Genomic DNA, 230686 nt, shown 5'->3' with positions numbered 1-230686 from the left:
CGCCCCCGGGATTATCCGAACACCTGACGACATGACCCGAACGGGGAAATCCGTGAAAAGGTTCACCGCATGGCGACGGCGCCCCTGGGCGGGCTACGCCGTCGTGCTGGCGGCCCTGGCGGCGATCGGCGTCATCTACGCCGGCTTCTCGCCGCAGACTGAACGCGCCGAGGCGCAGAACACGGCCCAAGCCGCGGAGGATCTGAAGAACGGCCAGCAGCTGTTCAACAAGAACTGCGCGAGTTGCCACGGGCTGAACGCCGAGGGCTCCAAGGACGCCAAGGGCAAGCCGCTCGCACCGAGTCTTCTCGGAGTGGGCGCCGCATCCGTCGACTTCCAGGTCAGCACGGGCCGCATGCCCGCGATGAACCCTGGCGCGCAGATGCCGCGCAAGAAGCCGGTCCCCGACTTCGACACCACGATCCGGACCGACTACAAGGAGCCGGAGAAGCGCGAGGCGGCCGAGAAGCAGAAGGCCCGGGCCGAGAAGAACCTCGCCGACCTGCGCGCCTACATCGCCTCGCTGGGCGGCGGACCGGAGGTCCCGCCCGCCACGGCGACGGACCCGAAGAAGGGCGACGCCGCGCTCGGCGGCAAGCTGTTCCGCACCAACTGCGCCCAGTGCCACAGCTTCGTGGGCTCGGGCGGTGCGCTGACCGGCGGCAAGTACGCGCCGCCGCTGGACAAGAGCGACGTCACGCCCACCCAGATCTACGAGGCCATGCTCACCGGCCCGCAGGCCATGCCGGTGTTCAACGACACCACGCTCACGCCGGAGAACAAGCAGGCGATCATCGCCTACCTGGTCAAGACGCGTGAGGAGCCGAACCCGGGCGGGAACGGACTCGGCCGCATCGGCCCGGTGTCCGAGGGCCTGGTCGGCTGGCTGGTCGGCATCGGGCTGCTGGTGCTGGCGGCGATGTGGATCACCGCGAAGAAGCCGAAGAAGCTGAAGAAGTCATGAGCGACGACAACAAGGACACGGGCTCCGAGGAGCCCCGCGAGGGCGGCGGCACGCCGGAACGGGTGGTCGGCACGCCCTCGCCGGCGAAGGGCAAGGCCCTGCTGCCTGGAGAGGACGAGCACTCCGCCCCGGCCGGGGCGGGCGAGGAGCTCGACGAGGCGTCCGCCAAGCGCGCGGAGCGGATCGTCGCGACGTTCTTCCTGCTCGCCTTCGCCGGCAGCGTGGCGTTCATCGCCTACTACATCGGCTGGAGCGGCCGGAACGGCGGGATGCACGGCATCCACCGGGCCAGGGAGTCCAACCTCTGGCTCGGCGGCATGATGGCGCTGTCGTTCCTGGCGCTGGCGGTCGGCGTGACCATCTGGGTGCGCCGCCTGATGACCAGCCGGCCGATCGTCCAGGACCGGCACGAGATGCGGGTCGACGACGCCACGCGCGAGAGCTTCGCGCAGGACTTCATGGAGGGCGCGACCGACAGCGGCATCACCAAGCGGCCGCTGCTGCGCCGCACGCTGCTGCTGGCCGCCGCGCCGCTCGGCCTCGCGCCGCTCGTCCTGCTGCGCGACCTCGGGCCGCTGCCCGAGAAGCGGCTGCGGCACACGTTCTGGGGCGAGGCCGTCAAGAAGGCGCAGTCCCAGGGCAAGAAGGGCGTGCGCCTGGTGGTGGACGGCACCAACCGTCCCCTGCGGGTCAGCGACTTCTCCTCCCCGGGCGCGATGATCACCGTGCTGCCCGAGGGCATCGAGCACGACGTGCCCGAGGAGAAGGTGCTGACGCAGACCGCGAAGGCCGTCACCATCCTCATCAACGTCCCGGCGGAGCAGTTCAAGCCCGCCAAGGGGCGCGAGAACTGGCACATCAACGGGATCGTGGCCTACTCGAAGATCTGCACGCACGTCGGCTGCCCGGCGGCGCTGTACGAGCAGACCACGCACCACATCCTGTGCCCGTGCCACCAGTCGACGTTCGACGCCACCGACGCGGCCAAGGTCGTGTTCGGCCCGGCGGCGCGTCCGCTGCCGCAGTTGCCGCTGGCCGTGGAGGACGGTTACATCGTCGCGACGAGTGACTACCACGAGCCCATCGGCCCGAGCTTCTGGGAGCGCGGATGAGCGAGGCGACGACGGCCCCCAAGGCGGTCGAGGGGCCGCTGACGTTCCTGGACGACCGGCTGGGCTCCACGGGCTTCCTGAAGCGCAACGTCAAGAAGGTCTTCCCTGACCACTGGTCGTTCATGCTGGGCGAGATCGCCCTGTACTCCTTCATCATCCTGCTGCTGACCGGGACGTTCCTGACGCTCTGGTTCAAGCCCAGCATGATCGAGGTGGTGTACGACGGGTCGTACACCAAGCTGAACGGCGTGAAGATGTCCGAGGCGTACGCCTCGACGCTGCACATCAGCTTCGACGTCCGCGGCGGGCTGCTCATGCGGCAGATCCACCACTGGGCGGCGCTGCTGTTCATGGCGTCGATCCTGGCGCACATGCTGCGGATCTTCTTCACCGGCGCGTACCGCAAGCCGCGCGAGCTGAACTGGCTCATCGGCATCACGATGTTCATCCTCGGGATGCTGGAGGGCCTGTTCGGCTACTCCCTGCCGGACGACCTGCTGTCGGGCACCGGCCTGCGCATCACGCAGGGCGTGGCCGAGGCGCTGCCGCTGGTCGGCACGTACGTCTACATGTTCCTGTTCGGCGGCGAGTTCCCCGGCCAGGACATCGTGCCGCGGCTGTTCACCCTGCACGTGCTGCTGATCCCGGGCGTGATCCTGGGGCTGGTCACCGCGCACATGATGATCATGTGGCATCAGAAGCACACCTCGATGCCGGTCAAGAACCAGACCGAGGAGCAGGTGTACGGTTACCCGTTCTACCCGGTCTTCATGGCCAAGACGGGCGCCTACTTCCTGTTCACGTTCGGCGTGCTGGCGCTGCTGGCCACGTTCGCGCAGATCAACCCGATCTGGCTGTTCGGGCCGTACGATCCGGGCGCGATCTCCTCGGCGTCCCAGCCGGACTGGTACATGGGCGTCCTGGAGGGCTCCCTGCGCATCATGCCCAACTGGGAGATCACGGCCTGGGGGCACACGCTCAGCCTGAACGTGCTGATCCCCGCGGCGGTGCCGCTCGGCATCATCTTCACCGGCGCGATGCTGTGGCCGTTCATCGAGCAGTGGGTGACCGGCGACAAGCGGCTCCACCACGTCAACGACCGCCCGCGCAACGCCCCGGTCCGCACGGCCGTCGGCATCGCGGCCGTGACGTTCTACGGGCTGCTGTGGCTCGCGGGCGCCAACGACGTGCTCGCCGAGCGGTTCCACGTCTCGCTGTTCGCGACGACCTGGTTCTTCCGGGTGGCGTTCTTCGTGGCGCCGGTGCTGGCCTACATCATCACCAAGCGGATCTGCCTCGGCCTCCAGCGCAAGGACGCCGACACGATCGGGCACGGCGTGGAGAGCGGCGTGATCGTCATGTCGCCGGACGGGAAGTTCAGCGAGCGGCACGAGCCCGCGCGCGACGAGGAGCGGGTCACGATCCTCTCCAAGGAGAACGCCCGTCCCGAGGCGCCCGCCGTCGACGCCAACGGCGTCCCGGCGCCGGGACCAAGGGCCCGCTCGGGCACCTGCGGTCGCGGCTCAACCGGGCCTGGACGTTCGACGACGTCCCCGTCGAGGAGCACGGCCACGGCGAGGAGCACGGCGAGGTCGAGAGCGGCGGCGAGCGCAAGCAGATCACCAGGCACTGACACCGCGGGACGGCCGCGCGCCGTCCGACGGTCCCGTTCGCCACGGGACCGGGGCCCGCCACCGGGAGACCGGGGGCGGGCCCCGGCCTTTCTCCAGGCCCCGGCCTTTTTCCGGGGCCCGGTCGGGGGCTCCCCGGGGCCGCGGCGGGGCGCGCGGGGGTGCGTGGCATCCTGGTCGGGCCATGACCAGGACCCTCATCGTGACCAACGACTTCCCGCCGCGCCCCGGCGGCATCCAGGCGTTCGTGCACGGCCTGGCGGCGCGGAGGCCGCCGGGCTCGGTGGCGGTGTACGCGCCCGCGTGGCAGGGCGCGGCGGCGTTCGACGCGGAGCAGCCGTTCCCGGTCGTGCGGCACCCGACCTCGCTGATGCTGCCGGAGCCGTCCGTGCTGCGCCGCGCCGCCGAGATCGTCCGCGCCGAGGGGTGCGACTCGGTCGTGTTCGGCGCGGCGGCTCCGCTCGGGCTGCTCGCCCCGGCGCTGCGGCGGCGGGGCGTCCGGCGGTTCGTCGGCATCACGCACGGGCACGAGGCCGGCTGGGCGGCGCTGCCCGTCGCGCGCCGGGCGCTGCGGCGCATCGGCGACGGGGTGGACGTGCTGACCTACCTCGGGGAGTACACGCGGTCGCGGATGGCGCGGGCGCTGTCGCCCGCGGCGGCCTCCAGGATGGCGAGGCTGGCCCCGGGAGTGGACGAGAAGGTCTTCCGTCCGGGAGCCGGGGGAGAGGCCGTACGGGAGCGGCACGGGCTGTCCGGGAGGCCCGTGGCGGTGTGCGTGTCGCGGCTCGTCCCGCGCAAGGGGCAGGACGCGCTGATCCACGCGTGGCCGCGCGTGCTGCGCGCCGTTCCGGACGCGGCGCTGCTGCTGGTCGGCGGCGGGCCGTACCGCGCGGATCTGGAACGGCTCGCGGCGTCGCTCGGCGTGGCCCGCTCGGTCGTGTTCACCGGCGGCGTGCCGTGGGAGGAGCTGCCCGCGCACTACGACGCGGGCGACGTGTTCGCCATGCCGTGCCGGACGCGCAACCGCGGGCTGGACGTCGAGGGGCTCGGCATCGTCTACCTGGAGGCGTCCGCGACCGGCCTGCCCGTCGTGGCGGGCGACTCGGGCGGCGCGCCCGACGCGGTGCTGGACGGCGAGACCGGCGTGGTCGTGCCGGGCCGTTCGGTCGCGTCCGTCGCCGCCGCCGTGTCGGGGCTGCTCGCCGATCCCGCCCGCGCGCGGCGGCTGGGGGAGCGGGGCCGCGCGTGGATCGAGCGCGAGTGGCGCTGGGAGATCCAGGCCGGACGGCTCGACGCGCTGCTGCGCGCCTGACCCCGGAAGCGCGGTGGCCCGCGCGCGGGACGCGGGCGGCGCGTCCGGAGGGTGACACGCCGCGCGGTCGGGTGATGCTGCGTATCGCGGTCGCTGCGAAGGGTGGCAGGATGCGGGCATGGCCGATTCCGAACACGCCGGCGTCGAGGACGCCTGGACCCCGGTGCCCGGCGCCGCCGTCGGCTGGCTCAGCGAGCTCGACCCGGACCACTGCTACTCGGGGTTCGAGCCGCCGCGCCGTCCCGACGCGGCCTGGATCCTGCACGCCATGTACGCGTGGAAGGAGGGCCTGGTCACCACCACGCACGACGACGTCCACCAGTCGGTGCGCGCGGCCGGGCTCACCGAGCCGGACGTGACCGCCGACGCCGACCTCGGCGACCTGCTGGAGGGCGCGGTCGTGACCGGAACCGGCCTCGGCCGCAGCGGCCATCCGGGCGCCGGGTGGCGGCGGCTGCGCTGGGCCGAGCTGGCGAGGGGGTTCGGCGAGCCGCCGGTGCCGGAGGGCGAGCTGCCCGGCAACCGCTGCCTGCGGCAGGCGCACCCGACGGGGAGCTGGTCGGCGGCCATCGCGCCGCCCGCCGAGGGCTGCCTCGACCGGGAGAGCTGGCAGCGGCTGATCGGCGTGCTGATCCGGCACGACCTCGGCGGCGAGGACGCGGAGTGCCTCGCCTACTACTGCCCGCTCGTCACGGCCGAGTGGGACGACGAGACCGTTCTCGCGGGACGGCTCGGGGACGCGGCGGCGCTGTACGACCATCCGGCCATGCAGAGCTGCCCGTCCAACCTGTGGGCCGACGACCGCTCGTGGGTCGTCTACTGCGACTGGGACCTGTGGGGCACCAAGGTGGTCGGGCCCGTGTCGCTCATCGAGGCGCTGCTCGCCGACCCGGAGCTGGAGGCGCTCCGCCTGCCCTGGACGGGCTGACCGCCCGCGGGGGAGGGGCCGCGCCCCGTTCCGGAGACCGGATCCGCGCGCGCCCCTGCCGAGGAGGGACCGCGATCCGCGGCGGGCCGGCCCCGGCGCCCTGGTGAGGGAGAACCTGGAGGCGGACGCCGTGCGGGCCGGTGGGCGGAGCCGCCGGATCGGGATGGCGCGGACGGGAGCGCGGGGCGCGGCCCCGGCGTTCGGCGGCCGTGGCGCGGGCGGGGGCGCGGGCCGTCCCGCCGTCGCGGTCGGGCGTGGCCATCGGGCCCTCCTTCCGTGCCGTACGGCCGCTGACGAGCCCGACGGTAGGCGCGTTACCACGCCGCCGGGCGGCTGTTAAGTCCCGTTTAAGGGGGCGATCAGCCGCCGTTGAGGCGGCTCTGGTGACCGCCACCGCCCGCTGGCATGATCGGATCGCTCCGGACGGCGGGCGAGGAGGGCGGGATGCGGTCGAGGGGTGTGGTGCTGCTGGGCCTCGCCGTGGCCTTCGCGCTCGCGGCGGGCGTGCTCGCGGCGATGGTGACCCCCGGACGGGACGAGCGCGGGCCCGACCAGCTCGCCCGCGCCTACTTCGCCGCCTGGCGCAAGGGCTCCCTCGACCGGATGCGCGACCTCGTCGCCGACCCGCCGGCCGACTTCCACGCCCAGCACCGGGCGCTGTCGCGGGGCCTCTCGGTCATGTGGATCGACCTGCGGCCGGGCCGCGTCGTCCGGGACGGGGACGGACGCGCGCAGGCCCCGTTCACCGTCGCGCGCGGCATCGCTGGGCACGGCGAGTGGTCGTTCAGGTCGCTGCTGAAGATGGGCCGGGTGGACGGCCGGTGGCGGGTGCTGTGGAGCCCGTCCACCCTCTACCCGGGGATGCGCGCGGGCGGGACGTGGCGGTTGCGGGCGGTGGAGGTCCCCGCGGTCACGTTGAGCGACCGGCGCGGCGGGAAGCTGCCGGAGGGCGGGCCGCTGGAGCCGTACCTGTCGGGCCTCGCCGACTCCCTCGCGCCCGAGGACGGTGACGAGGACGACGACGGCGCGCCGGGGTGGGCCATCGCGATGAGCGACGGCGGCGGGCCCGAGCGCGACTTGAAGCTGTTCAACGTCCGCAAGGGGAGGAAGGTCCGCACGACGCTGGACCGGCGCGTCCAGGCCGCGGCGGAGGCCGCGGTCGCCGCCGCGCCGGACCCGGCCGCGGTCGTGGCGCTGCGGCCGTCGACGGGTGAGGTCCTCGCGGTGGCGGACGGGCTCGGCGGGCTCGGCGCGTTCGCGAACCTGTATCCGCCGGGCTCGACGTTCAAGACGGTGGTCGCGTCGGCGCTGCTCGCGGACGGCATGGACGCGGGCGACGGCGCCGACTGCCCCGCCAGGGTCGTCGCGGCGCAGCGCACGATCGTCAACCATGACGGAACGTCGGCGGGCCGCACGACGCTGCGCGACGCGTTCGCCCAGTCGTGCAACACCACGTTCGCGGGCCTCGCGGTGGACCGGCTCGGTCCGGGGAAGCTGGGGGACGCGGCGCGGGGACTGGGGTTCGGCGTGAAGTTCGAGCCGGGCGTGGAGGCGGCGACGGGGAGCTTCCCGGATCCGGGCAAGGGCAACGAGCTGGCCGAGGCGGCGATCGGGCAGGGCCGGGTCCAGGCGAGCCCGCTGCTGATGGCGTCCGTCGCCGCGGCCGTCCAGGACGGAACGTGGCGCTCGCCCAGGCTGCTCGCACCGAAGCCCTTGGAGGAGGCGGGCGGTTCGGTCGCATCCCCGCGCGACGTGCCGGGGGCCGCCGCGCTGCGGACGATGATGCGCGCGGTCGTGACGTCCGGGACCGCCTCGGGCGCGGGCCTACCGGACGGGACGGCGGGCAAGACGGGCACGGCGGAGCTGGGGCAGGGCGGCGGGTCCCACGCCTGGTTCGTCGGGTACGAGGGCGACATGGCGTTCTCCGTGTTCGTGTCCGAGGGCGGCTCGGGGCCGAAGGTCGCGGTCCCGCTCGCGGCCCGCTTCCTGCGCGCCGCCCGCTGAGGCGTACGCGGGCCGCCGGGTGTGAACATGTCGCGGCGTTCGCGCGTACAGCACTGGAGAGCGGGACGGCCGGCACCGGGCCGGCCTGACCGCTCTCGGCGACAAGCCACATCGGCGTGGCCCCTGGGGCGTATGCTCCGGGGGCGACGGGACGGGCCGCACGGCGGTCCGTCCGGGACGGCGGCGGGAGCGAGCGGGCTCCGGAGCCGCCGGCCCCCGTCTCTCAGGAGCACGGCGCCGGGTGACGTCCACCCGGCGGTACGGCCTCGCCGTCGCGCGCCGAGCTGTCCGCCTCCTCCACAGGAGCAGGCATGGTGCGACGCGACACCCGGCGTGCGTCCCGGAACGGAACGCACGCCCAGGGATGGGACGACTTCTGGTCCCACCCGTCCGCGCGCTCCCGGCGCGGACCGTCCAGACGCGGACGCGAACGCGGCGGACGCGGACGCGAACGAAGGCCCCGGAACGAGCCCCGAACCGGTCGGCCCGAGCGCGGACCTGAGTGGGGGCCTGAGTGGTGGCCTGAGCGGGGGCTGGAGCAGGTACCGGAATGGCGGCGTGAGCGTGGGTCCGAGCGGCGGCGTGTGGCCGGGCGACGGTTCGGACGCGGGCCGAAGCGGCGAACCGGGCGGACCCGGCGGGCTGAGGCGGCGCGGGTGCGCGCGCGGGCCGGGTCCGGCGGGGCGGTCCGGCGTCCGAAGTCCAAAGGGAGGCCGCGTGGCAGGCGCGGGCCCGCCGATCGGCTGAGTGTCGGCGCGTTCGCGCTGTCGTTCGCGATCGGCCTGTCGCTGCTCGCGATCGTCGAGCGGGCACTGCTGGAGGGCGGCGGCTTCGGGACGTCCGGCGTGGCCGGGGCCGAGGGAACGCTCCGGCCGCGCGGAGGGAAGGCCGCGCCGACGCCCCGCGCGCTGCCCCGGCAGGGACGGCGGCCTGGAGCGGTCCGTCCCGGCGCGCCCGCGCCCGACCAGCGCGCGCTCGTCGCGCAGGTACGGCGGCTCGTCCTCGCGCGGCGCGGCGCCGCCGCCCGGCAGTCGTACGGGGCCGCGCCGGCACGCGCGCCGCTCGTCGGCACCGTCCGTGCCGCGCGCGACCGGACCTGGGTGCTCGGAACCGCGGCGATCCCCGTCCCCGCCGCGAGCTCCGCCATGCCCGAGGTCGCCTTCTACACCGCCCGCTGGACGCGCGGACGCTGGCAGGCCGCGCTGTCCGGGGACGGCGCGTTCGGCGCGCTGCTCGCGCGGGCGCCCGCGACCGTTCTGTCGCGCGACGAGGCCGGCGCGCTCGCCCGCTACGGCGCGGTCACCGCCCAGCAGGCCGCAGCCGCCGTCAACGGCACTCGCGTGGGCGACGGCCTGATGCTGCCCTGGCGCGTCGGCGCGTCCTGGACGCTCGGCGCGTCCGCCACGGGCGCTCCCGCCCGTCCGCTCGGCACGCTCGCGTTCTGGGGCGGCGACGGGCGCGTCCTCGCCGCGGGCGACGGGCGCCTCTACCGCTTCTGCCGAACCTCGGCCGGCGGCGCGCTGGCCATGGTGATCCACCGCAGCGGCCTCGCCACCACGTACTACGGACTGCGCGGCGTGCCCGAACTGCGCGACGGCAGCGTGGTGCGGCGCGGCGACCCGCTCGGACGCACCGGCACCGGCCGGCCGTGCGGCGGCGCGCCCGCGCCCCGCGCGCAGGTGGGGTTCGCGCTGCGCCGGGGTGACGGGCAGGTTCCGCTGGACGGGGCCAGGATCGGCGGCTGGACGTTCCGCGAACGCGCCCGGCCCCTGCTCGGCTACGCCGAACGCGGCGCGCTGCAAGTGCTTCCCGGGGGACTGCTGGCCAACCTCGGACCCGTCCCCCGACGGACGCCCCGCCGTCCTCGCCGTCCCCGCCCGCTCCCGGCGCCGAGCCGGGCGGCGGCGCGCGGCCGGGCGATTCTCCCGCGCCTTCCGAACGACCGAAGAGGAGACCCAGTGCGCAACCCCAGCAGTGACGATCCAGCCGTGCCCGCGTGGGTGCTGCGCGCCGTGCTCGCGGGCGCTGTCCTGGTCCTGGTCGGCGCGGCCACCCCTCCGGGCGCGGCGGTCGCGGGCGACGTGCAGCGCTTCCTTTCGTTCTACGCGGGCGTGTTCGCACTGCTCGCCATGACCGCCGCCGTGGTGAGCGGACTGCTCGCCACCGAACGGCTGATCCTCGCGATCCGGCACCGCGTCCTCGCGCAGGGCGTGCACCGGGCCGCGTCCGTGCTCGCCGTGACGTTCGTCGTCGCGCACTTCCTGGTCAAGGTGCTCGGCGGGATCGCCGCGCCGTCCCAGATCGTCGTGCCCGGCCTCGGACCGGTCGGGCTCGGCGCGCTGGCGTTCGACCTGCTGCTGGTCATCGTGGCGACGGGGCTGCTGCGGGCCCGGTTCGCGTTCGGCGCGCGGCCCTGGGTGTGGCGGGCGGTGCACGCCGTGGCGTACGTGTCATGGCCCGTGTCCATCGTGCACGGGCTCACCGCCGGACGCCCCGCGGCGGCATGGGTGACGCTCAGTTACGTACTGTGCGCGGCGGGCGTCGCGCTAGCCCTCATGACCCGGCTCGTCGTGGTGGCACGCCCCCGCACCCCCCGCCGCGCCGAGGAGACCCCGCCCGTACGGACCGGCGCGGCCGCGCCCAACACAGCGCCCGCCCCCGCCCCGACGCCACCCCCACGAGACCGCCCCCTCCGTACCCCGGACACGTCCCACACCTCGGACGCGTCCCGTGCGCCGGACGCGTCCCGTGCGCTGGACGCGCGCCGTGCGCCGAACGCGGCCCGTACCTCCGGCGCGGCCCGTACCTCCGGCGCGGCCCGTACCTCGGAGGGGCCCCGGATCTCGGAGGGGCCCCGGATCTCGGAGGGGCCCGGATCTCGGACGCGCGCCGTCCGCCGGACGCGTCCCGTGCGCTGGACGCGCGCCGTGCGCCGAACGCGGCCCGTACCTCCGGCGCGGCCCGTACCTCCGGCGCGGCCCGTACCTCGGAGGGGCCCCGGATCTCGGACGCGCGCCGTCCGCCGGATGCGCCGCGTGCGCCGGGCGTGCCCCGTGCCTCGGACGCGTCCCGTGCGCACGATGCGCTCCGTGCGCCGGACGCGTCCCGGATCCCGGACGCGTCCCGTGCGCCGGATGCGCTCCGTGCGCCGGACGCGGCCCGTACCTCGGGCGCGTCCCGTACCTCGGACGGGCCCCCGATCTCGGATGCGCGCCGTGCGCCTGATGCGCCCCATGCGCCGGGCGTGCCCCGTACCTCGGACGCGGCCCGTCCGCTGGACGCGTCCCGTACCTCGGCGGGACCCCGGATCTCGGACGCGCGTCGTGCGCCGGGTGCGGCCCGTGTCTCGGGGGCGTCTCGGTCCGCGGGGTGGGGTGGTGAGTGGGGTGGGGGTCGTGGCCGTCACCGGGGGTATCGCCGGAACGGGTGGGCCGCGGCTCACCCTTGGGTTCGAGCGGTTCGACCGGCTCGACCTCGACCGGCACCTCGCCGTGCACGGCAGGCTCCGCACCCCCGTGCTGGACGACCTGGTCTCCATGGCCGAGAAGGTGGACCTGCGCGGGCGCGGCGGGGCGGGGTTCCCGTTCGCCCGCAAGCTGATGGCCGTCGCCGCCCGCGTCACCCACCCGTCCGCCGACCGGGCGGTCCTGCTGCCCGGCGAGGAGAACGACCGCCGCCGTTCCGGCGAGGACGCCGTCGTGGTCGTGAACGCCGCGGAGGGCGAGCCGGGCAGCGCCAAGGACAAGGTGCTGCTCGGCCGCGCCCCCCACCTCGTCCTGGACGGCGCGCAGATCGCCGCGTCCGCCCTCGGCACCCGCCGCGTCGTCGTCGCGGTCGAGGACGAGGAGGCGGCCCGCTCCGTCCGCGCGGCGATCGGCGAGCGGCGGATGCCCGCCCGCGTCGTCCGGCTGGCCGAACGGTTCATCTCCGGGGAGAGCGGCGCGGTCGTCCGCGCGATCAACGGGGAGGTGCCGGTCCCGCCGGGCCGCAAGGTCCGCGCCGCCGAGTCCGGCGTGGACGGCCGCCCGACGCTGCTGTCCAACGCCGAGACGTTCGCGCAGCTCGCCGTGCTGACCTCGCTCGGCCCCGACCTGTACGCGTCGGCCGGGACCGCGGAGGAACCCGGCACCACCCTGCTCACCGTCGGCGGCACCAAGGTCGTCGAGGCGCCGTTCGGCACGCCCCTCGCGGCCGTGCTGCGGCACTGCGACGCGCCCGCCGGGCAGGGCGTGCTGGTCGGCGGCTACCACGGCCTGTGGCTGGACCCGCTCGCCGCGTCCCGCGCGGTCCTGTCCCGGGCCGGGATGCGGGCGGCGGGCGGAACGGTCGGCGCGGGGATCGTCCTGCCGCTCGCCCGCGGCACCTGCCCGCTCGGGGAGGTCACCCGCATCGCCTCGTACCTCGCCGCGCAGTCCGCCGGGCAGTGCGGGCCGTGCCGGCTCGGGCTGCCCGACGTCGTCCGCGCCCTGAACGCGCTGGCCGACGGCGCGGGGACCGTCGAGGACGTCCGCCGCGCCGCCGGGATCGGCCGGGGCCGGGGCGCCTGCACGCACCCCGACGGAACCGCGCGGTTCGTGCTGTCGGCGGTCGACGCGTTCGCCGCCGACATCGAGGTGCACCGCTACGGCGGGACGTGCGGGCAGCCGGTGTTCGGCGTGCTGCCCCTGCCGGTGCCCACCGGCGACGAGGGCCGCGTCGCGATCGACTGGAGCCGCTGCGACGGGCACGGCCTGTGCGCCTACCTCGTCCCCGAGCTGATCCAGCTCGACCGGTACGGCTACCCGGTCATCCTCGGCACCGACATTCCCACCTGGATGGAACGCGACGTCCAGCGCGCGGTGGCGATGTGCCCCGCACTGGCGCTGCGCATAACCAACGAAATGCCGAACGCGAATCCCCGGAGATAATCGCTGCGGATTGAACCCGCCGCCGCGCGGACCCGTATTGCACAGCGACCCGCACAGGGTCTTCCGGCGGAGCCAAGGAAAGGAGGGGAATTCCCTTGAGAAAGTCGTACGGCGTCGCCGTTCCGCGCCTGCCGTTCCGCGTGGGCCTCGGCCGCCTCCTGCTGGCCGTGACGGCCGCCGCCGCCGTCGCCGCGGCGCTCGTCGCGGTCCTCGGCCAGACGGGCGTGCCGGCGGACGGCGAGACCCGGTCCGGCTCGACCCGTACCCGCTGGGGGCCGCTCGACCCCGCCGACCGGACGCTGCTGACCAAGGTCAGGCAGGCGGGACTGTGGGAGATGCCCGCAGGTCAGCAGGCCCAGCAGCGCGCCTCCCGGCCCCGCGTCAGGGAGGTCGCCGACATGATCATGGAGCAGCACATGCGGCTGGACGAGGACGTCCGCGCCACCGCCCAGCGCCTCGGCGTCATCCTGCCGACCGAGCCGAACGCCGACCAGCGCGGCTGGCTGAAGGAGCTGTCCGGCAAGGTCGGCGACGACTACGACCGGACGTTCGTGCTGCGGCTGCGGGCCGCGCACGGAAAGGTCTTCGGCGTCATCGCCCAGGTCCGCGCGTCCACCCGGAACACCGAGATCCGCGCTTTCTCCGAACGCGCGATGAGATTCGTCAACACCCACATGACCCTTCTGGAGAGCACGGGACTCGTCACCCGATCCGCCCTTTCCTGACGGGCCCGCGACCCGCTGACAGGAGTTCCCCATGGCACGGAAGAAAGGCATCGCCGTCATCGTTCCGGCGCTCGCCCTCGTCGCCTCGGCGGCCGGGACCGCCCCCGCCGGAGCGTCCCCGCGGGCCTGCCCCGCCCGGCGGCGGCGGCCGACCCCACCGACCCCCGGACGATCCCGGCGACACCCGCAACGGCAACGACGCCGACAACGGCAACCGCCAGAACGACGGCGGCAATGGCCAGAACGGCAACAACGACGACAACGGCGACGGCGCCGACCAACAGCAGCAACAGCAACAGCAGCAACAGCAGGTGAAGCAGGGGCCCGACAGGGGCGACTTCGTGGACATTCGGCGGGCGCCGCGCACGGCGCAGCCGAGGCGGAGCGGCAACGCGTCGCGCGGGTCGTTCACCTCGCGGTGCGGAACGAACCAGAACGGCCACCACAATCCCGACAACTTCATCGTGGCGCCCGGCGTGTCGAACGGTGCGCACCACATCCACGACTACGTCGGAAACCTCTCCACCGACGGGTTCTCCACGGACGAGAGCCTCGCCGCCGCCGGGACGACCTGCGCGGGCGGCGACAAGTCCGCCTACTTCTGGCCGGTGATGCGCGTCCGGGCGCAGCGGGACGACTCCGGCCAGGCCCGGCAGAGCGAGGCGGACGGCAATGTCGGACGGGTCGTGGCGCCCGCGTCCGCGCGCATGCAGTTCCTGGGGAACGCGCGGGGGAAGGTGACGCCGATGCCGCCGTTCCTGCGGGTCATCACCGGCGACGCGAAGGCGGGCACGAACGGGACCGCGAACGCGCGCGCCCAGTGGACGTGCACCGGGTTCGCCGACCGGGCGCTGACCGACAAGTACCCGCTGTGCCCGCGCGGGAGCAGGGTGACGCGCGTGCTGGACTTCCCGAGCTGCTGGGACGGGCGCAACACCGACAGCGCGAACCACCGCGACCACATCGTGTTCCCGGGCCGTTCGGGGCGTGCCCGGCAGGCACGCGGGCGGTGCCGCGACTGCGGATGACGCTCACCTACGACCTGCCCAACCGCGCCGGGGCGTTCGCCGTGGACACCTTCCCGAGCAGGGCCACGACCCGGTGACCGACCACGCGGACTTCGAGAACGTGATGCCCGGCGGCCTGATGCGCCGCGCCGCGGCCTGCGTCAACTCCGGCCGCGCCTGCTGAGCCCCGCGTCCCCGCCGGTTCGCGGCGTGCCGCCGCCGGCCGCGGTCGGGACGGGCGGTGCGCCGCGGCCCGGCGACCGCGCGCGACGTACGATCGGGATCATGAACGTTGTGATCGCGGGAGGGCACGGGCAGATCGCGCTGCGGCTGGCCCGGCTGCTCAGCGCGCGGGGGACGCCGCCACCGGACTGATCCGCAACCCGGACCACGCCGCCGACCTGCGCGAGGCGGGCGCCGAGCCCGCCGTGTGCGACCTGGAGAGGGCGACGCTCGACGAGGTCACGGGCCTGCTGCGGGGCGCGGACGCCGTCGTCTTCGCGGCCGGCGCCGGGCCGGGCAGCGGGGCGGCGCGCAAGGACACCGTGGACCGCGCCGCGTCCGTGCTCCTCGCCGACGCCGCCGAACGGGCCGGAGTCCGCCCGTTCGCGCAGGTCTCCGCCATGGGCGCCGGGCAGCCGCCGCGCGCGGGCACCGACGAGGTGTGGGCGGCCTACATCCGCGCCAAGGGCGAGGCGGAGGACGACCTGCGGGCCCGCGACGGGCTGGACTGGGTGATCCTGCGGCCGGGGCGGCTCACCGACGACCCCGGCACCGGCCGGGTCACGCTGGCCGAGCCGCCGATCGGGCGCGGCGAGATCACCCGCGACGACGTCGCGGCCGTGCTCGCCGCCCTGCTGGACGCGCGGGTGAGCGGCCGGACCCTGGACCTGCTGAACGGCGACACGCCCGTCCCCGAGGCCGTCGCGTCCCTCTGACCCGGCGGCCCGCCGCCGCGCCCGTCCGCCCGCCGCGCCTCCGGCGCCTCCGGCGACCGGGGCGCGCGGGGATCACGCGTAGAGGCGGTCGATCTCTTCGGCGAAGTCCTTCATGACCTGGTGGCGGCGGACCTTGAGGCTCGGGGTCAGGTGGCCCGCCTCCTCGGTGAAGTCGACGCCGAGGATCTCGTACTTCTTGATCGCCTCGGCGTGCGACACCGAGCGGTTGGCGTTCGCGACCGCGGCGTCGATCTCGGCGACCAGGTCGGGGTCGCGGCGCAGCTCCTCGACCGTCATCTCGGCGGGCCGCCCCTTGCGCTCCTTCCAGGGGGCGAGCGCCTCCTCGTCCAGCGTGATCAGCGCGCCGATGAACTTGCGGCCGTCGCCGACCACCAGGCACTGGCTGACGAGGGGGTTGGCGCGGATCCGGTCCTCCAGCGGCGCGGGCGCGACGTTCTTCCCGGCCGCGGTGACGAGGATCTCCTTCTTGCGCCCGGTGATGCTCAGGAACCCGTCGGCGTCGAGGGACCCGAGGTCGCCGGTGTGGAACCAGCCGTCCTCCAGGGACTCCTTGGTGGCGGACTCGTTGTTCCAGTAACCGCGCAGGACGTTGACGCCCTTGACCAGCACCTCGCCGTCCTCGGCGATGCGGACGGTCACGCCGGGGATGGGCTTGCCGACCGTCCCGACGCGGATCGCCGTCGGCCGGTTGACGCTGGCGGGCGCCGTCGTCTCGGTGAGGCCGTACCCCTCAAGGATCGTGATGCCGACGCCGCGGAAGAAGTGGCCGAGGCGCTCGCCCAGCGCGGCGCCGCCCGACACGGCGTACTGCACCCGTCCGCCGACGGCCGCGCGCAGCTTGCCGTACACCAGCACGTCGAAGACCTTGTGCTTGGCCTTCAGGCCGAGCGAGGGCCCGCCGGAGTCCAGCGCGCGGCTGTACGCGATCGCGGTGTCGGCGGCGGCCTTGAAGACCTTCCCCTTGCCCTCGGCGGCGGCCTTCTGCTCCGCGCCGTTGTAGACCTTCTCGAACACGCGCGGCACGGCCAGCAGGAACGTCGGCCGGAACGTGGCGAGGTCGGGCAGCAGGTTCGGGATGTCGCTGTGCCCGAGGACGAGGCCGCCCTCGACGCACGCGACCTGGATGAGCCGCGCGAACACGTGCGCGAGCGGCAGGAACAGCAGCGTGGAGCTGCCGTCCACCACGATCTCGGAGATGGCGCCCTGCACGGCGTTGCGCGCGGTGTAGACGAGGTTGCCGTGGGTGAGCTCGCAGCCCTTCGGGCGCCCGGTCGTGCCGGAGGTGTAGACGAGCGTGGCGACGTCGGAGGCGGTACGGGACCGGCGGCGCTCCTCGACGGCCGCGTCGGTGACGTCCGCGCCGTCCGCCGCGACCGCGTCGAGGTCGGCGGCCTCGACGCCCCAGACGTGCGCGAGGCCCGGGAGGCGGTCCCGGACCTCGGCGATCAGCTCCCGGTGGGCGGGCGTCTCGGCGAACGCGGCCTTGGCGCCCGAGTCCCCGACGATCCACTCGACCTGCTCGGCGGAGGACGTCTCGTAGATCGGCACGGTGACCGCGCCGGCCGTCCAGATCGCGTAGTCGAGAACGGTCCACTCGTAGCGGGTCCGCGACATCAGGGCGACCCGGTCGCCGGGCTCGATCCCGGCCGCGACCAGGCCCTTGGCGACGCGGGCCGCGTCGGCGGCGAACTCCGCGGCGGTGACGGCGCGCCAGGCGTTCCCCGCCTCGTTCCTGCGGCGCAGCACGATCGCGCCGGGCCGTTCCGCCGCCCTGGCGAACGGCGCGTCGGTCAGGTTGGTGGCGGCGGCGGCCTCCACCATCGCCGGGACGCTGAACTCGCGCACGGCCCACTCCTCGTTGATCGCTGCAAGACGGCGGGGAAGACGGTACAGCCTCTCCGGAGGCAAATGATACCCACGAGTAGGTAAAACGGCCGTCGCCCGGACGCCACGGGCGGTTCGCCCACCGAGGCCCGCACTCCCGGTTAAGGGGCGGGCAAAGACCGTCCGGGAGCGGTGGGGCGGGCCGGCCCGTGCGCCTACCCTTGGTCGGGCCGGTCAGGCCACCACGGATGGACGCGGGGGAACCGCCTTGTCGCTACTCGAAGTGATCGCGCTGACGCCCGACGACGCGCGCGCCGCGCAGGAGGGCGGCGCCGACCGCCTGGAGGTCGTCGCCGACATGGACGCCGACGGGCTCACGCCCGATCCCGACCTCGTCGCCCGTATGAGGGACGTCACATCCCTGCCGATGCGCGTGATGCTGCGCGCGAACGCCGGGTTCCGCACCACCGCCGCCGAGTTGGACCGGCTGCGCCGCGCGGCCGAGGACCTCAGGGAGGCGGGCGCCGACGGCTTCGTGCTCGGCTTCCTCGACCCGTCCGGCGCGATCGACGCCGTCGCCACCGGCAAGCTCGCCGCCGACGCCGCGCCGCTGCCGTGGACGTTCCACCGGGCCCTGGACCACTGCGCCGACCCCGCCGCGGGCTGGCGGGCCGTCCGCGACCTCGGCGGCGGGCTCGACACCGTGCTGACCGCAGGGTCGCCGCGCGGCGTCCAGGCGGGCCTGGACGTGCTGGTCAGGCGCGCCGCCGAGGGCCCCGGCCCGGCCGGGACGATCATGGCGGGCGGCGGGCTGCGCCGCAGCCACGTGGCCGTCCTCGCCGCCGCCGGGATCACCTCGTTCCACGTCGGCACCGCGGTCCGCCCCGACGGCGCGTGGGACGCGGCCGTCGACGCCGCCCTCGTCCGCGAGTGGCGCGCCCTGGTCTCCGCCGCCGCCGGCAACTGACCCGCCACCCGCCGCCTCCGCCCGGGGGCGGGGCGTCGGGGCGGCGGCGGGCGCGCATTAGAGTCTGGTCATGCGGATCCATGTGGTGAGCGACGTCCATGGCCGCGCGGAGGCACTGAAGCGCGCGGGCGACGGGGCGGACGCGCTGATCTGCCTCGGTGACCTGATCCTGTTCATCGACTACTCCGACCACGCGCAGGGCATCTTCGCCGACCTGTTCGGGCAGGGGAACGCCGACCGGTTCATCGAGCTGCGCACGCGCAAGCGGTTCGACGAGGCGCGCGAGTTCTCCCGCGGGCTCTGGGCGTCCCTGGAGGGCGACGCGTGGCCGCACATCGAGCGCGCGGTCGACCGCCAGTACGCCGAGCTGTTCGCGGCCATGCCGACGCCCGCGTACCTGACGTACGGCAACGTCGACGTGCCGCGCATGTGGGGCCCGCACCTGCGCGAGGGGCACCGCGTGCTGGACGGCGAGACGGTCGAGCTCGGCGGGCTGCGGTTCGGGTTCGTCGGCGGCGGGCTGCGCACCGAGTACCGCACCCCCTACGAGCTGGACGACGAGACGTTCGCCGCGAAGGTCGCCGCCGTCGGCGAGGTGGACGTGCTGTGCTGCCACATCCCGCCCGCCGTGCCCGAGCTGCTGTACGACACGGTCGCGCGCCGGTTCGAGCGCGGCAGCGAGGCGGTGCTGGAGGCCGTCCACCGGACGCGGCCGAAGTACGTGTTGTTCGGCCACGTCCACCAGCCGCTCGCCCGCCGGATGCGCATCGGCCGCACCGAATGCATCAACGTCGGGCATTTCCGGGCATCCGGGGTGCCTTACGTCCTCACGGTGTGAAAGATACTGCTCCTAGAACACGAGCCGGAGGGAACGCGACGATGGCGGACCGCACGAGTTCCACGATCACCGTCGAGGCGGGGAAGGCCGAGATCATGGCGGTGATCGCCGACCTGGAGCGCTACCCGTCGTGGGCGAGCGGGATCCGGGAGTTCACCGTCCAGGAGACCGGCCCGGACGGGCGCGCGGCGCGCGGGCGGCTGACGTTCGACGGCGGACCGTTCAGCGACACCGTCGGCCTGGCCTACGAGTGGGACGGCGACGACGCGGTGCGCTGGGAGCTGGTCGAGAAGGGCGCGGTCGTCACCGGGCTGCGCGGCTCGTACAGCCTGGCCGAGTCCGGCGGGCGCACCGAGGTGACCTACGAGCTGGCCGTGGACGTGCGCGTCCCCATGATCGGGATGGTCAAGCGCAAGGGCGAGAAGCGGATCATCGACTCGGCGCTCAAGGGACTGAAACGTCACGTCGAGGGCTGAGCAATGGCGGCCCGCGGAGGGCGGGGCGATACCGTTTCACGCCGGCGACGGATGGAAGATGTTCTCATGACCGAGCAGCGACCGGGTGACGTCCTCGACGAGGCGGCCAGGCTCTTCGACGCGCTGCGTGCGCGGATGGGCGGCGGGCGCGGCGGCGCGGGCGCCGGAGGCGACCGAGGCGGCCGGGACGCCGACGACGTGTGGGGCCGCGCCACGGCCGAGCCGCCGCGCATCGCGACCGGCGCGCCGGAATGCCGCGACTGCCCGGTGTGCCGGGCGATCGCGCTCGCCCGCGAGTCCGGGCCCGACGTGGGCAGGCACGTCCGCGACGCCGGGCGGTCGCTGGCCGCGGCGGCGTTCGACGTCGCCGCGGCGTTCGAGCGCGCCCGCGCCTCCCGCACGCCCCCGCACGAGCGGAACCACGCGGACGAGCCGAGCCGTGCGGAGAAGCCGGGCCGCGCGGACGAGCCGGGCCGCGCGGACGAACCGGGCCGCGCGGACGAGCCGGGCCGTGCGGACGGACCGGGTCGCGCGGACGAGCCGGGCCGTGCGGACGGACCGGGCCGCGCGGAGAAGCCGGGGCGTGCGGACGGACCGGGGCGTGCGGACGGGCCGTCCGGGGAACGGCGCGGGACGGCCGGGGGCGACCCGTGGGCCTCGGCCACCGGCGGGGAACCCATGGACATCGGCTAGAGCGAGGGCGTGCTCCGCGAGGGCGCCGCGAGAAGAGAGGAACCGTACATGGCCCTGACCATCGGCGTGGATGTGGGCGGTACGAAGGTCGCGGCGGGCGTCGTCGACGACCGGGGGAGGATCCTGGAGAAGGTGCGCCGGCCCACGCCCTCCACCAACCCCAAGGAGACCGCCGAGGTCATCGCCGAGGTCGTGGACCTGCTCAAGGGCAAGTTCGAGGAGGCGTCCGCGGTCGGCCTCGGCGCGGCGGGCTTCGTGGACGAGACCCGCTCGACCGTGCTGTTCGCGCCCAACCTCGCGTGGCGCGAGGAGCCGCTCAAGGAGAAGGTCGAGAGCCTGACCGGGCTGCCCGTCGTGGTCGAGAACGACGCCAACGCGACCGCGTGGGGCGAGGCGCGGTTCGGGGCCGGGCGCGGCCACGACTTCGTCGTCCTCGTCGCGCTCGGCACGGGCATCGGCGGCGGCATCATCGTCAACGGCGACCTGTACCGGGGACGGTTCGGGATGGGCGCCGAGGTCGGCCACTTCCGGGTGGTGCCCGACGGGCGGCGCTGCGGCTGCGGCAACCGCGGCTGCTGGGAGCAGTACGCGAGCGGCAACGCCCTCGTCCACGAGGCGCGCGAGCTGGCCCGCGTCGCGCCCGCGATGGCCGGCCGGCTGCTGGAGCTCGGCGACGGCAGGCCCGAGGGGATCAGCGGCCCGGAGATCACGCAGGCGGCCCGCGAGGGCGACAACGCGGCGCTGGAGTGCTTCCGCACGGTCGCCCAGTGGACCGGGCAGGGGTTCGCCGACCTCACCGCGATCCTCGACCCGGGCGCGTTCATCATCGGCGGCGGCCTCGCCGACGCGGGCGACCTGCTGCTCGACCCGGTGCGCGAGGCGTTCGAGAACGCGCTGACCGGACGCGGCCACCGCCCGCTGCCCGAGATCCGCGTCGCCGAGCTCGGCTCCGACGCCGGGATCGTCGGCGCCGCCGACCTCGCCCGGATCTGAGGCCCCGCGTGCGGCGCGGCGGGGGAGGCGGTCGGGCGTGACGGGCGTACGGGTCGTCAGCTACAACATCCGTTCGCTGCGGGACGACCCGGCGGCGGTGGTGCGGGTCGTGCGCGCCCTCGACCCGGACGTGCTGTGCCTCCAGGAGGTGCCGCGGTTCTGGGGGTGGCGCGGCAAGCGCCGCGAACTGGCGCGCGCGGCGGGCCTGCGGGTCGCGGCCGGACGCCGCGCCGCCGGGCTCGCGGTCCTCGCCGCGCCGCGCGTGCGGCGCGTCGCCCGTGAGTTCCACCTGCTGACCCGCGTGCCGGACCTGCACCGGCGCGCCCTCGCCATCGCCGTCCTCGAACTCGGCGAGGGCGAGGGGGCGCGGCGGCTGATCGCGGCGAGCACCCACCTCGACCTCGCGGACGATCCGCGGCTGGCCCACACCGGCCAGGTGATCGCGCTGCTGGACCGGGCGAGCCGCCGGCACGGCGCGCCGGTCGTGCTGACCGGGGACATCAACGAGGAGCCCGGCGGCCCGTCCTGGACGAGGCTCGCCGAACGGTTCCAGGACGCCTACGCGGTGGCGCCGCAGGGCCAGGAGTGGACGTTCTCGGCCAACAACCCGCGCAAGCGCATCGACGGGGTGTTCCCCGACGCGGGGATCGAGGTGGTCGGCTGCGGCGTCCCGGGCGACGCGGCGCTGACCGCCGACTACGTCCTCGCCACCGACCACCGTCCGGTGGTCGCCGACCTGCGCCTTCCCTGACCCGCGCGCCGCCCCCTACGGGACGACGGGATGGCGGGCTGGAGGGGCGCCGCGGCGCGGGGGTCAGACGACCGCGCCGTCGTCGGGATCGCGGGGCTCGTCGCCCATCCGCAGCACGAGCGTCACGAACCCGCCGATGAACGCGGCGACCGCGAGGAACGCGGCCCAGCCGGGCACGTCCCAGTCGAGGATCACCGTGATCAGCAGGTAGACCGGGCCGCCGATCAGCGCGATCCACGCGCCCTTGGTGAGCGGGTCGGCGCTCGGCAGCGGCGGGGGCGGCGGCGGGACGTAGTGGCCCTCGTCGCCCGCGTCGTCCGGGAAGTCCGGGACGGTCTCGGCGGGCTTGATCACCCGGGCGCGGGGGAGCCGCCCGGTGCGGTCGTCGCCCTCGCGGGGCGGCTCGGCGGGCTCGTCGATGTTCTCCTGGTCGGGCCAGGGGACGCGGTCGCCCTCGGGCACCGTGCTGTCGTACCCGGCGACGATCTCGGCCCAGATCGCGTCCTCGTCGCGTTCGGCCGTGCCGGTCGGGGAGTCGCCCTGCGCGGACGGCGTGCCGGGCGGGACGGGGGCGGACGGCACGGTGTCGTCGCCGTCGCGCTTGGCGTCGGACGCCGCGTCGCGCTGCTCCTCGCGCGGGTCGCGCGGGTCGCGCGCGTCGTCGCGGTCGCGGTCCCGGTCGCCGTCGCGCGGCGAGGCGCCCGGGCGGCCGGGGAGGTCGGACAGGCCGGCCAGGTCGTTCGGGGGAGTGGAGAGCAGGTCGCGGGGGCGGAGCCGGGGAGCGTGGCGTCCGGCAGGTCGGGCAGGGCCGGGTCGGTGTCGCGGCCGTCGGGGTCGGCGCCGCGGGTGCCGCCCGCGTCGCGCGCGCCCGCGTCGCGGAGCCGCGCGAGGTGCGCCCGCAGGATGCCCTCGGCGGCCGTCTTCATCTCGACGTCCACGTACAGCCGGTCCAGCGCGTCGTCGTCGGACGACTCGCCGGCGCCGTCGGGGTCGCCGGGCGCGGCGGCGTAGGCGGCGACCCCGGAGTCCCGCAGCGCGGCCAGCATGGCGTCGGCCAGGTGCGGGGCCAGGTCGACCAGCGGGGCGTAGGTGTCCGCTGACAGTCCATTGCCACGGCGATTCAAGGGCCGGCTCCTTCGACGACTCCGGCGTGACCGACAGCACCGGCATGACGGCCTCCGCTCCCCCATTGACGTGTGTCCCGGCAAGCCTGCCCGCGCGAGCGCGGCGACACTCCCGGGACACCCCGAAACGTGTGTCCCACGGTATTCGCTGCACCGCCCGGGACAAGCCCCCGGGCGCATCCGAATGTGATTTCCCGCTCAGAGCCTACGTTCATCCGGGGGCGTCCGTGGCCGTAGCCTGCGGCCGGACGCGGGCAGGGGTGTGGGCAGCCTCACGCGGGGATGGGAAGATGTCCCATCATCTCCCGTCTGTCAGGGACTTGAACGCGCGCCCCACGCGCGGTCGGAGGAAGGTGTCGGCATGCTCTGGTTCTGGATCCTGCTCAGGATCGTTCTCTCGCCCATCATGTACATCGGGTGGCGCCCCCAGAACTCCGGCATGCGCAACGTCCCGAAGAAGGGGCCCGCGCTGCTGGTGAGCAACCACCTGTCGTTCGCCGACCACTTCTTCGGGCCGCTGCCGCTGATGCGGCCGATCTTCTTCATCGGCAAGGGCGAGTACTTCACCGGCAAGGGGATCAAGGGCCTGATCAGCAAGGGCTTCTTCACCGGCGTCGGGGTCGTGCCGGTGGACCGGACCGGGGGGTCGGCGGCGGAGGCCGCGCTGGAGACGGGCCTGCGGATCCTGCGCGAGGGCAAGCTGCTCGGGATCTACCCCGAGGGCACCCGCGCCCCGGACAACCGGCTGTACCGCGGCAAGACCGGCGTCGCGCGGCTGGCGCTGAAGTCCCGCGTCCCGGTGATCCCGATGGCGATGATCAACACGTTCGAGCTGATGCCGCCGGGCAAGCCGGTCCCGCGGCTCGGCGTCCGGCCCGGCGTGCGCTTCGGCGCGCCGCTGGACTTCTCCCGCTACTACGGCCGGGAGGAGGACCGCGAGGTGCTCCGCAAGATCACGGACGAGATCATGGAGGCGATCCGGGAGCTGTCCGGGCAGGAGTACGTCGACCGCTACGCCGCCGAGGTCAAGGCGGAGATGTCGGGCCGGACGGCCCGTCCGGTCGACGAGGACGAGTAGGAACGGCGCGAGGGGGGCGGATGGGGCTGGAGGCGGCGCTGTGGCGCGCGGTCGCGGTGTACCGCTGGGCCGCGCTCGCCTACGCCGCCGCCCTGATCGCGATGAACTCCGGCGGGTACGAGCACCGCGCGGGCGGCTGGGCCGTGCTCGCCGTGATGACCGCCTGGACCGCGTACGCCACGTTCGCCTTCTCCGACCCCGGCCGGCGGCGGCGCCGCGGCTGGCCGCTCCTCGGCGCGGACCTGGGCGTCGCGGTCGCGTGCCTCCTCGCGACCGCGTGGGTGGAGACGACCGCGCACCTGGCCGACGGCCGCCCGACGCTGCCGGTCTCCTGGGTGGCCGCGGCCGTCCTGTCGTGGGCGGTGTACGGCGGCAAGCGGCTCGGCCTCGCCGCCGCCGCGGTGCTCACGGCGGCCAACTTCCTCGTCCACGTGTTCGCCGAGACGCACCGGCTGATGCCCTCGACCGTCAACGGGGTCGTCCTGCTGTTCCTGGCCGGACTCGTCGTCGGCCACGTCGTCAAGCTCGCCCTCGACGCCGAGGCGCGGCTGGCCCGCGCCGTCGAGATGGAGGCCGCGACCCGCGAGCGCGAACGGCTCGCCCGCCGCATCCACGACTCGGTGCTCCAGGTCCTCGCGATGGTGCAGCGGCGGGGCGGGGAGCTCGGCGGCGAGGCGGCCGAGCTCGGCCGCCTCGCGGGCGAGCAGGAGGCCGCGCTCCGCACGCTGATCGCCGCGGCGCCGCCCGCCCCGCCGCTGCCGGTCCCGCGTTCGGTGAAGGCCGCCCGGTCCGCCGCGCCGTCGAACGGCGCGCGGCCCGGCGGCGCGGCGGGCGCGGCCGGTCCGGACGTAGGCGAGCGCGCCGACCTGCGTCCGCTGCTCAACGCGTACGCGTCCACCACCGTGACGGTCTCGGCGCCCGCCACGCCGGTGCTGCTGCCCGAGCACGCCGCGCGGGAGGTGGACGCGGCGGTCGCCGCCGCGCTGGACAACGTCCGCGAGCACGGCGGCGAGGGCACGCGGGCGTGGGTGCTGATCGAGGACGACGGCGCGGGCGAGGTCGTCGTCAGCGTCCGCGACGACGGCCCCGGCATGCCGCCGGGACGGCTGGAGGAGGCCGCCGCCGACGGCCGCCTCGGCGTCGCGCAGAGCATCCGCGGCCGGATCCGCGACCTCGGCGGCGAGGCGACGATCTTCTCCGCCGAGGGCGAGGGGACCGAGATCGAGCTGACGGTCCCCTCCGCCCCGCCGCGCTGACCGGCCGCCATTGCCGGACAATGGGGATGTTCCGCCCGGTCCCGGCCGTAAGGTGGCGTGCGTGAGCGACGAACCCCTGAGGGTGATGGTGGTCGACGACCACCCCATGTGGCGCGAGGCGGTCGCCCGCGACCTGGAGGAGGCCGGCCACGAGGTGGTCGCCACGGCGGGCGACGGGCGCACGGCGGTGCGCGTCGCGGCGGCGGCCCGCCCGCAGGTCGCGGTCGTCGACCTGCAACTGCCCGACATCAGCGGCGTGGAGGTCACGCGCCACCTCGCCGCGGCCGACCCGCCCGTGCGGGTGCTGGTCCTGTCGGCCAGCGGCGAGCAGCAGGATGTCCTGGAGGCGGTGAAGGCGGGGGCGACCGGCTACCTGCTGAAGTCGGCGGCGCGCGAGGAGTTCCTCGGCGCGGTGCGGCGCACCGGCGACGGCGACGCCGTGTTCACCCCCGGCCTCGCCGGGCTCGTCCTCGGCGAGTACCGGCGGCTCGCCGCCGCCCCGAGCCGCGAGGACGACGACGCGCCGCGCCTCACCGAGCGCGAGACCGAGGTGCTCAGGCTCGTCGCCAAGGGACTGACCTACAAGCAGATCGCCCAGCGGCTGGTGCTCTCCCACCGGACCGTTCAGAATCACGTACAGAACACCCTCGGCAAGCTCCAGCTCCACAACCGGGTCGAGCTCGTCCGGTACGCGATCGAGAAGGGCCTCGATCAGGAGGAGTGACCGCGTCCCCGAGGGTGCCGGGGGCCGGGATGACCGGCGGACGAGGGGAGAGGACCGATGCCGCTGGCCGCAGCGGGCGACACGTGGGGTGTGCCCGGACCGCTGTTCCTCTGGGGGCTGTACGTCCCCGCCGCGATCGTGGTGTACGTGCTGGTGGTGCTCACCCGCCGCCTGTGCGCGCCCGGCCGCGACCCGGCGCGCGACCTGCACCCGTACGAGGTGGCCTACCTCCTCGGGGAGGGCCGCCGCGCCGTCGCCGCCGCGCTGACCCTGCTGCGCGCCGAGGGCGCCATCGAGGCGTACGACAAGGGCAAGATCCGCGTGACCGGCTCCCGCCGGGACCCGGGAACGCCGCTGGACGACGCCGTCCACCGCGCGCTCGCCTCCGGCGGCGCGTCCTCCCCGGGTGACGTGGCCGACTCGCCGCAGGTCAAGACGGCGCTGGACGAGCTGCGCCAGGGGCTCTCCCGCGAGGGGCTGCTCCTGTCGCCGGCCGACCACGCGCGGCGCCGCCTCGCCTCGCTCCCGTTCGCCGCGGTGTGGCTCGTCGCGGTCGCGCGGCTCGTGGCGGCGGTACGGGGCGACAAGCCCATGGGCTTCCTCATCGCGGCGCTCATCGTGACGAGCCTCTTCCTGCTCTACCTCATGGTCGACCCGGAGGGGCGGACGCGCGCGGGCGACCGCGTCGCCGCGGGCTTCCGCGAGCGGTACGCCCACCTCGACCCCGCGCGGCAGCCCGCGTGGACGACGTACGGCGGCGCCGCGACGGCCCTCGGCGTCGCGGTGTTCGGCGCGACGGCGCTGGCGAGCTTCGACCCGGCGTTCGCCGAGACCTCCGACATCCACGGCCAGCTCTCGCCCTCGGGCGGCGGCGACATCGGCGGCGGCTGCGGAAGCGGGTGCAGCGGAGGCGGAGGCGGGGCTGCGGCGGTTGCGGGGGTTGCGGCGGATGACCCGGCCACCCGGCACCCCGGGCGGCGGTCCCGGCGGTCCCGGCGGTCCCGGAGGTCTCGGCATCGGGATCGGCTGGCGGCCGGAGATCTCCGGTTTCGTCGGCGGCCTGCCCGGGCTCGGCTTCACCGAGGTGATCGCCGAGTCCGTCCACCTCGGCCACCCGCCCCGCGACCTGCTCGCCCTGCGCGACCGGGGCGTGCGGATCGTCCCGCACGGCGTGCGGCTGTCGCTCGGCGGGGCCGAGCCCGTCGCTCCCGAACGGGTCGCGCACCTCGCCGCGTGCGCGGAGGCCCTCGGCGCCCCGCTGGTCAGCGAGCACGTCGCGTTCGTCCGGGCGGGCGGGATCGAGGCCGGGCACCTGCTGCCCGTCCCGCGCACGCGCGCGTCGCTCGACGTCCTCACCGCCAACATCCGCCGCACCCAGGACGGGCTGCCGGTGCCGCTCGCCGTCGAGCCCATCGCCGCGCTGTTCGAGTGGCCGGACGCCGAGTACGACGAGGGCGCGTTCCTCACCGAGCTGCTCGAACGCACCGGGGCGCTGCTCCTGCTCGACGTCGCCAACGTCTACGCCAACGCCCGCAACCGGGGCGAGGACCCGGCCGCCCTCCTCGACCGGCTGCCCCTCGAACGCGTCGCGTACTGCCACGTCGCCGGGGGCGCCGAGCGCGGGGGCCGCTACCACGACACGCACACCGCGCCCGTGCCGCGGGCCGTCCTCGACCTGGTCGGGGAGCTGTGCGCCCGGCGCCGCCCGCCCGGCCTCCTCCTCGAACGCGACGGCCGCTACCCGCCGGCCGCCGAGCTGCGCGCCGAGCTCGACGCCATCGCGGCGGCGGCCGGGATGGACCCGGTGACCGCGCCGGGCCCGGCGGCCGGGGCCGCATGACCGCGCGCCCGCCCGAACGGCCCGAGCCCCTCGACGCCGGCCTGGCCGCGGCGCAGGAGGCCCTGGTCCGCGCGATGACCGCGGGCGGGCCGCTGCCGGACGGCTTCGACGCCGGAGACGTGGCCGCCGCCGCCCGCGCCATCCTCGGCAAGCGGGCCGGCGACACCGCCCGCGCCTGGCCCGCGCTCGCCGCCTCGTACGGCGGCGGCTGGACGGACGCGTTCGCCGCCTGGGCCGCCGAGCGCCCCACCCGCGGCTCCCTGCGCGACGGGTGGGACTTCGCCCGCGCGCACCACGCGGACCTGCCCGCCGCCGCGCGCACCGAACTGGCCGTCGCCGAGGCCCGCTGGTCGTACGGCGGGGACCGCGAGCCGCGCCGCCGCCTCCTGGCCGTCCGGCGGGTGCCCGGCGGTCTCGCGGTCCAGGTGCGCGGACGGCTGCGCGTGGTCCGCCGACGCACTATGGTCTAGACCAATGGCGGCACGCCGGGACGAGCGCGCAATGCCCGGTGGGGCCGTGTCCCGGCCGCTAGGCTGGCCGCCAGGAGTCGAGGGAGGAGCCCGGTGTCAGGAGAGGGAGAGGGCATGCGCGTCGGAGTGCTGACCGGAGGCGGGGACTGCCCCGGTCTGAACGCCGTCATCCGCGCCGTGGTGCGCAAGGGCGTGCAGGTCTTCGGGTACGAGTTCGTGGGCTTCAGGGCCGGGTGGCGGGGCCCCCTGGAGGGCGACACCGTGGCCCTCGACGTCCAGGCCGTCCGCGGCATCCTGCCGCGGGGCGGCACGATCCTCGGGTCGTCCCGGACCAATCCGATCAAGGTCGAGGGCGGCATCGAGCGGATCAAGGACAACCTCGCCGGGCTCGGCGTCGACGCGCTCATCGCGATCGGCGGCGAGGACACCCTCGGCGTGGCGCGCGAGCTGCACGCCAACGGCGTCAACGTCGTCGGGGTCCCCAAGACCATCGACAACGACCTCAACGCCACCGACTACACCTTCGGGTTCGACACCGCGGTCAACATCGCGACCGAGGCGATCGACCGGCTGCACACCACCGCCGAGAGCCACCACCGCGCGCTGATCTGCGAGGTCATGGGCCGGCACGCGGGCTGGATCGCGCTGCACGCGGGGATGGCCGCCGGCGCCAACGTGATCCTCATCCCCGAGCGGCCGTTCGACATCGAGAAGGTCGTCCAGTACGTCGAGAGCCGCTTCAAGACCCGCTACGCGCCGATCATCGTCGTGTCCGAGGGCGCCCACCCGCTCGACGGCCAGATGGAGCTCCAGACCGGCGAGCGCGACGCGTTCGGCCACGTCCGGCTCGGCGGCATCGGCCCGCGCCTCGCCGACGAGATCGAGCGGCGCACCGGCAAGGAGGCCCGCGCCACCGTGCTCGGCCACATCCAGCGCGGCGGCACGCCCTCCGCGTTCGACCGGGTCCTCGCCACCCGCTTCGGCCTCCAGGCCATCGACGCGGTGTCCGACGGCGACTACGGCAAGATGGTCTCGCTGCGCGGCACCGACATCGTCCGGGTCGGCCTCGACGAGGCCACCAAGGAGATCAAGACCGTCCCGCTGGAGCGCTACGCCGAGGCCGAGGTCTTCTTCGGCTGACCGGCCCGCCCGAACGCCCCGAACGCCCGAACGCCCCGGAGCCGTCCACCGGCCTCCGGGGCGTCGTGCGTCCAGGCCCCGGTGGCGTCTCGCCCCAGAGGCGCGGCGCGGGGAACAGGTTTCCGGGTCGCGGCGTTGCGAACTCTGGGCCACACTAGAGCGTTGCCCCTTTTTCCTTGCTTTCCTTGCTTTCCTTGGAGGACCCCCGCCATGACCACGCTCGATGCCGCGCCCGCTGTGGTCCGCGAGCACTCGCCGGTGGACGGCGAGCCCTGCGTGCTGCTGAAGCTGGGCGAGGTCGTCCTCAAAGGGAAGAACCGCGAGCTGTTCGAGAGGCGGCTCGCCGACAACGTCCGCCAGGCCGTCCGGCCGATCGCTCGGGTGGACGTGATCAGGCGGCACGGCGTGTTCATCGTCCGCACCAAGGACGCCACCGCCGAACTCGTCGACCGGCTCGCCGCCCGCATCAGCGACGTCATGGGCATCGTCTGGTGCCACCGCGCCTGGCGCGTCGGCAAGGACGTCGAGAGCGTCGAGAAGGCCGCCCTGGAGCTGATGGACGGGCGCACCGGCAGCTTCGCGGTCCGGTCGCGGCGGCGCGACAAGCGGTTCCCGCTGACCTCCACCGAGCTGGACCGCCTGGTCGGCGGCAGGATCGCCGACCGCTACGGGCTGCCGGTCAGGCTCAAGGACCCCGACCACACCGTGTCGATCGAGGTCGACCGCGACGAGGTGTTCGTGTTCTCCGGCGGGCTGCCCGGCCAGGGCGGCCTCCCGGTCGGGATGAGCGGCCGGGCCCTGGTCCTGATGTCGGGCGGCATCGACTCGCCCGTTGCCGCCTACCGGATGATGCGGCGCGGCCTGCGGGTCGACTACCTGCACTTCTCCGGGATGCCTTTCACCGGCCGGAGTCGATCTACAAGGCGTACGCGCTGGTGCGCGAGCTGGACAAGTTCCAGGGCGGGTCGCGGCTGTTCGTCGTGCCGTTCGGCAAGGCCCAGCAGCAGATCAAGTCGTCCGGCGCCGACCGCCTCGCGGTGATCGCGCAGCGCCGGCTGATGCTGCGCACCGGCGAGGTCCTCGCCCGCCGGCTGCGCGGCTCCGCGCTGATCACCGGCGACGCGCTCGGCCAGGTCAGCAGCCAGACCCTCACCAACATCACCGCGCTGGACGACGCGGTCGAGCTGCCGATCCTGCGGCCCCTCGTCGGCATGGACAAGATCGAGATCATGGACCAGGCGCGCCGGGTGCGCACCCTGTCGATCTCCGAGCTGCCCGACGAGGACTGCTGCACGATGCTCGCCCCGCGCCGCGCCGAGACCAAGGCCAAGATCGACGACCTGCGGCAGATCGAGAAGCGCCTCGACGCCGCCGACCTCGCCGACCAGCTCGCCGACTCCGTCCAGGAGCACCGCCCCGTCTACGGCAGCGCCTGATTCGGTAGCCCGAGGGCCACGGTTCCAGCCAACAAGGTCAGTCGGTGGGGCGTGGGGGCTCTGGGCCGTCGGGGCCCATGAGGGTGATGCGTTCGATCCTCACGACGCGGAAGCGGCGGCCCGCGACCTCGATGCCGTTGCGGCGGGAGCCGTCGGCCATCAGGTCGCCGGCCTCGGCGTAGCCGGCCAGGTCCTCCTCGCCCGGCTGCTCCACGGCCGGGACGACGTGCCGGAAGTACGTGGCGAGCGACGCGCGGGCCTGCGCGGGGTCTCGTGCAGCCGCCCGACCGGACGCCACCGGCCCTCGTGCCGTTCGGCGATCGTGAACGCGGGCGCCAGCGACAGCGGCGTCAGGAACGCGTCGGACGGCTCGGTGCCCTCGCGCGCCGCCGCGTCCAGCACCTGGCACAGCAGCTCGGCCGTCGCCATGTCGGGAGTCTCCTGCCCGTCGCGCAGCAGGTCGTAGGCGCGCGCGGCGGGCCGGGCGCCGCGCCGGGCGCGGGCCCCGGGAGCCGGGTCGAGGTCGGTGGGGCGGGGCGGCTCGGGCCCGTCCGGGCCGCTGCGGACGAGCTGCTCGATCCGTACGACCCGGAACCGCCGCCCCGCCGCCCGCACCTCGTCGCGCGGCTCGGACTGGACGGTCCGCGCCGCCGCCCGCAGCTCCCGGCCCGGCGCGTCGCCCGCGAGCGCGGCCCGGTCCTCCAGGTGGACGCCGAGCAGCTCGCGGGCGCCCTGGGGGAACGGGTCGCAGGGGCAGACGACCTGCCAGCCGCCCGCGACCCGTTCCGCCGCGGTGAACAGCGGGCCGACCACCACCAGGTCCGGGTACGCGGAGATGGAGCGGCACGCGTCGGCCAGCATCACCGCGGCCACCGGATCGACGCCGTCGAGGTCCTCGGGGAACAGCCGTCCGGCGGCGTCGCCTTCGCCCGTCGTCATGCCGGACATCATCCTCGCCGCGTCCCGTCCTGGCGAGTGGTTCAGACCAATTTGTTACCGGCCCGGTCAGGGACTCACAGCACCAGCACGACGAGGCTCGCCGCCAGCAGGCCGAGCCCGCCGAGCGCGACCGGGCCGAGGTGCTCGCCGAGCAGCGTCAGCCCGATCAGCGCCGCGACGGCGGGCTCGGCCAGCGTCAGCGTCGTCGCGGTCGCGGCCGGGGTGGTGCGCAGGCCCTTGGCGAACAGCGCGTACGCCACCGTGATCGTGATGATCCCCAGGTAGCCGGTGACCAGCATGCCCGTCCCCGTCAGGAACCAGCCGGACGGCAGGAGGAACGGCACCGGCAGCAGCACCAGGGCGGCGCCGCCGAACAGCACGCCCACGATGGCCCGGTCCTGCTCGCCGCGCGCGAGCAGCCGGGACGTGATCGTCGTGTAGACGGCGTACACGAACCCGCACAGCAGCGCGAGCAGGACGCCGGCCGGGTCGGCGCCCGCGCCCTCGCCTCCGCCGACGAGCAGCGCGCACCCGGCCACGGCGCCGACCGTGGAGACCGCCCACCGGCGCGACAGGCCCCGCCGGTCGATGAGCCCGGCGAACGCGGGGGCGCATCCGACGGACACGATCGTGGCGACGGCCACGCCCGTACGGTCCACGGACGCGTAGTAGGAGGTCTGGTACAGGCCGGTGCAGACGACCCCGACGGCCAGCAGCGCGCGCGTCCGGCCGCCGCGCCGCAGCAGCGCGAGCAGCCCGGCGCCGCGCGCGGTGAGGGCCGCCCAGGCGAGCAGCAGCAGCCCGCCGAGGACGATGCGGACGGACGAGACGCCGACGGAGGAGATCGGGGCGAGGGTGGACGCGGGACCCGCCGTCCCCCACAGGCAGGCGGCGGCGAGGATCTCGGCGCGACCGCCGAGGCGGGCGCCCTGGCCGGGCCGCCCGCCGTCGCCGTCGCCGGAGGCGCCGGAACGGGCGGCGCGGGACGCGAGGGTGCGTTGGGTGAAGGTGCGCACGGACACGGAGAACTGCTCCTGAGCTCGAATCGGAAGAAGAACATCCGGATTCGGGGCGCAGGAAAAAGGCCCGTGGCGCGCGGGCCGCCGTCAGACGGGCGGCCGGCGTTTCAGCGCCGGGCCTGGGTTCTCAGGGGAGAGTGTCGCCGCGCCCCGTCAGGAGACGGGCGGGCCGCAGTTGGCGGTCCAGTAGTCCATGTTCCCGACATTACCCCACGCATCGCCGACCGCCGTCACGGCGGGCCCGGGGGCGCGCTCGTGACGGCGGTACGCGGAAGGGCGGCGTCAGGGGCGAACGGGCCGTCCGGGCGTCAGGCGGGGACGCCGTCGGGCGTCTCGGTCAGGGCGCGGCCGACCAGGGGCGGCAGGTCGCGGACGAGCTTGGCCAGCTCGCGCAGGTCGCCGTCCACCAGCGCCTGCGGGCCGTCGCACAGCGCGGTCTCGGGGTGCGGGTGGACGTCGATGATCACGCCGTCCGCGCCGACCGCGATGCCCGCCCGGGTGAGCGGCAGCACCAGGTCGCGGCTGCCGCCCGAGTGCGACGGGTCGATGATCACCGGCAGGTGGGAGAGGCGCTGGGCCACCGGCACGGCGGAGATGTCCAGGGTGTTGCGGGTGGCCTTCTCGAACGTCCGGATGCCCCGCTCGCACAGCACGATGTCCAGGTTCCCGCGCTGCGCGACGTACTCGGCGGACATCAGCCACTCCTCGATGGTGCCGCTCATGCCGCGCTTCAGCATCACCGGCTTGCCCGCCTCGCCCGCGGCCTGGAGCAGCGCGAAGTTCTGCGCGTTGCGGGTGCCGATCTGGAGCATGTCGGCGTACGAGGCGACCAGCTCGACGTCGGCCGCGTTCACCACCTCGGTCACGATCGGCATGCCGGTCTCGGCGCGCACGTCCGCGAGGATCCGCAGCCCGGCCTCGCCGAGCCCCTGGAACGCGTACGGCGAGGTGCGCGGCTTGAACGCCCCGCCCCGCAGCAGGGTGGCGCCCGCGGCCTTGGCCATCTGCGCCGCCTGGAGGGTCTGCTCGGGGGTCTCCACCGCGCACGGCCCGGCGATCAGGGTCATCGTGCCGGGGCCGATCGGGACGCCGCCGACGCGCACGATGGAGCGCTCGCGGTGGTTCTCGCGGCTGACCAGCTTGTACGGCGCGGAGATGCGGATCACGTCGCTCACCCCGCGCATCCCGCGCAGGTTCAGCGTGCCGAACTGCTGGACGTCCCCGACCAGGCCGACGATGGTCCGCTCCACGCCGCGGCTGACGAAGGCGTCGCCTCCTGCGGTCTCGACCAGTGAGACGACGCCCTTGATATCTGCCTCGGTGGCCTCCGGGGCCATGACGACGACCATGTTGCTGCCTCTCTCATCCTGCGGGCGCCCGCGCGGGCCCCGCCAGAAAAACCCCTGGAAACGGACCGACCCCTGGAACGACGAAAGCCCCGGGCCGTCCGGCCCGGGGCTTCTCGCCTTGTGGTCTGTCAGCGCAGCGTCTGGCAGACCAGCCTCCCGGGCTGGTCGTACCAAAAGAAATACACGACGTTGCGCATGGGCCTCAGAGTAGCCCATGGGGCGGAGTCCTCGGGGTGAGCCCCCGAATATGGCTCAGCTCACGCCGGATGGCAGGATGGCCGCGTCATGTCCCCACCCGAAGAGCCCTCGCCGGAGCCGCCGCCGGAACGGCCGCGTGACACCGGACGGCCGTCCGAGCCGGAGCGGTCGCCGGAGCCGCGGGCCCTGCCGCCCGGCCAGTACGTCCCGCGCGGATGGCCGGTCCTGCACTACGGCCCGGTGCCGAAGTTCCGCCCGAAGGACTGGGACTTCCGCGTGTTCGGCGCCACCGAGTCGGGCGGGCAGCACCGCTGGACGTGGGACGAGTTCGAGGCCCTGCCGAGGATCACAACGGTGGCCGACTTCCACTGCGTCACCAAGTTCACGATCCCCGACAACGAGTGGGCCGGCGTCCCCGGCGCCGCGATCGTGGAGCTGGCGCCGCCCGCGCCCGAGGTCACGCACGTGATGGTGTGGGCCGAGTACGGCTACAGCGCCAACATCCGCATGACCGACTTTCTCTCCGAGGGCACCATGTTCGCCACCCACCGCGACGGCGAACGGCTCAGCCCCGACCACGGCTTCCCGATCCGCCTCGTCGTCCCGCACCTGTACGCGTGGAAGAGCGTCAAGTGGGTCCGCGCCGTCGAGTACCTGGTCAAGGACCGGCGCGGCTTCTGGGAGGAGCGCGGCTACCACAACGTGGCCGACCCCTGGCGGGAGCAGCGCTACTCGTACCAGGAGGACGAGGGCGAGTCCCCGCCGCTCTGACCGCGGTTGTCGGAGCCGGGCCGCCCCCAGGGCCGGACGCGCCCGGATCGTTCGGCGGGGACGGGCTTCCGGGGTCTTCGCCCGCGCGGATACCGGTGGGGATTCCGCTGCGCGGGCCCCGGTACGCCATTACCGTGAGTTGTCATGGTCGTACCGTCCGTTCCTGACACGCTGGCGATCGTCCTCGTCTTGGGAGCGGGCGCGGGCGGTTGCGCGCTGCGCCGCTGGCGCCTCACCCGCAAGGGCGGCTTCGCGACCCCGGCCGACGACGCGACGTTCGCCGCCCTGCACACCATCTCCCGCGCATCGCCGTCCCTGCGCGGCGGCCTGACCCGCGACTCGGCGCGCAAGGCCGCCCGGCACCTGCGCACCCTGCTCGGCGCCGAGGCGATCGTGCTGATCGGCGTCGGCCCGCCCGGCGACGGGACCGACGGCGACGCCGACGCGGGCGGGGACGGCGAGTCCGGCCCGGACGACCACGAGCACGGGCGCCTGCTCGTCTGGGACGGCACCGGCGAGGACGCGCACGCCGCCGAGGCCCTCGCGCACGCGCGCCCCGTGCTGGCGTCCGGCCGCCCCCGCGTCGTGAACCCCGACCTCGTCGCCTGCGACGACCCGTTCTGCCGGGTCAAGGTCGCCATGGTCGCCCCGCTCACCGTCGAGGGCCGCGTCGAGGGCGTGCTCGCCGCGTACGGGCCCTCGGCGTCCACCGCGCGCGTGCGGGCCGTCGGGGAGGTGGCCCGCTGGATCTCCAGCCAGCTCGAACTCGCCGAGCTCGACTCCTCCCGCGCCCGCCTCGCCGAGGCCGAGATGCGGGCGCTGCGCGCGCAGATCTCGCCGCACTTCGTCTACAACTCGCTGACGACGATCGCCTCGTTCGTCCGCACCGACCCCGAGCGCGCCCGCGAGCTGCTGCTCGACTTCGCCGACTTCGCCCGCTACTCGTTCCGCAACCCGCGCGACTTCACCACCCTCGCCGACGAGCTGCGCTCCATCGACCGCTACCTGCTGCTGGAACGTGCCCGTTTCGGCGAGCGGCTCCAGTTCAGCGTGGAGATCGCCCCGGAGGTGCTGCCGGTCGCCGTGCCGTTCCTGTCTCTCCAGCCGCTCGTGGAGAACGCGATCAGGCACGGCATGGAGGGCGCCCGCACGGCGTTCCACATCAAGATCGTCGCGCGGGACGCCGGGCCCGAGGCGGCGATCAGCGTCGAGGACGACGGCGTCGGCATGGACCCCGACCGGCTCCAGGAGGTGCTGACCGCGGGCGCCGGGCCCGCCGGGCGGGAGCGGCGCAGCGGCGCGGGCGCCGGCATCGGCCTCGCCAACGTCGACGAGCGGATGCGGCAGGTCTACGGCGACGAGTACGGCCTGACCGTCGAGACGGCCCTCGGCGCGGGCACGAAGGTCAACCTGCGCGTACCGAAGTACCGTCCGGGGGTCTTTCCGGACTGACGAATCGACCATCACCTTATGAAACCGATTGCGGACAGACGGTAATCGCGGCAAAGTCCTCGTATGCTCCGCGTGCTCGCCGTCGACGACGAACTTCCCGCCCTGGAGGAACTGACCTTCCTGCTGCGCAAGGATCCGCGCATCGAGAGGGTGACCGGAGCCGGCGAGGCGGCCGAGGCCCTGCGCGACCTCAGCCGCATGCTGGTCGCGGGCGAACGGCTCGACGCGGTGTTCCTCGACATCCGCATGCCGGGGCTCGACGGCCTCGACTTCACCCGGCTGCTGTCGGGCTTCGCCGCGCCCCCGCAGGTGGTGTTCGTGACCGCGCACGACGACTGCGCCGTCGCCGCGTACGAGCTGGGCGCCCTCGACTACCTGCTGAAACCGGTCCGACCGGAAAGGCTGGCCGAAGCCGTCCGCCGCGTCGACGACGCCGTGCACCGGGCGAGCGCCGCCGAGGACGGCGGCGTCCCGAGCGCCCGCCCGAGGACGAGATGATCCCGGTCGAGCTCGGCGGGCGCACCCGCCTGGTCTCCCGCCGCGCCGTCACGCACGTCGAGGCGCAGGGCGACTACGTCCGGCTGCACACCGCCGAGGGCAGCTACCTCGTCCGGATGCCGCTCGCCGCGCTCGCGCGGCGCTGGGAGGAGGCCGGGTTCATCCGCATCCACCGCAGCACGCTCGTCGCGTCCGCCCACATCACCGAGCTGCGCTTCGACGGGGGCCGCGCCGCCGTCCAGATCGGCGACGAGCTGCTGCCGGTCAGCCGCCGCCACACCCGCGAGGTCCGCGACCTGCTCGTCCGCCGCTTCCACCACAACGACCCCCAGTCCGGCGGCCCTCCCGGGACGAACCCGGGCACCGGCCCAGGCCCAGGCCAGGGCTCCGGCACCCAGCCCGGAGCGCGTCCGGGCCCGTCCTCCGGCTCCCACACCGGTCCGGCCGCGGGCCCGCAGGCGGGGCCGGCCGCCCCGCGCTCCGGCCCGCCGCCCGGCCCGTTCACCGGTCCGCCCGCGGGTGCCCGCGGCGGCCCGCCGGCGGGGCACCACGCGGGCCCGCCCGCCCCGCGCCCCGGCCCGGCCGCCGCTCCGCGCACCCCGCCCCGGGCCGGCCCCTACGCCGACTTCCGCTCCGGGCCGTACCCCGGTCCGCGCACCGCTCCCGAGACCGGTCCGGACGCCCGCCGGGACGGGACGGGGCGCCGCGATGACTGAGCCGCGCCGGGTCGTGGTGTCCAGCGCCCGCACCGACCGGGCGAGGTCGGCCCCGCGCACCGCGGGCGGCGCCCCCGTCCTGGACGCCGGGTGGACCCTCGCCAACGACCTCGACGAGCAGACCGAACTCGGCGCCCTCTACGCCCGCACGCTGATCCGCGCCCAGTTCCGCATCGCGGCCGTCACCACGGCCGCCGTCGCCGTCGTCGTCACGTGCCTGCCGCTGCTGCTGTACCTCGCGCCCGAGCTCGGCCGCGCGCGCGTGCACGGCGTCCCGCTGCCGTGGCTGGTCCTCGCCCTCGGCACGCAGCCCCTCTGGATCGCCGCCGCCGCCCACCACGTCCGGCAGGCCGAACGGGTCGAGCGCGACTTCGTCGAACTGGTGGACCGGCCGTGATCGTGATGGCCGTGGCCGCCGCCCTCACCGCGCTGGTCGCGGTGCTCGGCATGACGGCGGTCCTCGGCTCGTACGGGAGCCGCGCCACCCGGACGACCTCCGACTTCCTCGTCGCCTCGCGCGGCGTCACCCCGCTGTGGAACGCCTCGGCGATCACCAGCGAGTACATCTCCGCCGCGGCGTTCCTCGGCACCGCCGGGCTCGTGCTGGCCTACGGCGCGGACATGCTGTGGATGCCGATCGGCGCGACCGCCGGGTACGTGCTGCTGCTCGCCCTGGTGACCGCGCCGCTGCGCCGCTCCGGCGCGTACACCATCTCCGACTTCGCCGACTGGCGGCTCGGGTCGCCCGCCGTGCGGCGCGTGGTCACCGCCTGCGTCTGCTTCATCGGCTGGTTCTACCTGCTGCCGCAGTTCCAGGGCGCGGGCGTCACGCTGCGGGTGCTCACCGGCGCGCCGGTGTGGGCGGGCTGGGTGCTGGTCGTCGGCGTCGCGCTCGGCCTGGTCGTCTCGGGCGGGATGCGCAGCGTCACCGCCGTCCAGGCCGTCCAGTTCTGGGTCAAGCTCGTCACCGTCGCGGTCCCGGCCGTCGCGCTGCTGTCGCTGTGGCACCTGGACGGCGGCGACGACCCGACGGGCCACCGGCTGCCCGCGTTCGACCACCGCACCACCGTCCGGATCGAGACCGCCGTCCGCGTCCGCGTGCCCGGCGACACGCCCGTCACCGTGCGCGGCAGGCTCGACGGGACTTCCTACGACGGCCGCGCGGTCACGCTGACCGCCGGGCGGCACCGGGTCGGCGAGGGCACCGAGCTGGTCTTCCCGCCGGGCGCGGCCGTCCCGCACGCCGAGCGCCTCCCCGTCCAGGACGGCGCGACGTGGTCGATCCCGTTCGGCCGCGGCCAGGAGCACGCGCTGTACGCCGCGTACTCCGGGCTCCTCGGCATCCTGCTCGGCACCATGGGGCTGCCGCACATCCTCATGCGCTTCTACACCAACACCTGCGGGCGCGCCGCCCGCCGGACCACCGCGATGGTGCCGGTGCTGCTGTCGATGTTCTACGTCTTCCCGGCCCTGTACGGCGCGCTCGGACGGCTCTACACGCCCGAGCTGCTCATGACCGGCGACACCGACGCGACCGTGCTGATGCTGCCGCAACGGCTCGCGCCCGGCCCCGCCGGAGCCCTGCTGACCGGCCTCGTCGCGGCGGGCGCGTTCGCCGCGTTCATCTCCACCTCCTGCGGGATCGTCGTCGCGATCGCGGGGACGGCCACGCAGACCTTCCAGCGGCTGGGCGGCGGGATCACCGCGTTCCGCATCGGCGTGGTGTTCGCCCTGTCGGTCCCGCTGACGCTGGTGTCGAAGATCGGGCCGCAGGGCGCGGCGGGCCTGATCCCGCTGGCGTTCACCGTGTCGGCGTGCTCGCTGTGCCCGCTGCTGGTGCTCGGCATCTGGTGGCGCGGGCTCACCGCCGCGGGCGCGGGCGCCGGCCTCGTCGTCGGCGGCGGGCTCGCGGTCGCCGCGGGCGTCGTCCGGCTGTTCGGCGGCCCGTGGCACGGCTGGACGCAGGCGGTCCTCGCGCAGCCCGCCATGGTCCTCGCCCCCGTCGCGTTCGCCGTGATGGTCGGGGTGTCGCTGCTGACCCGCGCCCGGATCCCGCGCCGCGCCGACCGCGCGATGGCCCGCCTCCACCTCCCCGAAGAGACCATCGTCCGCTGACCGCCGTCCCGGCCTCCGTCCCGGCACCCGGCATCGGTCCCAGGCGACCTCTACCCCCGTTCCCGCCGCGCCACCCCATGCCCGCCCCCACCGCTCGCCATGCCGCCGCGCAGGGGCGTACGAGGCGTCTGAGCAGGCAAGGGGGCGTCTCTAGGCGTACGGAGGCACCCGGCGAGCGGACGCGCGGCCATGCGGACACGTGCGGGCGGCCCGTCCCGTGGCGGCAACCGCGAAGGCGCCCAACGGCCTCAGGCGCGGGGCGCGGCTTTCCGGGCGACGGAAAGCCGAGTGCGCCAAGGGAACGGCGGCCCACGCGGACTCTACGGAGGACGGACGGAGGGTGGGGGAGGGGCGCGCATGGGGCGGAGAGGGGTGCGGAGGGAGGCGGGGTGGGTACGGAGCGGGCGACGGAGGTCTGTGAGTGGGTATTCGCGGGGTGTGGGTATGCGGAGGCGCGCGCCGCGGGGTGGCCACGATGGGCGGGCTTTGGGACGGTATGTGCCGCCGATGCGGTGGCGGAGGGCCGGATCCGGAGGGTGTCAATCGTTGACGACCGCTCGCCAGGTGGTGTGGACCGTTCCCAACGGTCGGGGGCGACCGCTCGTCGCGCCGGACGGACCGCTCGTCGTACGGCTACCGAACGTATATCGCTGACTACGCACCGTTCATCGCTGGTGGTGTTTCCACCCCGCTACTGGTGTGGGAAGCCCTCTAGTGTTCTCAGTGGCACCACACGCACCACCCGTCGGGGAGCGGCAGAACGCCGCGGGGCCCCGTCCAAGAACACAACTGGAGATCCGGCGCTCGCCAGTCGACCGCCGGATCATGAGTCACCGGATCCCGTACCGGGGGGTGGGATCCGGTGGCCTGCGGCTCGGGCGCCGCTGGACAGTCGGGGGGTTGTTCAGCGGCGTCCGAGCCCTTTTTCGTACGGCGGGCCGACCGCGGCGGGGAGCGCGCCGCCCCCGCGCGGGCCGCGCGGGCCGGGGGCGGTTAGCCGTCGCGCAGGCGCTTGAGGGTCGCGACGTCCTTGGCGTGCGGCTCGGCGCCGCGGCCGGGGTCTCGATGACGAACGGGACGCCCGCCACCGCCGGGTGGCGGAACAGCTCGGCGAACGGCTCCTCCCCGATCCGGCCCGCGCCGATGTTCTCGTGGCGGTCCTTGGCCGAGCCGCAGGCGTCCTTGGAGTCGTTGGCGTGGACGAGCTTCAGCCGGTTCTCGCCGACGGCGGCGACCAGCTCGTCCATCGTCCGGGCGGCGCCGCCCGGCGCTGCGAGGTCGTGGCCGGCGGCGAACGCGTGGCAGGTGTCGAAGCAGACGCCGAGCCTCGGGTGGTGGTCGAGCCGTTCGAAGAACTCGCCGAGGTCCTGGACCTTGGCGCACAGCATGTTGCCCTGCCCGGCCATCGGCTCCAGCAGCAGGTCGGGGCCGCCCTCGGGGATCTCCTCCAGCAGCGGCAGCACGTGCTCGCGGACCTGCTTCATCGCCTCGTCGTACGACTGGGTGACCGCCGAACCGGTGTGCACGACCACGCCGCGCGCGCCGATCGCGTGGCCGCGCAGCAGCGAGTGCCGGACGGTCGCGACCGACTTGGCGAGGGTCTCCTCGCTGGGCGAGCCGAAGTTGACCAGGTACGGCGTGTGCACGTACACCGTGACGTCGTCGCGCTCGCGCAGCTTGGCGTCCTCCGCGGGTTTGCCCTCCGGCAGCGCCCATCCGCGCGGGTTGGACACGAACACCTGGACGGTCTCCGCGCCGATCTCCGCGGCGTACTTCAGGCCGCCGGTGGCGAGGCCGCCGGCCACCGGGACGTGGCCGCCGACGGGGTTGTTCGATGAGGTCATAGGCCGTTCAGCCTAGCCGCTCGCGGCGGCGGCCCCGCCCGCTCAGGGACCGCGGACGATGGTGACGGTGGAGCCGCGCGGGGCCTCGCCGCCGCCCGGGTTCTGGAAGCGGACGGTGTCGCCGCCCCACCCGGTCTCCTTGACCTTGAAGCCGGAGCTCCTGAGGGCCTGGCGGGCGTCCTTGACGTTCTGGCCGACCGTGTTGGGGACGGGCACGCTCGCGTTCTGGCCGCGGTCGCCGTCGTCGCAGCCGATGTGGACCGGGCCCGCGTTGAAGGCGCACTTGCGGTCGGTGACCACGAGGTGGACGCTGTCGCCGCGCGAGACGCCGGTGCCCTGCGCCGGGTCCTGGCGCAGCACCGTGTTGGGCTGCCGGTCGCCCGGGTCCTCCTTGTCGACCTTGACGTCCAGGCCCATGGCGCGGAGCTTGTTGGCGGCCTCGTCGCCGTTGGTGCCGACGAGGCCGGGCATCGACATGCCGGTGCTGACGACCAGGTCCACCGGGACGTCGGGGGACTGCTCGGCGCCGCCCTTCGGGTCGGTGCGGATCACGTCGCCCTTGCCGACGGTCTGGGACGGCTCCCGGCTCGTACGGCCGACGGTGAACCCCTTGCCGCGCAGGTCGCCGGTCGCGTCCTCGACGGACTTGCCGGTGACGTCGGGCACCTCGCGCGGCATCCGCCCCTTGGACGGCGTGAGCGTCACGGTGTCGCCCTTGGCGATCCGCGCGCCCGCCGGGGGATCGGACTTGACCACCTGGTCCTTGCGGACGCGGTCGCTGAACTGCTTCGGCCCCACCCGGACGGTCATCCCGGCGCCTTCGAGCTTCGCCTTGGCGTCGGCCACCTTCATCCCGACGATCCGCTCGGGGACGTGCTCGTACTGGCCGCTCGTCTGGTACCAGACGGCCCAGCCGAGGATCACGGCGGCGATCGCGCCGATGGCGATCAGCACGTACTTGCCGGTGATCGCGCCGATCGCGCGGTCGGCGCGGCCGCGGGCGGCGGCTCGACCGGGGCGGTGCCCGACGGGTCGAGCACCGCGGTGCGGCCCCCGCCGGGCGGCCCGTACTGCGGGGCGTACGGGCCGGGCGGCGGGGCCGGCGTCTCCAGGACCGCGGTCTGGTTGCGGGACGCCTCCTCGACGCGCTCGTCGAAGTCGCGCGGGAGCCCGCCGAACACCTCGGCGACCTCGCCGAGCAGCCGGTTGGCGTCCTGCGGGCGCGCGGCGGGGTCGTGCGCGGTGGCGCGGGTGACCAGCGCGTCGATCGCGGGGGTCAGGCCGGGCACGGCGGCCGACGGCGGCGGTACGGCCTCGTTGACGTGCTTGTAGGCCACGGCGAGGGCGGTGTCGGCGCGGTGCGGCAGCTCGCCGGTGAGCAGCTCGTAGAGCATCACGCCGGAGGCGTAGACGTCCGAGCGGACGTCGGCGCTGCCCGCCAGCACCTGCTCGGGCGCCAGGTAGCCGACGGTGCCGATGATCAGCCCGGTCTTGGTCATCTTGCTGGCGGACTCGGCGCGGGCCAGCCCGAAGTCGGCCACCTTCGCCTGGCCGTCCTCGGTGAGCAGCACGTTCTCGGGCTTGACGTCGCGGTGCACGAGGCCGCCGCGGTGCGCGGCGCCGAGCGCGGCCAGCACCGGCTGCATGATCTCCAGCGCGGCGCGCGGGCCGAGCCGCCCGCGCTCGGTGAGCAGGTCGCGCAGGGTGCGGCCCGGCACGTACTCCATCACCAGGAAGACGTGCTCGCCGTCGGTGCGCTGGTCGTAGACCGCGACCACGTTGGGGTGGGAGAGCGCCGCGGCGGCCTTCGCCTCGCCGATGAAGCGGGCCACGAAGTCGTCGTCGGACGCCAGCCCGGCGTGCATGACCTTGATCGCGACGATCCGGTCGAGCCGGACGTCGCGCGCCACGTACACCGTGGCCATGCCGCCGCGGGCGACCCGCGACTCGATGCGGTAGCGCCCGTCGAGCACCTGTCCGACGAGTGGATCGGCAACCGACGTGTCCATCAGAGCGAGTGTAAGGGCGAAATCCACCGGATCTCATCAGCCGCGAGTATGAGCGTCGATGGGCCCGCGGAGCTATCCGACCCGCTCGGGGACCCTGTCCACGCCCGCTGCGGCGTCCGGGCGCGGGCGGCGGCGGGAGCCGCGCGACACCGCCACCCCGGCCAGGCACAGCAGCCCGCCGCCGAGCGTGATCAGGGCGGGCACCTCGCCGAGCGCCGCCCACGACATGAGCACCACCAGCGCGGGCGCGGCGTAGGTGGTGGCGCCCATCCGGCCCGCCGACGTCCGCGCCAGGGCGTACGCCCAGGTCGTGAACGCGATCGCGGTCGGGAACACGCCGAGGTACACCATGTTGAGCGTCGCGCCCGCCGAGGCGTCCCCGAGCTGGGAGACGAGCTGCCCCGAGAACGGCAGGCAGGCGACCGCGCCGACCCCGCAGCCGAACGTCGTGACCTGGAGCGCCGACCCGTGCCGCAGCGCAGGCTTCTGCGCGACGACGCCCCGCCGTACGACAGGGCGGCCACGACGCACAGCAGGACGCCGAGCACCGACGAGCCGCCGTCCCCGGACGTCGACAGGCCGACCACGGCGGCGCCGCCGAACGACACGGCCATCCCGGCCAGCAGGCGCGGCGGGAAGCCCTCCTTCAGCAGCCAGCCGCCGAGCAGCGCGACCACGATCGGGCCGATGTTGACCACGAGCGCGGCGGTGCCCGCGTCGACCTTTTGCTCGCCCCAGTTGAGCACGACCATGTAGAGCCCGAACCACAGCAGGCCCGACGCCAGGATCCCGGGCCACGCCGCGCGGGGCGGGAGGCCCTCCTTGCGCACCAGGCAGATCAGGGCCAGCACGACCGTCCCCGACAGCAGCCGCCCGAGCGCGAGCGCGCCGGGCCCGAACTCGGACCCGGCGCTGCGGATCGCCACAAATGCCGACGCCCACAGCACCACCGTGACGGTGGCCGCCGCGACGGCCCGCCGGTCCACCCTCGGTCCGCCCGCGCTCCGCTGTTCCATGTTCACGCACCCTAGGACGACGTCGTTTCGACGAACACCGAAGTGAGCCGTGCGGTTGCGGGCCGCGGCGGCCTGGAGGATCCGGTGGACGCGGCACAGTCTCCGGCCCGTCCACCCTTCAGGTCCAGCGAAAACGACTACGCAGATCGTTGTAGGGATGCTTAACCATGGGCGGGTGCGCGCCGTACGCCGTAGGGCGTGCGGCGTGCGTCAGCCGCTCGTGGCGAGGCCCTCGAAGGGGGAGCTCGCCTGGGCGTAGTGGCGCTTCGGGATGCGGCCCGCCAGGCGGGCCAGCCGTCCGGCCTCGACGGCGTGGCGCATCGCGGCGGCCATCCGCGCGGGGGACTGGGCGCGGGTGACCGCGGTGGCGAGCAGGACGGCGTCGCAGCCGAGCTCCATCGCCAGCGCCGCGTCGCTCGCGGTGCCGAGGCCCGCGTCCAGGATGACCGGGACGCCCGCCCGTTCGACGATCAGCTCGATGTTGTGCGGGTTGCGGATGCCGAGCCCCGAGCCGATGGGGGAGCCGAGCGGCATCACCGCCGCGCACCCGATCTGCTCCAGGCGGCGGGCGAGGACGGGATCGTCGTTGGTGTACGGCAGCACGACGAAGCCGTCGTCCACGAGCTGCTCGGCCGCCTCCACCAGCTCGATCGGGTCGGGCAGCAGGGTGTGCTCGTCGGCGATGACCTCCAGCTTCACCCAGTTCGTGCCGAGCGCCTCGCGGGCCAGCTTGGCGGTCAGGACGGCCTCGCCCGCCGTGAAGCACCCGGCGGTGTTGGGCAGCACGCGGATGCCGCACCCGGTCAGCACGTCCAGCACCGAGCCGCGCGCGGACGGGTCCACGCGCCGCATCGCGACGGTCGTCAGCTCCGTCCCGGACGCGGTCAGCGCCTCGCGCAGGACCTGCATGCTGGGCGCGCCCCCGGTGCCCATGATCAGCCGGGAGCCCAGCTCCTCGCCCGCGATGACCAGCCGGTCGGTGTCGGCCACCCGCTCCACGTCCTCCCCGCGCTCCACGTCCTCCACGTTCACCCTCCCTGCACGGCGGTCAGCACTTCGAGCCGGTCCGCCTCGTTCAGCGTCGTCGCGTCCCACGCGGACCGCCGCACCACCTCGTCGTTGACCGCCACCGCGACGCCCGCCGAGGCCGTGACGCCCGCGACCGCCTCGGCCACGCTGGCGCCGTCCGGCAGCTCGCGCGGCTCGCCGTTGACGATGACCCTCATGCCCCGCTCCTTGTCTGGAATCGTTCCGGCGTGAACGGCCGCCCGACCTCGGGAACGGTCCCGTCCACCAGCACCTCGGCGAGGATGTCGGCGCTCACCGGGGTCAGCAGGATGCCGTTGCGGAAATGCCCCGTGCCGACGTACAGGCCCGGCAGCGCGGTCGGGCCCATCACCGGGGCGTTGTCGGGCGACCCGGGGCGCAGCCCCGCCGACACCTCGGCGAAGTCGAGCTCGGTGACGCCGGGCAGCAGCTCGCGCGCGTCGCGCAGCAGCTCCCACAGCCCGCCCGCCGTCACGCGGGTGTCGAACCCCATCTCCTCCTGCGTCGCCCCGACCACGATCTCGCCGTCGGCGCGCGGGACCAGGTAGATCGAGGAGCCCTTGACGATCCCGCGCGTCGACCGCTGGATGAACGGCGCGCGGGTGCGCAGCCGGAGCACCTGCCCCTTGACGGGACGCACCTCCGGAACGACCCCGTCGGGCAGCCCGCCGATGTCGCCGCACCAGGGCCCGGCCGCGAGGAGCGTCCGGTCGGCCCTGATCTCGGCGCCGTCGTCGAGGCGCACGCCGGTCGCGACGTCGTTCTCGACCAGCACGGCGGAGACCCGGGAGCGCACCAGCCGCACGCCGAGCCGCTCGCCCGCCGCGAGCAGCGCCGGGGTGAGCCGGCGCGGGTCGACCGAGCCGTCCTCGGGGGCGAGCAGCCCGCCCCGGACGCCGGGCGCGAGCATCGGCTCCAGCCTGCGGCACTCGCGGCCGTTCAGCGCCTCGGTCGGGATGCCCAGCGACTCCTGGAACCTGCGCAGGTCGTCCAGGTGCCTCAGGTCGTCGGAGTCGAACGCGACCTCGATGATCCCGTTGGTGCGGTAGCCGGTCTCCAGGCCGGTCAGCTCCGCCAGTTCCGCCGCGAACGCGCCGTAGCGCTCGCGGGAGGCGAGGCCGAGCCGCAGCAGCGGCTCCTCGCCGTAGGTCAGCTCGCTCACCGGGGTGAGCATCCCCGCCGCGACGGACGAGGCGCCGCTCGCGGGGCGGGGTCCACGAGGGTCACCGCCGCCCCGCGCGCGGCGGCCCGCCACGCGGTGGCGAGGCCGATGACCCCGGCCCCGATGATCACGATCTCCATGGGCGCTCCCTTCGCCGGCATGATCCGGATCAGGTCCTGGCGGTCGGCGGCCCGTGTGGCGCGTCCCGCCCTCAGGCGGGACGGCCGGTAGCCGCCCTCTCAGCCCGGTCGGACCGGACTCCCGCGCTACGTGCTGTTCTGCTGTGATTCCCACCCTACGACCGTTTTGAGGTGAGCGTCTGTCTGGACACCCGTCCAAAAGCCGTCCGGCGCCGCCGGTTAGGGTGACCCCATGGACAGGGTGATCGTCGTCGGCGGCGGGCTGGCGGGCGTGCGCGCCGCGGAGGCGCTGCGGAGCAAGGGGTACGAGGGCGCGCTGGCGCTCGTCTCGGCGGAACGGCACGCGCCGTACGACCGGCCGCCGCTGTCGAAGGCCGTGCTCGCGGGCGCCGAGGACGACACCCGCATCGACACCGACTGGGCCGCGCTCCGCTGCGACCTGCTGCTCGGCGAGACCGCGACCGGGCTGCGCCTGGACGACCCGCGCGGCGGGACGCTCGCCACGACGGCCGGCGACCTGCCGTTCGACGGCCTGGTCATCGCGACCGGCGCCGCCCCGTCACGCTGCCCGGCGACGGGCCCCAGCACGTGCTGCGCACCGTCGACGACGCGCTGGCGCTGCGGTCCCGCCTCACCGAGGGGACCCGCCTGGTCATCGTCGGAGCGGGCTGGATCGGCGCCGAGGTCGCCACCGCGGCCGCGAAGAAGGGCTGCCGGGTCACCGTCGCCGAGGCCGCCGACACGCCCCTCGCGAACGCGATCGGACCCGAGATCGGCGCCCTCACCGTCCCCTGGTACGCCGAGGCCGGCGTCGAGCTGCGCACCGGCGTCAAGGTCGCGGCCGTCGACCGCGACGGGCTCGCCCTCGCGGGCGGCGGCCGGATCGACGCCGACGAGGTCCTCGTCGGCGTCGGCGTCCGGCCCAACGTCGGCTGGCTGGACGGCTCGGGCCTGCTGGTCGAGCGCGGTGTCGTCACCGACGCGTCGTTCCGCGCCTGTCTGGACGGCGCCGCGCCCGGCGCCGCCGGCCCCGGCGCCGTCCGCCACGACGTGGTCGCGGTCGGCGACGTCGCCGCCTGGTGGTCGGGCCGGTACGGGCGGCGGCTCCTGGTCGAGCACTGGGACACCGCCCTGAACGCCCCCGAGGTGGCCGCCGCGACGCTCCTCGGCGAGGACGCGGCGTACGACGCGGCGCCCTACTTCTGGTCCGAGCAGTTCGGCCGGATGGTCCAGTACGCCGGGCACCACGCGGCGTCCGAACGGCTCGTCCGCCGCGGGGACCCGGCCGGGCGCAAGTGGGCCGTCGCGTGGCTCACCGGGGACCGCCTCGACGCGATCCTCACCGTCGACCGCCCCCGCGACCTCGTGCAGGCCAGGCGCGTGATCGCGGCAGGGACGCGGGTGGACGCCGAGGCGCTCGCCGACCCGGAGACGCCCGTTCGCCATGCGGTGAAGCCGTGATGGTTTGAGCGGTCCGGCGGCGTGGTAGCAAGGGGGCGTGACGCAGATGCACGCAACCGTCGACAGCGCTCTCGACCCCCGGACCGACGCCCTCGCGGGCGAGTGGATCACCCTGCGGGAGGCGGCCGAGCGCCTCGGTATCAAGATCAACCGCACCAAGCAGCTCCTCAGCGAGCGCCGGCTCCTCGCCGTCCGCCGCGAGGGGGGACTGATGGTCCCGGCCGCGTTCATCAAGGACGGCCAGGTCATCAAGGGCCTGTCCGGCACCCTGACGCTCCTGTCCGACGCCGGGTTCGACGACGTGGAGACGCTGCGCTGGCTCTTCACCCCGACGACACCCTGCCCGGCACGCCCGTCGACGCCCTCAGCGAGAACCGCGGCACCGAGGTCCGCCGCCGCGCCCAGGCCATGGCCTTCTAGCGCCTCCGATCCGGCCCGCGTCCCGTCCGCCGCCTCGGGCGGGTGGGGCGCGGCCGGCCATGACAGGATTGCGGGTCGGGTCCTCCGCCTCCGGGCGCGGGGCCCGGCCCGCGGTCGTTCGCCCGCCCGCCCCGCTGAACGCGCAAGACCGGAAGGAACCCGCCCCCTCGTGTCCAGGCACCTGCTCTCCGAACGCGCCGTCGCGCTGCGCGCCCGGCTCGGCCGCGCCCGCCTCTACCTCTGCACGGACGCCCGGGAGCGGCAGGGCGACCTGCCCGCGTTCCTCGACGCCGCCCTCGCCAACGGCGTCGACATCGTCCAGCTCCGCCAGAAGGGCCTGGAGGCGCGGCAGGAGATCGCCCACCTGGAGGTCTTCCGGGAGGCCTGCGAACGGCACGGCACGCTGCTCGCCGTCAACGACCGGGCCGACATCGCGCACGCCGTCCAGGCCGACATCCTGCACCTCGGCCAGGACGACCTGCCGGTGCCCGCCGCCCGCGCGATCGTCGGCGAGGACATCCTGATCGGCCGCTCGACGCACTCCGGCGAGCAGGCGTCCGCCGCCGCCGCAGAGCCGGGCGTCGACTACTTCTGCGCGGGCCCGGTCTGGCCGACGCCCACCAAGCCCGGCCGCGAGGCCCCCGGCCCGAAGCTGCTGGAGTACGTGGCGGCGCGGCCGGAGGGACGGCCCTGGTTCGCGATCGGCGGCATCGGCCTCGGCAACCTCGGCGAGGTGCTGGCGGCCGGCGCGCGCCGCGCCGTGGTCGTCCGGGCGATCACCGAGGCCGACGACCCGGGCGCCGCGGCGGCCGAGCTGGCTCGCCGGTTGCGCGCCGCCTGAGGACATGACCCACAATGGGAGCATGACCGAAGGACCCGATGACGAGCGCCCCGTGGACCTGGGCGACGACGATCTGGAGATCCTGCCCGACCAGACCGCGGACGACACCGACGCGGGCTGGGGCGAGTGGCGGGGCGGCGACGACGACGCGCGCCTGCTGGAGGACCGCCCGCCGCACTGGTGACGGCCCCGGCCCCGGCCGTCCGCCCGGCCCGGGCGTTCTCCTAGATCAGGACGCCCAGGGCGAAGCCGAGGCAGACGACGCCGGCGAGCGCCAGCATCATCCGCCAGCGGTAGCGGGGGATGCGCTTCGGCCGCGGCTTCGGCGCGGGCCCGTGGCCGTCCCGCAGCGCCCTGACGAGCTGCGGCGCCGTCGGGCGGGCCGCCGGGTTCTTGTCCAGGCAGCGGGCGGCGAGGTCGCGCAGCGGCCCCTGGAGGTCGCCGAGGTCGGGGCGGTGGGACGTGACGCGCCGCATGACCGCCGCGCTCGACCCCGTCCCGAACGGCGGCCGGCCCGTCGCCGCGTACACCATCGTCGCGCCCCAGGCGAACACGTCGGCGGGCGGCCCGACCGGCTCGTCCTCGATCTGCTCGGGCGCCATGTACGAGGGCGTGCCGAGCGGCCCGGTCGTGACCGGGGTCGCGTCGGCGATCCGCGCCACCCCGAAGTCGATCACCTTCGCGCCGTCCGGTCCGAGGACGACGTTGCCCGGCTTGAAGTCGCGGTGCACGATCCCGGCGCGGTGGATCGCGGCGAGCGCGCCGGCGGTGCGCACCGCGACCTTGCGGAGCGGCCCGCCCGCGAGCGGGCCCTCGTCCTCCACGATGTGCTGGAGGGACGGCCCCTCGACGAACTCGCTGACGATGTACGGGCGGTCGCCGGCGACGTCGGCGGCCAGCACCCGCGCGGTGTGCCGCCCCGCGACCCTGAGCGCCGCGTCGGCCTCCTTGACGAACCGGGCGCGGGCGCGCGGCCCGGCCGCCGCCCCGCCGCGCAGCAGCTTGACGGTGACGAGCCCGCCGTCGTCGCCCCGGCCGAGGTAGACCACGCCCTGGCCGCCCTCGCCGAGCCGTCCGAGCAGCCGGTAGCCGGCCAGCCTGCGCGGGTCCTCGGGCCCGAGCGGGCGGTCGCGGCGGCCCGGTCTCGGGCGCGCCGGCGGCGGGGGCGTCCTCACGGTGGAGGAATCATGCGGCACTGGGGGCTCCGACTCGGCGGGGACGGACGAAGATTGCCTCATTTGTACCGCGTGCGCGCACGCGGCGGCAGCGGAACGGTGATCTTCTACCTGGAACGACTCAGCAGCCGGAGCCTCCCTGCGAGAACGCCCCCGCTGCGCGATGTCGCGCGAGGACCCGCCGACCATCACCTTGTAGCAGCCCGGCGCGACCCGCCAGCCGTTCGACGCCGTGTCCCAGTACGACAGCGAACGGGCCGTCAGGGGAACGCGACCCTGCTGCTCTGGCCCGGCCCGAGCGTCAGCTTGGCGTACCCCTTGAGCTGGCGCGGCGGCTGCGGCACGCCCGCGCGCGGCGCAGGCATCCCCAGGTAGAGCTGCGGGACGGCGGTCCCTGGACGCGCGCCCGTGTTGGTGACCGTGACCTCCACCCGGTCCCGGCGCACGGCGAGGCCGTCGTAGCGGAACGAGGTGTACGACAGGCCGTGCCCGAACGGGAAGCGCGGAGCGATGCCCTTCGCGTCGTAGTGCCGGTATCCGACCATCACGCCTTCGGAGAACGTGACGGTCTTGTTCACTCCCGGGTACTGCGCCGGGTTCCCCGCGGCCGGGGCGTCCTGCTCGCGTACGGGGAACGTCACCGGCAGCCGCCCGCCGGGGTCCACGTCGCCGTACAGCACGCGGGCGAGGGCGTTCCCGGCCTCCTGGCCCGGGTACCACGCCTCGACGATGCCCTTCACGCGCGAGGCCCACGGCGTCAGCACGGGCCCGCCGGTCTCCAGCACGACGATCGTGTCGGGGTTCGCCGCGGCGACCTCGGAGATCAGCGCGTCCTGGTCGCCCTTGAGCGGGTCGCCGCAGTTCAGCGTCAGGCACGACTTGTCGAAGAACTCGCCCTGCGCGTCGGTCGCGAACACGATCGCGACGTCCGCCTCCTTCGCGGCCCGCACCGCCGCGCCGCGGTTCCCGCCGCCGTCGTAGGTGACCTTCGTCCCGGACCCGGCGCGCCGGGCGATCCCGTCCCGGGGGGAGACGGCGGAGAACGGCTGGACCTGCGCCGACCCGAACCCGCTCGGCACGGCCTGCGCGCCCTTGCCGATCAGCGCGATCGACTTCGGGGCGTTCAGCGGGAGCGCGCCGCCCTCGTTCTTCAGCAGCGTGATGCCGTTCTCGGCGAGGCGCCGCGCGGACGCCTCGCTCGCGCCGCGGTCGATCCTCGTCAGGTCGTTCGGGTACGCGGCGCGGTCGAACACCCCGAACGCGAACATCGTCCGCAGGATGTTGCGGGCGTGGCCGTCGATCGTGGCCTGCGCGACCTTCTTCTGCCCGACGGCGAGCTTGAGCATGAACGCGTTGTAGCGCAGGCCGATCGGCAGCTCCAGGTCGAGCCCGCCGTTGGCGGCGCCGGCGGAGTCCTGCGCGGCGACGTGGTCGGACGTCACGAACCCCTTGAAGCCCCACTCCGAGCGCAGGATCTTCTTCAGCGTCGTCCCGTCCTGGCAGGCCCAGCGCCCGTTCAGCTTCCCGAACCCGCACATCACGGCCGCCGCGCCGCCGGTCTTGACCGACGCCTCGAACGGCGGCAGGTAGATCTCGCGGAGCGTGCGCGGGTCCACGTTCATGCCGAGCGACATCCGGTCGGTCTCCTGCGTGTAGACCGCCAGGTGCTTGACCGAGGCCATCACGCCCTGCGCCTGCGCCCCCTGCACCCACGACGCGCCCAGCCCGGCCGACAGGTACGGGTCCTCGCCGAGGCCCTCGAACGTCCGGCCGTTGCGGGGGGTGCGCAGCACGTCCACGGTCGGCCCGAAGATCACGTCGTTGCCGCGGTGCCTGGCCTCCCAGCCGACCGTCCCGCCGTACCCGCGCGCCGCCGCCGGGTCGAACCCGGCCGCCAGGGAGATCGGCGCGGGCAGCGCGGTCGCCTTGCCCTGCCGGACCCCGGCCGGGCCGTCCGCCATGTAGAGCGGCGGGATGCCGAGGCGCGGGATCCCCTGGTTGGTATCGGCGTGGGCGGTCTCGAAGAACCCGCCGAGCGGCCCGCCGAGGGGGTCGTCGGACGCCAGCAGCGCGATCTTCTCGTCGTCGGTCAGCTTCGGCAGCAGCAGCGACGTCCGCTGGTCGGGCGACAGGGACGTGCGGCACCACGGCCGCGTCGCGGGGTCGCCGCACCGGGTGGCCGCGGCCTGCGCGGCCGGGCCCGGCGCCGACAGGGCCGACAGCACGAGGACGGATGCCAGCGCCCCTGAGGCCGGCATCCACCATCTCCTCGCGCGTGCGCGCGGGCGCGCCGCGGGGGGACGCGCGGCGCGCATCAGTCGTCCTCGGGCTGGACGCGGAGGGCGTTCAGCGCGAACGCCACCATGTGGTAGTGCCCGACGAGGAAGACCAGCTCGATCAGCTCGCGCTCCCCGAACCGCGCGGCGAGCGCCTCCCACACGGCGTCGCTCAGCGTGCCGCGCGCGTGCAGCTCGTCCGCGGCGGCGAGCACGGCGCGGTCCCGCTCGTCCCACGAGTGGTCGGCGAGGTCGAGGCGCAGCGCGGCGATCTCGACCTCGGTGAGGCCGGCGTCCAGACCGAGCCGGTGGTGGTGCTTCCACTCGTACGCGCAGGAGCGGTGGTGGGCGGTGCGCAGGATGGCCAGCTCGCGGACGCGGCCGTCCAGCGTGCCCTTCATCAGCAGCATCGACCCGAACCCGATCCAGGACTGGAACAGGTCGGGGTGGCGCCCGAAGGTGGTGAAGATGTTGAGCGGTCCGGTGGTCGCGGCCACGGCCTTCAGCGTCTCGTCCCACTCGGCCTCGGGCAGGGGGGCGACGCGCGGCGTGCGGGCGTCCGGGGTGTCGGCGGGCATGCCGACCTTTCTGCCACCAACTGGTGGGACAGTTCTACCCCGGACGGGTCATTTGGCCACATTGTGCCATTTTCGTCACATCCGTAAACCGGGCACCGGACGTCCGCATGGACCGCCCGGAACCCGGGGACGGCCGGGGGGCGGGGGCGGCTCAGGAGAGGCGCGAGGTGGCGGCGACGGCGAGGTCCGACAGCGCGATCCGGGCCTCGCCGGTGATCGGCGCCGCCTCCAGCGCCTCCGCGGCCCGCCGGGTGTAGCGCTCGATCATCTCCTCGCAGGCCGCGAGGCCGCCGCTCTCCTCGATGATCCCGCGCAGCTCGTCCACTCCGGCGTCGTCCAGGTCGGGGTCGCCGAGCCGCCGCCGCAGCACGCCGGCCCCGGCCTCGGCGACCCGCTCCAGCGTCAGCGCCACCAGGACGGTCCGCTTGCCCTCGCGCAGGTCGTCCCCGGCGGGCTTGCCCGTCTCGGCCGGGTCGCCGAACACCCCGAGCACGTCGTCGCGGAGCTGGAACGCGATCCCGAGCGGCAGCCCGTACGCGGTGAGCGCCTCCGAGACCTCCGGCGCGGCGCCCGCGAGCGCGGCGCCGAGGTGCAGGGGCCGCTCGATCGTGTACTTGGCGCTCTTGTACTCGACGACGCGCAGCGCCGACCCGACCGTCCCGGAGCCCCGGGCGCCCTCCAGCATGTCGAGGTACTGGCCGCACATCACCTCGGTGCGCATCAGGTCGTACACGGCACGGCCGCGCCGCAGCGCGCCGTCCCCGAGCCCGCTCGACTCGTACATCTCCCCGGACCAGGCGAGGCACAGGTCGCCGAGCAGGATCGCCGTGCCCTCGCCGAACGGCGCGGCGGCGCCAGGCCAGCCGTGCTCGCGGTGCATCGCCTCGAACCTGCGGTGCACCGACGGCTGCCCGCGCCGGGTGTCGCTGGAGTCCATCACGTCGTCGTGGATCAGCGCGCTCGCCTGGAGCAGCTCCAGGGACGCGGCGGCGTTCACGATCTCCGGGGCGTCCTCGCCGCCCGCGCCGCGCCAGCCCCAGTAGCAGAACAGGGGGCGCAGCCGCTTGCCGCCGCCGAGCAGCGCGTCCAGGGCCGACAGCAGGGGGACCAGGTCGGGGCTGATGCCCAGCAGACCGGGGCGCTGCCGGTCGACGTAGGCCAGGAGCGCCTCGTCGACCTCCTTGCGGATGCGGCTCGTCGACATGCCGAGATCGTATCCATCCGGACACTCCACCCGGACCTCCCCCGTCCTGATTTAACAGGAGATTTCCAGACAAATGGGCTGGACGGGCGAGCGACCCGGCCGTCCCGCCCCGCCCTCCGCCCCGCCCCGCCCTCCGCCGTCGCCTCCGTGCCCGCCCCCGGCCCCGGACCGGGCCCCGCCTCCGCCTCCGGCCCTGCCTCCGGCTCCGGTCCTGCCTTCGGCTCCGGCCCCGCCTCCGGCTCCGGCCCCGCCTCCGGCTCCGGCCCCGGCCCCGGCCCCGCCTCCGGCTCCGGCCCCGGCCCCGGCCCTGGCTTCGGTCCTGCCTCCGGTTCCGCCTCCGTGCCCGGCCCCGCCGCCGCATCCGGCCCCGGCCCCGCCTCCGGCCCTGCCTCCGGCTCCGGCCCTGCCTCCGGACCGGGCCCCGGTCTGGGTGCCGGGCCGGTCCTCAGAGCCGCTTTATCGCGGGTCTGTAGGCTTGGCCCATGCGACGCCAGCGCCCGGACCGGGCCCCCACCATCCGCGATCTCCTCGCGTCCGGGGCAGGTCCTTCTCGTTCGAGTTCTTCCCGCCCAAGACCGACAAGGGCGCCCGCAACCTCTGGCGCACCATCCGCGAGCTGGAGTCCCTCCAGCCGACGTTCGTGTCGGTGACGTACGGAGCGGGCGGCGGCACCCGCGACAAGACGGTCGACATCGTCGAACGGATCGCGAGCGACACCACGCTCACGCCCGTCGCCCACTTCACCGCCGTCGAGCACTCCCAGGCGGAGCTGCGGCACCTCATCGGCCGGTTCGCGTCCGTCGGCGTGCGCAACATCCTCGCCGTGCGCGGCGACCCGCCCGGCGACCCCATGGGCGAGTGGGTCAAGCATCCGGAGGGCGTCGAGTACGCCGCCGACCTGGTCCGGATGATCCGCTCGTACGGCGACTTCTGCGTCGGCGTGGCCGCGTTCCCCTACAAGCACCCGCGCTCGCCCGACATCGAGAGCGACACCCGCCACTTCGTGGCCAAGTGCCGCGCCGGGGCCGACTACGCGATCACCCAGATGTTCTTCCGCGCCGAGGACTACTTCCGGCTCCGCGACCGGGTCGCCGCCGCGGGCTGCGACGTGCCGATCATCCCCGGGATCATGCCGGTGACGCAGATGAGCACGATCGAACGGTCCGAGCAGCTCTCCGGCGCCCCGTTCCCCGCCGAGGTCAGGGCCCGGTTCGAGGCCGTCGCGGACGACCCCGAGGCGGTGCGGCGGCTCGGCGTCGAGCACGCCGCCGAGGTGTGCCGCGAGCTCCTCGCCCAGGACGCGCCCGGCATCCACTTCATCACGTTCAACAAGTCCACCGCGACGCGCGAGGTCTACGACCTGCTGGACGCCCACGCGTACTCCTACTCCGGCGGGTACGGCGCCAAAGGGAGCGTTCCGCCCATGACCGCGTAGCGCGGCCCGCCCCCGGGGAACTCGAAGTCGGTGAGCAGGTCCTCCATGCCGACCGAGCGGTAGAGGCGGCGCGCGGGGGTGTCGGGGCGGCGCTCCAGCGTCGAGAGCACCACGGTGCGCTCCGGCCGCCCCTCGCACAGCGCGCCGAGCAGGCCGCGGCCGAGCCCGTGGCCCTGCGCGTCCGGGTGCACGTGCAGCTCGGCGACCTCCATCGGATCGTCCAGCCACCGCGCCGCGTGCTCCTCGCCGCCGCGCTCGGCCAGCGCGTGGTGCACCACGTCGTGCCACCACTGGCCGCGCGCCCCGTGGAACCCGTAGGCGAACCCCACCACCGTGCCGTTCAGGCCGGGCAGGGAGCGGGGCCGCTCGGCGACGAACGCCCGGAAGCCGGGGTAGGTGGTGTGCCGCTCCATGATCGTGTGCCGACCGGGCAGCTGCTCGGCCGGCGGCTCCATCGCCGCGGCGTACACCCCGAGGATCGGGGTCAGGCGGCGCAGGAAGGCGCGCTCGTCGATCTCCCGCAGCTTCGGCTCCTTCACCCGCTAGAGACTAGACCGTTTCCTGATCATCCGAGCCCGCCTGGGCGTCACCGCGCGCCCGCCGGTCCGGGACCGCCGCGCGGACGGGCGCGGACGCCGCGGGGACGGGCGCGGGCGGCGTTCAGACGCGGGCGATGGTGCGCTGCGTCGCGCTGAGCCGGTCGTAGATGTCCCAGAGGATCCGGTCGGCCGCCTTGCGCAGCGTGCCGCGGTTGGCGTCGAGCTGCCCGCTCCACTGCCGTGCTTCGGGCCCGAGCCACGCGTCGGTGCCGCCGAGCGTCTTGACGGGCGCGTCGAGCGCGCGGCGCAGCTTGTCGATGCTGCCGTACGCGTCCGCGTACGCCTGGTAGAGCAGCCGGTACTCGGGGTTGGGCTGCTCGGTCGGCGCCAGCTTCGCGGCGGCGGCCGGGTCGAGCGGCGGCGGGAGCGTTCCCGGGGGCGGCGGGGGAGTCATCGCGCGTCGTTCCCCTCACCGGCCATCGCCGCCTTGGGCGCCGAGCCGAGGTGGAGCCCGGCGATCGCGTCGCGCGTGCGGTCGCTCATGGCGGCACCGTTGAGGACCTGCACGGCCACCGGGCGGACGCCCGCCCGGTCGGCCTCGGCGAGGAACGCCCGCAGCCACTTGGCGTCCATGGTCAGGTGGTGGCTGGCCGTGCCGAGCGACTCCTCGACGGACTTGAGGCGCGCCTCGTCGCCCCGGGCGGCCTTCAGCAGGTCGGCGGAGGCCGCGGGGCCGAGCCGCTCGTACAGCTTCTCGGTGTAGTCGGGGTCGTCGGCGTTGGCCTTGAGGTGCTTCCAGACCGACTCGGGGATCGCCTTGCGGTCCTGGACCGCGGCGACGACGGCGAGCGCGTCGGTGCGGGCCGCCTTCAACGCCGCCGGCCGGTCGGGGAAGTTGCCGAGGTCGCCGGCGCCCTTCGGCGTCGGCTCCCTGCGCGGGGTCTGCTTGCGCGGGCGCGGGGCCGTCGGCGCGGGACGCCTCGCGGGGCCGGAGCCGCCGCCGTTGCCGGACGCGCCCGAGCCGGGCGCCGGGGCCGGGGGAGGCGCGTCGACGCCGCCGCCCTCGTCGGGGTGGGTGACCGCGTAGTTGTAGCGCCGCGTCAGCATCCCGAGCTGGTCGGCGGCCCACTGCGCGACCTGGTCGGCCTGCCGGTACCCGGCGGACGAGACGCCGGGCGGCGGCCGGTGCCCGTTCAGCCAGCCCTTGATCGCGGTGTTGGCGTCCTGGAGCTGCCTGATCACCTGGTTGAGCGCCGGCGGGTCGATGCCCCGGAAGTTCGGGTCGCGCGCGGCCGGGCCGGTGCGCATCTGAGCGGTCATCGCCCCTCCGTTCCCGGACGTCCCGTAGGACCGCGCGGACGCGCGCGCGGGCCTTCGCGATCGGCGCGGCCCCGGTCCCGCACCCAGCGTCGTGGCTCGGCTCCAGAAAATCCCCGGTTCCCCAGAATCACACTCGCATCAGGCGCTGTCGAGAGCCTGGCGTACCGATTCGGCATCGCGCGCGACGACCGCCCGGCCGTCCTCGCGGACCACGATCGGCCGCTGGATCAGGACCGGGTTGGCGGCCATCAGCTCGATCCACCGGGCCCGGTCGGCCTCCGGGTCGCGGCCGAGGTCCTTCAGCCCCAGTTCCTTGGCGACGGGCTCGTTCAGCCGCGCCACCTCCCAGGGCTGCGCGCCGATCCTCGTGAGCACCGCGTCGAGCTCCTCGGCGCTCGGCGGGTCGTCGAGGTAGCGGCGCTCGGTGTACGCGACGCCCGCCTCGTCCAGCGCGGCCTTCGCCGAACGGCTCTTCGAGCAGCGCGGGTTGTGCCAGATCTCCATTCAGTCTCCAACCTCCGCTGCGGTCCCACCCGTGATCCGCAGCAGTTCCGTGTACGAGGTGGGGAACACGGTGTGCGAGATGCCGCCCGCCGCCCACACCTCCTCGTGCCTGTCGAGCCAGACGTCCACGAGCGTACGGATCGGCGCGGGATGGCCGACGGGGGCCACGCCGCCGATCGTCTGGCCGGTCGCCTCCCGGACGAAGTCGGGGGTGGCCCGCTTCACCTTCTCCGCGCCGACGAGCGCCGCGACCTGCTCGGTGTCGACCCGGTGCGCGCCGCTGGTCAGGACCAGCAGCGGCGCCCCGTCGGCCTCGAAGACCAGGCTGTTCGCGATCGCGCCGACCTCGCAGCCGAGCTGTTCCGCCGCCGCCCGCGCCGACGGAGCGGACGCGGGAAGCGTCACGATCTCCCCGGCCACGCCCGACTCCTTCAGGATTTTCGCCACGCGTTCGACATTGGGATGCATGGGAAGCACTTTATGGTGTCCAAATCCTCCGCGTGTGCGTGGAGAGCGGTCGCGGCGACGAGGGAGAGCCATGGGCGTACGGAAATGGGCGGGCGCCATCCTGATTCCGGGAGTCCTGGTGGCGGGATGCACCCAGGAGTCGACGGCGGGGAGCGCCGGAACGGACGTCTCGCCCGGGACGTCCGCCGCGCCGTCCGGCGGAGCGTCGGGCGGCGCGCCGGGCGGGCCGTCGGGCGGCGCGTCCTCCAAGCCGCGCGGCCCCGGCGTCGCGGCGCCCGGCACGTCCGGAACGCCGACGTCGCCCCAGGTCAGGCGCAAGCTCAAGCCGGGCGCGAAGGGCGCGGACGTCAAGGAACTCCAGCGTCGCCTGAAGGCGCTGCACTACGACCCGGGGCCCGCCGACGGCAGGTACGGGACGTCCACCCAGATCGCCGTGTGGGCGTTCCAGGCCGTCAACCGCCTCAAGATGAGCGGGACGGTCGGCAAGCGCGTGTGGGCCGCGCTCGACGCGCCGAGACGTCCGGCGCCGGTGGCGAAGCGGCGCGAGGCCGACAGGGTGGACGTCGACCTGCGCCGCCAGTACCTCGTCGTCTACCGGCGCGGCGAGCCGGCGCTCATCACGCACGTGTCGTCCGGCTCGGGGGAGTACTACTGCGCGAAGGACCGCGGCGCGACCGTCGCCCGCTGCCGGTACGCGACGACCGGCACGGGCGACTTCCGCACGGGCCGGCGCGCGTCCGGCTGGGAGGTCTCGCCGCTCGGGCGCCTCTACAACCCGATCTACTTCAACGGCGGGATCGCGTTCCACGGGGCGCTCGACGTCCCCCGCTACCCGGCGTCGCACGGCTGCGTGCGGCTGCCCATGCACATCGCCGAGTACTTCCCGAAGCTCGTCAAGACGAACGTCGCGGTCCACGTGCGGCGCCCCAAGTAGCGCCGGGGCGGGGGCCGGGGCGGGCCGTCAGGTGGCGGCGACGTTCGGCGCGTGGCGGACGACCTCGTCGACGAACCCGTACTCCATGGCCTCCTGCGCCGTGAACCAGCGGTCGCGGTCGGAGTCGGCCTCGATCCGTTCGACCGGCTGGCCCGTGTGCTCGGCGATCAGCTCCTGCATGGTGCGCTTGGTCTCGCGCAGGTTGTCGGCCTGGATCTTGATGTCGGACGCCGTGCCGCCGATGCCGCCGAGCACCTGGTGCATGACGATGCGGGTGTGCGGGAGGGCGTAGCGCTTGCCGGGCGTCCCGGCCGACAGCAGGAACTGGCCCATCGACGCGGAGAAGCCGAGCGACAGCGTCGAGACGTCGTTCGGGACGTACTGCATCACGTCGAAGATGGCCATTCCCGCCATGACGGAGCCGCCGGGCGAGTTGATGTAGAGGTTGATGTCGCGGTGGCGGTCCTCCGCGGACAGCAGCAGGATCTCCCCGCAGATCCGGTTGGCGATGGCGTCGTCGATCTCCTGGCCGAGGAAGATGATGCGCTGGCGGAGGAGCCGGTCGAAGACGGCGTCGGCGGTGGGGCGCTCGGCCTCGGCGGTCCGGCCCATGGGCGCGCCGGCGAGGTCGGTGAAAGGCGTCTGGGTGAATGGCGCGTCAGTGAAAGGCATGGACCCAGGTAATCCGCGCGCCTGCGACCGTGTCCAACAGCCGTTCGGCGCTGATTGACAACCCCGCGTTGTGAATATCCTGAAAGCATGGACGTCGACCTCCCCGGTCTGCGCGCCTTCGTGGCCGCCGCCGAGCTGATGCACTTCGGGCGTGCGGCCCAGCGGATGTTCCTCACCCAGCAGGCCCTGTCCAAGCGCGTGCGCAGGCTGGAGGACGCGCTCGGAACCCCGCTGTTCGAACGCACCACGCGCAGGGTGTCGCTGACCGACGCCGGGCGGCGCTTCCTGCCGCTCGCCAGGGAGGCGCTCTCCGCGTTCGACACCGCCGTGGAGTCGGTGCGCGAGAGCCGCGAGCGGCTCCGGGTGGACGTCTACGACGAGCGGTTCAGCCCCATGCGGATCGTCCGGGACCTGATCGAGCGCGACCCCGGCCTGCGGATCGAGCCGGGCATGCGGCAGGGCTTCGCGCTCGCGCTGCCCGCGCTGCTGAACGGGGAGATCGACGCGGCGTTCGGCCAGGTCCGCGACCTGCCGGGGCCCTGGCCGCCCGAGCTGGCGCAGCGCCTGGTGCACGTCGAGCCGATGCACGCGTTCGTCGGCGCCGACCACCCCCTCGCGTCCCGCGGGACGATGCGTCCGGACGAGCTGCGCGAGGCGGGCGTCTCCATGCCCGACCCGGGCGGCGCCACCGAGGCCCGCGCCTACCTGAGCGGGCTCGCCGGGCACTTCGGCATCCCGATCCGCTTCACCGACCCCGCGCTCGGGCACCGGCACTACGGCGAGATCGTTCGCCGCGAGCGGAAGGCCGTCGCCCTGGGCGAGGCGTGCATCAGGGTCGAACCCGACTTCGGCCTGGTGAGGATCCGGCTCGTCGATCCCGTTCCGCTGGCCCCGTGGTGCGTGGCCTGGCACAAGGGCAACCGCAGGCCCGCGCTGCGCCGCATGCTCGCCCTCCTCAGCGTTCCGTCCCTCCCCGACACCCCGCACTGGCTGCCCGACGCGTACCGCTGACCCGGAGGGCGTCCGCTCCGCGTTCGACGGCTTCCGAGACCGAATGTCGGACTCCCGTGCTGCCCTGGGGAAACGGCCCTGACCTGCGCGATCATGGTCGTGATCGCCGAGGGTGGTGGCACGTGTTCGAACACGTTGACGAATCGCCGTCAGGACGGTTTACTGTGAATGCGTCGAACTTATGTTCGACGTGGTGCGGGACTCGCGGCCCGTGCCAGGGCGACGTCCCCGCCGCGGCCGTTACGCGCGAAGGCCCGGCGGGACGGACGGCCGGGCGGAGTGAGGGGAAGCTCTCCGCCCGGCCGGCCCGAGCCCCGGAAGGAGGCAGTCATGTCCGCAACGATGGCCCCGCGCGGAGCACACTCCGCCGTTCACCCGTCCGCCGTCTCGTCGGCGGTCCACTCGTCGGCGCTGCCGAGCCCGCGGCCGAGGCCGCACCCGGCGCCCCGCCCGGCCCACACGGCCGTCGGGCAGTTGCACGCGGCGCGGATGGGGCTGGCCGAGGCCGCCGAGGCGACCTCGCCCGCCGTCCGCTACGTGTGCGCGCACCTAGCCGCCCTGCGCGCGGCCGCGGCCGTCCTCGCGTCCAAGGAGCCCGTGGAGACGCACCGCCGCGGCCGTCCCCGCAGCGTCTGGGTGCTGCTGCCCGAGGCCGACCCCGCGCTGCGGGAGTGGGCCGCGTTCTTCGCCGCCGGCGCCGACAAGCGCGCCGCCGCCGAGGCGGGCCTGCCCCGCGCCGTCACCGCGCGCGAGGCCGAGGAACTCGTGCACGACGCCGAGGTCTTCGTCTCCCTCGTCGAGGACACCCTCGGCGTCACCAGCCAGCCGACCCTGCCCATCCCCGACACCCGCGCAAGCTGACCCGCCCCCGGGCGGGCCCGAAGAAGGACCGCCCGCCCGACCCCGCCGCCCACCTCCCAAGGCGGCGCGGCACCCCGGCACCATGCGCACCCCGAGACGATCGCGCCGATGGGACGCACTCCCCCCGAGCCGCCCCCATCGGCGCGATCCACCACGTCCCCCACCCCACCGCCCCGCGCACCGGTCGTGCGCACCGGTCGTGCGCACCGGCCTCACACCCCGGCGCGCCGTTCCCGCACCGCTCCTTCGCGCCGCCCCTTCGCGCGGTCCCGCACGCCGCCACATGCCGTTCCCGCGCGTCGTTTCCCCGCACCGGTCGTGTCCGCCGCGTCCGCGCGCCGCCGCGCCGTTCCCGCGCATCGCCGTATGCCGTTCTCGCCTGTCGTTTCCTCGCATCGGTCGTGTGTGCCGCGTCCGGACGCTGCCGCGCCGTTCCCGCGCGCCGTTTCCGTGCGCCGCGTCTTCGCGCCGTTCGCGCACGCTGCGGCATGCCGTTCCCGCGCCTTGTTTCCTCGCACTGGTCGTGTGCGCCGCGTTCGTGCGCTGTCGCGCCGTTTCCGTGTGTCGGCCTGGCGTGTCGCTGTGTACCGGCGCTTGCGGCGCGCCTTCGTGCTGTTTCGGGGGTGGGTTTGTGGGGGTGTGGGATGGTTGGGGCGCGGAGTGTGGAGGGCGGGGACGGTGGCGGGGCGCGGTGGTGGGCGGGGGCTCGTGCCGCTGCTGGCGTTCCTCGGCGTGATGGCGTACTCGCTGTCCATGGCCGTCGTCACCCCGGCGCTGCCGCTGTTGCAGCGCGGGCTGCACACGACGCCGAGCGGGGCGGCCTGGGCGCTGACCTCGATGACGCTGTCCGCGGCCGTCGCGACGCCCGTGGTGGGACGGCTCGGCGACCTGTACGGGCCCCGCCGCGTGATGCTGGCCGTGCTGCTGGTCGCGACGGCCGGGACGGTCCTCGCGGCGGCGGCCTCCACGCTGCCCCTGATGCTCGCGGGACGGGCCGTCGGCGGGGTCGGCGGCGGCGTGTTCCCGCTGGCGTACACGGTCATCCGGGAGGTGTTCCCGCCCGAACGGACCGCGTCCGCGGTGGGACTCATGTCGTCCATGCTCGGGCTCGGCGGGGCGCTGTCGTGGTGCATGGCCGGTCCGATCATCGACCAGCTCGGGTGGCGGTGGCTGCTGTGGGTGCCGGTGGCCGGGCTCGTTCCCGGGACCGTCGCGGCGTGGTGGATCGTTCCGCGATCGCCGCCTCGCGCGGGCGCGCGCGTCGACTGGTGGGGCGCGGTGCTGTTCGCGGGGTGGCTCGTCGCGGCGCTGACCGCGCTCACGCAGGGGATGGACTGGGGCTGGAGTTCCGGCGGCGTGCTCGCGCTGCTCGGCCTGGCGCTCGTCCTGCTGCTCGCCTGGGTACGGGTCGAGTCGCGCGTCGCGGAGCCGCTCGTCGATCTGCGGCTGATGCGGCGGCGGGGCGTCTGGACGGCCAACGCGGCGTCGCTGCTCGCCGGGTACGCGCTGATGGCGGGCGGCGTGCTGTTCCCGCTGCTCGTCCAGCTCCCCGTGCGGGACGGGTTCGGGTTCGGCGGGACGGCGACGCAGGCGGCGCTGCTCCAGCTCCCCGCGAGCGTCGGGATGACCGCGGCCGGGATGTCGGCCGGGCTCCTCGACCGCCGGATCGGGTCGCGCGCCGTCCTGCTCGCGGGCGCGGTGCTGACCGCCGCCGGGTACGCGTTCGTCGCCGTCCGGCACGGCCAGATGTGGCAGCTTTACGCGGGCGGGCTCGCGCGCGGGGTCGGCCTCGGGTTCGCCTACGCGGCGGTGGCGAACCTCGTCGTCGCCGCCGTCCCCGCGAACGGGACGGGCGTCGCCACGGGCGTCAACACGCTGGTCCGCACGGTCGGCGCGTCCCTCGGCACGCAGACCAGCGCCGTGATCGTCGCGGCGTCGGTGACCGCCGGGCAGCCCACCGAGCCCGGTTTCGCGCTCGGTTTCGCGGCCGGCGCGGCGGTCATGGCGGCCGTCGTGCCGCTGGCTCTTCTCGCGCCGCGCCGCGTCCCGCGCGCCGGGTTCTTATGCTGGACGGGTGGCCGCGACGCACCGACGACTCCGATGGCCGGACGGGCCCGCCCGGGACGCTGCCGTCGTCCGGGGCGTCGCCGTGCTCGTCGCGGTCGCCACCCTGCTGGAGGCCCTCCATGATCCGCCGCAGTCCGCCGCCCGCACCGCGGTGGACTGGACGCTGATCCTCAGCGTGTGCGGGGCGCTGGTCCAGGGGCGTCGCCGCCCCGTCCCCGCCTGCGCCTACATCCTGGCCGCCTCGGCGGTGTACTACATGCTCAGCCCGGTCGACGGCCCCCTGATGGTGGTGCTGATGCTCGCGCTGTACGGGGTCGCGGCGGCCGGGCGGCTCCGCGCCGCGGTGGTCCTCTCGGCGCTGACGGTGACCGGCACGACGCTCGGCAGCCTGTCCGGCAACGACCAGGTCAACGGCGTCGCGCTGACGATGCTGGTGGGCTGGGTGGTGGCCATGGTCGCGCTCGGCACCGTCCGGCACGGCCGCCAGGAGTACCTGCGGGCGGCCGAGCAGCGCGGCGAGGAGGAGGCGCGCCGCCGCGAGACCGAGGAACGGCTGCGGATCGCGCGGGAGCTGCACGACGTGATCGGCCACAACATCTCGATGATCAACGTCCAGGCGGGCACCGCGCTGCACCGGCTGGGCCGCCATCCTGAGGACGCGGGCCCGGCGCTCGGCGTGATCAAGGAGGCGAGCCGGGAGACGCTGCGGGAGCTGCGCGCCACGCTCGGCGTCCTGCGCCAGGTGGACGAGGCGGCGCCCACGCGTCCGGCGGGCGGGCTCCGGCGGATCGGCGACCTGGTCCGGTACGGGCGCCTCGCGGGCCTGGACGTCTCCGTGGACGTCCTGGGCGACCCGCGCCCCCTGCGCGCGGAGGTGGACCTCGCCGCGTTCCGCATCCTCCAGGAGTCGATCACGAACGTGACCCGGCACGCCGCCGCGGCGCGCGTCCGCGTCACGCTCGACTACCGCGCCGCCGAGGTCGTACTGGAGATCGCCGACGACGGAGCCGCCCGCGGCCCCGCCGAGCCCGCCCCGGTCCGCGCCGCCGCGGCCGCCGCGGCGCGCCCCGGCGACGAGGCGCCCGCCGTGGCCGCATCTGGCCGTTATGCCTCGGACATCCAGAGCGTTCCGAATGCACCCAACGTGACGAACGCACCCAACGTGACCGATACACCCACCGTGACGAACGGGACCGGCGGGACGAACGGCGCCGCCGCGAGCACCGGCAGCGGCATCCGCGGGATGGGCGAGCGCGCCCGCGCGCTGGGCGGCGACCTCAGCGCGGGCCCCGCGGCGGGCGGCGGCTTCCGCGTCCGAGCCCGCCTCCCGTACGGCACGTGAGCCCCCGCCGCACGGAGCCTTCCTCCGGGCTCCCTGAGGGTGCGCGAAGGGCCCGGCGGTCGTGGTGACCGCCGGGCCCTGCGCGGTGCCGAGGCGTCCGGGGGGACGTCCCGGCGGTGATCAGAACGCCTCGACGGCGCGGCGCGCCTCGGGGTCGAGCACCCCCCACGTGATGAGCTCCTCGGTGAGCTCGGTGGGGGACTTGTCGTAGATGACCGCGAGAGAACGCAGGTCTTCCTGGCGGATGGACAGGACCTTTCCGTTGTAGTCGCCCCGCTGGCTCTGGATCGTCGCGGCGTAGCGGGCGAGAGGACCGGCCTTGTCCTTCGGAAGCTGCTGCAACCGCTCGAGGTCGATCACGAGCTTGGGTGTAGGCCCGAGCGGGCTCGGCGCGGCTCCGCCGGGCAGCAACTCGGAAACCGGCACGCCATAGAAATCGGCGAGCTCGGCCAGCTTCTGAACGGTGACGGCGCGGTCGCCCCGCTCGTACGAACCCACGACGACGGCCTTCCAGCGGCCGCGTGACTTCTCCTCCACACCGTGCAGGGAAAGGCCCTGCTGGGTACGGATGGCGCGCAGGCGCGCGCCGAGAGCCTTAGCGTATTCAGACGGCATTGTGCGGCCCCCCAGGCTCACTTTCAGTCGTCGCTGTCGGGTCCCCGGCCGGTCGGCCGGGGGGAGACAGCCCCAGGGGGCTTTGTGGCCTCATGAGTCTGTCTCCAGGGATGGTTACGGACAGTGACGGTAAAACGGGGACGCCCCCAGGTCAAGCTGATTGGAAAAAAGCGGTCGAATCCGCAGGTCTCGATCCGGGCCGTCCGGATCGCCAGGAAGCCCCGCAGGAGCGGCGCGGCGGACGCTCGCGGGCCCCTCGGCGCCGGCCCGGCCGCCCCGAGTGTGACCGCTCTCACCAGGCAGAACGCGGCGGACGTCCGGTACGGGGCAGCCTGGTGGGACTGCTAACGTGTGGGGGACAAGGCGTCCTTTAAGACCCGTCCCGTGAGGCGGGAAAGGAGGTTTCGGTGGTGAATGCTGTCTCCAGGCCGGACGGGCCTGCGGAGGCGCGCGTGGCGGACGGTGACCCCCGGCAGAAGGCCGTTCTGGAGGGTCCCGACATCCGGCGCGCGCTGACCCGGATCGCGCACGAGATCCTCGAACGGACCAAGGGCGGCCACGACGTCGTCCTGCTCGGCATCCAGACCCGCGGCGTGACCCTCGCCGAACGGCTCGCCGACCTGCTGCGCGAGGTCGAGGGGCTGCCGGTGCCGTGGGGCTCGCTCGACGTGACGATGTACCGCGACGACCTGCGGATGAAGCCCGCCCGCGCGCTCGGCCGCACCGAGCTGCCCGCCGAGGGCGTGGACGACCGGATCGTGGTCCTGGTCGACGACGTGCTGTTCTCGGGCCGCACCGTGCGGGCCGCGCTCGACGCGCTGAACGACCTCGGCCGGCCGCGCGCCGTCCAGCTCGCGGTGCTGGTCGACCGCGGGCACCGCGAGCTGCCGATCCGCGCCGACTACGTCGGCAAGAACCTGCCCACCTCGATGCGCGAGACCGTGAAGGTCCTGCTGGCCGAGAACGACGCGCGCGACGCCGTGCTGCTCGGCCCGGCGGTCGCGCCCGAGGCCGGGGCCCCCGCCGGAACGGGCACGGCCGGAGCGGGCGCGGCCGGAGCGGACGCGGACGGAGCGGGCCGGTGAAGCGCCATCTGATCTCGGCGGCCGACCTGACCAAGGACGACGCGCTGCTCGTGCTCGACACGGCCGAGGAGCTCGCGCAGGTCGCGGGCCGTTCCATCAAGAAGCTGCCGACGCTGCGCGGCCGCACGGTGGTCAACCTGTTCTTCGAGGACTCCACCCGCACCCGGATCTCGTTCGAGGCGGCGGCCAAGCGGCTGTCCGCCGACGTGATCAACTTCTCCGCCAAGGGGTCCAGCGTGTCCAAGGGCGAGAGCCTCAAGGACACCGCGCTCACGCTGGAGGCGATGGGCGCCGACGGCGTGGTGATCCGGCACGGCGCCTCGGGCGCGCCGCACCGGCTCGCGGGCTGGGTGCAGGGCAGCGTGGTGAACGCGGGCGACGGCACGCACGAGCACCCGACGCAGGCGCTGCTGGACGCGTTCACGATGCGGCGGCGGCTCGGCGAGCTGGAGGGCCGCAGGGTCACGATCGTCGGCGACGTCCTGCACAGCCGCGTGGCACGCTCCAACGTGCTGCTGCTCGACACCCTCGGCGCTGACGTGACCGTGGTCGCGCCGCCGACGCTGCTGCCGGTCGCGATCGACACCTGGCCGTGCTCGGTCTCCTACGACCTGGACTCGGTGCTGCCCAAGAGCGACGTGATCATGATGCTGCGGGTGCAGCAGGAGCGGATGAACGCCGCGTACTTCCCGACCGTGCGCGAGTACAGCCGCCGCTACGGCCTGGACGGCGAGCGCATGGCGCAGCTCCCCGAGCACGCCATCGTCATGCACCCCGGCCCGATGAACCGCGGCGTGGAGATCGCCGCCGACGTCGCCGACTCGGCCCGCTCCACGATCGTCGAGCAGGTCGCCAACGGCGTCAGCGCCCGCATGGCCGTGCTCTACCTGCTGCTCAGCGGCTCGGAGCCCGCGATCGGCAAGGCGGCGTCCGAGTGAGCCGCGCCGCAGCGCGCGCCACGCGCGCCGCAGCGCCCGTCGAAGCGTCCGTCGCGGCGCCCGCGCACCGCACGCTCCCGCGTTCCGCGTCCGGCAAGGAGAACTCCCAGTGAGCACCACCCACATCATCAAGGGCGCGCGGATCCTCGGCGGCGAGCCCGCCGACGTCCTCGTGCGCGACGGCGCGATCGCCGAGGTCGGCTCCGGCCTCGACGCGGCCGGGGCGCAGGTCGTGGAGGCGGACGGCCTCGTCGCGCTGCCCGGCCTGGTCGACCTGCACACGCACCTGCGCGAGCCGGGCCGCGAGGACGCCGAGACCGTCGAGTCCGGCACGAAGGCCGCGGCGATGGGCGGCTACACGGCCGTGCACGCGATGGCCAACACCTTCCCCGTCGCCGACACCGCGGGCGTCGTCGAGCAGGTCTGGCGGCTCGGCCGCGAGGCCGGCTACTGCGACGTGCAGCCGGTCGGCGCCGTCACCCGCGGCATCGCGGGCGAGCAGCTCGCCGAGCTCGGCGCGATGGCCGACTCGGCGGCGCGGGTCCGGGTGTTCTCCGACGACGGGCACTGCGTGTCCGACGCGGTGATCATGCGGCGGGCGCTGGAGTACGTCAAGGCGTTCGACGGCGTGGTCGCCCAGCACGCGCAGGAGCCGCGCCTCACCGAGGGCGCGCAGATGAACGAGGGCGAGATGTCGGCCGCGCTCGGGCTGCGCGGCTGGCCCGCGGTCGCCGAGGAGGCGATCATCTCCCGGGACGTCCTGCTCGCCCAGCACGTCGGGTCCCGGCTGCACGTCTGCCACGTCTCGACGGCGGGCTCGGTCGAGATCATCCGCTGGGCGAAGAGCAAGGGCTGCCGGGTCACCGCCGAGGTCACCCCGCACCACCTGCTGCTGGACGACGGCCGCGCCGAGTCGTACGACCCGATCTTCAAGGTCAACCCGCCGCTGCGCACCGCCGACGACGTGACCGCGCTCCGGCACGCCCTCGCCGACGGCACGATCGACTGCGTCGCCACCGACCACGCCCCGCACCCGGTCGAGGCCAAGGAGACCGAGTGGGCCGTCGCGGCGATGGGCATGATCGGCCTGGAGACGGCGCTGCCGGTCGTCCAGGAGGCCATGGTCGACACCGGGCTGCTCGACTGGGCGGGCGTCGCCGACCGGATGGCGTTCCGCCCGGCGCGCATCGGCCGCCTGTCCGGGCACGGCCGCCCGCTGGAGCCCGGTTCGCCGGCCAACATCACGCTCTACGACCCGTCGCCGCGCCGCGCGGTCGACCCGACGGCGATGACCTCCAAGAGCCGCAACACCCCGTTCGCGGGATGCGGCTGCCCGGACGCGTCGTCGCCACGTTCCTGCGCGGCACGCCGACCGTTCTCGAAGGGAAGCTCCAGTGAGCCCGCGGCCGCGCGGCGGCCGGACAGGGGAGCGCGGGGAGCCCGCGACCGGAGCGACGAAGGAAGCCGCCGCGCCCAGCGGGCCGGTGGCCGCGAACGGAGTGAACCAATGAGCGATGCCTTGCTCGTGCTCGAGGACGGGCGGACGTTCCGCGGGGCCGGGTACGGGGCCGAGGGCGAGACGTTCGGCGAGATGGTCTTCAACACCGGCATGACCGGCTACCAGGAGACGCTCACCGACCCGTCGTACGCCCGGCAGATCGTCGCGATGACGGCCCCGCACATCGGCAACACCGGCGTCAACGGCGACGACCCCGAGTCGCGCCGCATCCAGGTCGCCGGGTACGTGGTCCGCGAGCCCGCCCGCGCGGCGTCCAACTGGCGCGCGACGGGCTCGCTCGGGTCGGCGCTGCGCGAGCAGGGCGTGGTCGGCATCGCGATCACCGGCACCCGCGCGCTCACCCGCCACCTGCGCGAGCGCGGCGCGATGCGTGCCGCGATCTTCAGCGGCGAGGCCGCGCTCGCCCCGGGCGAGCGGGCCCTGCTCGAACGGGTCCGCGCGAGCGCGTCGATGGAGGGCGCCGACCTCGCGGGCGAGGTGTCCACGACCGAGACCTACGTCGTCCCGGCGGTGGGGGAGCGGCGCTTCACCGTCGCCGCGGTCGACCTCGGCATCAAGGCGATGACGCCGCGGCGGATGGCCGAGCGCGGCTGCGAGGTGCACGTCATGCCCGCCAGCAGCACCGCCGCCGACATCCTCGCGATCGGCCCCGACGGGGTCTTCTTCTCGAACGGTCCGGGCGACCCGGCCGCGTCCGGCTACGCGGTCGAGGCGCTGCGCGGCGTCCTGGACGCCGGCAAGCCGTTCTTCGGCATCTGCTTCGGCAACCAGATCTTCGGCCGCGCCCTCGGGCTCGGCACGTACAAGATGCGGTTCGGGCACCGGGGCGTCAACCAGCCGGTCCAGGACCGGCGCACCGGCAAGGTCGACATCTCCGCGCACAACCACGGCTTCGCGGTGGAGGCGCCGGTGGACGGGCCGTTCGACACCCCGTACGGGCCCGCCGAGGTCAGCCACGTCAACCTCAACGACGGCTGCGTCGAGGGGCTGCGGCTCCTGGAGCGCCCGGCGTTCAGCGTCCAGTACCACCCCGAGGCGGCGGCGGGGCCGCACGACGCCGCGGGGCTCTTCGACCGGTTCTGCGAGATCATGGAGGGGTCGGAGTAATGCCGCGCCGTCAAGACCTGAAGTCCGTCCTGGTGATCGGCTCGGGGCCGATCGTGATCGGCCAGGCGTGCGAGTTCGACTACTCCGGCACGCAGGCGTGCCGGGTGCTGAAGGCCGAGGGCCTGCGGGTCACGCTGGTCAACAGCAACCCGGCGACGATCATGACCGACCCGGAGTTCGCCGACGCCACCTACGTCGAGCCGATCACCCCCGAGGCCGTCGAGAAGATCATCGCGAAGGAGCGGCCGGACGCGCTGCTGCCGACGCTCGGCGGCCAGACGGCCCTCAACACCGCCATCGCGCTCTACGAGGCCGGCGTCCTCGCCCGGTACGGGGTCGAGCTCATCGGCGCCGACGTGGACGCGATCCAGGCCGGGGAGAACCGCGAGCGGTTCAAGGAGGTCGTCGCCAAGGTCGCCCGCGAGCAGGGCCTGAACGCCGAGTCGGCCCGCTCCCTCATCTGCCACACGATGGACGAGTGCCTCGCCGCCGCGCGCGAGCTCGGCTACCCCGTCGTCGTGCGGCCCTCGTTCACGATGGGCGGCGCCGGGTCCGGCTTCGCGCACGACGAGGACGACCTGCGCCGCATCGCGGGCGCGGGCCTCGACGCGTCCCCGACCAGCGAGGTGCTCCTGGAGGAGTCGATCCTCGGCTGGAAGGAGTACGAGCTGGAGGTCATGCGCGACCGCAGCGACAACGTCGTGATCGTGTGCTCGATCGAGAACCTCGACCCGATGGGCGTGCACACCGGCGACTCGATCACCGTCGCGCCCGCGATGACGCTGACCGACCGCGAGTACCAGAACATGCGCGACGTCGCGATCGCGGTCATCCGCGAGGTCGGCGTCGACACCGGCGGCTGCAACATCCAGTTCGCCGTGCACCCCGGCACCGGCCGCATGATCGTCATCGAGATGAACCCGCGGGTCTCGCGCTCCTCGGCGCTCGCCTCCAAGGCCACCGGCTTCCCGATCGCCAAGATCGCCGCGCGGCTGGCCGTCGGCTACACCCTCGACGAGATCCCGAACGACATCACCAAGGAGACCCCGGCGTCGTTCGAGCCGACGCTCGACTACGTCGTGGTGAAGGTCCCGCGGTTCGCGTTCGAGAAGTTCCCCGGCGCGGACGGCACGCTGACCACCCACATGAAGTCGGTCGGCGAGGCCATGGCCATCGGCCGCTGCTTCACCGAGGCGCTCCAGAAGGCGCTGCGGTCGCTGGAGCAGAAGGGCTCGTCGTTCTCCTGGGCGGGCGAGCCGGACCGCTCGCAGGAGGCCGCGGCCGAGTGGGTCGAGCGGGCGAGCCGCCCCCACGACGGCCGGATCCGCGACGTCCAGCGGGCGCTGTGGGCCGGGGCGGGCGTCCAGCGGGTGTACGAGGCGACGGGCATCGACCCGTGGTTCCTCGACCAGATCGCGGCGATCAACGAGACCGCCGAGGAGATCCGCACCGCCGACGACGCGCTCACCCGCGACAAGCTGCTGCGCGCCAAGCGGCACGGCTTCTCCGACGCGCAGATCGGCGAGCTGCGCGGCCTGTCCGAGGAGGTCGTCCGCGAGCTGCGGCACGCCCTCGGCGTGCGCCCCGTCTACCTGACCGTGGACACCTGCGCGGCGGAGTTCGAGGCGCGGACGCCCTACCTGTACTCGGCGTACGACGAGGAGACCGAGGTCCCGCCCGGCCGGCGGCCGAAGGTGCTGATCCTCGGCAGCGGCCCCAACCGCATCGGGCAGGGCGTCGAGTTCGACTACTCGTGCGTGCACGCCTCGTTCACCCTGGCCGAGGCGGGCTACGAGACCGTCATGGTCAACTGCAACCCCGAGACCGTCTCCACCGACTACGACACCTCCGACCGGCTGTACTTCGAGCCGCTCACCCTGGAGGACGTCCTGGAGGTCGTGTACGCCGAGCAGTGCAGCGGCGAGGTCGCCGGCGTGATCGTCCAGCTCGGCGGGCAGACGCCGCTCGGCCTCGCGCAGAAGCTCAAGGACGCCGGCGTGCCCATCGTCGGCACCTCGCCCGAGAGCATCCACCTCGCCGAGGAGCGCGGCGCGTTCGGCCGCGTCCTGCACCGCGCCGGGCTGCTCGCGCCGAAGCACGGCACGGCCACCTCGTACGAGGAGGCGCTGGAGATCGCGGCGGAGATCGGCTACCCGGTGCTCGTCCGGCCGTCGTACGTGCTCGGCGGGCGCGGCATGGAGATCGTCTACGACGACGCCACGCTGGAGTCGTACATGGCGCGGGCGACCGAGGCGAGCCCGGAGCACCCGGTGCTGGTCGACCGGTTCCTCGACGAGGCCATCGAGATCGACGTGGACGCCCTGTTCGACGGCGAGGAGCTCTACCTCGGCGGCGTCATGGAGCACATCGAGGAGGCCGGCATCCACTCCGGCGACTCGGCGTGCGCGCTGCCGCCGATCACCCTCGGGCACGAGGACGTGCGCCGCATCCGCGAGTCGACCGAGGCGCTCGCCCGCGGCATCGGCGTGCGCGGCCTCATGAACGTCCAGTACGCGCTGTCGGCGGGCGTGCTGTACGTCCTGGAGGCCAACCCGCGCGCGTCCCGCACGGTGCCGTTCGTGTCCAAGGCGACCGCCGTGCCGCTCGCCAAGGCCGCCGCCCGCGTGATGATGGGCGAGACGATCGCCGGGCTGCGCGCCGAGGGGCTGCTGCCCGAGGCGGGCGACGGCGGGTCGCTGCCGCTGGACGCGCCGATCGCCGTCAAGGAGGCCGTCCTGCCGTTCGACCGGTTCCGCAACGCGCAGGGGCAGGGCGTCGACACGATCCTCGGCCCCGAGATGCGCTCGACCGGCGAGGTCATGGGCATCGACGAGGTGTTCGGCACCGCGTACGCCAAGTCGCAGCAGGCCGCGTACGGCGGCTCGCTGCCCACCAAGGGCCGGGTGTTCGTCTCGGTCGCCAACCGGGACAAGCGGCACATGATCTTCCCCGTCAAGCGCCTCGCTGACCTGGGCTTTGAGATTCTTGCCACGGAAGGGACCGCGGAGGTCCTGCGCCGCAACGGCGTGCGTGCCAAGATCGTGCGCAAGCACAGCGAGGGCCCCGGCTCCGCGGGCGAGCCCACCATCGTGCGGCGCGTCCTCGACGGCGAGGTGGACCTCATCGTCAATACTCCCTTCGGTAGCCCCGGCCAGTCGGGGCCACGGCTCGACGGTTACGAGATCCGCACCGCGGCCGTCCTGCGCGGCGTCCCTGCGTGACGACCGTGCAGGGCCTCGCCGCCGCCGTGCAGGGCATCGAGGCCGTCGCCGGCGGCCTGGTCGGCGTCCGCTCCCTTCAGGAGCACGCCGAGCGGCTGTCGGGCGCCCACGCGGAAGGGGCCGCGGCGGAGCACCCGCCCGCGGGCGCGGCGGCCACCGCGGCCGGCGCGGGGAGCGCCGAGGTGACGCCCGGCTGACAGGGCCGGGCGCGGGCCGCCGGGCGGGCCACCGCCCCGGCCGGCCCGCGCCCGGCACACGACGAGGAAGAGGGAAACGGGTGTCCGACACACCGGTGCAGACGTCGGCGACGGTCCTGACGGTCCGCCAGGTGCAGGACTACCACGCGATAACGCTGGTGGCCGCCGCGATCGCCGAGCGGTTCCGGCCCGGCCAGTTCGTGGCGCTCGCCGTCGGCGGCGCGCACTCGGGACGGCTGGTCCGCCGCTGCTTCGGGGTGTACGAGGTCAAGTCCGACTACGGCGGCACCGTCGAGCTGGTGTTCGCCGACACCGAGCCCGGCACCGCCTGGCTCGCCGGGCTCCGCTCCCGCGACCAGGTCGACCTCGTCGGCCCGCTCGGCCGCCCGTTCCGCCTCCCGCGCGACCCCGTCACCTGCCTGCTCGTCGGCGGCGGCCCCGGCGGCGCGGCGCTGTTCGCGCTCGCCGACACGCTGCTGCGCCGCGGCTGCCAGGTGCACTTCGTCCTCGGCGGCCCGAACGCCCGGCAGGTGTTCGGGTCGCGGATGGCGCAGCGGATCGGCGACAGCGCCACCATCACCACCGAGGACGGCTCGGCGGGGGAGAAGGGCGCCGTCCGCGACGTCCTGCCCCGCGTGATCCGCGAGACCGGCGCCGACGTCGTCTACGGCTGCGGGCCGACCGCGCTGCTGCGCTCGGTCACGCAGGTCGCGGGCGAGTTCGGGCTCCCGTCGCAGGTGTCGGTCGAGGAGTTCCTCCAGCGGACCGGCGCCTGCGGCATCGGCGTCTGCATGACCTGCATGCTGCCCCTGCACGGCGAGGACGGCGTGACCCGCATGGTCCGGGCCTGCGCCGACGGACCGGTGCTGCGCGGCGACCGCGTCCGCTGGGGCGACCTCGGAACGATCCCGTTCGACGCCCTCGGCGCCCCGCGCGTCCTCAACGTCCAGGAAGGGGCCGGCAAGTGAGCACGAGCGGACGGGTCGCGACCCGCATCGGCACGCTGGAGCTGGCCAACCCCGTCATGACCGCCTCCGGCTGCGGCGGAACGGGACGCGAGCTCGCCCCGTTCTTCGACCTGTCGCGGCTGGGCGCGTTCGTCACCACCTCGGTGATGGCGCAGGCCCGCGCGGGCCGCCCGACGCCCCGCGTCGCCGAGACCCCGAGCGGGCTGCTCACGGCCATGGGCCTGCCCGGGCCGGGCATCGAGACGTTCCTCGAACACGAGCTGCCCTGGCTGCTGGAGCAGGACGTCCCGATCATCGTGTCGGTCGCGGGCAACAGCGTCGAGGAGTACGCCGACATCGCCCGCCGCCTGCGCGGCGTCCCCGGCGTCGCCGCGATCGAGGTGAACGTGGCGTGCCCCAACGTCGCGGACCGGGGCCTGATGTTCGGCCGGCACCCCGGGGCCGCCGCGTCCGTCGTCCGGGCCGTGCGGACGCACTCCAGGCCGGGCCTGCCCGTCCTCGCCAAGCTCGCCCCCGACGTCACCGACATCGTCACCATCGCCCTCGCCTGCGTGGACGCGGGCGCGGACGGCCTCACGCTGATCAACACGCTGGAGGGCATGGCGATCGACCCCGAGACCCTCAGGCCCGCCCTCACCGGCGTGTCGGGGGCCTGTCGGGGCCCGCCGTCCGCCCGGTCGCGGTCCGCTGCGTCTACCAGGTGCACGCGGCCCTGCCCGGCACGCCGATCATCGGCGTCGGCGGGGTCGCCTCCGGCCTGGACGCGCTGGAGTTCGTCCTCGCGGGGGCGTCCGCCGTCGCGGTCGGCACCGCCCTGTTCCACGACCCGTCCGCCCCGGCCCGCGTGCTGCGCGAGCTGGAGGAGGCCCTCGCCGCCCGCCGCGTCGCCGACCTCGCCGACGCGGTCGGGCTCGCCCACAAACCCGCCGGGTACGTCCCGCCCCAGGTGCGCCCGGAGCCGCCGGCCCCCGAACCGAGCGAGGCCGGAGAAGTGAAGGAGAGGCTGCCGTGACCGCACCCCCGCCCCCATCGCCGTCGCCCTCGACGCGCCCGATCTGGAGACCGCCGCGCGCTGGGCCAGCCTGGTCACGCCGCACGTCAGCACCGTGAAGGTGGGCCTGGAGCTCTACCTGCGGTACGGCCCGGACGTCGTCGCGAGCGTGCGCGGGGCGAGCCGCGTCCAGGTGTTCCTGGACCTGAAGCTGCACGACATCCCCGCCACCGTCGCGGGGGCGGCGCGCGCCGTCGCCCGGCTGAAGCCCGCCTACCTGACCGTCCACGCGGCGGGCGGCCCGCGATGATCCGCGCCGCCGTCGAGGCCGCGCCGGCCGCCCGGATCGCGGCGGTGACCGTGCTGACCTCGCTCGGCGAGGGCGATCTCGCCGGCGTCGGCCTCGCCGGACCCGCCTCAGACGCCGTACGGCGGCTCGCGGCGCTCGCGGTCGGGGCGGGTGCGCAGGCGCTCGTCTGCTCCCCGCAGGAGGCCGCTGCGGTCCGCGCGGAGGTGGGCGAGGACATCACGCTCATCACCCGGGCGTCCGGCCCGCCGGGGCCGACACCCAGGACCAGGCGCGCGTGGCCACCCCGGAGGACGCCCTCGCCGCCGGAGCCGACCTCCTGGTGATCGGACGGCCGATCACGGGCGCGCCGGACCCCGGCGCCGCCGCGGCGGGCATCGCCGCCGCGCTGCGCCGCACCGCCGCCGAGACCCCTTGAGCGTTCTGACCGTTTTCGTTGAATTGCGGCGTTTGGCTGTTATGGGAGCGGTCCAAACAACGCCGCCGGAACCCGGCGCGAAGTGTGTCGAGGATCGCAGCGCCGGCACTCGCGCGCGTGCCGATCGGCGCCCACGTGATCAGCGTCACGTCCTCTCCCGGTGATGTGATCGGGATCACTCCCGCGCCGCCCACCGCCCGGCCGGGGGCCGGTGCGGGCCCTGGAGAGGGTTGCGGGATCATGGCCGGACGGCTCGGGATGGCACCGGAGCGCCATGCCAAACAGGTGGCGAGTGACACAAACGGGGCTTCCGAGGGGGATTTTCACGATCATGCGAAAGTCCCAGCAAGGCGGGGGATCGGCCGGACAGCCCTCCGAGTTGGGTACACTCTGTATTCAGGACACTTCAAGGAGTGATTTTCGTGATTTTGTGGCGGGCTAAACGGCACTTCACGTTGCCTTATGGGGCGTGAACTCGCTAGTTTCCCAACCCGTCCGACTCCGTCGAGTGGAAACCTGAGGTGACCCGGCGTGGCTCTTCCGCCCCTAACCCCGAACAGCGCGCCGCAGCCCTGGAGAAGGCTGCCAAGGCCCGCAAGGAGCGGGCCGAGGTTAAGAACCGGCTCAAGCACGGGGGAACCTCGCTGGCCGAGGTCCTCAAGGAGGGCCAGTCCGACGACGTCATCGGCAAGATGAAGGTGTCGGCCCTCCTTGAATCCCTGCCCGGTGTGGGCAAGGTTCGTGCGAAGCAGATCATGGAGCGCCTCGGTATCGCCGAGTCCCGCCGCGTGCGGGGCCTCGGCGCCAACCAGCGCGCCTCCCTGGAGCGTGAGTTCGGCGGAAGTGCGAACCGCTGACGCGCGACTCACGGGCGGGCGCGACGGCGACGTCGCGGCCGGACCGGGGCTCCCCGAGGCCGGCTCCATCCCGTCCAACCCCGGCGCACCCATGACTGCGCCGGGGACTCCACCACGCATGGCCCGCTCGTCCGGCGGCTGACGGTCCTCTCCGGGCCGTCCGGCGTCGGCAAGAGCACGGTCGTCGCCGAGATCCGGCGTGCGCACCCCGAGGTGTGGCTGTCGGTCTCGGTGACCACCCGGTCCCCCCGACCGGGTGAGAACCATGGTGTGCAGTACTTCTTCGTCGACGACGCCGGTTTCGACCGGCTCGTCGCCGAAGGGGAGCTCCTCGAATGGGCCGAGTTCGCGGGCAACCGCTACGGAACCCCGCGCCGGCCCGTCGAGGAACGCCTCGCCCGCGGCGAGCCCGTCCTGCTGGAGATCGACCTCCAGGGGGCGCGGCAGGTCCGGCGCTCGATGCCGGACGCCCGGCTGGTGTTCCTCGCCCCGCCCTCCTGGGAGGAGCTGGTCCGCCGGCTGACCGGCCGCGGCACCGAGCCCCCGAGGTGATCGAGCGCCGCCTCGACGCGGCCCGCGTCGAGCTCGCCGCCGAGAAGGAGTTCGACATCACGCTGGTCAACACGTCCGTCCGGGACGTGTGCCGCGAGCTGCTAGCCTTGATGGCTGTCCGTTAGCCCAGAACGCCGAGTGGAAGGCCACCGAGTGGCAGCCAGCAGTGAAGGCATCACCAACCCGTCGATCGACGAGCTGCTCGAGGTCGTCGACACCAAGTACGGCCTCGTGAGCATCGCGGCCAAGCGCGCCCGCCAGATCAACGCCTACTACGCCCAGCTCGGCGAGGGCCTGCTGGAGTACGTCGGCCCGCTCGTCGAGACGCAGGTCCAGGAGAAGCCGCTGTCGATCGCGCTCCGCGAGACGCGCGAGGGCCTCCTCAACGCCGAGCCCATCGAGGGCTGAGACCACCGGCCGGACGGCCCCGCCGCCGCGCGCGGCCGCCCCCCGTGGGAAAGTGACCCGCATGACCTCCCGCAAGCCGCGCGTCGTCCTCGGCGTCGGCGCAGGCATCGCCGCGTACAAGGTGTGCGAGCTGCTGCGCCGGCTCACCGAGTCGGGCCACGACGTGCGCGTCGTCCCGACCGCCGACGCGCTGCGCTTCGTCGGCGAGCCCACCTGGGCGGCCCTGTCCGGCAACCCCGTCTCCGCCGAGGTGTGGGAGGGCGTCGCCGAGGTCCCGCACGTACGGCTCGGCCAGGGCGCCGACCTGGTCATGGTCGCCCCCGCCACGGCCGACCTGCTGGCCCGCGCGGCGCAGGGCCTCGCCGACGACCTGCTGACCAACACGCTGCTGACCGCGCGCTGCCCGGTCGTGTTCGCCCCGGCGATGCACACCGAGATGTGGGAGCACGCGGCGACCCGGGCCAACGTGGCGACGCTGCGGTCCCGGGGCGCCCTCGTGGTCGAGCCCGCCTCCGGGCGGCTCACCGGCAAGGACACCGGCCCCGGCCGGCTCCCCGACCCCGCCGAGCTCTTCGAGGTGGCCCGCCGCGTCCTCGCCCGCACCGCGGCGCCGGACGGCGCGGACGGCGCCGACGGCGCGGAGGGCACGGCCGCCGAGCGCGGGCTCCGGTGGGACGACTTGGCGGGGCGGCACGTCGTCGTCTCGGCGGGCGGCACGCGCGAGCCGATCGACCCGGTCCGCTTCATCGGCAACCGGTCGTCCGGAATGCAGGGTTACGCCCTGGCCCGTACGGCGGTCGCACGGGGCGCGCGTGTGACGTTGGTCTCCGCCAACGTGGCGCTGCCCGACCCGGCGGGCGCCGAGGTCGTGGCCGTGGGGTCCGCCGAGGAGATGCGCAAGGCCGTCCTGGAGGTCGCGGGCGCGGCGGACGCCGTGGTGATGGCCGCGGCCGTCGCCGACTTCCGGCCCGCCGGCTACCAGGGCTCCAAGATCAAGAAGACGCCGGGCGCGGAGCCCGAGCCGATCCGCCTGGCCAAGAACCCCGACATCCTCGCCGAGCTCGGCGAGCGCCGCCAGGCCGGGCAGGTCGTCGTGGGCTTCGCGGCCGAGACCGACGACGTCCTGGAGAACGGGCGCGCCAAGCTCGCCCGCAAGGGCTGCGACCTGCTCGTGGTCAACCAGGTGGGCGAGGACCTCACGTTCGGGCGGCCCGACAACGCGGCCGTCGTGCTCGGGGCGGACGGTTCGAGCACCGACGTGCCGCGCGGGGCGAAGGAGGCGCTGGCCGAGGTCGTCTGGGACCTCGTGGTGGCGCGGCTGGACCCCCGGCCCCCCGATTGACGAGCCTCTATACCCGTTCTCGCTCGCGGCTATAGCTGGAGTTAAGGCCGATCCCGTTAGACTTCGGCGGATAACCGTGAGGACACACCGTCCGGGGGCGGCGGCCCCCGCCGACAGCCGATAAAGCCGACAAACCAGTCCGTTCTGCGACGTCAGTCAGCAGCCGCTGCAAGGAGTTCACGTACGTGTCTCGCCGCCTGTTCACCTCCGAGTCCGTGACCGAGGGACACCCCGACAAGATCGCGGACCAGATCAGCGATGCGATCCTCGACTCGATGCTCAAGGACGACCCGAAGAGCCGGGTCGCCGTCGAGACGATGATCACCACCGGTCAGGTGCATGTGGCCGGTGAGGTCACCACCGAGACCTACGTGGACATCCCGGGCGTGATCCGGGAGAAGATCCTCGAGATCGGCTACGACTCGTCCAAGAAGGGCTTCGACGGCCACTCCTGCGGGGTGTCGGTCTCGATCGGCGCCCAGTCGCCCGACATCGCCCAGGGCGTGGACGACGCCTACGAGACCCGCGAGGGCGACGGCTCCGGCGTGTCCGGGGACGACCTCGACCGCCAGGGCGCGGGCGACCAGGGCCTGATGTTCGGGTACGCCACCAACGAGACCCCCGAGCTGATGCCGCTGCCGATCACGCTCGCGCACCGGCTCGCGCACCGGCTGTCGGCGGTCCGCAAGGGCGGCGTGGTGCCCTACCTGCGGCCCGACGGCAAGACCCAGGTCACCATCGAGTACGACGGCGACCGCGGCGTCCGCCTCGACACCGTCGTGGTGTCCAGCCAGCACGCGCCGGACATCGACCTGAAGGAGCTGCTGACGCCGGACGTCAAGGAGCACGTGGTCGACCCGGTGCTGGCCGACTTCGACCTCGACACCACCGGCTACCGGCTGCTGGTCAACCCGACCGGCCGCTTCGAGATCGGCGGCCCGATGGGCGACGCCGGCCTCACCGGCCGCAAGATCATCGTCGACACCTACGGCGGGATGGCCCGGCACGGCGGCGGCGCGTTCTCCGGCAAGGACCCGTCCAAGGTCGACCGGTCCGCCGCCTACGCGATGCGCTGGGTCGCCAAGAACATCGTCGCCGCCGGGCTCGCCGACCGCGCCGAGGTGCAGGTCGCGTACGCGATCGGCAAGGCGCACCCGGTCGGGGTGTTCGTCGAGACGTTCGGCACCGAGAAGGCCGACCCGGTCAAGATCGAGAAGGCCGTGTCCGAGGTGTTCGACCTGCGGCCCGCCGCGATCGTCCGCGACCTCGACCTGCTGCGCCCGATCTACTCCCAGACCGCCGCGTACGGCCACTTCGGCCGTCCGGAGCCCGACTTCTCCTGGGAGTCGACCGACCGCGCCTCCGCGCTGGCGTCCGCCGCCGGCCTGTGACCGGGCGCCCGGCCGCCGCGGGCGGCCTGTAGGGCGCGTGTACGCGAAGAAGGGCCCCGGGACGATGTCCCGGGGCCCTTCGGTGTTCCTCGGCTCTCTGAGTCCCTCTCAGCCGCGCCTACGCCGTCGCACGGGCGGTTCGGAGGCGCGGGGGCGGCTCAGCCTTCGCAGGGGGTGCCGCGCGGCAGGCCGTAGCGCGCGCCGATGTGGTAGCGGCCCGGCCCGGGGACGTTCATGCGGACGAAGTCGCCCTCGGCGGCCAGGCAGCCCTGCCGCTCGCCCCGCGCGTCGCGGACGCTCAGCCAGGGCGAGTAGGCGATGCGGAGCAGGACCGACCCACGCGCGCGCGTGTCGACGACCAGCTCGTCGGAGTCGATGCGCGCGACGGTGGCGGAGCTGTCCACGAGGGGGGTCGGGTCGGCGACGCGGTAGAGGCGCCAGTACCTGTCCTGCCAGATCTGCTTCAGCCACGGCTGGCCGCCCTGGACGATGTCGGCCTCGCCGCCGGCGGACCAGTCGGTCTCCTGCTCGGGCAGCACCACGTACTGGACGGCCCACTTGTGCAGCCAGTCGCGGTAGGAGGCGGGCGTGAGCGCGCCCTCCTTGTAGAAGATCTCGTGCCGTTCGGCGTCGACCTGCCGGTTCCAGCCGCGCGCCAGGATGAAGTCGCGGGTGAGGCCGGACGACTCCCAGTGCGACCGCAGCGGGACGACCTCGACGCGGCCCTTGTCGGCGCCCTGCGCCTTCATCTCGGCGATGAGGCCGCGGGCGTGCCCGGCGGCCTCGGCGGCGGGCTCGGTGTGGATGAGGTCGTCGACCGGCTTCACCACCTGCCAGACGGCGGTGACGATGAACGCCAGCGACAGCACGCCGATCCGGAGGCGGCCGGGCGCGCGGGCGACGGCGACGAGCAGCATCATGCCGCCGAACAGCAGCGCGAGCCGTTCGACGTTGCTGCCGACGGGGGACGGGATCAGCCAGGTCAGCAGGATCCCGGCCAGGTACACGCCCGCGGCGACGCGGATCAGCACCCACTGCTTCGGCGCGCACAGCAGCACCGCGATGACGCTGGTGATCGCGGGCAGCACGATCGCGGTGAGCGAGATCGGCTGCACGCCGGTGAACGGGAACAGCAGCGTCGTCGTCCCCACGACGATGGGCGGGCCGACGGCGAGCGCCACGCCGGCGCGGCGGCGGCCGGTCAGGAACAGCGCGGCGGCGAGCACCATGATGAACAGGCCCGCGACCGGGCTGGCGAGCGTGGCGAGCAGCCCGAGCCCGACCATCGCCGCGGCGCGCAGCGCGGGCGTGCCCCGGGCGGTGAACGCCACCACGGTCGCCAGGAGCGCGAACAGCAGCCCGAGGCTGAACGTGACGCGGCCGGACGCGGAGTTGCACGACAGGGCGAACGCGGCCCACAGCGCGGCGGGCAGCGCGGCGGGGACCCGGAAGCGGGTCAGCAGGTATCCGGCGACGGCCGCCGACAGGGTGCCCGTCACGACGGCGGTGGTGCGGATGCCCGCCCACGCCATCAGGTAGGGCGACAGGACGCTGTAGGACGCGGGGTGCATCCCGCCGTACCACGCCATGCTGTAGGCGGATCCGGGGTGCTCGCCGGCGAAGTTGGTCCAGGCCGTCTGCGCGGCGAGGTCGCCGCCCTCGTTGGACAGGAAGAAGCCCCAGATCAGGTGGAGCGCCGCCGCGAGGAGCGTGGCCGCCATGATGGGGTGCAGCGGATGCGCCCAGTGCCGGTAGCGGGTCCAGCGGGCGCGTCGGAGTGACGCCCGGGTCCGGTCCGGGTCGGGCCGGATCGGTGCGTCCGTGCGTGCCGGAGTCTGTGCAGTGGTCACGGTGACTGCGCGAGCTGTAGGGATGGCGGGGGCGCTGGATGCATCGCGCTATGGCCCAGGAACGGCCCCCGTGTTTCAAACCGGATCACACCCTAGCGTGCGGGTCTGGCGTACCGCGCTGATCTGGTAGGACGGGGAACGTGGCGAACGAGGGCGGGGGAGCGGAGCTGATCCCGGGGCTGGACGATCTCCCCCGGGGCCCCGCAGGCGGGACGGGCGGGGAGGCGCCGGGGGGCGCCGGCGAGGTTTCGGACAAACCGCAGGGTAAAAATCAGGCCAAGAAGCCGAGCGCCAGGAAATCGGGCCGGAGGAAAGGCACGAGGGAGCCCGCCGCGGAGCTTCCCGTCGCACGCGTCGCCGTCGACATGTCCCTGCCGCACCTCGACCGCCCGTTCGACTACCTGGTGCCGACGGAGCTGGACGCCAAGGCGGTGCCCGGCTGCCGGGTCCGCGTCCGCTTCGCAGGTCAGCTCGTGGACGGCCTGCTGCTCGAACGGGTCCCGGAGAGCGACCACGAGGGCCGCCTGTCGTACATCGAACGGGTGACGTCGCCCGAACCCGTTCTCGCGCCCGACGTCGCGGCCCTCGCCCGCGAGGTCGCCGACCGCTACGCGGGGACGTTCGCCGACGTGCTCCGCCTGGCCATCCCGCCGCGCCACGCGCGCGTCGAGGCCGAGCCGCCACCGGAGCCGCCCGAGGAGAGCCCGGCGGGGGAGAGTCCGGGGCCGTGGGCGCACTACCCGGCGGGACCCTCGTTCCTCGGCGCGCTCCGTGAGGGACGCGCCCCGCGCGCGGTGTGGACGGCGCTTCCCGGCCCCGACTGGACGACCGCCATCGCGCGCGCGGTGGCGGCCACGCTGGACGGCGGGCGCGGCGCGCTCGTCGTCATGGCGGACGGCCGCGACGTGGCCCGCGTGGACGCGGCGCTGAAGGACGAGCTGGGCGACGGGCGGCACGTCACCCTCACCGCGGCGCAGGGACCGACCGTCCGCTACCGGCGCTGGCTCGCGATCCGGCGCGGCACGGCGCGGGCCGTCGTCGGGACGCGCGCGGCGATGTTCGCGCCGGTCGCGGACCTCGGCCTGGTGGTGCTGTGGGACGACGGCGACGACGTGCACGCCGAGCCGCACGCCCCGTACCCCCACCCGCGCGAGGTGCTGGCCCTGCGCGCGCACCGCGCGGGCGCGGGGGCGCTGATCGGCGGGTTCACGCGGACGACCGACGCGACGCAGCTCGTCGAGACCGGCTGGGCGCACGCGCTCGTCGCCGACCGGACCCGGATCCGCGCGGCCATGCCGCGCGTGCGGCCGGTCGGCGACGACGCCGAGGTGTCGCGCGACTCCGCCGCCCGCACGGCCCGGCTGACGCACCTGGCGTTCGAGACGGCGCGGCAGGCGCTGAAGGACGGGCCCGTCCTCGTGCAGGTGCCGCGCCGCGGGTACGTCCCGGGCCTCGCGTGCGGGCGGTGCCGGAGCCCGGCGCGGTGCGGCGCGTGCCAGGGGCCGCTGGCGCTGACCTCGTCGCACGCCGCGCCGTTCTGCCGGTGGTGCGGCCGGATCGCGGGCGACTGGCACTGCCCCGAGTGCGGCCACTTCCAGGTGCGCGCGGTCGTGGTCGGCGCGAAGCGGACGGCCGAGGAGCTGGGCCGCGCGTTCCCCGGCGTCCCGGTGCGGACGTCCGGGCGCGACGCCGTGCTCGAACGGCTCGGCGCCGAGCGCGCCCTCGTCGTCGCGACGCCCGGCGCGGAGCCCCCGGCCGAGGGCGGCTACGCGGCGGCGCTGCTGCTGGACGGCTGGGTGCTGCTCGGCCGCGCCGACCTGCGGGCGGGCGAGGAGACGCTGCGGCGCTGGATGAACGCCGCGGCGCTCGTCCGGCCGTCGGGCCCGGTCGTGGTCGCCGCGGACGGGTCGCTGCCGCCCGTCCAGGCGCTGATCCGCTGGGACCCGATCACGTACGCCGAACGGGAGCTGGCCGAGCGCAGGGAGGTCGGCTTCCCGCCCGCCGCCCGCATGGCCTCCCTCACCGGTACGCCCGCCGCGATCCGCGACCTGCTCGCCGACGCCCGGCTCCCGGAGGAGGCCGAGATCCTCGGGCCCGTTCCGATCGCCGCGCCCGCCGCCCCGTCCGGGGCCGCCGGGCCCGGGGGAACGGGCGGGACGGACGCGGAGGCCCCGGAGCGGGAGCGGGCGCTGGTGCGCGTACCGCGCGCGCAGGGGGCCCAGCTCGCGCGCGCCCTGAAGGAGGCGCAGGGTGTCCGCAGCGCCCGCAAGGCCGCCGACGTCGTACGCGTCCAGATCGACCCCCTGGAACTGATCTGAGCACTAGTGTTCTCGCGTGGCCGACAACTGGGCAGAGACCATCGCGGACGACCTGCGGCGCTGGGCGGACGGACGTGCCGGGGCCGGGGACGGCGCCGCGGGCGCGCCCGGCGGCGGCCCCGTGGACGAGGCGGGCGTGCTGCTCCTGCTGGAGCTCGTCCGCGAGGACATGGCCCTCGCCGGCCCGGACGAGCTGACTCCCGACTCCCTCAAGACGCTGCTGCTGGACGTGTTCCCGGAGACGGTCGTCGCCGGGGAGGACGAGGTCCCCGACATCCTCGGGACGGTCGGCGACCTGATCGCGTTCCTCGGCGACGCCGGAGCGGTCACCGGCGAGCGGGCCGCCGAGCTCGCCGCCGCGCTGGACGGGCTCGCGCCCGCGTTCGCCGAGGTGGTCGGCGCGGCCGACAGCAGCGAGCGGCGGATCGCCGCCGACGTCGTCGGCGGCCTGATGCTCGCCGACGGCGTCGCCGCCGACGATCTGGAGGCGGCCGAGCAGTGGGTGCGCGATTTCGAGGCGCTGCCCGAGGACGAGCGCTACGCCCGCACCGAGGAGTACCTGCGGCGCGCCGAGGAACTGGTCGTCCCGCCCGTGGTCCTCGCCTCGGAGGCGGAGCTGGCCGCTGCGGCGCGGGCGTCCGGGCTGTCCCGCGACGTTCTCGCCCTCGCCGCCTGGACGGGCGAGCGTGCGCTGAACGAGCACGACGAGCTGACCGGCGCCGACGCCGAGGCCGCCGTCGCGGCGCTCGACCTGCCCGTCCCGCGCCGTTCGGCGAAGGTCGAGGACCAGACCGACCTGCCCGAGCTCGACCGGCTCTGGTGGGCCGCCGTCGAGGCCGGCGTGATCGCCGCCGAGGGCGGCTCCGCCGCGCCCGGCCCCGCCCTGCCCGTCCTGGAGTCCGCGGACCCCGAGCACGACGCGGAGCTGCTGGCCGGGTGGCTCCGGCTGTTCGACGCCGCCGCCGTCCCCGAGCACGACCCGCAGGACGGCCTGGACGCGATCGAGCTCGTCCAGAACGAGCTGACCGGCGTCCTCATCCACCTGTACGAGCAGGAGGAGCCGACGCCCGCCGCGGCGCTGCGCTCCACCCTGCTCGACCACGTCACCGAGGCGTACGAGGTCACCGACGGCACCGCGCTCGCCACCGCGGTCGCGGACGCCCTCGACCTGGAGCTGGACGACCTCGCGCGGTGGGGCGTCGTCGAGGACGCCGGTTCCGGCACGGCGCTCACCCCGCTCGGCGTGTGGGCCGTCCGGGAGCTGCTGCTCGCCGACGGGTTCACCGCGCCGGTCGTCGGCGAGCTCGCCGAGGCCCCGGCGACGGCGCTGGTCGAGGGCCTGGCCTGGCACCGCCCCGACACCGCCGACGTCGAGATCGACGGCTGGCTCGCCGCCCGCGAGGCGAAGGACGCCGCCGCCGACCTGCTCGACGTCATGCGCACCGGCGGCGCGGGCGCCCGCAACCTCGCCGCGGCCGTCCTGCACCGGATCGGCGTGGAGGCCGCCCCCGTGGTCCGCGCCGCGCAGGACCACCCGCTCGTCTCCCCGTACGCGGTGCTGTGGCTGAACGCGGCGGGGGAGCCGGCCCGCGGGCTGTCCCGCGACGAGTACCTGTGGGTGTTCGTCGACACCGTCGCCGGGATGCTGGAGAGCGCCGACCCGGCCGACGCGGTCGCCGCCGCCCTCGCCGACAGCCCGCCCGGCGCCGACCTCGACACGATGGTCGACGGCATGTGGCGCACCGACCACCCCGCCGTCGCCGAGGTCCTGGACGCGCTCGGCGAGCACCATCCGCGCCGTACGGTCGCCAAGGCCGCCCGCACCGCCGCCTACAAGGCCCGCTCGCGCGCCTCGCAGACCGCGGGCGCGGCGGGGCGCCCCGCGGGCTGAGGCACGCGCCGGACGCCCGCCGGGCGCCCGCGCCGCCGCAGCGGGCCGGGCGGGTCGCGGGACCTCCGTAAACTGGAGGCCAGTTCCGCCCGGCAGAGCGGGATCGATCAGGAGAACGAACGGAGTCCTCGTTGGCCGTCAAGCCCATCCGCCTCTTCGGCGACCCCGTGCTGCGCACCGCGGCCGAGCCCGTCAAGGACTTCGACAAGGAACTGCGGCAGCTCGTCAAGGACCTCACCGACACGATGATCGACGCGCCGGGGGCGGGGCTCGCCGCGCCGCAGCTCGGCGTGGGCCTGCGGGTGTTCACCTACTACGTCGACGACCGGCTCGGCCACGTCGTCAACCCCACCCTCGACCTGTCGGACGAGCGGGAGACCGACGACGAGGGCTGCCTCTCGCTGCCGGGCCTGGCGTTCCCCACGCCGCGCGCCGTACGGGCCGTCGCCAAGGGCTTCAACATGCACGGCGAGCCGATCACGCTGGAGGGCACGCACCTGCTCGCGCGCTGCGTCCAGCACGAGACCGACCACCTGGACGGCATCATCTTCATCGACCGGATGGACCCCGAGCAGCGCAAGGCCGCGATGAAGGCGATCCGCGAGGCCGAGTGGTTCGGCGACCCCGCGCCCGTGGTCAAGGAGTCGCCGCACCGCACGTTCGGGAAGGCGCTTTAGATGAGGCTCGTCTTCGCGGGCACGCCCGAGACGTCCGTCCCGTCGCTGGAGGCGCTGCTGGCGTCCTCGCACGAGGTCGCGGCCGTCGTCACCCGGCCCGACGCGCCCGCGGGGCGGGGCCGCAGGCTCGCCGCCAGCCCCGTCGCCGAGCGCGCGGCCGAGGCCGGGGTCGAGGTCCTCAAGCCCGCCAAGGCCCGCGACCCCGAGTTCCTCGACCGGCTCCGCGCGATCGCCCCCGACTGCTGCCCCGTCGTCGCGTACGGGGCGCTGCTGCCCCGCGAGGCGCTCGACATCCCCGCGCACGGCTGGGTCAACCTGCACTTCTCGCTGCTGCCCGCCTGGCGCGGCGCGGCGCCCGTGCAGCGCGCGATCCTGCACGGCGACGACGTGACGGGCGCCGCGACGTTCCAGATCGAGGAGGGCCTCGACACCGGCCCGGTCTACGGCGTGCTGACCGAGCCGATCCTCCCGACCGACACCACCGGCGACCTGCTCGGGCGGCTCGCCGTCGCGGGCGCCTCGCTGCTCGTCGACACGATGAACGGCATCGAGGAGGGCGTGCTGGAGGCCCGCCCGCAGCCGCAGGAGGGCGTGTCGCACGCCGCCAAGCTGACGCCGGACGACGCGCGCGTCGACTGGCAGGCGCCGGCGCGGCACGTCGACCGGCTGGTCCGCGCCTGCACGCCCGCGCCGGGCGCGTGGACGATGTTCCGGGACGTCCGCGTCAAGCTCGGCCCCGTGCGCCTCGCCGAGGGCGAGCCGCCGTCCGGAGAGCTGTCACCGGGGGAGATCCGGGCCGGGAAGGGCGAGGTGCTCGTCGGCACCGCCTCCCAGCCCGTCGCGCTGGGCGAGGTCCAGCCGCAGGGCAAGCGCCGCATGGCCGCCGCCGACTGGGTCCGCGGCCTCGACCTCACCGGTAAGGACGCGCTGCACTGATGCCGCCCACCTCCAGACGCCGCGGCGACCACCGCAACCGCAGGCCCGGCGGGCCGCGCAACACCGGACGACCCCAGGACCTCGTCCGCCGCACGGCGTTCGACGTGATCCGGGCGGTGGAGACCCGCGACGCGTACGCGAACCTGCTGCTGCCGTCCCGGCTCCGCGACCGCGGCCTGACCGGGCGCGACGCGGCGCTCGCCACCGAGCTCACCTACGGCACGCTGCGCGGGCGCGGCACGTACGACGCGGTGCTCGCGCTGTGCAGCGACCGCGAGCTGCGCCGGATCGACGCGCCGCTGCTCGACGTGCTGCGGCTCGGCGCCCACCAGATCCTCGCCACCCGCATCCCGCCGCACGCCGCCGTCGGCACCGCCGTCGAGCTGGCCCGCTCGGTCAGCGGGCCGGGGCAGGCCAAGTTCGCCAACGCGGTGCTCCGCAAGGTCACCACCCGCGACCTGGACGGCTGGCTCGCCATCGTCGCGCCGGGCGACGCCGACGAGACCACCCGCCTGTCGATCGCGCACAGCCACCCGAAGTGGATCGTCTCCGCGATGCGCGACGCGCTCGGCCCCGACCGGGACGAGATCGCCGGCCTGCTCGCCGCCGACAACGCCCGTCCCCGCGTCACCCTCGTCGCCCGTCCCGGCCGCGCCGCGCTGGAGGAGCTGTACGAGGCGGGCGCCGAACCCGCGCCGTACTCGCCGTACGCCGCCGTCCTGCCCGACGGCGACCCGGCGGCCGTCGCCGCGGTCCGCGACGGACGCGCCGCCGTGCAGGACGAGGCCAGCCAGCTCGTCGCCCTCGCCCTCGCCGCCGCGCCCCTGGACGGCGCCGACGCGCGATGGGCCGACCTGTGCGCGGGCCCCGGCGGCAAGGCGGGGCTGCTGTCGGCCGTCGCGACCGAACGGGGCGCGCGGCTCCTCGCCGCCGACGTCCAGCCGCACCGCGCCGGGCTCGTCGGCCGCGCCGTGGACGGCCGCGCGGGCGTGGTCGTCGCGGACGGGACCGCCCCGGCGTGGCGGCCCGGATCGTTCGACCGGATCCTGCTCGACGTGCCCTGCACGGGGCTCGGCGCGCTGCGCCGCCGCCCCGAGGCGCGCTGGCGGCGCGGCCCGCAGGCCGTCGCGGAGCTCGGTCCGCTCCAGCGCTCGCTGCTGGCGTCGGCGCTCGACGCGGTCCGTCCCGGCGGCGTCGTCGCGTACGTCACGTGCTCGCCGCACCTCGCCGAGACGCGCGTCGTGGTGGACGACGTCCTGCACGACCGCGAGCGCGGCGGCGACCGGGACGGCGGCCGCGTCGAACGGCTCGACGCGCCGTCCGCGCTGAGGACGGTCGCGCCGGGGCTGAGCGGGGTGGGCGACGGCCCGTACGCGCAGTTCTGGCCGCACCGGCACGGCACCGACGCGATGTTCCTGGCGCTGCTCCGCAAGGCGTGACGTCCCGCACGGGACACCGCGCGGCAGGGGGCGCGCCCGCGCGCCGGGGAACCTTTACGTGTCGCGCGAACGTCCTCCGGATGTCCGCTCAGTAGCCTCGAACGTCCTGCTGGGAAACGCTCACCCGTGGAGTGCCCCGTGCTCACCGGCCTCATGCACGCGCTGTCGTTCGTCGGGAGCGCGGGCTTCTACCTGCCGCTCCTGGTGGTCGTGTTCTGGTGCGTGAGCCCCCGCGCCGGGGCCAGGCTCGGGGTCGTGCTCGTGCTCGGGGCCGCGCTCAACACGGTGCTGAAGCTGGCGTTCCACGCGCCCCGGCCGTACTGGACGGACCCGTCCGTCACCGGGCGGGAGCCGATCGAGTCGTTCGGGATGCCGTCCGGCCACGCGCAGAACGCCGCGGTCGTGTGGGGGTTCGCCGCGACGCTGACGCGGCGGCGGGTTTTGTGGGCGGGCGCGGCGGCGCTGGTCGTGCTGATCGGGGCGTCCCGCGTGTACCTCGGCGTCCACTCGGCCGGGCAGGTGCTGGCGGGCTGGGCGATCGGCGCGGTCGTGCTGGTCGCGGCGGTGGCGCTGGAGCCCGTGGTCGTCCCGGCGTGGCGGCGGGCGCCCCTCGCCGCGCAGCTCGCGATGGCGCTCGCGATCGCGCTCGCGTTCCTCGGCGGCGCGTGGGCGGCCGTGGACGCGCTCTCCGGGTGGACGTGGCCCGCGTCGTGGGCGCGCGCGGTCACGCTCGCGGGCGGGACGCCGCAGCCGGTCACGCTCGGCGACGCCGCCGGGGCCTCCGGCGGGCTGTTCGGCATCATCGCCGGGGTGTCGGTCCTCGCCCGGCGCGGCTGGTTCCGGCCCTCCGACGTCCTGTGGCGGCGGCTCGCGTGCCTGCCCGTCGGCGCCCTCGGGGCGTTCGCGCTCTACACGGCGGGGCTGTTCCTCGGCACCCGGCCCGTCCAGGCGTTCACCGTCCAGGCCCTGCTCGCGCTGTGGACGGCGGCGGGGGCGCCCGAGGCGTTCGTGCGGCTCCGGCTCGCCCGCCGGACCACCCGCGCGCTCACCCGGCCGGGTGAGGAACGCGTCGAGCTGCGGCAATAGACTCGGCACATCATGGCTTCTCCGCAGATCTCACCCAGCATCCTGTCCGCCGACTTCGCCCGGCTCGCGGACGACGTCGCGCTGATCGCCGACGCCGCCGACTGGGTGCACGTCGACGTCATGGACAACCACTTCGTGCCCAACCTGACGCTCGGGCTGCCCGTCGTCCAGGCGCTGCTGAAGCACAGCGCGCTGCCTCTGGACTGCCATCTGATGATCGAGGACCCCGACCGCTGGGCGCCGCAGTACGCGGAGGCCGGCGCGGGCAGCGTCACGATCCACGCCGAGGCCAGCAAGGCGCCGATCCGGACGCTGCGCACGATCCGCGCCGCCGGGGCCCGCGCCGGGCTCGGGATCAACCCGGCCACGCCCGTCGACCCGTACGAGGACCTCCTCGGCGAGATCGACATGCTGCTGCTGATGACGGTGGAGCCGGGCTTCGGGGGCCAGAGCTTCCTGGACGTCGTGCTGCCGAAGGTCCGCCGCGCCCGCGCGCTGATCGGCGAGCGCCCCGTCTGGCTCCAGGTGGACGGCGGGGTCAGCGCGGAGACCATCGAGCGGTGCGCCGAGGCGGGCGCCGACGTGTTCGTCGCGGGCAGCGCCGTGTACGGCGCGGACGACCCGGCCGAGGCCGTCCGCCGCCTCCGCGGCCAGGCCGAACGGGCCGCGGGGTGACGGCGCTGCCCTGCGCCGCCGTGCTGTTCGACACCGACGGCACCCTCGTCGACTCGACGCCGGTCGTGGAGCGGGCCGCCCGCGCGTGGGCGCCGCGGTACGGCATCGACCCCGAGGAGTACCTCGCCGGGGCGCACGGCCGCCGCACCAGCGACCGCGTCGCCGACTTCCTGCCCCCGAACGGGTCGCCGAGGCCACCGAGGAGCTCGACGCGCTGGAGGCCGCCGACACCGGCGGGATCATCGCGCTGCCGGGCGTCCAGGACCTGCTGCTGTCCATGGACGGCCTCGCGTGGGCGATCGTGACGTCCATGGACCGCGGCCAGTTCCAGGCGCGCACCGCCGCGGCGGGCATCCCGCTGCCCGAGGTCGTCGTCACCGCCGAGGACGTCACCGAGGGCAAGCCCGACCCGTCCGGCTACCTGCTCGCCGCGTCCCGCCTCGGCGTGGACCCCGCCGCGTGCGTCGTGGTGGAGGACGCGCCCGCCGGGATCGCGGCCGGGCACGCGGCGGGGGCGACGGTGCTGGCCGTGGCGACGAGCCACGCCGCGTCCGCCCTCACCGCCGCCGACCTCGTCGTCCCCGACCTCACCGCCGTCCGCGCCGAGCGCGGCGCACTGCGCGTCCGCTCCTCCACCTGACCCGCCGCCCAGGGCGCGCCCCCGCGCCGCCCCGGCCCCGCCGCGCGTGCGCGCGGGGCGCGGCGGGTCAGGCGGCCTCCAGGTGGGCCTTCAGGCGGGCGAGGGTCGTGGCGATGTGGGCCTTGTTGGCGCCGGGGCGGTCGAGGACGCCGGTGATCAGGATGGCGAACGGGATGAACCACACCGGCGCGCGGATCCAGCACGTCTCGGTGACGACGCAGCCGCCGTCCGGGGCGTCCTCCACCTCGTACTGCCAGCGGCAGATCGGCACCTTGAACGGGGTCGCGACCTCGTAGGCGAAGCGGCGGCGGTCCGGGTCGGCGTCGGTGACGCGGCACCTGGTGTACCAGAGGCGGCGGCCGTGGCGGTTGGCGCCGCGGAAGCGGGCGCCGACGGCGGCCCGGGTGGCCCCGCCGAGCCAGTCGGCCGCAACGGTCTCCTCCGCGAACTCGGCCATGCGCGGAGGATCGCAGAGCACGCCGTACGCGCGGTCTGGATCGACGTCGATCGTGATCGTTCCGGAGATGGGGTCTCTGAACCGCATGGCGCCTCCCGCTGATGTAATCAGCGATTACATCAGCGGACGGTGGCGCGGTCAATCCCCCTTGAACTCCGCGACCCCCATCCCGAACGTGTCCAGCACCCGGGCCGCGAGCGCCTCGGCCCGCTCGGCCGGGACGAACCCGTCCACGATCATCTGCGACAGCCCGTAGACCAGGGCGTGGCCGGCCAGGTGGACGATGGCCGGGTCACCCGGGCGCAGCTCGCCGGCGTCCTGCCCGGTGGCGATCGCGGCGGCGGCCAGCTCCTCGACCGCGTCCACGTGCGGCCTCAGCTCCTCGGGCGGGGCGCCGCTGTAGATCGTTCCGCGGATCAGCTCGAAGCGGTGCGGGTGCCGCGTGGCGTACCGGACGAAGCCGAGGCCGAACGCCCACATGGCGGGCCGGTCGGCGATCTCGGCGAGGGTGCGGCGCTGGTGCTGCCGGAAGTCGTCGAGCACGACCGCCGCCACCGCGTTCATCAGGGCCCCGCGGTCGGCGAAGTGGCGGAACGGCGCGCCGGGGGAGACGCCCGCCCGGCGCGCCGCCTCGCGGACGCTCAGCCGGTCGGGGCCGTTCTCGTCGAGCAGGTCGAGGGCGGCTTGGATGAGGGCGGCGCGCAGAGTGCCGTGGTGGTAGGCCACCCGTCGACACTAGCCGCGCCGCCGGGGCCGGGGGATGGCGGTCACCACGGGCTCCGGCGGCGCGGGGCGGGGGCGGCCGGTCAGGCGAACAGGGGGCCCACCAGGTTGAGGCCGGGGTGGCCGTCCGAGCCGTACAGGACGAACAGCGCCAGGGCGCCGCCGGCCAGGGACAGGTCCTTGAGGAACTGGAGCTGCTCCTGCTGGCGCGCCTCCGGACCGCCCTGCCGCCAGAAGTCGTGGAAGACGAACGCGGTGACGAGGAGGAACGGCACCAGCGCGAGCGCGGCCAGATCGGGCCAGACGCCGAGGATCAGCAGGACCGAGGCGACCGCGCAGTAGACGCCGGAGGCCCGCACGGCCAGGGCGGGCTGCGGCAGCTTCTTGCCGGCGGCGTAGCCGGCCATGGCCTCGGTGGCGGTGAGGTGGCCGACCGCGGCGCCGAGGAAGATGGCGGTGAACACGATGCGGGCGATGAGGGCGACGACGTCCATGACTGCCTCCGAGAAGCTGCCGTCCCGCGGCGCGGGGGGACGAATCCGGACGTACCCGCCCCGCAAGATCGTTGAACATTGAACGACAGGGCGCGGCATGGTAACCCGAGCGAGCGCTTGGTTGGCCAAATCCGGCCGTGGGCATCCTCACATGGGACCGGGAATGCGCGGCATGGCACACTGGTTGGCAAGCAGTGAACGCGTGCTCCGGGGTCGGTGAAATTCCGAACCGGCGGTGACAGTCCGCGACCCGGCCGAAGCCATCGGCCGGTTGACCCGGTGGAACTCCGGGACCGACGGTGAAAGTCCGGATGGGAGGCAGCGCGCTGTGCGCCCCCGCGCGTCGGGGGCGCTCTGTACGACCGCACGTCCCCCGGAGCCGTTCGCATCGAGCGAAGGAGGCCCGGGAGATGTTCACCGGCATCGTCGAGGAGCTCGGCGAGATCGAGGCGATCGAGCCCGACGGCGACTCGGTCAAGGTCAGGATCCGCGGCCCGGTCGTCAGCGGGGACGCCGCGCACGGCGCGTCGATCGCCGTCAACGGCGTCTGCCTCACGGTCGTGGACGTCGAGGACGGGTCGTTCACCGCCGACGCCGTCAAGGAGACCCTCGACAGGTCGAGCCTCGGCTCCCTCGCGGCGGGCTCCAAGGTCAACCTCGAACGCCCCGTACGGCTCCAGGACCGCCTCGGCGGCCACCTCGTGCAGGGCCACGTCGACGGCGTCGGCGAGATCCTCGCCCGCGACCCCGGCGAGCGGTGGGACGTCGTCACGGTGTCCCTGCCCGCGCACCTGAGCCGCTACGTGGTCGACAAGGGCTCCATCACCGTGGACGGCATCAGCCTCACGGTCGTGGAGGCCGGCGCCGACCGGTTCACCGTCGCGCTCATCCCGACCACCCTCGCCCTCACCACCCTCGGCCGCAAGAAGCCCGGCGACCCGGTCAACCTGGAGGTCGACGTCGTCGCCAAGTACGTCGAGCGCCTGATCGCCGACCGCACGGGCGCGGCGGCGAGCTGATGGGCTGGCTCGGGGCGGGCTTCTCGCTGTTCGGCGAGCACGTGCTGTGGACCGACCTCGTCGGCAACGCGCTGTCGCTCGCCGTCGTGGGGCTCGCCATGCGCAAGACCCTGTGGACGTGGCCGGTGCAGCTCGTCGGCGCGCTGCTCCTGCTGGCCGCGTCCGCGCACGCCCACGTCCCGGGCAACGCGTTCAAGCAGATCCTGTTCTGCGTGCTCGCCGCGTACGGCTGGATCATGTGGTCGCGCGGCAGGCGCGCGGAGCACGGCCTCCTCGTGCGGCGCGCGACCGCACGCGAGCGCGTGGTCCTGCTTCTGGCCCTCGCCGCCGGCACCGTCGTGGTCGCGCAGCTCTTCGTCCACCTGGAATGGCTGAAGGTCGCCTGGTCCCCCTGGGCGAACGCCTACATCTTCGTCGGCAGCGCGGTCGCGACGTTCGCGCAGAGCCGCGCGCTGGTCGAGTTCTGGATCCTGTGGGTCCTGGTCGACCTGGTCGGCGTCCCCCTGGCGTTCCAGTCCGGGCTGTACGTCTCCGGCGCCGTCTACGGCGCCTTCTTCGTCATGGTCATGTTCGGCTTCCGCGGCTGGCTGCGGGAGTCCCGGGCGCGCAACGTCCCAACCCCATCCGGCAAGGCGGTGACCACATGAGTGGCAACGACGCGGAAGCGAACGACAGCGGGATCTTCGATCCCATCGAGGAGGCGGTCGCCGACATCGCGGCCGGGCGGCCCGTCGTCGTGGTCGACGACGAGGACCGCGAGAACGAGGGCGACATCATCTTCGCCGCCGCGAAGGCGACCCCCGAGCTCCTCACCTTCACGATCCGCTACACCAGCGGCGTGATCTGCGTCCCGATGGAGGGCGCCGACCTCGACCGGCTGCACATCCCCCTGATGACCGCGCAGAACACCGAGCGGATGCGCACCGCGTACACGGTCAGCGTGGACGCCCGCGACGGCGTCAGCACCGGGATCTCCGCGGCCGACCGGGCGGCGACGATCCGCACGCTCTGCGACTCGGCGACCGAGCCGTACGAGCTCGTCCGGCCCGGCCACATCTTCCCCCTGCGCTACCACGAGGGCGGCGTGCTGCGCCGCCGCGGCCACACCGAGGCCGCCGTCGACCTCGCCCGCCTCGCCGGCCTGCACCCCTCCGGCGTCCTCGCCGAGGTCGTCAACGAGGACGGCACCATGGCCCGGCTGCCCGAGCTCCAGGTGTTCGCCAAGGAGCACGGCCTCAAGCTGGTCTCGATCGAGCAGCTCGTCGCGTACCGCAAGCGCGTCGAGCCGATGGTGGAACGCGTCGTGGAGACCCGCCTGCCCAACCGCTACGGGATGTGGCGCGCCGTGGGCTTCTCCAGCGCGATCGACGGCGGCGAGCACGTGGCGCTCGTCCTCGGCGACCTCGGCGACGGCGAGGACGTCCTCGTCCGGGCGCACTCGGAGTGCCTCACCGGCGACGTCCTGCACTCCGAGCGCTGCGACTGCGGCACCCAGCTCGACGCGGCCATGGAGCGGATCGCCGCCGAGGGCCGCGGCGTGATCCTCTACCTGCGCGGCCACGAGGGCCGCGGCATCGGCCTGCTCGCGAAGCTCCGCGCGTACGCCCTCCAGGACACCGGCTCCGACACCGTCGACGCCAACCTCGAACTCGGGCTCCCCGCCGACGCGCGCGAGTACTCCAACGCCGCGCACATGCTGCGCGACCTCGGGGTGCGCTCCGTCCGCGTCCTCACCAACAACCCGGCCAAGCTGAGCGGCCTGGACGGCTTCGGCATCGGCGTCCTCGGCAGGGTGGAGATGCCCACCGTCGTCACCGAGCACAACCGCCGCTACCTGACGGTCAAGCGCGACCGCCTCGGGCACCGGATCGGGGGACTGTCATGAGCGGGGCCGGACGCCCGGAGGACCGCACCGTCGACGCCTCCGGCCTCACCCTCGGCGTCGTCTGCACCCGCTGGCACGGGCGGATCACCGACCGGCTCCTCGAACGCGCCCTCGACGCCGCGAAGGCGTGCGGGATCGACGACCCGGTGACCGTCCGCGTCGCGGGCGCGCTGGAGCTCCCGGTCGTCGCGCAGCAGCTCGCCCGCGACCTCGACGCGGTCGTGTGCCTCGGCGCCGTCATCCGCGGCGCCACCGCGCACTTCGACTACGTCTGCGACTCGGTCACCGCCGGCGTCACCCGGGTCTCGCTCGACGAGGCGACCCCGGTCGGCAACGGCGTCCTGACCTGCGACGACGAGGCGCAGGCCCTCGACCGCGCGGGCCTGCCCGACAGCCACGAGGACAAGGGCTGGGAGGCCACCGTCGCCGCCCTCGACACCGCCCTCACCCTCGCCCGCCTCCGCACCGCGCCCTAACCGCCCAGCTCCACCGCGTGGGACCGCCCCGGATCCAGCACGACGACACGGCCGCCGGGCAGCGCGTCCATCAGGTCGTGCCCGGTCGCGGTGGTCCAGGGAACGTCCCCTTCTGCCGTCAGCAACGCCAGGCGGGAGCTGAAGACGCGCCGTCGGCGGTCTGCCCCGGCCACGTGGTAGACCGCCGCGTCGCGGAACCGCTCCAGAAGCGAGCCGAGGCCGCGTTCACCACGGAAGTGCTCCCGCGCGGCGGTCAGGAGGGGGACATCGACCGTGTGCAGATCGATGTACGGGACGAGCGGCCCTTTCTCGTCGATATACAGGGCCGCCCCTTCCGGCGCTTTTTCGGCGAGCCCCGCCATGGAGATGGGCAGCCACGCCGAAAAGCCGTCCTCCGCCGTCAAGTCGAGCGAGAGCGGCCCCCCGGTCGAAACGGCCAGCATGACGGCGTCCTCAAGGTCCCACTGCACCGGCTCGCCGTCGGCGCGTCCCGGGACCATGAGCTGCGGAGCGTCGGCCAACGCCTCCACCATGGCCAGCCGCCGTCGACGTAGCCGGGCGATCTCCCGGCGCCAGGTCCGCGGGCCCTCGCCGACGTCCCGTTCCCGCTGCTCCCGTGGTACCTCCTCCTCGAACCCCGCCAGGCTGTCGTGCTTGCCCTCCGCCAATTCGAAGCGCACGCCCCGGTCTCCCGGATAGGGCAACCGATGATCGAAGCCGCCTCTGTCGATATCGCGGGGAATGACGTCGGGAAACGCGGCGCAGTAATAGGTGAAGCCTATATCGAAGAGATCTTGACTGTTGTCAGGGTCGCAGTCCGGATTCCCAATCAACCGTAGGCGGGCACAGGAGTCGCATATCCGCGCGGGCGGTATAACGGTGATCATCATCGTCCCTTGAAGTGTTCGTCGATGAACCGGCCGATGGCCATGGCGATCGGCCGGGGAGGCGGCGTTCATCCGCCACTCGGCGAACCCCTCCGCGATGTTCTGCCGCCAGTTCCGCGCACAGGCGTGGATCCGCCAGGATGCGCTGGCCGATCCGGTGGCCGAATTCATGGAAGAACGTTCCTCGGGCGGTCATCCCTTTGGGGACCGTCCAGCCCGCCTCAGACCGCTCCGTGGCGAGCGCGTCGGTCGCCGCCTTGTCGGCGAAGCGGTGCCGGCTGAGGTAGAGCCCTTGCGGTAGGCGCCCTTTCCCGTCGTTGATCGAGTACCCCATGACGTCGAGAGGATCCGATGGGCTGTGTTCACCCGGACGCCGAAACGGCTCGCGATCTCCTGGGCTCGTGCCTCGATGTCCCGGAGGGAGGCGAGCGCCCGGGGGTGAACCGCGGGGTTTCCGGGCCGTCGCCGTGGCCGGTCTCGCCGTGCTCCGCGGGTTCCGGTGGGCGTGCTTCGGCGGGCGTTCCAGGGCGTGCGCCTTCGCTCGGCGGGGGGACCCGTGGCGGTGCGCTCGGGGCCTCGGCGGCGAGGCGGCTGACGCGGTCGAACGCGTCGAGGAAGCCGGAGCGGGCATCGCGGTGGTGTGAGGCGAGGCCCGTGAACAGGGCGTCGGCGGCGGCCCCGGGGAGGCTTGCGTCCTCGTGGACGTCGAGTACCGGCCACATGATGATCAGATGAGAGGGCCGTTCGGTGTGTTGGGGCGTTTGCGGGAATTGCCGGAAGTGGTCAACTGGACGGGGAGGACGGGCTCCGGGGGCGGGGGCGGAGCGGGGCGGGGGAGCGCGTAGGATTCTCGGGTGGCCGTCACCGGACGGCGGAGATCATCGATGAGGGATGGGAGGCGACTGTGGCCGGACTCGACGCGGCACTGACCCTGCGAGGTCCGCGGCATCACGGTCACGCCGGGCATGCTCCGGAGCATCTGGGCTTCTGAGCCGCCCCGGACGTCCCGTACGCACATCCCATCGAAAGGTTCCTCCGTGCTGTCTCTCGTCCTGCCCAAGGGTTCGCTGGAGAAGGCGACCACGCAGCTCTTCGACGCCGCCGACCTGACCGTCCGGCGCGCGTCCGACCGCGACTACCGGGCGTCCATCGACGACCCGCGCATCGACCGGGTCCGCGTGCTGCGGCCCCAGGAGATCCCCACGTATCTGGAGCAGGGGCTCTTCGACCTCGGGATCACCGGCCGCGACTGGATCACCGAGACCGACGCCGACGTGGTCAGCCTCGGCGAGCTCCAGTACTCCAAGGCGACGTCCAACCCGGTGCGGGTCATCATGGCCGTGCCGAACGACGCGCCCTGGGAGAAGGTGTCCGACCTGCCCGAGGGCGTGCGGATCTCGACCGAGTTCCCCGCGATGACCGAGCGGTTCCTGGAGCGGCACGGCGTCAAGGCCAAGGTCGTCCCGTCGTACGGGGCGACGGAGGCGAAGGTCCCCGACATCGTCGACGCGATCGTCGACCTGACCGAGACCGGCTCGTCGCTGCGCAAGAACGGCCTGCGCATCCTCGACACGCTGCTCACCAGCTACACCGAGCTGGTCGCCAACCGCGAGGCGTACGAGAACGCCGACAAGCGCGCCGCGATGGAGGACATCGCGCTGCTGCTCCAGGGCGCGATCCGCGCGCGGGGCAACGTGCTGCTCAAGCTGAACGTCGCGCAGGCCGACCTGCGGGCCGTGCTCGACATCATGCCGTCGATGTCGTCGCCCACGGTGACGTCGCTGGCGGGCGGCGAGCACAACGCGGTGGAGTCCGTGGTCGCCAAGCGGGGCGTCAACACGCTGATCCCCGCGCTGAAGGCGGCCGGGGCGCACGACATCCTCGAGATCCCCATCTCCAAGATCGTTGACTGAGCCCCCGGCGCTTCCGGTGGTGTGGCGCCCGCGCACCACGCGGACCGTCGCCTACGCGACGGCGGGCGTGATCGTGGTCGGCATGGCCGTGCTCGCCGTCGTGGTGGCGCCCCAGTTCAAGCTGTTCGACCGGGTGCTGATGGTCGCGTTCGGGCTGGCCGTCGCGTGGGTGCTGCACATGCTGGCGCGCTGCCGCGTGGCCGCCGACCGGGAGGGGATCACGGTCGTCAACGCGTTCCGCACCCGCCGGTTCGCCTGGCCCGAGGTCGTGGACGTGTCGATGACCGTGGGCGAGCCGTGGCCCACCCTCGACCTCGCCGACGGCACGTCCCTCGGCGCCATGGGCATCAACGGAGCCGAGCGCGAGCTGTCGGCCCGGCAGCTCGGCGAGCTCCAGGTCCTCGTCCGCGAGCACGGCGAGGCCGCGGAACGCGCCTGACCGGAGCGCCCGCCCCCTTGCCGGGGCGGGCGTTCCCGGTCACGGGGCCCGGGTGGTGAAGGCCTTCGTGATCGTCTGGTCGACGGTGTTGCCGTCGGCGTCCGCGGCCTGGACGCGCAGGTGGACGGTCGAGTGCGACGCGTCGGGCGCGGCGAGGTTCAGCGCGGCGGTGTAGGTGCCGTCGGGGTTCGCGGTGGCCGTGACCGTCTGCCAGAGCGTCCCGTTGTACGAGAACGAGATCCGCGCCGACGTGAGCGCTGGAGCGGGCGCGCCCGGCTGGTGGTGGGCGCCGATCGTGACGGGCAGGCGGGCGGGGGCGGTCGCGCGGCCGTTCAGGTCGAGCGGGATGTCGTAGTCGAGCAGGACGGCGGGGGCGGCCTCGCAGTCGCCGCTGCCGGCCGTTCCCCAGACGCCGCAGATGTAGCCCGCCGGGACGTTCTGGCCGGTCGGGCGCTCGGAGTCGAAGCCCCACGTGGTGTCGACCTTGTAGCCCTCGAAACCGGGCAGGTCCGAGTCGTACACCAGGCGGAACGCGTAGCGGCCCCGCCCCTGCGGGACGTCGTAGACCGTCATCGGGCCCTGCGCGCGGGACGGCACGGCGGTCCCGTCGCGGGTCAGGGAGCTGGTGACGACCCGGCCGTCCGGCCACTGGCCGATGTCGCCGACGACGGGCCCGTTGTACTCGTCGTGCCCGTCGCCGGACACCAGGTGCGGGGCCGGGTAGAGGGTGTCGCCGCGCCGGGCCAGGAACAGCGGCGTCGGGCCGGGCCCGCCCTGCGCGACGGTGTCGGGCTCGGCGGTGCGGGCGAGCTGCCCGAGGCGGAACGGCGCGCGTCCCCGCGTCTCGCGCCGCCGGCCCGGCTCGGTGAAGCGGTCCCAGCGCGACCAGGGCGCGGAGCCCTCGGGCAGGACGGCGCGCTGCCAGCGCAGGTCCGGGTCGGCGGGGTAGTACTCGGTGCGCCGCACCGGCCCCCAGAAGCCGTAGCCGACGGTGTACGGGTCGAAGTAGGCGTCCGCCGGGGCGACCATGTTGGCCTGCCGGAAGAGCCCGGTGCCCGAGGACGGGTACGACGTGTCGATCGCGACGACGTTGTCGGCGCGCAGGCTGATGCTCGGGTCGGACGGCACCTGCCCCTTCCAGAACTTCGCCGCGTTGTAGACGTACGGCGAGCGCGGCGCGCTGTCGAGCGTCACCTGCGCCGGCGCCGAGCCGATCGCCTGGAGCAGGCGGAGCCCGTCCGCCCGCGTCACGCCGGTGACCGGCAGGGACACGCCGCCCGCGAGGCCGTCTCGGGCGGTCTCGTAGCCGTCGCGGGAGTCGAACACGACCGCGCCCTTCGCCCCGGCGTCCGCGAGGCGCCGCCCGAGGTCGGCCGCCGCCGCGGCGTCGCCGGTCGGCCGCTGGACGACCGCCACGCTGCCCCGGACGGGGGCCTTCGCCAGCTCCGCCGCGCTCCCGTCGCCCGCCGCGACCATCGTGACCTGGCTCTTGCCCGCCGGGAACATCTCCAGCTTCGGCAGCCCGTGCTCGGGCCCCTCCCGGTCGATGTCCTGGTAGCGGGCCTCGGCGCGGACCTGCCCGGTCTCGAAGATCGCCTGCGGCCGGACGAGCTGCGTCTGGAGCCCGAGCGCGAACGAGCCGTTCGTCACCTGCGGCGTCGGCAGCACGTACACCTCGGCCGGGTCGGCGTTCGACTCGGTGATCTCGTAGCGGCGGCCGTCGCCCGCGACGCGGTGCCAGGCGTCCGTGACGACCGCCTCCTGGCCGGGCTCGGGCGCGCTGACCGTGACCGGGTCCATCGCCCGCACGTCGAACGTCACGGTCGTGTCGCCCGCGACGCGCACCTCGGGCTGGACGGCGAGCAGCCGCTTCGGGACCATCCCGTCGCGGGCGGGCTCGTTGGTGGCGGGCCCCATCAGGCTGAACGCGTACGCGCCCTCGGGGAGGGTGAGGGCGCCGCCGCCGTTCAGGGTGTACGTGGCCCAGTCGACGAGCGGGTCGTCGAGCGAGAAGACGGTGAGCGTCTCGTCCTGGCCGAGCCGCTGGCCCGCGCCGTCCACCGCGTTGAACGTGACCGTCCGGTCGGGGCCGGACTTGCGGAGCCCGGCGGCGGTCCGCACCGTCCGCCCGCCGCCGGTCGCGGTGACCCGGCCCGCGTACAGGCCGCGCGGGCCGGCGGTGACGGTCAGGCTCGCCTGCGCGCTGCCGCCCGCCGGGACGGTGAGGGACCCGGTGGACAGGCGCACGTCGCCCGAGGGCAGCGGCGCGCCGTCCGGCCCGGTGAACGACGCCGACAGGTCCAGCGTCACGGGGGCCGCGCCGGTGTTGGCGTAGGTCAGCGTCTTGGTGAGCGCCTCCGGGCCGTCCGCCGCCGAACGGCCGAAGTCGAGCGCGGCGGGGCTCGCGAGGACGGTCTGCTCGATCGCCTTGTCGACCTGGATCCGCCCGGCGCCGGTCTCGTAGGCGTTGCGGCCGATGTCCTTGGACGACCCGACGAGTGCGGCCTTGATCTGCGCCGCCGTCCAGCCGGGGCGGCGCTGCCTCATGATGGCGGCGGCCCCGGCGACGTGCGGCGTCGCCATGGACGTGCCGTTCATCGAGGTGTAGTTCGCGTCGACCGGGGTGCCCGCCGAGGTCCCCTCGGCGCGGGCGGCGACGATGCCGACGCCGGGCGCGGACACGTCGGGCTTCACGCCGTCGTCCCTGCGGCGCGGCCCCCGCGACGAGAACCACGCCAGCTTGTCGGACTTGTCGACCGCCCCGACCGTCAGCGCGGACGCCGCGGTGCCGGGCGAGTCCAGCGTGCGCGGGCCGTCCTCGCCCTCGTTGCCCGCCGCGACGACGAACAGGCTGCCGGTGGACGCCGACAGCTCGTCCACCGTCTGCTCCATGAGCCGCGCGGCGGCCGTCCCCTCGGGCGTGCCGAGGCTCATGCTCACCACGTCGGCGTGCCGGTCCTGCGCGGCCCACCGCATCCCGGCGATCGCGTCGGAGGTCAGGCCCGTCCCGTTCGCGCCGAGGACCTTCCCGGCGATCAGCTTCGCGCCCGGCGCGACGCCCTTGCGGGCGGGCGTGCCGCCGAGGCCCTGGCCGAGCGCGGTCGCGGCGACGTGCGTGCCGTGGCCGTTGTGGTCGAGGATGTCGTCCTCGCCCGCCACGAAGCTGCGGGTGTTCTCGTCGATCGGGTCGGCGAGCGTGCCGTCGATGTCGGGGTGCGCCTGGATCCCGGTGTCCAGCACGGCGATCCTGACGCCGGTCCCGTCGTACCCGGCCTGCCACGCGGTCGGGGCGCCGATCTGCGGGACGCTCTGGTCGAGCGTCGCGCGCACCCGGGCGTCCAGGATCAGCCGCCGGGCGCCCGCCCGCAGCGTCCCGTGCGCGACGAGCCCCGACCAGGCGGCCCCGCGCTCGCCGCGGTCCACGCGGAACGCGACGGCGTCCAGGCCGTCCAGCACCCGGGCGGGCCGTCCGCCCGGCAGGCCGGTGGCGCGCGCCTTCAGGGCGCCCGCCGTGGCGTCGCGGCCCTTCGCCCGGTAGTCGACGATCACGGGCAGCGGCGTGGCGGTGTCGCCGTACCCCTCGGAGACGAGCCGCGAGACGTTGAACAGCTCCCGGTCCACGGCGCCCGAGGCGACGAGCCGCTGCGCGTCGCTCGGGACGACGTAGACGTCCGAGCCCGTCCGGGTCACCCGGTAGCCGATCCCGGGACGGCTCCGCTCGACGACCGCGCCGCCGCGCGCCGCCCCGTACCGGACGACGTCCCCGGTGATCAGGGCGACGCCGCGCCCGCCCGCGGTCGGCGCGGCGGCGGCTCCGCCGGCCGGGGGCGCGGCGACCGCGCCGAGCGCGCCCGCCGCCAGGAGGGCCGCCGCGGTGAGGGCCTTGGTGCGTGAGAGGGTCACCCGGCGATCAAACCCGCGGGCGATCACGCGGGATATGGGCTCGCGATCAGAGTCGCGGCGCCGGTTGCGCAGTCGTCCGCAGGAAGCCGCCGACGACCTCGGCGAACAGGTCCGGACGGTCGTCGTGGGCCCAGTGGCCGCAACCGGGCAGCTCCCGCAGCACCGTGCCGGGCCTGCGCGCCGCCATCTCCCTCGCCATCGCCGTGGTCAGGACGGTCCCGTCCAGCCCGTGCACCAGCAGCGCCGGACAGGTGGACGCGAGCCAGTCGTCCCACCAGTCGCCCACCAGCGCCTCCTGCGAGGCGACCATGTCCTCGGCGTCGAACAGGAACCCCCAGCCGTCGTCGTACTCGACGGCGCTCTCCAGGAAGTAGCCCGCGTCCGGGACGTACCGCTCCACCTCGTCCCGCAGCGCCCGCAGCGTGGGCGCGCGCCGGGGCCAGCCCCGCACGTCCAGCACGGGGTGCGGGGCCTCGGGCGGCCGGTTGTACGCGCCGCCCTCCTCCACGACCAGCGTCCGGACCAGCTCCGGGTACCGCGCCGCGAGGCGGAACGCGGTGACCCCGCCCATCGAGTGCCCGAGGACGGCCGCGGGCCCGAGGCCGAGCGCGCGCATGAACGCCGCGGCGTCGTCGCGGTAGTCGTCGGGCCGGTAGGCGTCCGCCCGTTCGCTGTGCCCGTGCCCGCGCGGTTCGAGCGCGACGACCCGGTAGTCCGGCCCGAGCGCCGCCGCCAGCGGCGCGAACATCCGGGCCCGCCCGAAGTGCCCCGGCAGCGCCAGCACCGGCACGCCGTCCCCGCCGAAGTCCACGTAGGCGAGTCGCAGCCCCCGCACGTCCGCGTACTCCTCAACGGCCATCGCCATCGCCATCTCCCCGCTCCTCGTCTCTCGTCCCGGATTGCGTCACCGAGGAGTGAGGGTAACACTCGTTACCTTAAATGGTCATGCCGGAGCGAGGCCCGGGGCCGGGGGAGGGGGAAGCGAGCGGGGTCAGGCGGCGCGGTACTCGCTGCTGTCGCCGTCGGACCAGGTGATGGTGAAGGCGCCGGACTTGGGCGGCGCCGAGGCCGTTCCGGCGAACTTGGACGAGCCGCAGTCGATCGCGAAGCGGTACGGGGACGCCCCGGTGACGGTGCCCTTGCAGTCGAGGCTGCTCTTGAACGTGAGGGCGCCCTTGGCGTCCACCGTGAGGGTGGTGCCGCCGGAGCCCGCGGCGGCGCCCGCGCCGCTGCGCCAGGTGCCCGCGAACGGGTTGCCCTTCGGCCCGCCGTCGTCGCCACCGCCGCCGCAGCCGGTGAGGGCGGCCGCGGCGGCGAGCAGGGGAGCGGCGAGCGGGACGAGCGCGCGCATCAGTCGACGTTGGCGCCGGCGGGCACCGGCGGGACGCGCAGGATCTGGGCGGTCCGGGCGCCGAAGCCCCAGTTCAGCATCTTGGCGGCGTCGGTGAAGCGGACCTGCTCGGTGGTGGTTGAGCTGTTGAGCACGATGCCGGTCAGGGTGCGCTTGCCGCGCTTGGCGGCGAACATCAGCGAGTAGCCCGCCGCGTCGGTCGTGCCGGTCTTGATGCCGATCGCGCCCTTGTACGACCCGAGCAGCCGGTTGGTGTTGATCCAGGAGTACGCGTGGTGGCCGCCGCCCGCCTTGAGCTTGTAGGTGCGGCGCGCGACGACGGAGCGGAAGTCGGCGCGCTTCATCGCGTAGTGGCCGAGCTTGGCCTGGTCGCGGGCCGTGGACGACGTCGAGGTCGCGGACGGCCAGGGCAGCCCGTCGAAGTTGGCGTACTTGGTGCGGGTCATGCCGAGCGACTTGGCGGTCTTGTTCATCTTGGCGACGAACCCGCGCCAGCCCGGCCCGTAGACGTCGGCCAGCATGTAGGCGGCGTCGCAGCCGGAGGGGAGCATGAGGCCGTTGAGGAGCTGGCGGACGGTGAGCTTGTCGCCCGCCCGCAGCTTGGCCATGCTGCCGCCCTGGCGGACCGCGTAGTCGATGTACTTCTGCTTCACCGTGACCTTGCGGTCGAGCTTGCCCGAGCGCAGCACGACGATCGCGGTCATCACCTTGGTGATGCTGGCGATGGGGCGCCGGGTGTCGGCCGCGCGCGACCAGCGGTACTTCTTGGCGGTGCTGTCGAACAGGTAGGCCGACTTCGCCGCCACCCCGGACGGACCCGCCGCCGCCACCCGGGACGGACCCGCCGCCTCGGCCGTGCCGGGCACCGCGACGAGCGGCGCGGTCACCGCCGTGGCGATCACGCACGTCCAGCGCTTCGAAGACCTCATGGCTCGCCGTCCACCTTCCTGACGCGACGTTCCCGCGTGGGCAAGTTAAGGAGAGTGTCAGTTCCGCGGCGGCCGGGGCAAGCGTTTCCGGGTTTTCGTGATCAAGCGGTGAGGAGGGTCACGGCGCCCGCGCCGACGAGCGCGACGGCCCAGACGCGGTCGAGGTCGATCCACGCGCGCCGCAGGACGGCGAGGCCGACGATCTCGTACACGGCGACGGCGATCGCGCCCGCCACGGCGAACATCGCGAGGGTGTGCACGCCGGTGACGAAGACGCCGGCGGACAGGGCGTCGCCGGACGCGGACAGGTGGCCGAGGCGGTGCCCGTGGCGGGGCGCGGGGCCGGAGGCGAGGACGGGGAGCAGCATCAGCCCCGCGCCGTGCACCGACGACATCAGGAACGACCAGCCCGCGAGCTGCCACAGCGACAGCCGCATGCCGACCCACCGGAAGTGCCGCCGCGACAGCAGCCGCCACAGGCCGAAGCCCACCAGGACGGCGCCCCCGGCGATCGCGACCGCCTGGGTGGCGACCACCGAGCGGGTCAGCGACACCAGGACGGCCACGACGCCGACGGACGCCGCGTGCCCGGCGGCGATCGCCGGGAGCGACTGGAGGACGAGCGCCCGGCTGCGTTCCTGGAGGCCGCGCGCGACGGCGAACAGCCAGCCCATGCCGGGGTTCAGCCCGTGGAACGCGCCGAGGGCGACGAGCGCCGCGAGCGAGCCGTCCTTCACGTCACGGGTAGCAGTACGAGTCGGACGAGGCGTCGCCCCCTTGCAGGCGCGTCTGGTGCGGGCGCCGCCCGCGGAACGCGTCGCCGTGCGGGAAGAACCGCTCGTCGAACGCGAAGCCGTCCGGCCCCGAGTCGAGCTTGGCCATCCACGCGCCGACGCCGTCCGGGTAGAACTGGTCGTCCCACGCGCCGTACAGCGAGTTGGTCACGTAGACGCGGCGTCCGTCGCGGCTGACCTCGACCATCTGCGGCCCGCCCGCGAGCGGGACGCCGGGCGCGGCGGGGTGCGGCGTGCGGGCGACGATGCCGCCGATCCGCACCGACCCGGCCTCGACCGGGGCGAACGGGTCGGAGACGTCGTAGCGCTTCAGCTCGCCGGTGCCCCAGCACGAGACGTACAGCCACCGGTCGTCCACGGACAGGTCGATGTCGGTGACGAGCGGCGGGACCGCGCCGAACGGCGCGATGACGGGCGGCAGCGCGGACGCGTCGGCGGGCTCGGCCGGGATCGTGATGACCTTCGTCGCGGCCCACCCGCCGCCGCCGTCCCGGTCGCGGTGCCTGTCGCGGTGCCAGAGCCAGACCGACGCCGACAGGTCCTCGACGCTGACGACGACGCCCGCGAAGCCGTACTGCTTGGTCGGGTCGTGCGCGGGCCGCAGCTCCAGCGCCATCTGGTGCTCGTCGCCGAGGTCGACGGTCTGGACGTGCCGCCGCTTGCGCAGGTCCCAGAAGTGCAGCGCGTGGCCGTACCGGCGTCCGAGCAGCAGCTCGCCGACGACCCCGTCCTCGATCATCGAGGGCGTGCCCCACTCGGAGCTGACGAGCACGTCGTGCGCGATGTGCCACCACGCGTCGTAGGCGAGGTACTGCGGGCCGCGGTCGACCTCCCAGCGGCCGAGCACGTCGAACGAGGTGTGGTCGAGCAGCGCGATCCCGCCCGGCCCCTCCTCGCCGTCCGCGCCGCCGAGCGCCGTCACGTACAGGCCCTCGGGCCCGCAGTGGACGGTGTGCGGGCGCGAGTAGCCGGACCGCTTCGCCAGCTCGTCGGCCTCCACCGTCTTGACGAGCGCGGGCGCGGTGGGGTCGTCCTTGGTGTCGAAGACGTAGATCCGGGACGAGCGGAGGCCCGGGACGATCAGGTAGCGGCGCTCGACGTGCGGGTGCGGCGCGTACGGGCACAGGGCGCTGCTGCACGCGTTCCAGCCGAAGTGGTGCAGCTCGTCGCCGAGGTTGGGCAGCTCGGTCCAGCCGACGACGTCGCCGTAGGAGGCGGACCCGGGATCGACGTCCAGCACCGCGATCGCGTCGGGCGTCTCGGCCGCCCGGTCGAATGCGGCGACGTACGCCAGCTTCTCGGGGGGCGCCTCCGCGGCGTCGCGCGGGGAGGCGTAGAAGGTCGGGTCCGGCTTCCACAGTGCCATTGGGGGTCCTCACTTCACCGTGACGGGGTGGCGGGCGATCGCGCCGAAGAGGTAGCCGAGGGTGTTGTACGGGGCGGTGACCGGCTGGGTGGCGCCGGTGTCGTCGGTGGCGCGGGCGAGCAGCTCGTACCGGCCGGGCGCGGGCGGCCGCCACGGCAGCTCCCACCGCACCCAGCCCCGCGCCGGGTGCGGGCCGCGCGTGCGCGCGCGGTGCCAGGTCCGGCCGCCGTCCGCGCTGACCGCGACGGAGCGGACGCGTCCGCCGCCGGACCAGGACCGGCCGTGCAGGACGTGCGTCCGCCCGGCGGCGAGCGTGCCGTCCCAGGCCAGTTCGAACGCGCTCTTGACGTTCATCCGGGTGAGCGGCGCGGAGCCCTCGGGCGGGTGGTCGGGCCCGAACAGCCGGTAGAAGCGGGTGTTCCACGGCGAGAACAGCGGCCGGTCGGAGACCTGGACGTCGCCCACCCACTTGACGGACGCGATCCCGACCCACGACGGCACGACGAGGCGGACGGGGAAGCCGTGGTCGGGGGGCAGCGGCGCGCCGTTCATCTCGTACGCCAGCAGCACGTCCTTGAGCGCCTTGGCGACGGGGAGGGGACGCCGGACCCGGCCGAGGTTCTCGCCCTTGTCCACGTACTCAGCGTCGAGCCCGCGGGGCATGATGTCCACCGCTCGCGTGCTGAGACCGGCGCGTTCCAGGACGGTCGCGAGCCGTACGCCGCGCCAGTGCGCGACGCCGACCGCGCCGAGGCCCCACGCGGTGCCCGAGACCCGCTGCCCCTGCTGGCTGGTGTAGAGGCTGCGGCCGTTGCCCGTGCACTCGATGAACGCGGTGACGGTCTCGGCGCGCATGCCCAGCAGGTCCTCGTAGGAGAACTCGACCGGGCGGTCCTCGGTGGGGGAGCGGTGCAGGCCCGTTCCCCACAGCTTCAGCCGCCACGTGCGGACGTCGATGAGCGGCGTCGCGACGTGGTTGCGGACGAAGAACCGGTCGGCGGGCGTGACGTAGCCCTGCCCGCGCATCGCGTCCCACCGCGTCTCGGCGTTGGTGCCCTGCGGGATGAACAGTTCGGGCGGCAGCGGCTTCACGATCCCGGTGGCGGGTGCGGAGACGAGCGCGCCGGGCACGCCCGCGGCCGGGGGGACGCCCGCCGCGCGGGCGGCGCCGGTGAACGCCGCGCCGAGCCCCGCGCCGAGCCCCGCGCCGGCGGCGCCCGCCGAGAGCCGGAGCAGCCCCCGCCGGGACAGCCCCGCGCGCCACTGGCCGGCCCGGACGCTCTCGTAGGCGTCCTCGTCGGTGAGATCACGATCCATGACGACGATGCTGCTCAGCGCGACCAGAAAAGTCAACTTTCTCTACTGAATTAGACGGGAATGTCGCGAGCGCCGGATCTCCGCGGCGCGCGGCGTGGGAGACCCGCGTCCCGCTGAGTAGCCTGAGTGGCGTGGCGCACATCCCGGCGACCCCGGACGAGCTGGCCGAGCGGCTCGACCGGCACGCCTACCTCAGCGACGACGGACTCGCGACCGCCTGCTTCCTGGCGCTGCGGATGGGACGGCCGCTGTTCCTGGAGGGCGAGGCCGGCGTCGGCAAGACCGAGCTCGCCAAGACCCTCGCCCTGGTGCTCGGCGCGCCGCTGATCCGGCTCCAGTGCTACGAGGGCCTGGACGCCTCGCAGGCCCTCTACGACTGGGACTTCCCGCGCCAGCTCCTGCACCTGCGCGCCGCCGAGGCGGCCGGGGTCGCCGACGTCGCCCGGCTGGAGGGCGAGCTGTACGACCGCCGGTTCCTGCTCGCCCGGCCGCTGCTCCAGGCGCTGGAGACGGCGCCGAGCGTGCTGCTGGTGGACGAGGTCGACCGGGCCGACGACGAGTTCGAGGCGTTCCTGCTGGAGGTGCTGAGCGACTTCACGATCTCGGTGCCGGAGCTCGGCACGATCCGCGCCGAGCGGCCCCCCGTCGTCGTCGTGACGTCCAACCGCACCCGCGAGGTGCACGACGCGCTGAAGCGCCGCTGCCTCTACCACTGGCTGGAGCACCCGTCGTTCGACCGCGAGGTCGCCATCATCCGGCGGAGGCTCCCGGACGCGGCGGACCGCCTCGCCGGGCAGGTCGCCCGCGCCGCGCAGCGGCTGCGCACCGCCGACCTGCTGAAACCGCCCGGCGTCGCGGAGAGCCTGGACTGGACCGAGGCGCTCGTCGCGCTCGGCGTCCGCGACCTCGACCCCGACACCGCCGCCCGCACGCTCGGCACGGTGCTGAAGTACCGCGAGGACCAGCAGCGCGTGCTCGGCGGCGGCGTCCTGGACGCGCTGCTCAACGGGGGCTGAGCGTGGACGGCGAGCGGGACGCGACGGCGACGGTCGTCGGCTTCGCCCGCACGCTGCGCGCCGCGGGCGGCCCGGCCGACCCCGAGCGGGTCCAGGCGATGCTGGCCGCCCTCGACCACCTGGACGTCCTCGACCCCGTCCACGTGTACTGGGCCGGGCGCCTCACGCTCTGCGCCGACCCCGGCGACCTGCCACGCTACGACCGCTGCTTCGCCGCGTACTTCTCCGGCGCGACCGCGCGGCCCGGCCGGCGCCCCCGCCCGCCGTCGTCGTGCACCGCACCGCCGTGCCCGGCGCCCGGCCCCCGGACCCGGACGGCGACCGTGAGGCGCGGGAGCGGGCGGTCGCGACCGCGAGCGACGCGGAGGTGCTGCGCCACCGCGACGTCGCCCGCCTCGGCCCCGCCGAGCGCGCCGAGGTCCAACGGCTGATCGCGCTGCTCGACGCGTCCGCCGAGCCCCGCCGCTCGCGCCGGTTCGCGCCCGCCCGCGCCGGACGGCCCGACCCCGCGCGGACCGTCCGCGAGACGCTGCGGCGCGGCGGCGAGCCGTCCCCGCCGCGGTACCGCGCGCACCGCGACCGCCCGCGCCGGGTCGTCCTCATCGTGGACGTCAGCGGGTCGATGGGCCCGTACGCCGACGCGCTGCTGCGGTTCGCCCACGCCGCCGCCCGGTCCGGGGGACGCGCCACCGAGGTGTTCAGCGCCGGGACCCGGCTGACGCGGCTGACCCGCGAGCTGCGGTCGCGCGACCCCGACGCGGCGATGGCGGCGGCGTCCGCCGCTATCCCCGACTGGAGCGGCGGGACGCGCCTCGGCGAGGAGCTGAAGGAGTTCCTCGACCGGTTCGGGCAGCGCGGCCTCGCCCGCGGCGCCGTCGTCGTGATCGCCTCCGACGGGTGGGAGCGCGGTGACGCGCGGCTGCTCGGCGAGCAGATGGCGCGGCTGCGCCGGCTCGCGCACCGCGTCGTGTGGGCCAACCCGCACAAGGCGCGGCCCGGGTACGAGCCCCTCACCGCCGGGATGGCCGCCGCCCTGCCGCACGTGGACGACTTCACCTCCGGCCACAGCCTCGCCGCCCTCGAAGACCTGGCCCGCCTCGTCGGCGGACGGCGCGCCGCGCGCCGGGGCGGGCCCCGAACCTGGAAGGGAGACGCCGATGCGTGACGTCCTCGGCGACATCGCGGACTGGTACGCGGCGGGCGAGCCGTTCGCCCTGGCGACCGTCGTGCACACCTTCCGCAGCGCGCCGCGCCCGCCCGGCGCGGCGATGGCGGTGTCGGCGTCCGGGGAGGTGGCCGGCAGCGTGTCCGGCGGCTGCGTCGAGGGCGCGGTGTACGAGCTCGCGCGGTCGGTCATGGCGAGCGGCGAGCCGGCCGTCCAGCGGTACGGGGTGAGCGACGACGACGCGTTCGCGGTCGGCCTGACCTGCGGCGGGATCCTGGACGTGCTGGTCGAGCCGGTCGGGCCGGGAACGTTCCCCGAGTTCGCGGACGTCGCGGCGTCGATCGCGGCGCGCGAGCCCGTCGCGGTCGCGACCGTCGTCGCCGGGCCCGGCCGGATCGGGGCGCGCCGCGTCGTCTGGCCCGGCCGCGCGTCGGGGTCCCTCGCGCCCGGCGCGCCGTACGCGGCCCGGCTGGACGCGGCGGTGGACGACGACGCGCGCGGGATGCTCGCCCAGGGCGTCACCGGGCAGCGCCACTACGGGCCTGAGGGGGAGCGCCGCCTGGACGACCTCGCCGTGTTCGTGCACGCGTTCGCGCCGCCGCCCCGGCTGCTGGTCTTCGGCGCCATCGACTTCGCCGCCGCCGTCGCCCGCGTCGGCAAGTTCCTCGGCTACCACGTGACGGTGTGCGACGCGCGGCCGGTGTTCGCCACGTCCAAGCGGTTCCCGGACGCCGACGAGGTCGTGGTGAAGTGGCCGCACAAGTACCTGGACGAGGCGGTGTCCGGCGCGGGGGGCGGCTCCGGCATCGACGAGCGCACGGCGATCTGCGTCCTCACCCACGACCCGAAGTTCGACGTGCCGCTGCTGGAGGTCGCCCTGCGCACCGGCGCCGGGTACGTCGGCGCGATGGGCTCGCGCCGTACCCACGAGGACCGGCTGGCGCGGCTGCGCGAGGCGGGCCTCACCGAGGCCGAGCTCGCCCGGCTGCGGTCGCCGATCGGGCTGGACCTCGGCGCCCGCACGCCCGAGGAGACGGCGGTGTCGATCGCGGCCGAGCTCGTCCAGCTCCGCTGGGGCGGGTCGGGCCGGCCGCTCACCGACACCGGCGGCCGCATCCACGCCGAGGTCCGCGGCGACCGGCGGTGAGGCGGCTACCCTTCCGTGATGACCCTGCACGGTGAGGAACCCCCGGCCGGCCTGCTGCTGGCGGCGGGCGCGGGCAGGCGGCTCGGCCGCCCCAAGGCCACCCTGGAGGTCGAGGGCGAACGGCTCGTCGACCGCGGCGTCCGCACGCTGCGCTCCGGGGGCTGCGCGCCGGTCCTCGTGGTGACGGGCGCCGCCTGCGTCGAGGTCATCGGCGCGGTCGTCGTCCCCAACGCCGACTGGCGCGAGGGCATGGGCTCGTCCCTGCGCGCGGGCCTCGCCGCGCTGCCGCCCGCCTGCCCGGCCGCGGTCGTCGCGCTGGTTGACCAGCCGCGGGTCACGCCCGCCGCCGTCGCCCGCCTGGTCGAGGCGTACGACCGGGGCGCGCGGATCGCCGTCGCCACCTACGGCGGCCGGCCCCGCAACCCCGTCCTGATCACCGCCCCGTACTTCGCCGAGGTCGCCGGGGCGGCGCGCGGCGACGTCGGGGCCCGCCCGTTCCTGCGCGCCAACCCGCACCTGATCACCGAGGTCGAGTGCGCCGACGTCGCGTCGTCCGAGGACATCGACACCCGGGCCGACCTGGAGTCCTACGGCGCCTGACCGGCGTCCCCCGCGGACGGGTCGGCGGCCCGCTCGTACCGGACGAGGGTGTCGATGAACATCCGGCGCTCCGCCGGGCTCAGCGGCTCCAGGGCCTCGCGCCACGCGTCGGCGCCGTTCGCGAGCCAGCCGCTGATGGCGGGGCGGTGCGCGTCCGCGATGCTGACGATCGTGCGGCGGCGGTCGCCGGGGTCCTCGCGGCGTTCGAGGATGCCCTGGCGGCTGAGGTCGCCGACCATGAGGCTCACCGTCGCGGGCGCGACCTCCAGCCGCGCGGCGAGCGCGTTCACCCCGAGCGGCCCGTCGAACAGCAGGTACGACAGCAGCGACAGGTGCCGGGGCGCGAGGTCGAACGAGGCCAGCTCGTCCGGCACTTTGATCCGCTTCGCGCGGCCGACCATGCGCGGCATCAGCCGCAGCATCGCCCGAATCCCGTCCTCGACGCTCGTCCCGTCCGCGGTGTCCGGTGCGGCCCCGGAGTCCGGGCCGGCGGCGGTCTGGTCACGCTCGCCTGTTGACATGTGCACGCGTCCAAAATAGCTTTGTCTTCTAAATAGCTTTGCTTGCAAAGCAAAGCTGCTTCGGCGCGTTCAGGATAGGGGAGCGAGCATGGGCACGTTCAACGGCGCGGTCATCGAGGAGTTCCGGGCGAACGGCGGGAAGGTCGGGGGCATGTTCGAGGGGGCGGCGCTGCTGCTGCTCACCGTGAACGGCGGGCGCCCGCGCACGGTGCCGCTGGGCTACCTGGCCGACGGGGACCGGCTGCTGGTCTTCGCGTCCAACGCGGGAGGGCCGGACGACCCGCGGTGGTACCGCGACGTCCGCGCCGACCCGCGCGTGACGGTCGAGCGCGGCGACGGGGAGGCCGTCGAGTCGTTCGAGGCGCTCGCGGTCGCCGTCGAGGGGGAGGAGCGCGACGAGTTGTACGCCCGGCAGAGCGCGCTCGTCCCGGCCTACGCCGACTACCAGCGCGGCACCCGCCGCGTGATCCCCGTCGTCGCCCTGCACCGGGCCGACGCGGAACGGGCCGGGGCCCTCGGCGACCACCTGGTCAAGGTGCACGCCGACCTGCGGCGGGAGCTGGCGACGGCGCGCGAGCGGGTCGCCGCCTACCTCGCCGGGCGCTCGGCGCGCGCGCCCGAGCCCGCGCTGCTCCAGCAGTTCCGCGCGCACTGCCTGACGACGTGCGCGTCCCTCGGGGAGCACCACGGCAAGGAGGAGGGCGTGTTCCCCAGGATCGAGCGGGCCTACCCCGGCCTCGCACCCGTGCTGGAACGGCTGCGCCGCGAGCACGTCGCCGTCGCGGCCCTCAAGCGCGACATGGTCGCCCTCCTCGACGGCCTCACCGCCGACGCGACCGAGACCGGGGCCGCGCCCGGGGACGGCGGCGCGGCCGATCCCGTGGTCGTCGGCGCGGAGCTGGACCGGATGGTCGCCGAACTGGAGGCGCACTTCGCCTACGAGGAGGAGCGGATCGTGCCGTACCTCAACGCGATGAGCCTCACCTCCCACTGACCGGCGCGGGGCTGGGGGTCAGGTGTCTTCGGGGGGAGGGGGAGGGCGCTCTGGTCCAGGGCGCCGCAGTCGACGGCGCGGCGGAGGCGGGCGACCAGCGCCTTGATCGTCGCGGGCTCGTCCAGGACGCCGCCGTCGCGGCCCGCGGCCTGCTCGTGCCAGGCGCGGACGCGGCCGATCACGTCGTCCACGCCGGTCAGGTGGTAGGCGTAGACGGCGGCGTAGCGGCTCGGCAGGTGCGCGGGGTGCAGGTCCCAGCCCTGGTAGAAGCCGTGCCGCAGGGAGTGCCTGACGTGCGCGGCGTGCGTCGTCCACGCCTCGTTGACCTCGTCGGGGCCGTCGTTGCGGGGGATGACGTTGGTGGAGCCGTCCGACAGGCGGATGCCGGTGCCCGCGAGCGTCACCTGCATGACGTGCCGGGCGAAGTCGCAGGCCGGGTGGTCGAGGCGCTGCTCCTCGGGCGGCAGGCCGAGCGCGGCGGTGTAGTCGAACACGCCGAAGTGCGCGGCGGTCATCCGGCCGCCCGCGGCCTCGGCGATCGCGCGCAGCCCGACCCGGCCGTCGCGGTCGACGATCGCCTCGGTGGTCTCCACCTGCACCTCGAACCGCAGGATCCCGGCGGGCAGCCCGAGCGCGGTCTCCAGCCGGTCGAGGTACTCGGCGAACAGCGCGACGTGCTCGGGCGCGACCACCTTGGGGAACGTGATCGTGAAGCCGCCGGGCAGCCGCCCGAGCCGTTCGCGCAGGGCGGTGAGGAACACGTCGAGGGTCCGCATCGCGCGCTCGTGGCCGCCGTCGGCGAACGACTTGACGCGCAGCCCCCAGTAATGCGGCAGGCCTTTCACCTGGTACGCGGCGGCGACGGCCTCCACGACCTGCGCGACGTGGCCGTCCTCCTCGGCGTCCGGCCGCACGCCGTAGCCGTCCTCGAAGTCGATCCGCACGTCCTCGATCGGCTCGTGCGCGAGCTTGGCGGCGACCCGCTCGCGGACGAGCCCGGCGATCTCGGGGTCGAGGCCGAACGCGCCGCCGAACGACCCGGCCCCCGGCGTGTGCGTGTTGAGCAGCCGCAGCGCCTCGGCGCCGAAGTCGGCGGGCGTCGTCCGGGAGAACCGGTCGGCGGGGACGTACACCGTGTGCACCGGCTGCCGTCCCGACGCGCCGCCGGGGAACAGCCGCCGGTGCTCGTCGCGGACGGCGGAGACGCGGGCGGACAGGTCGTCGGTGGAGGGCACGCTGAGGTTCACCCCGCCATGATCCCCAAGAGGGGGCCGGGTGGGGAGCCCGCGCCGGTCATCGGCCCGCGCCGGTCATCGGGGGGCCGGTCATCGGTCCGCGCGGTCGTCGGCGGGTGCCGGTCACCGACGGCTGCCGTTCATCAGTGCGCGCGGTCGTCGGCGGGTGCTGGTCATCGGGCCGCGCTGGCGGGGCCGCCGTCCGGAGGGGCGCCGGACGTGAGGGGAGTGTCCGCCAGGGCGCGCACGGCGTCGGCGAAGACGGAGGCGGGCGGCTCGACGAGCCCCGCGCCGACCTGGCCGGTGCCCGCCACGCGCCCGGCGATGCCGGTGTCGATGACGGGCAGGATCCCGGTCCGCACGACCCGCGCCGCGTCGATCCCCGCCGGGGTGCCGCGGAACGACAGCAGCGGGATCTGGAGCGCCGGGTGCTCGGCGAGCGTGATCTCGTACATCCGCCGGGTCGCGTCCAGCGCGTCGGGCACCTCGCCGCCGACGAACCGGACGATCGCGGGCGCGGCGGCGAGCGCGAACCCGCCGAACCCGGCCGTCTCGGTGATCGCCGAGTCGCCGATGTCGGGGTTGGCGTCGCCCGGCCCGTACGACCCGAGGTAGAGCCCGTCGGGGATCCCGGCGGGCCCGGTGAACCAGCGGTCGCCCGTCCCCGACACCTGGACGCCGAACTCGGTGCCGTTGCGGGCCATCGCGACGACGAGGCTGGAGCCGGGCACGCCGCGCGCCGCGTCGGCGGCGGCCTTCGCGGCGGCCATCCCGGCGTTGAGGAAGAAGTGGTCGTTGCCGCCCGCGAATCGCAGCGCCGCCGCGACCCGCTCGCGCGGCGCGTCGCCCGCGGCGAGGTCGGGCGCCAGCTCGCGCACCAGCAGCGCCGTCGCGGCCCGGTTGCGGTTGTGCAGCTCGTCGCCCATCTGGAGCGCCTGCGCCATGATCGACAGCAGGTCGACCGGGCCGTGCCGCCGCACCGCGTCCGCGAGCAGCGGGCCGAGCTCCGCGCCCATCCAGCGCAGCCGCTCGATCACCTCCGGGCCGTACGCGCCGTACCGCAGCACCTTGCCGAGGCCCTCGTTCAGCGTGCAGTACGCGGTGCCGCCGTGCTCGGCGTCGCGGACGACCAGCATCCACATCGACGGGCTGACCACGCCCGCCATCGGGCCGACCGCGCCGTGGCGGTGGCACGGCTCCAGCGTCGCGCCGCCCCGCGCGAGGGACCGCTCCGCGCCGGCGGGCGTCTCGGCGAGCCCTTCGAGGAGCATCGCGCCGACGAGCGCCCCGCGCATCGGGCCGGACGCGCCGTCCCAGCCGAGCGGCGGCCCGGCGTGCAGGAACGTGCCGCGGTCCAGGCCGAGGACGTCGGCGGCGGGCCGGACGTCCACCAGGTGCGGCCGGGCGGTCAGCATCCGCCGGACGGCGCGCTCGTTCGCCTCGGCGTGGCCGGGAAGCCCGGCGACCGCGGCGAGGGCGTCCTCGGTGCCGGGCGGCGGCGGACGCCAGTCGACGGCCTCGACCGGCACCGCCTGCCGGACGAGCGCGTCGGCCAGCACCTCGATGCCCGCCGCGACGACGCGGGGCTCGCGGACGAGCAGGCCGCCGAGCCTGGCGCCCGCGCCGTCCGGCCGGGGTCCGTCCTCAGCCATCGGCGTCCCCCCGTCGCGTGCCGTGCGGCTCCTCGGCGCGCCCGCCCGCGGTGCCCGCCGCGAGGTGGGCGGCGCGGCGGGCGGCCTCGGCGTTGGAGGCGTAGACGTCCGCGCCCGCGCCCGCGAACGCCGCGGCCTGCCGGTCGCGGTCCTGCGGGTCGGCGGGCGTCCCGCAGAGCGACACGACGGCGGCGAGGCCGTCGCGGCCGTCCAGCGCCGCCGCGAGCGCGGGCGCGAACGACGCCGCCGGGTCGGGGTCCGCGCCGTACCCGAGGACGGCGTCGAGCAGCAGCACCCCGCACGCGGGGTCGGCGGCCTCGCGGGCGAGGGCCTCCAGCCGCAGCGTCGGGTCGATCATCGGGTGGGGGCGGCCGCGGGTGTACGCGTCGTCGCCGAAGTCGCGGAGCCGGTGCCCGCCGCGCTCCAGGTCCCAGCCGAGCAGGTCGCGGGCGACGGCCTCGGCCTCGTCCCGCAGCGTCCCGCCGGCGAACAGGCCCCGCAGCGCGCCCGCGCCCGCCCCCGGCGCGCGCGACCGTACCGCGGGCCAGCGCGGCCAGTCCGGGACGGGGCGTCCGAGCGCCTTCAGGACCCGTTCCGCCGCCGCCGTCAGGCCGCCCGCGACGTCGTCCCCGCCGGGCGCGGGCAGCGCGAGGACGACCGGGGTGTCCAGGCGGCGCGCGGCCTCGCGGATCAGGTCGGCCGAGCGCGCGGCGGGGGCCTTGGCCACCAGCACGATCAGCTCCGTCGCCGGGTCGGCGCCGAGCGCCGCGAGCGCCGCGAGCGACGAGCGCCCGCTGACGGCGGGCGACAGGTCGCGCCCGCCGACGCCGAGCACGTGCCGGACGCCGACGCCCGCCGCGTCCAGCAGGCACATGAGCTGCTGCGCGCCGGTGCCGGACGCCGCGACGACGCCGACGGGGCCCGGCCGCACCGCGTTGGCGAACCCGAGGCCCGCGCCGCCGACCACCGCCGTCCCGCAGTCGGGCCCATCACGAGCAGGCCGCGCCGGGCCGCCGCCTCCTTGAGCGCGACCTCCTGGTCGAGCGGGACGTTGTCGCTGAAGATCATCACGTTGAGCCCGGCGTCCAGGGCGTCCATCGCCTCGGGGAACACGTGCGGGCCCGGCACCGACAGCAGCGCGAGGTTCGCGTCCGCCCGCGCCGCCGCCGACGCGGTCGTGCGCGCGGGCGGGCCCTCCCCGAACGGGACGCCGCCGCCCGCGCCGGGCCCGGCGTCGCGCAGCAGCCCGTCGAGCGCCTCGCGGGCCCGCTCCAGCGCCCCGGCGGGCCCGTTCGCCCCGTCCGCCCCGTCCGGCCCGTTCGCCGCGTCGTCGCCGTCCGTGCCGTCCTCCGTCGTGCGGACGGCGACGACGAGGTCCGCGGGCCCCGCGCCGTCCGGCACGGCGAAGCCCATGCGGGCGAGGACCTCCAGGTTCAGCTCCGTGCCCATCGCCGCCATGGCCGCGTCGATCCCCGAGAGCTCGCCGACGGAGCGGGAGACCCGCATCAGGGTGACCGAGTCCCGGTACACCCCGGCCAGCACCTCGACGAACTCGCGCGGCCCGCCGCTCACCCCGCGCGCCTCGCGCGCCTCGCGCCGGCGTCCGGCGGGGGCGGCCGGCGTCTCACGACGCCGCCCGGCTCTCGCCGGTCGCGCGGCCCGCCAGGGCCAGCGTCGCGCGGCATCCGGCGAGGACGCCCCACGCGAGGTCGGCGCCGGAGGTGTGGCCGACGGCGAGCAGCCGCCGCACGGCCGGGGCGGACGACTCGTGCCCGGCGACGCAGCGCAACACGGCGGCGACCTCGGCGCCCGCGCCGCCCTCGTTCGCGCAGTGCAGCAGGGTCGCGGCGAGCGCGGTCGTGCGGGTGCCCGCGTCGGCGGTCACGGCCGCGCCGAGCCAGTCGGCGAGCCACCCGGCCGTACCGCCCTCGCGGAGCGCGCCGCCGACCAGCCGCAGCGAGACCAGCAGCCCGGACAGGATGTCGTCGCCGCTCGGGGTGAGGCCGGGGCCGAGCCCGACGATGCGCTCGGCGGCCTCCACCGCGCCCGCGAGGTCGCCCGCCGCGCAGCGGTCGGCGAGCTGGAGCGGGTCGGGGTGGCCGGCGAGCCCGCCGCCGGTCATCCCGGCGGCGGCGAGGGAGTTCTCGACCGAGCGGACGCCGCGGGCGAGGGCGGCGCGGCTCAGCGAGCCGAGCGCGGGCACCGGGTCCCACCAGCGGCGGACCTTCACGTGCAGGCCCTCGGCCTCGGCCCGGCCGTCGCCGACCCACGCCTCGGCGCCCTCCCGGACGCGGCGGAACGGCCGGTCGCGGCGGGCGGCGGCGATGACGACGGCGTTCGGCAGCCGGACGGCGTCGGAGGTGACGACGGCGACGACGCGCGGCTCGCGGTCGCCGCGCAGCTCCAGGTAGACCGCCGTCGGGAAGACGGCGATGACGCGCGCCGGGCGGCGCGCCGGATCGAGCACGGGCCGCAGCGCGAGACTCGCGGCTCCCCCGGCGGGGAGCGCCGCGGGCGGCGGGCCTCCGGGCCGCGAGGGGAGCGGGATCGGGTCGCGCACGAGGGCGGTCATTCAGGGTCCTCCCGGGAGGCCGGTGTCGGGGGGCCAAAGCGCAGGCCGTCCATGGCGCGGGCCCGACCTCTGCTGGGACGGTAGACCGGGCCCTCCGGGGCGTCGTATGGGGAAAGCTGCCAAGGATGGTTGTCATCGTTCGTCTTTGTTGTCAGGGTTGATCAGGAACAGGTAGCGATCACGCCGTATCGGGCGATGTACGCACCAAAAGGCGAGGTGACCCCTGGCATGAGTTACACCAGCGCGGACCCGGGCCCACCGGCCCTCCGGCTCGCGAGCACCGGAACACTGACCTACGGCCTGTCCGTCGGCGAGGTCCTCGGCGTCTCCACCCTGAACGGCGCCCGGCTCATCGCCGGACGGGCGGGACTCGACCGCATCGTCCAGCGGCTGAACGTGATGGAGGTCCCCGACATCCTGTCGTGGGTCAAACCGAACGAGCTGCTGCTGACCACCGGCTACCCCCTGCGCAACACCCCCCAGTCCCTCGACAACCTGGTCGCCGACCTGGACGAGCGCGGCCTGGCCGCGCTCGCGATCAAGCTCGGCCGGTACCTGGACTCGCTGCCCGCCGAGATGATCGCGCAGGCCGACCGGCGCGGCTTCCCCCTGATCCTGCTGCCGAACGACGTCGGGTTCGACGACATCCTGAACCAGGTCCTGACCGACATCCTCAACCGGCAGGCCGCCGTGCTCGCCCGCACCGAGGAGGTGCACCGGGCGCTCGTGCAGATCGTGCTGTGCGGCGGCGGGCTCCAGGAGGTGGTCGACGAGGTCGCGACGCTGCTGGACGTGGCGGTCGTGGTGCTGGACGGCGACCAGCGCGTCCTCGCGGGCGCCGGGCCCGAGGAGCGGGTGCAGGCCATGCGGGCGTTCGACGCGGGCCGGCACGCGGCGTGCGGGCGCGGCGGCTGCGGCATCACCGGCGCGCACGGCACCGCCGACCACCTGGTCGTCCCCGTCGTCGCCGGCGGGTTCGACCACGGCCGGATCATCGCGTTCAGCCCGAACGCGACGCTGCGCGGCACCGACCTCGGCATCCTCGAACGCGCCGCGACCGTCGCGGCGCTCGTGGTGACCAAGCAGCAGGCGGTCGCGGCGGTCGAGAGCAAGTACCGCGCCGACTTCCTGCGCGACATCCTCGCGGGCCGCGCGGGCGACGACGACCGGGTCGTCGCGCACTGCGACGGGTTCGGCTGGGACCTCGACCGCCCCGTCATGGTGGTCGTCGCCGAGCTGGACGGACGCGGCGGGCCCGCGGGCGCCGACCGGACCGGGCGCGGCGCCGAAGCGGGCGCGGCCGGAGCCGGCGGCGCGGGCGGCGCCCGGGGACGGGGCGCCGACTCCTCCCGTACGCGGGCGGAGGTCCCGAGGCCGCGCGGCGACCTCGAAGGCGGCACGCGCAGCGGCCGGGGCGCCGAGGAGCGCTCGGCGCAGGAACGGCTCGCCGCCGCGTGGACGGCCGCCGTCCGCCGCCACGACCGTGGCGCCGCCGTCGCGAGCTTCGCGCACGAGGTCGTCGCGGTCATCGGCGCGGAGGACGGCGACACCGCCGACCTGCCGACCGGGCCGATCCAGACGATGGTGAAGGAGGCGTCGTCGGTCTTCGCCGAGCACCTGCCGGTGCGGCGCACGTTCTCCACCGGGATCAGCCGGACGGTCACGTCGCCCGCCGGGCTTCCCGAGGCGTACGAGCAGGCGGTCAAGGCCGTCCGGGTCGGACGGCAGCTCCACGGCGCCGGCGCCCGCGCGCACTTCGACCAGCTCGGCGTCTACCGGCTGCTCAGCCTGGTCTCCGACCCGGAGGAGCTGCACGCGTTCGTCCGCGAGACGCTCGGCGAGCTCGCCTCCGACGAGGAGCCGGAGCTGGTCGACCTGCGCCGCACCCTCCAGGTGCTGCTGGAGACCAACCTCAACGTGGCCGAGACGGCGCGGCGGCTGCACTTCCACTACAACACGCTGCGCTACCGCATCGGGAAGCTGGAGCGGATGCTCGGCCCGTTCACCGAGGACGCGCACCTGCGCCTCAACCTCACCCTCGCGCTGCACGTGCTGCGGATGAGGGGGATCTGACCGCGCCCGAACGGAACGAGCCGAACGACCCCGGAGCGGACGGGCCTCGGCGGGCACCGCCGAGGCCCGGTCCGCTCGGGTGGCTGTACGTTGCCCGGACGCGTTCGCGCGCGGGCGCACGTTCACGAGCACGCCCGCGCGGGAAGGCACAGGGAACGTTCCGGTCGGGGGACTGTCCGGGAGGAGGCCGCGGATGGCGTTCGGCTGGAAGGTGCACGGCGACGGGAGGACCCCGCCGCCGGGCGAGGTGGTGCGGCCGGACGAGCGGCTGAGCTGGCCGCGCACGGCCGGGATCGGCGCGCAGCACGTGGTCGCGATGTTCGGCGCGACGTTCGTGTTCCCCGTGGTGATGGGCCTGGACCCCAACCTGTCGATCATGATGTCCGGGGTCGCGACGCTGCTGTTCCTGCTGATCGTCGGCGGCCGGGTGCCGAGCTACCTCGGCACGAGCGCCTCGTTCGTCGGGGCGGTCGCGGCGATCCGCGCGGCGGGCGGCGACAGCGCGGCGGTGACCGGCGCGATCCTGGTGGCGGGCCTCGCGCTGCTCGCGGTCGGCGTGGTCGTCCACGCGCTCGGCGGCGAGGTCGTGCACCGGGTGTTCCCGCCCGTGGTGACCGGCGCGGTCGTCATGCTGATCGGGTTCAACCTCGCGCCGGTCGTCGCCCGGACCTACTGGCCGCAGGACCAGTGGACGGGCCTGCTCACGCTCGGCTTCGCGGTGCTGTGCGCCGTGCTGCTGCGCGGGTTCTGGGCGCGGATCGCGATCCTGCTCGCGCTGGTCTTCGGGTTCGCGCTGTCGTGGGTGCTCGACCGCGCCGCCGGGGAGATCACCTCGGTGCTGCCGGGGCAGAACCTCCTGGACGCGGCGGGGCGCCCGTGCCCGAAGGAGGGCCCGTACTGCGTCGCGACGGCGTTCCCGCACGACCGGGTCGATCTCGCGGGCGTCCGGGGCGCGGACTGGTTCGGCTTCCCCGACCTGCACGCCCCCGGCTTCACGACGTCCGCGATCCTGCTGGCGCTGCCCGCCGTCATCGCGCTCATCGCCGAGAACACCGGGCACGTCAAGGCGGTGTCCGCGATGACCGGCGACGACCTGGACCCGGTGCTCGGCCGCGCGCTCGCCGCCGACGGCGCCGCCACGGTCCTCGCCTCCGGCGTCGGCGGCTCGCCCACCACCACGTACGCCGAGAACATCGGCGTCATGGCCGCCACCCGCATCTACTCCACCGCCGCCTACCACATCGCGGCGGTCGTCGCGATCGCGTTCGGGCTGTGCCCGAAGTTCGGCGCGCTCGTCGCCGCGACGCCCGGCGGCGTGCTCGGCGGCATCACCGTCGTGCTGTACGGGATGATCGGCCTGCTCGGCGCGAAGATCTGGATCGAGAACCGGATCGACTTCGGCGACCCCGTCAACCTGGTGCCGGTCGCGGCGGCGCTCATCCTCGGCATCGGCGACGTCACGTTGAAGATCACCGACGACTTCCCGTTGCAGGGCATCGCGTTCGGCACCGTCGCCGTGCTCGTCGGCTACCACGCGCTGAACGCGGTCGCGGGCCCCCGGCGCGGGCCCGGCGGCACCGGCGCGGGCGTGATCGCGCCGGACGAGCGCGAGATCGGCGGCCCGGTCCGCCCGCCCACGGCCGAGAACGGGTGAGCGCGTGAAGCCTCCCCCCTTCGCCTACACCGCCCCCCGCACGGTCGACGCGGCGCTGGAGGCGCTCGCGGAGCCGGGCGCGAAGGTCCTGGCGGGCGGGCAGTCGCTGATCCCGCTGCTCAACATGCGGCTGGCCGCGCCCGCGCGGCTGGTCGACATCAACGGCGTCGCGGGGCTCGGCGCGCTGGAGGCGACCGCCGCGGGCGTGCGGGCGGGCGCGCTGGTCCGGCACGCCGCCGCCGGACGGTCCGAGGGGGCCGCCCGCGTCCAGCCGCTCCTGCGCCGCGCCGTCCGGCACGTCGCGCACCCGGCGGTCCGCAACCGCGGGACGGTCGTCGGGAGCCTCGCCCACGCCGACCCGGCCGCCGAGCTGCCCGCCGTCCTCGCCGTGCTCGGCGGGGCGGTCGAGGCCGCGTCCGTGCGGGGCCGCCGGACGATCCCCGCGGGCGCCTTCTTCGCCGGGCCGCTCGAACCGGCGCTCGCGCCCGACGAGCTGGCGGTCTCCGCGTTCTTCCCGGCCGCGCCGCCCCGGTCGGGCTCGGCGTTCGCCGAGACGTCCCGCAGGCACGGCGACTACGCGCTCGCCGGGGTGGCCGTCACCGTCGCGCTCGGCGCGGACGGTACGGTCCGCTCGGCCCGCGCCGGCTACCTCGGCGTCGGCGCGACACCGCTCGTGCTCGACCTGACGTCCGTCGCCGCGGAGGGCGCCTGCGCCGCCGCGTTCGCCCGGGAGAACGTCGACCCGGACGGCGACGTCCACGCGAGCGCCGACTACCGGCGGCATCTGGCGGGCGTCCTCACCGACCGGGCCCTGCGCGAGGCGACCGCCGAGGCCCTCGCCGAGGCCCGGCTGGACGGACCGGGCGCCCGCGACGGTGACGGCGGCGGAGGAGGGGCGGCATGACGGAGGAGACGTTCGAGATCGTCCTGACGGTCAACGGCGTGCACCGCGCCGCCCGCGCGCCCGCGCGCCGCCTGCTGTCGGACCTGCTCCGCCACGACCTCGGGCTGACGGGCACGCACGTCGGCTGCGAGCACGGCGTGTGCGGCTGCTGCACCGTCCTGCTGGACGGGGAGCCGGTGCGGTCGTGCCTGATGTTCGCGGTCACCGCGTCCGGGCGCGCGGTGACGACCGTGGAGGGACTCGCCGGGCCGGACGGGCGGATGTCGCCGGTGCAGCAGGCGTTCCAGGACTGCCACGGGCTCCAGTGCGGGTTCTGCACGCCGGGCTTCCTCTGCACGATCACCGCGTTCCTGCGCGACACGCCCCGGCCGACCGACGAGGAGATCCTCGAAGCCGTCTCCGGCAACCTGTGCCGCTGCACGGGCTACCAGAACATCCTGCGCTCCGTCCGGCGCGCCTCCGACCTCATGGAGGAGTCATGAGCACGCGGATGTTCGGCGAGCCGATCGCGCGGCGCGAGGACCCGAGGCTGCTGACCGGCCAGGGCCGGTTCCTGGACGACCTCGGGCGGGGCGCGCTCGCCGCCGCGTTCGTCCGGTCGCCCCACGCGCACGCGCGCGTCACCGGCATCGACGTCGCGGACGCGCTGGACGTGGACGGCCTCGTCGCGATCTACACCTGGGACGACCTGCCCGGCCGCGTCGCCGAGCCGCTGCCGCTGCTCATCCCGCACCCGGCGCTCACCCACGGCCGCACCGGGTACGCGCTCGCCCGCGACGTCGTCCGGCACGTCGGCGAGCCGGTCGCGATGGTCGTCGCCGCCGACCGCTACCTGGCCGAGGACGCCGCCGAGCGCGTCCGCGTCGGCTACGAGCCGCTGCCCGCCGTCGTCGGCATCGAGAACGCCGAGCGCGCCCGCGACCTCGTCCACCCGGACGTGCCCGGCAACGTCGGCGCCGTCCTGCTCCAGGAGAACGGCGACGCGCCCGCCGCCATCGCGGACGCGCCGCACGTGCTGGAGTTCCGGCTCTCGATCGAGCGCAGCGCGTCCACCCCGCTGGAGGGGCGCGGCGTCTACGCCCGCTGGGACGCCGACGACGGGTCCCTGCGCGTCTACTCCTCCACGCAGGCGTCCACGAGCGTGCGCGCCGCGATCGCCGCGAAGCTGGACCTGCCGCCCGGCAAGGTCGAGGTGGTCGCCCCGGACGTCGGCGGCGGCTTCGGCGTCAAGATCGTCCACCCGTGGCCGGAGGAGGTCCTCGTGCCGTGGGCCGCGCGCCTGCTCGGCCGCGAGGTCAAGTGGGCCGAGGACCGGCGCGAGCACTTCGTCGCGTCGGCGCACGAGCGCGGCCAGCTCCACGACGTGCGGGTCGGGTTCGACGGCGCGGGCCGCGTGCTCGGCCTGGACGTGCGCATCCTGCACGACCACGGCGCCTACACCCCGTACGGGATCATCATCCCGATCGTCACCTCCACCCAGCTCCTCGGGCCGTACCGGATCGGCGCGTACCGGGCGGAGGTCCGCAGCCTCTACACCAACACGCTGATCGTCACCCCGTACCGGGGCGCGGGCCGCCCGCAGGGCGTGTTCTGCATGGAGCGGACGATGGACCGCATCGCCGCGCACCTCGGCCTCGACCGCGCCGACGTGCGCGCGGCCAACCTGATCCAGCCGGACGAGTTCCCCTACGACCAGGGCCTGACGTTCCAGGACGGCCGGCCGCTGGTGTACGACTCGGGCGACTACCCCGAGCTGCTGCGCAGGGTCCGGGACCTGATCGGCTGGGACGCGTTCGAGGGCGAGCGGCGGGCCGCCGCCGCGCGCGGGCGCCGGATCGGGATCGGCCTCGGCTGCTACGTCGAGGGCACGGGCGTCGGCCCGTACGAGGGCGGGCACGTCGAGATCGACTCGGCGGGGCGGGTGCACGTGTCCACCGGGCTCACCTCGCAGGGGCAGGGCCACCAGACCGCCTTCGCGCAGATCGCCGCCGCCGAGCTGGGCGTCCCGATCGAGAGCGTGCGCGTCACGACCGGCGACACCCGCCGGTTCGGCTACGCGGTCGGGACGTTCGCGTCCCGCGCGGCCGTGATGAGCGGCAACGCGATCGCGCTCGCCTGCCGCAAGGTGCGGGCCAAGGCGCTGCGCATCGCGGCCGAGGCCCTCGAAGCCGACCCGCGCGACCTCGACGTCACCGACGGGGTCGTGCACGTGCGCGGGGACCGTTCGGCGGCGGTGCCGCTCGCGACGGTCGCGGTGCTGTCCAACCCGCTGCGGTACGCGTTCGACGCGCAGACCGCCGCCGCCACGCAGTTCGCGACGGGCCGCCCGCCGTCCGAGCCGCCCGTCGCGCCCGGCGACGAGCCCGGCCTGGAGGGGCGCGACTACTACTCGCCGGTGCGGTCCACGTTCGCCGCCGGGGCGCACGCCGCGATCGTGGAGACCGACCCCGACACCGCCGAGATCCGGATCCTGCGGTACGCCGTCGTGCACGACTGCGGCCGCCTCGTCAACCCGCGCATCGTCGAGGGCCAGATCCACGGGGGAGTGGCGCAGGGCGTCGCCGGGGCCCTCTACGAGCGGATGGCGTACGACGCGTCCGGCCAGCTCCTCAACGCCTCGTTCATGGACTTCCTGATGCCGTACGCGACGGAGGTCCCGGCCGTCGAGATCGACCATCTGGAGACGCCGTCGCCGCTCAACCCGCTCGGCATCAAGGGCGCGGGCGAGGCGGGGGTGATCCCGGTGTCCGCCGTGATCGCGTCGGCGGTGGAGGACGCCGAGGGCATCGGGATCGACGCGATGCCCCTCAGCCCCGACGCCCTCTTCCACCTCCGCCGCACGTCCGCCGCATGGAGCGCCGCCGGGACGGGCGCGGGGACGGGTGCGGGAGCGGAGGCCGGGAGCGCCGCCGGGGCGGGGGCCGGGCGGCGTCGGGAGGACGACGATGCTGGCGGGGTTGCTCGGGGAGCGGGGGACCTCAACCCCGCCAGCCCGCCTGACCCTAGCCGCGGCGGCGAGCCGCGGCCGGGGCAACCGGGAATCGTCCCGGAAGGCGAGCTTTAGCCGCCCGGCCGCTGGTCAGGGGCGTTGCCGCCGAGGGACTTCGGGATGTAGTTCTGCACGGCGGCGGGCCGGAAACCCTGCTCCTTGATCCAGCCGAGCATCATCTGGAACTGCTGCGCCAGGCCCTTGCGGTAGTGCATGAGGATGACGTCGCCCGGCTTGAAGCCCTTGCCCGCGCCGTCCCCCGCGCGAAGCCGTTGAACCCGGCTCCGGGCCCGGTCGTCCCGTTGTAGAACTCCGCCGACCACAGCAGGAACGACTTGATGCCGCACTCCTTGGCGACCTTGCGGGTGGTGAGGTTCATGCTGCCGAACGGGGGCCGGAAGATCTGCGGGCGGCGGCCGTACTGCTTGGCGATCGCGTCGGACGAGTCGCAGATCTCCCGCTTCTGCCGCTCGGGGTGAGCGTCGCCATGTTGGGGTGGGTGACGGTGTGGTTCTCCATCGGCGACCCGGCGTTGCGCATGGCCCAGAAGTACTGCCCCTGCCCCCGGATGTACTGGGACGTGAGGAACGTCAGGATCGGGACCTTCTCCTTGCGGACCAGCCGCACGAACTCGGCGTCGTAGGTGTAGCCGTCGTCGATCGTCAGGAACACCACGCGGTCGTTCGTGGAGATCCGCGAGATGACGGGCGGCAGGCCGTCCTTGGACGGCTGCGGCGGCGTCCACGAGCCGGGCTTCGGCGCCTCCCACTCGTGGTCGGCGAGCGCGGCGCGCAGCCCGGACCGGGTCGCCGGGCCGGGGTCGGTCGCCGCCGCGTCCGCCAGGGCGGGCCACGCGCCCGCCGCCACCCCGAGGACTCCGGCGGCCACCGTGGCGATCACGGGCGTCTTCCCTCGCATCTGCCGCGCACTCCGTTCACTCGTCGTTCGCTGTCGTTCCGGGCCGTACGTCGTCGTTCGTCGTTCGCTGTCGCTGTCGGTCCGCGTCGTTCCGTGTCGTTCCGGGTCGTCCGCGGCCGCTCGCCGTTCGCTCGTCGATCATCCCGCGCCCGCTTCGGTTGACGCGCCGGGGGCGGGCGCGGTTCGGGCGAACGCCGCGCGACTTTCCGGGCTGTACGGACATATCTGACCATGCCCGCGGTCCCGCGCGCGTATCTCACCGATCCTCGGCGTGTACTCGGCACATGTTGCCCCTGCGGGCGGGGCCGGCGTTCTCTAAGGTCGGGTCATGCAGGTCACCGGCTCCGCCATCGTCTCCGCCCCGCTCCAGGACGTCTGGGACGCCCTCCAGGATCCGGCGGTGCTCGCCCGGACGATCCCGGGCTGCCAGTCGCTCGAACCCGTCGGCCCGGACCGGTACCGCATGACGGTCTCCGCGGGCGTCGCCTCTATCCGGGGCACGTACGCGGGGGAGGTCCGGCTCGCCGAACCCGATCCGCCCCGCGCGTTCGTGCTCCAGGCGCGCGGCCAGGGCGCGCCGGGCACGGTCGAGGCCACCGTCCGCGTCAGCCTGTCGCCCGCGCCACGCGACGGCGGGGACGACGGCGACAGCGACGGCGGCGACAGCGGCGGCGGCGACAGCGGCGGCGGGAGCGGGGCGGGCGGGAACGGCTCGACGCGCGTGGACTACGACGCCGAGGCGGTCGTCGGCGGCATGGTCGGCGGCGTCGGCCAGCGCATGCTCGCGGCCGTCGCCAAGCGGACCGCCGCCCAGTTCTTCGCCGCCGTCGAGGACGACCTCACCGGCCCGGAGCCGCGCGTGGAGGCGGGCGTCGAGCGGCCTCTCGCGGGCGGTCCGGCTCGGGGTCCCGGCGGACGGGGCGCGGCGCGCGTTCCGGCCGTTCCCCCGAGCGAGGGCGGACGCGTCGTCCACGAGGGCCGCAGGGACGAGCGGCGTCCGGCGTCGTCGCCGTGGCCGATGGCCGCCGCGTTCGTCACCGGAGGAGCCGTCGCCCTCGCGGGCGTGGCGCTCGGGCACGCGCTCGCCCGCCGCGCCCGCGGCCCGGCCTAGGCGTCCATGCGGGCCGTCGCGTCAGGGTGTCTCGCGTACCCAGGTCACCGCTCGCGCGGGCCTGAGGAGGCGGGACGCCCGGCGTCTCAGCCCCGACCAGAGCAGCAGCAGGGCGGCGACCGCGACGGCCGTCCCCGCGATGGCGATCGTGTAGCCCGTCACGACCGCGTAGCCGCGGTGGGCCGCGTCGAAGAACGGGTACGGGTACCAGGACGTCACGGCGCCGTGGAACAGCGTGTACGCCAGGTACCCGATCGGGAACGCGAGCCAGCTCAGCATCGTCCGCCGGGTCGCCAGCCGGTGCCCGGCCGAGAACAGCAGCCAGTCCAGCGGCACCGCGACGGGCATGATCCGGTGCTCGACCCAGCCGGACAGGCTCCCGACGCCGCCGCCCAGCAGCAGCGCGTACACCACCCCGGTGATCGCCAGGTAGAGCGCGGCGGCGCCGCGCAGCCAGTCGACCCAGCGGCGGTGCCGCAGGCCCGGTACCGACCCGGCGAGCAGCGCGACGCCGCCCGCGAGGTTGCTGAGCGTCGTCCAGTAGCTGAAGAAGCTGACGGGGTCCAGCACGGGCAGCTGGATCGCGAACGACACCGACACGGTCGCCAGCGCCAGCAGGCCGAGGCCGGCCCGCCACGGGGCCAGCGAGCCGCGCGGCGCCCGCGCCCTCACGCGTCCCGCCTCTCGAACAGCGCCAGCGCGACCGCCAGCACGACGAGCGTGTAGAGCGCGAACAGGCCGAGCCCCTCCCAGGGGCCGAGCTGCCCCGCCTCCTTGCGGGGGAGAGGATCGCGCCGCCCGCGTTCGACGGCAGCAGCTTGTTGACCGTGTCGCCCCACCTGCCGGGCAGGAACCCGCCGACGATGCCGAGCACGAACAGCACCACGAACACCGTGACGACCGAGCCCGCCGTGTGCCGCAGCAGCGTCCCGATCCCGAGCGCCATGACCGCGATCAGCGCGAGCCAGACGCCGCCGCCGATCACCGAGCGCAGCACCCCGGGGTCGCCGAGCGAGCCGTCCAGGTCCTTGCCCGCGAGGATGAGCTGGCTGACGAAGAACGAGGCGAACGACACGACCACCCCCACGACCAGCACGACCAGGCCCAGCACCGCCGCCTTCGCGCCGAGGTACCGGGCCCGGCGCGGCATCGCGGTGAGCGCGGTGCGGATCATCCCGGTGGAGTACTCGGCGGTGATGACCAGCACGCCCAGCACCCCGAAGATCACCTCGCCGAAGTAGAACGCGATCTGCATCGGCGAGGTCGGCGCCAGCGACGCCCGGTCGCTCGCCGAGAGCTGGTCGTAGGAGGAGGTGAACGCCAGGGCCCACAGCGCCGAGAAGCCGACCACCACGACCGCCCCGGCGAGCAGCGTCCAGAACGTCGACCTGACCGTGAGGAGCTTCGTCCACTCCGACGCCAGCACGTTGGCGAACGTGGCCTTCTTCCCGGTCCGGCCCGGGACGCGCGACGACGCCGGAGCGACGGTCGCGCTCATTCCCGGTCCCCGTCGCGGCCGCCCCGCCAGGGGTCCCGGCCCTCGTCCGGACCGAGATCGGGCGGCGGCGCCTGCGGCGGCGGCTGGGGCGGCGCCTGCGGAGGCCCTTGGGGCGGCGGCTGCCGGGGGCCCGGCGGCGGAGTCGGAGGAGGCGGGGCCGCGGGCGGCGGAGGCGGAGGCGGCCCGCCCGGCGCCCCACCGGAGAGCGGCCCCTCCGGCGGCCCCGTCGGCACCCCGGCGGCGGACGGCGGCCCCGAACCCGGCGGCGGTCCGTAGGACCCGCCCGCTCCGCCCGCCCCGCCCGGCGCGGCGGGTCCGGGCTGGCCGGCGTGGTACTCGACGGCGTCCCCGGTGATCTTCATGAACGCCTCCTCCAGGGACGGCTGGACCGCCGCGAGCTCGTGCAGCCGCAGGCCGTGGTCGGCGGCCACGTCCCCGATCTCGGCGGTCGCCGCGCCGTACACCCGCAGCGCGCCGTCCGGGCCCGGCTCGACGCGCCGGCCGCGCGCGGCCAGCAGCGGGGCGAGCTCGCCCGCCTGCGGCGAGCGGACGCGCACGTGCGCGTTGGCGCTGGTCTCCATGAACTCGCGCATCCCGGTGTCGGCGAGGATCCGGCCCCGGCCGATGATGACCAGGTGGTCGGCGGTGAGCGCCATCTCCGACATCAGGTGGCTCGACACGAACACGGTGCGGCCCTCGCCCGCGAGCCGCCGCATCAGCGTGCGGATCCAGAGGATGCCCTCGGGGTCCAGGCCGTTCACCGGCTCGTCGAACATCAGCACGGACGGGTCGCCGAGCAGCGCGCCCGCGATGCCGAGCCGCTGGCCCATGCCGAGGGAGAAGCCCTTGGACGCCTTGCGCGCGACGGAGTCGAGGCCGACCAGCGCGATCACCTCGTCCACGCGGCGCCGGGGGATGCCGTTGCTCTTGGCGAGGCAGAGCAGGTGGTTGTAGGCGCTGCGCCCGCCGTGCACGGCCTTGGCGTCCAGCAGCGCGCCGACCTCGCGGAGCGGCGCGCCGAGCCGGCCGTAGTGGACGCCGTGCACGGTCACGTCGCCGCGGGTCGGGCGGTCGAGCCCGAGGATCATCCGCATGGTGGTGGACTTGCCCGCGCCGTTCGGCCCGAGGAACCCGGTCACGTGGCCGGGCCGCACGGTGAAGTCCGCGTGGTCGACCGCGACCTTGTGCCCGTACCTCTTGGTCAGCCCACGCGCCTGGATCATGTCCGGCTGATACCGATCGGTCCCCGCGCGGAAACGGCGACGGCGGGCACCCGGGGGAACATTTCACCCCCGGATTGCCCGCCGTTGAGCCGTGCCGCGCGGGCCTCAGCCCACCCCGACGAGGTCGACGACGAAGATCAGCGTCTCGCCCGGCTTGATGGCGGGGCTCGGGCTGCGGTCGCCGTACGCCAGGTGCGGCGGGATGACCAGCTTGCGCCGGCCGCCGACCTTCATGCCGGCGATGCCCATGTCCCAGCCCTTGATGACGCGCCCGCTGCCGAGCTCGAAGTCGAGCGTCGTGCCGCGGTTCCACGACGCGTCGAACTCCTCCCCGGTGGAGAACGCCACGCCGACGTAGTGCATCGAGACGTTCGAGCCCTTCGTCGCCTCCGGGCCGTCCCCCTCGGTGATGTCGGTGATGTCGAGGAAGCTGGGCGGCTGCCCCTCGGGGAAGTCGATCTCGGGCCGTTCAAGCGCCATCGCCGGGCTCCAACAGGTTCGTAGCGGGTGGTCGGGAACGCGGATCAGCCTAACGCCAACGGGGTGTGACCAAAGAACGCGCCGCCCGTTGGCAGGTTGCGACGTTTCCGCACCGTGCCGCCGCCGGTACATCCTTGCCTATGGCGCGGCGGCTGCGGATCGGGATCGACACCGGCGGGACGTTCACCGACGCCGTCGCGCTGGACGAGGACACCGGCGAGATGATCACGGCCAAGACGCCGTCCACCCCGGCCGACCCCGCGGAGGGCTTCACCGCCGCCCTCCGCAAGATCCTCCTCCTGGCCGACGAGCACGGCGAGCACGGTGAACGCGGCGAACGCGGCGACGGCGGGGCGGGGGCGGGCGCGGAGGTCGCGGCGCTGTCGCATGGGACGACGGTCGCGACCAACCGGCTGCTGGAGGACCGGATCGACGACCTCGGGTTCGTGACGACCGAGGGGTTCGAGTTCCTGCTGGAGATCGCGCGGCAGAGCGTGCCGGACGGCTACGGCAACAGCTACTTCTGGGTCAAGCCGCCGCGCCTGGTGCCCGCGCACCGGGTCCGGACGGTCGGCGGGCGGCTGGACCGCACCGGCGCGGAGGTCCGGCCGTTCGACGAGGCGGGGGCGGTCGCGGCGGCCCGCTGGTTCCGCGAGCGGGGGATCCGCGCGGTCGGGGTGTGCTTCCTGCACTCCTACGCCGACCCGTCGCACGAGCTGGCGATGCGGGACGTGCTGCGGCGCGAGCACCCGGAGGCGGCGGTGTCGCTGTCGTGCGAGGTGCTGCGCGAGTACCGGGAGTACGAGCGGTCGGTCACCACGCTCGTGGACGCCGCCGTGAAGCCCGCGGTGACCGGCTACCTGGCCCGGATCGCCGAGCGCTCCCCGGTGCGGCCCCTGGTGATGAAGAGCAACGGCGGCGTGCTGTCGGCCGAGGAGGTCGCGCGCCGCCCGATCACGACGGTGCTGTCCGGACCGGCCGCCGGGGCGCTCGGGGCCGCGTTCGCGGTGGCGCGCGGCGGGCACGGCTCGGCCGTCACGCTGGACGGCGGCGGCACGTCCACCGACGTCGCCGTGGTCCTGGGCGGCGAGCCGGCCGTCACCACCGAGGGGACGGTCGGCCGCCATCCCGTCAAGATCCCGATGGTGGACGTCGTGACGGTCGGCGCGGGCGGCGGCTCGGTCGCCCGGCTCTCCCCGGACGGCGCGCTCAAGGTCGGGCCGCGCAGCGCGGGCGCCGACCCGGGGCCGCTCTGCTACGGGCGCGGCGGCGCCGAGGTGACCGTGACCGACGCCCACGCCGTCCTCGGCCGCATCCCGCCGCACCTGCTCGGCGGCGAGGTCCCGCTCGACGTCGCGGCGGCGCGCGCGGGCGTGGCGGCCCTCGCCGGCCGCCTCGGCCTCACCGCCGAACGCGCCGCCGCCGGCATCCTGGAGATCTCCGCCTGGAACCAGGCCAACGCGATCCGCCGAATCACCGTCGAGCGCGGGATCGACGTGCGCGACCACCCGCTCGTCGCGTTCGGCGGGTCGGGGCCGCTGCTCGCGTGCCGGCTGCTGGACGTGCTCGGCCTGCCCGCCGCGGTGATCCCCGGGAACCCCGGCAACGTGTCGGCGTTCGGCCTGCTCACGGTCGACGTCAAGAACGACCACGTCCGCACGCGGGTGGCCCGCGACGCCGGGCTCGACCCGTCCGACCTGGACGCGGTCTACGCCGACCTCGAACGCGAGGCCGCCGAGGCGCTCGCCCGCGAGGGCTTCGGGGAGGGCGAGCGGCGCTTCGACCGCTCGGCGGACCTGCGCTACCAGGGGCAGGCGTTCGAGGTCCGCGTGCCGGTGCCGCCGTCGGCGCGGGGCGAGGCGTTCCGCGCGGAGGCGGTGCGGCGCTTCCACGACGCGCACGAGGCGCTGTACGGCTACTGCCACCGCGGCGACCCGGAACGCCATCCCGTCGAGTGGGTCAACCTCCGCGTCTCGGGCGTCGGACCGATCGCCCGCCCCCGCATCCGCGCCCGCGAACGGCCGCCGGACGCGGGCGGGCCGGTGCCGTTCGGGACCCGCGCGGTGTACTTCGACGGCGCCTGGACGGGCGCCGCCCTCTACCGCCGCGACGGGCTCGTCCCCGGCGACGCGGTCGAGGGCCCGGCGGTCATCGAGGAGTACGGCTCGACGCTGCCCCTGCACCCGGGGTTCCGCGCGCGGGCCGACGGCTTCGGCGACCTGGTGGTGACGCGGTGAGCGGAGGCGACGCGGCGGGCCCCGATGGCGCGGCGGGCGAAGCCGAGGCGGTGGGCCCCGATGGGACGGGGGTCGATCCGATCCTGCTGGAGATCGTGGAGGGGACGCTCGCCTCGGTCGAGCGGGAGGTCGAGACGGCGATCGCCCGGACGGCCCGCTCGCCCATGATCCGGGACGCGCACGACTTCCGCGCGGGCGTGCACGACCGGCGGCTGCGCAAGCTGACCGGGCGGTCGTACTCGGCGCTCGTGCAGCCGGTCGTGCGGGACTTCCCGCTCGGCTCGATGCGGTCCGGGGACGTGTTCTTCCACAACGACGTGTACCTGTCCGAGGGCGGCATCGGGCATCTGCCCGACCTGTGCGTGACCGTCCCGGTGTTCCACGGCGGCGAGGTCGCCGCGTTCGTCCAGGCGTTCGGGCACCACGACGACATCGGCGGCGCGGTGCCGGGGTCGATGCCGAGCCGCGCGCGCAGCGCGTTCGAGGAGGGCCTGATGGTCCCGCCGATCCGGCTGTGGGACCGGGGCGTCCCGAACGACGCGGCGCTGCGCATCATGACCCGCAACTCGCGGATGCCCGACTCGCTCGCGGGCGACCTCGACGCCGAGTGCTCGGCGTGCCTGATGGGCGCCCGGCGGCTCGGCGAGCTGTTCGCCCGCTACGGCCGCGCGGACGTCGAGGCGTGCTTCGACGCGATCATCGACCGGACGACCGCGACGTTCCGCCGGGAGCTGCTCGCCAAGATCCCCGACGGGACGTTCGTCTGGGAGGACTACGCCGAGCACGACGGCGTGGACCCGCCGAGGCTGCACGCGCAGCGCATCACCCTCACCGTCGCCAAGGACGCGCCCGTCCCGCTGACGATCGACTTCACCGGGACGTCCCCGCAGGCCAAGGGGCCGATCAACCACGCGGGCGACTACGCGGACGGCGCGTTCCTGAAGAAGTGGCTCGCGCCCGTGCTGCGCAACCTCGCCGACACGCCGGAACGGGCCGCGGAGCTGGACGTCAACGAGGGCGTCGTCCCGCTCATCGAGATGCGCTTCCCCGGGAAGGGGACGCTGCTCACGCCCGTCTTCCCGGCGCCGACCAACGCCCGCACGTTCGTGATCCTGCGCCTGCTCGGCGTCCTCGCGGGCGTCCTCGCCAAGGCCACCGGCGGCCGGATGCCCGCCGACCAGGAGACGATCCGCTACACCGGCGTGCACGGGGAGGACGACTGCGGGCCGTACCTGATGCGCGAGGTCCTCGGCGGCGGCTCCGGGGGCCGCCCGTACGCCGACGGGGAGGACACCGTCCACGTCGTGCCGGACTCGCGCAACATCCCGGTCGAGTTCGCCGAGGCGCGCTGGCCGTTCCTGGTGGAACGGCTCGGCCTCGCCGTCGACTCCGGCGGGCCGGGGGAGCACCGGGGCGGGCTCGGCTACGACAAGCGGCTGCGGATGCTCCGCGACGCCAGCTACATGTCGATCGCCGACCGTTCCATCCTGTCGTGCTGGGGTGTGAACGGGGGCCGCGCCGGGCGCCCGTTCCGCGTGGACGTCGACGGTGAGGAGATGGACGGCCTGGTCGACGACCATCCCGTCCGCGCGGGCCAGACCATCCGGATCCGGACGACGGGCGGCGGCGGCTGGGGCGACCCGCTGGACCGCGCCCCGTCCCGCGTGGCGGACGACGTCCGCGACGGCAAGGTGTCGGTCCGCGGCGCCCGCGAGGACTACGGCGTCGTTCTCGCGGCCTCGGCGGACGCGGTGCGGGTGGACGCGGTGCGGGTGGACGAGGAGGCCACGGCCGCGCTCCGCGCACGCCTCCGTACGGAACGCGGCCCCGTGCCGTTCTTCGACCGGGGCCCCGGCTACCCGACGCTGTCCGGCGGCGTCCCCAACCCCCTCGACGTCCTCGACACCCCGGACGCGGAGCCGGACGCGGGCGGAGGCGCCCCGTGACACTCCGGCCGTACCGTCCGGGCGGGCATGTCATGATCACGGGATGTCGGATGGCGGTCCCGAGCGGGGCGCGGTGGAACGGCTGGTGCGCGAGGCGTTCGGGGAACGGCTCGACGCGCGGCTCGTGGGGGAGGGCGGCGAGCACTCGACCTGGTGGGTCGGTGACCGGTACGTCCTGCGGCTGGCGCTCGACGCCGACACCTCGCGGCGGCAGCGCGTCGAGCTCGCGCTGCGGGACGCCGTGCGCCCGCGCGTCGGCGCCGGGACCCCCGGCGCCCCGGCGTGGGCGTGGCGGAGAGCGTCGCGGCGGGGGAGTGGGCGCCCGGCCTCGCGTACACGGTCGACGTGCGGCTTCCGGGGACGTCCGCCGAGCTGAGGGACGTGTCGTCCGCCGGGGAGCGCGATCTCGCGAGGCTCCTGTCCGGCCTGCGCTCGGCGCCGGTCGAGGAGGCCGCCGCGCTCGGCCTGCCGCGCGAGCCGCCGCGTTCGCTCGCCTCGGTGCGGGAGGACGCGGCGCGGGCGGCCGGGCTCCTCCGCGGCGGCGGCGAACCCGTCGCGGCCGAACCGCCTCGGGCGGACGGCGAGGCGGCGGGCGGGCCGGTCGTCCTGCACCGCGACCTCAAGGGCGAGCATCTGCTCGTGGACGGCCTGGGGCGCGTGAGCGGCGTGCTCGACTGGACGGACGCGGCGGTCGGCGATCCCGCCGAGGACGTCGCGGGGCTCGCGATCTCCGTCGGCGCGCCCGCCGCGGCGCGGATCGCGGTCGCGGCGGGCCACGCGGCCGAGGTCGCGGCGCGCGGCGTCCTGCTGGCCCGGTACGACACGCTGGTCCGGCTCGCCGACCGGCTCCACGGAACCGACGACAGCCCGGTCCCGCTGCTCCGCGCCCAGCTGCGCCGCGCCTGGCGCGACTAGCCGCGCGCCCGTTCGGGGGTGGCGGCCCGTGGCTCCTCGCGGCGGCCCGGCTCGGGCAGCCGGTGCGTGAACAGCCAGGTCAGCGCCGGGAACGCGATCAGCGGGACGAGCGCGGCGCGCAGCGAGGTCGCGTCGGCGAGGAACCCGATCACGGGCGTGGCGAGGCCGCCGACGGTGACGGCGAGGCCGAGGGTGACGCCGCTGGCGGTGCCGAGGCGTCCGGGCAGGTAGTCCTGCCCGAGCGTCAGGCTGAGGGAGAACGGCACGTACAGGGCCATCGACGTGGCGGCGACGAACGGGTACACCGCGTACCCGGGGACGAGCACCGCGCCCGCGACCGCCGGGATGGCGGCGAGCGCGGCGGCGCCGGTGATCCGGACGCGCCCGTACCGGGAGGCGAGCCGCCCGCCGATGAGCGTCCCCGCCGACGCGCCCGCGTACAGGGTGAACAGCGCGGCGGCCCCCGCGCCCGGCGCGTGCACGGTGTGCCGGACGTGCAGGGCGACGAACGCGCCGAGCCCGACGTACACCACCGAACGGCACGCGAGCCCGGCGGTGAGCAGCCCGAACGACCGCCAGTCGTCCTCGCCGCGCCGGGCGGGTCCGGCCGCGGGACCGTCCTCGGCGTTCACGGTCCGCATCGCCACGAGCGTCAGCAGCACCCCGACCGCGGCGGGCGCGAACAGCAGCGGCGAGGCGGCGAGGCCCCCGGCGCTCAGGACCGGGGTGACCAGCAGCGGCGCGAGCGCGAAGCCGACATTGCCGCCGAGCGCGAACCAGCTCATCCGCACGTGCCCGCCGCCGCTCGCGCGGCGCGCCAGCCGCGCCGACTCCGGGTGGTACCCGGCGACGCCGAGCCCGGTCAGCGCGACCAGCGCCCAGATCAGCGGGTACGAGCCGGTCAGCCCGCTCGCCGAGATCCCGAGCCCCGCCGCGACCATGCTCACCGGGACGAGCCACGGCATGGCCCGGCGGTCGGTGAGCACGCCGAACACCGGTTGGACGACCGACGACAGCAGCGTCGCGGCCAGCACGATCCCCGACGCCGCGCCGTAGCCGTAGTGCCGCTCCGACACCAGGAACGGCACCACGGCGGGCACCGCGCCCTGGTAGACGTCCACGCAGGCGTGCCCCACCGACAGCATCGGGATCGGCTCAGACCGATTGATCCTCAACATCCTCCGAGCGTGGCCCGGGACGCCGGTGTCAGGCTTCCGATAAAAAGCCAACCGATGCCGGTTTGCCGCCACACCGGTCCGGGGTCACAGGCCGGTCTCGTCGCTGACGCTCGACTCGGGGACGTGGAAGATCGCGTCGAACGCGTCCAGCACGGGGGTGCGGATGTAGCCGCTGTCCAGGCGGATCCTGTCGGGGCGGGGGCCGACGTCCGGGACGCGGCGCAGGTCGTTCAGGCTGAAGCCGGTGCCGGCGAGGAGCGCCTCGACGCTGCCGTCCTCGGGCGGCGCGAGCGCGGTGTCGTCCACCCGGAACCCGAACGGCGCCGACTCGTCGTTGTGCAGCGCCGCCGTCCGTCCCCCGCCGCAGGTGACGCCGAGGGAGACGTAGTCGCCGCCGAGCATGGCGTCCAGGTGGTGCCCCATCGGCAGCGCGGCGAGCCTGCCCTCGAACAGCACCGGCGTCTTCTGGATGTGGGCGTTGTGCGCCGCGAGGACGAACCGGTCGGACGGCTCGGCGTGGTCCAGGTGCCAGCGCACCGACCCCGCCATGTACGCCTCGCGGGCGGACCCGTCGCCGGTCAGGCCCGAGCCCGCCATCGCGCGCACGTGGTAGTCGGTGTCGCACGCGCCCTGGAGCCGCCACATCGCCACGTCGTACGCCCGGCTTCCTCCGCGCGCGACGTACGACGGCCGCATCGCCCGGAAACGGTGGTGCAGCCGGGCCAGCGCCACCGTCAGCGCGTCCTGCTCGGCGGCGTCCAGGCGCGCCCACGCCGGGGCGGCGAGGGCCATGGACGTCGTCGCGATCCGTTCGGCGGTGGCGAGGGCCGCGTCGAGCAGGGGCAGCGCGTCCGGATCGGCCTCGGCCAGGTAGGCGGACAGGGGCCGCAGGGACGGCAGCAGCGAACCCGCCGCCTCCGGGACGTCGATCCCGGCGAACCGGCCCCCGCGGTACCGCAGCCAGCGCAGCGCGTCGTGCACCTCCGACAGCCGGGCCGTCCCGCAGGGGATCGACGTCTCGGCGAGCGCGCCGATGTCGTCCGGCGATCCCTCGCCGCGCATCCACGCGTCCACGGCGAAGCCCTCGCTGAAGCCCGACTCGAACGCGTACACGGTGAATCCGCAGCGTTCGACCAGGAACCGCAGCACGCGGTGCCGCAGCAGGGCGAACTCGCGGATGTAGTGCGAGTTCTCGCCGATCGCGACGACGCGGGCCGAGCCCACGATGTCGCGGAGCGGTTCGAGGTCGTCCAGCGGCGCGTACGGGTCCAGGTGGTCGAGCGCGGTCGACAGCCGGAGTTCGTCCATGACGGTGATCTTGCCCCTTTCCGGCGGGCCGTCAACGGCCCGTCAACGGGCGGTCAGCGCCGGGCGGCGGCGGCGCGGCCCAGCGCCGCCAGGCCGTGCGCGACCGCGGGCTGCCGGGCGGCGCCGCGGCGGACGCAGGTGATGATGCGGCGGGACGGCACCGGATCGCCGCGCAGCGGGACGCGGGCCACCTCGTCCTCCGGCGGCAGGGGCGCGAGGCGCGGCACGAGGCTGATCCCGAACCCGGCCGCGACCAGCGCCGACACCGCGAACCACTCGTTGGCGTGGTGCGCGATGCGCGGGGTGAACCCGGCGGCGGCGCACGCGGTCAGCATCAGATGGTGCTGGTCGGGGCGGCCCGGCGAGCCGATCCAGGGCTCGGCCGCCGCCTCGGCGAGCTCGGCGGCGCCGCCCGCGGCGAGCGGGTGCCCGGACGGGACGAGCAGGTCCTGCGGCTCGTCCAGCAGGGGCCGCTGCTCGAAGCGGGCGTCGTCGGACGGCGGGCTCTCGGCCGTCGGGATCAGCACGGCGATGTCGGCGGCGCGGGCGAGCAGCAGGGCGGGCGCGTCCCCGCTCTCGGTCTCGCTCATCCGGACGTCCAGCCGGGGCCGCTCCTCGCGCAGCAGCACGGCGGCCGGGGCGACCAGCGCGGCGAGCGCGCTGGAGACGCCGCACAGCCGCAGCCGCCCGGCCGTCCCGTCCCGGTGCGCGGCGAGGTCGGCCCGCGCGCGCTCCCACTGGGCGTGCAGGACGTCGGCGTGGTCGAGGACGGTGTGCGCGGCGGCGGTGAGCCGGACCCGGCGGCCCTGCGCCTCCAGCAGCTCCACGCCGAGGTCGCGGGCGAGCTGGCGGAGCTGCTGCGACACCGTCGAGGGCGTGAGGTGCAGCACCTCCGCCGTGGCCGTGACGGTCCCGCGCTCGCGCAGCACGCGGAGGGTCTGGAGCCGAGGGTCGATCATGTGGCCATTCAACATGATGTGATGCGAAATCTTTAGATGGACCCGAAAGGTCGGTCCTGCCCAGACTGCCCGCATGATCTCTCGTACGGTCCCCGCGCCGGTCCTGGTGCTCGGCAGCGTCGTCACCGTCCAGTTCGGGCAGGCGCTCGGGAAGGGGCTGTTCGGCGCCGCCGGGGTGGCGGGCGTGGTCTCGCTGCGGCTGGCGTTCGCCGCGCTGCTGTTGCTGCTGCTGTGGCGCCCGCGGTGGCCGGGCCGCGCCTCGGCCGGGCTGGTCGCGGCGCTCGGCGCGGCGATCGCGGGCATGCACCTGATCTACCCGGCGATCGAACGGCTCCCGGTCGGGGTCGCCTCCACGGTGCAGTTCCTCGGCCCGCTCGGGCTCGCCCTGGCGCGCTCGCGCCGCGCGGCCGACGTCGGCTGGGCGGCGCTGGCCGCCGCCGGAGTCGTGCTGATCAACGGGCCGGGCGGCGTCACCTCGGTGTCCGGCGTGCTGCTGGCCCTCGGCTCCGGCGCGTTCATGGCCCTGTACCTCGTGCTCAACAAGCGCGCCGGGGCCCGTTCGGCGGACGGCTCGACGCTCGCGTGGGCGGTCGCGTTCGCGGCGCTGCTCGCCCTGCCGTTCGGCGCGTTCGGCGGCGGGACACGGCTCCTGCACCCGGGCCTGCTCGCGGCGGGCGCGGGCGTCGCCCTCCTCTCGGCCGCCGTGCCGTGGTCCCTCGACCTCGCCGCACTGCGCCGCCTGCCCGAACGCGTCCTCGCCGTGATGGTCAGCCTCGAACCGGCCGCCGCGGCGATCGCCGGGATCGTCCTGCTGGACGAGCGGCTGAGCTGGACGCAGTGGGCCGCCGTCGGCTGCGTCAGCGCCGCGTCCGCCGGAGCCGTCCTCACCGGCCGCGACGCGCGCCGTGGCACCCGCCCGGCCGAGCGCCGGGACGCGCGCGAGGACGCGCGGGCGGGGCGCGGACGGGACGCGGCGGCGCGGACGGCATACTGCCGGGAGGCGGTACGGGTCCCCGCCCGCACGCCGCCGGAAGCCGAGGCCGAGGGAGTACGCGCTTGTCCGGAGGATCGATGACGGAACTGTTCGGCGCCGGAGGCATCGCGGGCGGCGGCGCGCTGCGGATCGCCGGGCGCGACCTGCCCCGCGACGAGCTGGCCGGCTGGGCCGCCTCGGTGGCGGCCGAGATCGCCGGGGCCGAGGCCGTCGCCGTCCACGCCACGGCGTCGGCGGAGACCGTGGCCGCCGTGGTCGGCGGGCTCCTCGCCGGGGTGCCGGTGGTGCCGCTGCCGCCCGACTCCGGACCGGCCGAGCGCGCGCACATCCTCGGCGACTCCGGCGCCCGCCTGCTGCTCGGCGCGGCGGGCGCGCACGAGCCCGCCGACGGCGACCCCCCGTTCCTGCCGGTGGACGGGCTGCCCCGCTCCGGCGGCGGGACGGCGGAGGCCGGCGCGGGCGACGGCACGGCGATGATCCTCTACACCAGCGGGACGACGGGCGCCCCGAAGGGCGTGCTGATCTCGCGGGACGCCATCGCCGCCGGGCTCGACGCGCTCGCCGCCGCGTGGGCGTGGACACCGGACGACGTCCTCGTGCACGGGCTCCCGCTGTTCCACGTGCACGGGCTCGTCCTCGGCGTGCTCGGCCCGCTGCGCGTCGGGTCGCCGCTGGTGCACACCGGGCGGCCCCGCCCCGAGGCGTACGCGGCGGCGCGCGCCGAGCACGGCGGCTCGCTCTACTTCGGCGTCCCCACCGTCTGGTCGCGGACCGCCGCCGACGAGGACGCGGCGCGGGCGCTGCGCGGCGCCCGGCTCCTCGTCTCCGGCAGCGCGCCGCTCCCCGTCCCCGTCTTCGAACGGCTCGCCGCGCTCACCGGGCACCGGCCCGTCGAGCGGTACGGGATGACCGAGACCCTGATCACGGTCAGCGCCCGCGCGGACGGCGAGCGCCGCCCCGGCCACGTCGGCACCCCGCTGCCCGGCGTGGAGACCCGGCTGGTCGCCGAGGACGGCTCGGCCGTGCCCGCCGACGGCGAGACCCCCGGCGAGCTGCACCTGCGCGCGCCGATGCTGTTCCGCGGCTACCTCGGCCGGCCCGAGGCGACGGCCGCGGCGTTCGCGGAGGGCGGCTGGTTCAGGACCGGCGACATCGCGACGATCGGCCCGGACGGCTGGCACCGCATCGTCGGCCGCGCCTCCACCGACCTGATCAAGAGCGGCGGCTACCGGATCGGCGCGGGCGAGGTCGAGAACGCGCTGCTCGCCCACCCGGCCGTGCGCGAGGCGGCGGTCGTCGGCACCCCCCACGACGACCTCGGCGAGCAGGTCACCGCCTACGTCGTCGCGGACGGCGCGGACGAGCGGCAGCTCATCGACTTCGTCGCCGGACGGCTCTCGGCGCACAAGCGCCCGCGGACCGTCCACCTCGTCGCGTCGCTGCCCCGCAACGCCATGGGCAAGGTCGTGAAGACCCGCCTCGGCGACGGCGCGCACTGACCCGCCGGAGCGCGGCCCGGCGGGCCGCCCGCGGAGGCGCGATTCTGGAACGGTGCAAAAACGGGGCCGCGCCGCGAGTCCGCCGGTGAGGGGGTCGGTAGGGTACTGCTCCGATGTCATCCTCACAGGCCGCCCCGGACGCGGCGGACGCCGCGCACTCGCTCGACCCGGTCCCGGCGGCGGCCCGGGAGTCGACCGCGGTCAGCCAGTTCTGGATCTGGTCGGGCGCCAACATCGCCCCGATCAACTGGGTGCTCGGCGCGCTCGGGATCAAGCTCGGGCTCGGCCTCGCCGACACGGTGGCCGTGCTGGTGGCGGGCAACGCCGTCGGGATGTCGGTGTTCGGGCTGTTCGTGCTGATGGGCCAGCGGACGGGCGTGACCCAGATGGTGCTGGCCCGCTCGGCGTTCGGCCGGCGCGGCGCGTACCTGCCGGCCGCCCTCCAGGGCGTGATGTCGGCGGGCTGGTGCGCGGTCAACACCTGGATCGTGCTCGACCTGGTGATGGCGCTGCTCGGCCAGCTCGGGGTGCACGGCGGGAACGCCGTCAAGATCGTCGTGGTCGTGGTGATCATGGGATTGCAGGTGTGGATCGCCGCGTCCGGCTTCCACGCGATCAACCTGTTCGAGAAGTGGACCGTTCCGGTCACCCTGGCCGTGCTCGCCGCGATGACCATCGTGGCCTGGAGCAGGACCGGGGTGAAGTGGGACTTCGCCGGGCAGGGCCTGCACGGGCGCGACCGGCTCTCGGCCATGACGACCGTGATGACCGCGATCGGCGTCGGCTGGGGCATCACCTGGTTCGCCTACGCCTCCGACTACTCCCGCTTCGTTCCGAGGTCGGTGCCGCGCGCGAGGCTGTACGGCGCGAGCGTGCTCGGGCAGTTCCTCCCCGTCGTGTGGCTCGGCGTGCTCGGCGCGTCGCTCGCGACCGTCAGCCGGACCACCGACCCCGGCGAGCTGATCGTGGACTCGTTCGGCGCGCTCGCGGTTCCCGTGCTGCTGCTCGTCGTGCACGGCCCCATCGCGACCAACGTCCTCAACGTCTACAGCTGCTCCCTGTGCGCGCAGACGCTCGACTGGGACGTGTCGCGCCGCACCGTCTCCTACGCCGTCGGCGCGTTCGCGACCCTGTTCACGGTGCTGCTGGTCTTCCAGGAGGACTTCGCGCACACGCTGGACGCCTGGCTCGCCGGCCTCGTCACCTGGGTCGTCCCGTGGGCCGCCGTCATGGCCGTCCACTTCTACGTCGTCCGGCGGCAGGAGGTGGACGTCCCGGCGCTCTACGACCCGCCGGGCCGCTCGCGGCTCGGCGACTTCCGCTGGGACGCGCTCGTGTCGTTCGTCCTCGGCGCCGCAGCGACCTGGTCGTTCCAGTACGGCGTCCCGGACGCGCTGAAGGGCCCCGCCGCGCGGGCGCTCGGCGGCGTCGACCTGTCCTGGCTGGCGGGCGCGGCCGTCGCGGGCGGCCTCTACCTGCTCCTCTCCGCCCGCGCGAAAGGCAGGACCCCGGCATGACCGTCGTACGCAACGCCCGCCTGGACGGGCGGGACGGCCTCCACGACATCGAGGTCGAGGGCGACCGCTTCGGCCGGATCGTCCCCGCCGGGCAGGGCCGCGGCGACGTCCTCGCCGACGCGGACGGCGCGCTCGCCCGCCCGCCTTTCGTGGAGCCCCACGTCCACCTCGACACGACCCTCACCGCGGGCGAGCCGCGCTGGAACGCCTCCGGCTCGCTGTGGGAGGGCATCGCGGTCTGGAGCGAGCGCAAGCGCGCCCTCACCCGCGACGACGTGGTCGAACGCGCCTCGGAGGTGCTGCGCTGGTACGCCGCGAACGGCGTCCTGCACGTCCGCAGCCACGTGGACGTCACCGACCCCGGCCTCGTCGCGCTGGACGCGATGCTGGAGGTGCGCGAGCGGGTCCGCGACGTGATCGGCCTCCAGCTCGTCGCGTTCCCCCAGGAGGGGATCCTGTCGTTCGACGGCGGCGAGGAGCTGCTGGAGGAGGCCGCGCGGCGCGGCGTGGACGCGATCGGCGCGATCCCGCACTTCGAGGACACCCGCGAGGACGGCGTCCGCTCCCTGGAGATCGCGTTCGGGATCGCCGAGCGGCACGGGCTGCTGCTCGACGCGCACTGCGACGAGATCGACGACGAGCAGTCGCGGTTCGTCGAGGTGCTCGCGACCCTCGCGCGGCGCGGCGGCCTGCGCGGGCGCGCGACCGCGTCCCACACGACCGCGATGGGCTCCTACAACGGCGCCTACTCCTACAAGCTCCAGCGGATCCTCGCCCGCTCCGGGATCAACCTCGTCTGCAACCCCCTCGCGAACCTGTGCCTCCAGGGCCGGTTCGACGGCTATCCGAAGCGGCGCGGCCTCACCCAGGTCAAGGAGATGCTCGGCGCCGGGGTGAACGTGGCGTTCGGGCACGACGACGTGATGGACCCGTGGTTCCCGCTCGGCACCGCGTCGCCGCTCCAGGTCGCGCTCGCCGGGATCGCCGCCGCGCAGCTCACCGGCGCCGCCGAGATCGACGAGGCGTTCGCGATGGTGGGCGAGCGCGCCGCGCGGGTGCTGGACCTCGGCGACCGGTACGGCCTCGCCGAGGGCCGCCCGGCGAGCCTGGTCCTGCTGCCCGCCGCGTCCCCGTTCGACGCCGTCCGCCGCCAGGTGCGGCCCTCGCACGTCGTCGCGCACGGCCGGCTCGTCGCCGAGACCCCCGCCGCGCCGACCCGCCTCACCTGGCCCGGCCGCGCCCCCGAGGAGATCGACTTCGTCCGGTCCCGCGACCGCCGCCCCGGCGGTCCCGCGGCGGACGCCCCCCGGAACGCCTAGCCGCCGAGGGACCGGAGGAGAGCCATGGAGGACGCCCGGGCGCTGGACCGGAGCCTGTCGCCGCGCGACCTGGTCGTGTACGGCCTGCTGTTCATCGGGCCGATGGCGCCGGTCGGGGTGTACGGGGTGCTGGACGCCAAGAGCGTCGGCGCCGTCGCCGCCGTCTACGCCGTCGCGACGGTCGCGATGGGGTTCACCGCGTGGTCGTACGCGCAGATGTCGCGGGAGGTCCCGCACGCCGGGTCGGTGTTCGCGTACGCGAGCGCCGGGCTCGGACGGCCCGCCGGGTTCCTCGCGGGCTGGCTCGCGATGCTCGACTACCTGCTGATCCCGTCGGTGGCGTACCTGTTCTGCGGGATCGCGCTGCACTCGCTCGTCCCGTCCGTGCCGTCGTGGGTGTTCACCGTGATCGCGTTCGCCGTGACGACCGCGTTCAACCTCGCGGGGGCGCGGGTCGCGGCGCGCGTCGGGTTCGTCGTGATCGTCGTGGAGATCGTGCTGCTGGTGGTCTTCGTGGCCGCCTCGCTCGTCGTCCTCGCGGTGGACGGCCCGGCCCGCCCCTGGGACTCGCCGTTCCTCGGGACGGGCGGCAGCTCGCTGACCCTCGTCATGGGCGCGGTGTCGGTCGCGGTGCTGTCCTACCTCGGCTTCGACGCCATCGCCTCGTTCGCCGAGGAGAGCACGGGGGACTCGCGGCAGGTCGGGCGGGCGGTGCTGTTCTGCCTCGGGCTCGCGGGCCTGCTGTTCGTCGTGCAGACGTACCTGGCCGGGCTGCTGATGCCGGTGACGCCGCAGGAGCTGGCCGAGCACCCCGCCGACCAGGGGACGGCGTTCTACACGATGACGGACTCGGCGGTCGGGCCGTGGCTGTCCAAGGCGTTCTCGATCGTGAAGGGCGTCGGCCCGGCGTTCTCGGCGATGACCGCCGTGGCCGCCGCGTCCCGCCTGCTGTACGGCATGGCGCGCGACCGGGGCCTGCCGAGCGCGCTCGCGGGCGTCGCGCCGCGCTCGCGGGTGCCGCGCACCGCGCTGCTCACCACGGCCGGGCTGACGCTGGTCGTGTCGGTGTGGGCGGCGCGCCGCGACGACGGCCTCGACCTGCTGGTGTCGGTCGTCGACATGGGCGCGCTCGCGGCGTTCACCATGCTGCACGCCTCGGTGGTCGGCTACTTCGTCGTGCGGCGCGGCAGCCGCGCGTGGCTCCCGCACCTGGTCGTCCCGGTGCTCGGCGCCGCGGTGGCGATCTGGATCATCGTGCTGGCCGGGACGCTCGCCAAGGTCGCGGGCGCGGTCTGGCTGGCGATCGGCCTAGTCCTGGCGCTCGCCAACCGGCGCCGCGAGCGCCGGGCCGCCGGGTAGCAGCACGGGCAGCAGGGCGCGGACCAGCCGCTCGGCCTCCTGCCTCGGGATCTCCTCGCCGTTCAGGCCCTCGTCGAAGTAGCGCAGGAAGCCCTGCTGGAAGCAGGCGCCCAGGAGCAGCGCCGCCGCCGCGTCGGCGTCGGCGCCCGCGTCCACCCGCCCGAGGCCCTGCTCGGCGCGCAGGTAGGCGGCGAGGTTCGCGACCGGCGCGCGCGGCCCCGCGCCGTACCTGCTCAGCGCGTCGCGGGTCGCGGCCAGCAGCCTCGGCGCGGACGCCATCGACGCCATCATCGGGAACGCGCGCCGGTAGAACCGCAGCCCGCCCTGGACGAACGCGACGAGGTTGCCCTCCACCGTCCCCTCGCCCGGGGCGCCCGCCCCCGCGAACGAGGGCATCCGCTCCTTCAGCACGCACAGCAGCAGCTCCTCCTTGTCGCGGAAGTGCTTGTAGAGCAGCGCCTCGGAGTAGCCGGCGGCGCGCGCGATCTCCTTGGTCGTCGCGCCCACCGCGCCGTGCTCGCGCATGACCTCCGCGGCCGCGTCCAGGATCCGTTCGCGCGCGCTCAAAAGGCCCCCTCGGCAGGTGAGTGAATGCTTACCTACTATAGGCGGGCGGGCGTTCACCGGCCCCGCGCGGCCTCGGCGTCCTCGCTGGGAGCGGCGCGGATGACAGATGTCATGCCGAACGCCTGACAGGCGCGTCCGGAACCGGTGACACCCGCGTCTACCGCGGCGCGCGGCCTTCCGCGAACCTGGGGTCCCCGCCGTCCGGCCCGGCGGCGGCGCGCCCCGGCCGCGCCCGGCCGCACGCCGGTTCCGCCGGGAGCCCGCCGCTCCCGGCGGCGGATAGGGTTTCCGCCCGAGGGAGGGGGAGGAGTCCCATGGAGACGCCGACGGCGGCCGACCTGGAGGAACGGGCGGCGATCGGGTTCGAGGAGTACCGGCGGATGACCTACCGGTCCTACCTGTTCGCCGCGCTCGGGCTGATCTCCCCCGCCTCGGTCGGGCTGGCGCAGTCGTACACGCGGTCCGAGATCGGCTTGCCCCTGCTCGTCCTCGTCGCCGCCGCCCTCGTCCTGCACCTGTGGCTGTACGCGCGGCTCGTCCGGGGCAGCATGCACGGCGGCGCGGCGCGCCGCGACCTGGTGCTGAGCGGCGTGCTCGCCGCGCCGCTGACGCTGATGATGCTGACCAGCGAGATCTGGGCGGCGGTCCCGGTGTTCTGGGTGGCGGCGGTGACGCTCACGCTGACCCGGCGCCGCGACCAGCTCGTCCTGTGCCTCGCCGCCGCCGCGTACGTCAGCGTCCTGATCGCCGTCGCGAACCCGCGCCCGGCCTCCTGGTACGCCGAGCACTGGTACGCGCCGCCCCTCTCGGTCGGCGGATTCTTCCTGGTGTGCTGGGGGCTGGTCTACACCAACCAGTACCAGCGGCGGATCTGGGAGCTGCACCAGGAGGCGCACGCGGCGCGCGAGGCGCAGGCCCGGCTCGCCGTCACCGAGGAGCGGCTCCGGTTCTCCCGCGACCTGCACGACCTGCTCGGCCACAGCCTGTCGCTGATCGCGGTGAAGAGCGAGCTGGCCATGCGGCTGGCCGAACGGGACCCGGACCGCGCCCACGCCGAGATGGCCGACGTCCGGCAGGCCGCCCGCGACGCGCTGCGCGAGGTGCGGTCCGCGGTGCGCGGCTACCGGGCGGTCGAGCTGGACGCCGAGCTCGCGGGCGTGCGGTCGGTGCTGGAGGCGGCGGGGGTGCGCTGCGAGACCGCCGCGCCGCCGTCCGGCCTGCCGGCCGACGTCCGGTCGGTGCTCGCCTGGGTGATCCGGGAGGGCGCCACCAACGTGATCAAGCACAGCGAGGCCCGCCGCTGCGCGATCACGCTGGCGTCCTACGGTGGGGCCGTGGTGCTGGAGATGCGCAACGACGGGGCCCGTCCCGGCGCGGCGGACGGCGGCCGGGACGGGCTGTCCGGCGGTCCGGGCGACGGCGCGGGCTCGGGCCTCACCGGCCTCGCCGAACGGGTCGCGGTCGTCGGCGGCGAGCTGAGCGCGGCCCCCGACGGCCGCGACGGGTTCCTGCTGCGCGCGGTGATCCCGGTCGGCGACCCGCCCGCCCCCGCGGGCGCGCCGGAGGGCGCGCCGGTCCCGGCCGGGGGCGCGCCGTGATCACGGTGCTGCTGGCCGACGACGAGCACCTCATCCGCGGCGCGGTCGCCGCGCTGCTCGGCCTGGAGGACGACCTGGAGGTGGTCGGCGAGGTCGCGCGCGGCGACGAGGTCGCCGCGGCCGTCGCGGGCAGCGACCCCGACGTCGCCGTGCTCGACATCGACATGCCGGGCGCCGACGGCCTCACCGTCGCCGAGGAGCTGCGCGACGCCGGCGCCCGCTGCTCGGTGTGCGTCCTCACCAGCTTCGGCCGCCCCGGCTACCTGCGCCGGGCGATGGCCGCCGGGGTCCGCGGGTTCGTGGCCAAGGACGCCCCGACCGAGGAGCTCGCCGCCGCCATCCGCAAGGTCCACGCGGGCGGCCGGTACCTGGACGCCGAGCTGGCCGCGAGCGCGATGGCCGCCGGGGACAACCCGCTCACCCAGCGGGAGCGCGAGATCCTCCGGCTCGTCGGCGCGGGCACCGAGACGTCCCGGATCGCGGCGCTCCTGCGCCTGTCGGAGGGCACCGTCCGCAACTACCTGTCCACGGCGATGGCCAAGCTCGGCGAGCCGAACCGGGTGGCCGCCGTGCGCGCCGCCCGCGAGATGGGCTGGATCTGACCGCCGCGGGTCACGCCGGGGGCGCGCCGGGGGTCACGCCGGGGGTCACGCCGGGGGTCACGCCGGGGGTCACGCCGGGGGTCACGCCGGGGGTCACGCCGGGGGGGCGCGCCGGGGGTCACGCGTGCGGGGGCGGCGCCGTCCGCTTGGCCCGCAGTGTCACCGCCGCGTACACCGCCAGGATGAACGCCAGGCTGACCACGCTCAGCCCGAGCTGCGAACGGGTCTCCGACACCAGGCCCATCGACGCGAGCACCAGCACCACGCACGCGAACGTCGCCCAGCTCAGCCACGGGTGCAGCCACATCTTCAGCCGGAGCCGCTCGGGCGCGTCACGTTCGAGCCGGTCCCGCATCCGGAGCTGCGACAGCGCGATGATCCCGTACAGGAACAGGGCGACCGCGCCCGCCGAGTTGATGATGAAGTAGAACACCCGGTCGGGCGAGACGAAGCTCATCACCACCGCGACGTACCCGAGGAGCGTGCTCAGCACGATCGCCTTCCAGGGCACGCCCCGCCGGCCGGTGTCGCCCACCCACGACGGCGACCAGCCGTGCTCCCGCAGCGCGAACAGCATCCGCGACGCGGTGTAGAGCCCCGAGTTCAGCACCGACACGACGGCCGTCAGCACGACCACGTTCATCACCTGCTCGGCGGCCGGGATGCCGAAGCGGTCGAACGCCGCCGCGAACGGGCTGCCCTCGTCCGGGATCCGCTCCCACGGCGTGATCATCACCAGCAGCAGCACGGACCCGACGAAGAACAGCAGCACCCGCCACACCACGGTCACCGTCGCCGCCGCGACCGCCTTGGCGGGCTCGCGCGACTCCGACGCCGCGATCGTCACGACCTCCGCGCCGAAGTAGGAGAAGATCACGATCACCACGCCGTGCACGACCGCGAACCAGCCCTTGGCGACGAACCCGTCCTCCGCGATGTTGCCCACCGACACCGAGGCGTCCGGCCACAGGCCGAGCACGAACAGCGTGCCCACGACGAGGAAGACGGCGATGCAGGCGATCTTCACCGAGGCCAGCCAGTACTCGGTCTCGCCGAACGACCTGACCGACAGCAGGTTCGTCACCGTCAGGGCCAGCATCAGCGCCAGCGCGAAGCCCCACTGGGGGACGCCCGGGACCCACTTCTGGAGGATCTGCGCGCCCGCGACCGCCTCGAACGCCACGATGCCGACCCAGTAGTACCAGTAGAGCCAGCCCGCGGTGAAGCCCGCCCAGCCGCCGAGCGACTCGCGCGCGTACTCCATGAACGACCCCATCGCGGGCTCCGCCGACGCCATCTCGCCGAGCATCCGCATCACGAACACGACCAGCAGCCCGCCGACCACGTACGACAGCACCGCGGCGGGCCCCACCGTGTGGATCACCGCCCCGCTGCCCACGAACAGGCCCGCCCCGATGATCCCGCCGAGCGCGATCATCCGCAGGTGCCGGGGCCGCAGCCCCCGCCGCAGCCCCGCCCCCTCCGCGCCGCTCGCGCCGTCCGCCCGGCTCGTACCGCTGTCACCGCCCATACCGCGGCATGATCAGGCGGCGGTGTGACCGAATCAACCTTTATGAACGGACCTAACCGATCGGCAACCAAGCCGAGACCCTCCGTGCCGGGCCGCCGGGGACGGTCGGAACGGCGCGCGCCCCCGGGGTCCGCCCGGGCGGCGATCGGGGATGATGGTCGGCGTGGTTGAGCCGCTGGTGCCTCGCATGCAGGGATTCGGGACGACGATCTTCGCGGAGATGTCCGCGCTGGCCGTGGAGACCGGGTCGATCAATCTCGGACAGGGCTTCCCCGACACCGACGGGCCGCCCTCGATGCTGGACGCGGCCGTCGAGGCCATCCGCAACGGGGGCAACCAGTACCCGCCCGGCCCCGGCCTGCCGGAGCTGCGCGAGGCCGTGGCCGCGCAGCGGCGCGACCGGTACGGGCTGGAGTACGACCCGGCGACCGAGGTCTACGCGACCGTCGGGGCCACGGAGGGGATCGCGGCCTCGGTGCTCGCGCTCGCCGGGCCCGGCGACGAGGTCGTCGTCTTCGAGCCCTACTACGACTCGTACGCGGCGACGATCGCGCTGGCGGGCGCGGAGCGCAGGCCCGTCACGCTGCGCCCGTCGGAGGGGCGGTTCACCTTCGACCCGGACGAGCTGCGCGCGGCGGTCGGGCCGCGCACGAAGGCGATCCTGGTCAACTCGCCGCACAACCCGGCGGGCACGGTGTTCACCCGCGGCGAGCTGGAGGCCGTCGCCGCGGTCTGCCGCGAGCACGACCTGGTGGCGATCACCGACGAGGTGTACGAGTACCTGACGTTCGACGGCGCCGAGCACATCCCGCTCGCGAGCCTGGACGGGATGCGCGAGCGCACCGTGTCGGTGTCGTCGGCGGGCAAGACGTTCTCGGTGACCGGGTGGAAGACCGGCTGGGTCACCGCGCCCGCGCCGTACGTGCGGGCCGTGCAGACCGTCAAGCAGTTCACCACCTACGCGGCCGGCGGGCCCTGGCAGCGGGCCGCCGCGCACGCGCTGCGCCACGAGCTCGGCTGGGTCGAGGAGCTGCGCGTCTCGCTCCAGGCCAAGCGCGACCGGCTGGTCAGCGGCCTGGAGGCGGCCGGCTTCCGGACGTACCGGCCGCAGGGCACCTACTTCGTGCAGGCCGACATCAGGCCGCTCGGCTTCACCGACGGCATGGAGCTGGCGCGGGCGCTGCCGGAGAAGGCGGGCGTGGTCGCGATCCCCACGCAGGTCTTCTACGACCACCGCGAGGCGGGGGCGCACTTCGTGCGGTTCGCGTTCTGCAAGAAGGACGAGGTCATCGACGAGGCCGTCGAACGCCTCGCCCGCCTGACCTGACCCCCGCGCGGCGCCCGGTCCCGCGCCCGGCCCCGCGCCGGTCCCGCGCCCGGGTCCCGTACGCCCGGGACTTATGGGGCGCAACGGGCATGGAGTCGGGGGCGGACGGGGAACAGACACGGTGGTGAGACAGCGAGGAGGCGCCCCGTGCCCGACCCGATCGAAGTGCGCAAGATCCCCATCGAGAGCGTGACCGACGCGTCCGGGCTGGCCCGGCTGATCGACGACGGCGTGCTGGAGGCCGACCGGGTCCTCGCCGTCGTCGGCAAGACCGAGGGCAACGGCGGCGTCAACGACTACACGCGGCTGCTCGCCGACCGGGCGTTCCGCGAGGTGCTGGTCGCGAAGGGGACCCGCACGGCGCAGGAGGTGGCGCGCGTCCCGCTCGTGTGGTCCGGCGGCACCGACGGGGTGCTCAGCCCGCACGCGACCGTGTTCGCGACGGTGGACCCTGCGCGCGCCCCGGCCACCGACGAGCCGCGGCTGTCGGTCGGCGTCGCGATGAGCGCGGAGATCCCGCCCGAGGACATCGGCCGTCCCGCGATGGTCGAGACCGTCGCGGCGGGCGTCCGCGATGCGATGAGGGCCGCCGGCATCGACGACCCGGCCGACGTCCACTACGTCCAGACCAAGACGCCGCTGCTGACCCTCGGCACCATCAACGACGCGCGGTCGCGGGGCCGCGACGTCGTCACCGACGACACCCTGGCCTCCATGGACGTGTCCAACTCCACCACCGCGCTCGGCATCGCCGTCGCGCTCGGGGAGATCGAGCCGCCGTCCGCGGAGCGGATCCACCGCGACCTGTCGCTGTACTCGTCGGTCGCCTCGTGCTCGTCCGGCGTCGAGCTCGATCGCGCGCAGATCGTCGTCGTCGGCAACGTGCGCGGCATCGGCGGGCGCTACCGCGCGGGGCACGGCGTGATGGCCGACGCGCTCGACGCCGACGGCATCTGGACCGCGATCCGCGGAACGGGCCTCGACCTGCCCGAGCGCCCGCGCGCCGGCGACCTCGGCGGGCGGCTCGTCAACGTGTTCGTCAAGTGCGAGGCCGACCCGTCCGGCTCGGTGCGCGGCCGCCGCAACATCATGCTGGACGACTCCGACGTGCACTGGCACCGCCAGATCAAGGCGTGCGTCGGCGGCGTCGCGGCGTCGGTGACGGGCGACCCGGCCGTGTTCGTGTCGGTCGCGGCCGTCCACTAGGGGCCCTCGGGCGGCGGGACGGTCGCCGCGATCGCCGACCTCGGCTGAGATCCTCACGCTTCGCCCGCGCGGCGTCCCGCCGTGTGACAATCCCTGTGAACCTCCTGCCGGATCACTCCCGGGGGACACCATGCCCGACCACCGGACGCGGCTGACCGGCCTCGGCGCGATGCTGCCCGAATCCCTCTGGCGCGAGCTGCTGGCGCTCGGCCCGCGCGTCAACCGGCCCGCCGGCCAGGTGCTGATGCGCCAGGGCGACCCCGGCGACGTCGTGTTCGTCCTGGTGCGGGGCCGCGTGCGGATCTCCCAGTACGAGATCGACGGGGTGGAGATGCCGCTGGCGATCCGCCGCCCCGGCGAGATCCTCGGCGACATCGCCGTCCTCGACGGGACGGCCCGCACCGCGACCGTCTCGGCCGTCGACGCCTGCGACGTGCACGCCGTCTCGGGCCCGCTCTTCGTCGGCTTCGTCTCCCGCCACACCCTCGCCCGGCTCCTGCTGCGGCACTCGTTCGGGCGGCTGAAGGAGGCCGAGACGTACCGCGCCGAGCTCGCCGTCCTGCCCATGTACCAGCGGCTGTGCCGCACCCTGCTGCGGCTCGCCGAGCCCGACGGCGAGGGCGGCGCGGTCGTGGAGGTCGGCATGTCGCAGGAGGACCTCGGCCGCATGATCGGCGCCGCCCGCAACACCGTCGTCGGCCTCCTCGCCCGCCTGCGCGACGAGGGCGTGGTCGACACGTTCCGGCAGCGCGTGGTCGTCCGCGACATCGACGCCCTGCGCGCCCGCGCCGTGCCGCCCGACGACGCCTGACCCGCCTCCCGCCGTCCTCCCGAGCACGCCCGCCGCGACCGCCGGCGGAGTGAAGAGCCGGGTGTGCACATTTCTGGGCACCGGTCCCGGCGGGGCTGGGTCAAGGTTGGGGTGACCCGCCGCCGCCCCTCGGAGGACGCACGTGGCCGTTCCGATGCCGACACCCGGCCCCCGCTTCAGCAGGCACCTGCCGTCGTACGTCACCGTCCTCGCCGTCGACCTCGAACGCTTCACCGCCAACCCGAGCGCGTCGCTGACCGGGCTCAGCGAGGCCGTGCCGCGCGTGCTGGAGACGGCGATGCGGCGCTCGGGGCTGGACTGGGCCGAACGGCGGTTCCCGCAGGGCACCGGCGACGGGTACGTGCTCGGGCTGCCCGTCGAGCGCACGCCGCTGCTGCTGCACCCGTTCCTGAACGAGCTCCAGTGCGTGCTGGAGGAGGAGGCCGTCCGGCTGCGCGCCGAGGACCCGGGGGCGCGGATGCGGATGCGCGTCAGCGTCCACCTCGGCCCACTGCCCGACGGCGGCGGCGAGGGCGCGGCGAACGGCGTCGGCAAGCCCATGAACGACGCGCACCGCCTCCTCGACTGCGGGCCGCTGCGGGCCGCGCTCGCCGCGGCCGACCCCGAGGTGACGCTCGTCGCGGGCATCGTGTCGCGGCGGGTGTACGAGGACGTGGTCGAGGCGGGCTACACCGCGCTGCGCCCCTCCGAGCTGCGCCGCGTGGACGCCAGGGTGAAGCGGTTCGCCGAGCCCGCCTGGCTGTACGTCCCCAAGCCGTCCTGGGGGCCGGCGCCAATCCGGACCGCCACGGCGCCCAGCCCGCGCGGAACGATCAGCCCGCGCCGAGCGAGCAGGCCGTACCCTCCGGCCCGGCCGGGGCCGTACCCCCGGTCCCGTCGTGGGGCAGGGGACCGGCAACCGGATGACGACCGGGTCCGCCGGGAACGTCGTCCAGGCCGGGCGGGTCGACAACAGCTCGCTGACGTTCGTCGGCGGCGACGCCCGGCCCCAGGTGCGGCCCGTGCCGGCGGCGCAGCTCGACGTCGCGCGCGAGCGCTACGCCGAGGCGCCCGGCGCGGCCCGCGCGCGCTCGCTGCTGCGCGCGCTGCATCTCGTCGTGCTGGTCGGCGACCCGGGCGGGCGCCGCACCACGGCGCTGCGGCTGCTGGACGAGCTGTCGCTGGAGAACGGCATCAGCCTGTTCGACGTCCTCAAGCACTGGGACCGGCCCTCGGTCGCCGCCCTGCCCCTGCACTCCGGGTGCGGCTACGTCCTGGACCTCAACGCCCCGGACGCCGACCGGCCCGGCGCGGAGTTCGCCGAGGACCTCCGGACGCACGCGTCGCGGCTCGTCGACCACGGGTCCTACCTCGCCGTCGTCGCGCGGCCGGAGGTGTGGCGCGAGTGCCGCGCGCTCACCGGCCCGTACCTGGTCGACCTCGGGCGGCCCGCGCCGCAGGCCGTGCTGGAGGCCCACCTGCGGGCCCTGCGCGGCCGGACCGCGAGCGGCGCGGCGGGCTTGGGAGGCGCGGCGGGTGCGCAGGCCGCGCCGCCGGCCGGGACGCTGCCGCCCGACCTGTCGCCCGGCGAGGCCGCCGCGCTCGCCGAACGGATCGCGGGCGGCGCGCCCGTCGAGCTGCCCGCGGGCCCGCGCGCCCGCGTGTACCTGCGCGTCCTCGACCCCGACGGCCGCGAGAGCGACTACACGCTGCGGGACGGCTCGGTCCGCCGGGACGAGGTCCGGATCGGGCGGCCGTTCCCCGGCGAGACCCCCGACATCGCGGTGGACTCCGACCTGGTCCACCGCGACCACTGCCGCCTCGTCCGCGACGACGGCGCCTGGTGGCTGGTGCCGCGCGGCCGCAACCGGCCGCTGCTGCTGCGCCGCGGGGCGGCCGAGCCCGAGCCGGTGGACGCGCGGGTGCGCGTCCGCGACGGCGACGCCGTGCACGTCCGCGTCCGGCCGGTCCGCGAGGGCCGGCCGCGGGACTGGCGGCTGATCTTCAACGACCCCCACCACACCGACACCACGAGGAGCTGAGACCGGTGGAGCCCAGACACACCCCCTCGACCGCCGCGCCCCGCGGCGCGGGCGGCGCCCCGCGCACGCCGGGACGGTCCGTCCCCCGCCGCGCGAGCGCCCGCCCACCAGGTTCGCGCTGACCGGCCTGGTCGCCGTCGCGATCACCGCCGTGGCGGTGCCGCTCGGCCTGCTCGGCGGCGTGCCGTTCGTCGGCGACCTGCTGGAGAGCCGGGGCGCCGTCAGCGCGATCGCCGCGATCGTCCTCGCCGCGATGCTGTGGATCACGCTGTTCGCGCTGACCCGCTTCCAGCGCGCGGCGGCCGAGAACGCGACCGTGACCACGGCGGCCGAGCTGTTCAGGCCCGACCCGAAGGAGCGCGGACCCGAGGCCGCCCGGCTGCTCGCGACCCACAGGGACCCCGTGACGGCCGCGCGCTTCGCGGGCGGCCTCGTCGGCGGGCGCATCGCCGCGGTGCTCCACGACGCCGACTGGGACCGCGACACCGCGTCCGCCGTCCTCGCCGCGCGCGCCGACATCGACCACGCGCGCAGCGACGTGGCGTACGGCCCGGCGCGCGCGGTGGTGTGGGCGATGCCCGCGCTCGGGTTCCTCGGCACCGCCGCCGAGATGGCCAAGGCCGTGGACGGCCTCGGCGAGAGCGTGCGCGGCGCCCAGGGGTACGCCGCGCTGCGCGACGCGCTCGTCCGCGACGTCGTCCCGCCGCTCGCCGACGCGTTCGGGGTGACGCTGTTCGCGCTCGCCGCCAGCGTGATCTGCCACCTGCTGCTGACCTGGACCGGCTCACGGGAGCAGTCGGTGCTGCTGGCGGTGGAGGAGACCACGCTGACGGCGATCGCGGCGGCCGGGCTGACCCGTTCGACGGAGGGCGCCGGGCTGGACGGGGAGGCCGCGCGGGCGCTCGGCCACCAGATCACGCAGCTCACCGAGCGCGAGGGGCAGGTCAGCGGGGGGCTCGACCGGCTCGTCTCGCACTTGGAGACCGCGTCGCGCGCGGTGTCGGACGCGGGGGGCCGGCTGCCCGCGCTCGACCTCCAGCAGGTGCAGGCGCTCCTCCAGTCGGTGGACGGGCGGCTGGAGGCGATCCGCGACGGCCTCGGCCAGGACCTGATCGTGACGCGGGGCCTCGCCGGCCCGCCGGCCTCGGGCGGGCGCGCCGACCCGGCCGGCGGCCCCGCGGGCCCGAGCCTGCCGCCCGGCCTCGGCGGCCCGAACGGCCTGTTCGGCCCCACCGACCCCACCGGCCCCACCGGCCCCGGCGGAACGGGCGGAACCGGCGGAACGCGCGGCCGTCCGGGCGCCCCCGGCGGCCGTGACACCCCCCGCGCGAGCGCTCCCCCCGCCTCCGGCGGGCGCGCCGGGCCGGTCCATCCGAGCGGGCGGCTCGGCCCGGTCTTCCCGGGCTCCGCGCTCGGATCGGACCCGGGCGCGGCCGACGACGACCGCCCGGGTGAAGGCGGCGGGCCGGGGCGGCGGACGTGACCGCGCCCGTGTACGGACGCAGGCGCGCACGCGGCGCCGAGCATCCGGTGGAGCTGCGCTTCGTCGACATGCTCCTGATCGTCATCGCCACGCTGATGTTCGTGGCCGTGGTGCTGAGCGTGACGAGCGCGTTCAGCACGCAGGCCGAGCCGCGCGGCGGGAAGCCGGACGCCGCGCCGCGCGTGGAGACCCGCTCCGCCCCGGCGGCCGTGGCCGGGCGGCCCTACGAGCTGACCCTCGCGGTCCGGGGCGGGGACGGCACGTACGCCTGGCGGACGCTGTCGGGGCGCTCCCGCCGGGCCTGGCGCTGGACCGTTCGGGCGTCGTGCGCGGCACGCCCGCCGGGGCCGTCTCGACGCAGGCGACCGTGCAGGTCACCGACGGCGCGGGGACGTCCGCGCAGCGCGACCTGGCGTTCACCGTGCGGCCCGCCGGGGAGGGCGCGGCGAAGGCGCCGCCGCCGCGCGTCGCGTCCGACGTGTCGCTGCTCGGCGCCCGCGCGGGCCGGGAGTACCGGCACGTGTTCAAGGGCGAGGGCGGCACCCCGCCGTACACGTGGAAGGTCGCCGGAGAGCCGCCCAAGGGCCTCGGCGTCGCGCCCGACGGCACCCTCACCGGACGGCCGAAGGAGGCGGGGACCAGCACGTTCACCGTGACGATGGCCGACGGCGCCGGCGCGTCCGTCCGGCAGCAGGTCCGCATGGACGTGAAGCCGCAGCCCGAGTCGCTGTTCTGGAGGATGCTCGGCTGGCTGAAGACGGTCGTCACGTGGATGGGCTACCTGCTCGTGCTGAACGTGGTCTACATGGTGCTGTTCGGGGCGCCGCCGACCGCCGGGCACGCGGGCCTGTTCGGGCGCCGCAGGCGATGACGGAACGGGGGAGATGACAGATGGGACTGGAGAAGGGGCGCGTCCTGCCCACCGGGGAGACCGTCGTCGCCGTCCACCGGGGCGGCTTCGGCGAGGTCGGCGTGCTGGAGGACGAGTTCGAGGCCCGCAAGGTCGTCAAGCGGATCAGCGACGAGGTGCTGGCCCGGGTCGGGGAGCCGGTCACCACCGCGTTCTTCAACGAGTGCCGCACCGCCGTCGCCCGGCTGAACGGCGCGCCGTACACCGCGCCCGCGCTGCTCGCGCTGCGCAGCCTGGACGACCTCGGCCCGGTGCTGTTCGTCGGGCACGTGGACGGCCCGGCGCTGCGCGACCTGGTCGCGGGCGGGCGGCGGCAGTCGCTCGGGCAGACCGTCCGGATGGGCGGGCAGCTCGCCGCCGCGATCGCGTTCGCGCACGCCCAGAACGTGCGGCACCGCGACCTGAAGCCGAGCAACGTGCTGCTCACCCGGGGCAACGACATCCAGCTCATCGACTGGGGACTGTCGCGGGCGCACGACGAGGCGGGCCTGACCGCGGGCGTCGCGGCGTACCTGTCGCCGCAGCGGCAGGTCGACTCGCGGCTCGACGACCCCGCCGACGACGTGTACGCGCTCGGCGTCCTGCTGTACGAGTGCCTGACCGGCGGGTACCCGCGCGATCCGGTCCTCCCGGACCGGGTCCGCGCCACCCTCGCGGGCGTCCACCCGTACGCCCCCGGGCACGTCGTCGAGCTGCTCGCCCGCATGATCGCGCCCGACCCCGCGGAGCGGCCCGAGGCGGCCGAGGCCGCGGCGGTGCTCGGCGACGCCGAGCTGATGGACGACGTCGCGAGCCGGGAGATGGAGCTGCCGTTCTGCCGCGCCTGCCGGTACGTCGCGCAGGACGCCCGGCCGTCCTGCCCGGTGTGCGGCGCGGCGATGTACCACCGGGTGGCGCGGCCCCCGCGGCCCGGGATGGTGCGGGTGCCCGCGGGGGTGTTCGCGCACGGCCTGAGCGCCAACCAGGCCAGCAACGCGCTGATGGCGGCCGGCATGCCCGCCGACCCGCAGCAGCTCGCGCGGCTCGCCCCGGACGACGACCCGCCGCGCAGGATGTTCTGCCCCGGCTTCGACATCGACGTCACGCCGGTGACGAACGCCGCGTACGCCGAGTTCGTCGAGGACACCAACTACCCGATGCCCGAGGGCCTGCTCGCCGGGAGCACCGGACTGCCCGACCATCCGGTGGCGCACGTCTCCTGGCGCGACGCGCTCTGCTACGCGCTGTGGGCGGGCAAGCGGCTGCCGCGCCCGCTGGAGTGGGAGAAGGCGGCGCGCGGCGACCAGGACGACCGCGCCTACCCGTGGGGCGACGTCTGGCAGCCGCGCCGCTGCAACCACGACCAGCTCCCCGCGCCGCGCTTCCGCCGGACCTACCCCGTGACGGGTTTCACGGAGGGGGAGGAGGACGGCCGGTCGCCGTTCGGCGTGGTCCAGATGGCGGGCAACGTCAGCGAGTGGGTCTCGGAGGGCGGCAAGACAGAGGCCCGCAACTCCGAGATGCGGGGCGTGCGCGGCGGCGGCTGGAGCGACCAGGTCGCCCTGTACGGGCTGGTCTCCCTCCAGATCGAGGCGGCGATCGACTACCAGGAGGCCAACGTCGGGTTCCGCTGCGCCGTGGACATCGTGTACGACGAGCAGCCCGTCACCGGCCCGGAGGGCGGGTGTGGGGAGTGACGGGAACACCACCCGAGGTGGTCGCGCGAGCCGATAGCCTCGAAACGTGTCCGGTCTGACCATTCCCGAACCCCAGTTCCCCGAGGACGACGGCGCGGCCGACCCCCGGCTGCGCGAGGCGCTCGTCAAGTACGCGGCGGGACGCGCCGGGGAGCACGCCGTGCTCCGGGCGCTGCGCGACGCGCGGCTGCTGGTTCCCGTGGTCGCGGTCCTCACCGAGGAGGAGCAAGAGCCCGGCGGGCTGCGCCGCGAGAAGTCCAGCGACATGGCCCTGCCCACGCTGATCGGCGAGGACGGCCGGCGCGGCGTGCTCGGCTTCACCTCGATCGAGACGATGCGGGCCTGGCGCGCCGACGCCCGCCCGGTCGCCGTGCACGCCAGGCAGGCGTGCGCGGCGGCCCTCGACGAGGACGCGCACGCGCTGGTCGTGGACGTGGCGGGCCCGGTGCCGTTCGCGGTGGACGGGCTGCGCCTGCACCTGCTCGCCGACGGCCGCCCGATCCCGCCGCCGCACGAGGACCCCGACGTGCTCGCCGCGATCGACGCGGCGTTCGGCTCCGAGCAGGGCGTGACCGGCGTCCGCGTCACCGGCGGCGACGACGCCGAACTCGCCGTGCGCTTCGCGATCGCCCCCGGCCACGACGAGCGGGTCACCGTCCGCCGCGTCTCCGACCGCCTCGCCGAAGCCCTGCGCGGCCGCATCGTCGGCGGCGTCGAACTCAAAATCGTCCGCCCTTGAGCCCGGTCGCCCTTGAGCCCGGCCGTCCTTGAGCCCCGCACGCTCCCGAGGCTCGTCCGTTCTTGTGCCCGGCCGCTCCTGAGCCCGGCCGTCCTTGAGCCCCGTCCGCTCTTGAGGCTGGTCCGTTCTTCGCCCTGCCGCCGTCGGTGTCGCGGGCGGGGGTAGGGTCGCGGCGTGGACGCCACTGCCGCACCTCCCGACGGCGCCGTTCCTGAGCGGTCGCCGGTTCCCGGCTGGGGTGCGGTCGTTCGGCGGAGGGCCGTCGCCGTGGTCGTTCTCGCCGTCGTCGTGGTGGCGGCGCTCGCCTGGAGGATCGGCGCGCGGGCCGAGCTGGCGGCGTTCGCGTGGCTCGGGGCGGCGGGGAGCGTGCTCGCCGTCGTCGACATCGCGGTCAAGCGGCTGCCCGACCCGATCGTCCTGCCGTCGTACGGGATCGGCGCGGCGCTGCTCGGCGCGGCCGTGCCGTTCACCGAGGGCGGGGGAGCGCGGTTCCTGCACGCGCTGATCGGGATGGCGGCGCTGTTCGCGTGGTTCGGGTCGCAGTGGCTGATCAGGCCGAGCGCGGTCGGGCAGGGCGATGTGAAGCTCGCCGGGGTCCTCGGCCTGTACCTCGGGTGGCTCGGGTCCGCGGCGTGGGTGCTCGGGGTGCTCGCGACGGCGGTGCTCGGCGCCGCCGTGTCGGGCGCGCTGCTCGCCGCGCGCCGCGCCGGGCGCGCCTCCGCCATCCCGTACGGGCCGTTCATGCTGGCGGGGACCTTGGTCGCCGTGCTGGTCCACGCCCCGTAAATGGTTGTCCTCCCAGGCGGGACGGACGGCATGCTGGGGCCCATGAAGCCTGAGACCATCGACGCCTTCGTGACGGACGGGTTCGTCCGGGTGGACGAGGCGTTCCCCCGCGAGACGGCCGCCGCGTGCCGCGACATCCTGTGGCGCGACACCGGCTGCGACCCGGCCGACCGCTCGACCTGGACACGGCCGGTCGTGCGCCTCGGCGACTACGCGCAGGAGCCGTTCCGCGCCGCGGCCGGCTCCGACCGGCTGCGCGCCGCGTTCGACGCGCTGATCGGGGAGGGGCGCTGGCAGCCGCGCGCCAGCCTCGGCTCGGTCCCCGTGCGGTTCCCGGGCGACGACCCGCCCGGCGACGACGGCTGGCACATCGACGCGTCGTTCCCCGGCGAGGACCCCGCCGACTACATGGCGTACCGCGTCAACCTGGCGTCCAAGGGCCGGGCCCTGCTGATGCTGTTCCTGTTCTCCGACGTGGGCGAGGACGACGCGCCGACCCGGATCCGGACGGGGTCCCACCTGGACGTCCCGGCGATCCTCGAACCGGCGGGCGACGGCGGCCTGGCGTTCATGGACCTGGCGGCGCGGGCCGAGCGCGCGACCCGGCACCGCCCCGCCGCGCTCGCGACCGGGCGCGCCGGGGACGTCTACCTGTGCCATCCGTTCCTCGTGCACGCGGCGCAGCCGCACCGGGGGACCGAGCCGCGCTTCATGGCGCAGCCGCCGCTGGTCGCCGCCGCCCCGTTCCGCCCCTACGACGGCGAGGCCCCCGTGGAACTGGCGATCCGGCGAGGTCTCGGGGCCTGACCCCCGTAGGCTTGCAGGTTTCCCGTCCCGGAGGAGAACGACCCGTGTTGACCATGCAGGACGCCCTGATGCGGCTCACCGGCTACTGGGCGGGGCGCGGCTGCCTCGTCGGCCAGCCGATGAACACCGAGGTCGGCGCGGGCACGCTGAACCCCGCGACCGCGCTGCGCGTGCTCGGCCCCGAACCGTGGCGCGTCGCGTACGCCGAGCCGAGCGTCCGCCCCGACGACGCCCGCTACGGCGACAACCCCAACCGGCTCCAGACCCACACCCAGTTCCAGGTGGTCCTGAAGCCGGAGCCGGGCGACGCGCAGGAGCAGTACCTCGGCAGCCTCGCCGCGCTCGGCGTCGACCTGCGCGCGCACGACGTGCGGTTCGTCGAGGACGACTGGGCGTCCCCGGCGCTCGGCGCGTGGGGGCTCGGCTGGGAGGTGTGGCTGGACGGGCTGGAGATCACCCAGTTCACCTACTTCCAGCAGTCGGGCGGGCTCACCCTCGACCCGGTCTCGGTCGAGATCACGTACGGGATGGAGCGCATCCTGATGGCGCTCCAGGGGGTGTCGCACTTCAAGGACATCCGGTACGCGCCCGGCGTCACCTACGGGGAGGCGTTCGGGCAGGCCGAGTACGAGATGAGCCGCTACTACCTGGACGACGCCGACATCGGAGCCGTCCGCGGGCTGTTCGAGGCGTACGCGGGCGAGGCGCGGCGGATGCTCGACGCGCGGCTGCCCGTCCCCGCGCACACCTACGTGCTCAAGTGCTCGCACGCGTTCAACGTGCTCGACTCGCGGGGCGCGATCGGCACCGCCGAACGGGCCCGCGCGTTCGCCCGGATGCGCGGCCTCGCGCACGAGGTCGCCGGGCTGTGGGTGGAGCGCCGCGCCGAGCTGGGCCACCCCCTCGGCGACGCGTCCGGCCGCGCCGCCGCGACCGCCGCGGCCGAGCCCGCGGACGCGGCGGAGGCCAGCCCGGCGGCGCTGCCGGAGATCACCGGGCCGGGGACGTTCGCGCTGGAGATCGGCGTGGAGGAGCTGCCGCCGAACGAGGTCGCCCGCACCGCCCGGGAGGTCGCCGACCGGCTGCTGCGCGGCCTGGTGGAGGCCGGGCTGCTCCCGGCCGGGAGCCCGCTCGACGCCTACGCCACGCCCCGCCGGATCATCGTGGTCGCCGAAGGCGTCGAGCCGCGCGAGCCCGACCGCGAGGAGGCCGTCAAAGGCCCGCGGCTCGCCGCCGCGTACGGCCCGGACGGCGCGCCGACCAAGGCGCTGCTCGGGTTCGCGCGCGGCCACGGCGTGGACCCCGCGGGCGTCGGGACGGTCACGGTCGGCGGCGGCGAGTACGCCGGGTACGTGCGGCGCGTCGAGGGCCGTCCGGCCGCCGAGGTGCTCGCCGCGCTGCTCCCCGGGATCGTCGCCGGCCTGCGCGCCGGGAAGAACATGCGGTGGAACGCCGCCGGCGCGTCGTTCGCCCGCCCGATCCGCGGCCTGCTCGCGCTGCTGGACGAGCACGTCGTGCCGTTCGCCGCGGCCGGCCTGCGCTCGGGCCGGGAGACGCGCGTGCACCGCACCGCCGAACGGCCCGCCGTGCCCGTCGCGTCCGCCCGCGACCTGGTGCCGACGCTGCGCGCGCACGGCATCGAGCCCGCGGCGGCGCGGCGCCGCGCGGTGATCGCGGAGACCGCCGGGGCGCTCGCCCGCTCGGCGGGCGGCACGGTCGACCTCGACGGCGAGCGGGCGCTGGTGGACGAGGTCGTCGACCTCGTCGAGGAGCCCGTCGCGCTGCTCGGCTCGTTCGACGGCGGCTACCTGGACCTGCCCGAGGAGATCCTCACCACGGTGATGCGCAAGCACCAGCGGTACCTGCCGGTGCGCGGGCCGTCCGGGCGGCTGCTGCCGCACTTCGTCGCCGTCGCGAACGGCGAGTGCGACCACGGCGCCGTCCGCGCCGGCAACGAGGCCGTGCTCCGCGCCCGCTACGAGGACGCCGCGTTCTTCTTCCAGCAGGACCTGCGCGGCACGCCCGAGGAGATGAGGGACGGGCTCGGCACGCTGACGTTCACCGGGCGGCTCGGCTCGATGGCCGACCGCGCCGAGCGGATCCGGGCGATCGCCGCCGAGCTCGCGGACCGCGCCGGGCTGTCCGGCGGCGACGCCGCCGCGGTCCGCCGGGCCGGGGAGCTGGCGAAGTTCGACCTGGCCTCGGCCATGGTGATCGAGCTGCCCGGCCTCGCCGGGACGATGGCCCGGGAGTACGCGCGCCGCGCGGGCGAGGACCCCGCCGTCGCCCAGGCCCTCTATGAGATGGAGCTGCCCCGGTCCGCCGGGGACGCGCCGCCCGCCGGGACGCCCGGCGCCGTCCTCGCGATCGCCGACCGGCTCGACCTGCTCGCCGGGCTGTTCGCGGTCGGGTCGGCTCCGACCGGCGGCTCCGACCCGTTCGGGCTGCGGCGCGCGGCCCTCGCGCTCACCGCGGTGCTGCGCGCCCATCCCGCCCTCGCCCCGATCACCGTCGGCGGCGGGCTCGCGGTCGCGGCGCGGCACCAGCCCGTCGAGGTGCCGCCGGAGACGCTCGCCGAGGCGGAACGGTTCGTCGCGCGGCGGCTGGAGCAGGCGCTGCTGGACGAGGGCCACGCCGTCAGCGTCGTCCGGGCCGTCCTGCCGCACGCGGGCGCGCCCGCGCACGCCGAGCGGGCCGCCGCCGACCTCGGCGGGCTGCTGGACGAGCCGCGGTTCCAGCGGCTGACGGCGGCGCTGCAACGGGTGCTGCGGATCGTCCCGGAGGGCACGCCGGCCGGCTACGGGCCGGGCCTGTTCCAGGACCCCGCCGAGCACCGCCTGGACGAGGCGTTCACCCAGGTCCGCGCGGCGCTGCCCGCCCGTCCCGCGCTGCCGGAGTTCACCGCCGCCGCGCTGCCGCTCGCCGCGCCGATCGACGCCTACTTCGACGCGGTGATGGTGATGGCGGACGACCCGGCCGTGCGCGCCAACCGGCTCGGCCTGCTCGCCGCGATCCGCGACCTCGTCGACGTCCTGGACTGGCGCGAGGTCGGCTGAACCCGCCCGGCCTCCCGATCACCCGGAATCCGATTGAACCGGTCCATCTTCGTCAACACTGGCCGTTGTCCGGTCCGGGGCGGCGCGGTCATGATCAAGTCACCTGGTACGGAAGGGGCCCACGGTGACGAACCTCCACGACGCGCGGACGTTCCGGGAACGGGGCTGGTGGCGGGACGCGACGTTCCTCGACGACCTCGCCCGCTGGGCGGAGGCGGCGCCGGACCGGCCCGCCGTGGTGAGCCACTTCTGGGAGACCCGCGGCGGCCCTGACGTGGTGCTCACGTACGCGGACCTCGCCGAACGGGTCGAGCGGTGCGCGGCGGGCCTCGCCGCGCTCGGCGTCCGGCCCGGCGACCGCGTCGCGATGCAGCTCGTCAACCAGTGGCAGGCGACCGTCCTCGCGCTCGGCTGCGGGCGCGCGGGCGCCGTCGCCGTGCCGTACTTCATCGCGACCGGGCCCGCCGACACCGAGTGGATCCTGCGGGAGAGCGGCGCGGCGGCGGTGGTGTCGCTGGACGAGGTCCGCGGGCTGGACGTCGCCGCGGCCATCGCCGGGATGCGCGGCCGGCTGCCCGCGCTGCGGCACCAGATCGTGGTCGGCGACAGGCTCCCCGAGGGCGCGGCCCGGTTCGAGGACGCGCTGCTCGCGTCCGGCGGCCCGGCCCCGGAGCACCGGCCGGACGCCGACGACGTCTTCCAGATCATGTACACGTCGGGGACGACGGGCCGCCCCAAGGGCGTGCGGCACTCGTTCAACACGCTGTACGCGATGGCGCGGTCCTACACCGAGCCGCTCGGGCTCGGCGAGTCGGACGTGCTGACCACGCCCTGCGTCGTCGGCGGGCAGGGCGGCTGGCTGTACGGGATGCTCGCGCCGCTGCTGGCGGGCGCGACCGCGGTGTGGGCCGACGCGTTCGAGGCCGCCGACTTCCTCGACCTCGCCGAGCGGTACGGGATCACGGCGGGCTACCTCACCCCGCCCGTCCTGGACCCGGCGGTCACCGAGCAGTCCGAGCGGCCCCGCGCGCTGGCGCTGCGGCACGTGGTGGCGGGCTCGACGCCGATCCCGCCGAGCCTGCCCGCGCGGTTCCACGCGACGTTCGGACTCCCGCTCCGGCCGCTGTGGGGAATGACCGAGAACGGCGGCGTCACCATCGGCCGCCCGGACGACCCGTGGGACTGGGCCGCGCACAGCGACGGGCGCCCCGTCCCGTGGATGGCAACGCGGCTCGTGGACGACGACGGGCGCGAGGTCGAGGGGGACGGCCCGGGGCGGCTGGAGGTGCGCGGCGCCAACATGTGCCTCGGGTACGAGGGCGCCGACGACGCGTTCGCCGCGTCCCTGCACGACGGGTGGTTCGTCACCGGCGACCTCGCCCGGCCGGACGGCCGCGGCGGCGTCAAGGTCATCGGCCGCACCAAGGACATGATCAACAAGGGCGGGCTGCACGTCCCGCCGGTCGCCGTCGAGGGCGTGCTCCGCGACGACCCGCGGGTCGCCGAGGTCGCCGTGGTGGGCGAGCCCGATCCGGTGCTCGGCGAGACGGTCGTCGCGGTCGTCGTCCCCGACGGGCCGCCGCCGACGCTGGACGAGCTGCGGCGGCGGGTGCGGGACGCGGGCCTGACGCCCGGGTACGAGCCGGACCGGCTGGAGGTCGTCGCCGGGCTGCCGAAGACGCCCACCGGGAAGGTGCGCAGGCGCGAACTGGAGGAGGACCTGGCCCGGAAAGCCCGCGCCGCCGGCGCGAGGTGAGGCCCGCGCGCCGCCGGGCGCTGGCGCTCACCTCGGTGGTCTGCGCCAACGTCATGGCCGTGGTCGACTACAACGTCGTCAGCGTCGCGATCCCGAAGCTGCTGCGCGCGTACCCGGGCAGCACCCTCGCCGGGCTGTCCTGGACGATCACCGCGTACACCGTCGTGTTCGCCGCCGTGCTGCTGCCCGCGGGCGGGACCGCGGACCGGCTCGGGCCCAAGCGGATCTTCCTGACCGGCCTCGCGGTGTTCACCGCGGGCTCGGCCGCCTGCGCGCTCGCCCCGGGACCGCTCGGCCTCGTGCTCGCGCGGATGCTCCAGGCGGTCGGCGGCGGCGCGGTCGTCGCGCTCTCCATCTCGGTCGGGCTGAGCGAGTTCCCGGGCCGCGCCGGGCACGCGTTCGGGCTGCTCGGCGTGGTGGGGGGCGTCGCGGGCGCGAGCGGCCCCGCGCTCGGCTCGGCGCTGATGGCGGTCGGCGGCTGGCGCTGGATCTTCCTGGTCAACCTGCCGATCGGCGCGCTCGCGCTGGCCTGCGGCGCGCTCGGCATCCCCCCGGGCGAGCGGAAGGGGCGCGGCCTGCCCGACCTCGCGGGCACCGCCCTGCTCGCGGGCGGCGTCGCGCTCCTCGTCCTCGGCCTGACCCAGGGGCCCGCGTGGGGCTGGACGGACCCCCGGACCGCCGCCTCGGCGCTCGCCGGGTGCGCGTTGACGGCGCTCGGCGTCCGCAGGTCGCTGCGGCATCCGCGCCCCGCCGCGGACTTCACGCTGCTGCGCGCGGGACCGACCGCCGCGGGCAACGGGGCGATGGCGCTGATGAGCGTCACGCAGTTCGCCGTCGCGCTCTGCGTGATGCTGTTCCTCACCGAGCGGTGGGAGTACTCGGCGCTCGCCGCCGGGTTCGCCCTCACCCCGGGGCCGCTGGCCTCGGCGGTCGCGGCCTGGCGCGCCGGCCCGCTCGTGCGCCGGGCCGGTCCCCGCGCGGTCGCGGTGTCGGGCGCGCTGGTCGCCGCGGCGGGCTGGTGCTGGCTGGCCGCCGCCGGCGCGCTCGGCGGCGGCCGGAGCTACCCGCTCGTCCTCCTGCCCGCGCTCGTGGCGGGCATGGCGGGCACGTCCGTCACCGGGGTCGCCGTCCAGGCCCTCGCGATGTCGGAGGTACCGCCCGCGCGGTTCGGCAGCGGCAGCGCCCTGATCATGCTGGCGCGGTCCGCCGGCGCGGCGGTCGGCATCGGCGGCCTCGCCGCCGTCCTGCACACCCCGTCCGCCGGGGCGTTCGACGCGGCGTGGGCGGCCATGTCCGCCGCGATGCTCGCCGCCGCCGTCCTGGCGGTGGCCACGCGCCCCCGCCGGTCCCGTCGCGGCGGCCGCGGCGGCCCCGGCGGGGAGAACGGTCGCGGGGAGGGGGAGGACGGCCCGTCCGAAACGCCGCCGGACGGGCGGCGCCCGCGGCCCTCGAAGGAGCCGCGGGCGCCGTCGCGCCGGTCCCGATAAACGGTGGCGCGATCATTCCTGAAAGGCGGCCGAGTTTTACCTGAACGGGAAATGGATCGGCTCACCGGCGCCCGGGTGAGCGTTTTCCGATGCCATCTCTCCGGTCATTCTCCCGGCCTTCGGCGATAGGTCACCAAGGGGGAGTGCGCATTTTGTCCACCTCCGGTTTCGCAGCGTCGTTGACGGGAGAGCGGGTGATCACCACGTGTTCGTGCGCATGCGTTTCACCTCCACTTCTGGACGGGAGCGGGGGACCGGTCGCACAGGTCCCGTGGACGGCGAAGGTCGGCGGGGTCGGCGGGGGTCGGCGGGCAGGCGGGGGGACGGGGACGGGCGCACGCGGCGTCCGTCCGGCGGGGGCTAGTTCCGGTGGTCGTCGCCCTGGGAGCCGGGGCTCCGCCCAGAGGACGGCGGCAGGCTCAGCAGGACGAAGTGCTGCGGGAGGTGCAGGGCGAGGCCGAGGGCATCTCCGCGATGATCGCGGCGTCCTCGCCGTTGCGGCGCAGGGCGAGCGTGGACTCCGCGCCGTCCAGCAGGGTGATGCCGGCCCGGAAGTCGCCGAGCAGCACCTCCCCGCGCCCGATCATGCGGGTGCGGGTGATGCGCAGCCCGGCGGCGTCGAGCGACGGGAGCGCGCCCGCGCCGACGAGCCGCCAGTACAGGGACGGGTGCATGACCAGCCCGTCGCACGAGCCGCCCATCTCCTCGACCTCGGCGGCCCCCTCCATCAGCGCGTCCAGCGGCGAGGCGTCCGCGCAGGCCAGGCGGCGCAGGCCGGCCATGGCGAGCAGCCCGGTGACCGCGCCGTCGTCGCTGCCGCGCAGCAGCACCTCGTTCTCCACGGTGCACAGGCGGACGATCACGCGGTGCTCGACGAACCGGGCCAGCAGCGCGGGGTCGGAGCACAGCTCGGAGGGCACCGGGACGCGCACCGCGATGCGCGTCAGCTCCGCCTTCGCGACCGACGGGCGGAACGCCGCCTCGGGCGTCGCCTCGTAGGAGGTGCCCGCCGCGCCGTCGCCGCCGTCGCGGCCTTCGCGCACGTAGCGCAACGTCTCGTCGGCGATCGTGCCGCCCTTGGTCTGCTCGCGGACCGTCGGCCGCGGCCGGGTCGAGGCGAGCGGGAACAGCGTCGTCAGCGGCGCCCGCACCCGGATCGCGGCGTCCCCGCCCCCGGCGCGGGCGACCGCGACCGCGAGCTCCTCCCCCGGGGACCGCTCGCGCAGCGCGGGATCGTCGATGAGGTAGTTCAGCACGGAGAACTCCCATCACGCATGCTTGCGACGTCCGCCCCGGATCTCGGGCCGGCCGGCAATGGCACGGAGCCGATCTTGCAACGTGCCAGCCCGAGAGTAAGCAATGAGCGCGTGAATGGAAAGGGTCCCCCGGAGATCTTGTCGGGAAAAATCGGTCGTGGTACAACGGCCCTGCCGAATGACCCTTACCTGCCGACCGAGGTGGTGACGTGCCGCACGCGGACAATTCCGGGGAGCAGCCGGATCAATTCACCGATCCGGTCGTCGACGACGTCGCCGGGACGGGCACCCGGAGGCCCGCCCTCCCGGCCCCGGCCTGCCCGCTGCGCGCGTCCCGCACCGCCGGGCCGGAGCGGACGGCCGGCCCGCGCGCCGCCGGCGTCCCCGCCGTGCCCACCGTGCCCACCGCGCCCGCCGCGCCCACCGCGACGCGTCCCGAACCGGACGACGGCGGATGAGGGCCGCGACGGCGGGCCCCGCGCCGGGCTCCCTCGGAGTGCCGTGGCAGCGCGCCGTACGGCCGTGCGAGCGCGCCCCGGAACCGGACCCGCCGAACGGAGCAGATCCGCCGGACGGAGTGGACCCGGAGCGCGCCGAAGGCGGCGCCGAGCCCGAGTGGCACCGGAGGTTCCGCGCCGCCTGGGAGCCCCCCGCCCCCGCCGCCCCGGTCCAGCCGGACGACCCGGACCTGCCGGACGACCTGGGCCTGCTGGAGGTCGCCCGCCCGCTCGTCGCCGACGCCTGCCGAACGCTGCGCGAGTGCCTGCACGCCGACCTCGGCCCGGACGCGCCGCCCGGCCTCGACGGCCTGCTGGTGCGCCGTCCGCCGCTCGGCTGGCTGGCGATGGCCGTCCAGCCCTCCCTGACCCGCGAGCTCGCCGCGGCCTCCCGCGCCGGACGCCTGCCGGGCGCGACGCCGGAGGAACGCTACGCCTCGTTCGTCCGGAGCCTCCGCGACCCCGCGACGGCCCTGGCGATCTGGCGCGAACGGCCCGTCCTCGCGCGGCAGGTCGTGGAGACGCTCGACGACTGGGTGGCCGCGCGGCTCGCGTTCGCCCGCGAGCTGGCCGCCGACCTGCCCGCGCTCGCCGAAGCCTTCGGGGGCGAGGACGGCCTCGGGCCGCTCGCCGACGTGGAGTTCGGCGCGGCGGAGACCCACCGGGGCGGGCGCAGCGTCGCGCTCGTCCGCTTCGCGAACGCCACGGTCGTGCACAAGCCGCGCAGCCTGGCGATCGACGCGTGCTTCGACCGCCTCCTCGCCTGGTTCAACGAGGCGTCCGACGGCGGGCGGCCCGCGTACGCGCTGCGGCGCCCGCGGATCCTGGACCGCGGCGACCGGGGCTGGAGCGAGTACGTCGCGCCCGCGCCCTGCGCCGGGGACGGCCTGCACGCGTACTTCTGGCGGATGGGCGCGCTGCTCGCGCTCACCCACGCCGTCCACGGGTACGACCTGCACGCCGACAACGTGATCGCCTCCGGGGCCGATCCCGTGGTGGTCGACCTGGAGGCGCTGTTCCACACCGAGCGGACGCAGCCGGTGGTCCGCTCGGAGCGGCTCGGCGACCCGGCCGCCGAGCGGCTCGCCGGGTCGGTGCTGCGCACCGGGCTGCTGCCGGGGCCGATGGTGATGCCCGACGTCGAGACCGAGCGGCCGTTCGGCGTGGACATCAGCCCGCTCGGGACCGTTCCGGACCGCCGCTCCCTCATCCCGACGCCGATCGCCGAGGACCCGGGCACCGACCGCATGCGCATCCGCGCGGGCTACCGGACCGTGCCCGCCCCCGCCGGGCGGCTGCGCCTGCCCGACGGTTCGGCGGCGGACCCCCGCCCGCACCGGGACGCGCTGGTCGGCGGCTACTCCTACGCGCACGGCCGCCTCGCCGCCGCCGGCGCCGCCCTGCTCGCGCCCGGCGGGCCGCTGCACGGCTGCGGCGACGCGCCCGTCCGGCTGATCCAGCTCTCGACGTTCCTGTACGTGCGGCTGCTGCTGGAGAGCTGGTCGCCGGACGCCGTCCGCGACGCCGCCGAGCGCGAGCGCGGCCTCGACCGGCTCGCGGCGGGCTGGCCGGGCGTCCCGCACCGCGCGGAGCTGATCGCGGCGGAGAAGCGGGCGCTGTGGCGCGGCGAGGTGCCGGTCTTCGAGATCCGCCCCGGCCACCGCGACGTCTGGCTGGACGACGGGACCCGCCTGCCCGGCGTGCTCGCCGTCCCGCCGCTGGACGAGACCGCCACGCGCCTCGCCGCCCTGAGCCCGTCCGGCCTCACCGACCAGATCGCCGTCATCGACGCCGCCCTCGCCGCCCTCCCCGACCCCGGACCCGTCCTCCGCCCCGCGCCGGGCGCGGCCGGGAAGGGCGCGGTGCTGCGGCCGGACCACGCGCTGCGGGAGGCGCTCGCGATCGGGCGGCGGCTCGCGGACTCGGCGGTCCGGTCCGGCGACCGCGTCGGGTGGACGACGCTGGAGGTCGTCGACGCCCGCACGCGCCGCGTCGCCCCCGCCGGCCTCGACCTGTACGGCGGGCTGCCCGGCATCGGCCTGTTCCTCTCCGCGCTGGCCGCGGCGACGGGGGAGCGCTGGGCCGCCGACCTGGCCGAACGCGTCGCCGACGAGGTCGTCCGCAGGATCCGCGCGACCCGCTACCCGCTGCCCGCGCTCGGCGCCGTCTACCACCTGGCCCACGCCGCGCGACTCCACGGGAGACCCGGCCTCGCCGAGGCCGCCCGCGACGCGCTGCTCGCCCCGCCGTCCACCCCGCCGGTCGCGAACGTCCTGGAGGGGCACGCCGGCGTCGTGCTCTCCGCGCTCGCCCTGCACGCCGTCCTGCGCGACGCCCGGATCCTCGGCGTGGCCCGCGCCGCGGCCGAGCACCTCCTCGCCCCCGACCCCGCCCCGTCCCCCGCGCCGGACGTCACCGAGCCCGGCTTCGGGTACGGCGCGTCGGGGATCGCGGTGGCCCTCGCCCGCCTGAACGACGCCGCCCCCGACGACCGCTACGCCCGCCGCGCCCGCGCGCTCGTACGGCACGAGGCCGCCCCCGCCGCGGGCACCGGATGGTGCCAGGGCGCGGCCGGAGTCGCGCTCGCGCGCCTCGAACTGCGCCGCACCGCCGCGTTCGCCGCCCCGCCCTCCGCCGCCCGCGACCCCGAACGCGCCCCCGCCCCCGACCTCGATCTGGAGCGCTCCGCCGAGCTCGCGCGCGGCGGGCCGCCCCCTCCCGACGACTCCCTCTGCCACGGCACGTTCGCCCGCCTCGAAGTCCCCGGAACCGACCCCCGCCCACCCGAAGGCCCCTGGCGCACCGCCCTGCCCGCCCCGGCACCCGGCCTCCTCGGCGGGATCTCCGGCGTCGGGTACGGGCTGCTGCGGCGGGCCCGCCCCGCCGGCGTGCCGTCCGTCCTCGCGCTGGCGCCGCCCGAGGGCCGCACCTGACCCTCCGCCGTGCTCCTGTCCCCAGAGGAGATGCCATGACCGTGGACGTCCAGCCCCGCGCGCTCGCGATCGACGGGGCCGAACCGGTCCGCACCGATCCCTGGCCCACCTACGACAAGGGCGACGTCTTCATCGACGAGGAGGACCTGGACGCCGCGCTCGCGGCCGTCCGGGCGCGCCTGTACTTCCGCTACGACCAGCGCCCGCACGCCGAGACGCAGACCGGCCGGTTCGAACGCGACCTGGCCGCGTTCTTCGGCGTCCCGCACGCGCTGGCGTGCTCCAGCGGCACCGCCGCGATCGCGCTCGCGCTGCTCGCCCTCGACCTGCCGCCGGGCTCGCTCGTCGCCTGCCCGGCGTTCACGTTCGCGGCGACGCCGAGCGCGATCCTGCTCGCCGGGCACCGCCCGCTGCCGGTGGAGTGCGACGACGACCTGCACCTGGACGTCGCCGACCTGCGGCGCCGCCTCACCCCCGAGGTGCGCGCGATCGTCGTCGTGCACATGCGCGGTTTCGCCTCCGACATGGAGGCGGTCTGCGCGGCGGCCCGCGAGCACGGCGTCCCGGTCGTGGAGGACGCGGTGCCCGCGCTCGGCGCCCGCCTGAACGGCCGCCCGCTCGGCACGTTCGGCGACGCGGGCGCGTTCAGCACCCAGTCCGACAAGTCGCTGAACACCGGCGAGGGCGGCTTCCTCGTCGTGCGCGACCCCGCCGCGTACGCCCGCGCCGTCGTCTACTCCGGCGCGTACGAGGGCCGGATGGCGCGGCACTTCGACGGCGTCCCGCCGCCCGGCGTGGACGACCTCGCGATGCCGATCTTCAGCCTGCGGATGGACGAGATCCGCGCCGCGCTCGCCCGCGCGATGCTGCGCCGCCTGCCCGAACGGCTCGCCGCGCACCACCGCAACTACGACGACGTCGCCGGACGGCTCGCGGACGTCCCCGGCCTCGCGCTGCGCCGCCCCGTCGCCGACCACGCCTACCTCGGCGAGGCGCTGGTGTTCCGGCTGCCCGGCGCGGACGCGCGGACGACCGCCTGGACCGCCGCCGCGCTGCGCGCCGAGGGCATCGACGCCCGCGCCCTCGGCGACCCCGGCGACACGAACGTGCGGGCGTTCTGGAACTGGCGGTTCCTGTTCCCGGACGCGCGGTCCGCGCGCGAGCGGTACCCCGCCACGGCCGCGCGGCTGGACGAGTCGATCGACGTCCCGCTGTCGGCCAACCTGACCGCCCGCGACCGCGACCACCTCGTGGAGGCCGTCCGCAAGGTGCTGGGCGCGCGGACGGGCCGGCCCTGATGGTCCGCGTCCTGTACGTCACGGGCTGGTGCCGCAGCGGCACCACCCTGATCGGCAACCTGCTCGGCGAGGTCCCCGGCGTCGTGCACGCGGGCGAGCTGCGCTACCTGTGGACCAACGGCGTCCTCGGCCGGGGCACCAACACCCTGTGCGGCTGCGGCCGGGAGATCCCGGAGTGCCCGCTGTGGTCCGCGGTGATCGCCCGGCTCGCGGGCGGCGACCCGGACAAGGCCGTACGGCACGCCGAGCGCGCCGTACGCCTCCAGCAGGCCGCCCTGCGCACCCGCCACACCGAGCGCCGCCTCGCCGACGCCCGGTCCGCCCGGACGCCGCACCCCGCCGTCGCGGACCTGGCCGGGCTGTACGCGGCGATCGCCTCCGAGGCGGACGCCGGGCTGATCGTCGACACCGGCAAGTTCCCCGCCGAGGCCGCCGCGCTGTGCGGCGCGCCCGGCGTGGACGCCCGCGTCCTGCACGTCGTCCGCGACCCGCGCGCCACCGCCGAGTCGTGGCGGCGCGCCAAGGCGTACATCCCGCCGATGGGACCCGTCCGCAGCACCGGCTACTGGAACGCGTTCAACCTCGCCTCCGAACGGATCGGCCGCGCGTTCCCCGGCCGCTACCTGCGGCTGCGCTACGAGGACTTCGCCGCCCGGCCCCGCGCGGAGCTGGCGCGGGTGATGGCGCACGCCGTGCTGGACGCCGAGCCGCCCGTCAGCGCGGGCGGGACCGCCGACCTCGGCGTCAACCACACCGTCACCGGCAACCCGGACCGGCTGCGGCGCGGCCCGGTCGAGATCCGCGAGGACGACGCGTGGCTGCGCACCCAGCCGCCCGCCGCCCGCGCCCTCGCGACGGCCGTCGCCGCGCCGCTGCTGCGCCGGTACGGCTACCCGTTCGCGCCGCGGCCCGCGCCCGCCGCCCTCCAGGAGGCATGACCCGGCCCCGGGCCCGCGATCCGAGTACGAACCCGAGAGGGAGCGAAGGAGCCACATGGAGTTCGACGCCGTCCTCGCGCGCCGCCGGATGGTGCGCCGCTACCGGCCCGATCCGATCCCGTCCGAGACCGTCGAGAAGATCGCCCGGGTCGTCCGCAAGGCGCCGAGCGCCGGGTTCAGCCAGGGCCACCGCCTCCTGGTGGTGACCGGACGCGCCACCCGCGAGCGGATCGCGGCCCTCGCCGAGGAGCACCGGTACGAGGCCGCCCAGGGCCGATGGATCTCGTCCGCCCCCGTCCACATGGTCCTCGGCGTCTCCGAGGCGGACTACCACGAGCGGTACACCCGGCCGGACAAGCTGATCGACGGCAAGGAGATGGAGTGGCCCGCGCCGTACTGGTGGGTGGACTCCGGGGCGCTGCTCATGCTGGTCCAGCTCGCCGCGATCGACGCGGGCCTCGCCACCGGCTTCGTCACCGTCCGCCACGACCAGGAGCTGAAGGAGCTGCTCGGCCTGCCCGCCGACGTCGCGGTGGTCGGCGTGATCACCCTCGGCCTGCCCGCCGACGACGCCGCGCGCCCCGCCGACGCGGCCCGCCTCCGCTCGCTCCGCAAGCCCTACGGCGACCTCGTGCGGCACGAGAGCTGGAACGTTCCGCCGCCCTGACCGGGGCCGCCGCGGCCGGGCGCGCCCCGTCCCCGGCGGGCGCCACCCGGTCCCCGCCGGGCGCGCCCCGTTCTCAAAGGGTGGACGAGCGGCGCGGGCGGCCCGCGGGAGTCAATAGGATCGGGGGATGCTGCGCTGGTTGACCGCGGGGGAGTCCCATGGCCCGGCCCTCACCGCGATCGTGGAGGGCCTTCCGGCCGGCGTGCGCGTGACCTCGGACGACATCGCCGAGGAACTGCGCCGCCGGCGGCTCGGATACGGGCGGGGCGCCCGCATGAAGTTCGAGCGCGACGAGGTCGCGATCCTCGGCGGGGTGCGGCACGGCGCCACCCTCGGCGGGCCGGTCGCGATCGAGATCGGCAACACCGAGTGGCCCAAGTGGGAGACGGTCATGTCGGCCGACCCCGTCGCCGCCGAGACGCTGGAGGCGCAGGCGCGCAACGCGCCGCTGTCCCAGCCCCGGCCGGGCCACGCCGACCTGGTCGGGATGCAGAAGTACGGCTTCGACGACGCCCGTCCCGTCCTCGAACGGGCGAGCGCCCGCGAGACCGCCGCCCGGGTCGCGCTCGGCACGGTCGCCAAGGCGTTCCTCAAGCAGGTCCTCGACGTGGACGTGCTCAGCCACGTGCTCGCGCTCGGCGAGATCGCCGTGCCCGACGGCGCGCCGCTGCCCGCCCCGGGCGACCTCGCCGCCGTGGACGACAGCCCGGTCCGCTGCTTCGACGCCGGGACGTCCGCCGCGATGGTCGAGCACGTCGACGAGCTCAAGAAGGCCGGCGACACCGTCGGCGGCGTCGTGGAGGTCCTCGCGTACGGGCTGCCGCCGGGGCTCGGCAGCCACGTGCACTGGGACCGGCGGCTCGACGCGCGCCTCGCCGGCGTCCTCATGGGCATCCAGGCGATCAAGGGGGTGGAGGTCGGCGACGGGTTCACCACCGCCCGCCGGCCCGGCTCCCGCGCGCACGACGAGATCGACGGCGGGCCCGAGGGCGTCCGCCGCCGCACCAACCGGGCGGGCGGCGTCGAGGGCGGCATGACCACCGGCGAGGCCCTGCGGGTCCGCGCCGCGATGAAGCCGATCTCCACCGTCCCGCGCCGCCTCGACACGATCGACGTGCGGACCGGCGAGCCCGCCAAGGCGATCAACCAGCGCAGCGACGTCACCGCCGTCCCCGCGGCCGGGGTGGTCGCCGAGGCGATGGTCGCGCTCGTGCTCGCCGACGCCGCGCTGGAGAAGTTCGGCGGCGACTCGGCCGAGGAGACGGCGCGCAACCTGCGGGGCTACCTGTCCGCACTGACGATCAAGTAGGACGAGGACTCATGACGCGACCGAAGGCCGTCCTGATCGGACCGCCCGGCTCCGGCAAGACCACGGTCGGCGCCGCGCTCGCCGCCCGGCTCGGCGTCGCGCTGCGCGACACCGACGCCGACGCCGAGACCGCCGCGGGCAAGCCCATCGGCGAGATCTTCATCGACGACGGCGAGGACCGCTTCCGCGAGCTGGAGCGCGCCGCCGTGGCCGCCGCGCTCGCCGAGCACGAGGGCGTCCTCGCCCTCGGCGGCGGCGCGGTCCTCGCGGCCGAGACGCAGGAGCTGCTGGCCGGGCACACCGTCGTCTACCTCAAGGTCGGGCTGTCCGAGGCCGTCAAGCGGGTCGGGCTCGCGTCCGCGCGGCCGCTGCTCGTGCTCAACCCGCGCAGCCAGCTCCGCAAGCTCCTGGAGGAACGCATCCCCGTCTACGAACGGCTCGGCGGGCTGCACGTCGAGACCGACGGCCGCGAGCCGGAGGAGATCGTCGAGGAGATCGCGCTCGCGCTGGAGAGGGAGCCCGCGTGACCGGCCCGCACGCCCGCGTGCGGGTCGAGGGCGCCGACCCGTACGACGTGGTGATCGGCGCCGGGGTGCTGGACGAGCTGCCCGGCCTGCTCGGCGACCGCGCGCGCACCGTCGCGGTCGTCCACGCCGAGGGCCTGGCCGGGTTCGCCCGGCCGGTGTGCGAGGCGGTAGCCCGCGCCGGGTACGCCGCGCACGCCCTGCCCGTCCCCGACGGCGAGGCCGCCAAGGAGGCCGGCGTCCTCGCCGGGCTCTGGTCGCGGTTCGCGGGGCTCGGGATGACCCGCACGGACGCGGTCGTCGGCGTCGGCGGCGGCGCCACCACCGACCTCGCCGGGTTCGCGGCGGCGTCGTGGCTGCGCGGCGTCCCGGCCGTGCTCGTCCCGACCACGTTGCTCGGCATGGTCGACGCGGCGGTCGGCGGCAAGACCGGCATCAACATCCCCGAGGGCAAGAACCTCGTCGGCGCGTTCCACCCCCCGGCCGGGGTGCTGTGCGAGCTGTCCTCGCTCGCCACGATGCCGCGCGAGGACTACGCCAGCGGCCTCGCCGAGGTCGTCAAGGCCGGGTTCATCGCCGACCCGCGGATCCTGGAGCTGGTCGAGGCCGACCCGGCGGGCGCCGCCCGCCCCGACGGCCCGCACACCCGCGAGCTGGTCGAACGGGCCGTCCGGGTCAAGGCCGAGGTGGTGTCCGCCGACCTCAGGGAGAGCGGCCTGCGCGAGATCCTCAACTACGGGCACACCCTCGCGCACGCCATCGAGAAGGCCGAGGACTACCGGTTTCGGCACGGCCACGCCGTCGCGATCGGCATGGTCTACGCCGCCGAGCTGGCCCGCCTCGCCGGGCGCCTCAAGCGCGACGACGTCGAACGGCACCGGGCCGTGCTGCGCTCCGTCGGCCTGCCGGTGTCGTACCGGGCGGACGCCTGGCCCGAGCTGCGCGCCGCGATGGCCATCGACAAGAAGTCGCGCGGCGCGACCCTGCGGTTCGTGGTCCTGGACGGGGTCGCCGAGCCCGGCCGCCTGGAGGGCCCCGACGAGGACCTGCTCGCCGCCGCCTACCGGGAGGTCGGCCGATGACCGGGGCGTCCGCCCGCCGCGTGCTGGTGCTGAACGGCCCCAACCTGCGCCGCCTCGGCGTCCGCGAGCCGGACGTGTACGGCGCGACGTCGTTCGAGGGCCTGACCGAGCTGTGCCGCGACACCGGCCGCCGCCTCGACCTGAACGTGGAGGTCCGCGCGACCGACGACGAGGCCGAGCTGATCCGCTGGGTCCACGAGGCCGCCGACGAGCGGCTGCCGGTCGTCCTCAACCCGGCCGCGTTCACCCACTACTCCTACGGGCTGCGCGACGCCCTCGCGCAGCGCACCGCCCCGCTGGTCGAGGTGCACATCACCAACCCGGCCACCCGCGAGGAGTTCCGGCACACCTCCGTCGTCGCGGGCGTCGCCACCGGCACGATCGCCGGCTTCGGCATGATGTCGTACGTGCTGGCGCTCCAGGCCGTGGCGGAGCTGCTGGCCGAGGAGTCCGCGAAGACCTCCTGACCGCCCGGGCCCGGCGCGCGCCCCGCGCCCCCGCTCCCGCCGCCGGTCATCCGTCCGCGACGGCGGCGCGGGTCAGGTCCTTGAGCTCGGCGACGACGTCGTCGAGCGGGGCGACGTCGCGGTGGGCGCGGCACAGGATCGTCGCGCCCTCGACGGCCGCCACGATCAGCCGGGCGAGGCGGGCGGCGCGCGCGTCGGGGACGCCCGCGTTGCCGAGCCCGGTCGCCAGGGTGTCCTGCCAGCGGTCGAACGCGGCGGCGGCAGCGGCGGCGAGCTGCGGCGCCTCCTCGTGCGCCTCCACGGTGACCGCGACCACGGGGCAGCCCGCCCGGAACTCGCTCTTGATCAGCACCTGCCGCCACCAGCCGACGAACGCGTCCACGGCGGACGCCGCGTCGCCGCCCTCGGTGGCCGCCTGGATCCCCGCGTTGAGGAACTCCCCGGCGTAGCGGACCGCCTCCTCGGCGAGCTGCGCCTTGCCGCCGGGGAAGTGGTGGTAGATCGACCCGCGCGGCGCGGCGCTGTGCGCGATCACGTCGCGGAAGCCCGTTCCGCTGTAGCCGCGCTCCCGGAAGAGGTAGGCGGCGCTGCGCACCATGCGTTCCCGGCTGTCGCTGCTCCCCATGGACACCGATTATGACATTCATCATAAGCTTCGCGCCTTGACCATGACGAACGTCATAGCGACCCCGTGGGCCGGGCGGCACCGAGGATCTCCCGCAAGAGAGCTCCGTTTCCGGAAATAAGTGTCTGCACAGGCAGGTTGTTGGGACCGTGAGGTTCCCGGCGCCCGCGACGGCATGAAAGGACGGATGGAATGACCGACGGCGCACCGCCCGAGTCACCGGAACCCGGATGACGCGCCGTCCGCAGCGGCGGTGCCACAGCGGCCTGACGCGGGCCCGGCCGGCCCGCGTCGACCGCTGAAAGTTCAACAGCGAAAGGAAGAACTCATGAGACAGCGTCATTCGGTCCAGCGGATGCTCTCGTCCGCGCTGACCGGCCTGGCCGTCACGGTGGGCGCGCTCACCGTCTCCGCGCTGACCGGTCAGCCCGCCGCCTCGGCGGCTCCGCTGCCCGAGGAGAACGGCGGCGGGCGGCCCACGAGCCTCTACGCGGAGTTCACGGGTTGGGAGTACGGGCCGCCGCGGGACGGCTGGGCCCTCACGCACTCGGCGGACACCGATCTCAACTGGCTGTTCAGCACCTCGCCCCTCAGCCGGCCGCCGGGCTCCGACGGGGCCTTCGCCACCGTCGGTCCCGGCCGTGTCAATGACTACCTGGCCGACGCCTCGCTGGTCTCTTCGCCGGTCGACCTGACCGGCCAGAAGAGCCCGGTCGTCGCGTTCGATACCTACTTCTATTCCTACCGGGGGACCGGCAGCGTCGAACTGAGCTTTGACCGCGGGGCGACATGGTCGGCCGTCTGGGAAGTGCCGGCCAAGACCGCGGCACGGCTGACGGCGCCGATCCCGCAGGCCGCCGGGCACTCGGATGTGCTCGTACGGTTCCACTACAAGGGCCGCTCCGGTGAGTACGGCGCCGGTTGGGGCATCGACAACGTGTTCGTCGGCACCAGGTAGCAGCGCCGCCGACGAGGCGAGGGCGCGGCCGCCGGAGCCGACCCCGCGCCGGGCGTGCCGCCGAGCCGTACCTTACTCGCAAGTAAGGTACGGCTCGTACCTTCGAGGAAGAGGAGACCTGCGTGATCGACCTTCAGCGCGACGGCGAGGTGTACGTCCTGCGCTTCGACGCGGGGGAGAACCGCTTCAGCCCCGCCTTCCTGGACGCTCTCGACGGCGCGCTCGCCGAGGTGGAGAAGAGCGAGGGCCCCGCGGCGCTGGTCACCGCGGGCACCGGCAAGTTCTACTCCAACGGCCTGGACCTGGAGTGGCTCGGCGCCAACGAGGACAGGCTGGAGGAGTACCTCGGCCGGGTCCACGCCGTGTACGCGCGCCTGCTGTCCCTGCCGATGCCCACGGTCGCGGCGGTGAACGGGCACGCGTTCGCGGGCGGCGGCATGCTCGCCCTCGCCCACGACTTCGCCGTGATGCGCACCGACCGCGGCTACTTCTGCCTGCCCGAGGTGGACCTCGGGATGAGCTTCACGCCCGGCATGAACGCGCTCATCACCGCCCGCCTGCCGAAGGGCACCGCCCACGAGGCGATGCTCACCGGCCGCCGCTACACCGCCGAGCAGGCGATGGACGCGGGGATCGTGCACCGCACGGCCGACGAGGCGGGCGTCCTGCCGGCCGCGCTCCAGCTCGCCTCGTCACTCGCCCCGAAGAACGGCCGCACCGTGGCCAGGATCCGCACCGACCTCTACGCCTCCGCGCTGGCCGCCCTGCGCGGCCCGGCCCTCGCCTGACCGGGCCGGTCGGCCGCCCGGGCGCCACGGGCACCGCCACGGCACCGCCACGGCACCGCCACGGCACCGCGCCGGGGCCGGGCGTGCGCGGCGGGCGGCACTACGTTACGTTCGACTGGAATCTAATTCGGTTTCACAGAAGGGATGCCGGATGCGCATCGGGATGGCCCTCAGCTACTCGGGCGGTTTCAAGGAGACCGTCGAGGAGCTGGGCGACTACGAGAAGGCCGGCCTCGACATCGTCTACGTCGCCGAGGCGTACAGCTTCGACGCCGTGAGCCAGATGGGCTACATCGCCGCGAAGACCGAGCGGGTGGAGATCGCCTCCGGCATCCTGAACATCTACTCGCGGACCCCGACCGCGCTCGCCCAGACCGCGGCCGGGCTCGACTACGTCTCCGAGGGCCGCTTCTCGCTAGGCCTCGGCGCGTCCGGCCCGCAGGTGATCGAGGGCTTCCACGGCGTGCCGTACACCGCGCCGCTCGGCCGCACCCGCGAGATCATCGAGATCTGCCGCAAGGTGTGGCGGCGCGAGCGGCTGGAGCACCACGGCAAGCACTACGACATGCCGGTCCCGGAGGGCCAGGGCACCGGGCTCGGCAAGCCGCTGAAGATCATCAACCACCCGGTGCGCGCCGACATCCCGGTCATGGTCGCGGCGATCGGCCCGAAGAACGTCGAGATGACCGCCGAGATCGCCAACGGCTGGCAGCCGATCTTCTACCTGCCCGAGAAGGCCGGGCAGGTCTGGGGCGAGTCCCTCGCCGCGGGCAGGGCCAAGCGCGACCCGTCCCTCGGCGAGCTGGACGTCGTCGGCCAGGCCCCGCTCGCCATCGGCGACGACGTCCAGGGCTTCCTGGAGTTCGGACGCCCGATGGCCGCGCTCTACATCGGCGGCATGGGCGCCAAGGGCCGCAACTTCTACAACGACCTCTGCCGCCGGTACGGGTGGGAGAAGGAGGCCGAGGAGATCCAGGACCTCTACCTCGCGGGCAAGAAGGACGAGGCCGCCGCCAAGGTCCCGTACGAGCTGCTGGAGAAGATGTCGCTGATCGGCCCGAGGGCCACGTGCGCGAACGGCTCGCGGCGATGAAGGAGTCCGGCGTCACCACGCTGAACATCACCCCCATCGCCGGCGACCACAAGGGCCGCCTCGCCCTGATCGAGAAGATCAAGGCCATGGCCGCCGACCTCTGACGCCCCGTCGATCTGCGGCGTGCCGGCGTCCCGAGGCCCAGGCCCCGGGACCCGGCCCCGAGGCCAAGGCCCGGGGCCCGGCCCCGGACCCCGGCCGCGGGCGGCGGGCCGCAGATCGACGCCGGCCGGCGCGGGGCCGCGGTCAGAGCGCGGCGTCGACCTCCTTGGCCACGCGCTCGCCGGAGCGGACCGCGCCGTCCATGTAGCCGGTCCAGTGGCCGGACGTCTCGGTGCCCGCCCAGTGGACGGGCCCGCACGGGGCGCGCAGCGCCTCGCCGAAGTCGGTCAGCACGCCGGGCGGCGCGACGCCGACCGGGCCGCCGCCGCTCCACACCTCGTTGTCCCAGCGCTGGAACGCCGTCCGCACCGGGCTCTTGGCCTTCTCGCCGAAGAGCTTGCCGAACGAGTCCAGCCCCGCCGCGCGCACCGCGTCCGGCGACGCGGCGTCCAGGCGCCGCATGTTGGACTGGTTGACGAAGCCCATCAGCACGCCGCGCGAGGCGTCCGGCGGCGTGTTGTCGAACGTGGCGTCGATCGCCCCGCTGTCGGCGACGGCCTGCCCGGTGAGGCCCTCGTCCCGCCAGAACGGGCGGTCGTAGACGGCGACGAACTTGGCGATCGACCCCATCGGGTAGCGCTGCGCCAGCTGCGCCCGGCTCGCGGGCAGCCCCGGCGTGAAGTGGATCTTCGCCGCGATGGCGGGGGACATCGCGACGACCGCGCGCCTCGCCGTGACCGTGATCCCGTCGGCCTCGACCGTCACCCCGCCCCCGCGCCGTCCCGCACGCCGACCGAGCGCACCGGCGCGTTGTAGCGGACGCGGTCGCCCAGCTTCGCCGCGAGCCGTACCGGGATCTCCTGCGAGCCGCCGACGAACCGCAGCTCCTGCGCGCCGTCCCTGGTGTTGATGAGCCGGTCGACCTTCCCGGGGGACGACTCGTTGCCCGCGGACGCGATGTAATTGAGGACGTACAGCAGGGACACGTCGCGCGACCGCACCGACAGCGTCGAGCTGACGAACGCGTCCATCAGGAACCGCGCCCCGTTGCTGAACGAGTTGGACCGCGACCACGTGTAGAAGGTCTGGGAGTCCCACTCCTCGGCCTTCGGCGCCTTCCACGGCTCGCCCACCGGGACGCTCTTGGCCATGTTCCCGAGCGACAGCAGCGCCAGTTGCAGGTCGAACACGCCCCAGTCTGGCGGCACCGCGCCGAGGAGGCCGTCGGTGGCGTACAGCGACCGCTTGCCGTTGCGGTAGTAGACGTTCTTGCCGGTGTTGTACGTCGCGAACGTGCCGACGCCCAGGTCCGCGGCGAGCGCCGCGATCCGGTCCTGGGTGGGGCCGATGAACTCGGCGCCGCCCTCGCTGGTGGTGCCGTCGCCGAGCGGCATCCCGTACACCCGGCCGCCGGGGCGCTCCCGCGCCTCCAGCACGATCACCGAGCGGCCCGCCGCGACCAGGTCGCGGGCGGCGCAGAGGCCGGACAGCCCGGCGCCGACGACCACCACGTCGGCGGACGCGGCGGCGCCGCCCGGCGGGGCCGCCGCGGTGGCGGAGGCGGGCGAGGCGGAGGCGGACGAGGCGTTGACGGCGGTGGCCGCTGCGGTCGCGGCGGCCGTGAGCGCGCCGGTGCCGAGCAGTCTGCGGCGGCTGACTCCGGACAAGTGAATCCCTCCTGGGGGAAGGCGGGGAGACGGACCGGGGCGGGAGGCGGGCGGACCACGACGGAAACGATCACAAGGTAGGGACCGCGGCCGGGGAAGTCGAGGGTTTCTCATGTTCCGTGACCGCTCCGAGACGCCCGTCCCGTACGGCCCGCCGGGCCCGCCCCGTCCACCCTCGTCCGCCGCACATCTGCCCCACGTCCGCCCCTCGCACGGGCCGGAGGCGCGTCCCCGCGATGAACTAGAGTCCTGGCCATGGGGGAGACGCACACCGAACGACGGCGGCGCCTGGCCGCGCTGCTCGCGGAGCGGGACGCCGACGCGCTGCTGGTCACGCGGCTGGTCAACGTCCGCTACCTGACCGGCCTCGACAGCTCCAACGCCGTGCTGCTCGTCCGCGCCGACGGCCCGCCCGTCCTCGCGACCGACGGCCGCTACGCCGAGATGGCCCGTGAGGTCTGCCCCGACCTGGAGACCGTCGTCGAACGGCGCGCGGCCGAGGCGCTGACCGCCCTCGCCGCAGAGTCCGGCGCCCGCCGCCTCGGCTTCGAGGCCCACGACCTGACCGTCGAACGGCACGCGGAGCTCGTCACCGAGGACATGGGGATCGAGTTCAAGCCCCTCGGCCGCCCCGTCGAGGAGCTGCGCAAGGTCAAGGACGAGGACGAGCTGGCCCTGCTGCGCGAGGCGTGCGCGATCACCGACCGGGCGTTCGACGCCGTCCTGCCCGAGATCGCCCCCGGCCGCACCGAGCGCGACATCGCGATCGCGCTGGAGCGGGCCATGGTCGACCGCGGCGCCGAACGGCCCGCGTTCGAGTCGATCGTCGCGTCCGGCCCGAACGGCGCGATCCCGCACCACCACCCCGGCGCCCGCCGGATCGAGCGCGGCGACCTGCTGACCATGGACTTCGGCGCGCTGTACGGCGGCTACCACGCCGACATGACCCGCACCGTCGCGATCGGCGAGCCCGCGGCCTGGCAGCGCGAGCTGTACGATCTCGTCCGCCGGGCGCAGCGCGCCGCGATCAAGGCGGCCGTCCCGGGCGCCGAGACCACGGCGGTCGACGCCGCCGCCCGCGACGTGATCAAGGCCGCCGGGCACGGCGCCGCGTTCACCCACGGGCTCGGGCACGGCGTCGGCCTGGAGATCCACGAGGCCCCGCTCATGGGGTACGACAGGACCGGTAAGCTGATGGATCGGGTTCCGGTGACCGCCGAACCGGGTGTCTACCTCGCGGGCCGGGGCGGCGTCCGCATCGAGGACACGCTGGTGGTCCGCGCGGGCGGCCCGGAGCTTCTCACCGAGACGACCAGGGAACTGCTCGTACTCTGACGTACGGGCGCATCCGCGATCAGGAGAGCAACGCAGTGGCGACGACGAACGACCTGAAGAACGGCATGGCGCTGAACCTCGACGGCCAGCTGTGGACCGTCCTGGAGTTCCAGCACGTCAAGCCCGGCAAGGGCGGCGCGTTCGTCCGCACCAAGCTCAAGAACATCCTGTCCGGCAAGGTGGTCGACAAGACCTTCAACGCCGGCACCAAGGTCGACGTCGCGAGCGTCGACAAGCGGGAGATGCAGTACCTCTACCGCGAGGGCGAGGACTTCGTCTTCATGGACACCGAGACCTACGACCAGCCGCACATCCCGGCCGCGACCGTCGGCTCGGCCGCCGACTACCTGCTGCCCGAGCAGAACGCCGTCATCGCGTTCAACAACGAGAACCCCCTCTACGTCGAGCTGCCCGCCGCCGTGGTGCTCCAGATCACCGAGACCGAGCCCGGCCTCCAGGGCGACCGCTCCACCGGCGGCAGCAAGCCCGCCACGCTGGAGACCGGCGCGCAGATCCAGGTCCCGCTGTTCATCACCACCGGCGAGAAGGTCAAGGTCGACACCCGGTCGGGCGAGTACCTCGGCCGCGGCTGACGCCGGGCGGGCGACGAGGTGCGCCGCGGCCCCCGGTGCCGCGGCGCGGGCGAGGAGCGCCGGAGGCGTGCCGGCAGAGCGACGAGACAGGCCGTCGCGTGGAGGCGGCTGCGAGCCGCCGGGCGGAGCGAGACGATGAGTGCCAGGACCAAGGCCCGGAAGCTGGCGTTGGACATCCTGTTCGCGGCGGAGCTGCGGGAGGAACGGCCGACGGACGTGCTGGCGGCGCGGGGCCGCCCCAACCAGGACGAGCTCGCGGAGTACCCGCACGCGGTGCGGATCATCGAGGGCGTGCAGGAGCACGGCGAGCGGATCGACGAGCTGATCGCGACGTACGCGACCGGCTGGACGCTGGAGCGGATGCCGGTCGTCGACCGCAACATCCTGCGGATGGGCGCCTACGAGGTGCTGTGGGTCGACGACGTCCCGGACGGCGTCGCGGTGGCCGAGGCGGTGGGCCTCGCGACCGAGCTGTCCACCGACGAGTCCCCCCGGTTCGTCAACGGGCTGCTGTCGCGGCTCCAGCGGCTCAAGCCGTCCCTGACCCTGTGACCCGGCCCGGGGCTAGGGTGGGGCTGATGACCGCGGGCGAGCGGGCAGGACCGACCGAGGTGAGGGGGGTGGCCGTGGCCGCCCAGCAGCAGAGGCGGGGGCGGGGGAGCGGCCGGGTGCGCAGCGCGGTCCTCTGGGACGCGCTCCGCACCGTCCTGGACCGCATCGCCCCCGAGGGGCCGAGCGACGTCGTCGACGTCGGCGGCGGCACCGGCGGGTTCGCGGTGCCGCTCGCCGAGCTCGGCCACCGCGTCACCGTGCTCGACGCCAACCCCGACGCGCTCGCCGCCCTCGAACGGCGCGCCGCCGAGTCCGGCGTGAAGGTCCGGTCCGTGCAGGGCGACGCGACCGACCTGCCCGACCTGCTCGGACCCGACGCGGCCGACCTGGTGCTGTGCCACAGCGTGCTGGAGTACGTCGACGACCCGGCCGCGGCGATGGCCGCGCTGACCGGCGCGGTCCGCCCGGGCGGCTCGGTGAGCGTGCTGGTCGCGGGCCAGATCGCGGCGGCGCTGCACCGCGCGGCGGCCGGCCACTTCGACGACGCCCGCCGCGTGCTGACCGACGTGTCCGGCCGCTGGGGCGAGCACGACCGGGTGCCGCGCCGGTTCACCCGCGAGACCCTCTCCTCCCTCGTCGCCGCCGCGGGCCTGCGGGTCGGCGAGCTGCACGGCGTGCGGATCTTCGCCGACCTCGCGCCCGGCGGCGCGCTCGACTGCGACGCCGACTCCGCCGACGCGCTGATCGCGCTGGAGTCGGTCGCGGCCGTCCACCCCGTCCTGCGCGAGCTGGCGACCCAGCTCCACCTGCTCGCCGACAAGCCCCCCGCGTGACGCGGGCCGCGCCGTGAGAGCCCTGTGACGTGAGATGAGCCGCAAACAGCAGCTGCACCGGCCGGGACCCCAGCCGGGCCCCCCGGCCGACGACACCGGCTGCCCCATCCTGCACGTCGACATGGACGCCTTCTTCGTGAGCGTCGAACTGCTCGAACGCCCCGAGCTGCGCGGCCGCCCCGTCATCGTCGGCGGGGTCGGCGGGCGCGGCGTGGTGTCGGCCGCGTCGTACGAGGCGCGCCGCTACGGCGTCCACTCCGCCATGCCGATGACCCGCGCGCGGCGGCTCTGCCCGCAGGCCGTGGTGCTGCCGCCCCGCCACGAGAAGTACTCCAGGGTCTCCGCGGCCGTCTTCGAGATCTTCCGGACGGTCACGCCGCTGGTCGAGCCGCTGTCGCTGGACGAGGCGTTCCTCGACGTCGGCGGGGCGCTGCGCCGGCTCGGCCGCCCCGCGGAGATCGCGCGGCAGATCCGCGCGCAGGTCCGCGACCAGCAGGGCATCACCTGCTCGGTCGGCGTCGCCGCCAACAAGTTCGTCGCCAAGCTCGCCTCCACCCACTGCAAGCCCGACGGCCTCCTCGTCGTCGCGGCGGACGGCGTCCAGGACTTCCTGCACCCCCTGCCCGTCGCGGCGCTGTGGGGCGTCGGCGAGCGCACCGAGCAGGCCCTGACCCGCCTCGGCCTCCGCACCGTCGGCCAGCTCGCCCAGGTCCCGCTCGGCACCCTCCAGCGCGAGCTCGGCAACGCCCTCGGCGCCCACCTGCACGACCTGTCCTGGGGACGCGACCCGCGCGAGGTCGTCCCGCACACCCCGGACAAGAGCATCGGCGCCGAGGAGACGTTCGACCACGACATCGACGACCCGGAGACCATCCGCCGGGAGCTGCTACGGCTGGCCGAGAAGGTCGGCGCGCGTCTGCGCGCGAGCGGGAACGCGGGCCGGACGGTCAGCGTCAAGCTCCGGATGGCCGACTTCAAGACGATCACACGGTCGCGCACGCTCCGTGAGCCCACCGATCTCGCCCGTGTGATCTATGTCACAGCCTGCGAGCTGTACGAGGCGGCCGGTCTGGAACGGGTACGACTCCGTCTGGTCGGGGTACGGGTCGAGAACCTGGGCCCGGCCGACGAGGCCCCCCGCCAGCTCGCCTTCGACGAGCCGGAAAGCGGCTGGCGCGAGGCCGAGCGTGCGATGGACCAGGTGGCGAACCGGTTCGGCCGCGGCATGGTCCGTCCCGCCGCGCTCGTCCGGAGGGCCGACGACGGTGACGGGCGTGACGGAGGGGAAACGGGCCGATGAGACAGGCGGATGAGGTGACCGGGAAGTGGTCCGCGGTAGGCCGTTCGCTTTCGTACGCTCGTCGGGGCTCGTATTCTGGGCATATCACCGTTGAGGTTCCCGTCCTGCATCGGATACCCCGTCGCGGGGCTGTCGTTGGGAGGCGCCGTGCCGCTCTCTGATCACGAGCAGCGCATGCTCGACCAGATCGAGCAGGCGTTGTACGCCGAGGATCCGAAGTTCGCTCACGCGGTCCGCTCCACCAACCCGCAGGTGCACTACAAGCGCCGGATCGTGAAGGCGGCCCTCGGCTTCGTGGTGGGCGTCTGCGCGCTGATGGCCGGACTCGTCATCAACCAGGGGACGGTGACCATCGCGGTCAGCGTGACCGGCTTCCTGCTGATGGTGGTCTGCTGCGTCTGGGCGCTGACGAGCTGGAAGCGCATGACCGGCATCGGCACCGAGGCCGCCGCCTCCGGAGGCCGCCCCCGCCGCCGGCGCCGCCAGCGGGGAGGCGCCCCAAGGCCGGCTTCATGGAGCGCATGGAAGAGCGCTGGCGCCGCCGCACCGAAGGGGACGGCGGTATTTAAGAAGTCCCGGCCTACGGCGCTCGCCTAGCGGCTGTGTTGATTGAAGTCCCGGCCCAGTCCGCTCGCCTGGCGGCTCGCTCCCTGACCGTGCCTTTGCGAGCGCTGCATCGCTTCGCGATCTAACCGGGGAGGCTCGCCTTCGGCGTCGCCTCCCCGGTTAGTTAACGCGCTCGCGTGATCATTGAGCTGTTCGTCCACCTCACGGTCCCAAGCCCCGGAGCCACATGGCTTCTCCGCGGGCTCGGGTCAGGGGCGGTTGCTGCGGCGGCCGGGGAGGGGAGGCGGGCCGCCAGTTCTTCCAGGCGGGTGAGGGCCTCCATGGAACGGCCGCCCGCGGATCGTACGGCCTCCGAGGTCTGGGCGACCGTGGACGGGGGAGCAGGCGGGCGCGCCAGCGGGTGCGGGGGGCCACCGACGCCGCGAACGCCTCGCGTACCGTACGGACGTCGGCGCGCAGGCTGTCGGCGGGTGCGGGCGCCGCCGTACGGGAGTAGCGGGCCAGTTCCTCGGCGCGGGCGATCCGGCCGAGCGCACCGGCGCTCTCGTCGTCCAGCTCCAGCAGTTCCCCGAGGCGGCGCGCGGCGGCGCGGGGGGAGTCGCTGGCGCGCCAGCGGAGGCCGTGGTCGAGGGCGTCGGCGCGCATCTCCCCCAGGCGGCGTGCGCCGCGTCGGCGGGGTCGGCGGCGCGGGCCGCGTCCGGTGAACGGCCGGGGGAGGCGGTGACCGCGGCCCAGCGGCGCCGCCGCGCGAGCACGCGGACGACCATCGGCACCGCGAGCGCCATCAGCAGGACGACCAGGACGCCCGCCAGCCACGCCGGGGACGAGCCGCCGGAGTCGTCGCTCTCCTCCGCCCGCGGGTCGTCGGTCGGCCCGAAGTCGGGGCGGTCGTGCTGGCCGCGGTTCGGCGCGGCGCGCCCGGTGGAGCCGGCGGACGGCCCGCTGGACGGCTCCGTCTCGCCCTGCGGGTGCTGCGCCGAGGACGAGCCGGACGGCTCGCTGTAGGCGGGCGCCGACGCGGTGCCCTGCCCGGCGGGGCCGCCGGGCGTCGGCTCGAACCGCACCCAGCCCGCCCCCTCGAAGTACAGCTCGGGCCACGCGTGGGCGTCCTGCGACCGTACGATCCACTCGTCGGGGCCCGACTGCGTGCCCGGCGTGTAGCCCATCGCGACGCGGGCCGGGATGCCGAGGATGCGGGCCATCAGCGCCATCGCCGCCGCGAACTGCTCGCAGTAGCCGCGCTTGCCGCGCAGCAGGAAGTCGGTGAGGTCGCTGCCGTGCTGCGGCGCCGGCGCCGACAGGTCGTACACGAACCCGCCGGTCTGCGTGAACCACCGCTGGAGCCGTACCGCCTGCTGGTGCGCCGTCGTGGCGCCCGCCGTGATCTGCCGCGCCAGGTCGTGGATCTGCGGGGGGACGTTCCTCGGCACGGACGTGAAGTGCGAGACGACGTCGCCGGGGTAGCCGCGCGCCGCCGACAGGTCCGCGCCGGTCGGCCGCGCCCGCACGCTCCTGACCGTGTACGACCGGCCGCCCGCCGAATCGCGCAGCGAGTAGACCATCAGCGACCCGGCGTGCACCCGCCAGTCGCCCTTGATCGACACCTGGGACGGCGCGTACGGCACCGGCAGGAAGGTCATGCGCTTGACCTCCTTGCGGACCCGCACCCGGGTCGTCACCGTCCGGGCGGGCACGCCGCCGAGGCCGGGCGGGGACGGCAGCGTACGGCCCGACAGCCGGTCCTTGGCGCTGCTCTGGAGCGCGCTGTAGGTCCAGCGGTCGCCGTCGAACCTGTCCAGCGCGTACAGCCGCAGGTAGTCCGGCCCGGCCGGGTCGTCGGTCCGGTAGGTCAGCACGACCGAGTCGTCCGGGCGGGTCAGCTCCCGCTTGAGGCTGACCAGCGGGTCGGGCGTGGTCACGGTCTCCGTCCCGCCGCCGCCCCCGCCGCCGCCCATCCCGAACATGCCGCGCGGGTGGATGCCCGGCACGGCCGTCGGGACGAGCACGGCCACCGCGACGGCGGCGACCCCGATGCGCCGACCGCTCGCGGCGAGCGCGCTCGCGTCGGGCCGCTCGCGCCGCCGGTCGGGCGGCGGGCTCGCCGCCCGGCCATCGGGACCTCCTCCGACCAGCGCGGCGTGAACACCGCCCGGCCCCACCCGCCGACCTGCTCGCGGGCGTCGCTCATCAGCAGCGCCAGGAACCCGAGGGCGCCGACGCCGAACGCCAGCCAGCTCACGCCGTCCTCGCGCACGGCGGCCGGCACGCTGTACATCGCGAGCAGCGGCAGCCCGGCGGGCGCGGCCCTGCGCAGCCGGACGGCGAGCAGGTCCACCAGCACCGCGACGAGCCCGATCCCGGCCGCGACCAGCATCGCGATGCCGGGCACGAGCGGCACCGGCGCCGCGTACCGGCCGGCGGCGTCCCAGCCGTCGCCGATCAGCTCGGCGAGCCTGCGGATCGAGCCGGGCGTCGGCACGACGCCGAGCAGCGCCTCCCCCGGCGCGTACATGACGGTCAGGTACAGGTGCAGGGCGGCGAGCCCGCCGAGCGCGCTGACCGGCGCCGGCACGCGGAACCGCCGCACGACCAGGCCGCCGGCCGCGACGGACGCGACCGCGCCGAGCCCCGACCAGAACCAGCCGCCGGTCGCGAACAGCGGGTACAGCCCGACCGAGCCGGCCAGCGTCGCCAGCCCGGCGATGATCGTCATCCGGACCCTCATGAACCGCCCTGGCGAAGTCCTCGGTGGCCTGGTCGGCGAGCGCCCAGGCGCCGGCGAGGTCGGCGGCCGACCGGACGATCACCACCCGCCACCCGCCGGCGCGCAGCAGCCGCGCCGCCCGCTCGCTGCCCGACACCGGGCCGTCCGCCCCGCCCTGCGGCGCGGGCGCGGCGGGACGGCCCGCGTGGTCGGGGTCGACGAGGATCGCGACGCACGTCGCGGTGCCCTGCCGCGCCGCCGCGACCGCGCGCGCCTCGTCCGGCTTCAGCGCCCGAACACCGCGACGACCAGCCCGTCGCCGTCGCGGCCCCGCCCGAGCCTGCCGCGCAGCGCCGCGAGGCCGGGCGTCAGCGTGTGGCCCCGCGACGTCCGCGCCACCGCGAGCGCGTCGAGCAGCAGGCCCTCGAAGGCGCTCTCGAACGACACCGAAGGCGGCAGCGCCTCACCCTCGTCCGTCACGTACCGCAGGCCCATCCCGGCCCGCCCGAGGTGCACGCCCACCGACGCGGTCACCGACACCGCCTGCTCGAACGACCCGCCGGGCCCGTCGCCCCAGTGCGCGACGCGGCGGGCGTCGAGGAACAGCGTCCCGCTGCTCTGCCAGTGCTGCTCCTCGCGCCGCACCATCAGCTCGCCGTACCGCGCGGTCGACCGCCAGTGCACGCGCCGCAGGTCGTCGCCGTGCCGGTACTCGCGCGGCGCCACGTCGTCCTCGCCCGCCGTCGCGACCGTGCGGGCGAGGCTGTCGCCGCCGCCCGTCCACGCGCCCGCCAGCCGTTCGGGCGGCAGCGCCACGATCGCGGGCGTCACCGTCAGCGTGTCGGCCAGGCTGAACGAGCGGACCAGCTCCACCATCCCGAACGGGTCGGCGAGCCGTACGACCAGCGGCCCCACCCGGTAGCGCCCGCGCACGTCGGACCGGATCCGGTAGCTCAGCTCGCGCGACCCGCGCGGCTCGATCCGGTCCAGCACGAACCGGGCCCGCCCGCCGAGCGTGTACGGGACCTGGTCCTCGACCATCAGCAGCCCGCTCGGCAGCCGCGACACGTTCTCCAGCCTCAGGTCGGCGCGCGCCTCGTGGCCGACCGCCAGCCGGGACGGCTCCAGCTTGCGCGCGCACGCGAGCCGGTACCGCGTCCGCGACACCGCGAGGGTGCACAGCAGCGGCAGCACGAGGACGAGGACGCCCGCGCGCAGCAGGTCACGCTCGCCGAGGGCGAACGCGCAGACGATGGCGGTCGCCCCCGCCGCGACGAACGACCTCCCGCGCGTGGTCAGTCCGGCCAGCGCTCTTCTCAACGTTCACTTCCTGGGGACCTGGGGGACGAGGGGGCGGCCTGCGCGCGGGCGGACGGCACCGGCAGCCGGCTCACCAGCTCGGCGACCACGTGCTCGGGGCGGCGCCGTTCGACCTGCGCCTCGGCCGTCGGGAGCAGCCGGTGCGCGAGGACGGGCACGGCCAGGTCCTGGACGTCGTCGGGCAGCACGTAGTCGCGCTCGTCCAGCGCCGCGTACGCCCGCGCCGCCCGCACCAGGTGCAGCGTCGCGCGGGGGACGCGCCGAGCCGCAGCTCGGGATGGGTGCGGGTCGCGGTCACCAGGTCGATCGCGTACTGCCGGACGGCCGCCGACACGTGCTGGCGCCGGACGACCTCGATCAGCTCGCGGACGTCGGCCGCGTGCGCGACGGGGCTCAGCCGGTCGAGCGGGGACGACTGCCCGTGCACGTCGAGCATCTCCAGCTCGGCGGCCGGGTCGGGGTAGCCCATCGAGATCCGGGCGGTGAACCGGTCGCGCTGCGCCTCCGGCAGGGGATAGGTCCCCTCCATCTCCACCGGGTTCTGTGTGGAGATCACCATGAACGGCCGCTCCAGCCCGTACGTGGTGCCGTCGACCGTGACCTGGCGCTCCTCCATGCACTCCAGCAGGGCCGACTGCGTCTTCGGGGAGGCGCGGTTGATCTCGTCGCCGACCACGATGTTGGCGAACACCGGGCCGGGCTTGAACTCGAACTCGCGCGCCTCCTGGTTGTAGGCGCTGACCCCGGTGATGTCGCTCGGGAGCAGGTCGGGGGTGAACTGCACCCGCCGCACCGAGCAGTCGACCGAGCGGGCCAGCGCCTTGGCGAGCATCGTCTTGCCGACGCCGGGGACGTCCTCGATCAGCAGGTGCCCCTCCGCCAGCAGCACGGTCAGCGCGAGCCGGACCACGGCGGGCTTGCCCTCGATCACCGACTCGACCGCGTCCCGGATCTTGGTGGCGACCTGCGCGAGCCCGTCGAGACCGAGGCCGGGCCCGCACCGGGCCCGGGGGAGCCGGCGGCCTCCATGAACGACTCTCCGTGCGTGCCTACTGCCACCGGCAACCCTCCTCAGCCTTCCGGCCGCGTGGTGTCTGCTGACCGGCCCGTCCGGGGACCCGCGCCCCGCGGCCCGTTCCGCCCGCGGGGCCCGTTCCGGCGGGCCGGCGCGGCGCTTGCGCGCCCGCTGAACCGACAGTACGTCGTCGCGCGGGCCGCCGCGATGTTCACGATGAACGGGAGCCCATTGTGCTCCACCGGGATCACCGCCTCGGCCCCGCCGGGCCCGCCACTTCCCTCCACCGCGCCTCCGGACGGCCGCCCGGAAGGCCCCCGCGGAGCCCCGCCGCGGGCGTTCGGTCACCGCTCGCGGAGCGGTGCGGCCGCGCCCGCCGGGACCGCGCCGCCGGGGCGCCCCCCGCCCGCCCCACTCCGCACCACCCCCTGTGACCTGCGGCTTTACGAACGATCTCGACGCGCGAAGCATGTTTTCGTTGTTGACGGTGGGGAAGAGTGGAGTAGAGTGGGGCGCCGTGGGGAGCAGTAGCGCCCCATGCGGCGCGGGAGGTGGGGCCGGTGTTCCTCGGCACCCATTCGCCGCGTCTCGACGACAAGGGACGGCTGTTCCTGCCGGCGAAGTACCGCGAGGAGCTGTCGGGGGGATTGGTGATCACGAAGGGCCAGGAGCGCTGCCTGTACGTCTTCCCCATGGCGGAGTTCCAGCGCATCACCGAGGCTCTGCGTGCCGCGCCGGTCACCGAGAAGGCGGTGCGCGCCTACAGCCGCGTCTTCTTCGCCAGCGCCTCCGACGAGGTCCCCGACAAGCAGGGCCGCGTGACCATCCCGCCGCCCCTGCGCAAGTACGCCGGGCTGCGGCGCGACTGCACGGTCATCGGGGCCAACACGCGCCTGGAGATCTGGGACACGCCCGCCTGGGAGGACTACCTCGAACAGGAAGAGGAGGCGTTCTCGGACGTCTCGGGGGAGGTGTTGCCAGGGATTCTCTGAGCTGATCCACAACGTCGGTCCGATGACCGGCACTGGCCCACGTTCGGCCAGGTCTCCAGCCGCTCTCCTAGCCAGACTGGCGCAGCTTCCCCGGTGCCAGACGGCGACTCCCCCGCGGTCACGCGGTGATCTTCCTCAAGGGCAGCGGATGGGGACCTGGCCGGGCGAGGCCCCGCCGGGGGTTGCGGGACGGTCCGGACGGCGATGCCACACAGTCCGCGAGCGAGGTGGCACAAGGGGGTGAACATGGACGTGGGCGACCACGCGGCCGAGGCCGGTCACGTACCGGTCATGCTCGGTCGCGTCCTGGAACTGCTCGCGCCGGCGGTGCGCGCCGTTCCGGAGGACGCCGGCCGCGCGCCGGTGTACGTCGACGGCACCCTCGGGATGGGCGGGCACGCCGAGGCGATGCTCCGCGCCCACCCCGCCCTGCGGCTCATCGGCCTTGACCGCGACACGACCGCGCTGGAGCGGTCCGCCCGGCGGCTCGCGCCGTTCGGCGACCGGGTCACGCTGGAGCACGCCGTCTACGACGAGCTGCCCGGCGTGCTGCGCCGCCTGCGCGTCCCCGCCGCCGACGCCGTGCTGTTCGACCTGGGCGTCTCGTCCCCGCAGCTCGACGAGGCCGAACGCGGCTTCGCCTACTCCTACGACGCCCCGCTCGACATGCGGATGGACCGCACCCAGGGCCTCACCGCGGCCGAGGTGGTCAACGGCTACCCGCCCGCCGAGCTCGCCCGCATCCTCCGCGAGTACGGCGAGGAGCGGTTCGCGCAGCGGATCGCCTCGGCGATCGTCCGCGAGCGCGACCGCGCCCCGCTCGACTCCACCAAGCGGCTCGCCGACCTGGTGCGCACCTCGATCCCGGCCGCGACCCGCCGCACCGGCGGCAACCCGGCCAAGCGGACGTTCCAGGCGCTGCGCATCGAGGTGAACGGCGAGCTGGACACCTGGCGCCGGGCCCTGCCCGCCGCCCTCGACGCGCTGCCCGTCGGCGGGCGGGTCGTGGTGCTCAGCTACCACTCCCTGGAGGACCGCATCACCAAGCGCGTCCTCGCCGAGCACACCGCCGACACCACCCCGCCCGAGCTGCCCGTCCCGCTGCCCGATCACCAGCCGAGGTTCCGGCTGCTGACGCGCGGGGCCGAGCTGCCGGACGACGAGGAGACCACGACCAACCCACGGGCCGGGTCGGTGCGGCTGCGCGCCGCCGAACGGGTCCGGGAGGCGACATGACCACGACGAGCAGGCGTCCGCCGGGATCCCCGCCACCGCACCCGCCGAAGCCGCGCCGGTCCCGCCCGGACCGCGAGCCGGAGGCCGGGGACGCCGAGAGCGCCTCCGGGCCCGCCGGGAAGCCGGCCGGGCGGTCCGCCGCCGGCCCCGCCAAGGCCGACGCGAAGGACGGCGCGAAGAACGGCGTCAAGAAGGCCGCGAAGAAGAGGACGGCCGACAAGACGGGCAAGACCGAACGCCCGCCCGCGTCCGGCAGGGCCGCGGCGCGCCCGCCGGGCGCCTCGCGCCCGAAGCCGGCGGCCAAGGCGGCCAGGTCCGCGTCCGCGGCGCCCGCCAAGGCGGCACCGGGCAAGCCGGCGGGCAAGGCGGCGTCCGCCGAGACGAAGACCGCGGCCAAGCCGGGCAAGCCGGCCAAGTCCGCCGCGCCCGCGAAGAAGCAGGCCAAGGCGGGCCCGGCCGAGCCGCGCGCGGCGCGGCGCGGGTCGCGGCCGGCGCCGCGCGCTCCGTTCGTGCTGCTCATCCTCGGGCTGCTCGGCGGCGCGCTGGTCAGCCTCCTGCTGCTCAACACCGTCCTCGCCGAGGACGCGTTCACCCTGACCAGGCTCCAGCAGAGCAACAAGCTGCTCGGGCAGCAGCGGCAGGCGTTGCAGGAGCAGATCGCCAGGGAGGAGTCCCCGGGCAACCTGGCGCGCAGGGCCAGGGCGCAGGGCATGCGGCCCGGAGAGGGCCTCGCGTTCATCGACAGCCTCACGGGACAGACCACCGGCGGGCGCGTCCGGCCCGTCCCGCAGGCCGCCGCCGCGTCGGCGGGCGCGGCGGGCGTCGTCGGCATCCCCGGCACGGTCGTGCCCGGCGACGGCGTCCCGCCCACCGCCCCGGGCGGCCGGGCGCCCCAGCCGAACGGCACCGGCACCGGAACGGGGAGCGGTACGCCGTGATCGGGGCCGAACGGGGTGAGCGGTGACCAAGCGTCCCGGGCGCGGGCCCGGCGGACCGGCGCCGGGCGGCAACCGCGGCTCCCAGGGGCGGGGGCCCCGGGGCACGGCGGGGCCGGAGGAGAAGAGCGGCCCGGGCGCGGCGCGCGCGTCCGGGCGTCACACGGGTAACCCCCTCGGCCGCCGGGCGGCAGCGCCTCCCGGCGGCCGGGCCGCAACGGCACGGTGCCCCCGCCCGCAAGAGCGGCGGAGGCACGTCCGGCAAGAGCAAGGACGGCGCCGGCAAGGACGCGGGCAAGGAGAGCGGCACCCCGGCCGCGGGCGCGCCGGCGAAGAACGCCTCCCCAAGAGCACTGCCCCCAAGAGCGCCGCGGGCAAAAATGCGCAGGGCAAGAGCGCGGCGGGACGGTCCGGGCCGGGCACGACGCTCCCCTCGCGTGCGCGCGCGGGGAGGGACAAGAGCGCGACCCGTCCCGGCGGCGAGGGGCCGCGCCGCCCGCGCACCGGCGGCCCGGGGCGCCGCCCGCCGCCGCGCGGGCCGCGCCCGCGCATCCCGTTCCACCGCCGCGACCCGATGAAGCGGCTCAACGTCGGGCTGCTCGTCGTCGCGTTCGTGCTGTCGCTGTTCGCCGGACGGCTCGTCCAGCTCCAGACGATCGAGTCGGGCAAGTACACCGAGCAGGCGATGAAGCAGCGGCTCCAGAAGATCACGCTGCCCGCCGTGCGCGGCGACATCTCCGACGCGCAGGGCAACCCGCTCGCGATGACGGTCGAGGCCCGCGCGATCTTCGCCGACCCGTACATCATCAAGCCCGATAGGCGGCAGGCGATCGTCAGCGCGCTCGCGCCGACGCTCGGCCTCGACCCCGCGCAGGTGATGAAGCAGATCAGCACGCCCGGCAGCCGGTTCGTCTACCTCGCGCACGGCGTGCGGCCCGAGCAGGCGCGGCTGGTGCTGTCGTGGAAGTTCCTCGGGATCGGGACGCTGCCCGAATACCGGCGGCAGTACCCCAACGACTCGCTCGCCGCGGGCGTCATAGGTTTCGTGAACCGAGCGGGGCAGGGCGCCGCCGGCCTGGAGTCGTCCATGAACGGCAGGCTCGCCGGCCGGGACGGCTCCCAGCAGGTGGAGATCAGCCCGGAGGGCCAGCACATCCCCATGGGCGAGGACCAGAAGCGCCCGCCCGTGCCCGGACGCGGGCTGCGGCTGACGCTGATGCGCGACATCCAGTTCAAGGCGCAGCAGGCCATCGAGAAGCAGGTCAAGGCGTCCGGCGCGCGCAGCGGCAGCGTCGTGGTGATGGACCCGCGCAACGGCCAGCTCCTCGCGATGGCGTCCGCGCCCGGCTACGACCCCAACAACTACGCCAAGTCCCGCTCGTCGGCCTGGGGCAGCCCCCTGGTCCAGGAGGCGTACGAGCCGGGCAGCACGGGCAAGGTCGTGACCGCCGCCGCCGTGATGGAGAAGGGCGGGGTGCGGCCCGACACGCCGTTCACCGTGCCCGACCGGATCAGGCGGTACGACCGGGTGTTCCACGACTCGCACCCGCACCCGGTCGAGAGGCTGACGTTCGCGGGGGTGCTCGCCACCTCCAGCAACGTCGGCACCATCATGGCGAGCGAGCGGATCGACCAGAACACGCTGTACTCGTTCCTGCGCGACTTCGGCTTCGGCGAGCGCACCGGGGTGGGGCTGCCCGCCGAGACGGCGGGGCAGCTCTCGCCGCCGTCGAAGTGGTCCGGCACCGACCGCTACCCGATCGCGTTCGGCCAGACCGTTTCGGTCAACGCGCTGCAGATGGCGAGCGTCTACGCCACCATCGCCAACGGCGGCGTGCGCGTCGCCCCCAACCTGATCTCCGGCACGACCGGGGAGGACGGGTCGTTCACGCCGTCGGCCGCGCCCGAGCGCAGGCAGGTCGTCAGCGCCGAGACGGCCCGCCAGATCCGCGACATGCTGGAGGGCGTCACCACCAAGGAGGGCACCGCGCCGAAGGCCCAGATCCCGGGGTACCGGGTGGCGGGCAAGACCGGGACGGCCGAGATCGTCAACCCGCGCTGCGGATGCTACCGGGGCGGGGGCTTCACCGCCTCGTTCACCGGGTTCGCGCCCGCCGACGACCCGCAGCTCGTCGTCCAGGTCGTCCTCCAGGCCCCAAGCGGGGCAGCCACTATGGTGGCGATGCGGCGGCTCCCGTCTTCCAGGACGTGATGAGCTTCGCCCTCCAGACCCGGAAGATCCCGCCGACGGGGAGCAAACCGCCGATCGTCAAGATCCGCGCCGGAGGCTGACCGCAGCGAGTACCCTCTCTCGCCGTGAGTCCAGCTTCGGTGTCCCACCAGTCCCGTTCCGTACGTACCGAAAGACACGCCATGCGCCCGACGACGAATCCGGCCCGTCCGCTGAGCGGGCTCGCGGCGCTCCTCGGCATCGGAACGGACCGGCCCGGCGGGCCCGGGGAGCCGGGGGGCGCGTTCGAGGGCGTCGCGGTGACCGGCATCACGCACGACTCGCGCGCGGTGGAGCCCGGCGACCTGTACGCGGCGCTGCCCGGCACCCGCACGCACGGCGCGCGCTTCTCCGAGCAGGCGGCCGCGAACGGCGCGGTGGCGGTCCTCACCGACGTCGACGGCTACGACCCGTCCGCCGCGACCGGCCTGCCCGTCCTGGTGGTCAAGGACCCGCGCAAGCGGCTCGGCGACGCCGCGGCCTGGGTGTACGGCGAGCCCGCCCGCGACCTGACCCTGATCGGCGTCACCGGCACCAGCGGCAAGACCACCACCGTCTACCTGCTGGAGGCGGGGCTGCGCGCCGCCGGGATCGACACCGGCGTGGTCGGCACCGTCGAGATGCGCATCGGCGACCGGCGGCTGCCGAGCTCGCTGACCACGCCCGAGGCCACCGACCTGCACGCGATCTTCGCGATGATGCGGGAGCAGGGCATCGGCGCGGGCGCGATGGAGGTGTCCAGCCACGCGCTGGAGCAGGGCCGGGTCGGCGGCGCCCACTACGACGTGGCGATCTTCACGAACCTGTCGCAGGACCACCTCGACTACCACCCGACCATGCACGACTACTTCATGGCGAAGGCCCGGCTGTTCACGCCGGACTACAGCCGCGTCGGCGTGGTCAACCTCGACGACCACTTCGGCCGCGAGCTGCTGGAGGTCGCCACGATCCCGACGACGACGTTCTCGGCGACCGGCGACCCGGCGGCCGACTGGCGGGCCGAGGACGTGCGCGTGGGCGCCGACGGGAGCGTGTTCCGCGTCGTCGGGCCCGGCGGGATCGAGGCCGACGCGGCCGTCCGGCTGACCGGGCCGTTCAACGTGGCCAACGCGCTGGCGGCGATCGTCGCGCTGGTCGAGGCGGGCATCCCGCTGCCGACCGCGGTGCACGGCGTCGCGTCGCTGCCGGGCGTCCCCGGCCGCCTGGAACGGGTCGACGAGGGCCAGGAGTTCGTCACGCTGGTCGACTACTCGCACAAGCCCGGCGCGGTCGAGGCGGTGCTGGAGGCGCTGCGTCCCGTCACCGAGGGCCGGCTGGCGATCGTCATCGGCTGCGGCGGCGACCGCGATCGCGGCAAGCGCCCGCTGATGGGCGAGGCGGCGGCGCGGCTCGCCGACATGGCGTACTTCACCAACGACAACCCCCGGTCCGAAGACCCCCTGACGATCCTCGCCGCTATGGTCGAGGGCGGGCTCAAGGTGCCGCAGCGGGAGCGCGCGCACATCGTGGTGGAGCCCGACCGCGCCGCCGCCATCGAGATGGCGGTCGGCCGGGCCCGCCGCGGCGACGTGGTCGTCGTCGCGGGCAAGGGGCACGAGCAGGGGCAGTACGTGGCGGGCGAAGTCCTCGCGTTCGACGACCGCGAGGTCGTCCGCGAGGCGCTGCGCGGCGCACGGCGCGGCGCGCGCAATCTGAGAGGGGACGGGACGCAGGCGTGATCCCACTTCCGCTGTCGACGATCGCGGAGCTCACCGGAGGCACCCTGGAGGGGGGCCGTCCGGACGCCGAGGTGACCGGGCCCGTGGTCATCGACTCCCGAGCGGTGGAGCCGGGCGCGCTGTTCGTCGCGCTGCGCGGCGAGCACGCCGACGGGCACGACTTCGCGGGCGCCGCGCTCGCGTCCGGCGCCGCGGGGGTGCTCGCGCAGCGTCCCCTGGACGGCGGCGCCGGGCCGGCCGTGGTCGTCGGCGACGCCCAGGAGGGCCTCGGACGGCTCGCGCGCGGCGTGCTCGGGCGGCTCCCGGACACCACGGTGATCGCGGTCACCGGCTCGGCGGGCAAGACCTCCACCAAGGACCTCATCGCGCAGGTCGTGAGCCGGGCCGGGCCGACGGTCGCGCCGGCCGGGTCGTTCAACAACGAGATCGGCCTGCCGCTGACCGTCCTGCGCGCCGACGAGGGCACCCGGTACCTGGTGCTGGAGATGGGCGCGCGTGGCGTCGGTCACATCGCCTACCTCACCGGGATCGCCCGGCCCGACGTCGGCGTGGTGCTGAACGTCGGCACCGCCCACATCGGCGAGTTCGGCGGCCAGGAGATGGTGGCCCGCGCGAAGGGCGAGATGGTCGAGGCGCTGGACCCCGGCGGCACCGCCGTGCTCAACGCCGACGACCCGCGCGTGCGGGCCATGGCGGCGCGCACGGCGGCGCCGGTCGTGACGTTCGGCCGGGGGCCCGACGCGACCGTACGGGCCGTCGACGAGCGGCTGGACGACGCGGGCCGCGCCTCGTTCACGCTGGTCACGCCGGAGGCGTCGGCCCCGGTGGCGCTGCGGCTGCACGGCTCGCACGCCGTCGCCAACGCCCTGGCCGCCGCCGCGGCGGCGCGCGCCGCGGGGCTGGACGCCGCCGACGTCGCCGCGGCGCTGTCGGAGGCCCGGCCGGCCAGCAGGTGGCGGATGGAGGTCACCGAGCGGCCCGACGGCGTGACCGTCGTCAACGACGCCTACAACGCCAACCCCGATTCGATGCGGGCCGCGCTGGACGTGGTGCTGCACATGGCCCGCGGCCGCCGCGCGTACGCGGTGCTGGGGGAGATGGCCGAGCTCGGTGCCTCCGCCGCGGCGGAACATGCCAAGATCGGGGAGCATGTCGCGCGCGGCGGGTTCGCCGGCCTCGTGGTGGTCGGCGCGAACGCGGCGGCGATGGCCGAAGGGGCCGGGCAGGTGGGGTCATGGACGGGAGAGTGCGTACAGGTGGATGACGTCGGCGCGGCGGTGACCGTGCTCAGGGAGCGGCTGAGACCGCGGGACGTCGTACTGGTGAAGGGCTCTCGCGTCGCCGGGCTGGAGCGGGCCGCGGCCGGCCTGCTGGAGGCCGGCGCGCCGTCCACGGGCGGTGCGGGCGCATGACCAACATCATCATCGCCGCCGGCGTGGCGCTGATCTTCGTGATGGTGGGGACGCCGTTCTGGATCCGCGTCGTCAACCGGCTCGGGTACGGCCAGATGATCCGCGAGGAGGGCCCCGAGGCCCACCTCAACAAGCGCGGGACGCCCACGATGGGCGGCACGGTGTTCATCGTCGGGTCGCTCGTCGGCTACGCGGCGGCGCACCTGTTCACCGGCAACGTGCCGACGGTGTCGGGCATCCTGGTGCTGTTCCTGATGACCGGGCTCGGGTTCGTCGGGTTCGTCGACGACTACATCAAGGTGTTCAAGCAGCGCAGCCTCGGCCTGCGCAGCGGCGCCAAGATGATCGGGATCGTGCTGGTCGGCGTGATCTTCGCGATCGCCTCGCTGAACTTCCCCAACGGCTACGACGTCACCCCCGCCGACCCCCACCTGTCGTTCCTGCGCGACTTCGGCCCCTCGATCGGCCCGTACCTGTTCGTGGTGTGGGCGCTGCTGCTCATCGCGGCGATGTCCAACGGCGTGAACCTGACCGACGGGCTGGACGGCCTGGCCGCGGGCCCGGCGGGCATGGTGCTCGCCGCGTACGTGATCATCGGCAACTGGCAGCTGCGCAACAGCTGCTACGACGCCGGCCTCGGCCCCGGCTGCTACAGCGTCCGCGACCCCCTCGACCTCGCCGTCGTCGCGGCGGCGGTGCTCGGCGGCGTGTTCGGCTTCCTGTGGTGGAACGCCCCCCGGCCAAGATCTTCATGGGCGACACCGGCTCGCTGGCCCTCGGCGGCGTGCTGGTCGGCCTCGCCATCCTGACCCGCACCCAGTTCCTGCTGGCGATCCTCGCCGGCCTGATCGTGATGATCACGCTGTCGGTGATCATCCAGGTGGGCGGGTTCAAGCTGACCAAGAAACGCGTGTTCAAGATGGCGCCGTTGCAGCACCATTTCGAGCTGTCCGGCTGGGCCGAGACCACGATCGTCGTGCGGTTCTGGCTGATGTCGGCGCTGTTCGTGGCGATCGGCCTCGGCCTGTTCTACCTCGAATGGATGCCGAAGAAGTGACGCCGCGCGCGACGTGACGGGGCGCGCGAAGTGACGGTCCGCGCGAGGCGCGGGTGTGCGAGGAGTGAGGGCGTGCGGGAAGTGGCGGTGTTCGGCAGGTGACCCGGTGGGAGGGCCTTCCGGTCTGCGTGGCGGGGCTCGGCGTGTCCGGGCGGGCCGCGGCGCGCGCGCTCGCGGGCCGCGGCGCGCGCGTGACGATCGTGGACGGCGGCGACGACGAGGCGCGGCGCGGCCACGCCGCCGAACTGGAGGCGCGCGGGGTCGCCGTGCGGCTCGGCGACGGCGAGACCCTCCCGGAGGGGACGGACCTGGTCGTCACCTCCCCGGGCTGGCGGCCCGACGTGCCGCTGCTCGCGGCGGCGGCCGGCGCCGGGATCGAGATCATCGGCGAGGTCGAGCTGGCCTGGCGGCTCCGTCCGCGCGACGCCGCGCCGTGGCTGGCGATCACCGGCACCGACGGCAAGACCACCGTCGTGCGGATGCTGGCGTCCATGCTGACCGCCGCCGGGCACCGGGCCCTCGCCGTCGGCAACGTCGGCACGCCGATCGTGGAGGCGGTCGCCGACCCGTACGACGTGCTCGCCGTGGAGCTGTCCAGCTACCAGCTCCACTGGTCGAGCGGGCTCGCGCCGTACGCGGCGACCGTGCTCAACATCGCGCCCGACCACCTCGACTGGCACGGCTCCATGGAGGCGTACACCGCCGCCAAGGGCAAGATCTTCGCGCCGTCCACCATCGCCGTCCGCAACGACGACGACCCGGCCGCCGCCGCGCTCGCGGCCCCCGCCGAACGGGCCGCCGGGTTCACGCTGGGCGTTCCTGCGCCGGGGCAGATCGGCGTGGTCGAGGAGCTCCTGGTCGACCGGGCGTTCACCGCCGACCCGGCGCGCGAGGCCGCCGAGCTGGCCGCGCTGGACGACGTGCGGCCGTTCGCCCCGCACAACGTCGCCAACGCCCTCGCCGCCGCCGGGCTCGCCCGCGCGTTCGGCGTGCCGCCGGAGGCGGTCAGGGAGGGCCTGCGGTCCTTCGTGCCCGACCCGCACCGGATCCAGCACGTCGCCGACATCGGCGGGGTCGCCTACGTCAACGACTCCAAGGCGACGCAGCCGCACGCCGCCGCCGCGTCCCTCGCCGCGTACGAGCCGATCGTGTGGATCGCGGGCGGCCTGCTCAAGGGCCTGGACGTCGACGACCTCGTGGCGTCCTGCGCGCCCCGGCTGCGCGGCGCCGTCCTGATGGGCCGCGACCGGCGCCGGATCGCCGAGGCGCTCGCGCGACACGCGCCGGATGTCCCGGTCGTGGACGTTCCGGACACCGACACTGGGGCGATGGACCGCGTCGTGACCGAAGCCGCCGCGCTCGCCCGGCCGGGCGACACCGTGCTGCTCGCCCCCGTGGGGGCCTCCTTCGACATGTTCGCCAACTACCCGGCGCGCGGCGACGCGTTCATCGCGGCCGTCCGGCGGCTCGCGCCGGACCCGGAGCCCCGGGCGCGCCCGTGACCGCCGTGCCGGCGGAGGACCCCGAGGAGCGCAGGCCCGCCTGGCGCGAGCAGACGGCCGCCGCGATCGGGCTGCTCGACCGCCCGCTCACCTCGTACTACCTGGTGCTCGGCACGTCGGTGATGCTGCTCGCGCTCGGGCTGACCATGGTGCTGTCGGCGTCCAGCGTGAAGCAGCTCCAGGAGACCGGCTCGGCGTACGCGCTGTTCCAGAAGCAGGCCATGTGGATGGCGATCGGCCTGCCCGGCATGTGGCTGGCGTCCCGGCTGCCGGTCAAGACGTTCCGGGCCCTCGCCTACCCGCTGCTGCTGCTGTCGATCGTCGCGCTCGTCCTGGTGCTGGTGCCCGGCCTCGGCCGTTCGGCGGGCGGCGCGACCCGCTGGATCAGCTTCGGGCCGCTCCAGCTCCAGCCGTCCGAGCCCGCCAAGCTCGGCCTCGTGCTGTGGGGCGCCGACCTGCTGGCCCGCAAGGAGCGCCTCGGGCAGCTCACCGAGTGGCGGCCGCTGCTGATGCCGCTGCTGCCCGGCGCGGGCCTGCTGGTCCTGCTGGTGATGCTCGGCAACGACCTCGGCACCACCCTCGTCCTGCTGACGATCTTCCTGGCGCTGCTGTGGGTGGTCGGCGCGCCCGGCCGGCTGTTCGTCGGCATCATCGGCCTGGTCGGCCTGCTGGTGTCCATCCTGATCCTCGTCGAGCCGTACCGGATGCAGCGCCTCACCGGCTTCCTCGACCCGGCCGGCGACCAGCTCACCACCAACTACCAGGGCACCCAGGGCCTGTTCGCGGTCGCCTCCGGCGGCCTGTTCGGCACGGGCCTGGGGGAGGGGCGGGCGAAGTGGGACTACCTCCCGCACGCCGAGACCGACTTCATCTTCGCGATCGTCGGCGAGGAGCTCGGCCTCGTCGGGACGCTCGTCGTGCTCGGGCTGTTCGGCGTGCTGGCGTACGCGGGGCTGCGCATCGCCCGCCGCGTCAAGGATCCGTTCACCCGGCTCGCCGCCGCCGGCACCACGGCCTGGCTGGTGGTGCAGGCCGTCGTCAACATCGGCGCGGTGATCCGTGTGCTCCCGATCACAGGGATCCCGCTGCCGCTGGTGTCGTACGGCGGCTCGGCGCTGATCCCGACGCTGATCGCCCTCGGCATGATGCTGGCGTTCGCCAAGCGGGAGCCCGGCGCGCGCCAGGCGCTCGCCGCACGGGGTCCCGGACCGGTCCCGAGGGCTCTAAGCTGGCTGGGCCTGGCACGGCGCTGAACCCCGCACCGGGGTGCCCCGGGGCCGGGCGCCCGTCCCCCGCCGGCCGGCGCGGCACGGGAAGCGGGCTGCACGGCACCGCCACCACGAACACGCTGAGGAGTTGTCAAGGAGCATGAGGGTTGTCCTGGCCGGCGGCGGCACCGCCGGACACATCGAGCCCGCACTGGCCCTCGCCGACGCGCTGCGCCGCAACGATCCGAACGTGGGGATCACGTGCCTCGGCACCGAGCGCGGGCTGGAGACCCGCCTGGTCCCGCAGCGCGGCTACGAACTCGCCCTGATCCCGCCCGTGCCGCTCCCGCGCACGCTGACCCCCCAGCTGCTGTCGGTGCCGGGCCGGCTGCGCGGGGCGATCAACGCGGCGGCGTCGGTGCTCGACCAGGCGCGGGCCGACATCCTGGTCGGCTTCGGCGGGTACGTGGCGACGCCCGGCTACCTCGCCGCGCGCAAGCGCAAGGTGCCGATCATCGTGCACGAGGCCAACCCGAAGCCGGGCCTGGCCAACAAGCTCGGCGCCCGGTTCACCGACCACGTCGCGGTCTCGCACCCCGACTCGCCGCTGCCGAACGCGACGTTCGTCGGCATCCCGCTGCGGCGGGAGGTCGCCGCGCTCGACCGGCTCGCGATGGGCGACAAGGCCCGGTCCTACTTCGGGCTGCTGCCCGACCTGCCCACGCTGCTGATCTTCGGCGGCTCGCAGGGCGCCCGCTCGCTCAACCGCGCGGCGGTCGCGGCGGCGCCGTGGTTCCGGCAGGCCGGGATCCAGGTGCTCCACATCGTCGGCCCGAAGAACACCGAGGAGCCCGAGCCGGTCCAGGGCGGCCCGCAGTACGTCACGATCCCCTACTGCGACCGGATGGACCTGGCGTACGCGGCGGCCGACATGGCGATGTGCCGCGCGGGCGCGATGACCTGCGCGGAGCTGGCCGCGGTCGCGCTCCCGGCGGTGTACGTGCCGCTCCCGATCGGCAACGGCGAGCAGCGGCTGAACGCCGAGCCGATCGTCCAGGGAGGCGGCGGGCTGCTGGTCGACGACGCCGAGCTGAGCCCCGACTGGATCGGGCAGAACCTGCTGCCCGTCCTCGCCGACCCGTCCCGGGTCGCGCACATGTCGGAGGCGGCGGGCCGGATGGGCAAGCGCGACGCCGACGTCGCCCTCGCCCGGATGGTGTACGAGGTCGTCAACTCCGCGAGCGGCGGACGATGAGCCTGGTCACGCCCGGGGACGTCGTCCCGGCGGGGGAGCTCGGCCGGGTCCACTTCATCGCGATCGGCGGCGCCGGCATGTCCGGCATCGCCCGCGTCATGCTCCGGCGCGGCATCGCCGTGTCCGGCAGCGACGCGCGCGACTCCGAGCTGCTCGGCCAGCTCGGCGACCTCGGCGCCAAGGTGTACGTCGGGCACGACGCGAGCTACCTGGGCGACGCCGACACGGTGGTGGTGTCCACGGCGATCCGCGAGTCCAACCCCGAGCTGGTCGAGGCGCGGGCGCGCGGGCTGCGCGTCCTGCACCGCTCGGCGGCGCTGGCGTCGCTGATGGCGGGGCGCAGGGCCGTCGCGGTCGCCGGGACGCACGGCAAGACCACGACGACGTCGATGCTGACCGTCGCGCTCCAGCACGCGGGCGCCGACCCGTCCTACTGCATCGGCGGGCAGCTCGTCACGACCGGGCTCGGCGCCGACGAGGGCTCGGGCGACGCGTTCGTGGCCGAGGCCGACGAGAGCGACGGGTCGTTCCTGATGTACACCCCGCACATCGCGGTGGTGACCAACGTGGAGGCCGACCACCTCGACAACTACGGCGGCTTCGAGATGGTCAAGGAGAACTTCGCGAGGTTCGTCGAACGGATCGAGCCGGGCGGCACGCTCGTGGCGGGCGCCGACGACCCGGTCGCGATGGAGCTGGCCGACCTCGCGCGCGGCCGCGGGCTGGCCGTCCGCACGTACGGGGCGACCGAGGGCGCCGACCTGCGCGTGACCGGGTTCACCCCGCGGGGGCTCGGCTCGCGCTTCCGGATCGAGGGCGTCGAGGACGCGGACGGCGCGGACGGCGGGCTCGACGTGGAGCTGGGCGTCCCCGGGCGGCACAACGCGCTGAACGCCGCGGCCGTGGTCGCGGTGGCGCTGGCCCTCGGCGTCGACGCCGGAGCCGTACGGGACGGGCTCGCCTCGTTCGGCGGCGCGATGCGGCGCCTGGAGCGCAAGGGCGAGGCGGGCGGCGTCGAGGTGTTCGACAGCTACGCCCACCACCCGACCGAGCTGACCGCCGACCTGGAGGCCACCCGCGACTACGTCGGCGAGCGCGCCGGGGAGGGCGCGCCGGGCCGCATCGTCGCGGTGTTCCAGCCGCACCTCTACAGCCGCACCCGGTTCTTCGCCGCCGAGTTCGGCGCGGCGCTCGGGCTCGCCGACGTCGCCGTGGTGCTGGACGTCTACGGCGCGCGCGAGGACCCGGAGCCCGGCGTCACCGGCGAGCTGGTGTCGGCGGCCGTCCCGGAGGGAACGCGTGCCGTCTACGCCCCCGGCTGGGACGAGGTTCCCGCGCTCGTCGCCGGGCTCGCCCGTCCGGGCGACGTGGTGATCACGCTCGGCGCGGGCGACGTGACCCGGCTCGGCCCGATGATCCTGGAGCGCCTCGGCTCGGCGTGATGGAGCGCGCCGGGCGTGGGCGCTGCGCTCCCGGGCCGATCACTGCCAAGCTGGACCCATGAGCAAGGCGGGGACGAGCCGTACCGGCACCGGCGAACCCGCGCCCGGCCCCGGCGACGGCACGACCGGCGCGGGCGGTCCGGACGCCGGGGGCGGCGGGAAGGGCCGCAGAGGACGGGGCGGAGGCGCCCGCGCGGGACGCCGCGGGCCCGGCCGGTGGAAGGTGGCCTTCGTCGCCCTGCTGGTCGTGGCGGTGCTCGCGGCCTGCGCGTGGGTGCTGCTCGGGTCGCGGCTGCTGGTCGTCCGGCACGTGGAGGTGACCGGGACGAAGCTCGCGCCGCGCGACCGCGTGGTCGCCGCGTCCGGGATCAGGCTCGGCCGCCCGATGGCGCGGCTCGGCACCGGCGCGGCGCGCGGGCGGGTGCAGGCGCTGCGCGAGGTCGAGTCCGCCAGGATCGAACGGCACTGGCCGGGAACGGTGCGGATCGTCGTCCGCGAGCGCGTCCCGATCGTCACGGTCGAGCGCGGCGGCCGGTTCTACCAGCTCGACCGCAACGGCGTCACCGTCGCCGACGGGGCGGCCCCGCCGCCGGGGATGCCCGCGCTGACGGCCGCCGCGCCCGGACCGTCCGATCCGGCGACGCTCGCGGCGCTGCGGGTGGTGGTGGAGCTGCCCGGGCGGCTGCGCGGCCGGCTCGGCGAGGTCGAGGCGGCCACGCCGCAGTCGGTGACGCTCCGGCTGTCGGGCGGGCTGACCGTGGTGTGGGGCGCGCCCGAGCGGGCCGACGAGAAGGTCCGCCTGATCGACGCGCTGCGGCGCGGCGCGGGCGGGCGCGGCGCGCGGACGATCGACGTGAGCTCGCCCGAGGTCGTCACCACCCGGTGACGCGGCGACCGAGTGGGGACCGGTGCGTGTGTCGCGGGGATTCCGGCCGCCCGATGGGGCACGCTGGAACGGTCGGGCGGGTCCGGAGCGGCCCGGTGGTCGGGGGAAGCGGCGCCGCGGGGGAGATCTCCTTCGCCAACCAGGGCAACTGGTGCTCTCGCGACACGCCGAGGCAGTTCGGGGGAGGTTAGTTGACCCTGGCGGTAAGGCCGCCCTACTGTCCGTATCAGTCCTCAGGTTGACATAACTGTAAGCCTCAAGTTGAGGGTGAGGGTTGAGGGTCGGTCCCGTACCGCCCCGCGGCCCGCCCAGGAACGTACACAGGTCAGGAAACACCGCAGCGGCACTGGTCGGCAGACCGGTCCGGCCGGTCGGATAGAGCGAGCGGAAAGGCCCCTCGTCGTGGCAGCACCGCAGAATTACCTCGCGGTCATCAAGGTCGTCGGAATCGGCGGCGGCGGCGTCAACGCCGTCAACCGGATGATCGAAGAGGGACTCAAGGGCGTCGAGTTCATCGCGATCAACACGGACGCCCAGGCGCTGCTGATGAGTGACGCCGACGTGAAGCTCGACGTGGGCCGCGAGCTCACCCGCGGGCTCGGCGCCGGGGCCAACCCGGACGTGGGCCGCAAGGCCGCCGAGGACCACCGCGAGGAGATCGAGGAGGTGCTCAAGGGCGCCGACATGGTCTTCGTCACCGCGGGCGAGGGAGGTGGCACCGGCACCGGCGGCGCGCCCGTCGTCGCCAACATCGCCCGCTCCCTCGGCGCCCTCACCATAGGCGTCGTCACCCGCCCGTTCAGCTTCGAGGGCAAGCGCCGCGCGATGCAGGCGGAGGCCGGCATAGAGACGCTGCGCGACGAGGTCGACACCCTCATCGTGATCCCCAACGACCGGCTGCTGTCGATCAGCGACCGGCAGGTCAGCGTGCTCGACGCGTTCAAGGCCGCCGACCAGGTGCTGCTGTCCGGTGTCCAGGGCATCACCGACCTGATCACCACGCCCGGCCTGATCAACCTCGACTTCGCCGACGTCAAGTCGGTCATGTCCGGGGCCGGCTCCGCGCTGATGGGCATCGGCTCGGCGCGCGGCGACGACCGCTCGGTCGCCGCCGCCGAGATGGCGATCTCCAGCCCGCTACTGGAGGCCAGCATCGACGGCGCCCACGGCGTGCTGCTGTCCATCTCCGGCGGCTCCGACCTCGGCCTGTTCGAGATCAACGAGGCGGCGCAGCTCGTCTCCAACGCCGCCGCGCCCGACGCCAACATCATCTTCGGCGCGGTCATCGACGACGCGCTCGGCGACGAGGTCCGGGTCACGGTGATCGCGGCGGGTTTTGACGAGGGCCGTCCTAGCAAGCCGGCCCCGGAACCCGAGACCAAGCGGCTCCCGCCGCCGCCGCGGCCGACCCCGCCGCCGCCCGCCGCCCCGGCGGCGCCCGCGTCCCCGGCCAACCCGATCCCGAGCCGGGTCGGGCGCGCCGAGCCCGCCCAGCCCGTCCAGTCCGTCGCGCAGGCCGCCGCCGCGCCGCAGGCCCCCGGGCCCCGGCCCGAGCCCGAGCAGCGCCCGCAGGCGCCCGCCCCGCCGGCGCCGCCCGCCGACGAGCGGCCCGCGCCGCGGCCCGCCCCGGCGCCCCGCGAGGAGCCGGCGCGCGCCGAGGCGCAGCCCGCGCAGCCGTCCCAGCCCGAGCGCGACGCCGCGCCCGGCGCGGGGTCCGACGGCGACGACGGCGCCCGTCCGCCCGCGCCGCGGCCGTCCGCCGAGCCGTCCCCGTCGCGGGTGCACGCGGGGGAGAGCGAGGGCGGCCCGGCCACCGGCCAGCGCCGCCGCCCCGTCGTCTTCGACGAGGACGACGACCTCGACGTCCCCGACTTCCTGAAGTGACCGCGCCCCGGCGCGGGCGACCGACGCGACCGGAGCGAACGCGGAACGCACGACCGAACGACCGCCCGAGCGACCACGACTAGGTGACCACGAGCACACGTGACGACCAGCACAAGCGATCCGAGCGCCCCGGTGCCCTCGACCCCGCCCGGCCCCGGGCCCGGCGCGATCACCCGCGTCCCTCTGGGCGACGGCGTCGGCGCGGCCTTCACCGCGCGCGCCGGCGGGACGAGCGCCGCCCCGTTCGACTCCCTCAACCTCGGCGGCGCGGTCGGCGACGACCCGGCCGCCGTCCGCGGCAACCGGGCGCGGGCCGCCGCCGCGCTCGGCCTCGACCCCGCCCGCACGGTCTGGATGCGGCAGGTGCACGGCGCCGACGTGGCGTTCGTCGAGCGCCCCGGCGAGGACCTCCCGCCGGTCGACGCGATCGTGACGACCGTCCCGGGCCTCGCTCTCGCCGTCCTGGTCGCCGACTGCGCGCCCGTCCTGCTCGCCGACCCCGTCGCGGGCGTCGTCGGCGCGGCGCACTCGGGCCGTCCCGGCACGGCCGCCGGCGTCGTCCCCGCCCTGGTCGAACGGATGCGCGAGCACGGCGCGGAGCCGGGCCGCACCGCCGCGGCCATCGGGCCCGCCGCGTGCGGCGGCTGCTACGAGGTCCCGGCGGAGATGCGCGACGAGGTCGCCGCGCTCGTCCCGGCCGCCCGCGCCACCACGGCCAAGGGCACGCCGGGCCTCGACATCCGCGCGGGCGTCGCCGCGCAGCTCGCCGAGGCGGGGGTGGCCGACGTGCGCGCCGACCCGCGCTGCACGATCGAGACGCCCGGCCTGTTCTCGTACCGCCGCGACGGCCGCACCGGCCGGTTCGCGGGCTTCGTCTGGCTGGAGTCGCGGTGAACGAGGGGGAGGCGCGGCGCGAGGAGATCGCCGCCAACCTCGACGACGTCCGCAAGCGGATCGGCGAGGCGTGCGCCGCCGCCGGGCGGGACGCGTCGCAGATCACGCTGATCGCGGTGAGCAAGACGTTCCCGCCGTCCGACGTGCGGCACCTGGCCGCGCTCGGCGTGACCGACGTCGCCGAGAACCGCGACCAGGAGGCCAGGCCCAAGGCCACCGAGACCTCCGACCTGTCGCTGACCTGGCATTTCGTCGGCCAGCTCCAGACCAACAAGGCGCGTTCGGTGGCCGGGTACGCCGACGTCGTCCAGTCGGTCGACCGGGTCAAGCTCGTCGGCGCCCTGTCGTCGGCCGCCGTGCGGTCCGAGCGCACCCTGCGCTGCCTGGTCCAGGTGTCGCTGGACGAGGCGGAGGACCGCGGCGGGGCCGCGCCGGACGACGTGCCGGAGCTCGCGGACGCGATCGCCGCGGCCGAGGGCCTGGAGCTGAAGGGCGTGATGGCCGTCGCGCCGCTCGGCGCCGACTCGCTCCCGGCGTTCCAGAGGCTGGCGGAGGTGGCGGCCGGCCTGCGCGACGCGCACCCCGAGGCGGACGTCATGTCGGCGGGGATGAGCGGCGATCTGGAGCAGGCGATCGCGTGTGGCGCGACACACCTGCGGATCGGTACGGCGTTGCTCGGCGGCCGACGGGCAATCGTCAGGTAATGTCCCCCCAGTGGTACCTGCCGAAACGGCGGGCCACATCGGCGGAAGAGTCCGACGGCGGCGCCGACGCGCCGGGTGCCGCGGCCACAGGACGACGGAGGGGCGTATGGCCAGCGCGATGCGCAAGATGGCGGTCTACCTCGGCCTTGTGGAGGACGACCGCTACGACGACAAGTACGGCAAGTACGACGAGTACGACGAGTACGAGGTCTACGACGAGGAGGCCGACCCCGGTCAGGGGCGCCGTCGTGAGGACGAATCCGGCGGTCAGCTTACCCGAGCCGAGGAGACGGCGGACCGCGATCGCGATCATCACGCCGCGTCGGCCACCGAGCGACGCTCCGTGGCGCTCTACGAGTCGGGTACCACCGACCTTGCGCGCATCACTACGCTGCACCCAAGGACCTACAACGAGGCAAGGACCATCGGGGAGCACTTCCGGGAGGGCACGCCGGTCATCATGAACCTGACCGAGATGGTCGACAGCGACGCCAAGCGTCTGGTCGACTTCGCGGCGGGTCTGGTGTTCGGCCTGCACGGGAGCATCGAGCGTGTTACCAACAAGGTGTTCCTGCTGTCGCCGGCCAACGTGGAGGTGACGGCCGAGGACAAGGCCCGGATGGCAGAACGAGGGTTCTTCAACCAAAGCTGACAGCCACATGCGAGAGTGTCCGTGAACATCGTTGGACTCGTACTGCAGTACGTCCTCTACATCTTCCTCCTGTTCCTCATCGGGAGGCTGATCCTGGAGGTGCTCCAGTCGTTCGCCCGACAGTGGCGGCCTCGGGGGGTGGTGCTCGTGATCGCCGAGGCGACCTACACCATCACCGATCCGCCACTGAAACTGCTGAGGCGTTTCATCCCGCCGATACGTCTGGGTAACGTGGCGTTGGACCTCAGCTTCACCTTGCTCATCCTTGTGGTCTGGGTCATGATCATCTTCGTGCAGAGGCTCTGATCGGATACCGTCCTTTGGGACAGACTCCAAGCGCGCCAAGGAGACGAACATGCCGCTGACACCCGCCGATGTGCGGAACAAGCAGTTCAGTACCACCAGGCTGAGGCCGGGGTACGACGAGGAGGAGGTGGACGCCTTCCTCGACGAGGTCGAGGCCGAGCTCGACCGCCTCATCCAGGAGAACGAGGAGCTCCGGGCCAAGCTGGCCGAGTGCCTTCGCGGCAAGGTTCCCGCCATGGCCGCCCCGATCGTCGAGCCGAAGCCCGACGTGCAGCAGATCCCCGAGCCCCCCCGGCCCGAGCCGCAGCAGCAGCCGAAGCCCGAGCCCGAGCTGGCGCTCGGCGGCCTCGGCATGACGGCCGCCCCCACGGGCGAGGACAACATGGACACCGCCGCGCGCGTGCTCGCGCTGGCGCAGCAGACCGCCGACCAGGCGATCGCCGACGCCCGCCGGGAGGCCGACGAGACCCTCGGCCGCGCCCGCCGCGAGGCCGAGGAGATCCTCGGCAAGGCCCGCCGCCAGGCCGACCAGATCGTCAGCGAGGCCCGCTCCCGCGCCGAGGCCCTCGACCGCGACGCCCAGGAGCGGCACCGCCAGGTCATGGGCTCGCTCGTGCAGCAGCGCGAGGAGCTCGAACGCGAGGTCGACAACCTGCGCGCGTTCGAGCGCGAGTACCGCAGCCGGCTGAAGGTCTACCTGGAGGGCCAGCTCCGCGACCTGGAGGCCGGCAGCACCGAGACCGGCGCGTTCCCGGCCCCCGGCGGCGGCTCCATGCAGTCCGGCCCCCAGACCGGACCGCAGAACGCCATCCCGCACGCCCCCACCGGCGAGAACCGCAACGGCGCCGCCACCGGGCAGGGCTCCAACCCGACGGGCGCGACGCCGTTCCCGCCGCCGGCCGAGCCCGCGCAGCACGCCCAGCAGGTTCAGCACTCCGCCACCGGCGCGTTCCACGCGGGCGGCGACAACCCGCCGCACGAGAGGCGCTGAGGCCCGCTCCGCAGGCGATAGTGTCTTCTCCGATCGCCGCGCCGCGGATGGCATCGCCGCCATCCCGGCGGCGTTCCGGAGACGCCGGCGGTCGATCTCCGCGCCGGGACGACGGCCCCGGAGGCGTGCGGCTCGTTAGAGGGAGAGACCCTAGTGATCATCCTGAGTGGCGTCCTCGTGGTGGTGGCGATCGCGCTGCTGGTCGCCGGAATCGTCGCGGGCAACGGAGACAGCGCACAGGTGTTCGGCCTGGACGCGCTGGTCGTGATCTACATTTCGATCGCGGTCAGCATCGTCTCGGCGCTGTGCCTGGCGATCGGGGTGTTCCTGCGCCGCAAGGACCTGTGGGGGGTGGGGGCGACGACCCCCGCCGCCAAGAAGGGCCGCAAGGGCCGCAAGGCCAAGATCACGGTGCCGCCGGCCGTTCCGGCGAAGGGCTCCGCGGAGACCGCCGAGACCGCTCCCGTCGCGTCCCCCGCCGCCGGCAAGGCCGACGACGAGGTGGAGATCCCGGCCCAGCCGGCCGACGTCCCCTCCGACGCCCTCGTGCAGGTCGTCCGCGGGCGCAAGCGCTACCACCTGAGCACCTGCCGGCAGCTCGCCGGGCGTGACACCGAGGAACTGACCTACGCCGAGGCCAAGGAAGAGGGCTTCAGCTCCTGCACCGCCTGCATGCCCGACACCGCCCTGGCGGCGCGCGCCGCGGTGTCGGTCCCCGCGGCGGCGCGGGAACGCGGTTCCTCCTCCGGTACGACCTCCCCGACCGGTACGGCCTCCCCGTCCGGTACGGCTTCGTCCGGCGCGGGCTCGTCGGGTACGGCCTCCGGTGCGACGGCGCCGCTGCCGTCCAAGCCCGCCTCGTCCTCCGGCGCCTCGTCCTCCGGGTCCCAGGCGTCGTCGGCGTTCGCCTCCGCGCCGCCCGCCCCGCCCGCCGCTTCCAAGCAGCCGGCCGCGCCTTCCGCTCCCAAGGAGCCCGCGTCGCCGAGCCTCGCGAAGCCCGCTCAGCCCGCGCCCTTCGCGCCGGAGAGCCCCACGGCCCCGGCGCCGAAGCCCGAGACCGCCAAGACCGCCGAACCGCCCGTCCAGGAGAGCAAGCCCGAGCCTGCGGAGCAGCCCCGGCAGGAGCCGGCGGCGCCGAATCCGTCCGAGCCTTCCCAGCCTTCCCAGCCGTCCGGTGCGTCCGCCTCCGGCGTGTCCGGGGCCTCGCTGCCGTCCGCCTGGGGCCTGCCCGGCGGCGCCCGCAAGCCCGAGCCCACCGCGACCGACCTGCCGGTGGCCGGAGCCGCCTCCACGTCCACGCAGAAGCCGGAAACCGGCAAGGACGACTCCGAGCCAGCCTCCGCGGGCGAGAAGGCGGCAACGGCCGAATCCGGGCCGTCCGACGCCACCGGCACGGCTCCGCTGGACGTCCCGCCGCCCGCCGCCGCGCCGCGTCCCCGCGAGGCCGCTCCCGCGAGCCCCGAGCCCGCCCCGTCCTCCGGCGCGAAGCACGCCGCACCCACACCCGCTCCCGCCGAGCCCGCGGAGCCCGCCGAGCCGGGGTCCGCGAGCGCCGGGCCCGCCGGGGCCGAGGACGAGCCCCAGGTGCGCATCCTGAGCGGCACCAAGCGCTACCACCGCATCGACTGCGCGCTGATCGAGGACATCGGCGACGAGGCCGACGACCTGGAGTCCCTGTCCCGCAGCGAGGCGAAGGCGCGCGGCTGCACCCCGTGCCTGGTGTGCCAGCCCGACCGCGAGCACGCCCGCGACTGAGCCGCGGACCGAGCCGCGACGAACGACGGCGAACGACGACGAACGAGACGGCCGCGCCCATGGGGGGGCGGCCGTCTCCGTGTTCCGTCCAAGGCGGCGCGGGATCGGGCCTCGCGCCGCCCTCCAGCGCGCCGTACCCTCCCGTCCGGTGCGGCGGCCGGATCCGGTCAGGCCCGGCGGCGGCGCTGGTCGCGCATGGCCCGCAGGTGGTCCCGGCGGGCGTCGCGGAGCTGCCGGTGCTCCTCGCGGAGCGCGTGGTGCTCCTCGTGCAGGGCGTGCCGTTGCTCGCGCAGCCTGTGGTGCAGCTCGTGGCGTTCGCGGCGGCGGTCGGCGCGCGTACCGCCCGCTTCGCGGCGCTTGACGCTGACGCCGCCGAAGAGCACGAGCCCGGTCAGCCGGATCACGGGCGCCTCGGGGTCGGCGGTGTCGTCGCCGACGATGTCGTGCCCGCCGAAGACCGCGTTGCCGCTGTTCACGACGCGCACGCCGGGCGGGACCGTGATGTCCACGCCGCCGAACAGGCAGCTGATGTTCAGGGTGATCTCGCGCTGCGACAGGACCGCCTCGCGGAAGTCAAGCTCGACGCCGCCGAAAACGCAGGTGATGTTGGTGTGCGGCTCGGCCAGCCAGCGGCCCTTGCGGACGGCCCCGGAGAAGACCGCGACCATCGTCGGGGACTGCGCGACCGGGGGCGGGGCGGCGTCCTTGTCGAGGCTGACCTTGGGCGCGGCCGCCGGGGCGGAGGGGCCGGGGGCGCCCGCGGCGCCGGGCAGGTCGTGCAGGACGGGTTCGAGGTCGGCGTACGTCTTGGCCCGGTACACCGCGTCGATGCGCTCGGCGTGCTCCTCCGGCGTGATGCGGCCTTCGGCGAGGGCCTCGCGCAGGCGGTCGGCCACCTGGTCCCGGTCGGCGTCGGACGCCCGGAGGCGGGCGGACGGCGGCTCCGGCCCGGACGAGGGGGGTTCTGGAAGGTTCACCCCGACATCATCGCAAACGCGATGTGTCGTGAAGAAGCCCTTACGCCATGATCCCTGAGGGCCCCGCCCGTTCCCTGGCGGGGCCCTCGGAGCGTCACGCGGCCTTGCGGATCCAGAACGCGAGGCCGAGCTCGTCGTCGCGGAACGGCTCGCCCTCGGCCGGGCGGCCCTCCCGGACCGACGTCGCGAGGACCTCGCCGGCGAGCTCGGCGCCGTGGGAGCGCAGGGCCTCGGCGAGGTCGTCGCCCGCGGCCTCCCACCACAGCTCGATCCGGTCGGTGACCTCCAGGCCGGACGACTTGCGGCCGTCCTGGACGAGCCGTACGGCCTCGCGGACGAGGCCCGCGCGGCGCAGCTCGGGCGTGACCGTGAGGTCGAGCGCCACCGTCTCGCCCGCCGCGCTCTCCACCGCCCAGCCCGAACGGGGCCGCTCGGTGACGATCACGTCGTCCGGGCCGAGGGCGACCGGGCCGAGGCCGTCGACCTCCACCCGCGCGCCGTCCCCGCCGCGCAGGGCGGCGACCAGGGCGGACGGGTCCTGCGCGGTGACGGCCTTCGCGACCTTCGGGGTGTCCTTGGCGTACCGCTTGCCGAGCTCCCGGAAGTTGGGCTTGACCTCGTACTCGACCAGATCGCCGCCGATCGAGGCCAGCTCCTCGAACGCCAGGACGTTCAGCTCGTCGGAGATCTGGCCGCGCAGCTCGGCGGGCAGCGCGGTCCAGCCGGCCGCGCCGACGAGGGCGCGGCCGAGCGGCTGCCGGGTCCGGACGCCGGACGCCGCGCGCGCCGACCGGCCGAGCTCGACCAGGCGGCGGACCAGCGCCATCTGGGCGGTGAGGCCCGCGTCGAGCAGGTCCTCGCGGACGGCGGGCCATTCGGCGAGGTGCACCGACTCGGGCGCGCCGTCCTGCCGGAGCACGTCCCAGACGTGGTCGGTGACGAACGGCACCATCGGCGCCATCAGCCGCGTCAGCGTCTCCAGGCACTCGTAGAGCGTGGCGAACGCCGCGGCGCCCTCGGGCGTCTCGGGCCCCTCCCAGAAGCGGCGGCGCGACCGCCGGACGTACCAGTTGGACAGGTCGTCGACGAACTCGGCGAGGCGGCGCCCGGCGGCGGCGGTGTCGAAGCCCTCCAGCGCCTCGTCCACCTCCTTGACCGTGCGGTGCAGCTCGGCGAGCGCCCAGCGGTCGAGCAGCGGCCGGTCGGCGGGCGCCGGGGCCTCGGCGAGGCGGTCCGGCGTCCAGGCGCGGCCCTGCGCGGCGGCGGCGTTGGCGTACAGGACGAAGAACGACGCGGTGTTCCAGTAGGTGAGGAGCACCTTGCGGACGATCTCCTCCAGCGCGCCGGGGCCGACCCGCCGCGACGCCCACGGCAGCCCGCCGGCCAGCATGAACCAGCGGAGCGCGTCGGCGCCGTGCTCGTCCATCAGCGGGATGGGCCGCAGCACGTTGCCGAGGTGCTTGCTCATCTTGCGGCCGTCCTCGGCGAGGATCAGGCCGAGGCACAGGACGTTCTCGTACGACGACCGGTCGAACACCAGCGTGCCGACGGCCATCAGCGAGTAGAACCAGCCGCGCGTCTGGTCCTGCGCCTCGCAGATGTACTGGGCGGGGTAGGTCTGCTCGAACATCTCGTTGCCGCGGTGCGGGGCGCCCCACTGGGCGAACGGCATGGAGCCCGAGTCGTACCAGGCGTCGATCACGTCGGGGACGCGCCTCGCCTCCGCCCCGCACCGGGGGCAGGGCAGCGTCACGTCGTCCACGTACGGGCGGTGCGGGTCGAGCGAGGACAGGTCCTTACCGGCGAGCTCGCCCAGCTCCTTGAGCGAGCCGACGCAGGTGACGTGCTCCTCGTCCTCGCCGCACATCCACAGCGGCAGGGGCGTGCCCCAGTAGCGGCTGCGCGAGAGCGACCAGTCGACGTTGTTGCGGAGCCACTCGCCGTAGCGGCCGTGCTTGACGTTCTCGGGGTACCAGTTGGTCCTCTCGTTCTCCTCCAGCAGCCGGTCCTTGATCTGCGTGGTGCGGATGTACCAGGCGGGGAGCGCGTAGTAGAGCAGCGGGGTGTGGCAGCGCCAGCAGTGCGGGTAGCTGTGCTCGAAGTGGTCGCCCCGGTACAGCAGCCCGCGCGCGCGCAGGTCGTCGGTCAGCGACTCGTCGGCGTCCTTGAAGAACTTCCCGCCGACCATGGGGACGGTCGCCAGGAAGCGCCCGTCGGGCCCGATCGGGTTGACGATCGGCATCCCGTAGTTCTTGCAGACGGTCATGTCGTCCGCGCCGAACGCGGGCGCCTGGTGGACCAGGCCCGTGCCGTCCTCGACGGTCACGTAGTCGCCGAGGACGACGTAGTGCGCGTCCGGGATGTCGACGAGGTCGAACGGCCGCCGGTACGGGGTGCGCTCCAGCTCGGTCCCCCGGAACGTCGCGAGCCGTTCGGCGCCCTCGCCGAGGACCTGGTCGACCAGCGGCTCGGCGACGACGAGCACCTCGCCGGAGCCCGCCGGGCGCGCCGCGACGTAGGTGACGTCCGGGTGGACGGCCACGGCGGTGTTGGACACCAGCGTCCAGGGCGTCGTCGTCCAGATGAGCAGGGACGCGCCGAGCTCGGCGAGCGGGCCGTCGCCGGCCACCGGCATCCGCACGTACACCGACGGGCTCGTCACCGTCTCGTACCCGCCGGGCTGGCCCAGCTCGTGGTCGGACAGGCCGGTGCCGCAGCGCGGGCAGTACGGGGTGATGCGGAAGTCGCGGAACAGCAGGCCCTTGTCGAAGACGACCTTCAGCGACCACCAGACCGACTCGACGTAGTCGGGGTTCATCGTCCAGTACGCCTGCTCGGTGTCGACCCAGTAGCCCATCCGGTCGGACATCTCCTGGAAGGCGCCGACGTGCCGCTGCACCGACTCGCGGCAGCGGTCGTTGAACTCCGCGACGCCGTACTCCTCGATGTCCTTCTTGCCGGTGAGGCCGAGCTCCTTCTCCACCGCGACCTCGACGGGCAGGCCGTGGCAGTCCCAGCCGCCCTTGCGGGGGACGTGGTAGCCCTTCATCGTCTTGAAGCGCGGGAAGACGTCCTTGAACGCGCGGGCCTCGACGTGGTGCACGCCGGGCAGCCCGTTCGCGGTGGGCGGGCCCTCGTAGAACATCCAGCGGGGGCCGGACGCGGTGCGCTCCAGCGACCGCTCGAACACCTTGCTGTCCTGCCAGCGGCGCAGCATGTCCCGCTCCAGGGCGGGCAGATCGACCTGCGCGGGCAGCGGCCTGAACTGACGGCTCACGGTGGACGGACCTCCGGATCGACGTGGGACTGCACGTGGACCGGAGGGACGAGACGGCGGCTCGTTCCGGCGGCGCGCGTCGGCGCCAGCCGGAGGGGCCGGTCCCGCGGTACCACCCTCCTTGACCCCGCCTCGTGCGGCGGGATCCGCTTCGTTCGTCTTCGGCTGCCGGGTCTACCGCGCCCCGCGCGGACGGGCGGGGCGGTTCTTCCGGCGGCTCAGGGGTGATCAGACCGCCGGGCTCGCCCCCGGGCTCGCACCGTCCCCGGGTCGCTCATCGCTGCGTACGGCGGCAGGTGTCCCCGTCAGGGCCGTGCCGACTACTGACCGAGATTAACGTACCCGGCGACGGTTCTCTTCCCGTTACCGGTACGGCGGGGACGGGCGTGGCGCGTGCGGCCCGGCTCCTTTTCGAGATTTCGCCATGGGCGGGGTTTCTCTCCGATCGGTGACGGGGCATATGCGGCGTGTAACGCACCCAGGTTGTTTGCCGTGCCGTGAAAGGGGACTTATGCTGCCCGCACTGCCTGTCGAGGAGATCAGCGCGAGGGGGGCCGAGATGGCCGGCGCGGGGAGAGGCAAGGCGCCCTCGGGGGAGAAGAAGACCCGCGGAGCGCGCCCGGCGAAGAAGTCACCGTCGGCCAAGGGACCGGCGCCGAAAACGCCCGCCGCCAAGCCGTCGGGAAGGACCGCCGCCGGATCCGCGAAGTCCAAGGCATCGGCGAAGGGCGGCAAGGCGTCGAAATCCGCGAAGTCGAGGGCCGCCGCCGACGCGGCGGAGGCGGTCGAGGCGGTCGAGACGGCGGAGATGACTGAGACGGTCGAGGCCGTCGCGGAGACCGGGCGGGGTGCGGGGGCGAAGCCCGCCAAGCGGGCCGCCAAGGGCAAGCAGGCGGCGGGTCGCAAGGCGTCCGCGGCGGGCGGGGTGCCCGCGCAGGCCGCGGCGGGCGCGCCGGCCACGGCCGCCGAGCTGCCCGTCCGCGAGGGCGAGGAGCGCTGGACGAGCGCCGAGCTCGCCGAGGTCCGCACCGGGCTGGAACGGGAGATCGCCGCGTTCCGCAAGGAGATCGCGGCGTCGGCCAGCCAGATCGCGCTCGGCGACTCCAACGACGGCGCGGGCGACGACCAGGCCGACGCGGGCGCCAAGACCTACCAGCGCGAGCACGAGCTGGCCCTGTCCTACAATTCCCAGGACCTGCTCGCGCAGAACGAGCGGGCCGTCCACCGGATGGACGCCGGCACGTACGGGATATGCGAATCCTGTGCCCGGCCGATCGGCAAGGCGCGCCTGCAAGCGTTCCCGCGTGCGACCCTGTGTGTGACATGCAAACAACGCGAGGAACGTCGCTGAGCGACTCAACGAACCCACAGCGCGGGGCCGAGGGATCCACGGGATCTCCTCGGCCGCGCCGCGTCGGCGTGCTGGTCCTGGTGGCGGTGGCCGCCTACGCGCTCGACGTCGTGTCCAAGGCCGTCATCGTGGCCGCCCTCCAGGACGAGCCCCCCGTCCGGCTCCTCGGGGGCCTGCTGACGCTGCGCGAGACGCGCAACAGCGGCGCGGCGTTCTCGATCGGCACCGGCTACACCCTGATCTTCACGGTGATCGCGTGCGGGGTGGTCGTCGCCATCCTGCGCACGGCCCGCAACCTGCGGAGCCTGCCCTGGGCGGTCTGCCTCGGCCTGATGCTGGGCGGCGCGTTCGGCAACCTCACCGACCGGCTGCTGCGCGCGCCCGCGCCGCTGAAGGGCCACGTCGTCGACTGGATCGAGCTGCCGCACTGGCCGGTGTTCAACCTGGCCGACTCGGCGATCGTCTGCGGCGGCGTGCTGGCCGTCCTGCTGGCGGCGCGCGGCCTCCAGATCGACGGCACCCGGGTCACCGGCAAGGAGGAGGCCCCCGCCGAGCCCCCGGCCGAGGTCTCCGAGGCGAAGGACGGCGCGGCCCCGGCGGTCGCGCGCCCCTCCGCCGACGAGCCCGTTGACGAGCCCGCCGACGGGCCCCTTGGCGGTGCGGAACGTCCGGCCGGTCAGGAGCCCGAGCGCGAGCCGGTCTCCGGCGGCGGGCCCGAGGCCGCTCCGGAACGCCCGGCGGGCGAGGAGCGGCCGGCCGGGGAGAAGAGCTGATGGCGGACGTGCGCAGTATGCCCGTCCCCGACGGGCTGGAGGGCGAACGGGTCGACGCGGCCCTCGCCCGCCTGTTCGGCCTCTCGCGCGGGCGCGCGGCCGACATCATCGCGGCGGGCGACGTGCTCCTCGACGGCCAGGAGGTCGCCAAGTCCGAACGGCTCCAGGCGGGCGCCTGGCTGGAGGTGACCCTCCCGCCGCCGCCCTCGGCGCCGGTCCCGGTCGCCGAGCCGGTCCCCGGCATGGGCGTGCTGTACGAGGACGACGACATCGTGGTGGTCGACAAGCCCGTCGGCGTCGCCGCCCACCCGACCACGGGCTGGACGGGGCAGACGGTTCTCGGCGGGCTGCTCGGCGCCGGGCACACGATCGCCACGAGCGGCGCGGCCGAACGCCAGGGCATCGTGCACCGCCTCGACGCCAACACGACCGGCGCGATGGTCGTCGCCAAGAGCGAGATCGCCTACTCGCGGCTCAAGCGGGCCTTCAAGGAACGCCGCATCGACAAGCGCTACCGGGCCCTCGTGCAGGGGCATCCCGACCCGTTCCGCGGGACGGTCGACGCCCCGATCGACCGCCACCCGTCCGGCGACGGCCGGTTCGCGGTGGTCGCGGGCGGCAAGCCGTCGGTGACGCACTACGACACCGTCGAGGCGTTCCGCGCGGCCACGCTCCTCGACATCGACCTGGAGACGGGCCGCACGCACCAGATCAGGGTGCACATGTCCGCGATCCGGCACCCGTGCGCGGGCGACCTCGCCTACGGCGCCGATCCCGTCCTCGCCGAGCGCCTCGGCCTCCGGCGCCAGTGGCTGCACGCCGCGCGGCTCGGCTTCGAGCACCCGGCGCGGGGCGACTGGGTCGAGTTCGAGAGCCCGTACCCGGACGACCTGGCGCGCGCGCTCGACATCGTCTCCGCCGAGTCCTGACCCCGCCGCCCGCGCGTCCCGTACGCGCGGGCGGCGGTGTCAGAGACCGGCGAGGCGGAGGCCGGCGGCGACGGCGGCGGCCACGGCCAGCACCACCAGGAACGGCGCGCGCAGCAGCAGCGCGCCGACGGCGGCGCCGAGCCCGGCGAGCCTCGGCGCGTCCAGCTCCAGCGACGGGCCGTCCGCCGCGAGCGTCTGGACGGCGATCAGGGCGGTGAGCAGCGCCACCGGGACGAGCTCGGTGAAGCGCCGCACCCTCGGGTCGTCCAGGATCCGCTGCGGCATCACCAGGCCGCCGAACTTGAGCGCGTAGCAGCCGAGCCCCGTCACGATCACCGCGATCCACACGTTCACGAGCCGCCTCCCGCTTCCGTGCCCCGCGTGCCGCCCGTGCCGCCTGTATCGGGCGTGTCGGCTGGGTCCTGCGGGTCCTGCGGGTCCTCGGCACGGCGGCGGCGGGTGGGGAGGAAGCCCGCGAGGGTCGCGGTGGCGGCCAGCATGACGGGCACGCCGGACGGCAGGAGCGGGGTGGCCGCGATGGCGATCACCGCGGCGGCCGCCGCGACGCGCGCCTCGGCGCGCCCGGCGGTCAGCCTCGGCCAGAGCA

Annotated in this window: 191 protein-coding genes, 24 pseudogenes and 2 riboswitches (1 of these 217 cut by a window edge); of the genes and pseudogenes, 146 read left to right on the top strand and 69 right to left on the bottom strand. The window is 75.0% G+C overall.

The genetic code is table 11. The features are described 5' to 3' along the window. The first annotated feature begins 52 nt into the window (after nt 1–52). The 3 genes and pseudogenes from GEV43_RS01775 to GEV43_RS54525 form a co-directional block, all read left to right on the top strand. Nucleotides 53–964 (top strand): cytochrome c, encoded by a 912-nt coding sequence (locus tag GEV43_RS01775; protein ID WP_160819198.1) that lies wholly within the window; start codon nt 53–55, stop codon nt 962–964. Next, nucleotides 961–2076, top strand: a complete 1116-nt coding sequence (locus tag GEV43_RS01770) for a ubiquinol-cytochrome c reductase iron-sulfur subunit (protein ID WP_160819197.1) — start codon at nt 961–963, stop codon at nt 2074–2076. Before GEV43_RS01775 ends, GEV43_RS01770 begins: the two co-directional genes overlap by 4 nt. Then, nucleotides 2073–2882 (top strand): annotated as a pseudogene (locus GEV43_RS54525) (cytochrome bc complex cytochrome b subunit); the annotation flags it as partial. The gene GEV43_RS01770 and the pseudogene GEV43_RS54525, both read left to right, overlap by 4 nt. Here the strand turns inward: GEV43_RS54525 and GEV43_RS54520 are convergent. Both GEV43_RS54520 and GEV43_RS54515 read right to left on the bottom strand, forming a co-directional pair. Next, nucleotides 2864–3154, bottom strand: a complete 291-nt coding sequence (locus GEV43_RS54520; protein WP_309239391.1) for a hypothetical protein — start codon at nt 3152–3154, stop codon at nt 2864–2866. The pseudogene GEV43_RS54525 and the gene GEV43_RS54520 overlap by 19 nt on opposite strands. Before the next feature lie 192 nt (nt 3155–3346). Then, entirely contained in the window at nt 3347–3706 is a 360-nt protein-coding gene (locus GEV43_RS54515; protein ID WP_309239390.1) for a hypothetical protein, read from the bottom strand. A 185-nt stretch (nt 3707–3891) separates the two neighbouring features. Between GEV43_RS54515 and GEV43_RS01760 the strand changes: the two genes are divergently transcribed. From GEV43_RS01760 to GEV43_RS01730, 7 genes and pseudogenes are all read left to right on the top strand, one after another. After that, a complete protein-coding gene (locus tag GEV43_RS01760) occupies nt 3892–5019 on the top strand; it encodes a glycosyltransferase family 4 protein (protein WP_160819196.1) in 1128 nt (375 codons plus the stop codon). 118 nt (nt 5020–5137) lie between these two features. Beyond that, entirely contained in the window at nt 5138–5947 is an 810-nt protein-coding gene (locus GEV43_RS01755) for a hypothetical protein (protein ID WP_160819195.1), read from the top strand. 405 nt (nt 5948–6352) lie between these two features. Then, on the top strand, nt 6353–7951 hold the full coding sequence (locus GEV43_RS01750; RefSeq protein ID WP_160819194.1) for a penicillin-binding transpeptidase domain-containing protein: 1599 nt from the start codon (nt 6353–6355) through the stop codon (nt 7949–7951). 656 nt (nt 7952–8607) lie between these two features. Continuing rightward, nucleotides 8608–12858 carry a ferredoxin gene (locus GEV43_RS54510; protein WP_309239389.1) on the top strand — a complete coding sequence of 1417 codons (4251 nt, stop codon included), beginning with the start codon at nt 8608–8610 and terminating at the stop codon, nt 12856–12858. A 95-nt stretch (nt 12859–12953) separates the two neighbouring features. Further along, nucleotides 12954–13583 carry a DUF4142 domain-containing protein gene (locus GEV43_RS01740; RefSeq protein WP_160819193.1) on the top strand — a complete coding sequence of 210 codons (630 nt, stop codon included), beginning with the start codon at nt 12954–12956 and terminating at the stop codon, nt 13581–13583. 311 nt (nt 13584–13894) lie between these two features. Beyond that, nucleotides 13895–14611, top strand: coding sequence for a DUF1996 domain-containing protein (locus GEV43_RS01735; protein WP_309239388.1), 717 nt, complete (start codon nt 13895–13897; stop codon nt 14609–14611). A 264-nt stretch (nt 14612–14875) separates the two neighbouring features. Next, nucleotides 14876–15528 (top strand): annotated as a pseudogene (locus GEV43_RS01730) (NAD(P)H-binding protein). 72 nt (nt 15529–15600) lie between these two features. On the opposite strand, the gene GEV43_RS01725 reads toward GEV43_RS01730, so the two are convergent. Beyond that, nucleotides 15601–17394 (bottom strand): long-chain fatty acid--CoA ligase, encoded by a 1794-nt coding sequence (locus GEV43_RS01725; RefSeq protein ID WP_160819192.1) that lies wholly within the window; start codon nt 17392–17394, stop codon nt 15601–15603. 247 nt (nt 17395–17641) lie between these two features. On the opposite strand from GEV43_RS01725, the gene GEV43_RS01720 reads away from it, so the two are divergent. The 6 genes from GEV43_RS01720 (at nt 17642) to GEV43_RS01695 (ending at nt 22091) form a co-directional block, all read left to right on the top strand. After that, on the top strand, nt 17642–18340 hold the full coding sequence (locus tag GEV43_RS01720; RefSeq protein WP_160819191.1) for a copper homeostasis protein CutC: 699 nt from the start codon (nt 17642–17644) through the stop codon (nt 18338–18340). Between the two features lie 70 nt (nt 18341–18410). After that, entirely contained in the window at nt 18411–19178 is a 768-nt protein-coding gene (locus GEV43_RS01715) for a metallophosphoesterase (RefSeq protein ID WP_160819190.1), read from the top strand. Between the two features lie 41 nt (nt 19179–19219). Then, nucleotides 19220–19654 (top strand): SRPBCC family protein, encoded by a 435-nt coding sequence (locus GEV43_RS01710; RefSeq protein ID WP_160819189.1) that lies wholly within the window; start codon nt 19220–19222, stop codon nt 19652–19654. A 66-nt stretch (nt 19655–19720) separates the two neighbouring features. Next, nucleotides 19721–20347: a hypothetical protein gene (locus GEV43_RS49125; protein WP_241682737.1), complete on the top strand. Its 627-nt coding sequence runs from the start codon at nt 19721–19723 to the stop codon at nt 20345–20347. 48 nt (nt 20348–20395) lie between these two features. Further along, nucleotides 20396–21340 (top strand): ROK family glucokinase, encoded by a 945-nt coding sequence (locus GEV43_RS01700; RefSeq protein ID WP_160819188.1) that lies wholly within the window; start codon nt 20396–20398, stop codon nt 21338–21340. Nucleotides 21341–21377: 37 nt separating this feature from the next. Beyond that, a complete protein-coding gene (locus tag GEV43_RS01695; RefSeq protein WP_160819187.1) occupies nt 21378–22091 on the top strand; it encodes an endonuclease/exonuclease/phosphatase family protein in 714 nt (237 codons plus the stop codon). Between the two features lie 63 nt (nt 22092–22154). Here GEV43_RS01695 and GEV43_RS01690 read toward each other — a convergent pair whose 3' ends face one another. Further along, complete coding sequence (locus GEV43_RS01690) at nt 22155–22673, bottom strand: hypothetical protein (protein ID WP_160819186.1); 519 nt, start codon at nt 22671–22673, stop codon at nt 22155–22157. A 308-nt stretch (nt 22674–22981) separates the two neighbouring features. Between GEV43_RS01690 and GEV43_RS01685 the strand changes: the two genes are divergently transcribed. The 5 genes and pseudogenes from GEV43_RS01685 to GEV43_RS55825 all read left to right on the top strand — a co-directional run. Then, entirely contained in the window at nt 22982–23191 is a 210-nt protein-coding gene (locus tag GEV43_RS01685; protein WP_160819185.1) for a hypothetical protein, read from the top strand. 385 nt (nt 23192–23576) lie between these two features. After that, nucleotides 23577–24293, top strand: a complete 717-nt coding sequence (locus tag GEV43_RS01680) for a 1-acyl-sn-glycerol-3-phosphate acyltransferase (RefSeq protein ID WP_160819184.1) — start codon at nt 23577–23579, stop codon at nt 24291–24293. Nucleotides 24294–24313: 20 nt separating this feature from the next. After that, a complete protein-coding gene (macS, locus tag GEV43_RS01675; RefSeq protein ID WP_160819183.1) occupies nt 24314–25549 on the top strand; it encodes a MacS family sensor histidine kinase in 1236 nt (411 codons plus the stop codon). 85 nt (nt 25550–25634) lie between these two features. Beyond that, nucleotides 25635–26273, top strand: a complete 639-nt coding sequence (locus GEV43_RS01670) for a response regulator transcription factor (RefSeq protein ID WP_160824226.1) — start codon at nt 25635–25637, stop codon at nt 26271–26273. A gap of 57 nt (nt 26274–26330) precedes the next feature. Beyond that, a pseudogene (locus tag GEV43_RS55825) lies at nt 26331–27020 on the top strand (TIGR04222 domain-containing membrane protein); the annotation flags it as partial. Here the strand turns inward: GEV43_RS55825 and GEV43_RS49120 are convergent. Next, nucleotides 26912–27151 (bottom strand): hypothetical protein, encoded by a 240-nt coding sequence (locus tag GEV43_RS49120; RefSeq protein WP_241682736.1) that lies wholly within the window; start codon nt 27149–27151, stop codon nt 26912–26914. The pseudogene GEV43_RS55825 and the gene GEV43_RS49120 overlap by 109 nt on opposite strands. 71 nt (nt 27152–27222) lie before the next feature. On the opposite strand from GEV43_RS49120, the gene GEV43_RS01660 reads away from it, so the two are divergent. From GEV43_RS01660 to thiI, 4 genes and pseudogenes are all read left to right on the top strand, one after another. Further along, the gene (locus GEV43_RS01660) at nt 27223–28113 is read left to right on the top strand and encodes a DUF692 domain-containing protein (RefSeq protein WP_160819182.1); all 891 of its coding nucleotides are present in this window, start codon (nt 27223–27225) and stop codon (nt 28111–28113) included. Further along, nucleotides 28110–28583: a hypothetical protein gene (locus GEV43_RS01655; RefSeq protein ID WP_160824225.1), complete on the top strand. Its 474-nt coding sequence runs from the start codon at nt 28110–28112 to the stop codon at nt 28581–28583. The genes GEV43_RS01660 and GEV43_RS01655 overlap by 4 nt, the downstream gene beginning before the upstream one ends. A gap of 114 nt (nt 28584–28697) precedes the next feature. After that, on the top strand, nt 28698–29723 hold the full coding sequence (locus GEV43_RS01650) for a 6-phosphofructokinase (RefSeq protein WP_160819181.1): 1026 nt from the start codon (nt 28698–28700) through the stop codon (nt 29721–29723). A gap of 324 nt (nt 29724–30047) precedes the next feature. Further along, a pseudogene (thiI, locus tag GEV43_RS01645) lies at nt 30048–31159 on the top strand (tRNA uracil 4-sulfurtransferase ThiI). Between the two features lie 37 nt (nt 31160–31196). Here the strand turns inward: thiI and GEV43_RS01640 are convergent. The 3 genes and pseudogenes from GEV43_RS01640 to aroF all read right to left on the bottom strand — a co-directional run bounded on the left by GEV43_RS01640 (nt 31197) and on the right by aroF (nt 34466). Beyond that, nucleotides 31197–32020 (bottom strand): annotated as a pseudogene (locus tag GEV43_RS01640) (DUF5954 family protein). A 152-nt stretch (nt 32021–32172) separates the two neighbouring features. Beyond that, entirely contained in the window at nt 32173–33120 is a 948-nt protein-coding gene (locus GEV43_RS54505; protein WP_309239387.1) for an EamA family transporter, read from the bottom strand. A 305-nt stretch (nt 33121–33425) separates the two neighbouring features. Next, nucleotides 33426–34466, bottom strand: a complete 1041-nt coding sequence (aroF, locus tag GEV43_RS01630; RefSeq protein WP_160819179.1) for a 3-deoxy-7-phosphoheptulonate synthase — start codon at nt 34464–34466, stop codon at nt 33426–33428. A gap of 285 nt (nt 34467–34751) precedes the next feature. Between aroF and GEV43_RS01625 the strand changes: the two genes are divergently transcribed. From GEV43_RS01625 to GEV43_RS01605, 6 genes are all read left to right on the top strand, one after another. Further along, nucleotides 34752–35435, top strand: coding sequence for a sulfite oxidase-like oxidoreductase (locus GEV43_RS01625; protein WP_160819178.1), 684 nt, complete (start codon nt 34752–34754; stop codon nt 35433–35435). Between the two features lie 144 nt (nt 35436–35579). After that, nucleotides 35580–36887 carry a histidine kinase gene (locus tag GEV43_RS01620; protein ID WP_160819177.1) on the top strand — a complete coding sequence of 436 codons (1308 nt, stop codon included), beginning with the start codon at nt 35580–35582 and terminating at the stop codon, nt 36885–36887. 63 nt (nt 36888–36950) lie between these two features. After that, complete coding sequence (locus tag GEV43_RS49115) at nt 36951–37385, top strand: LytTR family DNA-binding domain-containing protein (protein ID WP_241682735.1); 435 nt, start codon at nt 36951–36953, stop codon at nt 37383–37385. Further along, nucleotides 37382–38101, top strand: coding sequence for a LytTR family DNA-binding domain-containing protein (locus tag GEV43_RS49110; RefSeq protein WP_241682734.1), 720 nt, complete (start codon nt 37382–37384; stop codon nt 38099–38101). Before GEV43_RS49115 ends, GEV43_RS49110 begins: the two co-directional genes overlap by 4 nt. Next, nucleotides 38094–38498, top strand: a complete 405-nt coding sequence (locus tag GEV43_RS01610) for a hypothetical protein (RefSeq protein WP_160819176.1) — start codon at nt 38094–38096, stop codon at nt 38496–38498. Before GEV43_RS49110 ends, GEV43_RS01610 begins: the two co-directional genes overlap by 8 nt. A gap of 5 nt (nt 38499–38503) precedes the next feature. After that, entirely contained in the window at nt 38504–40216 is a 1713-nt protein-coding gene (locus GEV43_RS01605; protein WP_160824223.1) for a cation acetate symporter, read from the top strand. A 993-nt stretch (nt 40217–41209) separates the two neighbouring features. On the opposite strand, the pseudogene GEV43_RS01600 reads toward GEV43_RS01605, so the two are convergent. The 8 genes and pseudogenes from GEV43_RS01600 to thiO form a co-directional block, all read right to left on the bottom strand. After that, a pseudogene (locus GEV43_RS01600) lies at nt 41210–42060 on the bottom strand (deoxyribonuclease IV). Between the two features lie 42 nt (nt 42061–42102). Then, nucleotides 42103–43014, bottom strand: a complete 912-nt coding sequence (locus GEV43_RS47795; protein ID WP_206681039.1) for a Stk1 family PASTA domain-containing Ser/Thr kinase — start codon at nt 43012–43014, stop codon at nt 42103–42105. Continuing rightward, on the bottom strand, nt 43008–44069 hold the full coding sequence (locus GEV43_RS47790; RefSeq protein ID WP_206681038.1) for a protein kinase: 1062 nt from the start codon (nt 44067–44069) through the stop codon (nt 43008–43010). The genes GEV43_RS47795 and GEV43_RS47790 overlap by 7 nt, the downstream gene beginning before the upstream one ends. Nucleotides 44070–44141: 72 nt before the next feature. After that, nucleotides 44142–44600, bottom strand: a complete 459-nt coding sequence (locus tag GEV43_RS49105; RefSeq protein ID WP_309239993.1) for a DMT family transporter — start codon at nt 44598–44600, stop codon at nt 44142–44144. A 110-nt stretch (nt 44601–44710) separates the two neighbouring features. Further along, a pseudogene (locus GEV43_RS49100) lies at nt 44711–45085 on the bottom strand (DMT family transporter); the annotation flags it as partial. A 210-nt stretch (nt 45086–45295) separates the two neighbouring features. Beyond that, the gene (locus GEV43_RS01585; protein ID WP_309239386.1) at nt 45296–46111 is read right to left on the bottom strand and encodes a thiazole synthase; all 816 of its coding nucleotides are present in this window, start codon (nt 46109–46111) and stop codon (nt 45296–45298) included. Nucleotides 46112–46113: 2 nt separating this feature from the next. Next, the gene (thiS, locus tag GEV43_RS01580; RefSeq protein ID WP_160819174.1) at nt 46114–46311 is read right to left on the bottom strand and encodes a sulfur carrier protein ThiS; all 198 of its coding nucleotides are present in this window, start codon (nt 46309–46311) and stop codon (nt 46114–46116) included. Next, a pseudogene (gene thiO, locus GEV43_RS01575) lies at nt 46308–47434 on the bottom strand (glycine oxidase ThiO). The gene thiS and the pseudogene thiO overlap by 4 nt, the downstream one beginning before the upstream one ends. Next, nucleotides 47424–47569, bottom strand: a riboswitch (TPP riboswitch). Its footprint overlaps the pseudogene before it by 11 nt. Nucleotides 47570–47666: 97 nt before the next feature. Here thiO and GEV43_RS55820 point away from each other — a divergent pair. The 5 genes and pseudogenes from GEV43_RS55820 to GEV43_RS46740 form a co-directional block, all read left to right on the top strand. Continuing rightward, nucleotides 47667–48496: pseudogene (locus GEV43_RS55820) on the top strand (NAD(P)/FAD-dependent oxidoreductase); the annotation flags it as partial. Nucleotides 48497–48658: 162 nt separating this feature from the next. After that, nucleotides 48659–48895 carry an oxidoreductase C-terminal domain-containing protein gene (locus GEV43_RS55815; protein ID WP_375539076.1) on the top strand — a complete coding sequence of 79 codons (237 nt, stop codon included), beginning with the start codon at nt 48659–48661 and terminating at the stop codon, nt 48893–48895. Between the two features lie 46 nt (nt 48896–48941). Beyond that, nucleotides 48942–49249 (top strand): annotated as a pseudogene (locus tag GEV43_RS01565) (Rv2175c family DNA-binding protein); the annotation flags it as partial. Nucleotides 49250–49484: 235 nt separating this feature from the next. Further along, a complete protein-coding gene (thiE, locus tag GEV43_RS01560; RefSeq protein WP_160819173.1) occupies nt 49485–50156 on the top strand; it encodes a thiamine phosphate synthase in 672 nt (223 codons plus the stop codon). Between the two features lie 22 nt (nt 50157–50178). Then, nucleotides 50179–50340, top strand: coding sequence for a hypothetical protein (locus GEV43_RS46740; protein ID WP_164717163.1), 162 nt, complete (start codon nt 50179–50181; stop codon nt 50338–50340). A gap of 40 nt (nt 50341–50380) precedes the next feature. On the opposite strand, the gene GEV43_RS01555 is transcribed toward GEV43_RS46740, so the two are convergent. From GEV43_RS01555 to GEV43_RS01540, 4 genes and pseudogenes are all read right to left on the bottom strand, one after another. Beyond that, complete coding sequence (locus tag GEV43_RS01555; protein WP_309239384.1) at nt 50381–51331, bottom strand: serine/threonine-protein kinase; 951 nt, start codon at nt 51329–51331, stop codon at nt 50381–50383. Nucleotides 51332–51562: 231 nt separating this feature from the next. Then, nucleotides 51563–53292: pseudogene (locus GEV43_RS01550) on the bottom strand (beta-glucosidase); the annotation flags it as partial. A 353-nt stretch (nt 53293–53645) separates the two neighbouring features. After that, complete coding sequence (locus GEV43_RS01545) at nt 53646–54185, bottom strand: carboxymuconolactone decarboxylase family protein (protein WP_160819171.1); 540 nt, start codon at nt 54183–54185, stop codon at nt 53646–53648. A gap of 151 nt (nt 54186–54336) precedes the next feature. Then, nucleotides 54337–55389: a polyprenyl synthetase family protein gene (locus tag GEV43_RS01540; RefSeq protein WP_160819170.1), complete on the bottom strand. Its 1053-nt coding sequence runs from the start codon at nt 55387–55389 to the stop codon at nt 54337–54339. A gap of 475 nt (nt 55390–55864) precedes the next feature. Here GEV43_RS01540 and metF point away from each other — a divergent pair, with 475 nt between their 5' ends. Then, complete coding sequence (gene metF, locus GEV43_RS01535; protein WP_194252514.1) at nt 55865–56824, top strand: methylenetetrahydrofolate reductase [NAD(P)H]; 960 nt, start codon at nt 55865–55867, stop codon at nt 56822–56824. On the opposite strand, the gene GEV43_RS01530 is transcribed toward metF, so the two are convergent. From GEV43_RS01530 to GEV43_RS01510, 5 genes are all read right to left on the bottom strand, one after another. Continuing rightward, nucleotides 56773–57363 carry a GNAT family N-acetyltransferase gene (locus tag GEV43_RS01530; RefSeq protein ID WP_309239383.1) on the bottom strand — a complete coding sequence of 197 codons (591 nt, stop codon included), beginning with the start codon at nt 57361–57363 and terminating at the stop codon, nt 56773–56775. The two genes, metF and GEV43_RS01530, sit on opposite strands and share 52 nt — an antisense overlap. 121 nt (nt 57364–57484) lie before the next feature. Then, nucleotides 57485–57817, bottom strand: coding sequence for a hypothetical protein (locus tag GEV43_RS01525; RefSeq protein ID WP_160819168.1), 333 nt, complete (start codon nt 57815–57817; stop codon nt 57485–57487). Beyond that, entirely contained in the window at nt 57814–58683 is an 870-nt protein-coding gene (locus tag GEV43_RS01520; protein WP_160819167.1) for a hypothetical protein, read from the bottom strand. The genes GEV43_RS01525 and GEV43_RS01520 overlap by 4 nt, the downstream gene beginning before the upstream one ends. A 138-nt stretch (nt 58684–58821) precedes the next feature. Beyond that, nucleotides 58822–59187, bottom strand: coding sequence for an arsenate reductase family protein (locus GEV43_RS01515; protein ID WP_160819166.1), 366 nt, complete (start codon nt 59185–59187; stop codon nt 58822–58824). Further along, a complete protein-coding gene (locus GEV43_RS01510; protein WP_160819165.1) occupies nt 59188–59655 on the bottom strand; it encodes a YbaK/EbsC family protein in 468 nt (155 codons plus the stop codon). 70 nt (nt 59656–59725) lie between these two features. Here GEV43_RS01510 and GEV43_RS01505 point away from each other — a divergent pair, with 70 nt between their 5' ends. After that, the gene (locus GEV43_RS01505; RefSeq protein ID WP_194252513.1) at nt 59726–60589 is read left to right on the top strand and encodes a L,D-transpeptidase family protein; all 864 of its coding nucleotides are present in this window, start codon (nt 59726–59728) and stop codon (nt 60587–60589) included. A 27-nt stretch (nt 60590–60616) separates the two neighbouring features. On the opposite strand, the gene GEV43_RS01500 is transcribed toward GEV43_RS01505, so the two are convergent. Beyond that, nucleotides 60617–61201, bottom strand: coding sequence for a ClpP family protease (locus tag GEV43_RS01500; RefSeq protein ID WP_160824219.1), 585 nt, complete (start codon nt 61199–61201; stop codon nt 60617–60619). Nucleotides 61202–61348: 147 nt separating this feature from the next. On the opposite strand from GEV43_RS01500, the gene GEV43_RS01495 reads away from it, so the two are divergent. The 4 genes from GEV43_RS01495 (at nt 61349) to GEV43_RS01480 (ending at nt 66542) form a co-directional block, all read left to right on the top strand. Then, entirely contained in the window at nt 61349–62272 is a 924-nt protein-coding gene (locus tag GEV43_RS01495) for a LysR family transcriptional regulator (protein WP_160819164.1), read from the top strand. A gap of 330 nt (nt 62273–62602) precedes the next feature. Then, on the top strand, nt 62603–63133 hold the full coding sequence (locus GEV43_RS01490) for an SAV_6107 family HEPN domain-containing protein (protein ID WP_206681037.1): 531 nt from the start codon (nt 62603–62605) through the stop codon (nt 63131–63133). 708 nt (nt 63134–63841) lie between these two features. Beyond that, nucleotides 63842–65323, top strand: coding sequence for an MFS transporter (locus tag GEV43_RS01485; protein WP_309239382.1), 1482 nt, complete (start codon nt 63842–63844; stop codon nt 65321–65323). Further along, entirely contained in the window at nt 65283–66542 is a 1260-nt protein-coding gene (locus GEV43_RS01480) for a histidine kinase (protein ID WP_160819163.1), read from the top strand. The genes GEV43_RS01485 and GEV43_RS01480 overlap by 41 nt, the downstream gene beginning before the upstream one ends. 120 nt (nt 66543–66662) lie before the next feature. On the opposite strand, the gene GEV43_RS01475 is transcribed toward GEV43_RS01480, so the two are convergent. After that, nucleotides 66663–67157, bottom strand: coding sequence for a transcriptional regulator (locus tag GEV43_RS01475; RefSeq protein WP_160819162.1), 495 nt, complete (start codon nt 67155–67157; stop codon nt 66663–66665). Between the two features lie 452 nt (nt 67158–67609). Here GEV43_RS01475 and pyrR point away from each other — a divergent pair, with 452 nt between their 5' ends. The 13 genes and pseudogenes from pyrR (at nt 67610) to metK (ending at nt 82458) form a co-directional block, all read left to right on the top strand. Next, on the top strand, nt 67610–68242 hold the full coding sequence (gene pyrR / locus GEV43_RS01470; RefSeq protein ID WP_309239992.1) for a bifunctional pyr operon transcriptional regulator/uracil phosphoribosyltransferase PyrR: 633 nt from the start codon (nt 67610–67612) through the stop codon (nt 68240–68242). Continuing rightward, nucleotides 68239–69180, top strand: a complete 942-nt coding sequence (locus tag GEV43_RS01465) for an aspartate carbamoyltransferase catalytic subunit (protein ID WP_160819161.1) — start codon at nt 68239–68241, stop codon at nt 69178–69180. Before pyrR ends, GEV43_RS01465 begins: the two co-directional genes overlap by 4 nt. A gap of 109 nt (nt 69181–69289) precedes the next feature. Then, a pseudogene (locus tag GEV43_RS01460) lies at nt 69290–70578 on the top strand (dihydroorotase). A gap of 109 nt (nt 70579–70687) precedes the next feature. Continuing rightward, nucleotides 70688–71806 carry a glutamine-hydrolyzing carbamoyl-phosphate synthase small subunit gene (gene carA, locus GEV43_RS01455; protein WP_160819160.1) on the top strand — a complete coding sequence of 373 codons (1119 nt, stop codon included), beginning with the start codon at nt 70688–70690 and terminating at the stop codon, nt 71804–71806. Next, nucleotides 71806–75134, top strand: a pseudogene (gene carB, locus GEV43_RS01450) (carbamoyl-phosphate synthase large subunit); the annotation flags it as partial. The gene carA and the pseudogene carB, both read left to right, overlap by 1 nt. Nucleotides 75135–75304: 170 nt before the next feature. Beyond that, the gene (locus GEV43_RS01445) at nt 75305–76192 is read left to right on the top strand and encodes a dihydroorotate dehydrogenase electron transfer subunit (RefSeq protein ID WP_160819159.1); all 888 of its coding nucleotides are present in this window, start codon (nt 75305–75307) and stop codon (nt 76190–76192) included. Between the two features lie 56 nt (nt 76193–76248). After that, nucleotides 76249–77204 (top strand): annotated as a pseudogene (locus GEV43_RS01440) (dihydroorotate dehydrogenase). A gap of 16 nt (nt 77205–77220) precedes the next feature. Next, nucleotides 77221–77908 (top strand): annotated as a pseudogene (gene pyrF / locus GEV43_RS01435) (orotidine-5'-phosphate decarboxylase). Nucleotides 77909–78439: 531 nt separating this feature from the next. Further along, a pseudogene (gene mihF / locus GEV43_RS01430) lies at nt 78440–78765 on the top strand (integration host factor, actinobacterial type). A 138-nt stretch (nt 78766–78903) separates the two neighbouring features. Beyond that, a pseudogene (gmk, locus tag GEV43_RS01425) lies at nt 78904–79442 on the top strand (guanylate kinase). A gap of 28 nt (nt 79443–79470) precedes the next feature. Further along, complete coding sequence (rpoZ, locus tag GEV43_RS01420; protein WP_026405772.1) at nt 79471–79725, top strand: DNA-directed RNA polymerase subunit omega; 255 nt, start codon at nt 79471–79473, stop codon at nt 79723–79725. Nucleotides 79726–79786: 61 nt separating this feature from the next. Next, nucleotides 79787–81067, top strand: a complete 1281-nt coding sequence (locus GEV43_RS01415; protein WP_160819158.1) for a phosphopantothenate--cysteine ligase family flavoprotein — start codon at nt 79787–79789, stop codon at nt 81065–81067. Between the two features lie 185 nt (nt 81068–81252). Further along, nucleotides 81253–82458 (top strand): methionine adenosyltransferase, encoded by a 1206-nt coding sequence (metK, locus tag GEV43_RS01410; RefSeq protein WP_160819157.1) that lies wholly within the window; start codon nt 81253–81255, stop codon nt 82456–82458. A 158-nt stretch (nt 82459–82616) separates the two neighbouring features. Here metK and GEV43_RS01405 read toward each other — a convergent pair whose 3' ends face one another. Beyond that, complete coding sequence (locus GEV43_RS01405) at nt 82617–84179, bottom strand: MFS transporter (RefSeq protein WP_175249958.1); 1563 nt, start codon at nt 84177–84179, stop codon at nt 82617–82619. 269 nt (nt 84180–84448) lie between these two features. Between GEV43_RS01405 and GEV43_RS01400 the strand changes: the two genes are divergently transcribed. The 9 genes from GEV43_RS01400 to GEV43_RS49090 all read left to right on the top strand — a co-directional run bounded on the left by GEV43_RS01400 (nt 84449) and on the right by GEV43_RS49090 (nt 93970). Then, on the top strand, nt 84449–86626 hold the full coding sequence (locus tag GEV43_RS01400; protein WP_160819156.1) for a primosomal protein N': 2178 nt from the start codon (nt 84449–84451) through the stop codon (nt 86624–86626). Nucleotides 86627–86642: 16 nt separating this feature from the next. Further along, the gene (locus GEV43_RS01395) at nt 86643–88517 is read left to right on the top strand and encodes a hypothetical protein (RefSeq protein ID WP_160819155.1); all 1875 of its coding nucleotides are present in this window, start codon (nt 86643–86645) and stop codon (nt 88515–88517) included. A 131-nt stretch (nt 88518–88648) separates the two neighbouring features. Further along, a complete protein-coding gene (gene def / locus GEV43_RS01390; RefSeq protein WP_160819154.1) occupies nt 88649–89194 on the top strand; it encodes a peptide deformylase in 546 nt (181 codons plus the stop codon). Beyond that, nucleotides 89195–90130: a methionyl-tRNA formyltransferase gene (fmt, locus tag GEV43_RS01385; protein WP_160819153.1), complete on the top strand. Its 936-nt coding sequence runs from the start codon at nt 89195–89197 to the stop codon at nt 90128–90130. After that, entirely contained in the window at nt 90130–91569 is a 1440-nt protein-coding gene (locus tag GEV43_RS01380; RefSeq protein ID WP_160819152.1) for an RsmB/NOP family class I SAM-dependent RNA methyltransferase, read from the top strand. The genes fmt and GEV43_RS01380 overlap by 1 nt, the downstream gene beginning before the upstream one ends. Nucleotides 91570–91707: 138 nt before the next feature. After that, on the top strand, nt 91708–92655 hold the full coding sequence (locus GEV43_RS01375; protein WP_160819151.1) for a phosphatase PAP2 family protein: 948 nt from the start codon (nt 91708–91710) through the stop codon (nt 92653–92655). A gap of 12 nt (nt 92656–92667) precedes the next feature. Then, nucleotides 92668–93330: a ribulose-phosphate 3-epimerase gene (gene rpe, locus GEV43_RS01370; protein ID WP_160819150.1), complete on the top strand. Its 663-nt coding sequence runs from the start codon at nt 92668–92670 to the stop codon at nt 93328–93330. Continuing rightward, nucleotides 93327–93635: a hypothetical protein gene (locus tag GEV43_RS49095; protein ID WP_241684121.1), complete on the top strand. Its 309-nt coding sequence runs from the start codon at nt 93327–93329 to the stop codon at nt 93633–93635. Before rpe ends, GEV43_RS49095 begins: the two co-directional genes overlap by 4 nt. Continuing rightward, complete coding sequence (locus GEV43_RS49090; protein WP_309239991.1) at nt 93545–93970, top strand: HAD-IA family hydrolase; 426 nt, start codon at nt 93545–93547, stop codon at nt 93968–93970. Before GEV43_RS49095 ends, GEV43_RS49090 begins: the two co-directional genes overlap by 91 nt. A 67-nt stretch (nt 93971–94037) precedes the next feature. On the opposite strand, the gene GEV43_RS01360 is transcribed toward GEV43_RS49090, so the two are convergent. The 3 genes from GEV43_RS01360 to GEV43_RS01350 all read right to left on the bottom strand — a co-directional run bounded on the left by GEV43_RS01360 (nt 94038) and on the right by GEV43_RS01350 (nt 95644). Further along, the gene (locus GEV43_RS01360) at nt 94038–94514 is read right to left on the bottom strand and encodes an SRPBCC family protein (protein WP_160819149.1); all 477 of its coding nucleotides are present in this window, start codon (nt 94512–94514) and stop codon (nt 94038–94040) included. A 51-nt stretch (nt 94515–94565) separates the two neighbouring features. Then, the gene (locus GEV43_RS01355) at nt 94566–95153 is read right to left on the bottom strand and encodes a TetR/AcrR family transcriptional regulator (RefSeq protein ID WP_160819148.1); all 588 of its coding nucleotides are present in this window, start codon (nt 95151–95153) and stop codon (nt 94566–94568) included. Between the two features lie 80 nt (nt 95154–95233). Then, nucleotides 95234–95644: a DoxX family protein gene (locus GEV43_RS01350; protein WP_160819147.1), complete on the bottom strand. Its 411-nt coding sequence runs from the start codon at nt 95642–95644 to the stop codon at nt 95234–95236. Between the two features lie 198 nt (nt 95645–95842). Then, nucleotides 95843–95973: riboswitch (FMN riboswitch) on the top strand. A gap of 81 nt (nt 95974–96054) precedes the next feature. Here GEV43_RS01350 and GEV43_RS01345 point away from each other — a divergent pair. From GEV43_RS01345 to ribH, 4 genes are read left to right on the top strand one after another with little or no spacing between them, the layout of a single operon-like run. Next, a complete protein-coding gene (locus GEV43_RS01345; protein WP_160819146.1) occupies nt 96055–96663 on the top strand; it encodes a riboflavin synthase in 609 nt (202 codons plus the stop codon). Beyond that, nucleotides 96663–97310 (top strand): nicotinamide mononucleotide transporter family protein, encoded by a 648-nt coding sequence (locus tag GEV43_RS01340; protein WP_160819145.1) that lies wholly within the window; start codon nt 96663–96665, stop codon nt 97308–97310. The genes GEV43_RS01345 and GEV43_RS01340 overlap by 1 nt, the downstream gene beginning before the upstream one ends. Continuing rightward, entirely contained in the window at nt 97307–98548 is a 1242-nt protein-coding gene (locus GEV43_RS01335; RefSeq protein ID WP_160819144.1) for a bifunctional 3,4-dihydroxy-2-butanone-4-phosphate synthase/GTP cyclohydrolase II, read from the top strand. Before GEV43_RS01340 ends, GEV43_RS01335 begins: the two co-directional genes overlap by 4 nt. Next, nucleotides 98545–99024, top strand: a complete 480-nt coding sequence (ribH, locus tag GEV43_RS01330; protein WP_160819143.1) for a 6,7-dimethyl-8-ribityllumazine synthase — start codon at nt 98545–98547, stop codon at nt 99022–99024. Before GEV43_RS01335 ends, ribH begins: the two co-directional genes overlap by 4 nt. On the opposite strand, the gene GEV43_RS46735 is transcribed toward ribH, so the two are convergent. Continuing rightward, nucleotides 99021–100082, bottom strand: a complete 1062-nt coding sequence (locus tag GEV43_RS46735) for an SseB family protein (RefSeq protein WP_164717127.1) — start codon at nt 100080–100082, stop codon at nt 99021–99023. The two genes, ribH and GEV43_RS46735, sit on opposite strands and share 4 nt — an antisense overlap. An 866-nt stretch (nt 100083–100948) precedes the next feature. On the opposite strand from GEV43_RS46735, the gene hisG reads away from it, so the two are divergent. Together hisG and GEV43_RS01315 are read left to right on the top strand one after the other, a co-directional pair. Continuing rightward, the gene (gene hisG / locus GEV43_RS01320; RefSeq protein WP_160819142.1) at nt 100949–101824 is read left to right on the top strand and encodes an ATP phosphoribosyltransferase; all 876 of its coding nucleotides are present in this window, start codon (nt 100949–100951) and stop codon (nt 101822–101824) included. After that, a complete protein-coding gene (locus tag GEV43_RS01315; protein WP_241682732.1) occupies nt 101817–102263 on the top strand; it encodes a PH domain-containing protein in 447 nt (148 codons plus the stop codon). The genes hisG and GEV43_RS01315 overlap by 8 nt, the downstream gene beginning before the upstream one ends. A 39-nt stretch (nt 102264–102302) precedes the next feature. Here GEV43_RS01315 and GEV43_RS01310 read toward each other — a convergent pair whose 3' ends face one another. From GEV43_RS01310 to GEV43_RS01280, 7 genes are all read right to left on the bottom strand, one after another. Beyond that, on the bottom strand, nt 102303–106166 hold the full coding sequence (locus tag GEV43_RS01310) for a S8 family serine peptidase (protein WP_160819141.1): 3864 nt from the start codon (nt 106164–106166) through the stop codon (nt 102303–102305). Nucleotides 106167–106212: 46 nt separating this feature from the next. Further along, nucleotides 106213–107037, bottom strand: coding sequence for an alpha/beta fold hydrolase (locus GEV43_RS01305; protein ID WP_241682731.1), 825 nt, complete (start codon nt 107035–107037; stop codon nt 106213–106215). A gap of 120 nt (nt 107038–107157) precedes the next feature. After that, nucleotides 107158–107517 (bottom strand): hypothetical protein, encoded by a 360-nt coding sequence (locus tag GEV43_RS01300; RefSeq protein ID WP_160819140.1) that lies wholly within the window; start codon nt 107515–107517, stop codon nt 107158–107160. Further along, the gene (locus GEV43_RS01295) at nt 107517–108446 is read right to left on the bottom strand and encodes a D-alanyl-D-alanine carboxypeptidase family protein (RefSeq protein WP_160819139.1); all 930 of its coding nucleotides are present in this window, start codon (nt 108444–108446) and stop codon (nt 107517–107519) included. Before GEV43_RS01295 ends, GEV43_RS01300 begins: the two co-directional genes overlap by 1 nt. Nucleotides 108447–108547: 101 nt before the next feature. Then, nucleotides 108548–109183 carry a hypothetical protein gene (locus tag GEV43_RS01290; protein WP_160819138.1) on the bottom strand — a complete coding sequence of 212 codons (636 nt, stop codon included), beginning with the start codon at nt 109181–109183 and terminating at the stop codon, nt 108548–108550. Between the two features lies 1 nt (nt 109184). Continuing rightward, nucleotides 109185–110606, bottom strand: a complete 1422-nt coding sequence (locus tag GEV43_RS01285) for a selenium-binding protein SBP56-related protein (protein WP_160819137.1) — start codon at nt 110604–110606, stop codon at nt 109185–109187. Nucleotides 110607–110615: 9 nt separating this feature from the next. Beyond that, nucleotides 110616–111923, bottom strand: coding sequence for a sulfite oxidase (locus GEV43_RS01280; RefSeq protein ID WP_160819136.1), 1308 nt, complete (start codon nt 111921–111923; stop codon nt 110616–110618). A 131-nt stretch (nt 111924–112054) separates the two neighbouring features. On the opposite strand from GEV43_RS01280, the gene GEV43_RS01275 reads away from it, so the two are divergent. From GEV43_RS01275 to GEV43_RS01260, 5 genes are read left to right on the top strand one after another with little or no spacing between them, the layout of a single operon-like run. After that, a complete protein-coding gene (locus GEV43_RS01275) occupies nt 112055–112939 on the top strand; it encodes a MoxR family ATPase (protein WP_309239381.1) in 885 nt (294 codons plus the stop codon). 2 nt (nt 112940–112941) lie between these two features. Next, nucleotides 112942–113370 (top strand): hypothetical protein, encoded by a 429-nt coding sequence (locus GEV43_RS49085; protein ID WP_241682730.1) that lies wholly within the window; start codon nt 112942–112944, stop codon nt 113368–113370. Next, nucleotides 113307–114104, top strand: a complete 798-nt coding sequence (locus GEV43_RS01270; RefSeq protein WP_309239380.1) for a VWA domain-containing protein — start codon at nt 113307–113309, stop codon at nt 114102–114104. Before GEV43_RS49085 ends, GEV43_RS01270 begins: the two co-directional genes overlap by 64 nt. Further along, complete coding sequence (locus GEV43_RS01265) at nt 114097–115251, top strand: XdhC family protein (protein ID WP_160819135.1); 1155 nt, start codon at nt 114097–114099, stop codon at nt 115249–115251. The genes GEV43_RS01270 and GEV43_RS01265 overlap by 8 nt, the downstream gene beginning before the upstream one ends. 18 nt (nt 115252–115269) lie before the next feature. Then, entirely contained in the window at nt 115270–115851 is a 582-nt protein-coding gene (locus GEV43_RS01260) for an NTP transferase domain-containing protein (protein WP_160819134.1), read from the top strand. On the opposite strand, the gene GEV43_RS01255 is transcribed toward GEV43_RS01260, so the two are convergent. After that, entirely contained in the window at nt 115839–116372 is a 534-nt protein-coding gene (locus tag GEV43_RS01255; RefSeq protein ID WP_160824211.1) for a MarR family winged helix-turn-helix transcriptional regulator, read from the bottom strand. The two genes, GEV43_RS01260 and GEV43_RS01255, sit on opposite strands and share 13 nt — an antisense overlap. 88 nt (nt 116373–116460) lie before the next feature. On the opposite strand from GEV43_RS01255, the gene GEV43_RS01250 reads away from it, so the two are divergent. After that, the gene (locus tag GEV43_RS01250; protein ID WP_160819133.1) at nt 116461–117366 is read left to right on the top strand and encodes a nitroreductase/quinone reductase family protein; all 906 of its coding nucleotides are present in this window, start codon (nt 116461–116463) and stop codon (nt 117364–117366) included. Here GEV43_RS01250 and GEV43_RS01245 read toward each other — a convergent pair. From GEV43_RS01245 to GEV43_RS53555, 5 genes are all read right to left on the bottom strand, one after another. Beyond that, nucleotides 117309–118613 carry a DUF6986 family protein gene (locus GEV43_RS01245; RefSeq protein ID WP_309239379.1) on the bottom strand — a complete coding sequence of 435 codons (1305 nt, stop codon included), beginning with the start codon at nt 118611–118613 and terminating at the stop codon, nt 117309–117311. The two genes, GEV43_RS01250 and GEV43_RS01245, sit on opposite strands and share 58 nt — an antisense overlap. Nucleotides 118614–118774: 161 nt before the next feature. Continuing rightward, nucleotides 118775–120253: a DUF1116 domain-containing protein gene (locus GEV43_RS01240; protein WP_160819132.1), complete on the bottom strand. Its 1479-nt coding sequence runs from the start codon at nt 120251–120253 to the stop codon at nt 118775–118777. After that, nucleotides 120246–120980, bottom strand: a complete 735-nt coding sequence (locus GEV43_RS49080) for a hypothetical protein (protein ID WP_309239990.1) — start codon at nt 120978–120980, stop codon at nt 120246–120248. The genes GEV43_RS01240 and GEV43_RS49080 overlap by 8 nt, the downstream gene beginning before the upstream one ends. Nucleotides 120981–120988: 8 nt before the next feature. Beyond that, entirely contained in the window at nt 120989–121825 is an 837-nt protein-coding gene (locus GEV43_RS54495) for a hypothetical protein (RefSeq protein WP_309239378.1), read from the bottom strand. Nucleotides 121826–121877: 52 nt separating this feature from the next. After that, complete coding sequence (locus GEV43_RS53555; RefSeq protein WP_160819131.1) at nt 121878–122825, bottom strand: DUF2877 domain-containing protein; 948 nt, start codon at nt 122823–122825, stop codon at nt 121878–121880. 228 nt (nt 122826–123053) lie between these two features. On the opposite strand from GEV43_RS53555, the gene GEV43_RS01225 reads away from it, so the two are divergent. The 5 genes from GEV43_RS01225 to cutA all read left to right on the top strand — a co-directional run bounded on the left by GEV43_RS01225 (nt 123054) and on the right by cutA (nt 130520). After that, nucleotides 123054–124898: a PucR family transcriptional regulator gene (locus tag GEV43_RS01225; RefSeq protein ID WP_160819130.1), complete on the top strand. Its 1845-nt coding sequence runs from the start codon at nt 123054–123056 to the stop codon at nt 124896–124898. 193 nt (nt 124899–125091) lie between these two features. Beyond that, the gene (locus tag GEV43_RS01220) at nt 125092–126552 is read left to right on the top strand and encodes a uracil-xanthine permease family protein (RefSeq protein WP_160819129.1); all 1461 of its coding nucleotides are present in this window, start codon (nt 125092–125094) and stop codon (nt 126550–126552) included. A 4-nt stretch (nt 126553–126556) separates the two neighbouring features. Continuing rightward, on the top strand, nt 126557–127456 hold the full coding sequence (locus GEV43_RS54490) for a xanthine dehydrogenase family protein subunit M (protein WP_160819128.1): 900 nt from the start codon (nt 126557–126559) through the stop codon (nt 127454–127456). Beyond that, nucleotides 127453–127938, top strand: a complete 486-nt coding sequence (locus GEV43_RS01210; protein ID WP_160819127.1) for a (2Fe-2S)-binding protein — start codon at nt 127453–127455, stop codon at nt 127936–127938. Before GEV43_RS54490 ends, GEV43_RS01210 begins: the two co-directional genes overlap by 4 nt. After that, entirely contained in the window at nt 127935–130520 is a 2586-nt protein-coding gene (cutA, locus tag GEV43_RS01205) for an aerobic carbon-monoxide dehydrogenase large subunit (RefSeq protein WP_160819126.1), read from the top strand. Before GEV43_RS01210 ends, cutA begins: the two co-directional genes overlap by 4 nt. On the opposite strand, the gene GEV43_RS49070 is transcribed toward cutA, so the two are convergent. Both GEV43_RS49070 and GEV43_RS49065 read right to left on the bottom strand, forming a co-directional pair. After that, nucleotides 130517–130792 (bottom strand): hypothetical protein, encoded by a 276-nt coding sequence (locus tag GEV43_RS49070; RefSeq protein WP_241682729.1) that lies wholly within the window; start codon nt 130790–130792, stop codon nt 130517–130519. The genes cutA and GEV43_RS49070 overlap by 4 nt on opposite strands. Nucleotides 130793–130839: 47 nt before the next feature. Further along, nucleotides 130840–131363: pseudogene (locus GEV43_RS49065) on the bottom strand (polysaccharide deacetylase family protein); the annotation flags it as partial. A gap of 328 nt (nt 131364–131691) precedes the next feature. Here GEV43_RS49065 and GEV43_RS01195 point away from each other — a divergent pair. Beyond that, nucleotides 131692–132474 (top strand): carbon monoxide dehydrogenase subunit G, encoded by a 783-nt coding sequence (locus GEV43_RS01195; protein ID WP_160819125.1) that lies wholly within the window; start codon nt 131692–131694, stop codon nt 132472–132474. Between the two features lie 21 nt (nt 132475–132495). Here GEV43_RS01195 and GEV43_RS01190 read toward each other — a convergent pair whose 3' ends face one another. From GEV43_RS01190 to GEV43_RS01175, 5 genes and pseudogenes are all read right to left on the bottom strand, one after another. Beyond that, nucleotides 132496–133146: a Pr6Pr family membrane protein gene (locus GEV43_RS01190; RefSeq protein WP_160819124.1), complete on the bottom strand. Its 651-nt coding sequence runs from the start codon at nt 133144–133146 to the stop codon at nt 132496–132498. Beyond that, complete coding sequence (locus GEV43_RS49060; RefSeq protein WP_241682727.1) at nt 133143–133313, bottom strand: hypothetical protein; 171 nt, start codon at nt 133311–133313, stop codon at nt 133143–133145. The genes GEV43_RS01190 and GEV43_RS49060 overlap by 4 nt, the downstream gene beginning before the upstream one ends. 95 nt (nt 133314–133408) lie before the next feature. After that, nucleotides 133409–133972: pseudogene (locus GEV43_RS01185) on the bottom strand (ABC transporter permease); the annotation flags it as partial. A 332-nt stretch (nt 133973–134304) separates the two neighbouring features. Further along, a pseudogene (locus GEV43_RS01180) lies at nt 134305–135195 on the bottom strand (ATP-binding cassette domain-containing protein); the annotation flags it as partial. Nucleotides 135196–135300: 105 nt separating this feature from the next. Continuing rightward, on the bottom strand, nt 135301–135675 hold the full coding sequence (locus GEV43_RS01175) for an FKBP-type peptidyl-prolyl cis-trans isomerase (protein ID WP_160819122.1): 375 nt from the start codon (nt 135673–135675) through the stop codon (nt 135301–135303). Nucleotides 135676–135815: 140 nt separating this feature from the next. On the opposite strand from GEV43_RS01175, the gene GEV43_RS01170 reads away from it, so the two are divergent. The 4 genes and pseudogenes from GEV43_RS01170 to GEV43_RS01160 form a co-directional block, all read left to right on the top strand. Next, on the top strand, nt 135816–137912 hold the full coding sequence (locus GEV43_RS01170) for a hydantoinase/oxoprolinase family protein (protein ID WP_175249957.1): 2097 nt from the start codon (nt 135816–135818) through the stop codon (nt 137910–137912). After that, nucleotides 137909–139858 (top strand): hydantoinase B/oxoprolinase family protein, encoded by a 1950-nt coding sequence (locus GEV43_RS01165; protein WP_309239377.1) that lies wholly within the window; start codon nt 137909–137911, stop codon nt 139856–139858. Before GEV43_RS01170 ends, GEV43_RS01165 begins: the two co-directional genes overlap by 4 nt. Before the next feature lie 43 nt (nt 139859–139901). Further along, entirely contained in the window at nt 139902–140234 is a 333-nt protein-coding gene (locus GEV43_RS47785) for a hypothetical protein (protein ID WP_206681036.1), read from the top strand. Further along, nucleotides 140123–140773: pseudogene (locus tag GEV43_RS01160) on the top strand (phosphotransferase); the annotation flags it as partial. The gene GEV43_RS47785 and the pseudogene GEV43_RS01160, both read left to right, overlap by 112 nt. On the opposite strand, the gene GEV43_RS01155 reads toward GEV43_RS01160, so the two are convergent. The 3 genes from GEV43_RS01155 to GEV43_RS01145 form a co-directional block, all read right to left on the bottom strand. Further along, entirely contained in the window at nt 140770–141951 is a 1182-nt protein-coding gene (locus GEV43_RS01155) for an MFS transporter (protein ID WP_241682726.1), read from the bottom strand. The pseudogene GEV43_RS01160 and the gene GEV43_RS01155 sit on opposite strands and share 4 nt — an antisense overlap. A gap of 84 nt (nt 141952–142035) precedes the next feature. Continuing rightward, a complete protein-coding gene (locus tag GEV43_RS01150; RefSeq protein WP_160819120.1) occupies nt 142036–143259 on the bottom strand; it encodes an erythromycin esterase family protein in 1224 nt (407 codons plus the stop codon). Nucleotides 143260–143312: 53 nt separating this feature from the next. After that, on the bottom strand, nt 143313–144218 hold the full coding sequence (locus GEV43_RS01145; protein WP_160819119.1) for a LysR family transcriptional regulator: 906 nt from the start codon (nt 144216–144218) through the stop codon (nt 143313–143315). Between the two features lie 73 nt (nt 144219–144291). Here GEV43_RS01145 and GEV43_RS01140 point away from each other — a divergent pair, with 73 nt between their 5' ends. The 5 genes from GEV43_RS01140 (at nt 144292) to GEV43_RS01120 (ending at nt 150906) form a co-directional block, all read left to right on the top strand. Then, nucleotides 144292–145293, top strand: a complete 1002-nt coding sequence (locus GEV43_RS01140) for a DMT family transporter (protein WP_206681034.1) — start codon at nt 144292–144294, stop codon at nt 145291–145293. After that, nucleotides 145290–146711 (top strand): acyl-CoA synthetase, encoded by a 1422-nt coding sequence (locus GEV43_RS01135; protein WP_160819118.1) that lies wholly within the window; start codon nt 145290–145292, stop codon nt 146709–146711. Before GEV43_RS01140 ends, GEV43_RS01135 begins: the two co-directional genes overlap by 4 nt. A 113-nt stretch (nt 146712–146824) precedes the next feature. Next, the gene (locus GEV43_RS01130) at nt 146825–148228 is read left to right on the top strand and encodes a cytosine permease (protein WP_160819117.1); all 1404 of its coding nucleotides are present in this window, start codon (nt 146825–146827) and stop codon (nt 148226–148228) included. Beyond that, nucleotides 148225–149547, top strand: a complete 1323-nt coding sequence (codA, locus tag GEV43_RS01125; protein ID WP_160819116.1) for a cytosine deaminase — start codon at nt 148225–148227, stop codon at nt 149545–149547. The genes GEV43_RS01130 and codA overlap by 4 nt, the downstream gene beginning before the upstream one ends. Nucleotides 149548–149571: 24 nt before the next feature. After that, nucleotides 149572–150906, top strand: coding sequence for an APC family permease (locus tag GEV43_RS01120; protein ID WP_160819115.1), 1335 nt, complete (start codon nt 149572–149574; stop codon nt 150904–150906). On the opposite strand, the gene GEV43_RS01115 is transcribed toward GEV43_RS01120, so the two are convergent. Further along, nucleotides 150856–151473, bottom strand: a complete 618-nt coding sequence (locus GEV43_RS01115) for a TetR/AcrR family transcriptional regulator (protein ID WP_160819114.1) — start codon at nt 151471–151473, stop codon at nt 150856–150858. The genes GEV43_RS01120 and GEV43_RS01115 overlap by 51 nt on opposite strands. 314 nt (nt 151474–151787) lie before the next feature. Between GEV43_RS01115 and GEV43_RS01110 the strand changes: the two genes are divergently transcribed. Together GEV43_RS01110 and GEV43_RS01105 are read left to right on the top strand one after the other, a co-directional pair. After that, entirely contained in the window at nt 151788–153071 is a 1284-nt protein-coding gene (locus GEV43_RS01110) for a sensor histidine kinase (RefSeq protein WP_241682725.1), read from the top strand. Continuing rightward, complete coding sequence (locus GEV43_RS01105) at nt 153068–153673, top strand: response regulator transcription factor (RefSeq protein ID WP_160819113.1); 606 nt, start codon at nt 153068–153070, stop codon at nt 153671–153673. Before GEV43_RS01110 ends, GEV43_RS01105 begins: the two co-directional genes overlap by 4 nt. Nucleotides 153674–153791: 118 nt before the next feature. On the opposite strand, the gene GEV43_RS01100 is transcribed toward GEV43_RS01105, so the two are convergent. Next, a complete protein-coding gene (locus GEV43_RS01100; RefSeq protein WP_160819112.1) occupies nt 153792–155204 on the bottom strand; it encodes an amino acid permease in 1413 nt (470 codons plus the stop codon). A 154-nt stretch (nt 155205–155358) separates the two neighbouring features. Here GEV43_RS01100 and GEV43_RS01095 point away from each other — a divergent pair, with 154 nt between their 5' ends. The 13 genes from GEV43_RS01095 (at nt 155359) to GEV43_RS01040 (ending at nt 173290) form a co-directional block, all read left to right on the top strand. After that, a complete protein-coding gene (locus GEV43_RS01095; RefSeq protein ID WP_175250217.1) occupies nt 155359–156531 on the top strand; it encodes a pyridoxal phosphate-dependent aminotransferase in 1173 nt (390 codons plus the stop codon). A 147-nt stretch (nt 156532–156678) separates the two neighbouring features. After that, nucleotides 156679–157737: a ring-opening amidohydrolase gene (locus GEV43_RS01090; RefSeq protein WP_160819111.1), complete on the top strand. Its 1059-nt coding sequence runs from the start codon at nt 156679–156681 to the stop codon at nt 157735–157737. Between the two features lie 130 nt (nt 157738–157867). Next, on the top strand, nt 157868–158548 hold the full coding sequence (locus GEV43_RS01085; protein ID WP_160819110.1) for a Crp/Fnr family transcriptional regulator: 681 nt from the start codon (nt 157868–157870) through the stop codon (nt 158546–158548). An 899-nt stretch (nt 158549–159447) separates the two neighbouring features. Then, on the top strand, nt 159448–160590 hold the full coding sequence (locus tag GEV43_RS01080; RefSeq protein WP_206681033.1) for an FHA domain-containing protein: 1143 nt from the start codon (nt 159448–159450) through the stop codon (nt 160588–160590). A gap of 151 nt (nt 160591–160741) precedes the next feature. Beyond that, nucleotides 160742–162073 (top strand): hypothetical protein, encoded by a 1332-nt coding sequence (locus tag GEV43_RS46730; protein WP_164717126.1) that lies wholly within the window; start codon nt 160742–160744, stop codon nt 162071–162073. Continuing rightward, on the top strand, nt 162042–162944 hold the full coding sequence (locus GEV43_RS54485; RefSeq protein WP_309239376.1) for an Ig domain-containing protein: 903 nt from the start codon (nt 162042–162044) through the stop codon (nt 162942–162944). Before GEV43_RS46730 ends, GEV43_RS54485 begins: the two co-directional genes overlap by 32 nt. A 20-nt stretch (nt 162945–162964) precedes the next feature. Continuing rightward, a complete protein-coding gene (locus GEV43_RS01070) occupies nt 162965–164659 on the top strand; it encodes an SUMF1/EgtB/PvdO family nonheme iron enzyme (protein ID WP_160819107.1) in 1695 nt (564 codons plus the stop codon). Between the two features lie 46 nt (nt 164660–164705). After that, nucleotides 164706–165398 (top strand): SseB family protein, encoded by a 693-nt coding sequence (locus GEV43_RS01065; protein ID WP_160819106.1) that lies wholly within the window; start codon nt 164706–164708, stop codon nt 165396–165398. A 174-nt stretch (nt 165399–165572) separates the two neighbouring features. Continuing rightward, nucleotides 165573–166184 carry an A24 family peptidase gene (locus tag GEV43_RS49055; RefSeq protein WP_160819105.1) on the top strand — a complete coding sequence of 204 codons (612 nt, stop codon included), beginning with the start codon at nt 165573–165575 and terminating at the stop codon, nt 166182–166184. 42 nt (nt 166185–166226) lie between these two features. Next, nucleotides 166227–166991, top strand: coding sequence for a phytanoyl-CoA dioxygenase family protein (locus tag GEV43_RS01055; RefSeq protein WP_241682724.1), 765 nt, complete (start codon nt 166227–166229; stop codon nt 166989–166991). Nucleotides 166992–167044: 53 nt separating this feature from the next. Further along, a complete protein-coding gene (locus tag GEV43_RS01050) occupies nt 167045–170047 on the top strand; it encodes a glycine--tRNA ligase (protein ID WP_160824206.1) in 3003 nt (1000 codons plus the stop codon). 124 nt (nt 170048–170171) lie between these two features. Next, a complete protein-coding gene (locus GEV43_RS01045; protein ID WP_160819103.1) occupies nt 170172–171803 on the top strand; it encodes an AMP-binding protein in 1632 nt (543 codons plus the stop codon). Next, a complete protein-coding gene (locus tag GEV43_RS01040; protein ID WP_160819102.1) occupies nt 171800–173290 on the top strand; it encodes an MFS transporter in 1491 nt (496 codons plus the stop codon). Before GEV43_RS01045 ends, GEV43_RS01040 begins: the two co-directional genes overlap by 4 nt. Nucleotides 173291–173709: 419 nt before the next feature. On the opposite strand, the gene GEV43_RS01035 is transcribed toward GEV43_RS01040, so the two are convergent. Then, on the bottom strand, nt 173710–174546 hold the full coding sequence (locus tag GEV43_RS01035; RefSeq protein ID WP_206681032.1) for a family 3 encapsulin nanocompartment shell protein: 837 nt from the start codon (nt 174544–174546) through the stop codon (nt 173710–173712). A gap of 209 nt (nt 174547–174755) precedes the next feature. Here GEV43_RS01035 and GEV43_RS01030 point away from each other — a divergent pair, with 209 nt between their 5' ends. The 9 genes from GEV43_RS01030 (at nt 174756) to aroQ (ending at nt 184261) form a co-directional block, all read left to right on the top strand. Further along, nucleotides 174756–175004 (top strand): hypothetical protein, encoded by a 249-nt coding sequence (locus GEV43_RS01030; protein WP_160819101.1) that lies wholly within the window; start codon nt 174756–174758, stop codon nt 175002–175004. Beyond that, on the top strand, nt 175001–177976 hold the full coding sequence (locus tag GEV43_RS01025; protein WP_160819100.1) for a type 2 lanthipeptide synthetase LanM family protein: 2976 nt from the start codon (nt 175001–175003) through the stop codon (nt 177974–177976). Before GEV43_RS01030 ends, GEV43_RS01025 begins: the two co-directional genes overlap by 4 nt. Nucleotides 177977–178011: 35 nt before the next feature. Continuing rightward, entirely contained in the window at nt 178012–179274 is a 1263-nt protein-coding gene (locus GEV43_RS01020) for a DegT/DnrJ/EryC1/StrS aminotransferase family protein (protein WP_160819099.1), read from the top strand. Continuing rightward, the gene (locus GEV43_RS01015) at nt 179274–180212 is read left to right on the top strand and encodes a sulfotransferase (RefSeq protein ID WP_160819098.1); all 939 of its coding nucleotides are present in this window, start codon (nt 179274–179276) and stop codon (nt 180210–180212) included. The genes GEV43_RS01020 and GEV43_RS01015 overlap by 1 nt, the downstream gene beginning before the upstream one ends. 55 nt (nt 180213–180267) lie before the next feature. Continuing rightward, a complete protein-coding gene (locus tag GEV43_RS01010) occupies nt 180268–180879 on the top strand; it encodes a nitroreductase family protein (protein ID WP_160819097.1) in 612 nt (203 codons plus the stop codon). Nucleotides 180880–181006: 127 nt separating this feature from the next. Next, the gene (gene aroC, locus GEV43_RS01005) at nt 181007–182188 is read left to right on the top strand and encodes a chorismate synthase (protein WP_160819096.1); all 1182 of its coding nucleotides are present in this window, start codon (nt 181007–181009) and stop codon (nt 182186–182188) included. Nucleotides 182189–182199: 11 nt separating this feature from the next. Beyond that, nucleotides 182200–182715: a shikimate kinase gene (locus GEV43_RS01000; protein WP_160819095.1), complete on the top strand. Its 516-nt coding sequence runs from the start codon at nt 182200–182202 to the stop codon at nt 182713–182715. Further along, the gene (gene aroB, locus GEV43_RS00995; protein WP_160819094.1) at nt 182712–183794 is read left to right on the top strand and encodes a 3-dehydroquinate synthase; all 1083 of its coding nucleotides are present in this window, start codon (nt 182712–182714) and stop codon (nt 183792–183794) included. Before GEV43_RS01000 ends, aroB begins: the two co-directional genes overlap by 4 nt. Further along, nucleotides 183791–184261: a type II 3-dehydroquinate dehydratase gene (gene aroQ / locus GEV43_RS00990; RefSeq protein ID WP_160819093.1), complete on the top strand. Its 471-nt coding sequence runs from the start codon at nt 183791–183793 to the stop codon at nt 184259–184261. Before aroB ends, aroQ begins: the two co-directional genes overlap by 4 nt. A gap of 46 nt (nt 184262–184307) precedes the next feature. Here the strand turns inward: aroQ and GEV43_RS00985 are convergent, their stop codons facing one another. After that, nucleotides 184308–184886, bottom strand: a complete 579-nt coding sequence (locus GEV43_RS00985; RefSeq protein WP_160819092.1) for a TetR/AcrR family transcriptional regulator — start codon at nt 184884–184886, stop codon at nt 184308–184310. A 328-nt stretch (nt 184887–185214) separates the two neighbouring features. On the opposite strand from GEV43_RS00985, the gene GEV43_RS00980 reads away from it, so the two are divergent. The 3 genes and pseudogenes from GEV43_RS00980 to GEV43_RS00970 all read left to right on the top strand — a co-directional run bounded on the left by GEV43_RS00980 (nt 185215) and on the right by GEV43_RS00970 (nt 187829). Next, nucleotides 185215–185844 carry a hypothetical protein gene (locus tag GEV43_RS00980; RefSeq protein ID WP_160819091.1) on the top strand — a complete coding sequence of 210 codons (630 nt, stop codon included), beginning with the start codon at nt 185215–185217 and terminating at the stop codon, nt 185842–185844. A 122-nt stretch (nt 185845–185966) separates the two neighbouring features. After that, complete coding sequence (locus GEV43_RS00975) at nt 185967–186632, top strand: enoyl-CoA hydratase-related protein (protein ID WP_160819090.1); 666 nt, start codon at nt 185967–185969, stop codon at nt 186630–186632. A 151-nt stretch (nt 186633–186783) separates the two neighbouring features. Beyond that, nucleotides 186784–187829, top strand: a pseudogene (locus tag GEV43_RS00970) (LLM class F420-dependent oxidoreductase). Nucleotides 187830–187971: 142 nt separating this feature from the next. Here GEV43_RS00970 and GEV43_RS53150 read toward each other — a convergent pair. Next, nucleotides 187972–188592 carry an FAD-dependent oxidoreductase gene (locus GEV43_RS53150; protein ID WP_160819089.1) on the bottom strand — a complete coding sequence of 207 codons (621 nt, stop codon included), beginning with the start codon at nt 188590–188592 and terminating at the stop codon, nt 187972–187974. Next, on the bottom strand, nt 188589–189494 hold the full coding sequence (locus tag GEV43_RS53145) for an FAD-dependent oxidoreductase (RefSeq protein WP_309239375.1): 906 nt from the start codon (nt 189492–189494) through the stop codon (nt 188589–188591). Before GEV43_RS53145 ends, GEV43_RS53150 begins: the two co-directional genes overlap by 4 nt. A gap of 255 nt (nt 189495–189749) precedes the next feature. On the opposite strand from GEV43_RS53145, the gene GEV43_RS00955 reads away from it, so the two are divergent. The 6 genes from GEV43_RS00955 (at nt 189750) to GEV43_RS00930 (ending at nt 194704) form a co-directional block, all read left to right on the top strand. Next, entirely contained in the window at nt 189750–190829 is a 1080-nt protein-coding gene (locus GEV43_RS00955) for a Xaa-Pro peptidase family protein (protein WP_160819087.1), read from the top strand. Nucleotides 190830–190864: 35 nt separating this feature from the next. Next, complete coding sequence (efp, locus tag GEV43_RS00950; RefSeq protein ID WP_160819086.1) at nt 190865–191422, top strand: elongation factor P; 558 nt, start codon at nt 190865–190867, stop codon at nt 191420–191422. A 135-nt stretch (nt 191423–191557) separates the two neighbouring features. Then, the gene (gene nusB, locus GEV43_RS00945) at nt 191558–191974 is read left to right on the top strand and encodes a transcription antitermination factor NusB (protein ID WP_160819085.1); all 417 of its coding nucleotides are present in this window, start codon (nt 191558–191560) and stop codon (nt 191972–191974) included. Between the two features lie 116 nt (nt 191975–192090). Beyond that, nucleotides 192091–192807 (top strand): methyltransferase domain-containing protein, encoded by a 717-nt coding sequence (locus tag GEV43_RS00940; protein ID WP_309239374.1) that lies wholly within the window; start codon nt 192091–192093, stop codon nt 192805–192807. Nucleotides 192808–192841: 34 nt separating this feature from the next. Continuing rightward, nucleotides 192842–194107, top strand: coding sequence for a DNA polymerase IV (locus GEV43_RS00935; protein ID WP_160819083.1), 1266 nt, complete (start codon nt 192842–192844; stop codon nt 194105–194107). A 147-nt stretch (nt 194108–194254) separates the two neighbouring features. Beyond that, a complete protein-coding gene (locus GEV43_RS00930) occupies nt 194255–194704 on the top strand; it encodes a DUF3040 domain-containing protein (protein WP_309239373.1) in 450 nt (149 codons plus the stop codon). A 218-nt stretch (nt 194705–194922) separates the two neighbouring features. On the opposite strand, the gene GEV43_RS00925 is transcribed toward GEV43_RS00930, so the two are convergent. The 4 genes and pseudogenes from GEV43_RS00925 to GEV43_RS00915 form a co-directional block, all read right to left on the bottom strand. After that, nucleotides 194923–196707: a DUF3488 and transglutaminase-like domain-containing protein gene (locus GEV43_RS00925; RefSeq protein ID WP_309239989.1), complete on the bottom strand. Its 1785-nt coding sequence runs from the start codon at nt 196705–196707 to the stop codon at nt 194923–194925. Beyond that, nucleotides 196590–197387, bottom strand: coding sequence for a DUF3488 domain-containing protein (locus GEV43_RS46725; RefSeq protein WP_164717125.1), 798 nt, complete (start codon nt 197385–197387; stop codon nt 196590–196592). Before GEV43_RS46725 ends, GEV43_RS00925 begins: the two co-directional genes overlap by 118 nt. 276 nt (nt 197388–197663) lie before the next feature. Further along, nucleotides 197664–198698: a DUF58 domain-containing protein gene (locus tag GEV43_RS00920; RefSeq protein ID WP_241682723.1), complete on the bottom strand. Its 1035-nt coding sequence runs from the start codon at nt 198696–198698 to the stop codon at nt 197664–197666. Then, nucleotides 198695–199650: pseudogene (locus tag GEV43_RS00915) on the bottom strand (AAA family ATPase). Before GEV43_RS00915 ends, GEV43_RS00920 begins: the two are co-directional and overlap by 4 nt. 623 nt (nt 199651–200273) lie before the next feature. Between GEV43_RS00915 and mraZ the strand changes: the two are divergent. The 19 genes and pseudogenes from mraZ (at nt 200274) to GEV43_RS00820 (ending at nt 222772) form a co-directional block, all read left to right on the top strand. Continuing rightward, nucleotides 200274–200705 carry a division/cell wall cluster transcriptional repressor MraZ gene (mraZ, locus tag GEV43_RS00910; protein WP_160819082.1) on the top strand — a complete coding sequence of 144 codons (432 nt, stop codon included), beginning with the start codon at nt 200274–200276 and terminating at the stop codon, nt 200703–200705. A gap of 246 nt (nt 200706–200951) precedes the next feature. After that, on the top strand, nt 200952–201941 hold the full coding sequence (rsmH, locus tag GEV43_RS00905; protein WP_160819081.1) for a 16S rRNA (cytosine(1402)-N(4))-methyltransferase RsmH: 990 nt from the start codon (nt 200952–200954) through the stop codon (nt 201939–201941). Continuing rightward, nucleotides 201938–202879, top strand: coding sequence for a hypothetical protein (locus GEV43_RS47115; RefSeq protein WP_175249955.1), 942 nt, complete (start codon nt 201938–201940; stop codon nt 202877–202879). The genes rsmH and GEV43_RS47115 overlap by 4 nt, the downstream gene beginning before the upstream one ends. Nucleotides 202880–203450: 571 nt before the next feature. After that, entirely contained in the window at nt 203451–205088 is a 1638-nt protein-coding gene (locus GEV43_RS00895) for a penicillin-binding protein 2 (RefSeq protein WP_241682722.1), read from the top strand. A gap of 161 nt (nt 205089–205249) precedes the next feature. After that, entirely contained in the window at nt 205250–206824 is a 1575-nt protein-coding gene (locus tag GEV43_RS00890; protein WP_160819080.1) for a UDP-N-acetylmuramoyl-L-alanyl-D-glutamate--2,6-diaminopimelate ligase, read from the top strand. Further along, a complete protein-coding gene (gene murF, locus GEV43_RS00885; protein WP_160819079.1) occupies nt 206821–208236 on the top strand; it encodes a UDP-N-acetylmuramoyl-tripeptide--D-alanyl-D-alanine ligase in 1416 nt (471 codons plus the stop codon). Before GEV43_RS00890 ends, murF begins: the two co-directional genes overlap by 4 nt. Then, nucleotides 208233–209293, top strand: a pseudogene (mraY, locus tag GEV43_RS00880) (phospho-N-acetylmuramoyl-pentapeptide-transferase). Before murF ends, mraY begins: the two are co-directional and overlap by 4 nt. A gap of 98 nt (nt 209294–209391) precedes the next feature. Continuing rightward, nucleotides 209392–210795 carry a UDP-N-acetylmuramoyl-L-alanine--D-glutamate ligase gene (gene murD, locus GEV43_RS00875; RefSeq protein WP_160819078.1) on the top strand — a complete coding sequence of 468 codons (1404 nt, stop codon included), beginning with the start codon at nt 209392–209394 and terminating at the stop codon, nt 210793–210795. After that, nucleotides 210792–212048 carry a putative lipid II flippase FtsW gene (gene ftsW, locus GEV43_RS00870; protein ID WP_160819077.1) on the top strand — a complete coding sequence of 419 codons (1257 nt, stop codon included), beginning with the start codon at nt 210792–210794 and terminating at the stop codon, nt 212046–212048. Before murD ends, ftsW begins: the two co-directional genes overlap by 4 nt. A gap of 115 nt (nt 212049–212163) precedes the next feature. Next, on the top strand, nt 212164–213258 hold the full coding sequence (gene murG / locus GEV43_RS00865; RefSeq protein WP_160819076.1) for an undecaprenyldiphospho-muramoylpentapeptide beta-N-acetylglucosaminyltransferase: 1095 nt from the start codon (nt 212164–212166) through the stop codon (nt 213256–213258). Further along, entirely contained in the window at nt 213255–214700 is a 1446-nt protein-coding gene (gene murC, locus GEV43_RS00860; protein ID WP_160819075.1) for a UDP-N-acetylmuramate--L-alanine ligase, read from the top strand. The genes murG and murC overlap by 4 nt, the downstream gene beginning before the upstream one ends. A 58-nt stretch (nt 214701–214758) precedes the next feature. Continuing rightward, the gene (locus tag GEV43_RS00855; protein ID WP_194252512.1) at nt 214759–215586 is read left to right on the top strand and encodes a cell division protein FtsQ/DivIB; all 828 of its coding nucleotides are present in this window, start codon (nt 214759–214761) and stop codon (nt 215584–215586) included. Between the two features lie 402 nt (nt 215587–215988). Then, the gene (gene ftsZ, locus GEV43_RS00850) at nt 215989–217470 is read left to right on the top strand and encodes a cell division protein FtsZ (RefSeq protein ID WP_160819074.1); all 1482 of its coding nucleotides are present in this window, start codon (nt 215989–215991) and stop codon (nt 217468–217470) included. Nucleotides 217471–217638: 168 nt separating this feature from the next. Continuing rightward, nucleotides 217639–218364 carry a peptidoglycan editing factor PgeF gene (pgeF, locus tag GEV43_RS00845; RefSeq protein ID WP_309239988.1) on the top strand — a complete coding sequence of 242 codons (726 nt, stop codon included), beginning with the start codon at nt 217639–217641 and terminating at the stop codon, nt 218362–218364. Beyond that, nucleotides 218361–219068: a YggS family pyridoxal phosphate-dependent enzyme gene (locus GEV43_RS00840; RefSeq protein ID WP_160819073.1), complete on the top strand. Its 708-nt coding sequence runs from the start codon at nt 218361–218363 to the stop codon at nt 219066–219068. Before pgeF ends, GEV43_RS00840 begins: the two co-directional genes overlap by 4 nt. A 106-nt stretch (nt 219069–219174) precedes the next feature. Then, nucleotides 219175–219720: a cell division protein SepF gene (locus GEV43_RS00835; protein ID WP_160819072.1), complete on the top strand. Its 546-nt coding sequence runs from the start codon at nt 219175–219177 to the stop codon at nt 219718–219720. A gap of 21 nt (nt 219721–219741) precedes the next feature. After that, nucleotides 219742–220026: a YggT family protein gene (locus GEV43_RS00830; RefSeq protein WP_160824202.1), complete on the top strand. Its 285-nt coding sequence runs from the start codon at nt 219742–219744 to the stop codon at nt 220024–220026. A gap of 49 nt (nt 220027–220075) precedes the next feature. Beyond that, nucleotides 220076–221017, top strand: a complete 942-nt coding sequence (locus GEV43_RS00825; protein WP_160819071.1) for a DivIVA domain-containing protein — start codon at nt 220076–220078, stop codon at nt 221015–221017. Nucleotides 221018–221170: 153 nt separating this feature from the next. Then, nucleotides 221171–222772 (top strand): hypothetical protein, encoded by a 1602-nt coding sequence (locus GEV43_RS00820; protein ID WP_160819070.1) that lies wholly within the window; start codon nt 221171–221173, stop codon nt 222770–222772. Between the two features lie 167 nt (nt 222773–222939). Here GEV43_RS00820 and GEV43_RS00815 read toward each other — a convergent pair whose 3' ends face one another. Continuing rightward, on the bottom strand, nt 222940–223749 hold the full coding sequence (locus GEV43_RS00815) for a DUF1707 domain-containing protein (RefSeq protein WP_160819069.1): 810 nt from the start codon (nt 223747–223749) through the stop codon (nt 222940–222942). A 94-nt stretch (nt 223750–223843) separates the two neighbouring features. After that, nucleotides 223844–227026 carry an isoleucine--tRNA ligase gene (gene ileS, locus GEV43_RS00810; protein WP_160819068.1) on the bottom strand — a complete coding sequence of 1061 codons (3183 nt, stop codon included), beginning with the start codon at nt 227024–227026 and terminating at the stop codon, nt 223844–223846. Nucleotides 227027–227951: 925 nt separating this feature from the next. Here ileS and GEV43_RS49045 point away from each other — a divergent pair. The 3 genes from GEV43_RS49045 to GEV43_RS00795 all read left to right on the top strand — a co-directional run bounded on the left by GEV43_RS49045 (nt 227952) and on the right by GEV43_RS00795 (nt 230079). Continuing rightward, nucleotides 227952–228377 carry a TraR/DksA family transcriptional regulator gene (locus GEV43_RS49045; protein ID WP_309239987.1) on the top strand — a complete coding sequence of 142 codons (426 nt, stop codon included), beginning with the start codon at nt 227952–227954 and terminating at the stop codon, nt 228375–228377. Between the two features lie 68 nt (nt 228378–228445). Continuing rightward, entirely contained in the window at nt 228446–229150 is a 705-nt protein-coding gene (locus GEV43_RS00800; RefSeq protein ID WP_309239372.1) for a signal peptidase II, read from the top strand. Further along, nucleotides 229150–230079: an RluA family pseudouridine synthase gene (locus GEV43_RS00795; protein ID WP_160819067.1), complete on the top strand. Its 930-nt coding sequence runs from the start codon at nt 229150–229152 to the stop codon at nt 230077–230079. The genes GEV43_RS00800 and GEV43_RS00795 overlap by 1 nt, the downstream gene beginning before the upstream one ends. Before the next feature lie 39 nt (nt 230080–230118). On the opposite strand, the gene GEV43_RS00790 is transcribed toward GEV43_RS00795, so the two are convergent. Both GEV43_RS00790 and GEV43_RS00785 read right to left on the bottom strand, forming a co-directional pair. Further along, entirely contained in the window at nt 230119–230433 is a 315-nt protein-coding gene (locus tag GEV43_RS00790; protein ID WP_160819066.1) for an AzlD domain-containing protein, read from the bottom strand. After that, nucleotides 230430–230686, bottom strand: the end of a protein-coding gene (locus tag GEV43_RS00785) for an AzlC family ABC transporter permease (protein WP_160819065.1). It continues 484 nt past the right edge of the window; only the last 257 of its 741 coding nucleotides appear in the window; its start codon lies beyond the right edge, outside the window; its stop codon occupies nt 230430–230432. The genes GEV43_RS00790 and GEV43_RS00785 overlap by 4 nt, the downstream gene beginning before the upstream one ends.

It is taken from the genome of Actinomadura sp. J1-007, from assembly GCF_009793335.1.
GTDB classification, from domain to species: domain Bacteria; phylum Actinomycetota; class Actinomycetes; order Streptosporangiales; family Streptosporangiaceae; genus Spirillospora; species Spirillospora yumaensis.
This window is presented reverse-complemented; position numbering and strand designations above follow the sequence as displayed.

Excerpts from the sequence above, each read along its gene's own strand:
- GEV43_RS01770 (WP_160819197.1), top strand. The coding sequence starts at position 961 with ATGAGCGACGACAACAAGGACACGGGCTCCGAGGAGCCCCGCGAGGGC.
- GEV43_RS01760 (WP_160819196.1), top strand. The coding sequence starts at position 3,892 with ATGACCAGGACCCTCATCGTGACCAACGACTTCCCGCCGCGCCCCGGC.
- GEV43_RS01755 (WP_160819195.1), top strand. The coding sequence starts at position 5,138 with ATGGCCGATTCCGAACACGCCGGCGTCGAGGACGCCTGGACCCCGGTG.
- GEV43_RS01750 (WP_160819194.1), top strand. The coding sequence starts at position 6,353 with ATGATCGGATCGCTCCGGACGGCGGGCGAGGAGGGCGGGATGCGGTCG.
- GEV43_RS01715 (WP_160819190.1), top strand. The coding sequence starts at position 18,411 with ATGCGGATCCATGTGGTGAGCGACGTCCATGGCCGCGCGGAGGCACTG.
- GEV43_RS01710 (WP_160819189.1), top strand. The coding sequence starts at position 19,220 with ATGGCGGACCGCACGAGTTCCACGATCACCGTCGAGGCGGGGAAGGCC.
- GEV43_RS49125 (WP_241682737.1), top strand. The coding sequence starts at position 19,721 with ATGACCGAGCAGCGACCGGGTGACGTCCTCGACGAGGCGGCCAGGCTC.
- GEV43_RS01700 (WP_160819188.1), top strand. The coding sequence starts at position 20,396 with ATGGCCCTGACCATCGGCGTGGATGTGGGCGGTACGAAGGTCGCGGCG.
- GEV43_RS01680 (WP_160819184.1), top strand. The coding sequence starts at position 23,577 with ATGCTCTGGTTCTGGATCCTGCTCAGGATCGTTCTCTCGCCCATCATG.
- macS (WP_160819183.1), top strand. The coding sequence starts at position 24,314 with ATGGGGCTGGAGGCGGCGCTGTGGCGCGCGGTCGCGGTGTACCGCTGG.
- GEV43_RS01670 (WP_160824226.1), top strand. The coding sequence starts at position 25,635 with ATGGTGGTCGACGACCACCCCATGTGGCGCGAGGCGGTCGCCCGCGAC.
- GEV43_RS49120 (WP_241682736.1), bottom strand. The coding sequence starts at position 27,151 with ATGTCGCCGCCGCCCGAGGGCGAGAGCTGGCCGTGGATGTCGGAGGTC.
- GEV43_RS01660 (WP_160819182.1), top strand. The coding sequence starts at position 27,223 with ATGACCCGGCCACCCGGCACCCCGGGCGGCGGTCCCGGCGGTCCCGGC.
- GEV43_RS01655 (WP_160824225.1), top strand. The coding sequence starts at position 28,110 with ATGACCGCGCGCCCGCCCGAACGGCCCGAGCCCCTCGACGCCGGCCTG.
- GEV43_RS01650 (WP_160819181.1), top strand. The coding sequence starts at position 28,698 with ATGCGCGTCGGAGTGCTGACCGGAGGCGGGGACTGCCCCGGTCTGAAC.
- aroF (WP_160819179.1), bottom strand. The coding sequence starts at position 34,466 with ATGGTCGTCGTCATGGCCCCGGAGGCCACCGAGGCAGATATCAAGGGC.
- GEV43_RS01625 (WP_160819178.1), top strand. The coding sequence starts at position 34,752 with ATGTCCCCACCCGAAGAGCCCTCGCCGGAGCCGCCGCCGGAACGGCCG.
- GEV43_RS01620 (WP_160819177.1), top strand. The coding sequence starts at position 35,580 with ATGGTCGTACCGTCCGTTCCTGACACGCTGGCGATCGTCCTCGTCTTG.
- GEV43_RS49115 (WP_241682735.1), top strand. The coding sequence starts at position 36,951 with ATGCTCCGCGTGCTCGCCGTCGACGACGAACTTCCCGCCCTGGAGGAA.
- GEV43_RS49110 (WP_241682734.1), top strand. The coding sequence starts at position 37,382 with ATGATCCCGGTCGAGCTCGGCGGGCGCACCCGCCTGGTCTCCCGCCGC.
- GEV43_RS01610 (WP_160819176.1), top strand. The coding sequence starts at position 38,094 with ATGACTGAGCCGCGCCGGGTCGTGGTGTCCAGCGCCCGCACCGACCGG.
- GEV43_RS01605 (WP_160824223.1), top strand. The coding sequence starts at position 38,504 with ATGGCCGTGGCCGCCGCCCTCACCGCGCTGGTCGCGGTGCTCGGCATG.
- GEV43_RS47790 (WP_206681038.1), bottom strand. The coding sequence starts at position 44,069 with ATGGACACGTCGGTTGCCGATCCACTCGTCGGACAGGTGCTCGACGGG.
- thiS (WP_160819174.1), bottom strand. The coding sequence starts at position 46,311 with ATGAGGGTCATCGTCAACGGCGAGCCGCGCGAGCTGCCGGACGGCGCC.
- GEV43_RS55815 (WP_375539076.1), top strand. The coding sequence starts at position 48,659 with ATGGTCCAGTACGCCGGGCACCACGCGGCGTCCGAACGGCTCGTCCGC.
- GEV43_RS46740 (WP_164717163.1), top strand. The coding sequence starts at position 50,179 with ATGACCGAAGGACCCGATGACGAGCGCCCCGTGGACCTGGGCGACGAC.
- GEV43_RS01545 (WP_160819171.1), bottom strand. The coding sequence starts at position 54,185 with ATGCCCGCCGACACCCCGGACGCCCGCACGCCGCGCGTCGCCCCCCTG.
- GEV43_RS01540 (WP_160819170.1), bottom strand. The coding sequence starts at position 55,389 with ATGTCGACGAGCCGCATCCGCAAGGAGGTCGACGAGGCGCTCCTGGCC.
- GEV43_RS01525 (WP_160819168.1), bottom strand. The coding sequence starts at position 57,817 with ATGACTCCCCCGCCGCCCCCGGGAACGCTCCCGCCGCCGCTCGACCCG.
- GEV43_RS01520 (WP_160819167.1), bottom strand. The coding sequence starts at position 58,683 with ATGACCGCTCAGATGCGCACCGGCCCGGCCGCGCGCGACCCGAACTTC.
- GEV43_RS01515 (WP_160819166.1), bottom strand. The coding sequence starts at position 59,187 with ATGGAGATCTGGCACAACCCGCGCTGCTCGAAGAGCCGTTCGGCGAAG.
- GEV43_RS01510 (WP_160819165.1), bottom strand. The coding sequence starts at position 59,655 with ATGCATCCCAATGTCGAACGCGTGGCGAAAATCCTGAAGGAGTCGGGC.
- GEV43_RS01505 (WP_194252513.1), top strand. The coding sequence starts at position 59,726 with ATGGGCGTACGGAAATGGGCGGGCGCCATCCTGATTCCGGGAGTCCTG.
- GEV43_RS01500 (WP_160824219.1), bottom strand. The coding sequence starts at position 61,201 with ATGGGCCGGACCGCCGAGGCCGAGCGCCCCACCGCCGACGCCGTCTTC.
- GEV43_RS01495 (WP_160819164.1), top strand. The coding sequence starts at position 61,349 with ATGGACGTCGACCTCCCCGGTCTGCGCGCCTTCGTGGCCGCCGCCGAG.
- GEV43_RS01490 (WP_206681037.1), top strand. The coding sequence starts at position 62,603 with ATGTCCGCAACGATGGCCCCGCGCGGAGCACACTCCGCCGTTCACCCG.
- GEV43_RS01475 (WP_160819162.1), bottom strand. The coding sequence starts at position 67,157 with ATGCCGTCTGAATACGCTAAGGCTCTCGGCGCGCGCCTGCGCGCCATC.
- carA (WP_160819160.1), top strand. The coding sequence starts at position 70,688 with ATGAGCGATGCCTTGCTCGTGCTCGAGGACGGGCGGACGTTCCGCGGG.
- GEV43_RS01415 (WP_160819158.1), top strand. The coding sequence starts at position 79,787 with ATGACCTCCCGCAAGCCGCGCGTCGTCCTCGGCGTCGGCGCAGGCATC.
- GEV43_RS01405 (WP_175249958.1), bottom strand. The coding sequence starts at position 84,179 with ATGGCGGCCACGCTCCTCGCGGCGGCGCTCCACCTGATCTGGGGCTTC.
- fmt (WP_160819153.1), top strand. The coding sequence starts at position 89,195 with ATGAGGCTCGTCTTCGCGGGCACGCCCGAGACGTCCGTCCCGTCGCTG.
- GEV43_RS01380 (WP_160819152.1), top strand. The coding sequence starts at position 90,130 with ATGCCGCCCACCTCCAGACGCCGCGGCGACCACCGCAACCGCAGGCCC.
- rpe (WP_160819150.1), top strand. The coding sequence starts at position 92,668 with ATGGCTTCTCCGCAGATCTCACCCAGCATCCTGTCCGCCGACTTCGCC.
- GEV43_RS01360 (WP_160819149.1), bottom strand. The coding sequence starts at position 94,514 with ATGCGGTTCAGAGACCCCATCTCCGGAACGATCACGATCGACGTCGAT.
- GEV43_RS01350 (WP_160819147.1), bottom strand. The coding sequence starts at position 95,644 with ATGGACGTCGTCGCCCTCATCGCCCGCATCGTGTTCACCGCCATCTTC.
- GEV43_RS01345 (WP_160819146.1), top strand. The coding sequence starts at position 96,055 with ATGTTCACCGGCATCGTCGAGGAGCTCGGCGAGATCGAGGCGATCGAG.
- GEV43_RS01340 (WP_160819145.1), top strand. The coding sequence starts at position 96,663 with ATGGGCTGGCTCGGGGCGGGCTTCTCGCTGTTCGGCGAGCACGTGCTG.
- GEV43_RS01335 (WP_160819144.1), top strand. The coding sequence starts at position 97,307 with ATGAGTGGCAACGACGCGGAAGCGAACGACAGCGGGATCTTCGATCCC.
- ribH (WP_160819143.1), top strand. The coding sequence starts at position 98,545 with ATGAGCGGGGCCGGACGCCCGGAGGACCGCACCGTCGACGCCTCCGGC.
- GEV43_RS46735 (WP_164717127.1), bottom strand. The coding sequence starts at position 100,082 with ATGAATTCGGCCACCGGATCGGCCAGCGCATCCTGGCGGATCCACGCC.
- GEV43_RS01305 (WP_241682731.1), bottom strand. The coding sequence starts at position 107,037 with ATGGCGATGGCGATGGCCGTTGAGGAGTACGCGGACGTGCGGGGGCTG.
- GEV43_RS01300 (WP_160819140.1), bottom strand. The coding sequence starts at position 107,517 with ATGCGCGCGCTCGTCCCGCTCGCCGCTCCCCTGCTCGCCGCCGCGGCC.
- GEV43_RS01295 (WP_160819139.1), bottom strand. The coding sequence starts at position 108,446 with ATGAGGTCTTCGAAGCGCTGGACGTGCGTGATCGCCACGGCGGTGACC.
- GEV43_RS01285 (WP_160819137.1), bottom strand. The coding sequence starts at position 110,606 with ATGGCACTGTGGAAGCCGGACCCGACCTTCTACGCCTCCCCGCGCGAC.
- GEV43_RS01280 (WP_160819136.1), bottom strand. The coding sequence starts at position 111,923 with ATGGATCGTGATCTCACCGACGAGGACGCCTACGAGAGCGTCCGGGCC.
- GEV43_RS01265 (WP_160819135.1), top strand. The coding sequence starts at position 114,097 with ATGCGTGACGTCCTCGGCGACATCGCGGACTGGTACGCGGCGGGCGAG.
- GEV43_RS01260 (WP_160819134.1), top strand. The coding sequence starts at position 115,270 with ATGACCCTGCACGGTGAGGAACCCCCGGCCGGCCTGCTGCTGGCGGCG.
- GEV43_RS01255 (WP_160824211.1), bottom strand. The coding sequence starts at position 116,372 with ATGTCAACAGGCGAGCGTGACCAGACCGCCGCCGGCCCGGACTCCGGG.
- GEV43_RS01250 (WP_160819133.1), top strand. The coding sequence starts at position 116,461 with ATGGGCACGTTCAACGGCGCGGTCATCGAGGAGTTCCGGGCGAACGGC.
- GEV43_RS01240 (WP_160819132.1), bottom strand. The coding sequence starts at position 120,253 with ATGGCTGAGGACGGACCCCGGCCGGACGGCGCGGGCGCCAGGCTCGGC.
- GEV43_RS53555 (WP_160819131.1), bottom strand. The coding sequence starts at position 122,825 with ATGACCGCCCTCGTGCGCGACCCGATCCCGCTCCCCTCGCGGCCCGGA.
- GEV43_RS01225 (WP_160819130.1), top strand. The coding sequence starts at position 123,054 with ATGAGTTACACCAGCGCGGACCCGGGCCCACCGGCCCTCCGGCTCGCG.
- GEV43_RS01220 (WP_160819129.1), top strand. The coding sequence starts at position 125,092 with ATGGCGTTCGGCTGGAAGGTGCACGGCGACGGGAGGACCCCGCCGCCG.
- GEV43_RS01210 (WP_160819127.1), top strand. The coding sequence starts at position 127,453 with ATGACGGAGGAGACGTTCGAGATCGTCCTGACGGTCAACGGCGTGCAC.
- cutA (WP_160819126.1), top strand. The coding sequence starts at position 127,935 with ATGAGCACGCGGATGTTCGGCGAGCCGATCGCGCGGCGCGAGGACCCG.
- GEV43_RS01195 (WP_160819125.1), top strand. The coding sequence starts at position 131,692 with ATGCAGGTCACCGGCTCCGCCATCGTCTCCGCCCCGCTCCAGGACGTC.
- GEV43_RS01175 (WP_160819122.1), bottom strand. The coding sequence starts at position 135,675 with ATGGCGCTTGAACGGCCCGAGATCGACTTCCCCGAGGGGCAGCCGCCC.
- GEV43_RS01170 (WP_175249957.1), top strand. The coding sequence starts at position 135,816 with ATGGCGCGGCGGCTGCGGATCGGGATCGACACCGGCGGGACGTTCACC.
- GEV43_RS47785 (WP_206681036.1), top strand. The coding sequence starts at position 139,902 with ATGTCGGATGGCGGTCCCGAGCGGGGCGCGGTGGAACGGCTGGTGCGC.
- GEV43_RS01155 (WP_241682726.1), bottom strand. The coding sequence starts at position 141,951 with ATGTTGAGGATCAATCGGTCTGAGCCGATCCCGATGCTGTCGGTGGGG.
- GEV43_RS01150 (WP_160819120.1), bottom strand. The coding sequence starts at position 143,259 with ATGGACGAACTCCGGCTGTCGACCGCGCTCGACCACCTGGACCCGTAC.
- GEV43_RS01145 (WP_160819119.1), bottom strand. The coding sequence starts at position 144,218 with ATGATCGACCCTCGGCTCCAGACCCTCCGCGTGCTGCGCGAGCGCGGG.
- GEV43_RS01140 (WP_206681034.1), top strand. The coding sequence starts at position 144,292 with ATGATCTCTCGTACGGTCCCCGCGCCGGTCCTGGTGCTCGGCAGCGTC.
- GEV43_RS01135 (WP_160819118.1), top strand. The coding sequence starts at position 145,290 with ATGACGGAACTGTTCGGCGCCGGAGGCATCGCGGGCGGCGGCGCGCTG.
- GEV43_RS01130 (WP_160819117.1), top strand. The coding sequence starts at position 146,825 with ATGTCATCCTCACAGGCCGCCCCGGACGCGGCGGACGCCGCGCACTCG.
- codA (WP_160819116.1), top strand. The coding sequence starts at position 148,225 with ATGACCGTCGTACGCAACGCCCGCCTGGACGGGCGGGACGGCCTCCAC.
- GEV43_RS01120 (WP_160819115.1), top strand. The coding sequence starts at position 149,572 with ATGGAGGACGCCCGGGCGCTGGACCGGAGCCTGTCGCCGCGCGACCTG.
- GEV43_RS01110 (WP_241682725.1), top strand. The coding sequence starts at position 151,788 with ATGGAGACGCCGACGGCGGCCGACCTGGAGGAACGGGCGGCGATCGGG.
- GEV43_RS01100 (WP_160819112.1), bottom strand. The coding sequence starts at position 155,204 with ATGGGCGGTGACAGCGGTACGAGCCGGGCGGACGGCGCGAGCGGCGCG.
- GEV43_RS01095 (WP_175250217.1), top strand. The coding sequence starts at position 155,359 with ATGGTCGGCGTGGTTGAGCCGCTGGTGCCTCGCATGCAGGGATTCGGG.
- GEV43_RS01085 (WP_160819110.1), top strand. The coding sequence starts at position 157,868 with ATGCCCGACCACCGGACGCGGCTGACCGGCCTCGGCGCGATGCTGCCC.
- GEV43_RS01070 (WP_160819107.1), top strand. The coding sequence starts at position 162,965 with ATGGGACTGGAGAAGGGGCGCGTCCTGCCCACCGGGGAGACCGTCGTC.
- GEV43_RS01055 (WP_241682724.1), top strand. The coding sequence starts at position 166,227 with ATGAAGCCTGAGACCATCGACGCCTTCGTGACGGACGGGTTCGTCCGG.
- GEV43_RS01050 (WP_160824206.1), top strand. The coding sequence starts at position 167,045 with ATGCAGGACGCCCTGATGCGGCTCACCGGCTACTGGGCGGGGCGCGGC.
- GEV43_RS01025 (WP_160819100.1), top strand. The coding sequence starts at position 175,001 with ATGAGGGCCGCGACGGCGGGCCCCGCGCCGGGCTCCCTCGGAGTGCCG.
- GEV43_RS01020 (WP_160819099.1), top strand. The coding sequence starts at position 178,012 with ATGACCGTGGACGTCCAGCCCCGCGCGCTCGCGATCGACGGGGCCGAA.
- GEV43_RS01015 (WP_160819098.1), top strand. The coding sequence starts at position 179,274 with ATGGTCCGCGTCCTGTACGTCACGGGCTGGTGCCGCAGCGGCACCACC.
- GEV43_RS01010 (WP_160819097.1), top strand. The coding sequence starts at position 180,268 with ATGGAGTTCGACGCCGTCCTCGCGCGCCGCCGGATGGTGCGCCGCTAC.
- aroC (WP_160819096.1), top strand. The coding sequence starts at position 181,007 with ATGCTGCGCTGGTTGACCGCGGGGGAGTCCCATGGCCCGGCCCTCACC.
- GEV43_RS01000 (WP_160819095.1), top strand. The coding sequence starts at position 182,200 with ATGACGCGACCGAAGGCCGTCCTGATCGGACCGCCCGGCTCCGGCAAG.
- aroQ (WP_160819093.1), top strand. The coding sequence starts at position 183,791 with ATGACCGGGGCGTCCGCCCGCCGCGTGCTGGTGCTGAACGGCCCCAAC.
- GEV43_RS00985 (WP_160819092.1), bottom strand. The coding sequence starts at position 184,886 with ATGGGGAGCAGCGACAGCCGGGAACGCATGGTGCGCAGCGCCGCCTAC.
- GEV43_RS00980 (WP_160819091.1), top strand. The coding sequence starts at position 185,215 with ATGAGACAGCGTCATTCGGTCCAGCGGATGCTCTCGTCCGCGCTGACC.
- GEV43_RS00955 (WP_160819087.1), top strand. The coding sequence starts at position 189,750 with ATGGGGGAGACGCACACCGAACGACGGCGGCGCCTGGCCGCGCTGCTC.
- nusB (WP_160819085.1), top strand. The coding sequence starts at position 191,558 with ATGAGTGCCAGGACCAAGGCCCGGAAGCTGGCGTTGGACATCCTGTTC.
- GEV43_RS00935 (WP_160819083.1), top strand. The coding sequence starts at position 192,842 with ATGAGCCGCAAACAGCAGCTGCACCGGCCGGGACCCCAGCCGGGCCCC.
- GEV43_RS46725 (WP_164717125.1), bottom strand. The coding sequence starts at position 197,387 with ATGACGATCATCGCCGGGCTGGCGACGCTGGCCGGCTCGGTCGGGCTG.
- rsmH (WP_160819081.1), top strand. The coding sequence starts at position 200,952 with ATGGACGTGGGCGACCACGCGGCCGAGGCCGGTCACGTACCGGTCATG.
- GEV43_RS47115 (WP_175249955.1), top strand. The coding sequence starts at position 201,938 with ATGACCACGACGAGCAGGCGTCCGCCGGGATCCCCGCCACCGCACCCG.
- GEV43_RS00895 (WP_241682722.1), top strand. The coding sequence starts at position 203,451 with ATGAAGCGGCTCAACGTCGGGCTGCTCGTCGTCGCGTTCGTGCTGTCG.
- GEV43_RS00890 (WP_160819080.1), top strand. The coding sequence starts at position 205,250 with ATGCGCCCGACGACGAATCCGGCCCGTCCGCTGAGCGGGCTCGCGGCG.
- murG (WP_160819076.1), top strand. The coding sequence starts at position 212,164 with ATGAGGGTTGTCCTGGCCGGCGGCGGCACCGCCGGACACATCGAGCCC.
- murC (WP_160819075.1), top strand. The coding sequence starts at position 213,255 with ATGAGCCTGGTCACGCCCGGGGACGTCGTCCCGGCGGGGGAGCTCGGC.
- GEV43_RS00855 (WP_194252512.1), top strand. The coding sequence starts at position 214,759 with ATGAGCAAGGCGGGGACGAGCCGTACCGGCACCGGCGAACCCGCGCCC.
- GEV43_RS00835 (WP_160819072.1), top strand. The coding sequence starts at position 219,175 with ATGGCCAGCGCGATGCGCAAGATGGCGGTCTACCTCGGCCTTGTGGAG.
- GEV43_RS00825 (WP_160819071.1), top strand. The coding sequence starts at position 220,076 with ATGCCGCTGACACCCGCCGATGTGCGGAACAAGCAGTTCAGTACCACC.
- GEV43_RS00795 (WP_160819067.1), top strand. The coding sequence starts at position 229,150 with ATGGCGGACGTGCGCAGTATGCCCGTCCCCGACGGGCTGGAGGGCGAA.